The 201,885-nt window shown below is 36.9% G+C and carries 201 protein-coding genes, 2 tRNA genes, 2 pseudogenes and 2 CRISPR repeat arrays; of the genes and pseudogenes, 67 read left to right on the top strand and 138 right to left on the bottom strand.

Annotated features, from left to right (window positions below):
* The coding region (gene flhB, locus A3854_RS06045) for a flagellar biosynthesis protein FlhB (protein ID WP_084041742.1) at nucleotides 1–818 on the top strand (818 nt) is incomplete at its 5' end.
* Between the two features lie 51 nt (nucleotides 819–869).
* On the opposite strand, the gene A3854_RS06040 is transcribed toward flhB, so the two are convergent.
* On the bottom strand, nucleotides 870–2,537 hold the full coding sequence (locus tag A3854_RS06040) for an anaerobic C4-dicarboxylate transporter (protein ID WP_084041733.1): 1,668 nt from the start codon (nucleotides 2,535–2,537) through the stop codon (nucleotides 870–872).
* Between the two features lie 605 nt (nucleotides 2,538–3,142).
* Here A3854_RS06040 and A3854_RS06035 point away from each other — a divergent pair.
* The 6 genes from A3854_RS06035 (at nucleotide 3,143) to A3854_RS06010 (ending at nucleotide 7,265) form a co-directional block, all read left to right on the top strand.
* The gene (locus A3854_RS06035; RefSeq protein WP_084041732.1) at nucleotides 3,143–3,472 is read left to right on the top strand and encodes a type II toxin-antitoxin system RelE/ParE family toxin; all 330 of its coding nucleotides are present in this window, start codon (nucleotides 3,143–3,145) and stop codon (nucleotides 3,470–3,472) included.
* Nucleotides 3,469–3,753 carry a helix-turn-helix domain-containing protein gene (locus A3854_RS06030; protein WP_084041731.1) on the top strand — a complete coding sequence of 95 codons (285 nt, stop codon included), beginning with the start codon at nucleotides 3,469–3,471 and terminating at the stop codon, nucleotides 3,751–3,753. Before A3854_RS06035 ends, A3854_RS06030 begins: the two co-directional genes overlap by 4 nt.
* Nucleotides 3,754–4,089: 336 nt before the next feature.
* Nucleotides 4,090–4,464 (top strand): CRISPR-associated protein Csx20, encoded by a 375-nt coding sequence (csx20, locus tag A3854_RS06025; protein ID WP_084041730.1) that lies wholly within the window; start codon nucleotides 4,090–4,092, stop codon nucleotides 4,462–4,464.
* 92 nt (nucleotides 4,465–4,556) lie between these two features.
* Nucleotides 4,557–5,876: a TM1812 family CRISPR-associated protein gene (locus A3854_RS06020; protein WP_084041729.1), complete on the top strand. Its 1,320-nt coding sequence runs from the start codon at nucleotides 4,557–4,559 to the stop codon at nucleotides 5,874–5,876.
* Between the two features lie 75 nt (nucleotides 5,877–5,951).
* Complete coding sequence (locus A3854_RS06015) at nucleotides 5,952–6,572, top strand: DUF4433 domain-containing protein (RefSeq protein WP_180378656.1); 621 nt, start codon at nucleotides 5,952–5,954, stop codon at nucleotides 6,570–6,572.
* A gap of 9 nt (nucleotides 6,573–6,581) precedes the next feature.
* Nucleotides 6,582–7,265, top strand: a complete 684-nt coding sequence (locus A3854_RS06010; protein WP_084041727.1) for a macro domain-containing protein — start codon at nucleotides 6,582–6,584, stop codon at nucleotides 7,263–7,265.
* On the opposite strand, the gene A3854_RS06005 is transcribed toward A3854_RS06010, so the two are convergent.
* Entirely contained in the window at nucleotides 7,266–8,225 is a 960-nt protein-coding gene (locus A3854_RS06005; RefSeq protein ID WP_084041726.1) for a helix-turn-helix transcriptional regulator, read from the bottom strand.
* A gap of 112 nt (nucleotides 8,226–8,337) precedes the next feature.
* Between A3854_RS06005 and A3854_RS09600 the strand changes: the two genes are divergently transcribed.
* Nucleotides 8,338–8,499, top strand: coding sequence for a hypothetical protein (locus tag A3854_RS09600; RefSeq protein ID WP_180378655.1), 162 nt, complete (start codon nucleotides 8,338–8,340; stop codon nucleotides 8,497–8,499).
* A gap of 244 nt (nucleotides 8,500–8,743) precedes the next feature.
* Nucleotides 8,744–9,541: direct repeats of the CRISPR family, unit length 37 nt; unit sequence GTTTCAATCCCCTTAGTCAGGTCAAATTTGTTTAAAT.
* Between the two features lie 445 nt (nucleotides 9,542–9,986).
* Here A3854_RS09600 and cas2 read toward each other — a convergent pair.
* Nucleotides 9,987–10,262: a CRISPR-associated endonuclease Cas2 gene (gene cas2 / locus A3854_RS06000; protein ID WP_084041725.1), complete on the bottom strand. Its 276-nt coding sequence runs from the start codon at nucleotides 10,260–10,262 to the stop codon at nucleotides 9,987–9,989.
* Nucleotides 10,262–11,215, bottom strand: coding sequence for a CRISPR-associated endonuclease Cas1 (cas1, locus tag A3854_RS05995; protein WP_257639880.1), 954 nt, complete (start codon nucleotides 11,213–11,215; stop codon nucleotides 10,262–10,264). Before cas1 ends, cas2 begins: the two co-directional genes overlap by 1 nt.
* Before the next feature lie 320 nt (nucleotides 11,216–11,535).
* A CRISPR array of direct repeats spans nucleotides 11,536–11,948; the repeat unit is 38 nt; unit sequence GTTTCAATCCCCTTGATCGGGTCAAATTTGTTTAAATA.
* Between the two features lie 278 nt (nucleotides 11,949–12,226).
* Between cas1 and A3854_RS05990 the strand changes: the two genes are divergently transcribed.
* The 15 genes from A3854_RS05990 to A3854_RS09590 all read left to right on the top strand — a co-directional run bounded on the left by A3854_RS05990 (nucleotide 12,227) and on the right by A3854_RS09590 (nucleotide 22,950).
* A complete protein-coding gene (locus A3854_RS05990; protein WP_141081836.1) occupies nucleotides 12,227–12,436 on the top strand; it encodes a hypothetical protein in 210 nt (69 codons plus the stop codon).
* The gene (gene cas6, locus A3854_RS05985) at nucleotides 12,417–13,253 is read left to right on the top strand and encodes a CRISPR system precrRNA processing endoribonuclease RAMP protein Cas6 (RefSeq protein WP_084041722.1); all 837 of its coding nucleotides are present in this window, start codon (nucleotides 12,417–12,419) and stop codon (nucleotides 13,251–13,253) included. The genes A3854_RS05990 and cas6 overlap by 20 nt, the downstream gene beginning before the upstream one ends.
* The gene (cas10, locus tag A3854_RS05980) at nucleotides 13,240–14,757 is read left to right on the top strand and encodes a type III-A CRISPR-associated protein Cas10/Csm1 (protein WP_084041721.1); all 1,518 of its coding nucleotides are present in this window, start codon (nucleotides 13,240–13,242) and stop codon (nucleotides 14,755–14,757) included. The genes cas6 and cas10 overlap by 14 nt, the downstream gene beginning before the upstream one ends.
* On the top strand, nucleotides 14,754–15,161 hold the full coding sequence (gene csm2, locus A3854_RS05975; RefSeq protein ID WP_084041720.1) for a type III-A CRISPR-associated protein Csm2: 408 nt from the start codon (nucleotides 14,754–14,756) through the stop codon (nucleotides 15,159–15,161). The genes cas10 and csm2 overlap by 4 nt, the downstream gene beginning before the upstream one ends.
* Nucleotides 15,162–15,170: 9 nt before the next feature.
* Nucleotides 15,171–15,809: a type III-A CRISPR-associated RAMP protein Csm3 gene (csm3, locus tag A3854_RS05970; RefSeq protein ID WP_084041719.1), complete on the top strand. Its 639-nt coding sequence runs from the start codon at nucleotides 15,171–15,173 to the stop codon at nucleotides 15,807–15,809.
* On the top strand, nucleotides 15,809–16,693 hold the full coding sequence (gene csm4, locus A3854_RS05965; RefSeq protein ID WP_084041718.1) for a type III-A CRISPR-associated RAMP protein Csm4: 885 nt from the start codon (nucleotides 15,809–15,811) through the stop codon (nucleotides 16,691–16,693). Before csm3 ends, csm4 begins: the two co-directional genes overlap by 1 nt.
* Entirely contained in the window at nucleotides 16,686–17,726 is a 1,041-nt protein-coding gene (locus tag A3854_RS05960; RefSeq protein ID WP_084041717.1) for an RAMP superfamily CRISPR-associated protein, read from the top strand. The genes csm4 and A3854_RS05960 overlap by 8 nt, the downstream gene beginning before the upstream one ends.
* Before the next feature lie 96 nt (nucleotides 17,727–17,822).
* A complete protein-coding gene (locus tag A3854_RS05955) occupies nucleotides 17,823–19,037 on the top strand; it encodes an ATP-binding protein (protein ID WP_084041716.1) in 1,215 nt (404 codons plus the stop codon).
* A 3-nt stretch (nucleotides 19,038–19,040) separates the two neighbouring features.
* Nucleotides 19,041–19,856, top strand: coding sequence for a hypothetical protein (locus A3854_RS05950; RefSeq protein WP_084041715.1), 816 nt, complete (start codon nucleotides 19,041–19,043; stop codon nucleotides 19,854–19,856).
* An 11-nt stretch (nucleotides 19,857–19,867) separates the two neighbouring features.
* Complete coding sequence (locus A3854_RS05945) at nucleotides 19,868–20,182, top strand: hypothetical protein (RefSeq protein ID WP_084041714.1); 315 nt, start codon at nucleotides 19,868–19,870, stop codon at nucleotides 20,180–20,182.
* A complete protein-coding gene (locus A3854_RS05940) occupies nucleotides 20,172–20,909 on the top strand; it encodes a hypothetical protein (RefSeq protein ID WP_084041713.1) in 738 nt (245 codons plus the stop codon). The genes A3854_RS05945 and A3854_RS05940 overlap by 11 nt, the downstream gene beginning before the upstream one ends.
* A 95-nt stretch (nucleotides 20,910–21,004) precedes the next feature.
* Nucleotides 21,005–21,202 carry a helix-turn-helix domain-containing protein gene (locus A3854_RS05935; RefSeq protein ID WP_084041712.1) on the top strand — a complete coding sequence of 66 codons (198 nt, stop codon included), beginning with the start codon at nucleotides 21,005–21,007 and terminating at the stop codon, nucleotides 21,200–21,202.
* 4 nt (nucleotides 21,203–21,206) lie between these two features.
* Nucleotides 21,207–21,515, top strand: coding sequence for a plasmid mobilization protein (locus A3854_RS10025; RefSeq protein ID WP_180378654.1), 309 nt, complete (start codon nucleotides 21,207–21,209; stop codon nucleotides 21,513–21,515).
* A 250-nt stretch (nucleotides 21,516–21,765) separates the two neighbouring features.
* Nucleotides 21,766–22,575, top strand: a complete 810-nt coding sequence (locus tag A3854_RS05925) for a relaxase/mobilization nuclease domain-containing protein (RefSeq protein WP_084041711.1) — start codon at nucleotides 21,766–21,768, stop codon at nucleotides 22,573–22,575.
* 120 nt (nucleotides 22,576–22,695) lie between these two features.
* A complete protein-coding gene (locus tag A3854_RS09590; RefSeq protein WP_180378653.1) occupies nucleotides 22,696–22,950 on the top strand; it encodes a hypothetical protein in 255 nt (84 codons plus the stop codon).
* A gap of 540 nt (nucleotides 22,951–23,490) precedes the next feature.
* Here A3854_RS09590 and A3854_RS05915 read toward each other — a convergent pair.
* The 6 genes from A3854_RS05915 to A3854_RS05890 all read right to left on the bottom strand — a co-directional run bounded on the left by A3854_RS05915 (nucleotide 23,491) and on the right by A3854_RS05890 (nucleotide 27,405).
* Nucleotides 23,491–23,566 (bottom strand) — tRNA-Phe (locus tag A3854_RS05915).
* 167 nt (nucleotides 23,567–23,733) lie between these two features.
* A complete protein-coding gene (locus A3854_RS05910; protein WP_084041709.1) occupies nucleotides 23,734–24,510 on the bottom strand; it encodes an energy transducer TonB in 777 nt (258 codons plus the stop codon).
* Nucleotides 24,485–24,868 (bottom strand): TonB system transport protein ExbD, encoded by a 384-nt coding sequence (exbD, locus tag A3854_RS05905; RefSeq protein WP_072593836.1) that lies wholly within the window; start codon nucleotides 24,866–24,868, stop codon nucleotides 24,485–24,487. Before exbD ends, A3854_RS05910 begins: the two co-directional genes overlap by 26 nt.
* A complete protein-coding gene (gene exbB, locus A3854_RS05900; RefSeq protein ID WP_084041708.1) occupies nucleotides 24,855–25,283 on the bottom strand; it encodes a TonB-system energizer ExbB in 429 nt (142 codons plus the stop codon). The genes exbD and exbB overlap by 14 nt, the downstream gene beginning before the upstream one ends.
* A gap of 137 nt (nucleotides 25,284–25,420) precedes the next feature.
* Entirely contained in the window at nucleotides 25,421–26,365 is a 945-nt protein-coding gene (gene waaF / locus A3854_RS05895) for a lipopolysaccharide heptosyltransferase II (protein ID WP_084041707.1), read from the bottom strand.
* Entirely contained in the window at nucleotides 26,362–27,405 is a 1,044-nt protein-coding gene (locus tag A3854_RS05890; RefSeq protein ID WP_084041706.1) for a glycosyltransferase family 4 protein, read from the bottom strand. The genes waaF and A3854_RS05890 overlap by 4 nt, the downstream gene beginning before the upstream one ends.
* Before the next feature lie 119 nt (nucleotides 27,406–27,524).
* Here A3854_RS05890 and polA point away from each other — a divergent pair, with 119 nt between their 5' ends.
* The gene (gene polA, locus A3854_RS05885; protein WP_084041705.1) at nucleotides 27,525–30,161 is read left to right on the top strand and encodes a DNA polymerase I; all 2,637 of its coding nucleotides are present in this window, start codon (nucleotides 27,525–27,527) and stop codon (nucleotides 30,159–30,161) included.
* A gap of 75 nt (nucleotides 30,162–30,236) precedes the next feature.
* On the opposite strand, the gene A3854_RS05880 is transcribed toward polA, so the two are convergent.
* The 14 genes from A3854_RS05880 to ileS all read right to left on the bottom strand — a co-directional run bounded on the left by A3854_RS05880 (nucleotide 30,237) and on the right by ileS (nucleotide 46,533).
* Entirely contained in the window at nucleotides 30,237–30,635 is a 399-nt protein-coding gene (locus A3854_RS05880; RefSeq protein ID WP_084041704.1) for a ribosomal maturation YjgA family protein, read from the bottom strand.
* A gap of 379 nt (nucleotides 30,636–31,014) precedes the next feature.
* Complete coding sequence (dapE, locus tag A3854_RS05875; RefSeq protein ID WP_084041703.1) at nucleotides 31,015–32,103, bottom strand: succinyl-diaminopimelate desuccinylase; 1,089 nt, start codon at nucleotides 32,101–32,103, stop codon at nucleotides 31,015–31,017.
* Between the two features lie 8 nt (nucleotides 32,104–32,111).
* Nucleotides 32,112–34,025, bottom strand: a complete 1,914-nt coding sequence (locus A3854_RS05870; RefSeq protein WP_084041702.1) for an EAL domain-containing protein — start codon at nucleotides 34,023–34,025, stop codon at nucleotides 32,112–32,114.
* 75 nt (nucleotides 34,026–34,100) lie between these two features.
* On the bottom strand, nucleotides 34,101–36,305 hold the full coding sequence (locus A3854_RS05865; RefSeq protein WP_084041701.1) for an endonuclease MutS2: 2,205 nt from the start codon (nucleotides 36,303–36,305) through the stop codon (nucleotides 34,101–34,103).
* On the bottom strand, nucleotides 36,302–36,646 hold the full coding sequence (locus A3854_RS05860; protein ID WP_084041700.1) for a hypothetical protein: 345 nt from the start codon (nucleotides 36,644–36,646) through the stop codon (nucleotides 36,302–36,304). Before A3854_RS05860 ends, A3854_RS05865 begins: the two co-directional genes overlap by 4 nt.
* The gene (locus A3854_RS05855; protein WP_004317683.1) at nucleotides 36,640–36,957 is read right to left on the bottom strand and encodes a hypothetical protein; all 318 of its coding nucleotides are present in this window, start codon (nucleotides 36,955–36,957) and stop codon (nucleotides 36,640–36,642) included. Before A3854_RS05855 ends, A3854_RS05860 begins: the two co-directional genes overlap by 7 nt.
* On the bottom strand, nucleotides 36,957–38,264 hold the full coding sequence (murC, locus tag A3854_RS05850; RefSeq protein ID WP_084041740.1) for a UDP-N-acetylmuramate--L-alanine ligase: 1,308 nt from the start codon (nucleotides 38,262–38,264) through the stop codon (nucleotides 36,957–36,959). The genes A3854_RS05855 and murC overlap by 1 nt, the downstream gene beginning before the upstream one ends.
* A gap of 85 nt (nucleotides 38,265–38,349) precedes the next feature.
* On the bottom strand, nucleotides 38,350–38,703 hold the full coding sequence (locus A3854_RS05845; RefSeq protein ID WP_084041699.1) for an MmcQ/YjbR family DNA-binding protein: 354 nt from the start codon (nucleotides 38,701–38,703) through the stop codon (nucleotides 38,350–38,352).
* Nucleotides 38,704–38,777: 74 nt separating this feature from the next.
* Complete coding sequence (locus A3854_RS05840; protein ID WP_084041739.1) at nucleotides 38,778–39,572, bottom strand: carbon-nitrogen hydrolase family protein; 795 nt, start codon at nucleotides 39,570–39,572, stop codon at nucleotides 38,778–38,780.
* Nucleotides 39,565–39,756 (bottom strand): exodeoxyribonuclease VII small subunit, encoded by a 192-nt coding sequence (gene xseB, locus A3854_RS05835; protein ID WP_004317712.1) that lies wholly within the window; start codon nucleotides 39,754–39,756, stop codon nucleotides 39,565–39,567. Before xseB ends, A3854_RS05840 begins: the two co-directional genes overlap by 8 nt.
* A gap of 3 nt (nucleotides 39,757–39,759) precedes the next feature.
* On the bottom strand, nucleotides 39,760–40,866 hold the full coding sequence (gene metX / locus A3854_RS05830) for a homoserine O-acetyltransferase MetX (protein ID WP_084041698.1): 1,107 nt from the start codon (nucleotides 40,864–40,866) through the stop codon (nucleotides 39,760–39,762).
* Complete coding sequence (gene guaB / locus A3854_RS05825) at nucleotides 40,866–42,314, bottom strand: IMP dehydrogenase (RefSeq protein ID WP_021091009.1); 1,449 nt, start codon at nucleotides 42,312–42,314, stop codon at nucleotides 40,866–40,868. The genes metX and guaB overlap by 1 nt, the downstream gene beginning before the upstream one ends.
* A 4-nt stretch (nucleotides 42,315–42,318) precedes the next feature.
* Nucleotides 42,319–43,677: an Asp-tRNA(Asn)/Glu-tRNA(Gln) amidotransferase subunit GatA gene (gene gatA / locus A3854_RS05820; RefSeq protein WP_084041697.1), complete on the bottom strand. Its 1,359-nt coding sequence runs from the start codon at nucleotides 43,675–43,677 to the stop codon at nucleotides 42,319–42,321.
* 99 nt (nucleotides 43,678–43,776) lie between these two features.
* Nucleotides 43,777–46,533, bottom strand: coding sequence for an isoleucine--tRNA ligase (gene ileS, locus A3854_RS05815; RefSeq protein ID WP_084041696.1), 2,757 nt, complete (start codon nucleotides 46,531–46,533; stop codon nucleotides 43,777–43,779).
* A gap of 95 nt (nucleotides 46,534–46,628) precedes the next feature.
* Between ileS and A3854_RS05810 the strand changes: the two genes are divergently transcribed.
* Nucleotides 46,629–47,726: a CinA family protein gene (locus A3854_RS05810; protein WP_084041695.1), complete on the top strand. Its 1,098-nt coding sequence runs from the start codon at nucleotides 46,629–46,631 to the stop codon at nucleotides 47,724–47,726.
* A 122-nt stretch (nucleotides 47,727–47,848) separates the two neighbouring features.
* Entirely contained in the window at nucleotides 47,849–49,099 is a 1,251-nt protein-coding gene (locus tag A3854_RS05805) for a pectate lyase family protein (protein ID WP_084041694.1), read from the top strand.
* Nucleotides 49,100–49,144: 45 nt separating this feature from the next.
* On the opposite strand, the gene A3854_RS05800 is transcribed toward A3854_RS05805, so the two are convergent.
* The 16 genes from A3854_RS05800 to A3854_RS05725 all read right to left on the bottom strand — a co-directional run bounded on the left by A3854_RS05800 (nucleotide 49,145) and on the right by A3854_RS05725 (nucleotide 64,928).
* Entirely contained in the window at nucleotides 49,145–49,699 is a 555-nt protein-coding gene (locus A3854_RS05800) for a hypothetical protein (protein ID WP_180378652.1), read from the bottom strand.
* A 32-nt stretch (nucleotides 49,700–49,731) separates the two neighbouring features.
* On the bottom strand, nucleotides 49,732–49,995 hold the full coding sequence (locus A3854_RS05795) for a hypothetical protein (protein ID WP_084041693.1): 264 nt from the start codon (nucleotides 49,993–49,995) through the stop codon (nucleotides 49,732–49,734).
* Complete coding sequence (locus A3854_RS05790; RefSeq protein WP_084041692.1) at nucleotides 49,976–50,656, bottom strand: ABC transporter substrate-binding protein; 681 nt, start codon at nucleotides 50,654–50,656, stop codon at nucleotides 49,976–49,978. Before A3854_RS05790 ends, A3854_RS05795 begins: the two co-directional genes overlap by 20 nt.
* 66 nt (nucleotides 50,657–50,722) lie before the next feature.
* Nucleotides 50,723–51,577 carry a TPM domain-containing protein gene (locus tag A3854_RS05785; RefSeq protein WP_180378651.1) on the bottom strand — a complete coding sequence of 285 codons (855 nt, stop codon included), beginning with the start codon at nucleotides 51,575–51,577 and terminating at the stop codon, nucleotides 50,723–50,725.
* Nucleotides 51,577–52,170, bottom strand: coding sequence for a LemA family protein (locus tag A3854_RS05780; RefSeq protein ID WP_084041690.1), 594 nt, complete (start codon nucleotides 52,168–52,170; stop codon nucleotides 51,577–51,579). The genes A3854_RS05785 and A3854_RS05780 overlap by 1 nt, the downstream gene beginning before the upstream one ends.
* A 100-nt stretch (nucleotides 52,171–52,270) precedes the next feature.
* Entirely contained in the window at nucleotides 52,271–57,298 is a 5,028-nt protein-coding gene (locus A3854_RS05775) for a retention module-containing protein (RefSeq protein WP_084041689.1), read from the bottom strand.
* A 490-nt stretch (nucleotides 57,299–57,788) separates the two neighbouring features.
* A tRNA-Ser gene (locus A3854_RS05770) sits at nucleotides 57,789–57,879 on the bottom strand.
* Between the two features lie 107 nt (nucleotides 57,880–57,986).
* Complete coding sequence (locus A3854_RS05765) at nucleotides 57,987–58,166, bottom strand: Pathogenicity locus (protein WP_257639237.1); 180 nt, start codon at nucleotides 58,164–58,166, stop codon at nucleotides 57,987–57,989.
* 149 nt (nucleotides 58,167–58,315) lie between these two features.
* On the bottom strand, nucleotides 58,316–58,996 hold the full coding sequence (gene pyrF, locus A3854_RS05760; RefSeq protein WP_084041688.1) for an orotidine-5'-phosphate decarboxylase: 681 nt from the start codon (nucleotides 58,994–58,996) through the stop codon (nucleotides 58,316–58,318).
* Nucleotides 58,993–59,388 carry a transcription antitermination factor NusB gene (gene nusB / locus A3854_RS05755; protein WP_021090843.1) on the bottom strand — a complete coding sequence of 132 codons (396 nt, stop codon included), beginning with the start codon at nucleotides 59,386–59,388 and terminating at the stop codon, nucleotides 58,993–58,995. Before nusB ends, pyrF begins: the two co-directional genes overlap by 4 nt.
* A 1-nt stretch (nucleotide 59,389) precedes the next feature.
* Nucleotides 59,390–59,860: a 6,7-dimethyl-8-ribityllumazine synthase gene (gene ribH, locus A3854_RS05750; protein WP_084041687.1), complete on the bottom strand. Its 471-nt coding sequence runs from the start codon at nucleotides 59,858–59,860 to the stop codon at nucleotides 59,390–59,392.
* Nucleotides 59,861–59,913: 53 nt separating this feature from the next.
* The gene (locus A3854_RS05745; protein WP_084041686.1) at nucleotides 59,914–62,346 is read right to left on the bottom strand and encodes a TonB-dependent hemoglobin/transferrin/lactoferrin family receptor; all 2,433 of its coding nucleotides are present in this window, start codon (nucleotides 62,344–62,346) and stop codon (nucleotides 59,914–59,916) included.
* Between the two features lie 236 nt (nucleotides 62,347–62,582).
* A complete protein-coding gene (locus tag A3854_RS05740; protein ID WP_374057403.1) occupies nucleotides 62,583–62,798 on the bottom strand; it encodes an SMR family transporter in 216 nt (71 codons plus the stop codon).
* A gap of 103 nt (nucleotides 62,799–62,901) precedes the next feature.
* Complete coding sequence (locus tag A3854_RS05735; protein ID WP_084041738.1) at nucleotides 62,902–63,231, bottom strand: DMT family transporter; 330 nt, start codon at nucleotides 63,229–63,231, stop codon at nucleotides 62,902–62,904.
* Nucleotides 63,221–64,027 (bottom strand): 3-deoxy-8-phosphooctulonate synthase, encoded by an 807-nt coding sequence (kdsA, locus tag A3854_RS05730; protein ID WP_084041685.1) that lies wholly within the window; start codon nucleotides 64,025–64,027, stop codon nucleotides 63,221–63,223. Before kdsA ends, A3854_RS05735 begins: the two co-directional genes overlap by 11 nt.
* Nucleotides 64,028–64,037: 10 nt before the next feature.
* Entirely contained in the window at nucleotides 64,038–64,928 is an 891-nt protein-coding gene (locus A3854_RS05725) for a DMT family transporter (RefSeq protein ID WP_072593874.1), read from the bottom strand.
* Nucleotides 64,929–65,080: 152 nt separating this feature from the next.
* Between A3854_RS05725 and der the strand changes: the two genes are divergently transcribed.
* The 6 genes from der (at nucleotide 65,081) to A3854_RS05695 (ending at nucleotide 72,523) form a co-directional block, all read left to right on the top strand.
* Complete coding sequence (gene der, locus A3854_RS05720) at nucleotides 65,081–66,469, top strand: ribosome biogenesis GTPase Der (RefSeq protein WP_084041684.1); 1,389 nt, start codon at nucleotides 65,081–65,083, stop codon at nucleotides 66,467–66,469.
* Nucleotides 66,450–66,971, top strand: a complete 522-nt coding sequence (locus A3854_RS05715) for a shikimate kinase (protein ID WP_054196151.1) — start codon at nucleotides 66,450–66,452, stop codon at nucleotides 66,969–66,971. Before der ends, A3854_RS05715 begins: the two co-directional genes overlap by 20 nt.
* 512 nt (nucleotides 66,972–67,483) lie before the next feature.
* The gene (trpS, locus tag A3854_RS05710; protein ID WP_084041683.1) at nucleotides 67,484–68,446 is read left to right on the top strand and encodes a tryptophan--tRNA ligase; all 963 of its coding nucleotides are present in this window, start codon (nucleotides 67,484–67,486) and stop codon (nucleotides 68,444–68,446) included.
* A gap of 13 nt (nucleotides 68,447–68,459) precedes the next feature.
* A complete protein-coding gene (locus tag A3854_RS05705; RefSeq protein WP_021090475.1) occupies nucleotides 68,460–68,900 on the top strand; it encodes a hypothetical protein in 441 nt (146 codons plus the stop codon).
* Nucleotides 68,901–68,909: 9 nt separating this feature from the next.
* Nucleotides 68,910–70,154 (top strand): serine--tRNA ligase, encoded by a 1,245-nt coding sequence (serS, locus tag A3854_RS05700; RefSeq protein WP_084041682.1) that lies wholly within the window; start codon nucleotides 68,910–68,912, stop codon nucleotides 70,152–70,154.
* Nucleotides 70,154–72,523 carry a tetratricopeptide repeat protein gene (locus tag A3854_RS05695; protein ID WP_084041681.1) on the top strand — a complete coding sequence of 790 codons (2,370 nt, stop codon included), beginning with the start codon at nucleotides 70,154–70,156 and terminating at the stop codon, nucleotides 72,521–72,523. Before serS ends, A3854_RS05695 begins: the two co-directional genes overlap by 1 nt.
* A gap of 44 nt (nucleotides 72,524–72,567) precedes the next feature.
* Here A3854_RS05695 and A3854_RS05690 read toward each other — a convergent pair whose 3' ends face one another.
* The 16 genes and pseudogenes from A3854_RS05690 to selA form a co-directional block, all read right to left on the bottom strand.
* The gene (locus A3854_RS05690) at nucleotides 72,568–73,815 is read right to left on the bottom strand and encodes a DUF2920 family protein (protein WP_084041680.1); all 1,248 of its coding nucleotides are present in this window, start codon (nucleotides 73,813–73,815) and stop codon (nucleotides 72,568–72,570) included.
* Nucleotides 73,816–73,844: 29 nt separating this feature from the next.
* Nucleotides 73,845–74,423, bottom strand: a complete 579-nt coding sequence (locus tag A3854_RS05685) for a hypothetical protein (protein WP_084041679.1) — start codon at nucleotides 74,421–74,423, stop codon at nucleotides 73,845–73,847.
* Nucleotides 74,424–74,431: 8 nt separating this feature from the next.
* On the bottom strand, nucleotides 74,432–74,926 hold the full coding sequence (locus A3854_RS05680) for a TlpA family protein disulfide reductase (RefSeq protein ID WP_084041678.1): 495 nt from the start codon (nucleotides 74,924–74,926) through the stop codon (nucleotides 74,432–74,434).
* The gene (locus A3854_RS05675; protein ID WP_054196145.1) at nucleotides 74,916–75,605 is read right to left on the bottom strand and encodes an ABC transporter ATP-binding protein; all 690 of its coding nucleotides are present in this window, start codon (nucleotides 75,603–75,605) and stop codon (nucleotides 74,916–74,918) included. Before A3854_RS05675 ends, A3854_RS05680 begins: the two co-directional genes overlap by 11 nt.
* A 1-nt stretch (nucleotide 75,606) precedes the next feature.
* Nucleotides 75,607–76,749 (bottom strand): ABC transporter permease, encoded by a 1,143-nt coding sequence (locus A3854_RS05670; protein WP_084041677.1) that lies wholly within the window; start codon nucleotides 76,747–76,749, stop codon nucleotides 75,607–75,609.
* Nucleotides 76,736–78,028, bottom strand: coding sequence for an ABC transporter permease (locus tag A3854_RS05665; RefSeq protein ID WP_084041676.1), 1,293 nt, complete (start codon nucleotides 78,026–78,028; stop codon nucleotides 76,736–76,738). The genes A3854_RS05670 and A3854_RS05665 overlap by 14 nt, the downstream gene beginning before the upstream one ends.
* The gene (locus A3854_RS05660; RefSeq protein WP_084041675.1) at nucleotides 78,025–79,404 is read right to left on the bottom strand and encodes a Fe-S-containing protein; all 1,380 of its coding nucleotides are present in this window, start codon (nucleotides 79,402–79,404) and stop codon (nucleotides 78,025–78,027) included. The genes A3854_RS05665 and A3854_RS05660 overlap by 4 nt, the downstream gene beginning before the upstream one ends.
* A gap of 49 nt (nucleotides 79,405–79,453) precedes the next feature.
* A complete protein-coding gene (locus A3854_RS05655) occupies nucleotides 79,454–79,975 on the bottom strand; it encodes an iron transporter (protein WP_084041674.1) in 522 nt (173 codons plus the stop codon).
* 20 nt (nucleotides 79,976–79,995) lie between these two features.
* A complete protein-coding gene (locus A3854_RS05650) occupies nucleotides 79,996–81,936 on the bottom strand; it encodes an FTR1 family iron permease (protein ID WP_084041673.1) in 1,941 nt (646 codons plus the stop codon).
* 259 nt (nucleotides 81,937–82,195) lie between these two features.
* Nucleotides 82,196–82,756 carry a formate dehydrogenase FDH3 subunit beta gene (fdh3B, locus tag A3854_RS05645; protein ID WP_021090689.1) on the bottom strand — a complete coding sequence of 187 codons (561 nt, stop codon included), beginning with the start codon at nucleotides 82,754–82,756 and terminating at the stop codon, nucleotides 82,196–82,198.
* Nucleotides 82,757–82,767: 11 nt separating this feature from the next.
* The gene (locus A3854_RS05640) at nucleotides 82,768–85,422 is read right to left on the bottom strand and encodes a formate dehydrogenase subunit alpha (RefSeq protein ID WP_374057404.1); all 2,655 of its coding nucleotides are present in this window, start codon (nucleotides 85,420–85,422) and stop codon (nucleotides 82,768–82,770) included.
* A 60-nt stretch (nucleotides 85,423–85,482) separates the two neighbouring features.
* Nucleotides 85,483–85,677 (bottom strand): annotated as a pseudogene (locus A3854_RS10020) (hypothetical protein); the annotation flags it as partial.
* A 77-nt stretch (nucleotides 85,678–85,754) separates the two neighbouring features.
* Entirely contained in the window at nucleotides 85,755–85,961 is a 207-nt protein-coding gene (locus A3854_RS05630) for a twin-arginine translocation signal domain-containing protein (RefSeq protein WP_009294906.1), read from the bottom strand.
* 302 nt (nucleotides 85,962–86,263) lie between these two features.
* Entirely contained in the window at nucleotides 86,264–87,004 is a 741-nt protein-coding gene (locus A3854_RS05625) for a thioredoxin domain-containing protein (RefSeq protein ID WP_021090833.1), read from the bottom strand.
* A 53-nt stretch (nucleotides 87,005–87,057) separates the two neighbouring features.
* Entirely contained in the window at nucleotides 87,058–88,878 is a 1,821-nt protein-coding gene (gene selB / locus A3854_RS05620; RefSeq protein WP_084041671.1) for a selenocysteine-specific translation elongation factor, read from the bottom strand.
* On the bottom strand, nucleotides 88,875–90,200 hold the full coding sequence (gene selA / locus A3854_RS05615) for an L-seryl-tRNA(Sec) selenium transferase (protein WP_084041670.1): 1,326 nt from the start codon (nucleotides 90,198–90,200) through the stop codon (nucleotides 88,875–88,877). Before selA ends, selB begins: the two co-directional genes overlap by 4 nt.
* Nucleotides 90,201–90,354: 154 nt before the next feature.
* On the opposite strand from selA, the gene A3854_RS05610 reads away from it, so the two are divergent.
* The 3 genes from A3854_RS05610 (at nucleotide 90,355) to A3854_RS05600 (ending at nucleotide 93,293) form a co-directional block, all read left to right on the top strand.
* Nucleotides 90,355–92,028, top strand: a complete 1,674-nt coding sequence (locus A3854_RS05610; RefSeq protein WP_084041669.1) for a 4Fe-4S dicluster domain-containing protein — start codon at nucleotides 90,355–90,357, stop codon at nucleotides 92,026–92,028.
* Entirely contained in the window at nucleotides 92,021–92,734 is a 714-nt protein-coding gene (locus A3854_RS05605; RefSeq protein WP_084041668.1) for a TorD/DmsD family molecular chaperone, read from the top strand. Before A3854_RS05610 ends, A3854_RS05605 begins: the two co-directional genes overlap by 8 nt.
* A gap of 91 nt (nucleotides 92,735–92,825) precedes the next feature.
* Nucleotides 92,826–93,293: a DUF6803 family protein gene (locus tag A3854_RS05600; RefSeq protein ID WP_307781510.1), complete on the top strand. Its 468-nt coding sequence runs from the start codon at nucleotides 92,826–92,828 to the stop codon at nucleotides 93,291–93,293.
* 2 nt (nucleotides 93,294–93,295) lie between these two features.
* On the opposite strand, the gene A3854_RS05595 is transcribed toward A3854_RS05600, so the two are convergent.
* The 6 genes and pseudogenes from A3854_RS05595 to gltX form a co-directional block, all read right to left on the bottom strand.
* Nucleotides 93,296–93,976, bottom strand: a complete 681-nt coding sequence (locus A3854_RS05595; RefSeq protein WP_084041667.1) for an MqnA/MqnD/SBP family protein — start codon at nucleotides 93,974–93,976, stop codon at nucleotides 93,296–93,298.
* Nucleotides 93,973–94,245: a barstar family protein gene (locus tag A3854_RS05590; protein WP_084041666.1), complete on the bottom strand. Its 273-nt coding sequence runs from the start codon at nucleotides 94,243–94,245 to the stop codon at nucleotides 93,973–93,975. Before A3854_RS05590 ends, A3854_RS05595 begins: the two co-directional genes overlap by 4 nt.
* Nucleotides 94,242–94,748: a ribonuclease domain-containing protein gene (locus A3854_RS05585; protein ID WP_084041665.1), complete on the bottom strand. Its 507-nt coding sequence runs from the start codon at nucleotides 94,746–94,748 to the stop codon at nucleotides 94,242–94,244. Before A3854_RS05585 ends, A3854_RS05590 begins: the two co-directional genes overlap by 4 nt.
* A 9-nt stretch (nucleotides 94,749–94,757) precedes the next feature.
* Nucleotides 94,758–95,384 carry a uracil phosphoribosyltransferase gene (gene upp, locus A3854_RS05580; protein ID WP_004317747.1) on the bottom strand — a complete coding sequence of 209 codons (627 nt, stop codon included), beginning with the start codon at nucleotides 95,382–95,384 and terminating at the stop codon, nucleotides 94,758–94,760.
* Between the two features lie 84 nt (nucleotides 95,385–95,468).
* Nucleotides 95,469–96,426: pseudogene (locus A3854_RS05575) on the bottom strand (hypothetical protein).
* Nucleotides 96,423–97,802 carry a glutamate--tRNA ligase gene (gene gltX, locus A3854_RS05570; RefSeq protein WP_084041737.1) on the bottom strand — a complete coding sequence of 460 codons (1,380 nt, stop codon included), beginning with the start codon at nucleotides 97,800–97,802 and terminating at the stop codon, nucleotides 96,423–96,425. The pseudogene A3854_RS05575 and the gene gltX overlap by 4 nt, the downstream one beginning before the upstream one ends.
* Nucleotides 97,803–97,872: 70 nt before the next feature.
* On the opposite strand from gltX, the gene A3854_RS05565 reads away from it, so the two are divergent.
* Nucleotides 97,873–98,703 carry a peptidylprolyl isomerase gene (locus A3854_RS05565; RefSeq protein ID WP_084041664.1) on the top strand — a complete coding sequence of 277 codons (831 nt, stop codon included), beginning with the start codon at nucleotides 97,873–97,875 and terminating at the stop codon, nucleotides 98,701–98,703.
* A gap of 92 nt (nucleotides 98,704–98,795) precedes the next feature.
* On the opposite strand, the gene A3854_RS05560 is transcribed toward A3854_RS05565, so the two are convergent.
* From A3854_RS05560 to yedE, 3 genes are all read right to left on the bottom strand, one after another.
* The gene (locus A3854_RS05560) at nucleotides 98,796–100,280 is read right to left on the bottom strand and encodes a TonB-dependent receptor (RefSeq protein ID WP_219336934.1); all 1,485 of its coding nucleotides are present in this window, start codon (nucleotides 100,278–100,280) and stop codon (nucleotides 98,796–98,798) included.
* 20 nt (nucleotides 100,281–100,300) lie between these two features.
* Entirely contained in the window at nucleotides 100,301–100,891 is a 591-nt protein-coding gene (locus A3854_RS09690; RefSeq protein ID WP_219336933.1) for a TonB-dependent receptor plug domain-containing protein, read from the bottom strand.
* A 288-nt stretch (nucleotides 100,892–101,179) separates the two neighbouring features.
* Nucleotides 101,180–102,238, bottom strand: a complete 1,059-nt coding sequence (yedE, locus tag A3854_RS05555; protein WP_084041663.1) for a YedE family putative selenium transporter — start codon at nucleotides 102,236–102,238, stop codon at nucleotides 101,180–101,182.
* Between the two features lie 134 nt (nucleotides 102,239–102,372).
* Between yedE and A3854_RS05550 the strand changes: the two genes are divergently transcribed.
* Genes A3854_RS05550 through A3854_RS09930 form a run of 3 tightly spaced genes read left to right on the top strand, consistent with a single transcriptional unit; the run spans nucleotide 102,373 to nucleotide 104,592 of the window.
* On the top strand, nucleotides 102,373–103,572 hold the full coding sequence (locus A3854_RS05550; RefSeq protein WP_084041662.1) for a molybdopterin molybdotransferase MoeA: 1,200 nt from the start codon (nucleotides 102,373–102,375) through the stop codon (nucleotides 103,570–103,572).
* A gap of 17 nt (nucleotides 103,573–103,589) precedes the next feature.
* The gene (locus A3854_RS05545; RefSeq protein ID WP_307781509.1) at nucleotides 103,590–104,399 is read left to right on the top strand and encodes a TerC family protein; all 810 of its coding nucleotides are present in this window, start codon (nucleotides 103,590–103,592) and stop codon (nucleotides 104,397–104,399) included.
* Nucleotides 104,353–104,592 (top strand): hypothetical protein, encoded by a 240-nt coding sequence (locus A3854_RS09930; RefSeq protein WP_307781508.1) that lies wholly within the window; start codon nucleotides 104,353–104,355, stop codon nucleotides 104,590–104,592. The genes A3854_RS05545 and A3854_RS09930 overlap by 47 nt, the downstream gene beginning before the upstream one ends.
* A 120-nt stretch (nucleotides 104,593–104,712) precedes the next feature.
* Here the strand turns inward: A3854_RS09930 and A3854_RS05540 are convergent, their stop codons facing one another.
* From A3854_RS05540 to A3854_RS05500, 9 genes are all read right to left on the bottom strand, one after another.
* A complete protein-coding gene (locus A3854_RS05540; RefSeq protein ID WP_084041661.1) occupies nucleotides 104,713–105,276 on the bottom strand; it encodes a MotE family protein in 564 nt (187 codons plus the stop codon).
* Nucleotides 105,276–105,698, bottom strand: a complete 423-nt coding sequence (locus A3854_RS05535; protein ID WP_084041660.1) for a flagellar export protein FliJ — start codon at nucleotides 105,696–105,698, stop codon at nucleotides 105,276–105,278. Before A3854_RS05535 ends, A3854_RS05540 begins: the two co-directional genes overlap by 1 nt.
* Nucleotides 105,695–106,945, bottom strand: coding sequence for an adenylosuccinate synthase (locus A3854_RS05530; RefSeq protein WP_084041659.1), 1,251 nt, complete (start codon nucleotides 106,943–106,945; stop codon nucleotides 105,695–105,697). The genes A3854_RS05535 and A3854_RS05530 overlap by 4 nt, the downstream gene beginning before the upstream one ends.
* 2 nt (nucleotides 106,946–106,947) lie before the next feature.
* A complete protein-coding gene (locus A3854_RS05525) occupies nucleotides 106,948–107,814 on the bottom strand; it encodes an ATP phosphoribosyltransferase regulatory subunit (protein WP_084041658.1) in 867 nt (288 codons plus the stop codon).
* A complete protein-coding gene (locus A3854_RS05520; protein ID WP_084041657.1) occupies nucleotides 107,814–111,905 on the bottom strand; it encodes a diguanylate cyclase domain-containing protein in 4,092 nt (1,363 codons plus the stop codon). Before A3854_RS05520 ends, A3854_RS05525 begins: the two co-directional genes overlap by 1 nt.
* Nucleotides 111,906–112,051: 146 nt before the next feature.
* Nucleotides 112,052–112,681 carry an NAD(P)H-dependent oxidoreductase gene (locus A3854_RS05515; protein ID WP_084041656.1) on the bottom strand — a complete coding sequence of 210 codons (630 nt, stop codon included), beginning with the start codon at nucleotides 112,679–112,681 and terminating at the stop codon, nucleotides 112,052–112,054.
* Between the two features lie 92 nt (nucleotides 112,682–112,773).
* On the bottom strand, nucleotides 112,774–113,796 hold the full coding sequence (selD, locus tag A3854_RS05510) for a selenide, water dikinase SelD (RefSeq protein WP_374057402.1): 1,023 nt from the start codon (nucleotides 113,794–113,796) through the stop codon (nucleotides 112,774–112,776).
* Nucleotides 113,793–114,392 (bottom strand): sulfurtransferase-like selenium metabolism protein YedF, encoded by a 600-nt coding sequence (gene yedF, locus A3854_RS05505; protein WP_084041655.1) that lies wholly within the window; start codon nucleotides 114,390–114,392, stop codon nucleotides 113,793–113,795. The genes selD and yedF overlap by 4 nt, the downstream gene beginning before the upstream one ends.
* Nucleotides 114,393–114,542: 150 nt before the next feature.
* On the bottom strand, nucleotides 114,543–115,490 hold the full coding sequence (locus tag A3854_RS05500; protein WP_084041654.1) for a formate dehydrogenase subunit gamma: 948 nt from the start codon (nucleotides 115,488–115,490) through the stop codon (nucleotides 114,543–114,545).
* Nucleotides 115,491–116,022: 532 nt separating this feature from the next.
* On the opposite strand from A3854_RS05500, the gene A3854_RS09815 reads away from it, so the two are divergent.
* Nucleotides 116,023–116,196, top strand: coding sequence for a hypothetical protein (locus tag A3854_RS09815; protein WP_257639876.1), 174 nt, complete (start codon nucleotides 116,023–116,025; stop codon nucleotides 116,194–116,196).
* Nucleotides 116,197–116,253: 57 nt separating this feature from the next.
* Here A3854_RS09815 and nspC read toward each other — a convergent pair whose 3' ends face one another.
* On the bottom strand, nucleotides 116,254–117,393 hold the full coding sequence (gene nspC, locus A3854_RS05490; protein ID WP_084041653.1) for a carboxynorspermidine decarboxylase: 1,140 nt from the start codon (nucleotides 117,391–117,393) through the stop codon (nucleotides 116,254–116,256).
* 83 nt (nucleotides 117,394–117,476) lie between these two features.
* Here nspC and A3854_RS05485 point away from each other — a divergent pair, with 83 nt between their 5' ends.
* The 10 genes from A3854_RS05485 (at nucleotide 117,477) to A3854_RS05435 (ending at nucleotide 126,916) form a co-directional block, all read left to right on the top strand.
* Complete coding sequence (locus A3854_RS05485) at nucleotides 117,477–117,698, top strand: MoaD/ThiS family protein (protein WP_084041652.1); 222 nt, start codon at nucleotides 117,477–117,479, stop codon at nucleotides 117,696–117,698.
* Nucleotide 117,699: 1 nt separating this feature from the next.
* Complete coding sequence (locus tag A3854_RS05480; protein WP_084041651.1) at nucleotides 117,700–118,134, top strand: molybdopterin synthase catalytic subunit; 435 nt, start codon at nucleotides 117,700–117,702, stop codon at nucleotides 118,132–118,134.
* A gap of 11 nt (nucleotides 118,135–118,145) precedes the next feature.
* Complete coding sequence (locus A3854_RS05475; protein WP_084041650.1) at nucleotides 118,146–118,607, top strand: molybdate transport repressor; 462 nt, start codon at nucleotides 118,146–118,148, stop codon at nucleotides 118,605–118,607.
* A gap of 242 nt (nucleotides 118,608–118,849) precedes the next feature.
* Nucleotides 118,850–120,697 (top strand): TonB-dependent receptor domain-containing protein, encoded by a 1,848-nt coding sequence (locus tag A3854_RS05470; RefSeq protein ID WP_084041649.1) that lies wholly within the window; start codon nucleotides 118,850–118,852, stop codon nucleotides 120,695–120,697.
* Nucleotides 120,698–120,708: 11 nt separating this feature from the next.
* The gene (locus A3854_RS05465) at nucleotides 120,709–121,674 is read left to right on the top strand and encodes an ABC transporter substrate-binding protein (protein WP_084041648.1); all 966 of its coding nucleotides are present in this window, start codon (nucleotides 120,709–120,711) and stop codon (nucleotides 121,672–121,674) included.
* On the top strand, nucleotides 121,671–122,468 hold the full coding sequence (locus A3854_RS05460) for an ABC transporter permease (RefSeq protein ID WP_054196111.1): 798 nt from the start codon (nucleotides 121,671–121,673) through the stop codon (nucleotides 122,466–122,468). The genes A3854_RS05465 and A3854_RS05460 overlap by 4 nt, the downstream gene beginning before the upstream one ends.
* Nucleotides 122,468–123,157 (top strand): ABC transporter ATP-binding protein, encoded by a 690-nt coding sequence (locus A3854_RS05455; RefSeq protein ID WP_084041647.1) that lies wholly within the window; start codon nucleotides 122,468–122,470, stop codon nucleotides 123,155–123,157. The genes A3854_RS05460 and A3854_RS05455 overlap by 1 nt, the downstream gene beginning before the upstream one ends.
* The gene (locus A3854_RS05450) at nucleotides 123,150–124,256 is read left to right on the top strand and encodes an NnrS family protein (protein ID WP_084041735.1); all 1,107 of its coding nucleotides are present in this window, start codon (nucleotides 123,150–123,152) and stop codon (nucleotides 124,254–124,256) included. Before A3854_RS05455 ends, A3854_RS05450 begins: the two co-directional genes overlap by 8 nt.
* A gap of 111 nt (nucleotides 124,257–124,367) precedes the next feature.
* Nucleotides 124,368–124,913 (top strand): hypothetical protein, encoded by a 546-nt coding sequence (locus tag A3854_RS05445; RefSeq protein ID WP_084041646.1) that lies wholly within the window; start codon nucleotides 124,368–124,370, stop codon nucleotides 124,911–124,913.
* A 335-nt stretch (nucleotides 124,914–125,248) separates the two neighbouring features.
* Nucleotides 125,249–126,916 carry a P-loop NTPase fold protein gene (locus A3854_RS05435; protein ID WP_084041645.1) on the top strand — a complete coding sequence of 556 codons (1,668 nt, stop codon included), beginning with the start codon at nucleotides 125,249–125,251 and terminating at the stop codon, nucleotides 126,914–126,916.
* 1 nt (nucleotide 126,917) lies between these two features.
* Here the strand turns inward: A3854_RS05435 and A3854_RS05430 are convergent, their stop codons facing one another.
* Nucleotides 126,918–128,129, bottom strand: a complete 1,212-nt coding sequence (locus tag A3854_RS05430; protein ID WP_084041644.1) for a saccharopine dehydrogenase family protein — start codon at nucleotides 128,127–128,129, stop codon at nucleotides 126,918–126,920.
* A 444-nt stretch (nucleotides 128,130–128,573) separates the two neighbouring features.
* Here A3854_RS05430 and A3854_RS09685 point away from each other — a divergent pair, with 444 nt between their 5' ends.
* The 3 genes from A3854_RS09685 to A3854_RS05420 all read left to right on the top strand — a co-directional run bounded on the left by A3854_RS09685 (nucleotide 128,574) and on the right by A3854_RS05420 (nucleotide 130,015).
* Nucleotides 128,574–128,777, top strand: coding sequence for a hypothetical protein (locus A3854_RS09685; protein WP_219336932.1), 204 nt, complete (start codon nucleotides 128,574–128,576; stop codon nucleotides 128,775–128,777).
* 5 nt (nucleotides 128,778–128,782) lie between these two features.
* Nucleotides 128,783–129,229 carry a hypothetical protein gene (locus A3854_RS05425; protein ID WP_219336931.1) on the top strand — a complete coding sequence of 149 codons (447 nt, stop codon included), beginning with the start codon at nucleotides 128,783–128,785 and terminating at the stop codon, nucleotides 129,227–129,229.
* 63 nt (nucleotides 129,230–129,292) lie between these two features.
* Nucleotides 129,293–130,015, top strand: a complete 723-nt coding sequence (locus A3854_RS05420) for a tetratricopeptide repeat protein (RefSeq protein ID WP_084041643.1) — start codon at nucleotides 129,293–129,295, stop codon at nucleotides 130,013–130,015.
* Nucleotides 130,016–130,129: 114 nt separating this feature from the next.
* Here the strand turns inward: A3854_RS05420 and A3854_RS05415 are convergent, their stop codons facing one another.
* The 3 genes from A3854_RS05415 to A3854_RS05405 form a co-directional block, all read right to left on the bottom strand.
* The gene (locus tag A3854_RS05415; RefSeq protein ID WP_084041642.1) at nucleotides 130,130–130,597 is read right to left on the bottom strand and encodes a HEPN domain-containing protein; all 468 of its coding nucleotides are present in this window, start codon (nucleotides 130,595–130,597) and stop codon (nucleotides 130,130–130,132) included.
* On the bottom strand, nucleotides 130,587–131,666 hold the full coding sequence (locus tag A3854_RS05410; protein WP_084041641.1) for a GmrSD restriction endonuclease domain-containing protein: 1,080 nt from the start codon (nucleotides 131,664–131,666) through the stop codon (nucleotides 130,587–130,589). Before A3854_RS05410 ends, A3854_RS05415 begins: the two co-directional genes overlap by 11 nt.
* Before the next feature lie 106 nt (nucleotides 131,667–131,772).
* Complete coding sequence (locus tag A3854_RS05405; protein WP_084041640.1) at nucleotides 131,773–132,444, bottom strand: non-canonical purine NTP pyrophosphatase; 672 nt, start codon at nucleotides 132,442–132,444, stop codon at nucleotides 131,773–131,775.
* Nucleotides 132,445–132,557: 113 nt separating this feature from the next.
* On the opposite strand from A3854_RS05405, the gene A3854_RS05400 reads away from it, so the two are divergent.
* Both A3854_RS05400 and A3854_RS05395 read left to right on the top strand, forming a co-directional pair.
* Complete coding sequence (locus tag A3854_RS05400) at nucleotides 132,558–133,859, top strand: MFS transporter (RefSeq protein WP_084041639.1); 1,302 nt, start codon at nucleotides 132,558–132,560, stop codon at nucleotides 133,857–133,859.
* Nucleotides 133,856–134,992, top strand: coding sequence for an NAD(P)/FAD-dependent oxidoreductase (locus tag A3854_RS05395; RefSeq protein WP_084041638.1), 1,137 nt, complete (start codon nucleotides 133,856–133,858; stop codon nucleotides 134,990–134,992). Before A3854_RS05400 ends, A3854_RS05395 begins: the two co-directional genes overlap by 4 nt.
* A 247-nt stretch (nucleotides 134,993–135,239) precedes the next feature.
* Here A3854_RS05395 and A3854_RS05390 read toward each other — a convergent pair whose 3' ends face one another.
* From A3854_RS05390 to A3854_RS05365, 6 genes are all read right to left on the bottom strand, one after another.
* Nucleotides 135,240–135,878 (bottom strand): HAD family hydrolase, encoded by a 639-nt coding sequence (locus A3854_RS05390; protein WP_084041637.1) that lies wholly within the window; start codon nucleotides 135,876–135,878, stop codon nucleotides 135,240–135,242.
* A gap of 75 nt (nucleotides 135,879–135,953) precedes the next feature.
* Nucleotides 135,954–136,970, bottom strand: coding sequence for an OmpA family protein (locus A3854_RS05385; RefSeq protein WP_084041636.1), 1,017 nt, complete (start codon nucleotides 136,968–136,970; stop codon nucleotides 135,954–135,956).
* Between the two features lie 153 nt (nucleotides 136,971–137,123).
* Entirely contained in the window at nucleotides 137,124–137,513 is a 390-nt protein-coding gene (gene rpsI / locus A3854_RS05380) for a 30S ribosomal protein S9 (protein ID WP_021084780.1), read from the bottom strand.
* A 2-nt stretch (nucleotides 137,514–137,515) separates the two neighbouring features.
* The gene (rplM, locus tag A3854_RS05375) at nucleotides 137,516–137,944 is read right to left on the bottom strand and encodes a 50S ribosomal protein L13 (RefSeq protein ID WP_002939292.1); all 429 of its coding nucleotides are present in this window, start codon (nucleotides 137,942–137,944) and stop codon (nucleotides 137,516–137,518) included.
* Between the two features lie 80 nt (nucleotides 137,945–138,024).
* On the bottom strand, nucleotides 138,025–140,844 hold the full coding sequence (locus A3854_RS05370) for a RecB-like helicase (protein ID WP_084041635.1): 2,820 nt from the start codon (nucleotides 140,842–140,844) through the stop codon (nucleotides 138,025–138,027).
* Entirely contained in the window at nucleotides 140,841–143,186 is a 2,346-nt protein-coding gene (locus A3854_RS05365; protein ID WP_084041634.1) for a PD-(D/E)XK nuclease family protein, read from the bottom strand. The genes A3854_RS05370 and A3854_RS05365 overlap by 4 nt, the downstream gene beginning before the upstream one ends.
* A gap of 151 nt (nucleotides 143,187–143,337) precedes the next feature.
* Here A3854_RS05365 and A3854_RS05360 point away from each other — a divergent pair, with 151 nt between their 5' ends.
* Nucleotides 143,338–143,925, top strand: coding sequence for a flavin reductase (locus A3854_RS05360; protein ID WP_084041633.1), 588 nt, complete (start codon nucleotides 143,338–143,340; stop codon nucleotides 143,923–143,925).
* A 112-nt stretch (nucleotides 143,926–144,037) separates the two neighbouring features.
* On the opposite strand, the gene A3854_RS05355 is transcribed toward A3854_RS05360, so the two are convergent.
* The 24 genes from A3854_RS05355 to A3854_RS05240 form a co-directional block, all read right to left on the bottom strand.
* A complete protein-coding gene (locus A3854_RS05355) occupies nucleotides 144,038–144,508 on the bottom strand; it encodes a FixH family protein (protein WP_084041632.1) in 471 nt (156 codons plus the stop codon).
* Nucleotides 144,501–145,070, bottom strand: coding sequence for a hypothetical protein (locus A3854_RS05350; protein WP_084041631.1), 570 nt, complete (start codon nucleotides 145,068–145,070; stop codon nucleotides 144,501–144,503). Before A3854_RS05350 ends, A3854_RS05355 begins: the two co-directional genes overlap by 8 nt.
* A gap of 106 nt (nucleotides 145,071–145,176) precedes the next feature.
* Entirely contained in the window at nucleotides 145,177–145,389 is a 213-nt protein-coding gene (locus tag A3854_RS05345; protein WP_021090794.1) for a DUF4006 family protein, read from the bottom strand.
* A complete protein-coding gene (locus tag A3854_RS05340) occupies nucleotides 145,389–146,252 on the bottom strand; it encodes a cbb3-type cytochrome c oxidase N-terminal domain-containing protein (RefSeq protein ID WP_084041630.1) in 864 nt (287 codons plus the stop codon). Before A3854_RS05340 ends, A3854_RS05345 begins: the two co-directional genes overlap by 1 nt.
* Nucleotides 146,240–146,449, bottom strand: coding sequence for a cytochrome c oxidase, cbb3-type, CcoQ subunit (locus A3854_RS05335; protein WP_021090915.1), 210 nt, complete (start codon nucleotides 146,447–146,449; stop codon nucleotides 146,240–146,242). Before A3854_RS05335 ends, A3854_RS05340 begins: the two co-directional genes overlap by 13 nt.
* Nucleotides 146,450–146,458: 9 nt before the next feature.
* The gene (ccoO, locus tag A3854_RS05330; RefSeq protein ID WP_084041629.1) at nucleotides 146,459–147,124 is read right to left on the bottom strand and encodes a cytochrome-c oxidase, cbb3-type subunit II; all 666 of its coding nucleotides are present in this window, start codon (nucleotides 147,122–147,124) and stop codon (nucleotides 146,459–146,461) included.
* Nucleotides 147,124–148,611, bottom strand: coding sequence for a cytochrome-c oxidase, cbb3-type subunit I (gene ccoN / locus A3854_RS05325; RefSeq protein ID WP_084041628.1), 1,488 nt, complete (start codon nucleotides 148,609–148,611; stop codon nucleotides 147,124–147,126). Before ccoN ends, ccoO begins: the two co-directional genes overlap by 1 nt.
* A 92-nt stretch (nucleotides 148,612–148,703) precedes the next feature.
* On the bottom strand, nucleotides 148,704–149,387 hold the full coding sequence (locus tag A3854_RS05320; protein ID WP_084041627.1) for a response regulator transcription factor: 684 nt from the start codon (nucleotides 149,385–149,387) through the stop codon (nucleotides 148,704–148,706).
* 81 nt (nucleotides 149,388–149,468) lie between these two features.
* Nucleotides 149,469–150,134: a sulfite exporter TauE/SafE family protein gene (locus A3854_RS05315; protein ID WP_257639875.1), complete on the bottom strand. Its 666-nt coding sequence runs from the start codon at nucleotides 150,132–150,134 to the stop codon at nucleotides 149,469–149,471.
* Between the two features lies 1 nt (nucleotide 150,135).
* On the bottom strand, nucleotides 150,136–151,254 hold the full coding sequence (gene carA, locus A3854_RS05310; RefSeq protein WP_084041626.1) for a glutamine-hydrolyzing carbamoyl-phosphate synthase small subunit: 1,119 nt from the start codon (nucleotides 151,252–151,254) through the stop codon (nucleotides 150,136–150,138).
* A complete protein-coding gene (locus A3854_RS05305; protein WP_021091020.1) occupies nucleotides 151,254–151,805 on the bottom strand; it encodes a DUF507 family protein in 552 nt (183 codons plus the stop codon). The genes carA and A3854_RS05305 overlap by 1 nt, the downstream gene beginning before the upstream one ends.
* A 49-nt stretch (nucleotides 151,806–151,854) precedes the next feature.
* A complete protein-coding gene (locus tag A3854_RS05300; RefSeq protein WP_084041625.1) occupies nucleotides 151,855–152,295 on the bottom strand; it encodes an isoleucyl-tRNA synthetase in 441 nt (146 codons plus the stop codon).
* Between the two features lie 164 nt (nucleotides 152,296–152,459).
* On the bottom strand, nucleotides 152,460–155,720 hold the full coding sequence (gene carB / locus A3854_RS05295; RefSeq protein WP_084041624.1) for a carbamoyl-phosphate synthase large subunit: 3,261 nt from the start codon (nucleotides 155,718–155,720) through the stop codon (nucleotides 152,460–152,462).
* On the bottom strand, nucleotides 155,720–156,475 hold the full coding sequence (mreC, locus tag A3854_RS05290; RefSeq protein ID WP_084041623.1) for a rod shape-determining protein MreC: 756 nt from the start codon (nucleotides 156,473–156,475) through the stop codon (nucleotides 155,720–155,722). The genes carB and mreC overlap by 1 nt, the downstream gene beginning before the upstream one ends.
* Nucleotides 156,465–157,502, bottom strand: a complete 1,038-nt coding sequence (locus tag A3854_RS05285) for a rod shape-determining protein (RefSeq protein WP_021090637.1) — start codon at nucleotides 157,500–157,502, stop codon at nucleotides 156,465–156,467. The genes mreC and A3854_RS05285 overlap by 11 nt, the downstream gene beginning before the upstream one ends.
* A gap of 9 nt (nucleotides 157,503–157,511) precedes the next feature.
* The gene (gene clpX / locus A3854_RS05280) at nucleotides 157,512–158,744 is read right to left on the bottom strand and encodes an ATP-dependent Clp protease ATP-binding subunit ClpX (RefSeq protein ID WP_021090629.1); all 1,233 of its coding nucleotides are present in this window, start codon (nucleotides 158,742–158,744) and stop codon (nucleotides 157,512–157,514) included.
* A complete protein-coding gene (gene lpxA / locus A3854_RS05275; RefSeq protein WP_084041622.1) occupies nucleotides 158,744–159,532 on the bottom strand; it encodes an acyl-ACP--UDP-N-acetylglucosamine O-acyltransferase in 789 nt (262 codons plus the stop codon). Before lpxA ends, clpX begins: the two co-directional genes overlap by 1 nt.
* 24 nt (nucleotides 159,533–159,556) lie before the next feature.
* Nucleotides 159,557–160,003, bottom strand: coding sequence for a 3-hydroxyacyl-ACP dehydratase FabZ (gene fabZ, locus A3854_RS05270; protein ID WP_004317884.1), 447 nt, complete (start codon nucleotides 160,001–160,003; stop codon nucleotides 159,557–159,559).
* A 150-nt stretch (nucleotides 160,004–160,153) separates the two neighbouring features.
* A complete protein-coding gene (locus A3854_RS05265) occupies nucleotides 160,154–161,227 on the bottom strand; it encodes an epoxyqueuosine reductase QueH (protein WP_084041621.1) in 1,074 nt (357 codons plus the stop codon).
* Nucleotides 161,228–161,253: 26 nt separating this feature from the next.
* Entirely contained in the window at nucleotides 161,254–162,003 is a 750-nt protein-coding gene (locus tag A3854_RS05260) for an ATP-binding cassette domain-containing protein (RefSeq protein ID WP_084041620.1), read from the bottom strand.
* A complete protein-coding gene (locus A3854_RS05255) occupies nucleotides 162,000–162,680 on the bottom strand; it encodes an ATP-binding cassette domain-containing protein (RefSeq protein ID WP_084041619.1) in 681 nt (226 codons plus the stop codon). The genes A3854_RS05260 and A3854_RS05255 overlap by 4 nt, the downstream gene beginning before the upstream one ends.
* Nucleotides 162,677–163,477 (bottom strand): ABC transporter permease, encoded by an 801-nt coding sequence (locus tag A3854_RS05250; protein WP_084041618.1) that lies wholly within the window; start codon nucleotides 163,475–163,477, stop codon nucleotides 162,677–162,679. The genes A3854_RS05255 and A3854_RS05250 overlap by 4 nt, the downstream gene beginning before the upstream one ends.
* A complete protein-coding gene (locus tag A3854_RS05245) occupies nucleotides 163,474–164,412 on the bottom strand; it encodes an ABC transporter permease (RefSeq protein ID WP_084041617.1) in 939 nt (312 codons plus the stop codon). Before A3854_RS05245 ends, A3854_RS05250 begins: the two co-directional genes overlap by 4 nt.
* A 12-nt stretch (nucleotides 164,413–164,424) precedes the next feature.
* The gene (locus tag A3854_RS05240) at nucleotides 164,425–165,957 is read right to left on the bottom strand and encodes an ABC transporter substrate-binding protein (RefSeq protein WP_084041616.1); all 1,533 of its coding nucleotides are present in this window, start codon (nucleotides 165,955–165,957) and stop codon (nucleotides 164,425–164,427) included.
* A 172-nt stretch (nucleotides 165,958–166,129) separates the two neighbouring features.
* Here A3854_RS05240 and A3854_RS05235 point away from each other — a divergent pair, with 172 nt between their 5' ends.
* Nucleotides 166,130–169,438: a DUF748 domain-containing protein gene (locus A3854_RS05235; protein ID WP_084041615.1), complete on the top strand. Its 3,309-nt coding sequence runs from the start codon at nucleotides 166,130–166,132 to the stop codon at nucleotides 169,436–169,438.
* Here A3854_RS05235 and A3854_RS05230 read toward each other — a convergent pair.
* Nucleotides 169,435–169,839: a hypothetical protein gene (locus A3854_RS05230; RefSeq protein ID WP_084041614.1), complete on the bottom strand. Its 405-nt coding sequence runs from the start codon at nucleotides 169,837–169,839 to the stop codon at nucleotides 169,435–169,437. The genes A3854_RS05235 and A3854_RS05230 overlap by 4 nt on opposite strands.
* A 116-nt stretch (nucleotides 169,840–169,955) precedes the next feature.
* On the opposite strand from A3854_RS05230, the gene A3854_RS05225 reads away from it, so the two are divergent.
* From A3854_RS05225 to A3854_RS05190, 8 genes are all read left to right on the top strand, one after another.
* A complete protein-coding gene (locus A3854_RS05225; RefSeq protein WP_084041613.1) occupies nucleotides 169,956–170,159 on the top strand; it encodes a tautomerase family protein in 204 nt (67 codons plus the stop codon).
* Entirely contained in the window at nucleotides 170,156–170,653 is a 498-nt protein-coding gene (bcp, locus tag A3854_RS05220; RefSeq protein WP_084041612.1) for a thioredoxin-dependent thiol peroxidase, read from the top strand. The genes A3854_RS05225 and bcp overlap by 4 nt, the downstream gene beginning before the upstream one ends.
* A gap of 9 nt (nucleotides 170,654–170,662) precedes the next feature.
* Nucleotides 170,663–171,304 (top strand): thiol:disulfide interchange protein DsbA/DsbL, encoded by a 642-nt coding sequence (locus A3854_RS05215; RefSeq protein WP_084041611.1) that lies wholly within the window; start codon nucleotides 170,663–170,665, stop codon nucleotides 171,302–171,304.
* Nucleotides 171,305–171,408: 104 nt separating this feature from the next.
* Nucleotides 171,409–172,323 (top strand): branched-chain amino acid transaminase, encoded by a 915-nt coding sequence (locus A3854_RS05210; RefSeq protein WP_021090882.1) that lies wholly within the window; start codon nucleotides 171,409–171,411, stop codon nucleotides 172,321–172,323.
* 17 nt (nucleotides 172,324–172,340) lie between these two features.
* A complete protein-coding gene (locus tag A3854_RS05205; RefSeq protein WP_084041610.1) occupies nucleotides 172,341–173,459 on the top strand; it encodes a prohibitin family protein in 1,119 nt (372 codons plus the stop codon).
* Between the two features lie 2 nt (nucleotides 173,460–173,461).
* Entirely contained in the window at nucleotides 173,462–174,196 is a 735-nt protein-coding gene (gene hisIE / locus A3854_RS05200; protein WP_084041609.1) for a bifunctional phosphoribosyl-AMP cyclohydrolase/phosphoribosyl-ATP diphosphatase HisIE, read from the top strand.
* A complete protein-coding gene (locus tag A3854_RS05195) occupies nucleotides 174,186–174,716 on the top strand; it encodes a DUF2393 family protein (protein ID WP_084041608.1) in 531 nt (176 codons plus the stop codon). The genes hisIE and A3854_RS05195 overlap by 11 nt, the downstream gene beginning before the upstream one ends.
* Nucleotides 174,716–175,267 (top strand): DUF2393 family protein, encoded by a 552-nt coding sequence (locus A3854_RS05190; RefSeq protein ID WP_021090969.1) that lies wholly within the window; start codon nucleotides 174,716–174,718, stop codon nucleotides 175,265–175,267. Before A3854_RS05195 ends, A3854_RS05190 begins: the two co-directional genes overlap by 1 nt.
* Nucleotides 175,268–175,387: 120 nt before the next feature.
* Here A3854_RS05190 and A3854_RS05185 read toward each other — a convergent pair whose 3' ends face one another.
* The 24 genes from A3854_RS05185 to mqnP form a co-directional block, all read right to left on the bottom strand.
* On the bottom strand, nucleotides 175,388–176,050 hold the full coding sequence (locus tag A3854_RS05185; RefSeq protein WP_084041607.1) for a hypothetical protein: 663 nt from the start codon (nucleotides 176,048–176,050) through the stop codon (nucleotides 175,388–175,390).
* Entirely contained in the window at nucleotides 176,047–177,384 is a 1,338-nt protein-coding gene (gene purF / locus A3854_RS05180; protein ID WP_084041606.1) for an amidophosphoribosyltransferase, read from the bottom strand. The genes A3854_RS05185 and purF overlap by 4 nt, the downstream gene beginning before the upstream one ends.
* A 107-nt stretch (nucleotides 177,385–177,491) precedes the next feature.
* Entirely contained in the window at nucleotides 177,492–177,710 is a 219-nt protein-coding gene (locus A3854_RS05175; protein ID WP_084041605.1) for a hypothetical protein, read from the bottom strand.
* The gene (gene dapB, locus A3854_RS05170) at nucleotides 177,703–178,473 is read right to left on the bottom strand and encodes a 4-hydroxy-tetrahydrodipicolinate reductase (protein WP_084041604.1); all 771 of its coding nucleotides are present in this window, start codon (nucleotides 178,471–178,473) and stop codon (nucleotides 177,703–177,705) included. Before dapB ends, A3854_RS05175 begins: the two co-directional genes overlap by 8 nt.
* Nucleotides 178,474–178,619: 146 nt before the next feature.
* On the bottom strand, nucleotides 178,620–179,558 hold the full coding sequence (locus tag A3854_RS05165; protein WP_084041603.1) for an NAD(P)/FAD-dependent oxidoreductase: 939 nt from the start codon (nucleotides 179,556–179,558) through the stop codon (nucleotides 178,620–178,622).
* A 9-nt stretch (nucleotides 179,559–179,567) separates the two neighbouring features.
* On the bottom strand, nucleotides 179,568–180,014 hold the full coding sequence (locus A3854_RS05160; protein ID WP_084041602.1) for a hypothetical protein: 447 nt from the start codon (nucleotides 180,012–180,014) through the stop codon (nucleotides 179,568–179,570).
* Nucleotides 180,014–180,328, bottom strand: coding sequence for a thioredoxin (trxA, locus tag A3854_RS05155; protein ID WP_012001054.1), 315 nt, complete (start codon nucleotides 180,326–180,328; stop codon nucleotides 180,014–180,016). The genes A3854_RS05160 and trxA overlap by 1 nt, the downstream gene beginning before the upstream one ends.
* A gap of 72 nt (nucleotides 180,329–180,400) precedes the next feature.
* A complete protein-coding gene (locus tag A3854_RS05150; RefSeq protein ID WP_084041601.1) occupies nucleotides 180,401–180,742 on the bottom strand; it encodes a YraN family protein in 342 nt (113 codons plus the stop codon).
* A 1-nt stretch (nucleotide 180,743) separates the two neighbouring features.
* Entirely contained in the window at nucleotides 180,744–182,006 is a 1,263-nt protein-coding gene (locus A3854_RS05145) for a homoserine dehydrogenase (RefSeq protein WP_084041600.1), read from the bottom strand.
* Complete coding sequence (locus A3854_RS05140) at nucleotides 182,003–183,211, bottom strand: LL-diaminopimelate aminotransferase (RefSeq protein ID WP_084041599.1); 1,209 nt, start codon at nucleotides 183,209–183,211, stop codon at nucleotides 182,003–182,005. The genes A3854_RS05145 and A3854_RS05140 overlap by 4 nt, the downstream gene beginning before the upstream one ends.
* A 9-nt stretch (nucleotides 183,212–183,220) precedes the next feature.
* Complete coding sequence (locus A3854_RS05135) at nucleotides 183,221–184,003, bottom strand: hypothetical protein (RefSeq protein WP_084041598.1); 783 nt, start codon at nucleotides 184,001–184,003, stop codon at nucleotides 183,221–183,223.
* Nucleotides 183,997–184,938: a phosphatidylglycerophosphate synthase gene (locus A3854_RS05130; protein WP_084041597.1), complete on the bottom strand. Its 942-nt coding sequence runs from the start codon at nucleotides 184,936–184,938 to the stop codon at nucleotides 183,997–183,999. The genes A3854_RS05135 and A3854_RS05130 overlap by 7 nt, the downstream gene beginning before the upstream one ends.
* Entirely contained in the window at nucleotides 184,931–185,611 is a 681-nt protein-coding gene (gene rlmB, locus A3854_RS05125; protein ID WP_054196059.1) for a 23S rRNA (guanosine(2251)-2'-O)-methyltransferase RlmB, read from the bottom strand. Before rlmB ends, A3854_RS05130 begins: the two co-directional genes overlap by 8 nt.
* Nucleotides 185,612–185,722: 111 nt before the next feature.
* Nucleotides 185,723–186,538, bottom strand: coding sequence for a 16S rRNA (cytidine(1402)-2'-O)-methyltransferase (gene rsmI / locus A3854_RS05120; protein ID WP_084041596.1), 816 nt, complete (start codon nucleotides 186,536–186,538; stop codon nucleotides 185,723–185,725).
* Nucleotides 186,539–186,541: 3 nt separating this feature from the next.
* Nucleotides 186,542–186,742 carry a 50S ribosomal protein L31 gene (gene rpmE, locus A3854_RS05115; protein ID WP_002942443.1) on the bottom strand — a complete coding sequence of 67 codons (201 nt, stop codon included), beginning with the start codon at nucleotides 186,740–186,742 and terminating at the stop codon, nucleotides 186,542–186,544.
* An 83-nt stretch (nucleotides 186,743–186,825) separates the two neighbouring features.
* Nucleotides 186,826–187,482 (bottom strand): 16S rRNA (uracil(1498)-N(3))-methyltransferase, encoded by a 657-nt coding sequence (locus A3854_RS05110; RefSeq protein WP_084041595.1) that lies wholly within the window; start codon nucleotides 187,480–187,482, stop codon nucleotides 186,826–186,828.
* Nucleotides 187,483–187,884 (bottom strand): hypothetical protein, encoded by a 402-nt coding sequence (locus A3854_RS05105; RefSeq protein ID WP_084041594.1) that lies wholly within the window; start codon nucleotides 187,882–187,884, stop codon nucleotides 187,483–187,485. It lies immediately after the preceding gene.
* Nucleotides 187,881–188,084, bottom strand: coding sequence for a hypothetical protein (locus A3854_RS05100; RefSeq protein WP_084041593.1), 204 nt, complete (start codon nucleotides 188,082–188,084; stop codon nucleotides 187,881–187,883). Before A3854_RS05100 ends, A3854_RS05105 begins: the two co-directional genes overlap by 4 nt.
* Entirely contained in the window at nucleotides 188,084–188,665 is a 582-nt protein-coding gene (locus A3854_RS05095) for a 6-pyruvoyl trahydropterin synthase family protein (RefSeq protein WP_084041592.1), read from the bottom strand. The genes A3854_RS05100 and A3854_RS05095 overlap by 1 nt, the downstream gene beginning before the upstream one ends.
* A complete protein-coding gene (locus A3854_RS05090; protein WP_084041591.1) occupies nucleotides 188,665–189,420 on the bottom strand; it encodes a 7-carboxy-7-deazaguanine synthase QueE in 756 nt (251 codons plus the stop codon). The genes A3854_RS05095 and A3854_RS05090 overlap by 1 nt, the downstream gene beginning before the upstream one ends.
* Nucleotides 189,420–190,388 carry a GTP 3',8-cyclase MoaA gene (moaA, locus tag A3854_RS05085; protein WP_084041590.1) on the bottom strand — a complete coding sequence of 323 codons (969 nt, stop codon included), beginning with the start codon at nucleotides 190,386–190,388 and terminating at the stop codon, nucleotides 189,420–189,422. Before moaA ends, A3854_RS05090 begins: the two co-directional genes overlap by 1 nt.
* A gap of 137 nt (nucleotides 190,389–190,525) precedes the next feature.
* On the bottom strand, nucleotides 190,526–191,032 hold the full coding sequence (locus tag A3854_RS05080) for a DUF6115 domain-containing protein (protein ID WP_084041589.1): 507 nt from the start codon (nucleotides 191,030–191,032) through the stop codon (nucleotides 190,526–190,528).
* Between the two features lie 10 nt (nucleotides 191,033–191,042).
* Nucleotides 191,043–191,564 (bottom strand): hypothetical protein, encoded by a 522-nt coding sequence (locus tag A3854_RS05075; RefSeq protein ID WP_084041588.1) that lies wholly within the window; start codon nucleotides 191,562–191,564, stop codon nucleotides 191,043–191,045.
* Nucleotides 191,561–192,421, bottom strand: coding sequence for a menaquinone biosynthesis prenyltransferase MqnP (gene mqnP, locus A3854_RS05070; protein ID WP_084041587.1), 861 nt, complete (start codon nucleotides 192,419–192,421; stop codon nucleotides 191,561–191,563). The genes A3854_RS05075 and mqnP overlap by 4 nt, the downstream gene beginning before the upstream one ends.
* Before the next feature lie 105 nt (nucleotides 192,422–192,526).
* Here mqnP and A3854_RS05065 point away from each other — a divergent pair, with 105 nt between their 5' ends.
* On the top strand, nucleotides 192,527–193,741 hold the full coding sequence (locus A3854_RS05065; RefSeq protein ID WP_084041586.1) for an FAD-dependent oxidoreductase: 1,215 nt from the start codon (nucleotides 192,527–192,529) through the stop codon (nucleotides 193,739–193,741).
* 2 nt (nucleotides 193,742–193,743) lie between these two features.
* Nucleotides 193,744–194,619, top strand: a complete 876-nt coding sequence (miaA, locus tag A3854_RS05060) for a tRNA (adenosine(37)-N6)-dimethylallyltransferase MiaA (protein ID WP_084041585.1) — start codon at nucleotides 193,744–193,746, stop codon at nucleotides 194,617–194,619.
* Between the two features lie 30 nt (nucleotides 194,620–194,649).
* On the opposite strand, the gene A3854_RS05055 is transcribed toward miaA, so the two are convergent.
* The 4 genes from A3854_RS05055 to A3854_RS09585 form a co-directional block, all read right to left on the bottom strand.
* Nucleotides 194,650–195,642, bottom strand: a complete 993-nt coding sequence (locus A3854_RS05055; RefSeq protein ID WP_021090546.1) for an iron-sulfur cluster assembly scaffold protein — start codon at nucleotides 195,640–195,642, stop codon at nucleotides 194,650–194,652.
* Nucleotides 195,643–195,660: 18 nt separating this feature from the next.
* Nucleotides 195,661–196,851: a NifS family cysteine desulfurase gene (locus tag A3854_RS05050; RefSeq protein WP_084041584.1), complete on the bottom strand. Its 1,191-nt coding sequence runs from the start codon at nucleotides 196,849–196,851 to the stop codon at nucleotides 195,661–195,663.
* Nucleotides 196,852–197,266: 415 nt separating this feature from the next.
* A complete protein-coding gene (locus A3854_RS05045; protein WP_084041583.1) occupies nucleotides 197,267–198,625 on the bottom strand; it encodes a thioredoxin reductase in 1,359 nt (452 codons plus the stop codon).
* Nucleotides 198,626–198,628: 3 nt separating this feature from the next.
* Nucleotides 198,629–201,885: hypothetical protein (locus tag A3854_RS09585; RefSeq protein WP_084041582.1), on the bottom strand; the 3,257-nt coding region annotated here is incomplete at its 5' end.

Genomic DNA, 201,885 nt, shown 5'->3' with positions numbered 1-201,885 from the left:
GGTCGCTTCTTATGATACTTCCGGTTTGTATCTGTGTGGCGATTGCTGGTGTCATCGCAAATGTAATGCAGTTTGGATTTATCTTTACCACAAAGCCTATAATGCCAAATTTTGGCAAGATAAATCCACTAAAGGGACTAAAAAATTTATTCTCGATGAAAAAAGTGATAGATAGCATTAAAATCGTGCTAAAAGTTAGCATCGTCTTTGGAGTTGGATTTTATTTTTTCTTGCAGTTTATAAAGGAGCTACCACACACTCTCTTTTTTTCTATGTTTGATCAGCTTGCTTGGCTAAAAGAAAAGCTCATCATTCTTGTTAGTGTCATGCTTTTTATACTTTTCGTGATCGGACTTATCGACCTTCTTATCGTGCGTTTTCAATATTTTAAAGACCTTCGTATGAGCAAGCAAGAGATAAAAGATGAGTATAAGCAAATGGAAGGAGATCCTCAGGTAAAAGGCAGAATTCGTCAAGCGCAAATGCGTGCAGCCAAGCGTCGAATGATGCAAAATATCCCACAAGCTGACGTAGTCATCACAAACCCTACTCACTACGCCGTGGCGATAAGATATGATAAAAGTCGCGACGAGGCGCCGATAATACTTGCCAAAGGTGTTGATTTTTTAGCACTGCAAATCAAAAAAATAGCCGTTGAAAATGGTGTGCAAATTTATGAAAACCCACCACTTGCAAGAGAGCTTTATAAAATTTGTGAAGTCGATGATACGATACCAGCACATCTTTTTAGGGCCGTGGCCGAAGTGCTAAGCTTCGTTTATATGAGCAATAAACAAAAATTTAAAGATAAGCTTTGATAAATTCTACTCTTGCCACTAGAAATTACTAGCAGCAAGAGAATTTATCTATTATAGATATCCAAAAGCAGTTGCAAAAATATAGCCAAATATACAAGAGGATATAACACCAATAAGACCCGGAATGATAAAGCTGTGATTGATAACAAATTTACCAATATGTGTCGTACCACTTCTATCAAACTGAATAGCTGCAAGGTCGCTTGGATATGTTGGCAGGATGTAGTATCCGTAGCAAGCTGGCGCAAAGGCTAGAATGATAGCAGGATTAACATCGATATTTAAAGCTAGTGGCACAAATGCAACCAAGGCCGCAGCTTGAGAATTTACAAATTTTGAGATAATCAAAAGCATAACCGCATAAGTCCAAGGGTGCTCTTTTACGATGCTTCCTAGTGCCTCTTTCATCATCGGAGTGTGTACTGCAAACATAGTCTCAGCCATCCAAGAGATACCAAAAACTGCAACAAGAGCGATCATACCTGATCTAAATATCTCGTTTTTACCGATCTTGCTAGCATCTGTTGGTGTAAAGATTAAAATGATAGCACCAGTTAAAAGCATGAAAATTTGGATAACATGAACCATGCTTAAGCTCTTTGAAGATGCTTGTTTGTTGCTTATATTGATGTAAGCACCTTGAAATTCTTCTTTTGCACCTTTTTCATTTATATATGTTACTGCGCCATCAGCCGTGCGGGTAAGAGTTTGATTTGCATCTTTGCCGATGATTTTGACTGATTGAGCTTTTTGATTAGCATTTAGCTTATCGTTTGCTACTTTTAGCTCAGCCGCCTCTGTTTGGATGCTAGCGTCTTTTATTTTTAAGGTTTTTAAGACTTTTTGCTCAGTTGGTAGGTTGGCTATTACTTGAACGACTGTTGCATCTTTGTAAGTAGTCCAGCTTGGACGAATATCTTTAAAATATCCAAGAAGCGCAACTACAAGAATAGAGCCTAAAAATATCCACATCGCAGCCCACTGATAGCCAGGAAGCTTTTTGCCTAAAAGTGTCGCACTATCGCCATAAACATATTTTTTAAACTCAGGATCTTGAAGCTTTGCTTGAAAGACTTCGTCTTTATCAAGATCTTTACCTCTAAACCAGCTAAAAATTCCTACCGCTAAAACGCCACAAAATGTTGATGGAATCGTAATCTTTAAAAGATCTAAATATCCATCAAAGCCAGCTAAGTGAGTTTTAGCATTAATAAGAAAGCTTGTAAGAGTTACAACAGCAACTGAAACTGGACTTGCGATGATGCCCATTTGTGAGGCTATCGAGCTTGCTGCCATTGGTCGCTCTGGGCGGATACCATTTTTGATAGCAATATCATAAACGATAGGAAGCACGGTATAAACAACGTGTCCAGTACCGCATAAAATAGTAAGCGTACATGTTACAAAAGGAGCCAAGATACTTACATATTTTGGATTTTTTCTAAGTATAGTTTCTGCTATTTGAAGCATAACATCAAGACCACCACTAGCTTGAAGCGTAGCACTTGCCACAACAACAGCAAGGATAGTTAGCATAACATCAATAGCTGGCTTACCAGGCTCGATGTTAAATCCAAAAACAAGAACTATAAGACCGATACCACCTAGCATACCAAGTGCGATACCGCCTTTTTTAGCTCCGTAGAACAAACAGATAAGGACGATGAGAAGCTGGATAGCAAACTGCATGCCTTCACTTAAATTCATGAGAAAATCCATGAAACCTCCTAAGTTAATATAAATTTAATCAAGATTATATCTCTTATGGATTTAGATTAAACTTATATTTTAAGGATGATTTGATACAAATATAATTTTTTGATTAAGAAGGCTTATTTAGGATAAATTTTTATAAGATTGTCTCTTACAATTTTTTATTTGATCTTGAAATTTTTATTTGTCTTAGAATATATAAAAAGAAAATAGTATTGTTATATTTTAAATTTATTAATAATAAAAATTTATTTAAATTTTATAAATAACCTAGAAGCCTTGTAAATACGAAATTTAATAGAACTAAGAGAAAAAGGATTGATGTTTAAAGAAAGGTAATGGTGGTTAGAGGCAGAATCGAACTACCTAGTATTTCTTAAGAATTATTTTGATGTATAAATCCCTAAAATACGATATTCTAAATTTTATGTGGTTTTATTAAAATTGCTAGAAATGTCTAAATAGATGGCACCCAGTATGGTACCCATTTTGAGCACTAGAGATTTGATAAAATTACCCTTGTAAAAATTTTAAATACATAATAAAGAACAATGACTTTAAAAGGTTATCATATTTGACAATAAGTTATCAAAAATGATAATATAGCCGACATGAAAGAGCAATTATGGAAAATCACGTTTTATGATAAGAGCGTTGAAGACGAGACACTATCTTTGCCAGATACTATTTTGGCTAATTTACTTAGAGTACTTGAAATGGCAAAAGAGGTTGGACCAAATCTGGGCAGACCACATAGTGCTCCTCTTGGAAATGGGCTATTTGAGTTTAGGGCAAAAGGCAAAGAAGGTATTGCAAGAAGTGTATTTGTAAATGTTATAAATAAAGAAATAGTGATTTTGCATACGCTCATTAAAAAATCAGACACCATTCCTAAAAAAGATATGAAGATCATTATGCAAAGAGCAAAGGAGATAAAATGAGACCAACATTTGAGGATTTTAAAGAAAAAGCTCTAAAAAGAAGTGAGGTAAAAAAAGAATATGATAGGCTAGAGATTGAGTTTGAGTTAAAACTAAAGCTTATAAAGATAAGAAAAGCTGCAAATCTAACTCAAGAGGAGATGGCTAGTAGGATGAATACTAGTAAAAGCAACATCTCAAGATTAGAGAGCCTAAACTCTAAAATTTCACCAACAATCTCTACTTTAAATGCTTATGCAAATGCTGCGGGATATAGGCTGGATGTGAATTTTGTACAATAGTCTTGGAACGATTTGCATTATATAAACCTGCTATGTTAGTCTTTTAATACCCTTTGTGTGTTTTTACTTTCTTGTGTAGATCTTTTTAGATCTCACGACTCTTACATGCAAGCTAATACTTCCTTTGATAGACTCCACTATAACCATATCTCTTGCTTTTGTTTTCATTTTTATCCTTTATTTTATTGAAATACAACAATTATAAGGCGCAAAATCTACAGCATATGTCACAAAAATTCAAAACTAGGCAATTTTTCTATTTTGCTTCTTTTTTGTCATATTGTGTCCAACCTATCAGATACCATCCCATCTTGTTTTATTTAAAAAAGGGTAATAATGAAAAAAATGTTTGTTCTAATAAACCATGATTTAACACAAGAGCAAAAAGATCAAGCTTTAAAATCGTTTAATATCGACTATATAATAAATATCACCGATAATACGTGGTCAAATATCGACCCAGCAGATGAAAATATATTATATGCTTTAAACGAATATAAAAAGGAGTTGATGCTTGAAGCTGAAGCTGGTGATATTTTGCTAGTACAGGGTGACTTTGGCGCTACTTACAACATGATAAATTTTGCTAAAAATATAGGTATAAAAACTATCTACGCTACTACTAAACGTATCGTTCAAGAGCTTACCATAGATGGTAAATTGGTAACCAGGCGAGAATTTAAGCATGAAAAATTTAGGGAGTATTTATAAAACCTACTTTTTTATTAAGTAAAACACAAGTTGCAAAACGAGATAATCTCCTACACTTCAAAAATATAAGCTGTTAAATTCAAAGGAAGCAAATGCCGCTAACTATAGTTAAAAAAGCAAATCCACCCCAGAGTGAAGAGATTAATAAAAAAACAGCCGTCATCACCATCCTTGGTATACAAGGTCAAAAAGACAACATTAAAACCAAAGGCTGTGCTAAGTACTATTTTGCTGGCGAGGGTCCTGATAACTCGCAAGAATTTTTTAACACCTTGCCTCTTCTAGCAGATAAATTCGGCGCTGAAAATATAGTGTCTATATATACGGCAGAAGCTAGGGAGTTTAACGAAGCGGTAATAGCGCACTATGTAAATTTAAAGATAAATTTTAACGATAGCTACAAGATCACAGATGAGAAAAATTTTGAAGCTATATTTGAGATATTTGAAAGAGCTGTAGACGATCTAGTTAAAAGTGGTGTTGGCAAGATCGTCTTTGACGTGACGCATGGCTTTAGGCATCTACCTTTACTAGCACTAGTTGACCTACTTATACAAAATTTCTCAAACGTCTCTCAAATAGATCAAATTTTATTTGCAAAGGAAATAGAAAAATCCAAGCTATACGAGATAATAGATCTAAGACAATACCTAGATATCGCCAACATCGCCTTTGTGATCGCAGCTTTTTCTCAAAACTATACCTTGGCTCAACACATAAGGGCAAAAAGATTTGAGTCACTAGCAAATGCTTTAAATGATTTTTCAAATAATATACTAAGCCTAAATATTGCAAAGCTAAAAAGCTCGCATAACGAGTTGATCAAAGAGCTTGATAAGATAGATGATATCGCACTAATATCAAGAGCCAAGGATCTAAAAGATAGACTAAATAAAATATGTGACTGGAGTGACAGCGCATATGTCTTTAGGTATAAATTAGCCAAAGATATGTTTAAAAAAGGCTATTTGCTGCAGTCGTTGGTGCTATTGTTTGAAAGTGTAAATAGCTATATAGTTGGAGTTTTTGAAAGAAATATCCCTATCATTTTTAAGAAAATTTTAGATGAATGCTCTACTATGGGCGTTAGAAAAAATTATCTGATAAGCAATTTTTTTATTCAGTCGTTAAAAACTAGAGATTATGAGACTGATGATGACTTTGTCGGCAGGACTATGAAAAATTTAAAGTATCTTGAACTCTCAAAAGAAGATATAAAAGAAATTAGACGGATTATAAATACAAAATTTGGCTCTAGTAATGAACTGGCAAAATATCACAAGCAGTTAGATGACCTACGTAATGACTTCGCACATGGTAATATCAGTGAAGAGGAATTTAGCCATATCAAACAAGAGATAAAAAAGCTATTTGACAAATATCAAGACTTTATAAAAATACAAGATAGTTAGCTATTTAATATTTTTTATAGACACTATATGTCTATAATGCCTCTTATAATCTCCGAAAAAATAACGGAGGTTATAATGAGCAACCAAGCTTTCTTAGATGGCATGAGCGAAATTTTTCATATGACAGACTCTAGCAACTTGAAAAATATTTTATTACATGGCTTACAAAATCACTACAACACCTACAGGCAAGTAGATATTAGCAACCAAGAGGTTAATGCAAGACGCGAAAAGGTTGAGCACATGTATGGACATAAAATTCACGACTATGTCCCATTTTATTTTAATCCTCGCAATGCCATGCTTTATAAAAATAGAAACAATGCTCGCGTTATCATTTTAGGATTTGACGTTAGGGTTATCAAAGATCACCAAAATAGCTTTTTGGTATCAAATCGTAATGCGTCTGCAGATGAAGCTCAATTTAGTAAATATTTGCCAGACTTACAAGATCCAAATTTTATAGATTTTGACGATGTCTTTTCTTTAAGATGGTGCAACAATGGCATTGTAAACAATGATATCAAGCAAAAAATGATGGCAGAAATTTTGATCAACGATGTAGTTTATAGCCGCTACATACGCTCTATATATGTTAAAGATCAAGTTGGTAAAAAAACTATCAAAGAGCAGCTAGCTGGCGATCTTAAAATGTATAATATCAACGTCGTAGTTGATCCGGCTAAATTTTTCTAGGGATAAAAAATGGTAACTCTAAAACATGGAAATATATTTAACACCAAAGCAGGCACTATCGTAAATACCATTAACTGCGTAGGCGTTATGGGTGCTGGTATAGCCTATGAGTTTAGGCTGCGCTATCCTGAAATGTTCTTGCGATATGTCGAGCTTTGCGGTGAAGGCAACCCAAATAAAATAGAGATAGGAAAACTATGGCTATATAAAGCAAACGATGGACGACAAGTGCTAAATTTCCCTACCAAAAAGCACTGGAAAGATCCATCTAAAATGAGCTACATAAAAGCTGGTCTTGAAAAATTTACAAATACCTATGCTAGCAAAAAGATCGAGCACGTCGCATTTCCGCTTCTGGGCGTAGCAAATGGAGGCCTTGATAAAGACGAAGTTATAAATTTGATGATGGAATTTCTCGAGCCTTTAAATATAGAGTGCGAAATTTGGGAATTTGACAAGAAAGCAAGTGATGATTTATACGATGACTTTGTTCTAAATTTTGATATCAACGAGCTAAAAAGGCAAACCAAAGCCTTAGGCGTAAAAAATATAAGATTTCAAGCCATTAAAGATGCCATAGATAGTGGGCTATATCACTCGCTAAGCTCTTTGCTAAAAGCTCCGGGCATAGGCGACAAGTCGCTTGAAGCATGTTTTAGACTAGTTAAAAGCATGCCTCAAGGATTATTTTAGCTAGAGTAGATTTTTACCTTCTTCTATCTTTTTTATGATCTTTTGTTTTAGCTCCATTGGGGCTAAAATTTTGACGTATCCCAAAAATTCCATGATAAAAAACTCTATCTCCTTAAGATCCGTAAAATGATAGCTAACTACGATCGCCCCGTCTGGCCTTCGCTCTATTATCTTTTGTGAGCGAAAAAAGTTTTTTCTCTCAAACAAAAAGGCTTTTTTAGGACTGATCTCGAGCTGCACTTCTATGAGCGAGCTTCTCCACTCATGAGAAAAGACCGCAAATGGCGTCTGGATATTTTTTATAAAATCATCGATGTTGTAGTCGTGATTAAACGTTTCGCCTTTAATAACCTCTAAATTTACTATCCCAGCTATCCTAAAAAGTGAAAAATCATACTCGTTGTTGCTATTTGCCAGATATAAATTTTCGTTGATTAGCAAAATTTTATATGGCTTTACCTCTTTAAATTTTTTACTATCAGACCTATTTGTCGGGGTATACTCGATCGCGAGCTTTTTTCTATAGCGTATCGCATCTTCTAGTGTTTTTACGACGCTTTTGTCTAGTTCCGTCTCGATCGGGCTTGTGACAAAGTCATAAACGCCCAATGATTCATTTATAGTTTGAGATATAGCCGTTTTATTGCTGGTTTCGTTAAATTTTTGAGAGTTTTTGGCAAGCATCGTGTAGATTATCTTTAAGACATTTCTCTTTCTCTCATCAAGTAGATCATCAAGTAAATTTGTATTGATCGCTTGATAGCAGCCAGACTCTATGCGCTTTATCTCTATCTCACCAAAAACACTTTTTATCGCATCAAAGTCTCGTCTTATGGTTTTGTAGTTTAGTCTTGGCGTTTCGTCTTTTTCATTTACCCATAGCTCGTCTTGCGCGGTGTCGATTATCTCGCCGCGGTTTAGCTTTTTAAGTAGCCATAGTATCCTGGTTTGGGCGTCCATTACTTTATCCTTTATATTCTCTAAAGTTTTTTATGAATTATACACAATATGTCCATACGCTCTTTTATAATTCTCTCAACAAAACAAAATAATTCAATACAAAGGGGTTAAAATGGCAAAATGCTATTCACGTTCTTACTCAAAGTCTTCTTCATCATCAAGCAGATCTTACTCATCTGCTCGTGCTCATCAAAAAGTGGGTCAAAGCTTTGGTGGCTATACCAAAGTCCAAACCACTAAGGGCACATTTCGCATGAAGCTAACCTCTAAATAGTTGGCCCATGCAGCCATGAAGCAAAATTCATGGCTCATTTGAAGTATCTTTTATTTATCTACGCAAATCGCAAAAAACCTATCATTCCACATCTTCTTATCTAAATTTACCGAACAAACGCATATAAGCACTACTCATCTTTTATAAGTAACAACATAAAGCGCCTACGCTTTACCATTTTTATTAGTCCCCTTGGTCGGGTCAAATTTGTAAATGAGCTAGTAGAGCGTGGCTACTTGATCGAGTTTCAATCCCCTTGATCGGGTCAAATTTGTTTAAATCATTGCAGACAGAAATGTAACTAATCAAAGCGATGCTGGTTTCAATCCCCTTAATCGGGTCAAATTTGTTTAAATAAAGCAGAGGACACAGCGGTTACTGAAAAAGCAGTAAGCGATTTGTTTCAATCCCCTTGATCGGGTCAAATTTGTTTAAATAGATGATGAAATGATAGCTAAAAAGTCATATTGTCGTGTAGCGTTTCAATCCCCTTGATCGGGTCAAATTTGTTTAAATAGCGAAATGATAGCAAAGAAAAGCTATTGTCGCGTCGCGTTTCAATCCCCTAGAGCGGGTCAAATTTGTTTAAATGAGAATTGCAGACAAAGAAAATCAGACGATAAAGAATAGTTTCAATCCCCTTGATCGGGTCAAATTTGTTTAAATACCTTTTCTATAACATAGTCTCAAAGGGAGACAAACAAGTGTTTCAATCCCCTTAGTCAGGTCAAATTTGTTTAAATAGTGGCGTAGAACACATCTACGTCAAGATCCCTAGTGGGTGTTTCAATCCCCTTAGTCAGGTCAAATTTGTTTAAATTCTAGCTAGAGTAGAAGCTGAGAGATTAGCTTCTTCGTTTCAATCCCCTTAGTCAGGTCAAATTTGTTTAAATGCTATATCAAAATCCCTGCTACCTTAACAGGGGTAGATAGTTTCAATCCCCTTAGTCAGGTCAAATTTGTTTAAATAATGATAGAGTTGTGTGATGTCTTGGAGGTAGAAGTGTTTCAATCCCCTTAGTCAGGTCAAATTTGTTTAAATAGCCTAAAAGACTACTTTTGCAAAGAAAAAATTAGCAAAATTATTTAAGAAACCGGCTTTAAAGATACCTAAAATTCGCGAAAAGCTCAAAAAAGTTCGCAAATGTATGGGTATTTAAAAATACTAACTCCATAAAATTAACAATGATAAGTGAAAGAACCCCTAAATTTAGGCATTTGTCATCTTAAAAAAGTTCGCAAATCTCTTTTAAAAATTTCAAATTTTATAGGTTTGCGAACTTTAAGCGGTATATAAGTTTCGCAAGGTCCTAAAATAGGCTATCCTAAACTTAAGCATAACTAAAAGTTCGCAAATATATGAGAGATATTTTGACAAAAACTAGATTTGCGAACCTATTTCGCGAGATTTTAGCCAAAAGGGGTCAAATTTCAGCTAAAAAAGTTCGCAAATCAAAAATCCAATAGAAATTTAAGAACTACATAAGCTAAACAAAGAGCTCTTGCATCTCAAAGATACCTTTTTTATCGCATAGCTCAAAGCTTTTTCCCACGCAGTTTTCGCATAGTCTGTAAAATCTCAAACTATCTGTTTTGACGTTTAGCAAAGCTTTGGCGGACTTTATCAGTTTTTTGAGCTTGGTTTCATTTAGCTCGCACTCAAAGACGCTAAAATTTACACGATACCCGATGCCTTCAAGGATGTCTGAGAGCTTTTTGCGATTTTTATCGTTTTGTATGTCGTAGGCTATTACAAATTTCATTAGAATTTTCCTACAAAAGGTCTATAGCTTTTGCTCTCGCCGTTTATGAAGCGAGCTAGGTCGTAGCACTCTTGCATGATTATGTTTTCGCATTTGCATGACTCCTTTTTCCACATAGTGTAGCTGCCGAGTTTTTCTTTCATGTTTTGGGCTATTAGCTTTTTAGAAGCGTCGGTGAGAAGTCCTTCTTTGTTTAGCGAGATAGGCTCATCTTTGTTTAGCATCGAGACTATGACTCTATCTACCATAAATGTCCTAAACTGCTCTATCATGTCAAAGACTAAGGTTGGCTTCGTGTTATCAAGCGCATGTAAAAATGAGATATGTAGGCTAAGGCCTGCTAGATATAGGCACTCTTGAACCTTGGAGTAGAGTATGGCGTAGGCGTAGTTTAGCGATGAATTTACGATGTCTTTGGCGCCAAATGTTATGCGTTTTTCAAATTCTACTGGCAATATGCTCTTTATGCCGTCCCAGTAAATAGCAGCAGCCGAGCCCTCAAAGCCCATAAGTTCGTTTGTGTTTTTGGCGTATTTTAGCTTTCTTGCTAGGATGTTTTCTAGTTTTAGGATATTTGGAGTTAGAAATTTATGGTATTTGTTTAGGTATTTTAGATAGTTGGTTTGGTTTCTTATCTTTGCTTCGACAAAAGAGACGGCGAGATATAGCTGGGCTGGTGTGTTTAGGAGCATGGCTTGTTTGTGTGCTGTCTGCGTAGAGGTACTATTGTAAGCTAGCAAGGTAGCGTATGGGACGTAGTGCTTGTCTATGAAGTCGATGTGAATCTTTTCTCTTGCGCAGCGCCAGATCACCGCAGAGGATAGCGAGATATACTCGCTATCAACGATGATGCGAGAAATTTTAGAGATGGGAAATTCTTTGTAAATTTTGCCGTATTGCTTTATAGTAAATTTGTTTTTACTAAGGCCTAGAAAGACGCCTAGTTGATTGATATGGAGTGTTGAGTCGGAGGCGATCTTGGTGGCGTAGAAATTTCTTTTTTGGTTTATCTTGCAGGGCTCGTTTTCATAGCTTTTATTTATCTACGCAAATCACAAAAACCTATCATTATTGCAGTCCTTCATAAGCCTAAGCCAATCTATTCTTATCTAAATTTATCCAATAAACGCATATAAGCACCACTCATTTATTTTTACAAATAACAATATAAGCCACTACCTACACTTTACCAAATTTCATTAGTCCCCTTGATCAGGTCAAAATTGTTTAAATTGGTTATCTCAAATGGTAAGTCTAAGGGTTATAGTAAAATGTTTTAATCCCCTAGATCGGGTCAAATTTGTTTAAATATCATATGAGGATTTTGCTCACGTCATAGAGCTAGTGTTTCAATCCCCTTGATCGGGTCAAATTTGTTTAAATAAAGCTCAACAAAAAGCCAATGGTACTTATTTCATAAAGTTTCAATCCCCTTGATCGGGTCAAATTTGTTTAAATATAAACCTATCTACATCAGTGAGGTATGCAATGATAGATGTTTCAATCCCCTTGATCGGGTCAAATTTGTTTAAATATATTTGCCCGCCGCTGAGATGGTGATTAGCAATGGCAAATCGTTTCAATCCCCTTGTTCGGGTCAAATTTGTTTAAATTATGCAGACATAGAAGTTTTGACTAACTACGAAAAGTTTCAATCCCCTTGGTCGGGTCAAATTTGTTTAAATAATACTTGCAACCGAAACAAAAGCAGGTATTACAAAGTTTCAATCCCCTTGATCGGGTCAAATTTAACAATGATAAGTAAAAGAACCTATTTTAAATAGCTTTAAAATCACGAATTTTTGAAATTTTAGCCAAAAAGATGGAAATTTAAGCTAAAAACCAAGAGCGATAAAGGTGCGCAAAATATACAAAAATAATAATTTTTAAACAAAAATTTAAAAATCATAAACATTTGCCTTTAAATCATATATAATAAGACAATTTTAAAATCGAGCGTTGAAGTGAATAACGAAACTAATATGATTTTGACCTTTTCTCGCTATATAGGGGCGATAAGAGATAGTCTTGGCGTGCTGATAAAACTACCAGTTCTTAATAAATTTATACCCAAACTTAAAATAAATAGAAAAAATGCTCTAAAAAAGAGCATGGTGGGCGTGGTTTTAGACTATGTGAAGATAAGGAGTTTAGATGAGGTATGCCGAGCTTAGAGTGAAATTTGAGCCGTCACAAAAGCCGCCATTTTTTATCGGCTCACAGGTGCGAGGAGCCTTTGGATATGCGCTAAAAAGCGTAAGCTGTATAAATCACGCCCATAAGTGCGACGAATGCTTTGCAAATGAGAGCTGTTTATACTACGACTTTTATGAAAAGAAAAATAGCTACCATAGATATAGGCTGGACTTTGAGCTAGGGGCTAAAGAGTATGACTTTGGCATAGTTTTGCTAGAAAGTGCGTGTGAAAAACTACCATATATCGCCTCTGCGGCATATATGATGCTAAAGAGATATGGCCTTGGCAAAGATAGGATTAGTTACGAGAAATTTGATATGTTTGTAAACGGCGAGGCGTGCTTGGCGGAGGATAAAATAAGTCTACCTAAAGAGTACGTGAGAGAATTTAGCTTTGATGGTGATGGGGGTGATGTCAGGGTCAAATTTATAACTCCACTTAGGATAAAAAAAGATAATGTTTTTTTAAAAAATGACAATATAAGTCTAAGAGATTTACTAAACTCCATCTATCAAAGGCGCCTAAGTATCTTTGGACAAGCTCACGAGGCGCTAGCGTGCGAGATAAAAGGCGAGATAACTAAAAAAGACCTAAAATACGTGGAGCTAACTAGGCGTAGCAATAGACAAAACATTACTATGAATTTTGGCGGCCTGGTGGGGTCTTTGGAGATGAGGGGCGTTAGCAAAGAGTGTATGGAGCTGCTAAAGCTAGGTGAGATAATAGGCGTAGGCAAGCAGACTGTTTTTGGACTAGGGAAAATAGAAACGGAGGATATGAATGAGCAAATTTAGCAGTTATTTTAGTGATGAGTTTGTCTCTTTGGAGCAAGGATCTAAGAGCATAGATGAGATATTGCAGGATAGGATGTTTTTAATAGGTGGAGACTTTTACGGGATACAAAAATTTATATTTGACAACCTAGGCTCAAAAAACGCGGCTAAAGTACTAAGGGCAAAGTCTGCATTCTGTGAGCTTTTTATGATGGTCTTGGCTAAATTTGTCTGCCAAAAACTGGGCATAGATGAAAAATGTATCTTATCGTGTACGGCCGGTAAATTTGAGATACTATCGCCTAAATTTGACGAAGCTGCTTTTAAAGAGATAAAAGGCGTTATAAACGCTTATTTTATAAAAAATTTCTTTGGCGTTAGCGGTGTTAGCCTATCTTGCGTGGAGTGCAAAAGGGCTGACTTTACGGAGCCTAAGCGATATAAAGAGCTAAGGGATAAGATCAGCAAGGCTGTGGAGCTAGAGAAATTTAAAAAACTAAATTTAAAAGAGCAAGACCCGGTGCTTTCATACGATAAGGGCATAACAAATCAAACTCTTTGTAGGATCTGCAATATAAGAAAGATAGCTCACGACAAAGATAAATGCGAAATTTGTGCCGCCTTTGTACGTCTTGGCGAAAAGCTAGCTGGCGATAGCAAGAAGATAAATAGCAAAGATATAGGCATAGACTTTATGGACGTGGATCTTGAGATAAGCGAAAATATAAGATCATACGTTGCTAAAAGTGCGGGCAGCATAGTGGACTTTGAAGATCTGGCTAAAAAATCCCGCGGAGATAATGCGATCGCCGTTATAAAAGCTGACGTGGATAATATGGGAAATTTCATAAAACATAGCGACGTTACGCAAAACTTTGCAAATTTTGACACATTTTCAAAGGGAATAAATAACTTTTTCTCTTTATATGTGCCAAGAAAGATGAAAGAGAAATTTGAAAATAGTTATACGGTCTTTGCAGGCGGAGATGATCTGCTGATAGTTGGTAGCTATGATCAGATGATAGAGCTTGCCATTTTTGTAAGGCAAGAGTTTATGAAATTTATAAAAACAAAGGATCTAAGCATCTCTTTTGGCATCGTTTTAGCAAAACCGTCCACGCCTATAAGCTTTCTAGCACAAACTAGCGAAAAGTGGCTGGAGAGCTCAAAAGAGATAAGTGGAAAAGATGCGATTAGTATCTTTGGAGAGACTGCTAAGTGGGATAGCTATTTGAGCATCAGAAGTAAAATTTTAAGTGAATTTGAAAAATTTAATATAGACAATACGGCGTTTTTGTATAGGTTGCTCGAGCTTTGCGAGATGAGCAAAAAGGTATGCGAAGACGTAAAAAATACGATGTGGAAATCAAAGCTAAGCTATAGCTTTACTAGAAATATGCAAGGCAAACAGGGGGGCGGCGAGATGAACGAGCTGCTTCTTATGCTAAATAATGCGATAGAAAACAATCCAAAGGAGAGCAAAATGGCTATTTGTGAATACATATATAAAAGGAGAGAACGATGAATGGATACAATAGAAATGGCGGCGGTAACTATAATACCGGCAATAAACCGCAAGCAAACTCTTTGCCACCAATAGTTTTAGACTACAAAAAAGATCCAAATTTGTTTGATACAACGGCAAAAACAGTTGCTGAGAAAATATCAGGAACAAAAGCTACGCAGATGAGAGCATTTTATGACTATGTCATAGAACTAGAACAAAAATCAAACACCGAAGACTTTGGCGAAGTTTTGCCTTTTGTAAAGATGCTAAATTCAAAAGCGGCTTACTCTAAGTCAAGAAAATGCTCAAGCGATGAATTTGTCGAGATGATAAACAAATGCGTGTCTCAGGTAAAAACAAAAGATGATTTAAGGGTATTTAAACTCTTTTTTGAGGCCGTTATAGGCTTTGCTAAAAAATAAGGAGAAAGTATGAAAATTTTAACTTTAAAGGGACAAATAGAGCTTTTAAGCGGACTTCATATAGGTGGTGGCGATGATACTATGAAGATAGGCGGCATAGACTCGCAGGTAATAAAAGATATAAATACAAATAAACCTTACATCCCTGGAAGCTCGCTAAAAGGTAAAATGAGAAGCTTACTTGAGTGGAATAATAGGCTGGTTGGATATAGCGAAGGAGAGGTTTTTAACTCTAAAATTTTAGAAAAAGTACCAGAGCCAGATAAAAAAGCGGCGCAAAATTTACTAAAAATTTTTGGCGATAAAGAGAATAAATTTGGTATTACTAGAATAAGCGTTGGGGATTGTTTATTGTCTAAAGAGAGCGAAGGGCTAAAACTAAGCGAAGCAAAATATGAAAACGTGATCAACAGAGAAAGCGGAACCGCCGAACATCCTCGCCAGATCGAGCGCGTGCCGGCTGGAGTGAAATTTGACCTTGTTATTAGGCTAAAAGTTTTTGATGAAAAAGAGCCTTATAACGACAATGAAAATGAACTAAAAGAGATGGTTGAGAGCGGACTTAAGCTAATAGAAAACGACTATCTAGGCGGTAGCGGCTCAAGAGGTTACGGAAGGGTTGAATTTACAAATTTAAGGTGGGAATAATGACGCTTTATAAAACTACCATAACGCCCAAGTCAAATTTTACAACACCACTAAAGGGTGATACTTTGTTTGGGCAAATTTGTTGGGCGATCAGATACGCACTTGGAGAAGATAGGTTAAATGAGCTACTAGGCGACTACGACAAAAAGCCGTTTTTGATAGTCTCTGATGGTTTTGCTAGTGGATATTTGCCAAAGCCTAGCATGCCAAGTCACCTTTTGGGCGAAAATTTGGAGCTAAAAAAAGAAAATAGAAAGAAAATTTGGCTTAGCATGGAGGATCTGCAAAGCGGAAATTTCAAAAACGCTAAGACAAGTGGTGAGATCGGCTATGAGCTAACAAAGAATGCAACGATCAAAAACTCCATAAACTACCATACGTTTACGACTGATGAGAGCGGTAAATTTGCGCCTTATGCTTTAGTGGAGATGAAATTTAGCAGACAAGATATCTACTTTTTGCTAGATGATAAATTTAAACTTGATGAGCTAGAAAAAGCGCTTGAGGTTGTGTCTAAAAGCGGCTACGGCAAGAGAGCTAGCATAGGAAAAGGAGCGTTTGAGTATGGCGCGTTTGAAAAAGTAGCTATCAAAAAAAGCTCAAATGCCTTTATGACGCTTAGCCCTACTGTGATAGATGATGAAAATTTAAAAGAGTTTTTCTATGAGCCATTTACTAGGTTTGGCAAACATGGCGGAGGGCTTGCAAACACGAATCCTTTTAAAAGTCCTATTATAATGGCTGATAGCAGTAGCGTGGTAGTATATGATGAAATTTGCGAGAAAGAATATCTAGGAAAAGCTATAAGAGGACACTCCGCAAATGCGAACACGGTACACCAAGGATATAGCATACTAATAGCTACGGAGATAAAAAATGCGTAATGAAACTAAAACCTACAAAATAAAACTAACGCCCATAAGCCCGATACATATAGGTACTGGAGAGGCTTACGAGCCGATGAACTATGTCATAGACAAAGGCGCCGACGATAAATACTATATGTATGTTTTTGATGAATTTGAATTTGTTAAAGGGCTTGATGATAAGTCTAAAGAAGAATTTAATAAAATATCCTCAGATGCTACGGATGTGGGCATACTTAAGTTGCAAAAATTTATAAAAGAGAAGAGTTCTCTGGCCAAAAAAATCTCTTACTACAAAGTACAGGCGCTAAAAAATATCACAGAAGACTATAACGAAAAAATAGGAAAAGTTGTTCAAAGAGAGGGTGGTGGTAAAAAAGTCATAAACCAACTGGTTATTGAAAAGACACTTATCTCTCCAAATTTAAAAAAAGCCATTATTCCTGGAAGCTCTTTAAAGGGTGCAATAGCGACAGCCTTTGGCGAAATGCTCTTTAAAAAGAGTAGAAGCTATGATACAAAAGAGCATTTTAGTGATTTTTTAGTATCTGATAGCGAAGTGGTAGAGTCGCATACTTTTGCTTCAGTTGCTATAAATATAAAAAGAAACAGAGAGCCAAGAGGACAAAATGGTAGTCAAGGCATACCAGTAAGATACGAGGTGATAAACTCAAAAAGCGAATTTAAAACAACGTTTACGATAAAAAACAATAAATTTGGCATTGACGAGCTAATAAAAGCCTGCAACTCTCACTATATGCCGATATTTGCCTCTCAGTTTAGCTATGAAACGGACGAATTTACACGCGAAGGACTATCTGATAAATTTATTGAGAAATACGAGCATTTAAAACTTACGGATAATCAATTTTTATTGAGAGTTGGAAAGCATAGTGGCGCAAGAGCCGTTACGGTAGATGGCGCGAGAAAGATAAAAATAATGAAGGGTAAAGGGCAAAAACCATCTTTTGGAGATGAGGAAACCACTATATGGCTTATAAATAAACAGCCGTTTGGATGGCTACTTTGCGAAATTTTAGAAGAGGATTGATCTTTTTTAAACAATGTGACGAACTTAACCAAACCATCCTTGTAAATTTATATATATTATAGTATCATACTCCTAAATATTTAAGGATAAAATACTATGTATATCAAACGAGCCATAAGCGACGAAATAAAAGAGTATATGAAAAGCTTTCCAGTGCTTTTGATAAGCGGGGCTAGACAAGTCGGTAAATCAACACTTGCCTTAAATTTAGAGATACCAAACTACATAACGCTTGACGACATAAACATATATGAATCCGCAAGAAACGATCCCAAAGGCTTTATAGAACACTGCAATAAGCCTATAATAATAGATGAGATACAAAGAGTACCGATACTACTTGTTGCCATTAAGGAATTTGTAGATAAAAACAGAACGAACAGTCAGTTTATATTAACCGGCTCTGCAAATTTAAAAGGTTTTAAAGATATTTCAGACTCGCTTGCTGGCAGGATAGGTATAGTAGAGCTATATCCACTTTCTCAAAAAGAGCTAAGTCATAGCGATGAAAATTTGATAGATATTTTAAGTGGCGATATAAGCCATCTTTCGCTAAAGAAGTATGATAATGAGGGCTTATCTGAAAAGATTATAAATGGTGGTTATCCGGAGATCACAAAGATAACCTCTGAAAAATCAAAATATCTCTGGTTTAGCTCATACATAAGAACATATATAGAATCAGATGCCAAAGAGATAGGCAACATCAGAAATATGGATAAATTTATCACTATGTACCGCCTATGTATGCTAAGAAGTGGCAACATCTTTAACAAAAATGAGCTATGCCTAGAGTCTGGGCTTGATAATAAGACCTTTGATAGCTATTTTAGCGTGCTTGAACATACCTATCAGATCCAAAAGCTCCAGCCATATTTTAATAACGCTCTAAAAAGACTTATAAAAAGTCCTAAAATTTTTGCTACTGACACAGGAGTGCTAGCGCATCTACTGCAAATTTCTTCAGCGCAAGAGCTTGCAAATTCCTCATACAAAGGCGCAATATATGAAACATTTGTATTTGATGAACTACTAAAGGCAAATACAAGTAGCAAAAAAAGAGCAAATATATACTACTACAGAACGAGCGATCAAAAAGAGATAGACTTTATCCTTGAGATATCAGGTAAGCTCATAGCCGTAGAGGTCAAATCCTCAAAAACTATTAGCAAAGATGACTTTAAGCACATCTACCACTTACAAGAGAATTTGCAAAGTAAATTTGATAAGGGCATAGTCTTTTACGCCGGAGATACGGCTGTAAAACTAGATGATGATATGTTTGCATTACCGTTTGGTTTTATGGGGTGAGAGATGGCTATAGTAAAGAGTGATTATAAAAAAGTAGATACTGGGCTTTTTATCAACAAACTAAAGCCAAATGTCTTTTTATTAAGAAAAGTTATAGAAAGCAAGTATTTTACAAAAGTGCTTACGCTAGATACTCGTAGCGGATGGGGCAAGAGAGAATACAAAAATGAAGCCAAAAAAGAGCTTGTAAAGTGGTTAGATGGCGTAAGTAAGCAGTTAAAGGGGCTGAAATTTAAAGATACTACCAAGGTTAATGATTTGTTTGAGCTGTGGAAAGGCGAAAAAGATATCAACAAAAAGTCTGTCGCTAGCGACATCGCTTTTTATGAGAAATATTTGCAAGACAGTATCGGCAAAGAGATCGTAGTAGACGTCATAGCTGCCCAAATAGACAATGTTATCCATAATCTAATGCACGATGGAAAATTTAATAAAACAATGGGAAAAGTGCATGTATTGTCAAAGCGTACGGCATATGATAATACAAGACGAATTTTAGGCGAGATGTTTGACATAGCGCTTCGCAATCAGCTAATAGTGGTAAATCCTTGCGCTCTGCTAACTAAAATATCTAAAACGACTAGAAAAACGATAGTAAAAGATGCAATCGGTAAATTTTATAAGTTAAAAACGGCTATCTTGGAGCTTTATAAAGATGATCCGTTTTGGAGAGGATTTTTCTTGTTTTGTTTGTATGGTAGACGAAAAGGAGAAGTTGTTGGCTTAAAATGGGAAAATGTTGATCTGGAAAACAACGTATATTATCTAATAGATACAAAAACAGAAACGACTATAAAAAGCCGCTTCCTTTGCTCGTAAAAGAAGCCATAATGCAAATACCGGCCGATAGATGCGGCTTGGTATTTGCAAGCCCAAAAACTGGCGAGTCTATTAAAAATACGGATAGACAAAAGATGAAACTCGATAAATTCGTTGGTTTTGATGATTTTAAACTGCATGGTACTAGGCATATAAGCGGTTCGGCACTTGAAGAGCTTGGCGCAAATAGTGATATTATTAAAGATCATTTAACTCACAAAAGAGATGGTGTTACATATAAAAATTACGTAACTTACGATACTTATATAAATAGCTACAAGGCACTTGAGCTACTAGAAAGTATAAAGGAAGATTATGAATTTTGATAATGTTATAAATTTTACTTATGATCCTCAGAATGCTTTTTCGCAGTTAACATCAAACTTAATACTACATATATGCGAATTTTTTATTAACGAAAAATTTTTTATAAGTGCTTTTTATGTATATGGAGTTATTAACAATGCACAACTTCAAATAATGGATATTTTTAAAAATTTTATAGTCGTAGAAAAAGTTGATAAAGACAAATTAGACGACCTTGGTTCAGCACAGTTTGTATACTTTGAAGAGGATGATTCTTACTGCACTATCGATCCTCGCCAAACGGTAGAAAACATGGAAAAAGTTAAGGGTATGTTTGGTGGAGACATTGAAATATTGAAATTATCCCCATATCTTACAAATCAAGATATTTTTATTAGAGAATTGGCATGGCACACGTTTTTGTATATAGTAACAAAGCTTAACAGTATCCTATATTCCAAGAATCAACATTTTAAAGATTTCTTTGATGCAATTGAGACACTGAGGAAACAAAATTTTCCATTTGGCAATCATGATGAAAAATACCAAGATTGCTTTTCTAAAAATTATGAGAAATATATAACAATTATAAACGGAATACTTAAGAAAATATCAGAATTTAGAAATTTAAAAATATCTCAAGAAATTAAACGAAATACATATATAGTAGCTTTAAATAATGCAATAGATTACATTTTTGAGGAAAATAACTTAGAGTTTGAGAAAAATATTTTAATCAAAGTCTGATAAAAGCGCAAAAATTTGAAAAAATTTAGCCATTCTTTGTGCTTTTAAATTTTTGATTTTTACTATGATGTCCGAAAAGATAACAAGGATATCATATGAATAATCCTATAAAACAAAATCGTTGGCTAACGCCGAAGGATGTTGTGCAAGAGTATGGAATAAGCATAAATACTCAAGCAAAATATCGCATGAGAGGCTTAATACCGTTTTCTAAAATAAATAAGATCATAAGATACGATAGAACCAAGCTAGATGAATGGTTTGAGTACCACGCTATTGAGGTAAAGAGATAGTGTTATGATACAACCAAACCATACCTGTAAGATATCAGTATGTTTCAGTGAAGATCAAAAGAACAATATTGAATTAAATGCTGCAATGGCCGGCATTACTGTCTCTAGCTATATAAGAAATGCCGTATCTAGTTCTAAGCCACCCATTCATAAATTTGATAGAGCTATGATGGTAAAAATATCAAAGATAGGCAACAATTTAAATCAGATTGCAAGGTATGTTAATTTAAACAAAAGCATAGATCAAATTGTCTTAAAACACGTAATATCTATTGATAATGACCTGGATGTATTGTTAAGCAAGACTAAGTAGCATGCTTATTAAGTTTTTTTAAAACCAATAGCAGTGGTGGTGAATCAGGCATAGACTATCTACTAAACAGTAGAGTTGCCAATAAAACAGCCTATGTCATAAAAGGAAATGAGCATGTTACTAGACAGATTATAAATAATATTGAGAATAGACAAAAAACTTGTATTGGATGTTTGTCGTTTGAAGAAGACAATATTGATCAAAATGTAAAAAAGAGTTAATACGCGAATTTGAAAGAATACTGTTTGGTATGTACAGAGAAAGATTCAACGTTCTTTGGGTTGAGCATATAGACAAAGGAAGGCTGGAACTAAATTTTGTTATTCCAAAAATAGACTTAAAAAGTGGTCTAGCATTTAATCCGTATTATCATAAAGCAGATATGCCATTAATAGATAGTTGGCAAAACTATACAAATTTAAGATATAACTTCTCAGACCCAAAAGACCCAGCTAAGAGCCATATACTTCAAGGCCAAAGAAAAGAGCTTAGCCTAATCAAAGATTATATTGAGCTTGAAAGAATATTAATAGATAAGTTCATAAATCAAGAATTTACTTGCAGGAGCGACATATTAAAAGCATTTAACGACAGCAATATAGAAATAACTAGGGTTGGAGGAGACTATGTTAGTGTAAAGCTTCCAAATTCAAAGAAGGCAAGAAGATTTAAAGGAGATATGTTTAATGAAAAATTTACAAGCATTGAGGCAATGGAGCAACTCAGAAGTAAAGCAGATGCAAGAGCAGCAGAATTTAAAGATACAAGAGATTTATCAAGAAATGAAAATGATGCAAGAGTCGTATCAAAGCGAGAAAAAGAGTTTGATAGACTCAAAGCAGCTTGTATTAAACAAGTTCAAAAAAGAGATCGATGGCTTAAAAGTCAAGCTGAAAGAGAACCTAAACAAAACAAAGGCTTTCAAGATCATATCATTGATACTATTGGTGATAATAATAGTTATAACAACATGGTTGATAAAAACAAAAATAGAGATATCGTCTTTAGAAAAAGAGAACAAAGGGATGAATCGTTATATAGAAAAATATATAAATGGTGACAACTAAAAAATAAAATCACAATTTTTGATAAAAGGATAGATAATGACGCTATTAGAGCAAACATTATTAATAGAGTTAGAAGAAAAAGAGAGACAAGAGAGCGAGAAAATGGAACTTTTATGTCAATTATTGCAGGTGTGCAACACATTATCAAACAAGTTGAATCCATTATCTCAGGAATTAAAAACATTCGAATACGAGTTGCAGGACTTAGGAGCCTCTATGCAAAAACAGAGCGAGGCATTGATGAAATTGTCACAAGACGCCGAAATATCATAAATCAATATAATCAAAAATCTCAGCCACAATATAAAATATTACAAAAGACAGAAAGTAAATTTCCTCAAAAAACTGCTGAAATTGATTTCCTATAATGGTCTTGTATTTTATTTGCAAGACCATTTTTACACACAAATAACCATACAATTAATATTATTTTAGGATCCAATCTTTACAATTCGTTAGTGTCTTATTCAAGCAGTATTAAATTTTTTTATAAAATAATAAAAAATAATATTTTTACGTTATAATTTTAAAATGACCAAAAGGGGTCTTAGGGGTTACCCCTAACGAGGTTTTTGTCTGCATGTCAGACAAAAAGTATCCTCGCCCATGCAAAAAAGTTTTTATTGTTTTACTGTATTCTCTATGCATTAAAATAAAAAGTTAGGGCCTGTGTAATAATTTGGCATTTGCCATAACTAGACTAGAAAAACATTGTTGAAAATGTTAAGCTTTTTGAAATGTTTGATTTTTACAAAAAATATTTTTACAATTTTTATTTTTATCTTCTATTTCGCCGTGTATTAGTTTTTCTTTTTAGTAGAAAATGGACTAATAAATGGCACCCAAGATGGCACCTGTCCAAACCTTAAAGCTTTGAAATATCAATAAAATAGGGATTAGTAAAGAAATGGTGGTTAGAGGCAGAATCGAACTGCCGACACGCAGATTTTCAGTCTGCTGCTCTACCGACTGAGCTATCCAACCACCCGTTAAAGAAAGTCAGATTATACATGTTTAATATTTAAAGCAAGTTTAAAATACACACTTTTTTAAATAAAATAAGTTATGTTTTTCTATTTTGACTTGAAATATAAAAGAAATTCTACAAAACAGATAATAAATTACGAGCTTAAATAAGCTTGTAATTTATTTTAGTGTATTTGAAATAAAATAGGAAGGCGCAGATAACAATCTCGCTTAGGCTTTGGAAACTCAGAACTTGCTCTTTGAATGTTTTCTAAAGCACCATTATCAAGCGACTCAAAACCAGAGCTTTTGCTAACTTTAAGTTCATCTATGCTGCCGTCTTGCTTGAGTAAAAACCTAACTTCTACAATGCCTTGATGTTTCATACGTTTAGCATTATTTGGGTAACTTTTATGCCTCTTAACTGCGATTATAACCTTCGTAAAATCTTCATCGCCTTGCGAATTTGATAAATTTAGCTCAGGTGTTACATTTTGAACTGGAGCTGCAGCGATAGACTTGTTATTGGCTGGTAAATTTGTATTTACACTAGCTGGCGGTACAATAGGCTGCACTGGCTGAGCAATTACCGGTTCAGGCTTGGGCTCTATTTTTTTCTCTTTTTTAGGCTCTACCTTTTTTATTTCACGCTTTGGTTTCTCCACCTTTTTAGGTTCAGGTTTTGGTTCCGGCTTTGGCTCAGGTTTTGGTGGCTCTGGTGGTGGCGGTGGAGCTGGTGGAGTTGGCTCTGGTATAAGCATTTGCTCCGCTATTTGAGGTGCTGAGACTTGTGGCACTGGAGTAAATGAATTAAGAGCTATTTTTATCGGTTTTTGCTCACCTATTTTTATCTCATCAAAATTATGTGAAAGCAAAAAATATACTGCTGCTCCATGCACTACAAGCGAAACAGCTAAGCCGCTGTAATTTGAAATTTTATTCAGAGATTGTTTGGATTGCAAAATTTTCGTGGCCCTTCTCTTTTAATATATCAATTACTTTGACAAAGCTATCAAATTTCGAATTTTTATCGCTTTTTAGTTCGATCAATGTCTTTATATCAACCGCATTTAGCTTATCTTTGAGTTCGTTCTCAGAAATTTCTACATCATCTATAAAAAATTTATTATCCTTATCAATTACTACGCTTACCTTTTTATCGTCCTCTTTGCTTTGCTCGGCACTGTTTGCGCTTGGAAGATCAATAGCTATCTTACCTTGAGCAATAAAAGTCGAGATGCTAAGCACGATAGCAAGCAAAACAAGCATAATATCAATAAATGGGACAATATTTAACCCATCTTTTTTATTTAGACGCATTTTCAGCCTTGTATCTATTTAGCATTACATCTACTTTTCTAACAAAACCATTGTAAATCATCAAAGTTGGTATCGCCACAAGTAGTCCAAAAGCAGTTGCTTTTAGCGCAAGAGAGAGGCCGACCATTATGCTTTTAGTATCGATTCCGCCTGCCATACCCATATCATAAAATGTGATCATAATTCCAGCAACTGTACCAAGAAGTCCTATATATGGTGCATTTGAGTAGATAATGTAAAGTGTGGTTAAATTTTTGGTTAGTGCCTCTTCAAGCGCTTCGATACTTTTGTAGCCTTTTATATCAACGCGCGAATAAAAAATGATACGCTCAATCGTATACCAAAGTACAAAAAAACTCATAATGCCTAAAATCGCAATAATTACATGATCAATGTGATGTTTAATTAGCTCCATAATACCTTCTTAGTAAAAATTTTTGCGTGATTATAGCTATATTGATAACCAATGTCAAATATTTGGTAAAAATGTAATCAAATAAAAACTAAAATTTTTTTAATTATGTATGTATATATTTAATTATATTTAGAATTTCAAAAATTTAATTTTTTTCTTAATAGCTTTATTTCAGCAATAACCATTTTTGGCGTAAGCTCCTTCATACAGGCATGTGTCTTTATAGGACATACTCGCTTCATGCATGGCATACAATCTAAATTTAAATGCACTATCTTTGCACTCTCATCTTGCCATGGGCTAGTCTCTTTAAATTTAGTCGGTCCAAAAAGAGCCACAAGCGGCACTTTATAAGCAGCTGCGATATGCATAGGACCACTATCGTTTGTCAAAAAGATGCCATTTTTTATAGAACCTATGACCTCGCAAAGCTCTTTTATGCTCGTTTTTCCAGCCAAATTTTCACATTTCATACCATTTTGCAAGAGTATTTGCTCGATTTCATTGCAGATCTCAAGCTCAGCTTTTGAGCCAGTGATCTTTACATCAAATTCATTTTTAAAGCGCAGTGCAACCTCTGCAAAATAGTGCGGATACCACCTTTTGGCACTTCCGTAGCTAGCACCTGGATTTAGCACTAGGAGCTTTTGTTTGCTTTTTTTAGCTTCATAGTAAATCTTTAGTTCGTTTGAAATTTCTTTTAAATTTAGGCTTTGCTTTATAAAATTTAGATATTTCTGTACCTGATGCAAGCTCTCGCTACTCTTTTTAAAGCAAAATTTTTGTGTTGCTTTTAGAAAAAATAGCAAAAATTTACTAGCAAATGAGCTTCTAAAACTAATAGCGATATCAAATTTTCCAAGCTTTCTAGCCGTTTTTATAAGACTTAAATATCTTGAATTTTGTTTTTTACTATCGTCAATGACTACTTTTTCGCACTTTGGATGTGATTTATAAAGCTCACAGGCCACGTAAGAGCCAAAAAATACAATATTTTTAGCATTTTTACTTAAATTTTCTATCGCTGCGCTCGCCATCACAGCATCTCCAAGCCAAGTTGGAAGCTCTATAAAAACTCTCACTTTTGCTCCAAATTTAGCACTTCGTTTATGATTTCAAGAGTTTTGCTTGCATTTTCTTCTATACTAAATTTTTGCGAAAGTAAAAATGACTTCTCTTGCAGCTCTCTCATCATGTCATTATCATTAAGCACCTGCTCCACTAGCTCCAGTATACTTTCATCATTTGGTTCACGCATGATAAAACGATTTTCTAAAATTTCAGCTGCCCCATTTTGAGCCGTTGTAAAGACAATATTTTTAAAGCTAAGCGCCTCTAAAACGACATTTGAAAATGGCTCATAGTGTGTTGGAAATATAAAAATATCGCTTGCTTCATAAAATTTTGCAGTCATTTTTTGCTCACCTGTAAAAAATGCCTTTATCTTTAGCTTTTTCGCTAGCTTCTTATAAGAATTTAAATTTTTATCTTTGCCTACTATTAGCGCATTTACTGGCGTTTTTAGCTTTGATAAAAGAAGCAAAAAGTCCTTTGCTCCTTTTCTTTTAAAGCCATTTCCTACAAAAAGCACAATTGGTAAATTGTAATCGAGTCCAAATTCTTCGCATACGCTAAGTTTTGCTTCTCCTTTTTCTACCTTTTGTGGCAAGTTTATACCGTTGTAAATGGTAACGATTTTTGACTCATCGATACCGTAAGCTGAAATAATTTGCTCTTTTATGTAGTTTGAATTTGCGATTATCTTTTTAGAATTTTTAAAGCAACGTTTTTCTAGATATGGATAGACAAAATTTAGAGGATTAACCCACCAAAATGGCTTTGTGGCACGATAAATTTTATGCACGCCATCCCCTGCTCTATAAATATCTGCGCAGCTCACTCGCTCCAAGCTAAAATATATCTCATCACTTTGTTTTTGGCGTTTTACTTGTGCGTTAAATCTCAAAGCCTTTTTCCATGACGAGATCCTAGCCTCTCCTAGATATGAGCGTATAGATGTGTCTATACCTACGTCTTTTAGGGCTTTAGTAAGCCTTCTTAAATAGCGTTCGGCACCACCGACTGCATTTGGATTGATACGTAAAAAAACTATTTTTTTCATGACCTCAAAGCTTTTTGTTTTTGTGATTTTTTATTTGTAATGTCCGCCATAATATCAAAAATTTTTATAAATCAGCCTATTTTTTGCCTAAATTTCATAAAATTACACAAAGGATAAAAATGAAAACACTTACGATTATTGACACTTTTGGTTTCTTTTTTAGGCTCTACTACGCCATGAGTGGACTTAAAAACCGCGAGGGTAAGCCAAGCGGTATGATTAGTGGCTTTGCAAATTTTATAGCAAGCCTCAAGGATGAATACCAAAGCGACTATCTCATCTTCGCTCTTGATAGCAAAGGCAAGACCTTACGCCACGAAATTTTAGGTGATTACAAAGCCAATAGAAACGAGCCGCCGGCTCAGCTGAAAGAACAGCTTCCAGTTTGCATAGATATGATAGAAAAAATGGGACTTTACAGCCTTAGCCGCGAGGGCTACGAGGCCGATGACATCATCGCAAGCGCGGTTAAATTTTGCAAGGATAAAGATATATTTGTGCGAATAGTCACCCACGATAAAGACCTTTACCAGCTCATAGAGGACGGCAAAGTGAGCATCTACAGCCCACAAAGCAAGATTGATCATGATAGCGCAAGCTGCTTTGAAAAGTATGGCGTCTATCCAGCTCAGGTAAGGGACTTTCTAGCGATCGCAGGCGATAGCTCAGATAACATCCCAGGTGTAAAAGGCATCGGCGCAGTGGGAGCTAAGAAGCTTTTGGCTGAGTACGGGAGCTTAGAGGGAATTTATGAAAATTTAGCCCTTCTTAGAAACGAGCGCACTAAAAATATGCTTGCCGCTGCAAAAGACGAAGCATTTTTGAGCAAAAAGCTAGCCACTCTATTTGATGACGCAGTTAGTTCATTTGATCTTGAGCACTCTAAATTTCCAGAGCAAAATCCCCTGATAAACATCTCAGAAATTTTAAAAGAGTACGATCTAAATAGGCTTCTTAAGAGCTTGCAAAAAGAAGAAAATGCTGAATTTAAGCTTGGCTTTAGAGCAAATTTACTCCTTGATGAGGCTAGCATTGAAAAGCTCTTATCAGACGTCACGCCAGAGACCATCGTCGCCTTTGACACCGAGACCACGGGCGTTGATAGCAAGAGCGCAAAGATCGTTGGTTTTAGCTTTTGCTTTAACGACGAGGATGCCTACTACGTGCCAGTAGCTCACAACTACCTAGGCGCGCCAAAGCAAATAGACCTAAATTTTGCCACTTGGGCGGTAGGGCAAATTTATAAAGGCTGCGTGATCGGACAAAATTTAAAATATGACTTTGAGATCGTGAAAAACAACCTTGGGCTCAACCCACCAGCAAATTTTAAAGACACGATGATACTTGCGTGGCTTAGCGATCCAAACTCAAGTGTCGGCATGGATGCGCTGGCAAAAAGGCTTTATGACTACGACACGATCAAATTTGAAGATGTGGTCAAAAAGGGGCAGACTTTTGGCGATGTGCCGCTAGAAAATGCCGCTAAATACGCGAGTGAGGATGCTTGGATAACGCTTAAATTTTATAAAACTTTTCAAAACAAGCTTGATAAAAATTTACTAGTCCTTGCCGATAAGCACGAGTTTCCTTTTATCCTCACGCTCTTTGATATGGAGCAAAACGGCATCAAGATCAATGAAGCCAAAATGCAAAAGCTCATCCTTGAAAACGACACCAAACTAAAGGCGCTAACAAGTGAAATTTACGAGCTAAGCGGCGAAAATTTCAACATAAACTCAGTAAAACAGCTTGGCGTCATACTTTTTGAGCATCTAAAACTCCCAACTAAGAAAAAGACAAAAACAGGATACAGCACCGATGAAAGCGTGCTAGCTGAGCTTACGGACGCTCATCCAGTGATTGAGAAAATTTTAGCCTATAGGGAGCTATATAAACTACAAAGCACCTACTGCGAGCCACTTTTAGCGCTTGCGAAAAAGGATGAGGGCTCACGAATTTACACGAGCTTTTTGCAAACTGGCACGAGCACTGGCAGGCTATCAAGTAAAAATCCAAATTTGCAAAATATCCCAGCTCGTGGCAGCCTCGCAAAGGATGTTAGAGAGTGTTTTGAAGCACGCGATGGGTATAGTTTTGTGGGGCTTGACTACAGCCAGATCGAGCTTAGACTACTAGCTCACTTTAGCCGTGATCCTGCGCTTCTTGAGGCGTTTAAAAATGACGAGGATATCCACGCAAGGACGGCTATTAGTATATTTGGCAGTAGTGATGGGCAAAATAGAGCTGTGGCGAAGAGCATAAATTTTGGCCTCATTTACGGCATGGGCTCAAGCAAGCTGGCAAATCAAGTAAATATCACAAGAGCCGAGGCAAAAGAGTATATAGAGCGCTATTTTAAGGCATTTGCGACGATCAAAGACTTTTTAGAGAGCATAAAAATTTCAGCTAAAAATGATGGCTTTGTGCAGACACTACTTGGCAGAAGGCGTTATTTTGACTTTAAAAGTGCTACGCCTATGCAAATAGCTATGTTTGAGCGCGAGGCGGTAAATACGGTCTTTCAAGGCTCTGCGGCAGACCTTGTCAAGATGGCTATGGTAAAAGTTAGAGCAAATTTAGATGAAAACGCGAGAATGTTACTTCAGATCCACGATGAGCTGATCTTTGAAGTAAAAGACGAATTTGCACAGGAATTTGGCAAGGCGACGCAAAAGACGATGGAGGAAATTTACACGTTAAATGTACCACTTAAAACATCGTTAAATATCGCTAAAAACTGGGGCGAACTAAAATAAACTGATAAATTTTGCTGGAGCTTTTAAGATGATTAACTCCTGCTTTATACTTAAAAACAAAGTTGTAGTTTATCACTATATCTTTGGACTTTTATACTTTTGCAGAAAGCAAATGACATCAATCAAATAAGCCAGCAAACAGCCCAACGCGTAACATACGATGTCGCTAACGTCAAATGTTCCGCCAAAGACTATGCGTATTATTAAATTATGAATATCTAAAATTTCAAGCACTTTTAAGTATTGTAAAATTTCTATAAATAGCGAGAAAATAAATATTTCAAATGCTAAAATTTTTGGTGTAGTTTTAAACACAGCTCGTCCAAATGCGTAAAGCATCACCGTAACTAGCACATCACCCAAATAATGGCGCACGAAGCCACCTTTGACAAAAACTGCGATAAAAATTTCGATTGCCAAAATCACGACTGCTACGGCTAAAAAGAATAATCTAGCTCGCAAGCTATGTCTCATTTTCTCGTATTGAAAAGATTTGTATATTTTTCGTTTTACTTGCATTTTTTACTTATTTGAAATTTTACTTTTTTTATAAATTAGAAATGATATCCATACCATCTTTAAAGCTAGGATTGTGCTGGATATATTTTTCGCCTACAAACATATTTATAACTTTTATCTTGTACTCGTTAAAAAGGGCATTCCATTAGGTTTTACTTAAAATTGCCAAAACCCAGCTATTTCATAAATTGTAACAGATAATAGCAATATTGCCAAATAAAGAAAATTTCTTAATCTTAAAATTCTTTGACAAAAATATCAATCAAAATAGCTTTTGAAAGTATTTTTTAGACAATTAATAAATTTTTGGTTTAAAAATAATGAAATTTATGGATTAAAATTTTTCTATCAAATCTTTAAAAATTTCATAAAGTTTATTTACTTCACGGACGCTAACTCGCTCGTTTTTGGCATGTATGCGGTCGTTTATGACACCAAATTCTATCGCATCTACACCAAATTCAGCAAAGTGCCTTGCATCACTCGTACCGCCCTTTGTATTTAGAACCGGTGTAATACCGGTAATTTTTGCGACAGAGGCCATTAAATTTTTTACGATTTTGCTATCTTTGTTTGTTAAAAATCTCTTTGAGCTTTGCTTTATACTAAGCTCAAAATCAAGCCCTTTTAAAACCTCTCTAAGATAGCTCTCGACGTCATTTACGTCAGTTAAATTTGAGTTTCTCACATTAAACATTATGCTAAGCTCACTTGGCGTGACGTTGCAAACTTGCATGCCACCTCTAATATCAGTTATCACAATCTTGCTTGGACTAAAAAACTCGCTCCCAGCGTCCATATCGTGATTTGCAATCTTGCTTAAAAGTGGAGCTATCAAATTTACCGGATTTACACACTTTTCAGGATATGCCACGTGCCCTTGAACGCCCTTTATCATGATCTTGCCATTTATCGAGCCGCGCCTGCCAACTTTTATGCTATCACCAAATTCTTTATCACAAGTTGGCTCAGCCACTACGCAAAATTTTGGCAAATCATTTATTTCGCGTAAATATTCAAGTGCCAAAGGTGTGCCATATGTGCCATCACCCTCTTCGTCGCTTGTTAAGATGAGGCTTAGCTTGCCATCAAATTTCGCATCTTTAGCAGCGCAAACAAAAGCAGCCACGCCACTTTTCATATCCTGTGCGCCTCTTGCGTAGATGTAGCCATCTTTTTCTAGTGGAGTAAATGGCTCACTATCCCAGCCCTCACCTGGAGGCACGACATCAACGTGTCCAGCAAAAGCTAGATGCTCGCCATCACCATAAATTTTAGAGAGTATGAGATTTTTGGTGCCGTTTTTTTCTATAAATTTTGCCTCAAAATCAGGCAAAAATCTAGCGATAAATTCTAAGCTTCCAGCATTATTAGGTGTGATAGAGCGAAAGCTTAAAAGCTCTTTTAAAAAGCTAATTACCACTAAGTACCTTATGAGCCAGCACGCTCTGGTGCACCAAAATAAAAGCCCTGGAACTCATCTACGCCGATCTCTTTACAGATTTCAAATATCTCTTTTGAATGCACATATTCAGCAATAGTTTTTATACCAAGGTCTTTTGCAAATGCCACGATCGCACTTGCGATGGAGTGTGAATCTTTATTTATGTCTATATCTTTTATAATAGAGCCATCGATCTTCACGTAGTCAGGCTTGATCTTTATAATGTAAGAAAAATTTGAATATCCTGAGCCAAAATCATCAATAGCGATCTTTGCGCCCATACTTTTTACACGCTCGATAAAATTTGAAACTCTCTCTAAATTTTTAAGCTCTTCATCTTCAACGATCTCAAATACTACTCTACCAGCAACATTATGCTTGTTTAATAAATTTAAAACAAGTGAGCTAACATCACCATCGATCATATCTCTACTGCTTAAATTTATAGAAAGTACTAAATTCTTATCCTCTACAAGTTGTTTAAAACACTTTACAATGAGTTGTTTCTCAAGATCAGCATAACGCTTAATACGCTTTGAGATATCCAAAAAGACATTTGGTGATATAACATCGCCTCTATCTAAAAGTCTTATCAAGCATTCGTATTTTACAGGTACCTTTTGGTCATTAACTATCGGCTGAAAATAAGGAACAATATTGTTATTTATAGTGGCGTATTGTATCAGTTTAGAGCGTTCTATTTGAGTTGCGTATTCCTCTTTTTGATTTAGCCCTTTGAAATAACAAACATAGTCTTTATCTTGCTCTTTTGCTGTTTTTAACGCTATTGTTGCTTTTCTTAGTGTTTGGTCACTATCAAGAGCAAAGCCTATTGTACTATGTATCTCGATACCTTCTATCTCTCTACCATCTTCATCGACTATACTTAGCATACGGCCTTTAAAAATTTCTATCAAATCTTCAACCATATCTTCATATCTATCGATAAAGCTATCGCTATCTTCTACCAGAGCAAACCTATCTGCTTCTATACAGTAAGCCTTCATATTCTCATCTTTGGCAAATTCACTGATCAAATCAGCCATCTTTACCAAAATCTGATCACATGCAAATTTACCGTAAAAGTCATTCATCTTGCCAAAATCGTCAATATCTATAAGCACTACTTTAGGATTTTCATAGCTATTAATATCACGCACCAATGCTGTTTTATTTAAAAGTCCAGTCATTGGATCGATATAAAGCTTTTCTCCAAGCTCTTCTATCTGTTTTTTAGTATCTGTTTTTAATGCGTTATAGTTATTTTTTTCTTTTATGTATTTGACCGCATACCATATACAAGTAGACAAAGCAACTATTGCGCCAATGAGGCTTAAGATGAATGTTAAAGCCATATTGTTTAAAAGCCACTCAAAAAAGTACTCATCATGCGTGCCAGTAATACGTTGATCGACCTTTCCTTTAAAGCCTAATATATACTCTCCAACTGGCACAAACATACAAACTTGAGCGGCATTTTCTGGCAAAATTTTTGCCCAAAAATAATCTTTTTGGAAATTATGAGCAAAGATATTTCCACAGCTTTTGTCATTAAACTCTTGATTTATTATTCTTTTATCTGAAGATGCTACGACCTTGTATCCATTTTTATTATCATCCTTTAATAAAAGAACATCACCCATAGCGCTATCGTTAATGTAAGATTGGAAATTTGCGACATCATATTTGCTGACATTTTTGAAATAATCAACATATTGATATGTCAAATAATCAACTTTCTTTCGAAGATTAAAGCCATTTTCAGCAGAAGCATTATTAAATTTAAAATAAAAAACTGCCAGGTTTTCGACTAAAAAAATACTTCCCAAAATAAACACTAAACCTATAATCGTTTTAGTGATGTTTAGATTTTTACCCGTTTGCTCGTCCTTGTTACTCAAAAGTTACTTCCCTTATTTTGTGTACTTGCCCTGATTATATCAACCTTAAAATAAATTTTAACTTTTAGGAAGAAGTTAAAGCCTGACTATTTTAGCTCCATATCCACCTTGATTTGCCGGTGCGTCAAAAAATTCTTTCACGCTTGGATGCTCTTTTAAGAAATTTTTGACAGCAAAGGCGAGCTTGCCAGTGCCAATGCCGTGAAATACGCTAACCTCATCAAACCCCATAACAAGACTATCTGAGATAAATTTATCAAGCTTAGCTATCGCCTCGTCAGCTCTCATGCCGTGCAGATCAAGCGAGAGCGAGGCCGTTTTTGGCTTATCTACGCTTAAACTTACTCCACCTTTTTTAGGCAAGACCACTTCGTTGCCATTTTTTCTTAAAAGCTCGAGTGGCACGCGTAAATTTATACCATTTGACTCGATCATCGCATCGTTTTTAGAGATACTTAAAACCGTACCTTTGATATTTTCATACTTCACTCTATCGCCTACTTTTAGGCTCTCTCGCTCAGTTTTTTTAGGCTTAACGATGGCGGCTTTTTTCTCATTTGCCACGTTTAGCGCCCTTTGCTTATCTTTTATATCCTTGAAATTTATAACAGCTTTTGCCGCATTTATCGCTTCATAATACTCTTTTTCGAGGCGAGAAATAGTCGCATTTAGCTTGATCTCATTTTTCTCTTTTAGCTCTTTTTGCTCCTCAAGCAAGCGCTCCAGCCGCTCTTCTTTTGCCGTGACCTCTTTTATCCCCTCATCAAGCTTGGTTTGTAAATTTAGCGTCTTTGTGATGATCTCGTTTAAATTCTCTTTATCTTCGCCATAAATTTTCTTTGCCTGCGCCACTAAATTTTGAGATATGCCGTATCTTGCCGCCGTTTCAAAGGCATAAGACTTGCCGATCGTGCCCTTTAAAAACTCAAATTTAGGCCTTTGAGCCGCTTCGTCGTAAAGTGCCGCCACTAGCTCAACCTCTGGATTTTTAGCTAATAGCATCGCAAGGCGCTTGTGGTGGGTCGTGATGATCATTTTGATATCTTGAGTGATGAGGCGCTCTATCATGACGCCATACAAGCTCGCAGCCTCCTCAAAGTCGGTGCCAAGCTCGATCTCGTCGATGCCGATGATGATTGACTTTTTAGTAAAAAGCTTTGCAAAATGCACCATCCTGCCAGCAAAGGTCGAGATGTCGTTTTTCACGCTTTGCGGATCTTCGATGATCGCGTCAAATTCTTTAAAAGAGCCGATGCTTGAGCGGTTTGCGTCGATACGCATAGGCAGCAGATACTTTGCAAGCAGCGTGGCTGAAATTATTGATTTTAAAAGCATCGACTTACCGCCAGCATTTACGCCGGTTATTAAAAGCACTTTTTTACTAAAATCCACGCTCACGCTCTTTGGATTTTTAAGCGCTGGGTGGGCAAATTTCTCAAGCTTGATAACGTGCGAGCTATTTGGCAAAACAAACTCATAGTCACGCGATCTAGCCAAATTTACACGAGCTTGATACGCGTCAAACTGATCAAAAGCGTTATTTATAAATTTCAAAAAGAGCAGGCTTTTGCTCATCTGCAGGCTAAATTTCTTGCAGTGCTCAAAAATGATCTCCTCTTTTTTATCAAGTAGCTCGCTTTGCTCCTTTTTTAGGCGCTCGGTGCTTGCAGGTGCGACGTAGAAGTAGCCGCCTGAGCTTCTAGCGATCACGGTGCCTTTTAGGGCGTGATTAAAGCCACCACGCACCAAAAGTACCTCTTGTGCGTTGATGTAGTGCGTCTGGGTATCTACAAGATAGGGCGTGATATGCTTTGAGTAGATGAGCTTTTTAAGCTCAGCGTCGATCTGGCGCTTTTTCTCGCTAAACGCATGCTTTATCGCAGCAAATCTCTCATCTACGCTGTCGCTAAACTCGCCGTTTTCATCAAAGCTGTTTGCCATCTTGCTCATCGCTTCAGGGATTTCAACCTTTGCGATCCACTCGCCAAGCCTACCTTCAAATTTTTGCTTTTTTAGATATGAAAAATACTTAATGATCTTTGCAAACTCGTAAATTTCGCTGATGTGAAGCACTGCTTGCTTGCTAAGTCTCATAAGCGCGTCATCAAGCTCTTTTATCTCATCAGGCGCCTTAAAATCATACTTTGAAAGCTCGCTAATGTTTTCAAAGTGGATTTTGCTGTCGCCTTGTAAAAATAGCGGTTTTTGCCTTGCTAAAAAGGAGTTAAATTTATCAAGATACTCGCCAAGATCTAGCTTTAAAAATATCTCTTCAGTCATTGCTCACAACTTTTTATAGGCACGATAACGCCTGAGAGATCGCTAAATTCTCTTTTAGCTAAAAATGACGCCGTGCCAAATTCGTAGTTAAATTTCTCAGCACTCACGTTGTATTCGCCACATTTTAGTGTTTTGCCCTGTTTAAAATCGCTAACTAGCTTTGAGATGGCGTCCTCATTTCTTGATAAATTTTGCTCGTAAAAATAGACACAAACAAGGATCGCTACAAGCACTGCGCTAACAAGCGCTTTAACGCCTTTGCTGATCTTTTCATCTTTTATCGCCCAGATCGCTCCAAAAAGCAGCATCACGCCAGCGATTATTATCAAATTTCTTACCATTTCACGCCTTTATACTTTGCGATGAGCTCTTTGTAAAGCTCGGCATGAGGCTTTATCTTTTCTAAAATTTCAGCCCTCACTTCGCTGATATCTTGCTTTTCAACCAGCAAGCAAACGGCTAGATATGGGGCATTTGGCAACATATCTTTTATCTGGGCGCTACTTAGCTTTTGAGACCTTGCAAGCGCGATCAAGATATCTTTTTTACCTAAATTTATAAGGCTTGAAATTTCATCCTCGCTTAGCTCTTTTTCTTTTATCTCTTTTAAAATTTCATTTTCATCTTGGGGCTTGAAAGTGCTTAGATCCATTAATATCCGCCTCTTAGCTGCACGCTGATATCGCCCGCTCCAAAGCCAACTACGATGCCGTCACTTAGGCGGTTTTTCACGCCAAATTCATCTGTAAATTCTATCCCCTCTTCAACCCTCTCGACCTTATCGGTAAAGATCGGGTTATACTCGCTAAATTCGCTCTTCATATCAACTTCGATCGGATTTTCTCCGGCTGCATAAACTGGCAAGATGACAAGCTCATCAACGCCTTTAAAGCACTCTTTAAAGCCAGGTAAATTTGTGCTAAGTCTTGTGTAGCGGTGTGGCTGAAATATCGCTGTGACGCTGTTTATGCCTAAAATTTTGGCGTATTCAAAGACTGATTTTAACGTCGCTTTTATCTCGGTTGGATGGTGCGCGTAGTCGTCGATTAGAACGAAATTTTTGTTTGCGCTAAGGATATCAAAACGCTTTTTTATGCCTTTAAAATTTAGTAAATTTTCTCTGATATCTTTAAGCGGCGTCTCGTGCATCGCAGCTAAAATTGCCAAAGATGCGTCTATGGCGATGTGCTCGCCCATGCCAAAGGCTTCAAATTTGCCTAAATTTTTAAGATTAAAGCTAGTGTATGGCTGATAGTCTCTTACAACCATCGTAAGCTCAGTGATATCACTGCTTGGGTAAAGCCTGATCGCGTCAAGCTTAAGCGTGCTTAAAAACTCGTCCTCAGCGTTTATCACTCTAACCTTTGCGCGCTCCAAAAAGCCCTTGTAGGCTGCGTAAAATTTAGCTAGATCGTAGTCGTAATGCTCCATGTGCTCTGGCTCTGCATTTGTGACGATGGCTAGATATGGATTTGAGTTTAGAAAGCTTGAATCGCTCTCATCAGCCTCAAATACAACGTTATCGCTTTTAGCGTAGCGCATATTTGAGCCAAACTGCTTTGAGATGGCACCGATGATGACTGAGCCTTCTATTAGGCTTGCTAGCATCGCTGAAGTCGTGCTTTTGCCGTGCGCGCCAGCAACTGCAAAAACGCACTTATCTTCAAGCACATAAGGTAAAATTTCTTTTCTTGAAAAGCACTTTATGCCCTTTCGTCTGGCCTCCACTAGCTCGATGTTATCCTCTTTTATCGCAGCTGAATAGACCACAAAGTCTTGGTCTTTTATCGCCTCTTTGCAGTGCGGCGTGATGACCTCGATACCTTCATCTTTTAGCTCTAGCGTCGTTTTGCTCTCTTTGATGTCGCTGCCGCTTATCTTGTGGCCTTTTTCGTGTAAAAATCTAGCGATGGCTGAGATGCCGATGCCGCCGATGCCGATGAAATGGACTTTTTTGATCTCGTTGTTCAACTCTTGCAAATTTTATCCTTAAGTTTTTCGTGATTTTAACAAAAACTACTAAATTTAAGGCTGAAAATGGCTTTTATTTGCTTAAGCTAAAGCTTTCATCTATCAGATCAAAAACGGTTTTTTGTGAGATTTTGGAGTTTAAATTTACACTTATCCAGTGCTTTTTATTCATATGATATGCCTTAAAAATTTGCATCTCATCAACTAGCACCATGGCTAGATCAGGGCTACATTTTAGATTTAAAACTTCTATCATCTCGTCACTTTCAAGCCCAAGCTTGCTTGCACTTATCTCCATAAGCAGTGCAAACCACTTCTTGTTTTTCTCGTGACAAAAGACTTTAATTTTTGGATACTTTGGAAAAATTTGCTCACCAAAAACGTCAAATTTCTCTTTTATATATCCCTCAACGTCACTTCGTTTCAAATTTCACTCCAAAATTCCTTTAAAGAGCGCTCACTCTTGCTAAGCTCGCTTTCCCATCCAGTTACGGCCTTATTTTATCTTTTAAATTTAGCCTCTATCTGCATAAAGCCCCAGGTGCTTCTAGCCTCGCTAAGCTCCTTTTTGCTAAGCTCATCTATCATCATCTCTTCGTTCTTGCCGAGTCTATTTTTAACTTCACCAAACGGATTAATAAGCATCGAATCGCCGTAAAAGCTCCACTGAGCATCGTCACTTTTATGACTTCCTACGCGGTTTACGCGGAGTACGTAGACGTTGTTTGTAAAGGCTCTAACCTTTAAAAGCTCCTCCCAGCGCGCCTGAGAAAAAAATGTACAAGCCGTTGGCACGAGCACGATATCGACCTTTTTGGCGCTCATATAGGCCCAGCACACATCAAAGTGCGCCTCATAGCCAAACATGACGCCAACTTTAAATTTATCGTAGGTAAAAATAGGCAAATTTAGCTCATCGCTTGTGTTATTAAAGAATTTCGCCTCATTCCAGTGAGCGTAAGGCATGAGAATTTGCTGATCATATAGCTTGACTTGTGTTGGGGTAAATTTGGCTAGACTTTTAAAAATTTCCTTGCCTTTTAGATTTACAATGGGTGCAACAATATTTAGATCATACTTTTTTGCCATTGCAAAAAGAGCCTCTTTCTTGCGCTCGCTCTGCTCTTTTATAAGGCTTTTTGGCATGCTAATGAGCTCTTTAAAGAAGCTATTTAGCACATATTCACCAAGCACAACAAGTCTCGCATTTTTGTCCGCACAAATTTTTAGATAATAATCAAGCCTCGCCTCACTTAAAGGCTGCGTTGGTAGCTGAAGAGCACAAATTCTACTCATCATCCACCTGCTTTATGCTAAGTTTTGCGTTTTCTAAAATTTCTCTTGCCTCGTTTAGTAGCTTTTTGCCTTGTTCGTGCAGCTTTATGCTATTTTCTAAGCTCACATCATCTTTGTTTAGATCGTTTAAAATTTTATCTGCTAGGGCTAATTTTTCTTCAAAGCTTTGCTCTTTTTGCTCCATTTTCTATCCTTTTAATATATTTTTTATATATCCATCAAATTTTTCTATCTCGACCAAAAAGGCGTCGTGGCCGTAGTTGCTATCTATCTCTACGAAATTTGTATTCTCTCCTCGCCCCATCTCACAAAGTGTGTCATAAATTTCTCTCATACAGCTTGGCGGAAAGAGTAGATCGCCCTTAAATGCAACTAGATGCAAATTTGCTTTTATCGGCACAAGGGCGTCTTTTAAGTTGTCATAGTGTCTTGTGCAGTCAAAGATATTCATCATCTTTACGATGTATAGATAGCTTAGTGGATCAAACCTCTTTGGGAAGTTGTAACCGTTGTACTCCATGTAGCGATCCACCTGAAAGCGCCCAGAAAGCTCATAAAGGCCGTCTGTTTCGACGTAGTTGCGTCCAAATTTCTCATCCATGCTATCAGGGCTTAAGAAGCTGATATGCCCTGCCATCCTGCCATAAGCCATACCCTTTAGCCCATTTTTTCTTATAAATTCCAAGTCGTATTCGCCATTTTTGAAATTTTCATCGTTTAAAATGGCTTCAATGGCTATTTTGTTAAAAGCTATCGCCCATGGCTTGGTCTGATAGGTGCTTGCAAGCATTATGATATCTTGGGCAAATTCTGGAAACTCGATAGCGTAGCAAAGTGCCTGCATACCGCCGAGACTGCCACCTATCACGGCTCTTGCCCTTGTTATGCCAAGCTCGCCAAATAGCCTCATTTGCGCCTTTACAACGTCGCTTATGGCAAGTACTGGGAAATTTAGCCTATACTCTTTGCCACTACTTCTATCTACACTTAGCGGCGAGGTCGAGCCAAAGCACGAGCCTAGGATATTTACGCAAATAACGTAAAATTTATCGGTATCGACCGCCTTTTTGCTGCCTATTAGTCCGTCCCACCAGCCAGCTTTCTCATCGCCTGCGTAGGTGCCAGCAGCGTGGTGTGAGCCAGTTAGGGCGTGACAGATCACGATAACGTTGCTTTTATCAGCATTTAGCGTGCCGTAAGTCTCATAAATAAGCTTGAAATTTGATAGCATACGGCCACTCTCAAGATAGAGTGGCTCGTTAAATTTAATGGTTCTGGTTTGAAGATTTAACACTAATTAACTTTGTAGTTTGGTGCCTCATGAGTGATAACTACGTCGTGGACGTGGCTCTCTTTAAGTCCTGCGCTTGTTATCTCGACAAATTCAGCTCTTTCTTGAAGAGTTGGGATGTCTTTTGCGCCAACATAGCCCATAGCACTTCTTAGGCCCCCTATTAGCTGATGGATCACATCTTTTATGCTTCCAGCAAATGGCACACGACCCTCGATACCTTCAGGTACAAGCTTGTCTTGAGCGGTACCCTCTTGGAAGTAGCGGTCAGAGCTGCCCTTTGTCATAGCGCCAATTGAGCCCATACCGCGATATACTTTATACTGGCGACCTTGGAATGTTATAAGCTCGCCTGGGCTCTCCTCGCAACCTGCAAGTAAGCTACCTGCCATAACGCAAGCTGCACCTGCTGCAAGGGCTTTTGCTACGTCACCTGAGTATTTTAGTCCGCCGTCAGCGATAACTGGGATGCCATATTTTGCTGCTTCGCTTGCGCAGTCGTCAATCGCTGAAATTTGAGGCACGCCAACGCCAGCAACGATCCTTGTAGTACAAATAGAACCTGGTCCGATACCAACTTTTATGCCGTCAGCTCCTGCTTCTGCTAGGTCTTTTACGGCTGCTGGATTTGCGATATTGCCAGCTACGACATCGACATTAAAATTTGCTTTTACCTCTTTTAAAGTATCGATGATGCCCTTTGAGTGGCCGTGAGCTGAGTCGATGACGATGACGTCTACACCAGCATCAACTAGCGCTTTAGCACGGTCAAGCTGACCCACGCCGATAGCCGCTGCTACGCGAAGTCTGCCGTAGCTATCTTTGTTTGCGTTTGGATACTCTTTGCGTTTTTTTAGATCTTTTATAGTGATAAGGCCGTCAAGCTTGCCGTCTTTATCGACGATAGGCAGCTTTTCAACTCTATTTTGAGAGAAAATTTTCTCCGCATCATCAAGCGTGCAGCCCTTTGGCGCAGTGATAAGCGGTGCTTTTGTCATGCGGTCTTTTACCAAAGTGCTCATATTTGTCTCAAATCTCAAATCGCGGTTTGTTAAAATTCCTATTAGCTTGCGGTCCTTGTCGATGACTGGAACGCCTGAAATATGAAGATCTGACATAAGGCTTAGAGCTTCAGCCACGGTTGCTTCTGGATTTATAAAGATAGGATCGATGATGACGCCACTTTCGCTTTTTTTGACGCGTTTGACCTCTTTTGCTTGGCTTTCGATGTCCATATTTTTATGTATTACGCCGATACCGCCGAGCCTTGCCATCATGATAGCGGTTCTATGCTCAGTCACCGTATCCATCGCAGCAGAGACGATCGGGATATTTAGTGTGACATTTTTGCTGATCCTGGTTTTCACGTCAACTTGCTTTGGCAAAATTTCAGAGTATTGCGGCACAAGAAGCACATCCTCAAATGTTAAAGCTCTCTTTACTATCTTCATATTTTTATCCTTTTATTAAATTTTCTAAGCTCTTGGCACCATTTATCAAGGTCTGTTCGTCCCACGCTTTTGCGATGAGCTGGGCGCTCACATTTAAATTTTGATCATCTTTGCCAACTGGCACAGAGATAGCTGGTAGGCCTGCTAAATTTACGCTGATCGTGTAGATGTCGCTTAGATAGGCTTGAAGCGGATCGCTGTGTGCTCCAAATTTATAAGCTGTGCTTGGAGCAACTGGCATGAAGATAAGATCATTTTCTTCTAAAATTCTCTCGTATTGAGCTTTTATATGTGCTCTTGCCTTTTGCGCTTTGATGTAGTAAGCATCGTAGTATCCGCTACTTAGCACAAATGTACCAAGCAAAATTCTTCTTTTTACCTCTTCGCCAAAGCCTTCAGAACGCGAATTTACATATAGCTCTTTTAAATTTCTAGCATCTGCGCGTCTACCGTATCTTACGCCATCGTAGCGGCTTAAATTTGCGCTTGCCTCTGCGGTTGCTATGATGTAGTAGGTAGCAACGTCATATTTTGAGTCTTCAAAATTTGTGTAAGTTACGCTGTGTCCGTGTGATTTTAGCTTCTCGATCGCTAAATTTAAAGCGACTTTTGTCTGCTCGCTTGCGTTTTCGACGTAGTTTTTGATGACGCAAATTTTTAGTTTTTTGTTGCCATCTATCTTGTCGCTAACGCTAATAAATGGCACATCAGCACTTGTACTATCTCTTTCGTCATGCCCAGCGATCACGTCATATAAAATGGCTGCGTCTTCTACGTTTTGAGTGATCGGCCCTATCTGATCAAGGCTGCTTGAGTAGGCACCAAGGCCATATCTGCTCACTCTGCCATAAGTTGGCTTAAGTCCCACACATCCACAAAATGCTGCTGGCTGGCGGATCGAGCCACCAGTGTCACTACCAAGTGCTGCGACTGCAAGACCAGCTGCAACTGCTGCTGCTGAGCCACCGCTACTGCCGCCTGGGACGTGAGCATGATTTAGTGGATTTAATGTTTTGCCGTAAAATGAGCTCTCAGTCGTACTTCCCATAGCAAACTCATCCATATTTGTACGGCCAAATGGAGCTAAATTTTTGCTAAGTAGCTTTTCAATGACAGTTGCGTTATATGGCGCTACATAGCCTTGCAAAATTTTAGAAGCACACGTGATGTTCCAGTCTTTTACTTGAATGTTGTCTTTTATGGCGATCGGCACACCCTCGCCTAGTTTTGCGATCTCTAAATTTACTAGCTGCTCGACATAAGCGCCAAGCTCTTTTTCTTTTATGATCTTTGCCTCAAGTTCAGCTCGTAAATTTTTTATCTCTTCAGCTGAAAATTTTAAAGCTTCTTTCAAAGTTACCACTATTTTTATCCTTTAAATTTATTAACCAAAAATATGCCAAACAAGCTAACAACGACCACCACAGCGATCGTTATTACTATGATACTTACGCTTACTGGCTCACTTAGCACTTATGACCTCTTCGCATCTTGGGCATAGCGCATCTTCTTTGCTAGCATTAAATTTCCAGCATCTTGGGCATTTGTGAAGGTTGCTTGCTATAATCTTAAATTTATCACCCTCAAGCTCAAACTCGGCTAGTGACTCGCTATCATCATAAGCTCTAACCGAGCTTACCATGTAAAGATCGGCCACTTCGCGCTCGTCGTAGCTTGTGATGTTGTGGTTTGTGGTCTCTAGACTTAGCTCTAGGGTTGATTTTATCTTTTTGTCCTTCTTAAGAACGTCCACGATCTCGTTAAATTTCTCCCTACTGGCAAAAAGTAGCTCATCTTCAAAGCTAAGGTCGAATTTGATTGGCTCATAGACTAGATCAAACGCGTCTTTTGCCTCGCCCTTGATGATCTTTGGAGCGTAGTCCATCACTTCATCAACAGTGTAAGTAAGCGTTGGAGCGATGAGTGGCAAAAGTGCCTTTGTGATGATCGCCATTGCGCTTTGAGCTGATCTTCTTCTTGGAGCGTCCTTTGCGTCGCAGTAGAGCCTATCTTTACAAACGTCAAGATATACGCCGCTAAGATCGGCTGATAGGAAATTCAAAAGAATGTTAAAGCCCTTTGAAAAGTCATAGTTTCTAAAGCAAGCGCTCGCCTCGTCAAAGACCTTTTTAGCACGAGCTAAGATCCATTTATCAAGGATGTTAAACTCTGTATTTAGGCTCTCAAGGTCATTTACGTTTGCTAGTAAAAAGCGGATAGTGTTGCGGATTTTGCGGTATTGCTCGCTGATTTGTTTTAATATATCTTCGCTTATTTTTAGGTCGCTTGAGTAATCACTCATGCCAACCCAAAGGCGTAAAATTTCCACGCCGTGAGTCTTAGCCACGTCTTGTGGAGCGATGACGTTGCCCTTGCTCTTGCTCATCTTCTCGCCCTTAGCATCGACTGTAAAGCCGTGAGTTAGGATGCTCTCGTAAGGTGCGTGAGAATTTATAGCTGTGCTTACTAAAAGTGAGCTTTGAAACCAGCCGCGGTGCTGGTCTGAGCCCTCTAGATACATGCTTGCAGTGTATTTGCCAGCGTCGTAGTTGTCGCTTTGCAAGACCGCATGCCATGTCGAGCCGCTATCAAACCAAACATCAAGGATGTCCATCACTTTTTCTAAATTTTCAGCCTTGTACTTTGAGCCCTTTGGTAAAAGCTCGTCTATGCTTAACGCCCACCACGCATCAGCACCTTTTTCTTTAAAGATAGCCACGATGTGGTCTAAAATTTCACTATCAAATATAACTTCTTTTGTCGCTTTATCTCTGAAAAATGCGATCGGCACGCCCCAGTCACGCTGACGAGAGATGCACCAGTCCGGGCGATTTTCTATCATTGAGCCTATTCTTTTTATGCCAACACTTGGATAAAATTTAACCTTTTCAAGTTCGCTAAGTGCTGTTTGTCTAAGCGTTTTGCTACCAAGTTTAGCCTCATCCATAGCTATAAACCACTGCTTTGTAGCTCTATAAATAACAGGCTTGTGCGTTCTCCAACAAAATGGATAAGAGTGCCTAAATTTAGAGACGCTAAGCAAGCTTTTGCCAAGTAGCTCTAAAATTTTCTCATTTGCTTTAAAGATGTGCATACCGACAAACTCATCTACCACGTCGCTTCTAAATAGTCCGTGATGTTTTATGCTCTCATCGTAGCAGCCACCATCATCAACTGGCATCAAAATTTCGCTAAAACCATATTTTAAACATACGTAGTAGTCGTCTTCGCCGTGACCTGGAGCTGTATGAACAAGTCCAGTACCACCATCCATCATGACGTGATCGCCTAGTAAAAATCGCGACTTTCTGCCATTTAATGGATTTATCGCGTGAGTATTTTCAAGTAGGCTTGATTTAAACTCTTTTTTGATCTCGCCCTTGCTTAGGCCACTTTGCACAACGCTTTCAAGTAGTGGCTTTGCAAAGATCAAATTTTCAGCCGTTAGCACGTAAATTTCATCTGGTTTTAGACTTATGGCTTGATTTGCTGGGAGTGTCCAAGGCGTGGTCGTCCAGATGACAGCGCTTGCCTCTTTTACGCCAAGCTTTTCTAGCGCGTCGCTGTCAAGCTCAAATGCTACGTAAATAGAGTAGTCCTCTTTCTCCTCGTACTCGACCTCAGCCTCAGCTAGCGCCGATCTAGCCGCCCAGCTCCAATAAACCGGCTTGCTTCTTTCTATCAAAAGGCCTTTTTTAGCGATCTCGCAAAGCGCTTTGTAGATGTCAGCCTCAAACTCAAATTTCATCGTCATGTATGGATTTTCAAAGTCGCCGATGATACCAAGGCTTTTAAATTCATTTCGCTGAATGTCTATAAATTCTCTCGCGTGCTGTCTGCAAAGCTCTCTGATCTCGACCTTGCTAAGCTCTTTTTTCTTATCGCCAAGCTTTACTTCGACTTGCTGCTCGATAGGTAAGCCGTGGCAGTCCCAGCCTGGCACGTAGCGGACGTTTTCGCCGCAAAAATAGTGCGTTTTTGTGATGATATCTTTTAAAATTTTATTTAACGCGTGACCGATGTGTAGGTGGCCGTTTGCATACGGAGGGCCGTCGTGGATGTTGAAGTTTTTAACCGCATTTTGGCGGTTTTTCTTCATTTTTTCATAAACCTTGCGCTCTTCGTACCATGATTTTAGTCTTTGCGGTTCATTTTGTGGGAGATTTCCGCGCATCGGGAAATTTGTCTCTGGGAGTAAAAGTGTCTCTTTGTAGTCCATTTTTTACCTTGATTTTAAAATTTGCTAATTTTACACCTGTGCTGGTTAAATCACACTGAAAAATAGTATAATGAGGCAAAAAAAGGAGCTTAAAAATGAGACAAAGTATCTTGATAATAGGCGAAGATCTTGAGATAAATAGAGAATTTCTAAACTACATTTTTCAAAGCTACGAGGATCATTTTGGCGAGCTTGGAGTGGTCAGTTTTGCTCCAAAAAATAGCAAAGAGCTACCTTTTATCATCGAAAATTTATCAAAAAATTACGACTTTGTAAGCATTTTTGGCTCGGATGAAAATTTTGCCATCGCTGCAAAGATAGTAGCGACGCTAACTGGGGGCTCGCTCGAGCTAAAAGATAGCACGACGCTCGCGCTTAAAGATAGCTTAGACTACTCTAAAAATAGCTTTTTAGCCAGCCTAAATAACGCCCAGATAAATCTCATAAAAGCCAACCCAAATGAAGAGCTGGGCGAGTTTTTAGTCGAATATGAGCCTGATTTTAGCTACTTTCATCTAATGGACATCGACGCTGATAGTGCGAGGATCCTTATGCTGCCACTTGCTAAAACTTACGAGGTTGATATCACTCTTGCGCAGATCCTGCCAAATTTGATACTAGTAAGGGCAAAAAGCAATAAATTTGGCCAGATCGAGAGCTTTTTGCAAGGGGTAAAAACGCTATTTTCGCAAAAATTTATCCCACAAAAAGATATGATCGAATTTATAGCAAAGAAGCTCATGCAAAAGGGACTTAAAATTTCATTTGCTGAGTCTTGCACGGCTGGGCTTGCGGCGGCTAAATTTGCAAGATATGGCGGCATCTCGGCTAGCTTTGATGGCTCATTGGTGACTTATGCAAACCACATAAAACACGAGTGGCTAGGCGTTGAGGATGAGATTTTAGATACTTACGGAGCCGTGAGCGAGCCTTGCGTAAAAGCGATGATAAAAGGTACGCTAAGCACGACAAATGCGGACTTCGCGCTTGCTATTAGCGGTATAGCAGGACCAGGTGGTGGCACAGCTAGCAAGCCAGTTGGCACGGTATATGTCGCAGCTGGCGATAGAAACGGCAACATCGAGGTTGAGAGGCTACTTTTAAAAGGGGAGCGCAACTACGTTAGAGAGCAAAGCGTGCTAAGTGCCTATCTATGCCTACTTCGTCTAAAAAGCGAGATATTTTTCGCGTAAAATTTCGCTTTTACTAAAAATTTATAAAAGTCTTACGCTAAATTTAATGAGCCAAAATAAAATTCGGCAGCGATTTTCTAGCAGAAGATCAAAAATAAAAAGCCAAATTTGGGAGGCTAAAGATGTTTAAAAAGATATTGTTTCTCGCCGTTGGTGCATTATTTGCATTTGGTGCTGAGACACAAGCGGGCGAGATAAAAGCAAGCGACTTGCCCTTTGGCTACGCTAGCATTGATGCAGAGCAAAATTTTGGCGGATACGTCGGCAAAGAGAGTAAAGAAGTCGTCGTAAAAGACAGACAAGAGCTCGTAAAATACGCTCAAGTGGGTGGTTACGTCATCTATGTGGATGGGCTCATAGACCTTAGCGAAGGCAAGATCCCACAAAATGGCAATAGCGATGGGCTGGATAAATTTATAAGCGAGATTAGCGGTAGCGAGTTTAGCTCTTATGCCAAATTTATGCAGGCTTACGGCGCTTCGTGCCATGCAAATTTAGATGGTTCGCAAGATCCAAAGTTAGCAGCGCTTCGCAAAAATTTAGCCAACGAGTACAAAAAGCTCATCGTAGTGCCGGTAGCTAGCAACACCACGATAATCGGCCTAGGCGAAAACTCAGGCATAAAAGGCGGCTCGCTTTTGTTAAAAAATGTCCAAAATATCGCGATCCGCAATATGAAGATCGAAGATGCTTTTGATCCATTTCCAGATATACAAAAAAATGACGGCTTTAATGCGCAATATGACGGCGTCAGCATAGAGTCAAGCAAAAACATCTGGGTAGATCACTGCCATTTTAAGGACACGGTCGAGCTTGGTCATGTCCATTTAGCAGGCGGAGAGCTTACCAAATGGCAGACTTACGACGGACTATGCGACATCAAGGGAGACAGTGCGGCTATCACGATCTCGCATAACATCTTTGAAAACCACGACAAAACGATGCTAATAGGCTCAAGAGACTCAGATGGCAGTAGCGAAACAAGGACGATAACGGTCGCTCATAACATTTTTGACAACTGCGCGCAACGCCTACCTATGGCACGCAATGCAAAGGTGCACGTCTATAACAACTTTTATGACTCAAAAGATGGCTTCTATGACCAAAAATACGCCATTGGCGTGCGCTTTGGCTCGCTAATATACGCTCAAAACAACTACTTTACAAATGGCGTCAAGATAAGCTACAAATGTAACAAAGGCGCCATTTTTGAAAGCGGCAACATAGACCTTTCTAAAAAGGGCAGCGTTTGCGAAAAGCTAACCAAGCCGCCATTTGAGCCTCCATATAAATTTGAGCTCCTCAAAGCCTCAAATGTCCAAAACGAGGTAAATCAAAACGCAGGCACAGGCAAACTAGCCGTCATAAAATAATATCACCAAAGCCCCGAGCAAGCCACTTGGGGCATAAAAATAAAACTAAATTTTTATATTTTTACAAGATAAAACGCTAGCACATAGCCCATATATCAGTACGCAAAGGCTAACACTTAGTCCAAATACGCTAAGAGCCGCGGTCTGGCTAAAAGAGAGGGTAAAAAAGGAGATAAAGCTTGTGATAAATGCACAAAATATCCCATAAATTCGCTCTTTCTCGCTAAGACTATCATTTAGCGCAAATATCATGTAGTCAATCCCCACAGCGCTTGCAAGTGTGAGTCCAAAGACACCAAAAATGCTTAAATTTATGCCAAAAATAGCAAAGATAAAGAGCGTAAGAAGCACGCCAAAGATGATGATGCCCATCACAAGTGCCGAGATAAGCGCACTAAAATAAAACCATAGCAGTAAAAACGCGATCACAAGCGCTGCTATTTTTAGCTTTAAGGCAAGCTCTTTTGCCTGAGTTAGGCTTTCATTTAGCGAATCAGCAAAATTTAGGCTAAAAGCGTTGTGGCGCTTCAGCACCTCATCACTTTGAGCCCCTTTTACAAAGCCACTCACGTAAGATACACTCGTATTTTCATCAAGCATAAATTTCTTAAAATCCTTCATTGATTTTAGAGCTAAAATTTCTTTTTTAAATCTTTGACTCCGATCTTTTCTTTTGAAATGGCTAAAACTGCGATATTTTCTTTATGAGAAAGACAGATTTTACCTCGCATCTTTGCTTTAAATTTTAAGTAGCGAGATATTTTAAATGAGTTTTGTTTTATTAAATTTGGGTATTTTTTTACTCTTCTGCGATCTTTTTTATCTAGCATTTTTGGGCTAAATTTCTCACCGCAAAAGCTGATAAGAAGATGAATCTCACCCCTTTTTATAGGCATTTAATCTCTTTTTATAATTTTCATCATACTCTAAGGCTTTTTCAAACTCAGCAGTAAATGCTCTAAGACAATCATTTTTTTGCTGGTTTTCATCGCCAAATGATCTAATACGTGGTGTAAAAGTAATCTTATCTTTTCTAAAATCAGCCTCTTTTAGATCAAAGTTTAAATTGCTCATTTTGCTATTTAAGATATGCAAGGCACATTTTCTTGGCCCAAAGATAAAATTTTGCCCGTTTAAGGGCTTTAGGCTTCTTACTAAAACGCCACCATAAAGAGATAGCTCGCTTTTAAAAGATATGTCAAAGCCAAAGTTGTGAAAGTAAATTTCCCCTGCCTCACACTGCCTTTTATAGGTATTTGCATCAAAACAAGTATAAATTTCAAGCTCGCTAAATTTATACTCTTTGCCAGAAACAATCAAAACTTTACTTTGCATAAGCTCGCATAAAAAGCTCTGAAATTTATCGTCAAAAAACTCTTTAAAACCAGTAGTACCAACTATCTCTTGCTTTATATTTTTATCTAGAATTTTAAAGTTATTTTGTTTAAGTAGGCCAAATTTTTCTTTATCAAAATGACTTTGCTCTAAAAATTTACTAAGCACAGCCACTAGATCAAATTTAGCAAAATGGCTTTTAAGCAACTCACCAGCTAGCATCTTTGCTCCTAAGTTTTTATATATTTTAAAGGATTTGAGCTTTACAAGCTAATCTTTGATGAAATTTTACCAACTGCCACTTGCTCCACCTCCGCCAAAACCGCCTCCGCCGCCACTAAAGCCACCACCTCTTGAACTACTTGAATGGCCGCTGCCACTGCTATTTGAGTCTGATCTATCGCGCCTAAAGTTACTGTGTGTATTTTTGCTTTGAGTATTTTTTTTAAAGGCATTTTTTAAAATAATAAAAAATATTACAAACACAATGGCAAAGACAATGAAGTAATTTTGTACGCCAAAAAATTGCTCAAATACCGTAGATGCAAGCCCTGCAAAACACGCACTAAAGCCAATTCGCATAAAAAATTTACCTAAAAAGCCAGAGATAAAACACGAGATCATGCCAGCAAAAAAGGCAACTATTCCAAACGGTATCTCTTCATCATCACTCACACTTTCAAATTCTTCGCCACTAGCCACTTTTATGATAGCTTTTGTGCCCTCTATGACGCCACCGCCCATATCGCCTTGCTTAAATTTAGGCACTATCACATCATTTATGATCTGGCTTGATATAGCGTCAGTTAGCACACCTTCTAGTCCATAGCCAACTTCTATACGTATTTTTCTCTCGTTTGGAGCAATTATTAAAAGCACTCCATTGCTGCTTTGTTTTTGTCCCAGCTTGTAGCCTCTAGCTACCCCAAGAGAGATATCTTCTATGCTTTTATTTTCTAGTGATTTAAGCGTCACGATAGCAATTTGTGTCGTACTATTTTGCTCGTAATTTTGCACCAAGCCCAAAAGCTCATCCTTCTCATTTTTAGAGAAAATTTGAGCCTCGTCATTTATCTGCTCGTTAAAATTTATGGCAAAACAAAAGCAAAATGCAAAAAATAAAAGAGCAAAAATTTTCTTCATCATTTCTCAAATGAAACTTTTGGGTTTATCTTCTCTTCGTTGCTTATTTCAAGATTTTGTTTTGGCTTTAGTTCAGGATAAAAAGTACTTGCTATAAATTTATTTGGAAAGCTTCTAAGGGCTACGTTATACTCTTTTACAGCTTCGATATAATCATGCATTGCTACACTTATGCGGTTTTGCGTACCTTCAAGCTGGCTCTGAAGAGATAAGAAATTTTGATTTGCTTTTAGCTCTGGGTAGTTCTCACTAACTGCCATAAGCCTGCCAAGCGCCAAGCCAAATGAGCTTTGTGCTGTCATAAATTCTTTCATCTTAGCTTCATCGCTAAGACCACTTGCATCAACGCTTACTTGCATGCTCTTGCTTCTAGCATTTGCCACATCTTCAAAAATTTTTTGCTCATGAGCTGCGTAGCCTTTTACAGTTTCAACCAAATTTGGTACAAGCTCGGCTCTTCTTTTATATTGATTTAACACCTGCGACCACTTTGCATTTACATTTTCATCAAGTGCAACAAATGAATTTATATACTTAAAAGCACCAAAAGCAAGTGCAGCAATAACTATAATAACGGCTATTAAATTTTTCATATTTTCTCCTTTAAGGAGCAAATATTAGTAAAACAAGACTTAAAAAATAATGTGAGTTTGAGTTTGAAATGAGTGCGAATTTACGCACTCATTTTGGGGATTAAAGATCGGTATGGATTTTGTCGTCTATTTGGATATGGATAGTTTTTCCATTTATTTGATCTATGCTTGTGTAGCCTTTAAATCCAGCAGTATCATATGTATGATCTGCTGTCCATTTATGAACTAGATCAACTTTTGTGATTTTATTGCCATTAGCATCAACATCACCACCTTTTATCTTAAGTACCGTGTCAGGATTATCAGTGATATCAAGGATATTTTGTGCATTAAATTTGATCTCTGTCTTTCCTTTAAGCTCAAGATTTTCAAAGCTTTCCACTTTTGAATCAAGATTAGTAATACCTCTAAGATCAACTATTTGCTTATCAAACACCAAAGTATCATGACCTTCGCCACCTTTCATATCTTTACTTGCATCAAATTTAACCGTATAGTTTTCAATGCCTATATGAAGTGGTTTATAAGGCTCGTAAGACTTAGACACTAAACCATCCGAATCCGAGGTCTTAAGAGTAGCTTTGACTTCCAAATCATAAGCTGATCTAGCATTAATATCTAATGATTGCTCGAATACACCTTTTGTTATATCTTCAGCCGATAAAGTATGTGTTGCAGTCTTGGTTAGTGCATGGTGGTTGTCTGGATCAGTGTATTTAAACTCTACCGTATCTCCATTTCTAGCATCTTCATTAAGATAAACTTTAACCGTAGTAGATCTCTCGCCACTTTCTGAGGTTTTTATATCTTTATTAAACATGATGCCTCTTATAGCATCGATTTCAGCATGTGCCGTATCGCTTACTGTTTTGCTCTCACCAAATGTGTCAGTTAGAGTAACTTCAGCTTTTGTTTCTTTATCAACTGCGATAGTAGCATTGAGATCAAGTGGCTTATCTCTATCAAGCGTTTGTTGAGAATTATCATCTAAATTTTTAAGTGTAATTTTTCCATTTACATCTTTTCCCATAACTTCATAATGTTTAGTTAAGATAGATCCATTAGGATTTGTTATCTTAACATCTATCTTATCGCCTGCTATAACGCTTCCTGGGATAGAAACATGAACCTTTGAAATTTTACTACCTGACTCATCTCTTGAGATAATGCCATTATCATTTTTATCAGCAACTATGCTTACACTTAATCCCGCTTCACTTAAAGGTGCAAGTTTAGCTTTTGCTTCGCTGCTAGTTGTAGTCTCAGCACCATTTGTTATAGTAGCTACTGCACTAGTTTCACGACCTGGAAGCATAGCAACGCCAGGAATTTTTATAGTATTGTTTGCTAACTGTGTAGTAACATGAGTAGTATCATCTGTAAGTGAAATTTTACCATTGGCAGTTTTTGAAACTGTGTAATTTATTGTCCTATCAGCCGTAGTACCATCGGCTTTAGGCTCTTTTATAGTTACTGCTATCTTATCACCATTTGTGACATTATGCGGCACCTGAACGCTTATAATTGTCTTTTTTATATCATTGTCCAAAATAGCTTCATCTCTGTCTATTACATTGTCTCTACTTGCATTATCTTCAACAAATTCAATCTTTAAATTTTTAGTATCTACTGACTCCAATGTAGCTTTAGCTGTCTTTGTTACTCCATTTATAGTAGCTTCAACCACTGCTGGATGATCTTTATCTATATGAACATTAGAAATTTTTAGTTTATTTCCTGGCTCAAGTGCAACAATGCTGCCACCCGCATCTTTTATAGTAACGTTTGTACCATCATTTGAAGCAACGGTATAAGTTTTCTCTGCCCCACCATTTACCTTAACTTTTATAGTATCGCCACTATTTACAGTGGTTGGGATTTGAAGTATTGCCGAAGTGGTATTTAAATTTCCATCCTTCATGGCTTCATCTCTACTTAGAACTCCGTTTCTATCTTTATCCTCATCAATAAATAGCCTAAAGCCTGTTCCAGAACCGCTACCTTGAGCATCAAGCGTAATATCGCTATTTGTCTCAACCTTATCAGCACCAGTATTATCAGTAACCTTGGCATTAATGATAGTCTTATGATCTTCTGTTAAGCCAAGTGTATATTTGACCACCTTATTGCCATCAGCATCATCGGTAATATCAAGCTCTTCACTGCCATTTTTGGCTATCAATTTGCCGTTATTATCTTTTACTATCTCGTATGTCTTAGTTGTTTTATTGTTTGGTGTATCTTCGTTGTGTGACTCTACTATTAATTTATCACCTAAAACAAAATTTGAAGGAAGCTTGATAGTTGCTATAGTAGTCGCTCCAGTTGCCTCTGTGCTGCCCAAAATACCATCATTATTGGTATCTTTTTCAAAAGTTATCTCCATGTCTTCATGAAGCTTTTCAAGAGTATTATGATTTTGAGCTTCGGCTTTCTTGCCGCCACTTGCATCGGTGGTCTCAGTAGTTACATTGATGGTCTTGCCAGCAATGATCTCTACGCCAGGAATTTCTATCTCATTTTTATCACTTGCAGTTATAGAAGTATGAGTAGAAGTATCTTCTAGCATGATTTTACCGCTTGGGTCTCTACCTGTAACCTTATAAGTTTTAGGTGAAGTGCCATTATCTATTTTTACAGTTACCACATCACCAGCTATAACGTTATTTGGCACTTTTACTACTACTGTCGTTTTATGTAGGTCACCATCCGCGTCCTTGCTCTCTGCTCTCGTTAAAGATACGTTACGGTCAGCATCCTCTTTGAAATATACTGCCATATCGTTTATATTTGAGATAGTAACCGTGCTTGTATCTTCTGCATGTTGAATACCATCTTTATCTTTTATCTCAGCTGTTACTTTAGTTTCTAGACCAGTTGCTGTTTTAATGCCAGAAATTTTAAAGCTTCTACCATCTATTTCTGTATCTATTTTATTGCCATTGCTATCTTTTACAAAGAACTTACCATTATTATCTTTTCCAATAGTATATTTTATTTCTCTAGCAGTAGCTTCATTTGGCTCTTTTATAGTTACAGTTAGTTTATCTCCACTTACTGCATTTTTAGGAAGCTTGATGGTAACTGTTGTGCTATCAAGATCACCATCACTCATAGCTTGCTCTCTGCTCATACTCCTAGTGCCATTAGCCTCTCCAAAGATAACTTCAGGTTTTTTTACATATTCTAAACTGGCCGATACTTCTGACTCATTTATAGATGTATGTCTATTTGGATTTAAATTTGTAACTTTGGCCTTAATAGTCGTATCTTCTCCATGCTTTAGCTGTATACCAGAAACATTGATGATATATTGATTATCACCTGCTTTTATAGGTGTTAAAACATTAGAAGTTCCGTTTTCTGTTACACTAGTCACAGCACCTTTACTATCCATATGTATAGTAAATTCTCTTGTATAAGTTTTAGATGGATTATTTACAGGATCATCAGGATCAGGTCCAGTAATAGTTAGTGTAAGCTTATCACCATTATCAATTTTATTTGGCAGAGTAATCCTTGCTGTGGTTTTATTTACTTCATTGTCATCAGTACTTTCTTGTCTTGAAATTTCATGAAGAGTCTTTTCTTCTGGTAATGTCATTTCTAAATTTCTACCAATAGGCATTACACTATCTTGATCTGACTCTTCACTTTTTCGAACATTGTTTTTATCTACCACATGAACACTAGCTGATGTTCTTACATCTGGAAATATCGGAAGAGATGTATTTACTTTTTGATTATCAATCATCTCTTGTGTAAGAGAAATTTCTTTTGTTGTATCTTGCTTAGTTAGTGGATCGGTATAAGTTATAACTATCTTATCGCCAATAACTACATCTTTTGGTAGAGTTATTTCTACTGTCGTACTTCTAAAGTCGTTATCTTGCTTATTTTCATTATCATATAGATAGATATTATCATCTGTATCTTCAGTAAATTTCAAAGTCGGTTTTACATCAAGAGTAGTAGAGTCACTTGCAGTTGCACTTCTCATCGTGTTTGTGCTATCTGCTACGTAAGCCTCTACTTTTGAAGGCTTACCGTGCTCAACTGGCATATTATCTATCTTATATCCATTATCTATTATGTTTTGATCAATAGATACATTTCTATCCTCGGTTGTGCCATCAGGCTTTGTCAAAGTCACGTGAAGCACATCTCCAACAATCACATCTTTTACAGTTATAAGTACTGGAGTTTCATTTAATTTGCCATCTTTAGCATTTTCAGTATATGTTAATAGATTATTATCAGGGCTGTTATCTTCTGTAAATTTAACTTCTGGAGCACTAAAGCCACTTGAAGTTACGCTATCTTCACTTCTACCACTAACATTTCCTTGAAAATTTGTAATAGTTGCATCAACTTTTGAAATTTTACCAGTCTGTATTGGTGCATCAAACTGATAACCATTGCTTATGATAGTTGGAGTGATAGGAATTGTTTTATTTTCAGTATTACCATCTGGCTTAGTTATAGTGATATTTAGTATATCTCCAGCCCTTACTGTGCCATCATTTGGAATTGTAATAAGAACTTTTGATGTATTTAAATTTGTATCGCGTGCATGCTCAACCCTACTTAAAGTACCATCGTTATTAAGATCGCTTATAAAAGTTACAAGAGGATTGCTTGGGATTATAGTATCATCTCCACCATTGTATCCGCTTATTGGGCTATCGTATGATGCAAAAGCTCTGTTTGTATCACTTAAATTTCTATATGTTGCATTAATGTTTGAGTAGTGACCACCCTCAGCAAATTTAGCGTCACTTAGGCTAACGCCATCTCCACCAGCAGCAGCAGTATTTCCACCAGCTGCGGTCTCTTCAAGTTTTGTTAAATCTCCACCATTTAAAATAGCATTTTGCAAATCACTAATATCTGCCAAGCCTTCCGCACCTATAGTACTTTGATTTAAAGCAAGTGTGTCATTGCCTACAATCGTAATCTCTTTTCCATTATTTGAAACAATTGTTATTTTATCAGCTGCATCGCTTGTCTTGATGCTCTCTCCCATATAAAGGATGTCACCTACTTTTAGATCTCTCTCATTTCCGTTTTGATCGATAGCAACTGCCTTGCCACTAATAAATTTTACTACTCCAGCTTCTTTAGCCAAGATTACTCCTTATTATTATTTTTTGTATTATTTAAATTTTTACGTGATTATATACTATCTTTATAAGATATAACTTTATATGAGAAATTTTATCTTTTAAGAAAAAAATATATTAATTAAATATATAAATTCCAAATGTCAATAGTTTGTAAAAAGCGAATTCTGAGCTTTTATCAAAAAATAGCTTTTTGATTATCAATATAATTAATTAAGCAAAATATAATATTTTTTATAATAAAAACTTAATTTAAGATATTTTTAATTAGTTTGAAACAACAATATAACCAAAAAAATCATATTTTTTAAAAAATGTGTGATCACTATAAAATTTTTACTTATAAATTTCACAAAAAATAATCAGTCTAAAATCTACAAACTTATAGTTAAGTTTTTACTAGGTAAGCAATTTTCTAACGCGGAAAATTTTATATAAAGATGTTCAAAAAATAATGTTAAACAATAATAAAATTGTATGATTATCTATAAGCAGTGGCGGACAGAGAGGGATTTGAACCCTCGAGCCCCGATTAAGAGCTGCACCCTTAGCAGGGGTGTGGTTTCAGCCACTCACCCATCTGTCCATAAAAAAGAAATCGCATTATAATTGAAGGCCGCTGATATCTTGCTTAAATTTACATTTCACAATTGCAGACCTCAGATAGAAAATCTAAAACAAAAATTTATAAATTTAGTCCTTCAAAAGCCACCATTTTAGCTTGGCTTTGTCTGGGTGCGGCGTATTGGCGTAGTAGCAAATCATACGATAAAACATATAAAAACGCCTATCGCTACCGCGACCAAACGCCTTTGTGCACTCGAACATCTTGCTATGATCCGCGCCATTTAGTAAAGCGATATCCTTAACCAAGTGCTAGTAGATACGCTTTAGCCGCTCAGCCAACAAGAGGATTTTCTTAAAATCACTCAAATTTAGTTCCTCACTTCGCTTTGATATCATCTTCACGCAACATTTTGTAAAAAAGCTTAGTTAAAAACCACTTCACACAAGTTCAAATATTAAATTTGCTCCAAAATTCGTTCACAAATTTCTCTTGGATTTACATTCTCATAAATCGGCCTACCAACAACGATAAAATCACTACCCTCTTGCTTTGCACTCACTAAGTTTGCTACTCTTTTTTGATCTCCAGCACTCTCTCCAAAAGGCCTAACACCAGGGCAAAGTGTGATAAATTTATCATTTGTTACATCTTTGATGAGCTTACTTTCAAAAACGGAACAGACCATTCCATCAAGCCCTGCTTCAAAACTCATCTGGCTAAATTTTCTAACAGCTCTTGCAATCGTATCGTTATAAATAGCGTCAAATTCGCTCTCACTAAAGCTAGTAAGTGCCGATACTGCGAGCACCAAAGGACGGCTTCCAAGACCAGCTAGCCTATCCATAACTGTCTTCATCGCGCGTTCACCAGCGCTAGCATGCACATTTATCATATCTACGCCGATTTTTGAGACGACTTCAGCCGCATCTGCCATCGTATTTGGGATATCATAGAGCTTTAGATCGAGGAAAATTTTAAAATTTCCAAGTCCTTTTAGCTCTTCTATAAATTTTGCCCCATCCCTAAGATAGCTTCTAAGCCCCACTTTTAGCCAAAGATCAAGCCCTTTTAGCTCGCTAGCAAGGGCTAAATTCTCTTCACGACTAGCCATATCAAGCGCAACACAGAGCCTCACAGATCGCCCTTTAGCTTATCAAGTACACCGTTTATAAATTTTGGTGCCTGATCACTTCCAAGCTCTTTCGCAAGCTCGATCGCTTCGTTTATGATAACAGCCTTATCAGTTTGGCTAAATTTCATCTCATAGAGCCCAAGTCTAAGGATGGCTAGTTCAGTTGCACCAACCTTACTAAAATCGCCGTCTTTTAGATATGGCTTTAAAATTTCATCTAGTTTTTCTTTATTTGCGAGCACCTCTTTAAAAGTCTGCTGCGCCTCACTTTTTCGCTCGTTTCTTATCTTTTTCTCTTCCAGAAATTCCTCTTCAAATGCAGCAGTTACCGGATTTATCTCATTTGAGTATAGCAGCGAAACGACGGCCTGCCTAACCTGATGACGAGTCGCCATTTTACGCCTCCAAATTTTTATATAAGCTTAGCATCTCGATCACGCCCGTCATCGCTTCAAAGCCCTTGTTTCCGGCCTTTGAGCCAGCTCGCTCGATGGCTTGTTCGATGTTATCTACCGTTAGCACGCCAAATGTCACCGGTTTGCCGTATTTTAGCGTGACATTTGCGATGCCCTTGGTAGTCTCGGCGCTAACATAGTCAAAGTGAGGCGTAGAGCCGCGGATCACCGCTCCCACGCAGCAAACGGCGTCAAATTTACCGCTGGCTAGCGCCTTTTCTAGCACCATCGGTATCTCAAACGCACCCGGCACCAAAATGAGGCTCAAATTCGCCTCGTCGCCGCCGTGACGCAAAAACGCGTCCCTCGCGCCCTCGACCAGCCTATCGGTGATGATGTGGTTAAACCTCGCGCCCACTATAGCGACCTTCTCGCCGCCTTTTAGAGCCAAATTTCCTTCGATTATTTTCATTAATTTCTCCTTAGATTTTTGCCTAGTTTATCAAAATCTTATTTAAACTAAAGCTAATATCTAATCTCAAAAGAAACGCTAAAATTTCTACCAGGAGCAGTATATCGCTCAAGTCCGGTACCATCAAATTTAACATAGCTTTGGTTACCGTTATATCTAAGCTGTCTTAAATTTTCCCAAGTAGAATACTCTTTGTTAAAAATATTAAACACGCCTGCATTGATGCTGAAATTTTTACTGATCTTATAACCCATAGTTAAGTCAAAGACAAAATAGCTTTTGCTTAGGAATTTATGTGCTTCTGACTGAGTTATACCAGTCACTTTGCCTGTATCTCTATCGACGATTATCTGAGAAAAATTTGGTGGTATTTTTGAAACCGCATCTTTTGCTTTTTTAGCTGCTACAAATTTGCTAGTTAATAAAAGATCAAATTTATTATCACTATACCCAAGCCCAGCCACTGCAGTAAACGGCTGAATAGCCATAAGTGAAGTCCCATCATTTTTTTTGCCACGTGCATAGGTCGCTTTTAAGCTTGCATATAAATTTTCACTTAAATTTAGTGCATTCCCATTTACACGTGAATTTAGCTCCAAGCCTTTGACGGTAGCTCTACCAACATTTACATGTTTAAAATCGAGACTTTTTTTACTGTATTTTTTTACAAGCTCCCATGTATCAAAATCAAGTTCTTCTATCTCATCAATACCAACATCATAATCAGTATCAATAAAATCTCTATATTTAGAATAAAAAGCACTAAGAGCAAGCGCATAACTCTGACCTGATGACAATAAACTTACTTCATGATTAAAGGCTTTTTCTGGTTTTAGCTCCAAATTTCTAACATATCTTGTACTGTCCCTAGGTGTATCAAAATACATCTCCTCCACTCTTGGTGCACGAAAACCGGTACTAAACGCATAGTTAACACTCACATTGTTATTTATATCATATTGGGCTCCTGCATTGTAAGTAATAGCTTTAAATTTGCTATTTTTAAGATATGGCGTAGCCACCATTTTATATCCTGTACCAGAGGCAATATTTGCTTGCTCTGGTTTATATACATATCTATCAAGCCTAACTCCATAATTTAGACTTAAGGCCTCATTTAAGCTCATATCGTCACCTAGAAAAGCATATTCAAGAGTGCTTTTTACTGGCTGAGCAAAGGTTACATCCGTTGCCTTAACCGGCTTAAAAGGATTTGCTGGATCTACGATAAAACCACTACCGCTCCATTTTGTATTAAAACTTTGTCTAAGTTGTAAATTTTTATTTTTAAAGGTAGAGATATGCCTACCAAGACCAAAACTCAAGATGTGAGAAATTTTACCTGCATTAATGTCACCACTCATGCCGCTTATATCGAACTGTTTTTTATCTTGAAAAAATTCATAGCTATCTTTTTGATCAAAACTTGAGTTGTATTGCATGTCGTTTGGATAGTTTGCATGATATCTTGTGAAATTTGACCTCTGCTGCACTCTTTGCCTATAAAAGCTTACCTTTAAATTACTTAGTAAAGCATCATGGTCTGGTACAAACTCATAGTAAATTCCATATCTTTTGTAAGGGATGCTATCTCTTGTCTGCTTTCTATTAAGTGTTGCGGTACTATTACTCTTCTCTTCTGTAAAATAGTTTTGCCTAAAGTCTTCATATGATGTATTTAAAAAATGCGAGTCAACCCTATAGCCAAATTTCATCAAATTTGAGTGTGTGCGAAATCTCACGTCATCAGGCAAAATTCTACCAAAAGAGCAAAGTTCTGGGTATTTATCTGCCAAATACGAATCCTCCATACTAGTCCCCATTCCACAAAATGGCACATCGTCCAACTTACCGCTGTAAAAATTTTTTGTCTGTTTGCCACGCTTGTACGTGTGCTGAAACAGTGTTTCGATCCCGCCTGCTTTTACGCCTGCACCTGCAACTTGCCTAAATTCACTATTTTTTGATGCATATGCGCTTTTGCTATAAAAACCAACATTTTGCCCATCCCTTACAAAGTCATCAATATTTTTTGTTTGCATACTAACGCTACCACCGATTGCGCCACTACCTTTGTTTAATGAATTTGCACCTTTTACAAATTCTACACTGCTTATATTTTCAAGCTCGGTGCTATTTCGGTTTCCATTTAAAATCCCTAAAATATTATAAGAGCGGGGCATAAAACTCTCAACGGCTTCCATTCCGTCTATTTTTAAAGAAACCCTATCACTATCTACACCTCGTATAGCATATCCATTATTACCACTTCTACCACCTTCTGTAACAGTTACGCCAGTTTCGTTTCGCACAAGATCTCGCTCAGAGAAAATTTGACCCTTTTTTAACTCGCTTTTACTAAGCTCTGTTTTTTTCGATGATATACCAGCCGCACTTACAACAACACCTTCTAGTAGCAGATCTTGCGATGCAAAGACTAAGCTGGATGCCATACTAGATACAAATAAAATTCTATAAATTCTCATAAAATCTCCTTGAATTTAAAACTAGTTTGAAAGTGTATTGCTATTTGTATAAATTTATTTTGAATTTAAAAATCAATATTTTGTAAAAAATAATATTTAATATAAAAACTTCTTAAAATTAGTTTTGATATTATTTTTTAGAATATATTAAGTAAATGAATTTTTAAGTTATGTATTTTAAAACCTATTCTTATCTTATCAAATTAACTTCATGTTCATGCTTCTAAATTTAGCACTTAAATGATCTTTAACATCACCACGCTAATGATGACGAACGATAAAAAGAGGGCTTTTTCTAAATTTACCTTTTCGTTGTTAAATACCACGCCAACCAGCACCGCCCCAACAGCTCCCATGCCCGTCCAAATCGCGTACGCCACCGACATCGCCATCGCCTGCATCGCGTAGCTCAAAAGCCAGAGCGAAAGGGCGAAATTCGCGGTTAAAATCAAAAAATTCGCCGCTTTTTCACGCCGACGCTTTTTTGAAATTTGGTTAGAAAAAGTACGCCCGAGACCTCGCAGCACCCGGCCGCCAAAAGAGCTAAAACGTGCGTCAAGATTTTAGCCTCTTTAGCCCCAGTACGCCCACGATCAGCGTCGCTATGAAAAATAGCCGCAAGGGATCTGGCGCCTGGCCGCTTGAGCCGTATTCGCTAACGCTTTCGGCAACCACGATAAAAAACGCTCCAAGTCCCACAAATACGGTATACGCGACGCTAACGGGGATATATTTTAAAGCCTTTATAAACGATACGAAGCTAACGCAGACCAACGCGGCAGTAAGCGCGAATCCTACGGCGTTTTGGGCGTGTTTTAGCCCGTACGTCCAGCCGCACTCGGCGACCGCGCCGCCTAGCACCCATAAAAAGCCCTTAGTTTGCATAGCCAAGAGCCTGCTTTATCTTAAAAATTTGAGCGATATTTGCGTCTAGCTCGTCCAAATTTAACATATTCGGTCCGTCGCAAAGCGCCTCGCAAGGATTTACGTGCGTCTCGTAGAAAAATCCGTCCACGCCAGCAGCAGCAGCCGCTCGCGCTAGATACGGCACGAATCTCGCGTCACCGCCGCTTTTCTCACCCAAAGCCGACGGCATCTGCACGCTATGCGTCGCGTCGAAAATCACCGGCGCAAATTCGCGCATCAGCACCAAATTTCTCATATCTACGACTAAATTTCCGTAGCCAAAGGTGCTGCCTCGCTCCGTTAGCCACACGCCGTTTTGTTTAGCGACCTCGTATCCTTCGCCCTTTACGCCGCGCGTTTCTAGCACTTTTTTCACCGAATGCTTCATCGCAGACGCCGCCAAAAACTGCCCTTTTTTGATATTTACCACGGCTTTTGTCTTTGCAGCAGCCACTAGCAGATCGGTCTGGCGGCACAAAAACGCAGGGATTTGCAGCACGTCGGCCACTTCGCCTACGGGTGCGGCCTGATAACTCTCGTGGATATCGGTTAAAATTTTAAAACCGAATTCCTTTTTGACCTTGGCTAAAATTTCGCAACCCTTCTCCAGCCCGGGCCCGCGAAATGAGCTTATGCTTGTGCGATTTGCCTTATCAAAGCTTGATTTGAAATAAAAATCTATCCGCTTATCTTCGTTAAATTTAACTAGCCTTTTTGCCACGTCGAAAACGAGCTGCTCGCTTTCTATGACGCAAGGTCCCGCTATTAGTATCATTTTTTCTCCTTTATTTTTCTTTCACAACTAAAATTCCACTCACTATTACTAGCAAGATTCCTAAAAGTGCCGTTTGATTTGGTAATACATCACCCATAAAATAGCCAATTATAAGCGTAAAAATAACGTCTGCGTAGCTAACCGCGGCGATCACTCCAGCCTTTTTACCAACTGCAAACGCCTTTGTCATGTAGGATTGAAAAAAATATCCGCTAAGCCCCATTAGCAAGATAAAAACAACGTTATACCAGCTTGGCATGCTAAATTTTGAAAACAAAAAATCAAGTGGCTCGTAGGTGAAAAATTCTGCCAAACCCATGCAAATAAGTGGCAAAAACGAGCCCCAAAGCATAAAACTTAGTACGATAACATTCGTGCCGTAACTCTTGTTTAGCTCCTTTACACTCGTATATGCGATCGCTGCACCAAGGCCACTCCAAACGCCGATAATATCAGTCTTGCTTATGCCTAAATTTGGCTGGATAACAAGCAAAATTCCCCCAAATCCCAAAAATACAGCAAACCAGCCAAGTGAGCTTAGACGCTCTTTGAAAATAAAGGCTGCGAGGATGGCTGTAAAGATTGGATTTGTCTTTTGAAATGTAAAAGCTGTGGCCAAATTTACATGAGCGACATTATAAAAAAAGGCAAAAAGTGCGACCGTACCCACAAAACCGCGAAACATCAGTAAAAAAAAGTGTCCACCAGCTTGCTTAAATGGAAATCTATAAATGGCATAAATAACGATAAAAAGGCCTATTAAATTTCTAAAAAATACAACTTCGATAGATGGCATATCTTTGCTAAGATACTTTGCAAATGCGCCAGTAACGGCAAACATAAAGCAAGCAAAAAGCATATAAAAAATACCAAGATGCGAAATATAAAACCTTTTTAACATCACAAGACCTTTAAATTTAAAGTAGCCATTTTAATGAAAAGTGGCTTAAATTTTGGTTGATTTTTTCTTTTATTTTGGCGCTTTTAAGCAAATTTTTATACTTTATATAAGTCAAAAATTTGTATAATCAGCCATCACGAAAAGGACAAAATTTGCAAAAAGTAATATTAGTAGGCAAGCCAAATGTCGGCAAAAGCTCACTTTTTAACCGCTTAGCTGGTCGTCGTATCGCCATAACAAGCGATGTTAGCGGAACGACAAGAGATACGAACAAAGCTAAGATCGAGGTTGAGGGCAAAGAGTGCATTTTAATCGACAGTGGCGGTCTTGATGATAGTAGCGAGCTTTTTAAAAATGTAAAAGCAAAGACCTTGGCAGAGGCTAGAAATTCAGACGTCATCTTATACATGGTCGATGGCAAAATGATGCCAGATGACGAGGATAGAACCATTTTTTACGAGCTTAGTAAGCTAAATTTACCAATCGCACTAGTCATTAATAAAATAGACAGCAAAAAAGATGAGCAAAGAGAGTGGGAATTTGTAAGCTTTGGTGCGAAAAATGCCTTTGGAATTTCAGTAAGCCACAACACAGGCATAGATGAGCTTAGTATGTGGCTAGCAAAGCACATAGAGGACAAAGTGCAGATAAAGGCCGATACAAGCGAAGATTTTGATGATTTTTTAGAAAACTATAATGACGAGGGCGAGCTAAGCAACGAGATAGACTATGAAAGCAAAAACATCAGAGTTGGTATCATAGGCCGTGTAAATGTCGGCAAAAGCTCGCTTTTAAACGCTCTTGTAAAAGAGAGTCGTGCCGTTGTTAGCGACGTGGCAGGCACTACGATCGACCCAGTTAATGAAATTTATGAGCATGATGGCAGAGTTTTTGAGTTTGTCGATACTGCTGGTATTAGAAAGCGTGGCAAGATCGAGGGCATCGAGAGATACGCACTAAATAGGACTGAGAAAATTTTAGAAGAGACGGACGTAGCGCTACTAGTGCTTGATAGCTCTGAGCTATTAACTGAGCTTGATGAGCGTATCGCTGGCATCGCCTCGAAATTTGAGCTTGGCGTCATCATCGTGCTAAACAAATGGGATAAAAGTAGTGAAGAATTTGACGAGCTTTGCAAAGAGATAAAGGATAGATTTAAATTTCTAGCATACGCGCCGATCATCAGTGTTTCGGCACTTGGTGGCAAAAGAGTGCATAAAATTTACCCGCTCATAGTTGAAATTTACAAAAACTACACACAAAAAATCCAAACTTCAAAACTAAATGAAGTGATCGGCGAAGCGATCAAAGCGCACCCACTGCCACGAGATAAAGGCAGAGTTGTGAAAATTTACTACGCAGTGCAGTTTAAGACTGCACCTATCATGATAGCGCTCATAATGAACCGCCCAAAATGCCTACACTTTAGCTACAAACGATATTTAACAAATAAGCTTAGAGAGAGTTTTAATATAACTGGCGTACCTATCGTGCTAATCCCTAAAAAACGTGGAGAGAGCGATGAAAACAAAGAACAATAATATCGTTTTGATAGGATTTATGGGCGTTGGCAAAGGCACGACCGCAAGGGCGCTTAGCAAGGCTTTAAAGACCATGAACCTTGACTGCGACGACTTACTGGAGAGCTCACAAAATATGAAGATAAAAGCTATCTTTGAAGAGTACGGAGAGGAGCATTTTAGGCAGCTTGAAAAGGATCTGGCTAAATTTCTAGCAACAAATGTCAAAAATGCAATCATCTCAACTGGCGGAGGCTTTGCGAAGGTTAAAAATTTAAAGAAAATTGGCACCGTGATCTATCTAAAAGCTAGTTTTGATGCGATCATGCAAAGACTAAAAAATAGTAAAAATAGCGAGAAAAAACTCGCCAAACGTCCGCTTTTAAGTGATCTAAAAAGAGCTGAGGCGTTACATCTGGAGCGAGAGGAGCTTTATGAGAAAAAGGCTGATTACATCGTCGAAGTCGAGGGTAAAACTCCAAAGCAAATCGTAAAAGAGATAAGGATGCTTTTAAAAATTTAGTTGTAAAGTAGTGTGATTGCTGCTTGCAACGATAAATTTTTAAGATCAGGCTAGATGGCTATCTGGCGTGGTGTTGAAATTTTGAGTCTTTGAGCTAAATTTAACGTTTTGTAGTTAGAAATTTTGGCGAAGTATCGTAAGATAATTTTTTGCTTCACTTTGTTCGCAACGCTAAAGCGACGAGAGTTGTGTGATAAAAATTTTAAGATTAAGCTGGACTAAAAAGTCTAACGTGATGTTAAAATTTAAACGTTTTGGCAAGGCGAAATTTTGTTTTTAAGCCAAGGCTAGACGCATAATCTGCTAGTTAAATTTTAAGATTAGATTAGATACTAAAACTCTAATGTAACGTTAAAATTTAAAAAGTATTTTTAGCGAAGTATCGTGAGATGATTTTGATAGTTGTGTAGAAATTTTAAGCCGAGGCTAGACACATAGTCTGCCGAAAGCTTAAAATTTCAAATCTCTATCAAAAGCGCTCACGAGAAAAAGCCAAAATTTGAAAGGATAAGATGAGAGTATTAACCGGCCTCCAACCCTCCGGCAAACTACACCTTGGCAACTATTTTGCCTCGATAAAACAGATGGTTGATATGCAAGAGCAAAATGAGATGTTTATGTTTATAGCAAACTACCATGCGATGACAAGCCTTAGCGAGGCCAAAGCCCTAAAACAAAACACTTTTGAGGCTGCGTGTGCGTTTTTGGCACTTGGGATCGACCCAAATAAAAGCATATTTTGGGTGCAAAGTGACGTTAAAGACGTTCTTGAGCTTTACTGGGTGCTAAGCCAGCACACGCCTATGGGCCTACTTGAGCGCGCGCATAGTTACAAAGATAAAGTCGCAAAAGGCCTTAGCTCGCATCATGGCCTATTTAGCTATCCGGTTTTGATGGCAGCTGACATTTTGCTTTATAATGCACAGGTCGTGCCTGTAGGCAAGGATCAGATCCAGCACGTAGAAATCGCTCGTGATATCGCGATAAAATTTAACAACGAGCATGGAGAAATTTTTACATTGCCTGAGGCAAAGATCGATGAAAATGTAGCCACTGTGCCTGGCACAAACGGCGAAAAGATGAGCAAAAGCTATGGCAATACAATCGACATCTTTGCCGATGCTAAAACGCTTAAAAAGCAAATTTCTAGCATCGTGACAGACGGCACACCGCTTGAAGAGCCAAAACAGTGGCAAAACTGCAACGTCTATAATATCGCCAAACTTTTCTTAGACGAGAGTGGACAAAAAGAGCTTCAAGCTAGATACGAGCGTGGTGGCGAGGGTCATGGGCACTTTAAAGCTTATCTAAATGAGCTTATTTGGGACTATTTTAAAGATGCGAGAGAGAAATTTGAGCATTATCAAAATAATCCTGACGAAGTGTCTGGAATTTTAGAAATAGGAGCCAAAAAGGCAAGTAATGTTGCTCAAACAACGATAAAAAAAGTTCGTGAAGCAGTCGGAATTTATTAATAAAGGAAAAAATATGCAAAATTTATATCCATACGCACAGATAGTTCATCTTTTCTGTGCAATCATCTTTGTTGGTTACCTCTTTTTTGATGTAATCATTTTTAAGGCAGCTTGTAAAAAAATGCCACCTGAGCTTGCTCAAAAGGCAAAACAAGCTATCGGTTCAGTTGCTATTAAGATAATGCCACTTTGTATCTTGCTTTTGGTATTAACTGGAGGCATGATGATGAGTAACTGGGTCGGATCAAAGGCTGGTGGCTACTTTGAGACAAATTTACAAATCATTTTTATGATCAAATTTTTCTTAGCGATGCTAATCGTAGCTGCGGTTATAACAAATTTGAGTTGCAAATTTATATTTAAACGCCCTAGCCCACTTGGCAACATCCATCCATTTGCGCTAACAGCAGCAGTTTTTATCGTACTTTTTGCAAAAGTTATGTTTATGGTTTAAGGATATAGGATGATAAATTTAAAACTACTCGAGACAAATTACGATGAATTTGTAAAAAAACTTGAGGGCAAAAATGTAAAAGCTGGGCTACTTGACGAGCTTTTACAAACTTTTAACGAGCTAAAACAAAAGCGCAAAGTACTTGAAAATTTTCAAGCGATCCAAAACGCAAAGAGCAAAGAGCTTGGCATAAAGGCAAGAGCTGGCGAAGACGTAAGTGAGCTTAAAAATGAGCTAAATTTAAATAAAGCTGCGCTTGCTGATGCTGATGAGATCGTTAAACAATATGAAGAAAAGCTTGAGCAAATTTCATTTAACGTGCCAAATATCACCGACGATGACGTGCCATTTGGTAAGGACGAGGACGATAATGTCTGTATAAAAACGGTGCTTGAGCCAACTAAATTTAGCTTTACACCAAAAGAACACTGGGAGTTAGGCGAGAGCCTTGGCTGGCTTGACTTTGAAAGGGGCGCAAAGCTCTCAGGATCTCGCTTTACCGTACTTCGTGGTATGGGAGCAAGGCTTAGTAGAGCGCTTGTTAATTACATGATCGACTTTAACAGCGCGCGTGGCTTCGAGCTTGTAAATGTCCCTTATCTAGTAAGCTCAAACACGCTTTTTGGTACTGGTCAGCTGCCTAAATTTGAAGAGGACCTTTACAAAGTGTGTGACGAGGACCTCTATCTCATCCCAACCAGCGAAGTGCCTGTGACAAATTTATACAATGACACGATCATTGAATCTGAGCAGTTACCTATAAAGATGACTTGCTACTCAGCATGCTTCCGCCAAGAGGCAGGCTCAGCAGGACGTGACACTAGAGGCATGATCCGCCAGCACCAGTTTGAAAAGGTCGAGCTTGTAAGCATCACAAAACCTGATCAAAGCGAGGGCGTGCTTGCTGAGATGATATCTTGTGCTAGCGACTTGCTAACTAGCCTTGGTTTGCCTCACCGCCACATGCTTCTTTGCAGCGGCGATCTAGGCTTTAGCGCGGCAAAGACGATAGACCTTGAGGTTTGGTTGCCTGGTCAAGGTAAATATAGAGAAATTAGCTCTATATCTAACACTCGTGATTTTCAAGCAAGGCGTGCAAAAATTCGCTTTAAAGATGGTAAGAAAAATATGCTTGTAAATACGCTAAATGGCTCAAGTCTAGCTGTGGGTAGGACTCTTATTGCTATCATGGAAAACTACCAAAAAGCAGATGGCACTATCGAAATTCCAGAAGTTCTTAAAAGGTATATGTAGTGGCTGAAGAAGAGGTTGTAGTTTTAAAACCACCTGGCGAGCAAGCAGAGCAAGCGCCTGAAGAGGCAAAAGCCGAAGCACCTGAAGAGATCGTCTCGCTTGAGAGTATCGCAAGTGAAGGCGTGTTACAAGATGAGAGCATCCCAGAGCCAATCCCTGTAAAAAAGAGCAATAAAAAGCTCTTTATAATAGCAGGCGTGGCCGTTCTAGTGCTTATCATCTTGATAGTGGTTTTGCTAGTTATCTTTCTAAAGAAAGACAAAAAAGAGAACATAGATACTGCAAGTATCGTAAAAAATATAGAAAACAACTACCAAACGCAAAATTTTGGCGCTTCAAAGATCGATGAAATGATAAATAAAGCCAATCAGCTTTATGAGCGTGGCAATAAATTTGAAGCTCTAAAAATTTATGAAAATATAGCTGTTTATAACCAGTCTCTCTCAAACTACAACCTCGGTGTTTCGCAGATGAAACAAGAAAGATGTGATGAGGCGATCGTATCTTTTAATAAAGCTATAACTGATAGAGAAAACACGGCGGTTAGTGCGATAAACGCTGCCGTTTGCTCACTCGAGCTAAATAACACCAAAAATTTTAACTACTATATAGGACTTGCTGACTCATTTTTGCAGTATGAAAACAACTCGCCACTTTATAGCTATTACTACGCGCTTATAAACTACTATAAAGGCAACTATTACGAGGCGCTTCAAGCACTTTCTCATCCAAATACTGCAGATTATAAAAACGAATATGCATATTTAAGTGCAAAAATTTTATCACTTCTTGGAGATGATGAGAGAGCAATAGCCAAACTCGAGAGCCAAAAGGCATTTAAGGCCGACTTCACGCTAGCGCAGCTCTACGCAAGACTTGGCAAATACGACAAGGCAAGGGATTATCTAACAAAAGCTTCTAAAAACACGCCAAATATCGATCTTATCAAGATGACTGAGGCGCTAATTGATCTAAAAACTGCTGATTACGGCGACGCGGCTGCATTTATCAAAGATGTTTACGACTACAATGCTTCTTTGCCAAGCAAAATTTACAAGATAAAAACGATACTAAAGCCTGATCTTTTTGATGTCAGCCTAGCTCAGGCACACTTTAGTGACGATATGTTTTTTGATAGAACAAGGCGCTATGAGACCCTTTTTTACTTCGCACCTTACAAGGTCTTTGATGCAAAACAGAGTATCGAGCAGATAAGAAAAGGTGGCGTTAGTGTCTTTTTAGACGACACTTCAGCAGCAAATGACTATCTTAGCCAAAGTGCAGCTGCTTCAAAAGTAAATGCAAAACTTAGCGAAGCTATTGCAAAAGCACTAAGCTACCGCTTAAAAGAAGCAAATAAAGAGTTTGAAGAGCTAGCCAGCACTTATCCAAATCACTCTATCTTGCAATACAATCTCGCCTTAAGTTACGCTCAGCTTGGAAATTTTAGCCTTGCAGCAAAGCACTTCATAGCAAGCTATCATCAAGATGTAAATAACCATCTTGCAGGTATTTTTGGGGCGATTTGTCTAGATATAAATAGAAATTTAAACCCAAAACTCATTGAAGAGATCGGCGAAAATTTAGAAAATGATAAGAGTTTAAAGCCTGTAAATTTATATGCCTCGCTTCTAAGCCTGGTTAACGGAAACCAAAGTGCGATGATAAGATGGCTTGAAGAGCCAAAAGAGCAGACAATGCTAAATTTAGCCTTTGATATCATCATCGCTAAAATTTCAAACAATGATGAGCTAATGGTAAAAAAAGCTGATGAGCTACTAAAAATTTTGCCAAATGATATTATTGCAAATATCTTAAATTTCATCTCGAAAAACAAAGAGCAAAATGTCAAAGAGTATGCAAAAGCGATACAAATTCACTTTAATGGCAAGCAGCTTGATTCAAACGCTTTCTATCACGGTGCTGATATCATCAAAAAGCAATACATCAAGCTACTTCAAATTTCAGGCTTACTTACAAGAGAGCGTGATAAGTTAAGAGCTGAGCTAAAAAATGCTCCAAAGAATATAAATTTAATCCAAACTCTAGCCTATGTCGATATCTTTACAAACGATTTTGAGGAGAGTTATAAACTTTATAATCAGGCAATCGATGAGTTTAAAGTAAATGACGCTAGCACATTATTTTTAGCATCTGTGGCAGCAACAGGAGCTGGAAAAGTATCAAACGCGATCGCACTTTTAGAGCTAACAAAACTAAATGATGCTAGTGCTATCGAAAATAGAATAGCTCTTGGCCTAATGTATCAGCAAATAGACAATATAAAAGCAGCTCTTATACAATACAGCAAAATAGGAAATGTTGAGTATGAAAGCGAATTTTATGACTTTGAGATAGATAATGACTGATAAAAACTAGGTCTTTATGCACCTAGTTTTAACTATTTTAAATACTAAGCAATATCTGAAATTTCAAGATTTATTTGATCTAAGACTTCACTAAATTTATAGATCGTATCGCCGCATTTATACTCAATACTCTTGCTGCTCTTCTTGTTTTTTTGAGATAAAATTTTCTCCATCATACTGGGAAGCTCTTTTTGTAAAAGTAGTTTATAAGACATCCCCATTCCATGCGTTAGAGACTTTATAAATTTGCCATCAACCTCACTCTCATCTTTTATCATATGTAGTGTTGCGTTAAATTTAAGCTTCTTAAGAGCCTCGTAAAGCTCGATTTTATCCTTTGCTGGGGCTATTTCTTTATCGAAAATACAGTGATAGCTCACGTAAATTGGCTTTTTATAGCTGCTTTGAACATTTAAATGATCTAAATTTAGGATATTTCTTATCTCTTCTCTTGCGTCAATAAAATAGTATGGTGATTTTTCATTAAGTGTCCAGTGGGTCTTATCAAAAAAATAAATATATAAATTTTGATACAAAGTGTCAGTGCCAAAACAAAAATAGTTAGTAAAATCAATCTCTTTACCAAAACCAATAAGCCGCCATAAAAATATAGCGTAAGAGCTATTATCTATCACCCCATCAACTAGCCATGGAGCGATCTTAGCACACATATGTGCCAGATATCCACCATGTGAGCTGCCTATCATTATCACTGGCAGATGTTCAAATTTGGCATTATTTATATATTTTTTTGCGTAAAGTACAGCATTTAGCACATCCATTGCTTGCATAACGCCAAAATTTTGATATTCATTTTTTGTTGGCACCATCGTAATGCTAGCATTTAGTCTAAAATCAGCCGGCAAAATACCTCTCTCTTTTCGAATAGTAATCTCTTTGCTAAGAAATTTAAGTAGCAAATCAACCTTCTCGTGGCAGTCGATACTTTTTAGATCAATTGGTAAATTTATACCTATGCTTGATAGTTCTCTTGTTAAGATTTTGCGATCTATATCATCAAGTCCAAATTTCGCTCCAAGCTGTGGGCGATTGCCTATGCAGTGATAATCCACACTAATACATGCAACATCATAAGTCTCTGCCATAGTCCGAATAAGATTAGCTCTATATCCAAGGTCAGAGTCTTCTCCAAGCCCAGGGATAATCACCAAAAGAGCTTTTGCATCCTTGACATCGTCATAACAGGAATAAAAGGAGAGAGGAAAGCTTCTTTTTATACCAAGTTCAATATCATCACAAGATGAAATTTCATAGCTTCCATCAACTAGCATTTAAATCCTTTTAAATTTACTAATTTCTCCTATTTTTGCGAGACGTTATAAAAAAAGCTAACGATCTGTTTTGCTAGGCGTTCTTTAAAAAACGGCCAAATGTAGCTTGGCGAATAGACATTACCAGCTTGCATAAGCGAGATATTTGTCGCCTTTTCGCCACCATTTTTTGGACGCACTAGTACGCTTACTTGCATGTGATAAGTATAGCTATTCGTATTAAAGTCATCATCATCGTAATAGCCAAATGGGAAAAACATCGAGTAGCCAAAGCCAAAGCTTGGTCTGCCAAAGCCATATCCCATGCCCATCGAAAATCTAGGATCTCTTTTGATTATCCTGGAAAAGCTTTGCACATCGCCAAGGATGATGAAGTCGGCGTTTTTGATATTTGGCTCGTTTCTAAAGCCAGCCTTTGCAAACTCGCTTAAAATTTCAGCATTTACATCTTGTCCAGTCGCACTATTTTTAAAATTTACATAAACGCTTTTATTTGCTTCATTAAGCGTAAAAAATATAGGCTCGCTCGTTTTGACCGAGATATTTGGAGTACTACTAGCACATCCAACAAAAAATACCGCTAAGACAAATAAAAAGAAATTTTTCATATTCACTCCTACAAGAGCGATCTTATAGCACTTTCAAGTACACTTTTTGGTGTAAGACCGATAAATTTTGATCGCATCTTACCATCTTTATCAAAAAAATAGATAACTGGCACGCCCATGACGCCACCAACTGCCTTACTAAAGTAATCAACTGAAACCTTATCGCTCGTAGTTTTGAATGTAATGTTGTGCTCTTTTAAAAGCTCAATATCTTTATCAAAACCCTTACTAGGCCCTAAAATTCCAATGAATTGAACATCTTTACCATACTCTTTTTCAAGCGTATTTAGATCAGGTATTGCGGCCTTGCACACTCCACAGTCAGTGCCAAAGAAAAATAGCATATATGGCTTATCGTCTATCTTTAGGCGCTTTTCTGTTGGGAAAAATTGCGTATCAATGCCGCTTGAGTCATTTAGAGTGATGTGATGCTTCTCATACTGCTTGACGCAGCCCATAACTAGGGCTGAGACTAGACATAAAAATAAAATTTTATATCTCATTTGGCACCTTTGGGTTTTCAATAGTTCGAATTTTCTCTAATTTGCCATGTCTTAGATAGACGATCTTATCACCATACTCGCCAAGATCAGGGTTGTGAGTTACTAGAAGTATCGTCTTGCCATCTTTTCTTAGCTTGCAAAATAGATCAAGTATAACTCTTTCATTTGCTTCATCAAGGTTACCAGTTGGCTCATCTGCTATCAAAATTTCAGGATCGTTTATGAGCGAGCGTGCGATACAAAGGCGTTGTTGCTCACCACCACTTAGCTGACTTGGTCTGTGTGTTAGTCTGTGAGAAAGACCAACTGCCTCAAGCGCCTTTTTAGCATCCTCTTCATCAACTGAGCTGTGATAGTACTGAGCGATCATCACATTTTCAAGTGCGCTAAGATATGGCACTAAGTGAAACTGCTGAAAAATAAGACCGATCTTTTCACGTCTAAATTTAAGTGTATCATCAGCATTTAGATTGCTCGCATCATCCCCACCGAGCATATAAGTACCACTGCTTGGAGTATCCATTAGTGAAAGGATATTTACAAGCGTACTCTTACCGCTACCACTTGGTCCCATGACGCTGACCCACTCACCTTTTTTAACCTCAAAATTTATATCATCAAGTGCTTTAACATCGCCAAAAATTTTACAAATATTTTTTAATTCTAGTGCATTTTGCATATCATTCTCCTCTTAATGTATCTGCCATTTTATTATTAAGTGCCCGTTTGATCGGATAAAATGCTGCGATCGCTGCAAATAAAAGCGAAATTATCACAGCTACTGGGATGCTTAAAATTCTAAAATCAATACTAGAATCAAATATCGCATAACCTAAAATTTGAGCTAGTAAATATCCTAAAAATGCACCAACTAATGCTGAGATGAGCGCTGTCACAAATGTCTCAAAGCCAAATAGCTTTAATACATCTTTTTTGCTTGCACCTATGGCTCTTAGAAGTGCGATCTCCTTTGAGCGAGAGAGCAAGATAGCACTAAGCGTTGTGTTTACGCACATTGAAGTAATGAGCAAAATAACAAGGCTAACAAGTGCCATTAATAGCTTGATCTTTTCCAAGATATAGCCCTCAGACTTTGAAACCTTTGCCACTGGTTTTGCAGCTATTTCATCATTGCTTATAGTCTTTGCAAGCGATGTTATCTCGTCAAAGTTACCAAGCACAACAGCTTCAGCATAGTTTATTTTGCCAGCTTTATTTGAAATTTTTTGAGCCAAAGATAGTGATGTGATCAAAAGTGCGTCCTCTTTGTCGCCGCTTGCCACTACACCTTTTATCTTTACATTTATACTCTCATTTGAGCCAATGGCGCGAATTTCTATGTCATCGCCTGCTTTAAAGCCAGCCTGACGAGCTAGATCGACGCCTATTAGCACGTTTTTATCGTCAAAATCGACATTTATCATCGTTCCATCTCTAACATCTAAAAATGGTTTAACTTTTTTTAGATTGCTAAATTTTGTTCCCATGACGATAGCGTTTGTTGGACCGATATTTGCCTGAGCAAAGAGATAGCCGCTCTCACCAAGAAGCTTGTCTTTTGGCACTTTAGCGATCATCTCATTGTAAGTTTTTTCACCCATATCATCGCTTGTAGCCATATCTTTTGGAGCAAAGATCATATTTGCACCATAAGTTTTTAGCTCGCGTGAGACCTTAGAGTCTATGTCAAGATAGACATTAACAAAAGCCGCACACACGCATGCTCCAAGCAAGATAGAGATCACGATGACCATTACTCTTGATGAGCCATTTTTTAAACTTTTATAAATTGTATTGTAAAAGAATTTGCTATTTGCGGTCATATAGCACCTCCGCAGGTAGTAAATTTATGACGTTTCTCATTGGCATTAGCGAGCCAACGACTGAGATAAGCAAGGCAAATGCCACGCTTATAGGTAGCACGATCCAAGCTATGCCTATGCCATGAGAGAATATGATGTAAGACATCACGTAGCTTAGCGCATATCCTAAAAATGCTCCTGTGATGCCAGCAAAAAAGGCAACCACAAGGCTTTCGCTAGCAAAAAGGGCGTAAATTTCAAAGTTGCTAGCACCTATAGCTTTTAAAAGGCCGATCTCTTTCTTACGGCGGTAAATTTCACTTGTCATTAGTGACGTTATACCAATAGCTGAAACCACAAGAGCGATGATGCTAACGATACCCATTAGGCTTTGGATTTTCTTTACGATATTACTCTCTGCATCGCTTACTTGAAGGCTTGCCTTTGCGCTAACGTTTGGTAAATTTTCTTCTATCTGAAATGCGATTGATCCTGCATAGGCTGAGCAGTACCATTTATCGTACTCTGCGCTATCAAGATTGTCTAAATTTCTTCTTGCTTTTAGCGATAGGTCATTTTCTGGGATCGTCATGGCTGAGACCTCAGCTTTTGTGTATGAGCCAGCGTGTCCAGAGAGATCTCCAGCAAGCTTTAGCGAGCCAACTAGCTTATGCGTCTCATCACTAGCTCCTTTTAAAATTCCAACTATTTTAACCTCTCTTACGCCATTTTTGCCCACAAGGCTAAGCTTGTCGCCAACCTTTAAATTTTTAGCCCTAGAAAGTTCTTCGCCAACTAAAATTTCATCCATACTTTCATCTTTTGGCCAAGCGCCCTCAACGCCCCAAAAACCATACAAGCTCTTAACGCCTGTGCTAAATTCTGGTTCATCTTTTAGACCGATATTTTTATCAAAATAGGTTCCTTCAAAGGCAAATTCAATTCCTTTTTCATCTTTAACTTTTGTTTCTAAAAACGGCGCAAAAGCAACGATATTATTTCTCCAAAAGATCTCTTTTATCTTATAGATATCAGCCTCTGGGAGTAAATTTTGTGATTTTAGTGGGGTGAAATTTTTACCCTCTATCTCGATGCTTAGGCTCTCACCGCGTGGCAAAACGACGATATTTGAGCCATATCCTCTAAGCTCGGTTGCTACTTGATCGCCGATTTTTAGCGTAATGTTTAGCATGCAAGCTATCAAAAGAGCAGCTAGCAAGATAGTGATAAAGGCCATCGTCTTTTGCACCTTTGAGCCCGTGATCGAGCTTTTTATCATTCTTAGTTGCATATTTTTCATTTTAACGTTCCATTTGTTTCTACATATTTTTCTGGATTTGCTTCAAATTTCGCCTGAGTTTCGTTATTTTCAAAGAAATATGTGCGTCCATAGTATAAATATGATCTTGACTCAAGGTTGCTCACCTTTTTGCGGCTAACTGGGTCAAGCACCATTTTTTCGACAACCTTACTAAAGAAATTTGCTCCATCTGTAATAGTTTTATAGTCGACTATGATATTTTTGCCATCGAAGATAAATGGCATTGGTATCGGATTGCAACCGCCCTCTTTGCCAACTGATGGCAAGAAAATTCTAACATTACAAGAGATACAAATAAGATCATTTCCTCTCTTTATATAACCCATATCGCCGCAAATCATACATGAGTCAAAGACGATAACAGGCGATACACGGTCGCTAAAGCGGTTTAACAAGAAAAATCTTATCTGCTTGCCCTCATCTGTAATGTAGGCAAATCTGTGAAGTTCATTATCTTTTAGCATATCAACATCAAATATAAATTTATCTCCCACTGGCTCAACTAGCACTGGCTCTGAAATTTCAGGTGGACGAGATGCGTAAAGATCATAATAGAGCGAAAATCCAAGTGCTATCAAAATACTACAAAATGCAAATTTTGCATTATCAGAAATATTTTCTCTAATGGCTTTTGTAAAGCGGTATTTGATAGAACCAAATTTATTTTTATCAATACTTTTTGGCATAAAGAAAAGTACAGTGATGCATAAAAGTAAGATCACAAAGATATAAAAATAAGTACCAAATTCTGATACGTAAATACCTTTTGCACTGATAGATAGAATTTGAGAGTTTAACTCACTGCTTATTTTTAAAGCCCCAGCACGCAAAAGCTCAAGTGCTGTCTGAGAGCTCCTATCGATTAGCAAGAAAACTAAAGTGATAAGGGCTAAAATTTTAGCTATTAATGGAGAAATGCTAGATTTTAAATTCGAAATAAAAAAGAATAAAAATACGAGCAAAATCATTGCAAATATCATTAGAAAGAAGCTAATGACCGAAAGCGTATCTAGTAGCTCACCACCAAATAGTGGAAATAACACACTGCTTGAACTATAGCCAAAGCCAAAGCCGATGCCTAAAACAAAAAACGTTACAATTTTTGCTATCTTAAGCTCAAGAAATATCCATAAAATGCTAATTAGTAGAAAAACTAGCGTCACTGAATCGATGAAAATTTTAAACTGATCATCTATAAGTGCGTGACGAACGACTTTAAAAATAAATACGCCAGCTACGACTCCAAGAAGTGACGGTAAAAAGAGTGTTTTTAAACTTTTATCCTTGTTATTTAAGGCAGCAAAAAGCGTAAATCCAAGGAGGGCTAAAAAGACCTGATAGAAATAAATTGACATAACTAAACCCTATGAGAATTTTTAAAAGGGGCGAGAACGCCCCTGGTGATTATTTAACAGGACCGCCTGTCCATTGAAATTTATAAGTTGTTGTGAAAGGCTCAAACCATTTACCAACACCGCTCTCTTTGTCAGCGTGACGACCAAAACCTTGTTTTTCTGGATTATCAATGTGGAATTTAAGCTCATAGTTGCCTACGCCTGTATCCATTTTTACGTTAGCACCGTAGTGTGGGCCATCGCTTGCAACCATTGGCATAAAGGTACCTTTTTTAACTTTGCCGTTATCAAGGTTTTTTAGCTCGTAGTTAATCTTTAGGTATGGGATCCACTCACCTTCGCCAAAGCCGTTTTTATTACCAGCAATAGCGTGTATGTCAGCTTCTAGGTGAAAATCAGCTAGGCTTGGAGCTAGGTCAATACCCTTTGGTTCCATGTCGATTGGTTGCAAATAAACTGCAGCTATCTCCATACCATTAGCCTCTACAGGCTCACCGATTGGGTGCTCACCAGCAAGTGCAAAACCAGCTGCTAGGCTAAGTGCTAGAGCTGAACTAAGAATTTTATTCATATTCTCTCCTTTAAATAAGATTAATTTTTATTTTGTTTTGATTTCATAATAACGATGCCAATAACTAGGGCAAGCACCATAATGATTTGAGGCACTAAGCTCTCATAATATGGCTGAAGTCCTAGCCAGTCCCTCATCCAGTCAGGGAAGCTAAGTCCATTTATGATAGTTGGGATGAAAATTTTACCCTCAACTAGCTCGCCGACACCCTTACCAACAAAGACGATCGACATATAAAAGATGATCGCTGACGTAAATATAAAAAATGGTTTAATAGGAATTTTAACAGCAAAAATTTTAAATAAGAAATAGACTATTAAAAGAACGACAAGTCCTATCACAAAGCCAGCTGCTATCATTGAGTAACCAGCTGAATCTTTAGCTCCAAAAATAAGTGCCTGATAAAATAGTACAGTTTCAGCACCCTCTCTAAATACTGCTAAAAATACAGTCCACCAAAGCGTTGTAGTTGAGCCACTTGAGATAGAGTCAGAGACGTGTGATTTGATGTAGTCATTCCATTTTTTAGCACCAGCATTTGAAAGAAGCCAGAAACCAACATAAAATAGAAGTCCCACTGCAACAAGCATCGTGATGCCTTCCATAAGCTCTCTTTTTTGACCTGCTGCCTCGCCAAAAATGACATTCATTAGCCACGCCATGACAAAGCTTAAGATAACAGCCACGCCAACTGAGCTATAAACAACTTTACCCATCGCTTTAGCATTACCAGTTTTTACAAGATATGCAACAACAGCAGCAACAATGATAAGTGCTTCAAAGCCTTCTCTTAAAATAATAGTCAAAGCCCAAACGAATAAAGACCAAGGTGAGCTTGAGCTGCTAGTTTTCTCAAGTGCAGTTGCAAGCTGAGATGACATTTTGCTTGCACTTTCTTGAAGAGTTTTTTCATCTGCGCCTGACTTCATAAGGGCTACGAGGTTACCAAATGTAGCTTCAATAGCTGTTTTTAAATTTACATCTATTGCACCTACTTTATTCTCCATACCGCTACCTTCAAACTCATCAAAGTAGATGTCTTGGATATCGCCCATGGCTTTTTTTACATCACCATTTTTATAAAGTGTGATAGCAGCTTGAATTTTGTCGTTTATGTTTTGAACGACTTTGGTATAATCTACACCACTATCTTCTTCAGAAGCTGCTTCTACATCGCTCATATCAACTTTTGCAAGTTTTGCAGTATCAGCTGGTAGTTTTGAGATTGCCTCATATGCTAGCTTTTTGATCTCATCTAGCTTAGTTTTAAAATCATCTTTGCTTATACCATTTGTGATACCGCTGATCGCTTCGCCCATCTTTCTTTGGATATCAGCATCTATGCTTTTACCATTTTCTATATGCTGGCGAATAGCGATTTCAAGTTGAGTATTTCTGTAGTCTGTAAATTTAGCATCTTGGATAGCACTTTTAGCATCATCTTGTTTATCGCTCTCATAGCTTGCTATTGCTTTATCTATATCAGCTGATAAATTTGTAAATGCCACCTTCCACTCAGGGATAAATTTAGAAGTATCATAATCAGTTGTAGCAGCTTGAGCTGGGCTGTCTGAATACTCACCAACTAGTCTATGTCCTTTTAAGATAACTGGTAGAACTTCAGCGATCTCGCTATTTATCTGATCTATTCTTTTTTGCACATCATCTGGCGCTTCGCCTGCTTTTATCGCCTTTCTGATCTCGCCAAACTGCTTCTCCATTGAGTAAGCTTTTTTCTGACCTAAATTTATTCTGATGCCAGCTTCGACATCTTCAAATAAGCCAAAATAAGCATTTTGAGTATCACTGACCGCTTGTTCAACATTGCCCGCTCTATACTCTGTTATTACTTTTTGTAGCGACTCTTTTATCTGAGCTGCGACCTGCTCGTAATCCTCATTTTTTGCTATAAGCCAAATAGGCAACAACATAATTAGCATAAATTTTAAGAATTTATTCATTAAATAAACCACCTGTGAGATTTTTTTGAAGCGAATATTACCAAGGTTTTACTTTGATTAAAATAAAAACGATTATCATAAAATAGAGCAAATTGAGATAATAAAGAGAAATTTGTCTTCAAATAGCCAATTTTAAATAGTTTTAGAAATTTTCTAATGTAAATTTAAAATTTATCTTTTGAATAAAAAATAGTAGCTTTATAAAAATGAAAAGGTTTTAAGTTTAAAATTTAAAGGAGAGCAAATACTCTCCTTCTTGTTAGGCATTTAGCCCAGTGTTTCTTAGCATAACGCGTTTGCGATATACGTTTGATACTTCAGCCGCATCTCCAACTAAAAGTGCATTTGTAGCACAAACAGCCGCACACATAGGCACTTTTCCTTCGGCCATTCTATTTTGACCGTAAAGCTCTCTCTCCTCGTGTGAGTTTGTTGGCTCTGGACCGCCTGCACACATTGTACATTTATCCATAACGCCCTTTACACCAAATGCTCCATCTTTAGGGAACTGTGGTGCACCAAACGGACAAGCATATAAGCAGTAACCACAGCCTATGCATATATTTTTATCATGAAGCACGATGCCATCAGCTCTAATGTAGAAACAATCGACCGGGCAAACTTGCTCGCAAGGTGCATCAGTACAGTGTTGGCATGCAATAGTAGTTGAAACCTCTTTACCTTCAATGCCATCGTGAAGCGTAATGACCTTTCTTCTATAAATTCCTACTGGAAGTTCATGAGCAGAAGAGCAAGCAACTTGGCAACCATAACAACTAATACATCTATCAGTATCTACGAAAAATTTCATTCTTGCCATTTTATTCCTCCTTACTCTTTACCCATGGCGTCTCTCTCGCCATATTCATGGAAAAACGATGTTTTAAATGTATTTTCCTCAGCTTTTTCTATACGGCAAAGACCTGCGTTAAACTCTGAAATTTGAGTAACTGGGTCAAATCCGTAGTTAGTAACTGTATTAAAGCTCTCGCCGATAACATAAGGCTTAGTACCCTCTGGATAGCGAGCTGAAAGATCAACACCTTGCATAATACCAGCGAAGTTGTATGGCATACAAATTCTATCTGGAGTTACCATCTGGCTATGATAACATCTTACTTTGATCTTTGTGCCTTGTGGGCTGTGAATCCACATCATATCGCGGTCTTTTATGCCGTATTTTAAAGCTAGCTCTGGATTAACATTAGCAAACATCTCTGGCGTAATAGCTGATAGATATTTACTAGTTCTTTCTATCATTCCCGCACCACTTAAGTTTACGACGCGTTGCGTGCTAAACACAATTGGAAATTCTTTTGACCAATCTTTTGCTTGTTGCTCTGACTTAAACTTAGTAGAAACACGGAAATTTCTAGCTTGATCATCAAATGTCGGATACTTTTGAACAAGATCCCAGCGTGGTGAGTGAATAGGCTCTCTATGTTTTGGAATAGGATCGAGGAATTCCCAAACGATAGCTCTTGCCCTTGCATTACCATAAGGCACAACACCTTTTTCACGGCATTTTTCAAAGATAATACCACTATAATCCATGCTCCAGCTTGGTCCCATCTTAGCTTTCTCTTCTTCAGTTAGAGTTATACCTAAGACTTTTTCTATATTCTCTTTTGTGATTTGTGGATAGCCACCTTTTATAGCTGAGCCAACAAGCGTTGTCTCTTCGCTAGCTAGCTGACTAACGCCATTATGCTCTAGACCAAAGCGATTTCTAAAGCCTGAACCACCTTCAACATAAGGCTTGCTCATATCATATAGTATTGGTGTTCCAGGGTGTTTTTCATCCCATGCTGGCCATGGTTTACCGTAGTACTCACCTTTAACTTCACCGCCAATACCTATTAGCGTATCTGGATCAAATTTATCCCAGTTTGCTTGATGGCGTCTAAACATCTCAGCTGTTCTACCACCATAACCTATAGAATTTCCAATTCTTGCTATCTCATTTGTCGCATCATCAGGCCATACAAAATCATCTTTTACTTGTTTTATTTCACGATCTACGATACCCATTTTCATGCCTCTTACGTATTCATCGTAAAAGCCAAATTTCTTAGCAAACAAGAACATGACTTCATGATCGCCCTTACTCTCATAAAGTGGATCAACAACTTTTGTTCTCCATTGACCTGAGCGGTTTGTTGCACTTAAGTGACCTTCATTTTCGAATGCAGTTGCTACTGGCAAGATATAAACGCCATCTTTTCTGTCTGAAAGGATAGAAATTTCATTTACAAATGGCTCTGCTACAACGATCATATCTAGTTTTGAAGCTGCTTCTTGGATTTTAGCCAAGTGCGCCATAGATGTCAGACCAGTTCCTTGAACCCAAAGAACTCTTAATGCACCACTACTAAATGTATTCTCCTCTTTCAAGACGCCTTGCCACCATTTTGAAAGTGACCAGCCTTTTTCGTTTCTCCAGTTTCTATCTTCTGGATGTTTAGGATCGTGGTAATAATACTCTTCAAAGACTGTGTTTTTAACAGGAGTACCGCCTTGTTTTGGCTCTTTTGTTGAGACTGCAAAGCGTTTAATAAATTCGTCATAATCAACGCCCCAGCCTTTGCAGTAATATTTCCATGCTGCATCAGTTAAGCCATAATACATTGGCAAGCTATCTGAAAGGTTACACATATCAGTTGAGCCTTGAACATTGTCGTGACCACGAATGATATTACAGCCGCCGCCTGCTTTACCCATATTTCCTAGAATTAGTTGAAGGATAGGTAAAATTCTTGTATTTGATGTACCAACTGAGTGTTGAGTGATGCCAAGTGCCCAAACAACAGTACCTGGTTTTGTATGAGCTAGGATATCTGCGGCTTTTAGTAGCTTATCAACTGGTACTCCAGTAACATCAGACGTAACCTCTGGTGTCCAGTGCTCAGCCTCTTTTCTTATCTCATCAATACCGTAAGTTCTATTTTCTATAAATTCTTTATCTTCCCAGCCATTTTTAAGAATGATGTGGATAAGACCATAAACAAGTGCGATATCAGTTCCTGATCTTTGTCTCAAATAAAGATCAGCATGTGCAGCCGTCTTTGTAAAATTTGGATCAGCTACAATTACTTTTGCATTGTTTCTATCTTTTGCTTGTAAAGTGTGCTTCATGCCACCAACTGGGTTTGCCACAGCTGGGTTTGCTCCAATGATAAATATACATTTTGAGTTCGCAGCCATATCTCCAAAGTGGTTTGTCATCGCGCCATAACCCCAAGTATTCGCCACACCGGCGACTGTTGCGCTATGTCAAATTCTTGCTACGTGATCGTTACTGTTTGTACCCCAAAATGCACAAAATTTTCTAAAGTAATATGCTTGCTCGTTGTTAAATTTCGCAGATCCTAAGAAAACAACACTATCAGGGCCGTCTTCTTTGCGGATCTGAAGCATCTTATCGCCGATCTCGTTTACAGCTTGGTCCCATGAAATTCTTTGCCATTTACCATCAACTTTTTTCATAGGATATTTGATACGTTGTTTGCTGTGTGTAAGGTCGATCTGATCGATACCTTTTGAGCAGTGTGAGCCCTGAGATATCGGATGATGCATCGCCATATCTTGACGAACCCAAACACCATCTTTTACCTCAGCCTCGATACCACAGCCTGCTGAGCAAATAGAACAAATCGTTCTAACCTTTTTTGAGCCAGGGAAAGGATTTTTTATCTCCTCATCACTTGCTTTTCTTATCGTTTCATTTTCTCCAAAAGCCATTGTGCTTCCAGCACCAAGTGCGGCTAGCTTTAAAAATGAACGTCTTCCTATACGTGCATCACTCATGGTTTTCTCCCTTAGTAAGCGATTTTATAGTAGGTTTCCCAGTTCTTGCTTTTTTTATAAAGCACCTCTTTTTTGTTTGACTTGCCAACGACGACACCATTGTCATCAGGAGCTAAGTCGTCACTAGTCACTTTTGCTACGGCTGAGACTGCTAGTACACCGCCGGCAGCACCGACTTTTAGAGATTTTTTTAGAAAATCTCTTCTTGATCCTTGCATTTTTTCTCCTTAGCTCTCAAACTTAAAAATTTGAGAATTTGGTTTGATTGGTCTTCACAATTTGCAACTTTAGAAATTCTAAAATATTGCAAGGCCTATTTCAGGGCTTTTTATAGCCTAGATTTAAACTCTGCAAATTTAGCATAATTGCAAGATAATCAAAGTAAATATAAAGCTTTAATTAAATATGTTAAGTTATTGTTAAAAATATAAGAAAATATATTTAATATTTTAACTTTTATGAATTTTGAGAGAAAGGCTAATTTAAAGTATAAATTCTAGGGAGAGCTCCCTAGAAAAGATTATTTTAAATCACTTTTATTTATTATAAATGGAACTGATCTAACTCCAGCTGAGAAATATTTTTTACGTAAAGTATCGATCTTGTCACTCTCTTCTTTGCTAACATTTTTTTCATCCACGTTATAATCTTCAGAGAAATACTTTCTTAAAATTTTAACCTTATCGCTATCACTTTTTGCATTTTTTATATCTTTATAGATCAAAGCACTTTTTTGCAAAGATGATAGTTCATGCACTGGAGTTAGGATGATTTCAACGTTATTGTCTTTTAATGTCGTTTCGATCTTTGCTAGCTCGGCTCTACAATATGGGCATTCAGGATCTGAAAACATAATAAGAGTTGGCTTTTTGCTATCATTGCCAAGAGTTACAACATTTGCCTTGTCTTCATTTTTATAAATTTTAGCTAGTGATTTTACTAAATCAAGTGCTGCTTTTTCTGCGATTACCTTTTTTTCTTCAGCCAAATAAGACTTTTGCTCCTTTAAATTTACAACATCAGGAAACATAAGATCGCCCTTAACAAAAGTCACATCTTCTTGAGACATATCTCCTTTGCTAAATTTTAAGCTTACTTTTTCTATATCATCTAAAATTTTAGTGCGTTCTACGACTTTTACATTAACACCATCGATATTTTGATTTTTAAAAACTTCTGAGTAAAAATCTTCTATTTGCTTATCGCTTGCTGCCATTAGGCTAGTTGCCGCTAATATTGAGGCCAAAACCACTTTTTTCATTTTTTTCCTTTTTAAAAATTTGGCGGATTATATTTGCTTTTTGTAAATGAATACTAACCACGAAAGACTCTATCATTTCCTTGCTTCATTATGTCACTCTCAAGATCAAGTTGCTCAAGATAAGCGATTACATATTTTCTACTTAAATTTAGTGCATCCTTGGCGTTTGTGACATTTACAAAGCCTTGATTTTTGATGATCTCTCTTAGCTTATCAAGTGCCATTTTTAGCGAATTTCTGGTGATGAAAAGGTTATGCTCCAGCCTTACAACTCTGCCCATTGCAGTTAGTTTTTTAAGGGCATTATCACCACTTAGCCTATCTATTTCCAGCTCATCATATATATTATAAGGCGCCGTTGGAGCTAGCTTTCCACTTTCTAAAATTTCATAAATTTTATCTTCAAGCCTTACTTTTAGTTTGCTTATATCAACGCCTTTTTTTGTATAGACGCCATCATTTTTAGAGATTAAGTTTATACTTTCAAGCTCATCAAGTGCTTTTTGAGCTAAATTTTGACTAGCCCAAGCAAGCTTTAGGCTTATACTTTGAGCTGAGAAAACGGCAAATTCATTTTTTTCTATCATAAATTTAACCACAGATTTTATCCGCTCAACCGCGCTTAGATCGTAGATATTTAAAGCCTTTTCATCGACAAAGACGTTTGAGACTTTTTTAGCCACATTTACAGCCTCTTCGTGACTTAGTCCAAACCTTTGATAAGAAGAGATTATGCCAAAGCCATTTTTGTGGGCTTCTTTAAGTATAGAAAATGCTCCAATGAAATCATGCTTTAAAAGTGCAGCCAAAAAGAGAATTTTGCCAGCTTTTTTTAGTGGCTCAAGCACAGGATTTAGCACTCTGCCACCGCCTATCACGCGTGCATCTGAGATAAGCACAAATGCCTCGTCAAATTTCAAAAACATATCGCTTTGAAATTTAAAAGTAACAAAGTAGCTATCATCTTTTTGGCTAAGGATTAGCACCTTTGCAGGCACATTTTTAGCTCCTACGCAAAAGGTTACGCTTTGCGAGTGAATGAGATTTTTAGCAGTTACGACCGCATCAGCTTCTCTAAATCCCCTAAAATAGCCTTTTTTACTAAGTAGTTGTCCTTTTTTTAGCTCATTAAGCTCAATTCCTGTCAAATTTAGCGCCACGCGGCTGCTAACTCCTGCGCTATCTACGAATTTATCGTGGCTTTGCACGCTTCTTACTAGCACCTCTTTACCAGCATCGTAGTTAAAAAGCTTCTCGTTTTTACTAACACTTCCCTCTATAACGGTGCCAGTTACAACATTTCCAATACCTTTTAGGCTAAAAACCCTATCGATGTAGTATCTAAAAACGCCCTCTTCATCGCGCTTTTTAGCTCTTAGCGTAAAGAGGTAGTTTCTAAGCTCGTCGATACTTGCCTTATCCTTTATACTAACGGCAAAAATTTCTAAAATTTGCAGGTTTTTAAATTTAGAAATTTCATCTTTTATCTCTTTTCTTCTTAAATTTATAGTCGCTTCATCTACGAGGTCACACTTAGTAAGTGCCACGATCAAAGACTTCACACCAAGGAGATTTAAAATTTCAAGGTGCTCCAAGCTTTGAGGCATAAGGCCGTCATTTGCCGCCACCACAAATAAACACGCGTCAAAGCCATACGCGCCACTTATCATCGTTTTTATGAGATTTTCATGTCCTGGCACATCGATAAAGGCGATATTTTCATCATTTTTACTTAAATTTGAAAAGCTTAGATCTATCGTTATGCCACGCTTTTTCTCCTCTTCAAGATTGTCCCCCTCAAAGCCGTTTAGCTCCTTTATAAGCGCGGTTTTTCCGTGGTCAATATGCCCTGCTGTTCCTATTATTAAACTCATTTTTCTTCCGTTTCATTTATTATTTTTATTAGTTCATTTACATCGTCATCTAAAAGCGTTCTTAAATCAAGTAAAAATTTATCATTTTCTATGCGGCCAATCACCTTTTTTTGCCTAAATTTTTGCTCATTTAAAACCGCATCTCCGCTAACTGCCAAAGCTATACTTGGAATTTTTTTATTTGGCATCGCACCGCCTCCTACAAAGGTTTGTGTGTGCACTATCTCAAGCGGAGTTTTTAAATTTTTATTTATAAAATTTGCTAAGTTTTCAAGCTCTTTTACGCTTTTGTGAAGTAGTTTTTGTGTTGTGATTAGCTCAAATTCTTTATTTAAATAAGCTTTCATGCTCTCAGCCAAAAGCGAGATGATCACTTTATCGACTCGAAGCATTCTTAAAAGCTGATTTTTTCTAAGTTTTGCGATGAGCTCTTTTTTGCCGACAATTATGCCACACTGCACCGCGCCAAGCAGCTTATCGCCACTAAAACTAACTAGCGAAACATCTTTTAAATTTTTTAGATCTGGCTCATTTTTGTCTAAGTTGAAGGGCAAATTTCCGTAAAATCCACTGCCAAGATCAAAATAATCTATCAAATTTTGCTCACATGCCAATTTACTTAGTTCATTTGCTGTAACCTCTTCGCTAAAGCCCACGATGTCGAAATTTGAGCGATGAACCTTTACAAGCATCGCTGTTTCGCCACTTATCGCTTCTTCGTAGTCTTTTAGCCTAGTCTTATTTGTCGTGCCAACCTCTTTCAAAAAGCAGCCCGCATTTGCCATCACCTCAGGTACTCTAAAACTACCGCCGATCTCGACTAGTTCGCCTCTGCTAACGACGACTTCCTTACCCTTTGCAAAGGTATTTAGCACTAAAAATACTGCACTTGCGTTATTATTTACGACGATAGCATCCTCAAAACCAAATGCTCTTGCAATCATCTCACCGATATAGTCATATCTGTTGCCGCGATTGCCTGTTTTTAGGTTGTATTCAAGGTTTGAATACCCTGTGATAACAGGCGTCGCTCGGCTTAAAATTTCTTTATCGATAACGCTTCTAGCGAGGTTTGTATGAATGGTTACACCGGTTAAATTTAGCACTCTTTGAAGGCTTGATTCATTAAATTTATGATATTCGTTTAGGATTAAATCTATTATTTCTTGCAACGAGAAATTTGCATTTTCATTTAAAATTTTAGCTCTAATTTCATTTAAAATTTGCCTTGCAAGCAATGTGACTAAATTTATATCAAATCCTGAAAATGCTTCGTTTTTTATGATCTTATCAACTTGTGGGATATCTCTTAAATCGCTCAATTCGTGCTCCTAGTAAGTTAGTTTTACCAAGCCGTGATTTTAACATAAAAAATATTATAAATTAAACCTTAGAGCAAAAAGGAACATATAAAATTCAGAGTCCATTAATCCCATTAATATTAAAATAAGCCTGTTTTTGATAATAGGAGAAATTATGAAAGAATTTGGCTTTTATAACGATTTTGACGATACTTTAATGCTAAATGAACAGATAGAAATAAATAATGAAAAGGAAGAATATTTAGTTTCTAACTCACCAAAGCTTAAAGCAAACATTACCGCACCTGAGATAAATTTTTATCTAAAAAATACAACCGCAAGCGTCTTAGAAAAAGCTAAAAATACACTTTTACTTTATGAAGCAAGAGCAACTGCATTTGACATGGCAAAGGATGTTGATTACGAAAAAGAAGTCGGCAAAAATGTCGTAATAGTAAGCAACTCAGGCCGTGAGGAACTAGCAAATTTATTAAAAGAAAATGGCTATAAAGTCATTGAATTAACGCATTTTGAAGTGAAATTTATTTATGGCGCAGCTGGCGAACTTAGTGTTTTGATACTTAGAGCAAATGACGAATTTGAGGTCGATTGTGACTTTTTCTTGGTTGAAAACGCAAGGGATTATATGCTAAAGCAAAGCGGCTGTTACGAAATAGCTGGGCTAAAAGACGAAGCTGTACTTAAAATTTTAAATGAAAAAACTCCAAAATTTAAGTACAAAAGTCTAACTCAATATGACTCTTCGATCTGTCAATATCACGAACGACGAAATGAAATTTGTGTACGCTGTGTCGATGTTTGTCCAACTGTGGCCATTTTAAAAGAAGACGAGACAAAGCATCTTGTTTTCTCACAAATTGATTGTGTAAATTGTGGTAACTGCATTAGCGTCTGCCCTAGCGGATCTCTTGACTCTACACTTATGCCACAAAACTCATTTGCTACTATTGCCAAACTTTACAAAGGTAAAATTCCACTAATAATCTCTAATGAAACAAATTTAGATGAGCTAAATATAAGCCTACCTGAAAATGTCTTACCTTTTTTCATATCAGCACCACATATGTTAAATCAAGCTCATCTCCTTACATTGCTTCAAGAAAGTGGTGCGAGTGTAATTTTATTTAGCAAAACTCTTGGCAAAGGCGAAAAAGACGCCATTAGCATCTTAAATCAAATTTATGAGCTTAAATTTAAAGAGACGGCGATCTATCACGCTAAAGATAAAAATGAGCTTGAAGATGCGCTCAAAAAGGTAAAATTTATAGCTGACTCACAACACACGATAAACGAATATGCCTTGCCAAAAAGAGAAATTTTTGCAAAAAGACTCGAGTTTTTAGTAGGTAGCGAAGATCTTGGCGTGGTAAAAAGCGGCGAGATGATAAGATACGGTGATGTCAAGATAAATACTGATAGCTGTACACTTTGTCTAAGTTGCGTTGGCGCTTGTAACGTAAGTGCGCTAGTGGCTGATAAAAAGACAAATTCGATTTTATTTAATCCAAGCGTCTGTACGGCTTGCGGATACTGCGAACTAAGCTGTGCTGAAAAAGATACCATAAGCCTTGAAGTTGGAAAAATTTCTCTTAAGCCTGAGTTTTTTACCTATAACGAGCTAGCACGAGATGAGCTTTTTGCCTGTGTTGAGTGCGGAAAAGAGTTTGCAACTAAAAAAGCAGTCGAAAAGATCGCAACTATAATGCAACCAAGATTTGGCAACGATAGGGTCAAGATAAAAGCGCTTTACTGCTGTGCTGACTGTAAGGCCAAACTAATGGTTCAAGCCCAAATAAACGCGATGAAAGAGGATTTATTAAATGGATAAAAACATTATAAAAGCAAGATCATATTTTTACGAATTTCTAGCATATCCTATGTTTTTTTACACAAATGATGAGAAATTTTCAAGGTGGAAAGAGCAGTTAAGATACTTAAGCGCAAATCCTTTAAGCGAGGATAGTGATGCTGCATTTAAAAATTTAGATAAATTTAGCTTTGAAGAATTTTCAAAAGAACAAAATGACGTTCTTTTTGGCTTTACAAATATCCCCTTAAGCGCTTCATTTTATGAAGAGGGCAGAGATAACGGAGCAGCTAGGCTTAGGGTTATTGAATGTTTAAAACTAAGCCCATATAGACGTGATAGCGAGCTTTGTAAAGACAGCGAGGACTACGTTGGATTTATATTTTTAGCAATGGCTACATTTTTAAAAGATGAGTTTGATGATGCAAAAAATATTAGCAATAAGCTATTTTCTGAAACTTTAAATTTATTTGTAGATGAGTTTTCTCAGCTACTTTCAGCTCACAAAGAGGCAAATTTCTTTCGCTCGTATGCGATCATCTTAAAAGACTTCATCGAGCTTGAAAGAGCGGTCTTAAACGTAGAAGCACCAGCTAAACCAAAAGGCGATAGTGTCGCTATGGCAACTCTTAAAAAAGAGCCATTTCAAAGCAAGATGCCAACAATCAAAACCAAACTTCACTGGGAAGAATTTTCTCCAGTCATCTCACACGAGTTTAAAGACTAGCTTAAATTTACTCTTAGCCTGGCTAGGAGTAAATTTATATCTTCTTAAATTTTGCAGCTATGTTTGGCATTTTTAACTATTCTGGCTATCAATATGTAAATTTGTTGGCATAGCGCTTGGGGTCTATTTTACAGCTCTTGTGATCTACTTTATAGCAAAAATTTATCCAACTATAAAATGGCGCGGATATGCTGATGTCATCGCTATCTACTCATATCTCATCGGCGTCATCTCACTTCTTGGCATCGCCCTTTTAGAGCTAAATTTGATCTATAAAAGCGCAAGCGAAAAGGCAAAACTAAAGCTTCACTTTTGCCTGCTCATCTTCTTCTTGATCGTAGGACACGTCGCTATGATATTTGGCATGGTTGATCCTACCATAACTGGCTACAAGGCTGAAAACGGCGCGATGGATATGCAGATAAATATGCCAATGAACATGCCAGCAGATATGCCGATGCATGATCACCACAAGATGATGATGCAAAATATGAGTTCATCTAATATGCATATACACACTAAATTTCATAGCTTCTTGGAAGTTGCTAAGCAGCTTTAGATTTAATTCTTTTTTGCTGCTTTTAATAGCCTATTTTCTTTAAAAAATTTTCGGAGTGATTTTTGCTCTTTTGGACCTATTTTGTAGCTTATAAATTTAAGATACCACTTGATATCTTGCTCGCTTATGGCGCGGCTTTTAGCGTACTGGGCTAAGATATAGTTTGGGATCTTTACATTTTTTTGCAAAAATTTTGCGACCAGTTTTTTGTAGAACGAGCCGTTTTTTACGTAAGAAAATCTACCAAAAACGAATGGCAAATTTGTCTTTTCGTGCCAAATTTTACCAAGGTCATAAAAGCACTCTTTGCCCTCGCTTAAGTATGCCTTTAGCGCCCTGTCGCCTATGATCACCTCGCCTTTTAGATGAAGTATCTTTGCAAGGGCGTTTGAGCTAGCTGAGGCTGGGTCAAATTTCATATCTGAGTTTTTGCGAACAAGCACGCTTTTGACATCTTTTTTGGCGACTATTCCAAATTTTAGCTTCTTTAAATTTGCCTTTTTACTAGCTATGCTTGAGATCACCGCAGCGTCGATCTTTCTGGCGTTTAGGGCCCTGTTTAGCTTACTTGGCACGCCTTTTTTAAACTCTATTGCCTTTTTTACCTGAGTTTTGAGTGGAGCTGCCTTTAAAAATACGTGAAATGGGAGTAAATTTAAATAATCAATCTTTCCAAATATCATTTTTCATCTTTTACAAGCTCAAATTTAACCATCTCGTTTTCGTTGCAAACGTCGCGAAATAGCTGGATTAAGCTCTCTTTTGCACTATCATCCAAAAATTTTTCATTTTTTAGCTTTATAAGCGTTGGCTCATTTATCTCGCAAAGGCAGTCAAAGAGCGCGTCTAAATTTTTGCCGTAGTACTCTGGCAGGTCAAATTTCTTAGCAAAATACTCATGCATCTTCTCTTTTTTGAGCATCTTTTTGGCATCTAAGATCACGCTTTTCATTGCATCCTCTTCTCATAAAGCAGGTAAAAATGCTCGTAGTGATCGGGCGTGTAGTAGATAAGCCCGTCGTTTGAGTATAAAATTCTCTCAGCGCCGCGCCTGCCACCATTGTAATTTACATCGCACTCAAACCACTTTCTGCCATTAGCCTCAGGCAGCCTCTTTTCTCTGTTTGAAAATCTATCCCCACCGATACTTTTGCCGCCGCTTATCTGCCATAAATTTCCGCTTTTTGTATCCCAGCCAAGATCAAGTGCCTCTTTTTTAGTTATGAAATTCTTTGGTAGCTTGTTAAATTTATAGATATAAAGAGCAACCTCATCTTTTGAAGTGTATGAACCGTTTTCTGTAAGGCTCTGGCTTTTTTGCCCCTCTTTGTTTAGCTGCTCAAGCAAAATTTGAGCATTTTTATTTGCCTCACTACCATTATTTGAAAAGAAAAAAGTGCCAACAATAATAGCAATGAAAAAGGCGACTAAGGCTGGCAAAAGTCTTTTGTTCAAATTTTACCCTTAAAGCGTGTTAAAAACTCTATCGCCAGCGTCACCAAGACCTGGAACGATGTAGTTTTTCTCGTTTAGTTTCTCATCGATCGATGCCGTATAGACCTCGACGTCTGGGTAAATTTCACTAAATCTCTTTAGCCCCTCAGGAGCAGCGATGATAGAGATAAATTTGATCTCCTTAACGCCCTTTTCACGCAAAAATTTGACTGCATCTATCGCCGTGCCGCCAGTCGCAAACATAGGATCGATGATGATCGCCATGCGCTCTTTTGCGTCTTTTGGAAGCTTTGCGTAGAAGAACTCAGCTTGTGCTGTCTCTTCGTTTCGCTGAAAGCCCAAAAAGCCCACACTCGCATCTGGAATGATGGTAAAAACGCTATCAAGCATACCAAGCGCAGCCCTTAAAATAGGGCATATCATCACCTTTGTAGTAAGCCTTTTTGCGTCTGCCACCGCAACTGGTGTTTGGACTTTGACATCTTTTACCTTTAAATTTCTAGTCGCCTCAAAGATCATAAGATAACTGATCTCATCAACTAGCATACGAAACTGAAAAGGTTGGGTGTTTTTATCACGTAGAATGGTTAATTTATGCTCGATCAATGGGTGCGAGATGAGCTTCACGTTTTGCATTTTTTATCCTTAAATTTACTGTTTTTAGAAGGTTTATCTTTACAAAATGCCAAAAAGAGTTTAGCCCAAAATTTGGGCTAAATTTTAAAATCCTTTTGCAAGTTTGGCTCTATAAGCCTCAACATCAAAATCTTTTACTCTCGCTACGCCATCTTCAACCGCAGCTTTTGCAACTGCTGGAGCGACCGCTGTTAGCACGCGTTTGTCAAATGGTTTTGGGATGATATACTCTTTGCCAAATTTTAGCTCGCTAACGCCACTTGCTTTTAAAACTTCAGCTGGTACTGGCTCTTTTGCAAGCTGCGCAAGCGCTCTAGCTGCAGCCATTTTCATATTTTCAGTGATCTTTTTAGCTCTAACGTCAAGCGCACCTCTAAAGATAAATGGGGCCTTTACTATCTATCATCACGATGTGTTTTGCGCCAAGCGCTTTATACATCTTCGCGCATGCAATGCCAGCCGCACCTGCGCCGCTAACCACGATTTTTATCTTAGATATATCTTTGCCAGAAATTTCCATCGCATTTATCATGCCAGCACTTGTTATCATCGCTGTGCCGTGCTGATCGTCATGCATAACTGGGATATCGACTGCTTCTTGAAGCTTTCTCTCGATCTCAAAGCACTTTGGAGCACGGATATCTTCTAAATTTATACCGCCAAATGTCGGAGCAAGAGCCTTGCAAATCTCAACGATCTTATCTGGATCATGCTCGTCTAGCTCGATGTCAAAGGCATCAACGTTTGCAAATTTTTTAAATAAAACTGACTTTCCTTCCATAACTGGCTTACCAGCGATAGCGCCTATGTCGCCAAGGCCAAGAACAGCTGTGCCATCGGTGATGACGGCTACTAGATTTGCTTTATTTGTATATTTATAAGCTAGCTCATTATCAGCTTCTATCTCTTTGCAAGGCTCTGCAACACCTGGTGTATAGGCCATTGAAAGGTCTCTTGACGTCTCGCAAGGCGTCTTTACCTTTATCTCGATCTTGCCGCCTATGTGGTAGTTTAGTGCTTCTTCTTTAGTTACATGTGTCATTTTTCTTCCTTTAATAAATTTTGTATTCTATTTTTCGTCTCGCTACTGCCCACTACTTCAAGCACTTCAAAGATGCTTGGGCTCACGCTTGAGCCAGTTAGCGCTATTCTTAGAGCCTGAGCTAGGTCTTTTAGTTTTAAGCCATTTTGCTCTAAAAATTTATTAGTTAGCTCCTCATAGCCCTTCGCGTCAAGGTCGCGGTCTAAAATTTGAGCAAATTTAGCCAAAATTTCTTTACTATTTTCATTTATAAATTTAGCCCATGCTTTCTCATCGTAGCTTTTTGGAGCGTTGATGATCGCATTTGCGCTATTTGCCATTTCGATTAATGTCTTTGATCTCTCACGGAGCGAATTTAGCAGTAGCTCGCCCTTTACCAAAGCCTTAAAATCAACGCCAAACTCAAGCATATCGTGCGCTAGCCTCTCGTAAGGCAGGGTCTTAATGTAGTGAGAATTTAGCCAGTCAAGCTTTTGAGCATTATAAGTGCTTGAGCTTTTGTTGATGTCGTTTGGATTAAAGTATTTAAGCATATCCTCAATAGTAAAAATCTCATCATCGCCGTGGCTCCAGCCAAGACGAACGAGAAAATTTAAGAGCGCTTCAGGCAGGTAGCCCATCTTTTTATACTCCATAACGTCAGTTGCACCGTGCCTTTTGCTAAGCTTTTTGCCATCCTCTCCGTTTATCATCGCTACATGATAAAATTTTGGTACCTTAAAGCCAAGCGCCTCGTAAAGAACGATCTGTTTTGGGGTATTTGAGAGGTGATCGTCGCCGCGGATGACGTCTGTTACACCCATTAGTGCATCATCTATTACAACTGTGAAGTTATAAGTTGGTGTGCCGTCGCTTCTTGCGATGATAAAGTCATCTAAGATATCTTCAACCTTAAATTTAACCTCGCCCTTTATGCCATCATGTATAACGATCTCGCCGCTAAGTGGGGCTTTGATACGGATGACTGGCTCGATGCCAGCTGGAGGCGTGCCATTAAAATCTCTATATCTATTATCATATTTTGGACGCTCTTTTCTTGCCTCTTGGCTAGCTCTAAGCTCTTCAAGCTCGTCCTTGCTCATGTAGCATTTATATGCCTTGCCTTCTTCAAGTAGTTTTTTAACATACTCTTTGTAAAGATCAAATCTCTTTGATTGATATGTCACTTCGCCGTCGTGATCTAGCTTGCACCAAGCAAACGCTTCTTTTATGGCTTGCGTGGCCTCTTCTGAGTTTCGTTTTAAATCAGTATCTTCGATGCGAAGTAAAAATTTTCCATTATTAGCTCTTGCGTATAAATAATTATAAAGGGCTGTCCTAAGTCCGCCTATATGTAGATATCCAGTAGGCGACGGAGCAAATCTAGTAACTATCATTTTGTGCCTTATTTTTATGTTATAATTGCCCAAAATTATATTTACTAAATACTTAAATAAAGGTTTTATTATGAAAAAATTGCTCTTTTTGGCTGCTGGCATACTAAGTGCTTTAAATTTATATTCGGCTCAGATGATAAACGGTATCGCAGCTATTGTAGAGAACGAACCAATCACGCTTTATGAAGTTTATAGCTTGAAAGAGCAGCTAAGAGCTAGCGAACAAGATGCCTTAAATTTACTCATAAGAGATAGACTCGAAGATGCTCAGATAAAAAATTTAAACATTAGCGTAACACCATTTGAGCTAAACGATAGAATCGAATCAATCGCAAAGCAAAATGGCATGACAAATTCGCAGTTTAGAAGCTCTATCCAAGCTCAAGGCATGGACTTTTTGGAGTTTAAAAACAACATAGAAAAAAAGATGCTTCAAGAAAAGCTTTATAAAAGCATCTTGGCTGAAGCTGGCAAAAATGTAAATGAGCAAAAAGCAAAGATGTATTTTGACGCTAATCCTGATAAATTTAAGGTCTTTAGCACTGCTAAAGTAGTCCTTTATAGGGCAAAAAATCCTGAAGAACTAGAAGCTCAAAAAACAAGTCCATCACTACTTAATAGTGTGCAAACACAAGAGCTTAGCCTAGACTATCAGAGCATAGATCCAAGACTAGCTGCCATCATAGCTGGTACAAATAATGGAGAATTTACCCAAATACTACAAGGCGCTGATAGTTTTGATATGTTTTATGTAAAGGAAAAAATAGGCTCATACACTCCAAGCTTTGCAGACGTTAAGGATAATGTTATAAACGAGCTTTATCAAGGTGAGCAAGAAAAACTTATGGCTGATTATTTTGACAAACTCCGCGCAAAAGCAAAGATTCAAATTTTAAGATAACTTCAAATTTAGCCATCTTTGGTGGCTAAATTTCTCCAAATTTCACATGACAAAAGATTACACCGCCAAATAGAAGGCGGTGTAAATTTTAGTTAAAAAGTGTAGTGCATATTTAGCATAAACGATCTCTCGTCGCCCGGTCTTGAATCAGAACGCCAGTATTTTTTATTTAAGATATTATTTATCGCTAATGTTATTTGAGCGTGTTCGTTAAAGTTATATCCAGCACTTGCATCAAATCTAGCAAAACCAGGAAGATGTTCATCTATGACTCTACCATTACTTGTGCGGTAGCTATATCGCTTAGAGTATCCTGTTACGCCACTTTCAACATACCATTTATCGTTTTTAGCATATCTTAAAAAAACATTGCCCTGCCAGTTGGTTGTATTATTTAGACTAAGTCTTTCGTTTAATGGATTTGATTTGTCACTTGCAATAATGGCTCTCATATATCCAAGAGAGCTTCTTAGATATAAATTTTCATAAATTTTACCCAAGATATTTAGCTCTATACCACGACTTCGCTCTTTACCACGTTGCGCCCAAGTATATGGATCATTTATAGGATCTGGTCTATATCTTATATTGTTATGCTCGATCTGAAATATCGCTAAGTTTGAGCTAAATCTATTATCAGCCCATGTGCTTTTTAAGCCAATTTCGTATTGCTCGTTATTTTGTGGTTTTAGATCAAGCATCGTTGTATCGCCTATACTTATGCCTATATTTCCACGACCACCATATGGAGCAAAACTCTTTGAGTATGAAGTATACGCGGTATGCTCTGGTAAAAAATCCCATAGCAAGCCAACTCTTGGGCTAAAAGAGTGCCCTTTGTAGCTATTTGTCATATCTGCAATATTTCTTGTTTTAAACTTATAAAAGTCAAACCTACCGCCAAGAAGTAGCCTATATTTGTCATCTAGGCTTATTAGATCCTCGAGAAACACTCCATTGTTTATAGCTTTATGCTTATTATCAGTATTAAGTGGTATATAGCCCACACTACCCCAACTTGATCTTGATGCATATGGATTTATAGTTACATTTTTTGCACTATCAAACCAAAGTCTTGGATGGCGAGTTTCTACGCTGTTGTCATATCCAAAAGTAAGATTATGCTTAAATCTTGTAAATTCAAGCTCCTTTGTAAGTGTTATAGCATTTGAGAGTGTGTCATTATCAGTTTGTTGTTTAGCATAGTTTTGTTTTAGTCTATTTCCAGGCATGATAGTGCCACTAAAATAATGGTCAAAATTTTGACTAGCTTTTCTATAACCAAAAACCCATTTTAAATTCATATCCTTCACCAACTCTGCATTTAGCTCGGTACGGAAGAAATGAAGCTTATCTTCAACAAAGTCTCCATCATGAGAAAATCCCTTTGTATAGTCGATACCAAGCTTGTCATAGACACTTTTTGTTGGCATTCTATCAGGTACACGCCAAGCATTATCATATGTGTATTGCGCCTCAAAGCTTACCGTTCCGCCATCATTTGTCACGATAATGCTTGGACTTACCATAAAATTTTTATATTTTACGCCCTCTCTCCATGATTTTCCACGCTCCATATCAGTCGTTAGCCTTGCAGCTAGTCGATATTTACTACGTGATTTATATCGATACCACCACCATATCTACTCCAGCTGCCAACTCTTCCTGAGAGTTTATAAACAGGCATAAAATTTGCCTTCTTACTAACTAGATTTACAACCGCACCGCCATCGCTTCTTCCATATAAGATCGAAGCTGGTCCTTTTAAAATTTCAACCCTCTCAACATTTGCTGTACTGCGTCTTATCTGACCAGAGTCTCTAACACCATCTCTATATATATCGCCACCATCAACACTAAAGCCTCTTATCTTGATGCTCTCGCCTCTCATATCATAGCCTGCATCAATACCAGCATTTCCTTCTAGGATACTTGAAAGATCGTTTGTGCCGTAGTTTCTATTCTTTTGTATATCTATATTTTCGATAGTTTGTGGCGTCTCTTTATTGCTGAGCCCATTTCTATTGATATCCGCACTATCATACGCGATATAACCTTTTAGGGTATTTTGCTCCGAGATACCTTCCACCTCGATAGTTGGTAAAACAACTGAATAATCACTGTTATTTGTATCTAAAGCCCACAGTGAGCTAAAGATCAGTGATGAAGCAAGTATGCTAAATTTCATAGAATTCCTTTAGATAAAATTAAAATCGATATTCTATATCAAAATAGCTTAAAATATTTACTTTATATTGATGTTTATTAATTTTTGCCAATCCATTGTTAAAATTTTAGTTCGATTTGAAATTATCATTTGCCATCTTAAAAAATGCATTACTATTGCCACTAAAAAATTTTAGATTAAGGCTAGTATTTTAATGATCACACACCCACGTGAGCTTTTTGGACTTTTTGATGAGGTGAGGGATATAAAAAGTGAGTAAATTTGACTGCAAAGGCAGCCAAATTTATATTATGCTTTTTTAGTAAAAACTCCAACATAAATAGCATAGATAAAGCCGATCGCTACGGCATATGGAGCATAAGGAGTAATGCCAGCTGGTGAGCTTGCAAGTATGAAGTTATGACTTATCGCAGCACCTGCACCCATGCCTAAAACAAATACAGCCGAGCTTAAATTTCCAGCTCCCATTTGCACCAAATGTTTGCCTGGGCAGCCATAACTTAGACTAAAGCAAAGACCAGCGAGCGTCATACTAAGGAAATTCCAAAGAATGTCATTGTGAGCGATAGGCTGACCTTCAAAGCCAAATTTGTATTGATTTAGCACTAAATTTGTAATGCTAGCAAAAACAACAACCGATACGATGCCGTAAAACATCGAAAAATCACGCTCGAAAACTTTACTGATCGCACCAACCGAACAAAATTTGCTTCTTTGCATAAAAATGCCAATAATAATGGCGCAAATAAGCGAGATAAAGATATTTGCATGCTGTGAGCCTGGACCTTTTTCTGAGCTAAATAATGCACCATTATCGCCAAGCTTTAAACCAAAAACAAGGGCTGCTAAAAGTAAAACAGCAATAATTAATGGTAAAAAGGCAACTGGTTTTGTAGTGGCATCATTTTCAGGTATGACGTAACCATTTTTCTTGAAAAATCGTCCGATAAAAACGCCGGCGAATAGACCGACAAAACCAGCAATAGCTGTCATATCTCCGCCACCAAGGCGCAAAAACGCTCTCCATGGACAACCCAAAAAAATAAGGCAACCAATCATAGCAAACACACCTAGAAAAAATCTAGAAAATGCCGCACTGCCGGATACTGGAGTGAAATTTCTACTCCAAAGCATACTTGCTAAAAAGCCTCCGATGATAAGTCCTAAAATTTCAGGCCTTAGATACTGTACCACTTTGGCTTGATGAAAGCCAAAAGCACCTACGCTATCTCTTAAAAAGCAAGCTGCGCAAACGCCCATATTTGCTGGATTGCCAAAATAAACAAGCACTGGGCCAAGAATGCCTAAGCTTGCACCTGCGATGATGTAAAGCACTGTTTTATTCATGAATATTCCTGTGTATAGGGTAAAATCAAACTGATTTCTTAAACGACATTTTAATAATCATTAAATAAAACAAAGATTAATTTTTTAAGAGCGAAATGGATAGAATATGCAAAAATTTCATAAAAAGGATAAAAATGAAAGATTTTATGAGTTACGCAGATAGCCTAAAAATTCTAAAAGATACAATCAATGCGTGGGAAAAGGTCGAAAAAGTAGCCATCACGGACGCGCTTGATAGAAATATCGCCTACGACGTGATAGCCGCTGAAAATTACCCAGCAAAGCCAGTTTCAGCGATGGATGGATACGCTTTTGCCTTTAAAGATGGTCTAAGCGAGCTTGAGCTCATCACAGACCTGCCCGCTGGAAGCGACAAAGGACTAGTCATAGAGGGTAGCAAATGTGTAAAAACTTTCACTGGCTCACTAATGAGTGAAGGCACTGATACTCTTGTACCGGTAGAAAATGTCGAGGTTAGTGGCTCAAAAATAATCATCAAAAAGAGCGTACCAAAGGGTTTTGCCGTGCGCGAAGTAGGAGAAAGCTACAAAAAAGGTGAAATTTTGATCAAAAAAGGCACACGTCTAACCTACGCTGAGATAGCACTTCTTGCTGAGCTTGGTGTCTTTCACGTAAGCGTTTTCATACGCCCAAGAGTTGCGATACTAGCGACTGGCAGCGAGATAAAAGACCTTGGCGAGCCATTAGAAAATCCAGCACAAATTCACAGCTCAAATCACGTAGGCATCGCTATGCAGATACGCAAAATGGGTGCGGAGCCGATCCTTTGCGAGATCGTAAGAGATAAGGCTGAGCTTGTCGAAAAAGCGATCATAAACGCACTAAAATCAGCTGATATATTAGTGACGACTGGTGGCATAAGTATGGGGGATTATGACTTTGTAAAAGGCGCTTTAAATGAAAATTTTAGCCTTATCATCGAAGGTGCTGCCATAAAACCAGGCCGTCACATCAGAGTGGCAAAATCAGGCGATAAATATATCTTTGCACTGCCAGGATTTCCGTACTCGGCAATGGTTATGTGTGTGCTTTACGTAAGAGTCCTAATAAATGCGTGGTTTGGTCAAGAAGAGCCAAAGATCACGGCGATAATGGACGAAGACTATAAAAAGCGTTCGCCATTTTTAGAATTTACGGCTGTAAATTTAGAAAATCGTGAAGGAAAAAATTTTGTAAATCTAAATGGCAAAAAGCTTGGCAGTTCAGCGATCGTAAATAATTTAACAAACAAAGCTGCACTTTTAATGATCCCAATGGATAAAGAAATTCTTAAAAAAGGCGAGATAGTAGAAGTCTTGATGATGCCTTGCTAAAATTTTAAGGATAAAAGTTGAACGCATTAGAAATTCAAACAATTATAGTTTTTATTATAATGGCATCACTTGCCTTTGGAATAGATCTTTTTGCTCATAAACATGATGAGAAAATTTTACTAAAACAAGCTGGTATTTGGTCTATCTTTTGGATAGGAGTTTCGGTGCTTTTTGGTATATATTTATATTTTGAGCGAGGCAGTGAAATAGCAAGTCTTTATTTTGCAGGATATGCACTAGAAAAGTCGCTCTCAGTAGATAATCTTTTTGTGATGATGGCGATTTTTTCATGGTTTAAGATACCTGAAATTTATCGCCACAGAGTGCTTTATTTTGGTGTTATAGGAGCTATGATATTTAGGCTCATCTTTGTAGCCGTAGGTACAATGCTTTTTGCCATCTCGCCTTGGACGGAGCTAATATTTGCAGCAATAGTCGCATATAGTGCTGTAATGATGATAAAAAAAGATAAGTGCGATGAGGATATAAAAGATTATTCAAACCATATAGCCTATAGGGCAGTTTATCGCTTCTTTCCGGTTTTACCGCAGCTTTTTGGACATAGTTTTTTTGTTAAATTTAGCGAAATTTCTAAGCAAATTTCAGATAGTCAAAAAACTACTCTTAACGATCAAATTTTAAGGCTAAAAGCCACTTGGATAGCAACACCGTTATTCTTGTGCCTTTGCGTGATTGAGCTAAGCGATGTGATATTTGCTTTTGATAGCGTTCCAGCTGTCATTGCTGTGAGCAAAGATCCTGTGATTGTTTATTCAGGCAATGATATTTGCGATACTTGGGCTAAGAACGCTTTATTTTGTGCTTGAAGCACTCAAAAATTTTTTAAAGTATTTAGAAATTTCTGTGATCATGCTTTTATTTTTTATCGCAGCAAAGCTAGCTTTAAATGCAACTGCTCATATCTTTCATCATGGTTTTGAAATTTCTGCACAAATTAGCCTTTTTATCATTCTAGCCATTCTTGGAGTTGGGGTCGTAGCAAGTTTGGTTAAAAAATAGCTACCACAAAAGTATACAAGCTAAAGTTAGGCGAGCTTAAAATTAAAAATTTATAAGCATAGAGCTTTATATTTTGGTGTCTAAATTTTTTAAAATTTTGCTTGTTTGTGCAAAAATTTATTACTGAATATTTATGCTACCAGCTGGAGTTGGCATATCGCCTTTTTCATCAGCAAATGGTGGCCCTTTTTGAAGCAAAGTGGTGATCTCGGATGCTACTTTTGGATCCATTTTTGCCATTATAGTTGATATCTTTTTGGCATCAAGAGCATAAAGTATGGTGGCTGCGTTTGATCTAGGCATTTTAGAGAGCACCTCGGCCGCCGCGCCATCTTTCATCTTAGAATACGACTCATTGACTTTATCACTAGTCATTGTGCGAAGTTCTTTTAAAATTTTCTCATTTTTAGCGACCACTTCATCGATCTCTTTGCGTTTTTGCTCGATCACTTTCATTGTCGCATTTAGATCAGCTTCTTTTTTGGCAAGCTTTTTATTATTTTCTTCATAGGCTGCTGCTGAGCTTGCGCGAAATACCTCTAAAGCTTGGCGCTGTTCATCTATAATTTCAAGTTCCTTTGAAATTTCTTCTTTTCTGGCTTCAAAAATTTGCGTACAGTCAACTGGTACTTCAAAACAAAATGCAAAATTTAAAATAATGAAGAATAATAAAACCGCTCTCATTACAACTCACTCTTAGTTGTAAATTTTATCACCGCAAACTCATCAAGCGCAAGCGCTTCGGCTTTTTGTATGCGTTTTATCTCTTTTTTAAACTCTTCTTTTTCTAGATATTTCATCTTTTCGTACTCTAAATTTGCATTTTTATATTTATGTTCGTAATGCGAAACCTCTTTTTTAGCTATTTCAAGGCTCTCTTTGCAGGCATTTAACTCTTGCCTTGCTATCTTTATAAACTCTAAATTTTCCTTTAACTCGCCTATATTGCCACTTTTTGGCAAGCAAAATTCCTCAAGCCTTGCTCTTAAATGCACTAAATTTTCTTCAAAATTTCTTACATTAAGCCTGGCAACGGCAAGCTTTGCCTCTACCTTATCCATCTCTTGTTTTTTTACACGGACGATAGAGGTAAATTTGCTTTTCATCTAATGATCGTATCGCTCCTTTCAGGGCTTGTTGAGATGTAGCCGATCTTTACGCCAGTTAGCTCTTCTATTCGCTCGATATAAGCTCTTGCATTTGCTGGCAGATCTTCATATTTGCTTATGCCTTTTACGCTATCCCAGCCTGCAAGTTCTTCATAGATAGGAGTTGCATTTTCAAGATCTGTCGGCATATAATCGATAGTTTCGCCATTATATTGATAAGCTTTGCAAATTTTTACCACTTCAAATCCATCAAGTACATCAAGTTTCATGAGCGCATAAGTATCGACACCATCAAGCCTTGAAGCATATTTTACACTCACAGCATCAAACCAGCCACAACGTCTGCGGCGGCCTGTTGTTGTGCCAAATTCCTTGCCGATATCGCACATCTTATCGCCACTCGTGCCTTTATCTTCTGTTGGGAAAGGGCCAAAGCCAACACGAGTCGTATAGGCCTTTATGACGCCTATTACTTCACCGATTTCTTTTGGATTTAGTCCAAGCCCTGTACAAGCACCTGCGCTTATAGTATTTGAGCTAGTGACATAAGGGTATGTACCATGATCGATATCTAGGAGCGTGCCCTGAGCGCCTTCAAGTAATACCTTTTTATTTTCATCAAGTGCCTTCCACACTAGGTTTGTAGTATTTGCGATAAATGGAGCTAAAACCTCTTTATATCTTTTTAGCTCTTCAAGCAATTCATTCTCATTGGGAATTTTTACACCAAGTGCGTCAAATACGCATTTGTTTGTCTCAAAATCATGCATCAAAGCATCGCACAAACGTTCTGGCTCAAGTAGTTCGCCTACTCTGTGACCGCTTCTACTTATTTTATCAGCATAAGTTGGTCCAATACCTTTGCCAGTCGTACCGATAGCTTTTTCGCCTTTTAGTCTCTCTTTTGCTTGATCGATTTGGCTATGATAGCTTAGATTTAAATGTGCTTTATCGCTAATATAAAGCCTTCCCTCTAAATTTTCAAACTGAGCCATTTCAGTGATTAACACTTCTGGGCAAACAACAACGCCATTGCCAATGATGTTTATGATATTTTTATGCAAAATTCCACTTGGAACAAGATGCAAAGCATATCTAACGCCATCAACCCAGATCGTATGGCCGGCATTATGGCCGCCTTGTGAGCGACAGATCATGTCATAGTTTAGTCCTAGCATATCAACTATCTTGCCTTTGCCCTCATCACCCCATTGAACTCCAACTACTAAATCAGCCTTTCTCATTCTTACTTCCTTAAATTAATTTTTTCTTCTATCAATGCATCTGTATAAACAGCAAAACCACTATTTATTTTTCCGTCTATTTCGTAGCTTCCGCCACTTGCTATTATGCTGTTATTTCTTAAAAATCTAAAAAATAAACTATCGTAATATCTCATTTTCGAGTAATATAGCGGAACTATTCTTAAATTTTTATATTCTAAAGCACTGGCTAAATTTCTCAAATTTTCAAGCGGTTCTTTTAGTTTGCTTGGAGAAATTTTAATCACCTCATCCAGCTCATCAACTGACTTTAAAAGAGCAAGAGCACTTAGCCATGGAACATTTTGAGATAAAATTTTCTCCATTTGCCCATTTTCAAAAATTTCAATAGGCACACTTAAAATTTCACAAATCACTCTTGGAATTTGTATATTGCTCACTTGCAAAAATGTATCCATTTTTAGCTCATTAAGAAGCTTTGCTACGATATTTATGCTTTTTAAAACATCATTTTCACCGATTAGTTCGGCTCCGATTTGGTAAATTTCTTGACTTGGATAGCGAAAGACTGGCTGGATATAAAACCATCTTTTTGATTCGTTTGCCTTTAGCCTTCTAAGCACGATCCTTACAGTATCTACCGTGCTATCAGCTCTTAGACTTATTTCGTGATTTAGGCTATCGCTAAAACGCAAAAGATTTGTCGCATCTACACTTAAATGCTGGTGATATGAGAAAAATGGCGTTACGATCTCGCTAAAGCCTTCATTTTCTAAAATTTCACTAGCTTTTTGCTCGATCTGCCTCTTTAGCTTTGCGCTATTGGCAAAGTATAGTTTGCTTCCATTTGGGATTTCATGCTCATAAACATTTAAAGCATTTTCATTCATTATTTATTCGCTCCACTCAAATTTAGATCATTATCGCATAACAAAATTGCCTCATTAGCTAAATTTATTACGTTCTCTTTGTCTATTTTTACAAGGATCGTATCTAAAATTTCAGCTAATTTTTCATTTATTATTCTGATATCATCTACTTGATTTGCTATTTCGATTTTTAATTTTTCGCTTACTTTTTCATCGCATTTAAGCAAATTTATCAAACGAATCATAAGCTCTTTTGCACCTACTATTTTGCAAAGCATATTGTAGTTCTCATCATCTTGAAAATTTCTTACATTTAGCGGAGATGATAGAGCAAATTTAAATTTAAGCACATCATCCAGGCTAAGCTCTGGCGCAAAAAGCCGTCCTTGAAATCTACTAAAGCCAAATCCAACAAAAATTTCAAGCATGCTTTTATCTTCTAAATTTTTTATCATGACATCAAAATCAAATGTATCTGATACATACTTTATCATGCGTATGGTCTTTAGCGCTTCTACTGAATCAAAAATCTGTTTGCAAAATCTTTTATCTATGTTAAATCTATTTGTTTTTAACATGCCTAAAGCTTCTACCGAGCCTGAATAAGACGCAAAATCATCGAGCGAAAAGCTAACGCCTAGCTCCTTATAAGCATCGATATATCTAACAACATCATCTAAATTTACGCCACTTGCGGAGTCAACAATGTCTATGATTAGACCATTGGCGTCTAGCTGCTCATCTTCTAAAAGCTTTTTAAATTTCTCAAAAAACTCAGAAGTCATTAGCTTTTTAATGCATAAATTTACTCTAACTTTTGCATTTATTCCCTCTTTTAGCCACACAGCCCTAGCTTTTAAAGCATCTTTTAGTGTAAATAATGCGATAGCAACAACTGCTTTTGAGCCTTTTGCAAGTGGCAAGAAGTCTGATGGCCTTAATATCTTATCACCATTTTTCCATCTAATAAATGCCTCAAAGCTACTAACTTCCCCACTTTTTATATCAATCTCAGGCTGATAAAGCAAGAACATCTCGCCAGCATCGATAGCTTCAATGATCTTTGAGTCATCTCTATATTCATTTTTAAAGTACGTATCTTTTTTCGAATTAAATACATAATATTTATTTTTTCCATTAAGCTTTGCTTGATACATAGCCCAATCAGCTCTTTCAATTAGATCATCAACACTAAGTGCATCGCTACTTAAGCTAATGCCAATACTTACGCTAAGTTTTTTCTCATCATCAATAGAAATTTTACTCTGACCCACTCTTAAGATGTTTTCAGCAGTTTCGTAAATTTCTCCCAAATTTTCATAAGGCATAGCGCCTATAAACTCGTCTCCGCCTATTCTTGCAAATATTCCTTGTTTTGGGAAAATTTCATCTATTTTTTTTGAAATTTCTATTAGGATTTTATCGCCTACTTGATGTCCATATCCGTCATTTATCGATTTAAAGTTATCAAAATCAACATAAAATGCTGCTATTTTTAAGCTTTTTTTCGCTTGTTTTAGCAGATTTTCTAGCTTATTAAAAAGTAAAAATCTATTTGGTAGTCCAGTCAGCGTATCGTGATACGCGATAAATTCGAGATACTCTTTATTGTAGCAGTCATCATTTGCACTTGAAGCTAACAAAATATATCCCTCTTGATCGCCAAACGCGTTTAAAAGCTTACTTATACTTATGACTTCGAGTCTATTTTTGCTTCGAACATCATGAATAAGACCTTGCCAAAAGCCAGTTATTTTAAGTGAATTTAAAATTTCATCTTTAATATCTTTTAGTCCGTTTTTAAAATTTATTATATCTTTTGAGTAAATTTTCTCTATAAAATTTTTATCTCTAGAAATGTTAAGCGTATCGAAAAAAGCGTCATTAGCATCTATGATCCTAAACTCATCATCAAGCATAATAATTTGCTCTTTTGCGTATGAGAAAATTTTTGCTAAAAGGTCTTGATAAGAAAAAAAGTTATTTTGCACACTAAGATCTTGCATTGTGCCTTTTATGACGCTTGCTTCACCATCATAAAAAGCTATTGCTTTTGCTCTAATCCTTACATAAATAATCTCTTTATCAGCCCTATAAAAACGCACTTCGCCATCATATACTTCACCTTTTTTTATAAGGTCAAAAAAGTCCTTAAAGCTTACAAATTCATCTACAAATATAGTTTTTGCACGTTCAAAATTTATACTCATATCTCCATTTAATGCATATCCGAGCGACTTGGCGATAGCATTTGGGATATAAAGGGTGTCGCTTTTTTTATCCCACGAAAAAACAAGTGCTTGGCTTGCCCAAAGTATGCTTTGAAAATATTTTAATTCAGCATCATATTTTTCTTGCAACTTTGCTATATCACTTAAGTCATTAAAAAAGTAGATGATTTTTTGCTCTTTGTCAGCACCATTATCTATAAATTTTACTTTTATTTTAAATGGCGTTTTGTTGTTTTCATTTGTTTGCATATTGGCTACGAGATTTATCTCGCTATTTTTGCTACCTTTTTCAAAGAATTTTTTAGATTCATTAGAAACATTTACAGCAAACTCATCTAAACTTTCAGGACTTATTAGATCTTTTAAATTTATAAGCTTCTTATCTTGTGGGACTTTAAAGACACTATCGATATTTTGCGTACTTCTTACGATAGAAAATGGATCGCTGCTTAAAGCTTCTGCTATTACATTTGGCGATAAAAACGAATAATCATTTATTGCTTCGTTATCCTTTTTCGTAAATTTTCCATCGTCAAGCTCGTGTATAAGCATAAAATTTAGCCTAGAATCCCTTAGTTCAATCTGCGACTCTTGTAAAAATCCCTCTTTAGTGCCGCCATCTTTTGTTTTTAGCTTGATTTTAAAACTCATATCGCTATTTTGAGCATCTTGTTTCATTTGCATAAACAATACAAAATCGTCATCTATTAAATCATTTAAATTTAGCTCTATAATCTCATCTTTTGTGTAGCCAACAGAAGATAAAAATGCATTACTAGCATCAATAATATCGCCAGTATAAGCATCATAAACTACTATTTTCAAAAAGCTCTGCTCAAAAATATAGCCAAATCTACTTTTGTATTCTTCTAGCCCATCAGTTGCTTTTTTGGCTTCTATCTTTAGCTTGTTTATTCCATTTTTTATATCTTCAAATTCTGTTACATTAAGGCTTCGTTTTATCTCGTATTCATCACCATCTAAAGTATCTCTTACCTCTTTTAAAGCTGGCATTATTCTATTTTTTACAAATTTTACATCTCTAACCCATAAAAATATGGAAGATATAAAACAAAAGATCGATAGCCAAAATAACACAAACTGCATAAAGATATGAAAATGTTTCGTTGAAGCGGTAATAACAAAAATTTTATACTCTGGCATATAGCTTATGAGATAAAAGCCCATATGGCTTAAAGAAAATATTATTTTATCCTCTTTAAACTCATCGCCAAGACTCACATAAGGCAAAAACATCGATTCATCAAATTTTTTATAAAACTCATCTCTTGATAAATTTCCATATTTATCTACCAGATAAGCATAAGTTTTACTTTTATCATCGTAATCTACATTAGTGTAGTTTTGCAAAAATTTTATATCAATTTGAACTAAAATGCTGCCTCCATTTTTTAGTCCATAAGATGCATAAATATCTCTAAAACGATTGTTTTTATAAACTCGATCTGATACTGTAAATTTCCCGGCATATGTCTCATTTAAACTAAGCTGAGATAGATCCTTTTCGGCTATGTCATCAGCACCTAAAAATCTCTTTGAATAGATTAAATTTCTATTTTTATCAAAAACGTAAAAAGCTATATAAAGATCGTTTTTTGTTGAATTTTTATCAAATAGTATATCACTAAGACCTGCTTCAACCATTTTTGACTTTAAAAATAGATCGTTTTTTATTATAAAAAAGCTATTTGAGATTGATGATTTTATATTTGAATTTGTTGAGCTAAGATCATATTTTATATCGTTCGTGCCGGCACAAACTACAAATAATGCTAAAAATATAAATGAGAGTAGAAGTAAAATAGCCTTTATATAAAACATTTTTACTATTTGAAGGCTGGTTTTTTGTTTCTCAAGCACGATAGACACCTCATTAGTTTAGGTTTTGGCTCTGATTTTATCCCATTTTTACTTGATTTGGGTTTATAAAGGCAAGTATTTATTTAGAATTTATTGATTTATTTAAAATTGAGCCAAAAATTTATTTAAAATTTGGCTCAAATATCTTAATAGATCCAAGTAACGATATCAGAAATTTCTCTGCGAAGTTTTTTTGGTTGTGGATTTAGGCGGTAGCCAAATGGCACCATGATGGCCAATCTTTGAAAGCTCTCATCAAGCCCCAAAAGTTCATTTAAAGCGTGTCTGTCAAAGCCTTCTATCGGGCAACTATCAATGCCCAAACTCGCAGCTGCATTCATCATATTTGTGGCGATTATCATGCATTGCTCATGTGACCACTGAAATGTTAGCTCATCATCGTTTTTAAAATTTGCTAGCAAAAAGTCATGGTAAAATTTTTGCCTTGCAGCAATGGCTTCAGGATCTTTATTGGTATTTCTAGCGATCATTTTATTAACGTATGCGCTTCCAAATTTTACCTCTTTGATCTTAGCTAAAACGACAACTAAATGCGAGCAAGATGTGATTTGTGCTTGATTCCATGAAAGAGCTTTTATTTTTTCTCTAAGCTCTTTATTTTGAACGACTAAGATATCCCACTGCTCAAGGCCAGTTGAGCTAGGGCTTAATCTACCAGCTTCTAGTATAAAATCAAACTCTCCAGCACTGATTTTTTTGCTTTTGTCAAAAACCTTGCAAGCATGACGAAATTTTAAAATTTCAAGATAATTCATCATCTCTCCTTTGTAGTTTTTGAAATTATAGAATGGTTAAGTAAATTAAAAGATTTCACTAACGCAATGGATAGCATGCTATTTTTAAAAATTTATCTTAAAAATATACCAAACTCGCTCTTTGACACCGCGGAGCCAACAATAGCTGAACTTTCATAGCCTACTTCTTTTAAGCGTTTTACTGCAAGCATCGCGTCCTTTTCACCAACTGCGAGCAAAAGCCCACCTGAAGTTTGTGCGTCAAATAGCAAAATATCAGCTTCTTTGTCTACAAAATGCTTTGCAAATTCGCGGTTTTTATAGCTTCCCTCTGGAATTATGCCCATATCTGCAAATTCCTTTGCACTTGCAATGATTGGCACGTTTTTTTCATAAATTTCAAAACTGATCTTTTCATTTAGCATTTCGCTTAAATGTCCCAAAAAGCCAAATCCAGTCACATCAGTAGCGCCGTAGACTTTGATGTCATCAAGTGCCTTTAATGCATAAAAATTTAGCTGTGCCATGATAGTTGCAGCCTCTTTTATCTGCTCCATGCTTAATAAATCAGCCTTTATTGCTGTGCTTAAAATGCCGCTTCCAAGGGGCTTTGTAAGTATCAAAACATTGCCATTTATGGCAGTATTATTTGCCCAAAATTTATCAGGATGAACCCTTCCAGTGACGCTAAGCCCATAATACATCTGCTGTGTCTCGATCGTATGCCCGCCAACAATAATGCCACCACACTCTTTTACTTTATCGGCTCCGCCTTGCAAAATTTCACCTAAAATTTCAGGTGCCAAGTTGCAGCTATCAAAACCCACGATATTTAGAGCATTTATCACCTCGCCACCCATTGCAAAGACGTCGCTTAGGCTATTTGCGGCAGCGATTTGTCCGTAGATAAATGGATCGTTTACCACAGGCGTTATAAAATCAAGCGTTTGAACAAGTGCAAGATCACTTGAAATTTTAAAGACACTCGCATCCTCGTTAGAATTGGTGCTTGAGAGCAGATTTGGATGAGATAAATTTAAACTACTAATCGTTTTGTTTAGACCCGACGGGTCAAGCTTAGCAGCTCAACCAGCGGCTCTAACGAACTGCGTAAGCTTTTTGTCGTGGTAGATCATAATTTGATTTGCTCGTGAGTTGAGAGTATGTCGATGATCTCATAAGCATTTGAAATTTCGCCAATCGCAAGATCGCTTACTAGCTTATAAGCCTCCAAGCAGCTTCCGCAGCTTAAAATTTTAACACCAGCAGCTTCAAGATCTTTAAGCGGCTTAAAGCTTGGGTGTGAGCGGTTTGTAGTCATCTTTACAGCGTTATTTACGCAGATTATTATCTTTGGTTTTTTCTCAACTTGAAGAAATGCTCCTAAGAATTTTGATAGTAAATTTATTCCTACTTCGCCACTTCCCGCGCGCTCTTCATTCAGATAGAGTACTTTATTATTTTTTGGTGTTATGTCGCAGACAAACTCATCAAAATTTGTAAGCTCAAGCGCATTTTTGCCTTTTGTAGCTAAAATTTTAGTTTCGTTGCCATTGCTTTCGAGGCTAAAGTTTATATTTTGATTTTTTAAAAATCTTGAAATATTTTCTTTTGGGGCTAGTGCATTTACCAAAATTTCTAAGCTTTCGCCTTCACTTAAACTATCAAGTGCGTTTTTAGTCATGATGACTGGTTTTGGGCACTCTAAATTTCTACAATCAATTGTTGTCATGATTTTTCCTTTTACAATTAGTATTTCAAACCTTGAAACTAGTTTGGATTATAGCCAAAAAAATATTAATTATTTTAAAAATTTTAATGTATAAATTTGAGATAAAAGAGAGCTTTGACCTTGCTACTAGCAAGGTCAAAGTGAAATTAATTATTTTAAATTTGTATAAGACTTTTCATAATCAGATACTGGAATTTTATTCTCTCTAACGAGCTCTTGGTACCAGTAGTGATGAAGAACATAAACTTCTTCTTCCTCTTTATATCCAGTAATCATTGACCAAATAGCACCATGAATAGCAATAGCTGCCATATAAATATGAACTAAGAAAAATACTGCACATGCGATGCCAAGACAATTATGGATAATTACGCTGTATCTTAAAAGATCAATTTGTGTAAGACCAAACCAAGAAGCAACCGCTGGCTCTTTGAAGTCCGTAAAATACATAATCGCACCAGTAATTATCATAACGATACCACCAGGGATAGCGATCCAGTACCATGCTTTTTGACCAGCATTAAATTTACCAGCTGGAACAGGTCTCTTTTTCTTTGATAAATAGCCACCAACTATCATCATCCATCTTACATCATAAATTGCCGGAAGCATTCTCTTTGTCCAGGTAAATAACATAGGAAGCACAGAAACAGCAAATATCACAGTTGCTGTATCGTGCAAGTATCTACAGAAACGCACAAATGTTCCACCGCCAAGCTCTGCACCCCACATAATGATGATACCAGTTGGCACTAAAATGATCCATGAGATCGCTGCCAAACCATGAGCTATACGTATGATCAATGAAAAAGCAAATACCTTTTTACCATCATGACTAAAATGTTTTGGTCCAATGATTAAAAAGTGTAATGCAAATGCTCCAATAACAGCCAAAATGATAGAAAGTGCTGCTATTGCGAAGTAATCATTACCTTGGATAAAAGTAAATATCGGTCCCAAACCTTGTTCGTATGGCTTGATATTTTCTATCCTTTCAGCCGCCCAAATGGCACTATTATATTGATTGACGCCAGTTGGTCCTTGAGTTGCCATTGCTGTTACAAATAATGTAAAAAGCAGAGTAAGAATTCTCGTCATTGTAGTCCTTTATGAGTTTGAGCTTAAACAATTTAAGTATTGGTTAAATACGTTAAATCGCATAGCTACGCTATTTTGGTCGATATTATATCAGAGCTAATCACAAGCAAACCTTAGCAAAAAAGATTACTAAAAAATTTATAAAAAATATTTAAGCTTTATTAATTTTTATAAGAATATTAAATCTAAATTCATCCTATTTTATAGTTAAAAATTATTTCAGATTTTGCTTTTAAAATTTAAACGAGAACACCAAAGATTTTTAAAATTTCTATCCAAAAAGCAGAGAAATAAACCTCTTTTATCTTTTTAATGATTATGAGGCGCTTGATCTAATGGCAACGAGTTTATATCGTATCTTAAAAAGTATATTCTGGCTTCAAATTTTTGCCTTAGTCTCTACACTGGCTCAGCCTTGCTAGCTCGCACTGGAGTGCTTGACGGCTTAAAGGCTACCTCAAATAAAAGATCACTTGGGTCGATGAAAGGATAAGGCGAGGCGGTAAAATGGCAAGAGCGCGCCAGATGGGTGATGGCAGGTAAATTTTACACAGCTTTAGGCGTGGCTGCTGGCATGGATATGGCGCTTGGTTTTATTAGCGATCATTTTGGCAAGGAGCTAGCCCAAAAGATCGCAAACGAGACTGAATACAACTGGCAAAAAAGCTCAAAGATAGACAAATTTGCCAAAAATTATGGATACTAATCCGTGTAGAAAAATTCTCAGTATTTAGCAGCCAAAAGTTAGCCAAAATACTAATGATTAGTTTCTGCGCCTATACTCTTCGTATCCAAATTCACGGATCATCTTAATCTCGCCATTTTCTTTTAAAAGCACCAAATCAGGCAGTTTTATGCCGTTAAATGTCGTGTTTTTCACGATCGTGTAATGGATTTGATCTTCAAAGATGACGCGGTCACCGATTTTTAGCTCACTATCAAATTTATACTCCGCATCGCCCGCTTCAAGTCCTACTATATCACCTGCTAGGCAGGTATTGCCGCCAAATCTATAAGTAAATTTGCCATTTTTACTCTCGCCTCTAACAGCTGGGCGGTAAGGCATGAGCACGGTATCTGGCATGTGCGCCTCGGCCGAGGTGTCAAGGATGGCAATATCTTTCTCGTTATACACGATGTCAAGCACGCTGCTTATCAAAAAGCCAGTCTGCCAGCCCACAGCCTCACCAGGCTCCAGATAGACCTCTACGCCGTACTTCTCACGAAAGCGCCTAACTATCTTTATAAGTAGCTCCACATCGTAATCAGCCCTCGTGATGTGATGTCCTCCGCCCATGTTTATCCATTTCATCTTTGGGATAAACTCGCCAAATTTCTCCTCAAATGCCTCTAGCACAGTCTGCAAGCTACTCGCACTCTCCTCGCAAAGCGCGTGAAAATGAAGCCCACTAATACCATCAAGAAGCTCAGGTTTAAAATTTGCTCTCGTGATGCCAAGTCTACTAAATTTACCGCATGGGTTGTAGCTATCAGTCGGTGCTAGCGAGACCTCTGGATTTACGCGCAGGCCGCAGATGATGCCATTTTGCAGGGCAATGCCTTTAAATTTTTGCCACTGAGCAAAAGAGTTAAATGTGATATGCTTTGAAATTTTTAAAATTTCATCAAAATCCTCGTCCTTAAAGGCTGGACTATAAGTATGAATCTCGCCTTTTACGTATTCGTTTGCAAATTTTGCCTCATGAAGCCCACTGCAAGTCGCACCGTCAAGATAAGAGCCAACCATATCCATCACTCCGCTAAACGCAAAGCCTTTAAGAGCTACTAAAATTTTAGCCCCACTTTGCTCTTTTACATACTTTAAAAGCTCTAAATTTTTACGTACTTTTGCCTCTTCACAAACGTAGGCTGGGGTTTTTATGCTCTTTAAAATTTCGTTCATTTTTACTCGCTTTTTAAATTTTTAAATAAGTATATCTAAATTTATTTTTAAGTAAAATCAGCAAAAATCTCAAAGGATAAAACGTGATAGAGATCGAATTTCTTGGGCCTATCGGGCTTGAAAATATAAAAGTAGAAGCAAAAAATTTAGGCGAAGTAAAAGCGGCTTTAAGCAAGAAAGAAGAGCTTAAAAAATGGCTAAATATCTGTGCGGTTGCCGTAAATGACGAGATCGTAAGCGATATAAATTTTGCTCTTAAATCAGGCGATAAAATTTCTATTTTGCCACCAGTTTGTGGGGGCTAAGATGCAAATTTATAATGGAAGTTTGGATGTTCAAAGCATCACAAACGAGTGGTATGAACGCTTTAAGGATAAAAACTGCGGTGCGCTCATCACTTTTGTTGGAATCGTAAGAGAAGAAGGCGGTATTTCGGCGCTTAGCTTTGATATCTATGAGCCAATACTTAAAAAATGGCTAGATGCTTGGCAGGAGCGAGCCAAAAAAGAAAATGCCTACGTACTCTTTGCTCACTCAAAAGGCGATGTGGCAGTGCATACGAGCTCATATGTAGCAGGCATTGTGAGCCCTCAAAGAAAAGTTGCTTTAAGGCTTATAAACGAATTTGTCGAGGACTTTAAGGCCAATGCACCGATCTGGAAATATGACGTAATAAATGGCGAGAGAATTTATGCGAAAGAGCGCAGCCAAGCGATAAATGGTGCTGGAATTTTAGCTTAAAAGGAAAAGTGATGATAACAAAAGAGAGTAAAAAAGATGTTTTTTGGGCGCTTGCATTTGGGCTTGGACTTTTTATATTTAGCATCATTGGCTACTTTTATCTAGCTCTTGGCACGCCGTCTCTTTTTGGTGTCATCATTGGCGCTCTCTCAGTGTTCTTTTGTGTTAGAAAAATTTTACAGAATAACTTTTTACGTATTGAAGATGATGGATTTATCATCACTAAAGGCTCAAAAAGCATTAAATTTTACTTTAAGGACATCGACAAAATCGCCATTAAAAGCTTTGGCGATAAGAAAAAAGTTGAAACTTTGAGTGTAAAATTTAAGAAAAACCGTCTTGATAGAGATGCTTGCTTTGGGTTAGTGCAACCACTAGGTGATGATTTGATCATCATTTTTGATAAATATGAACTCTCAAAATTTACCATTTCAAAAGAGCTAAGAGATAGGCTTAATAATTTTAGAGCATAATTAAATCAACCTATGATCTAAAAATTTTTATATAACAATTATCAAAATTTTATACATTTTTCACATTAAATTTACTCCGTTTAGCTACTCTTACAAAAATAAAATTAAGCATTTTATCTACACTAAGTTCGTAAATGTGGATTAGAAATTTAAAAGATGACTTACATCAACTTTTATAAAGGGTTTTGCTACTACAATTCTGATAAAAGAAATCATAATTATATCTTTAAAAAGGAGTTTACATGAGGCCCATTTTAAGCCTAGCAGTTCTTTCATCACTGCTTCTAGCAAATGAAGCAAATTTAGACGTTATAAAGCCTATTAGAGAATTTGTACCGCCACCAGTCATCACGCCAAACGTTGCACAAAGTGCCTTTGTAGAAAATCAGTTTGACCGCACTCAAAGAAGCGAATATCCATTTGTTACAAATTTGCTTGATAACTCAGCTGATATGTTTCATATTTCGGCTGGAATGTATGGCAAAAGTTTTTACAATTCATCGCTTTTTAAATATCGTGGTGCAAATTTTTATACCATTTTAAATGCAAATTTCACCAAAGCAAATAATTATAAAGATGGCAGTGGCAAAAGATGGGACTATGGCTACAACAGACAAGGCCAAAGCGCTATCTTAGGTTTTGTGCCAAATGAGCTTAGCGAGCTTAGGCTTACGTTTTTAAGGGATAATATCGATAAAGACAAGCAGCCAGAGCACGAGATGGACGCTTTTAAAACGACAAGAAAAGTTGGCAAGCTAAATATTAGATTAGGCGAAGAAGATCTTTCAAATACGCTAAATTTTGAATTTGTCCTAAAAAAAGTTGAGCGAAAAGCTGATAATTTTCATCTAAGAGATGCCAATCAAAATGTAAAAGTGGATTTAAAGAGAAATATATTTGAGACAAATCTAAAATATGACGCTGACTTTGCAAGCTTTCACAATCAAATAGGCGCTGGCTTTGAAAAAGATAAACATGACGGCAAAAGATACATGAAGCAAGGCAACAACTGGGTCTTTAACGGATACAGATTTGCTGATGTTAGAAATGATAAATTTATGCTTTTTGACACACTTGCTTATAAATTTAATGAAGCTAACGAGGCCTCGCTAGCTCTAAAATACGAAGAGCAAAGAAGCAAGCTTAATGGGCTTGATACTAAATATTTTGCACCAAATCCAATTAGCACCACTCGCGGACTACTTCGTCAAATTTATGGTGAGGACGTAAGCGATAAGATCAAAAAAGACGCTTTTAGTGCAAGCCTAAAATATAAATTTACACCAAACGATAAGGATAGCTACTTTGCAAAGCTTGAGAGCTTATCTCGCTTGCCAAGTAATATGGAGCGTTTTAACGCACTTTATGGTCCAGACGATAAAGGCTGGATAGCAAATCCGAATTTAGAGCCAGAAAGACACAATAGAGCGGTTCTTGGCTTTAAATTTGGTAGCGAGTTTTATAAAGAATACCTAAACTCGCTTCAAAACAAAGATGCTTTTAGCTTTGGAGGACATTTCATCGCTGATAGCGTTAAAAATTTGATTATTTTTGATAGACGCCACTCAAAAGCTGCGATGCAACTAAATAAAAATGCCGTCATCTCAAGAAACGTTGATGCAACGCTTTATAGTGTAAATTTCAATACAGAATATAGCTTTGCAAGGCACTTTGGCTTAAAAAGCTCACTTTACTACAACTACGGACAAAACAAAACCGATGGCAGGCCGCTTTATCAAATAAGGCCTTTTGAGGCAAATTTTGCATTTGACTACAAAGACTATGCAAGCTTTGGCAGCTATAATCTTGGCACTGCGCTAAGGCTAGTTTCAAAGCAAACTAGAGGCGATTTTAGCAAGCAAAATGGCCTAGGTATCGATAAAAAAGAGGCCGCAAAAGGATTTGGCTTGCTCGATCTTTATGGCGGCGTAGAGTTTAAAAATAAAGTTGGCATAAGATTTGGCGTAGCAAATTTATTTGACAAAGATTATGCAGAATTTATCAGCGGCGATCACGTGGCAGCACTTGATCCGGTAGTCGTTCATGCCCCTGGCAGGACATTTTTCATTAGCTTTCACAGCAGTTTTTAAAGGAGAAAAAGATGTTAGATAGAAGAAAATTTTTAGGACTTAGCACAGCTTTAGGCGTTAGCGCATTTGCACCAAATTTATTTGCAAAAGAGAGCTTTACTATGTGGGGCGCGCCGGCGATTCCAAGCGTTATCATAGCAGTTGCTGCATTGCAAGGCGAGTTAAATAAAACTTATGATGTAAGCCTAAATATCTGGAAAACACCAGATCAACTTCGTGCAGGCGTAGCTAGTGGAGATATCAAAGTCACGATGTCGCCATCAAATGTCGCAGCAAATTTAAGAAATCAAGGGCTTGATTTTGCGATGTTAAATTTACTGACACTTGGCGTTATGAACGCTATGGTTAAGGATGAAAAGATCAAAAATTTAGAAGATTTTGTAGGCAAAAAGCTTATCATGCCATTTCGAGGCGATATGCCTGATCTTGTCCTAAGGGCACTTTGCAAGAAGCGAGGCATAGACGTTAGCAAAATAGACATCACCTATACAGCAACGCCGCCTGAAGCTCTGCTTTTATTTTTACAAAAAGATTTTGACATTTTAATAGTCCCACAACCTCTTGGCGAAGCGACTATTTTGCGCGGTAAAAAAGCAGGCGTTAGCGTGCATTACTCAGTTGATTTTCCAAAAATTTGGGGTGAGAGCTTTGGTACAAAACCGATAATCCCAATGGCTGGCATTATCGTAGAAAGAGGCTTTTACGAGAAAAACTTAAATCTATTTGATATGCTTCATAGCGATCTTAAAAATGCACTTTCATGGATACTTGAGAACAAACAAAGTGCAGCAAAGATTGGCTCGAGCTACTTGCCAGCTCCAGAAGTAGCGCTTGCAAATGCTTTTGATAAGGCAAATCTAACAGTAACAAAAGCAAATGAACTGCAAAATGAGATCATGGCGTTTTTTGAAGAAATTTATCAGTTTAATCCAAAATTTCTAGGCGGCAAGATGCCAGATAAAGGTCTATTTTTATGATACTAATTGATGGTATCAAAAAAGATCGCTCAAGCTTTTTAAAAATAATTGACTATTTTTGGGGCGGATTTAGCGGATTTGCCGTAGTTTTTTTGATCTTAGCTATTTGGCAAGTGGGAAGCGAGTTTAGCTCCCCACTCCTACTTCCGCCACCAAAAGATGTATTTTTAAAAGCCTGTGAAATTTTAAAAGATTATAAAAACAGCGAGATAAATATAACGCTTTGCAGATCACTGATCGGAGTTTGCTCGGCAACATTTTTTGGTATATTTTTAGGGCTAATAGCAGGTAGCTTTAAAAGTTTTGCAGCCTTTTTAAAGCCTGTTATCACCTTGCTTTTGTCAATGCCACCGATTATTTGGATAGTGCTTGCTATTTTTTGGTTTGGATTTGGAAATTTTAGCACCGTTTTTACTATCTTTATAACCGTTTTACCACTTACTTTTGCAAGCTCAGCAGTTGCTATGAGTAGCGTAGATGAGGAGCTAAAAGAGATGTTTGACGCTTATAATCTAGGAATTTTAAAAAAGATAAGACACCTTTATATCCCGCATCTTACAAGCTACATAATAAGCTCTATTAGCGTAGCTGTCGCAATGGGTGTAAAGATAGTCATAATGGCTGAGCTACTAGGTGCAAATAACGGCATGGGAGCAAAGATAGCAAATGCAAGGGCAATGCTTGAAACAACCGAGGTAATGGCGTATGTTCTTTTAAGCATCACTCTTATCATGCTTTTTGAATACCTTATCATCGAGCCACTAAAAATAGCTTTGATGCCTTGGAGAAGATGATGCTTGAGCTTAAAAATGTAGAGTATGAAATTTTAAGAGATAAGGTCGTAAGGAATTTTAGCCTAAATGTAAAAAGTGGAGAGGTAGTGACGCTTTTTGGGCCATCAGGATGTGGCAAGACGACGATACTTCGGCTTATTAGCGGACTAAATGAGCCTAGAAAAGGAAAAATTTTTAATAACTTTAAAAAGACTACATACTTTTTTCAAGAAAATCGCCTGCTAACATGGAAAAATGCTCTTGAAAATGTGCTTTTAGTTATGGATAAACCAGACATTAACGCTGTTTTAGAGCTTTTTAAAAAGGTTGGGTTAAGCCAAAAGGACACTTTAAAATACCCAAATGAGCTAAGTGGCGGTATGAGGCAAAGAGTCGCTTTTGTAAGAGCAGTCGTGACAAAGCCTAATCTACTTTTGATGGATGAGCCTTTTTCTGGGCTTGATTATGATATGAAAGAAATTTTGATCGATATCATTAGCCAAAGAGTAAGCGAAGGTATGAGCGTAGTTCTCGTCACGCACGATAGAATGGAGGCTGTAAAGATGTCAAATAGAATTTATTTCCTATCAAGTAAAGGTGCAGTCATACAAAGAGAACTTGAAATAGACAAAGATTTCAAAGAGCGTGATTTTACGTTTATTAGCAAGATGATAGATGAAAATTTCAAAGGGCAAGTTTATTATGATTAATAACTTTTTTACTCATCCTATGAGAATATTTTTCTTAATGAGTGCCGCCTGTGCGGTGCTTGGTGCTAGTGTGTTTTTTACTCCAACTGATTTTGTGAGTTTGCATAAATTTATATTTTTGCAACTTTTTTTAGCGCTTGCTTATGCTGGATTTTTGCTAACTGGATTAACTGATTGGACAAATTTTCAAGCATCTTTAAAAATACACGCCTATATATTGTTTTCACTCTTTTTTACAAGCTTTATCTTGGCACTTTTTAGCCTATTTTTAGCACACTGCTTTATCGCTCTTTTTTGGCTTTACTTGGTTTTGCTTTGTGTTTATATGATCTGGCGAGATAAAAATGATGATCAATTTGGCGTACTTGGCTTTTTATTTGGCATTTTAAGCTTTGAAATTTATTATCTAATAAGTGGCAATGAAAAATTTCTAAATTTACAAGTTTTTATCCACGTGATCGCTATCTTACTCATCTCCTACCGCGTTAGTGTCGTACTTGGAAAAGAAGCGTTAAAAAGAGAAGAAGGCATGGATGAAGCTATTTTTGTGCCAAATTTTATCTATAAAAATATCGCTATCTGCTGCGTTTGTGCTTTTTTGCTTTTAAATATATTTTTTGAGGAAAGCATGGGTGTCTATTATGCCGCGATAGCTTGCGGAAGTGTGGTACTTGCAAAGCTTAAAGAGTGGCACTATAAAGAGCTTTTTAGGCATAGTTTTGTACTTTTATACTATTTTATGCAACTATTTTTAGCAGTTGGATTTTTAGGTATCGGCTTTAGCGGCATTTTTGGGCTCCATCTTGAAACAAATTTTATGCATCTAATAGCGATAAATGCGGTAATTTTTAGCGTGATGCTTATATTTAATGTCGCAGGACTTCGTCACAGCGGGCAAGAGCTTGAGTTTTTACGCCTTAGTAAAATTGCTTTTATTTTAGTTCTTTTAGCTGGCGTTAGTAGAGGAATTTTAGCTTATTTTTGGAGTGGCTTTTATATTCATTTACCAGCAACACTCATAGCAATCGCTTTTGTTTTTTGGCTCATAAATTTTTATGCAATCTTTAGGGATAACGATTTTAGCGATGATCCAGAGTAAGAAGCTATTAAAAATTTATTCATTAATTAAAAAGGGATTTTAAGTCTTTTTTGAAGTAAGTGGGTATATAATTTGCGATATTTATTATCAATATTATAAAAAGGATTCTTTATGAACAAACTTACTTCTGTTGCTTTAGCAGCTTCATTTTTTGCAGTTTCAGCTCTTGCATTTAGCGTAGAAGGTGAACCAAAGGTAACATTTACTGGTTACAAGCTAGCAAATAAAACAGCCGTACCAGGTACTTTTAAAACGATAAATTTTAAAAGTCAAGAAAATGCAAATTTTGCTGATTTTTTAAAGAGCTTTGAATTTAAGCTTGAGCCAAAAGATATCGACACAAAGCTGCCTGACCGCGATAAAAGGATTGGCATTATTTTCGATGGCAAGGCAGTAGATGGCAAGATCGTAGCAGTAAATGGCGATGATAAAGCCGGAGAAATGGATGTTGAGCTTGGCATAAATGGCAATTCAAAAATTTTTAAAACAAAATATGAAGTGCAAAATGGCAAGCTAATGGCAAAATTTTCGGTCGATCTTGTAAATGATTTGAAGCTAAATGAGAGCTTTGATAAATTTGCCGCTGCCGCCAAACCATTTCACGGTGGAAAGAGCTATCCAGATGTAGATGTTGGCTTTGAAGCGGTGATAAAATAACTTTCAATTTCGGCGCCAGTAAGTTAGCTTGCGCCGAAGTTACCTCTTTATCCTAGTTTCTTATTCTGTGATACCGAAAAATCGAAGATGACGGATTTTTCATACAAAAGGGCGGCAAGAATACGAAATTTTATTTTAAATATATAGACGAGGCATCCCCGAGATAGACGCCAAACGCAGAATTAGTGTTTTTAATATAAAATTTAAAAAAGGTGGGCTAGCATATGGCCTCATACAGCCTAGCGGCGATGATAACGCCGTGATATACGACAAATACGAACTCTCAAAGCACGAGGTTTTTAAAATTTTAAAGCAGAAATTTGAGGCAATTAACAATGCAAAAAAATGAAATAGATAAAATAAAAGAAAAACTCATTCAGATTTTTAAAGACGAAAGTGCTGTTTGCACTACGATAAATGGTAAATGGGGCGTTGGGAAAACTTACTTTTGGCATAAATTTGTAGAAGACAATTCAAAAGAGTTAAATAAAAGTTTCGTATATATTTCTTTATTTGGCAAGGATAGTGTTAATCAGATAGTAAAGGAGATTATATTTCAAGCTTATAGGGCAAGTAAGGTTATATCTGAAGTTTCAGAGAAAGCTAAATATTTAAAATTTGATAAAATTTTAGATTCGGTTGTGCCTACGCTCGGCTCAGCAATTATCGGGTGTATATCGTTTTTTGAAAAGAAAGATTTCGAAAATATCATAATTTGTTTTGATGATTTTGAAAGATTATCAAATAAATTAAGCATAAAAGATGTATTTGGATTAATATCAGAATTAAAAGAACAGAAAAACTGTCATATAGTTATGATTTTTAATGCTGATGAGATTAAATTTGATGGTGAGACTAAAAAATATAAAGATAAAATTATAGATTATGAATTTGAATATAGTCCGAGCGTAGAGGATACTTACAAAATAGTAAAAGATAGGCTAAAGTGTTTCAAAGAATATCCTCTTGAGTATTTTAAAGATAAAAATATAAATAACATTAGAGTTATGAGGCGAGTAGTAGATGCGTTAAATGACTTTGTGTTTTTAGAAAAGGAGCTGGATGGCTTTAAAATTACGATGGAAATTTTAGCTAAACATATTATAGAAATCGCGACTATCAACTCGTTGTTTGCGAGGATAGATTTTGGCGAGCTGATAGAATATTATTTGGATAAAAATAGAAATAAACAAGAAAATGAAATACTTAAAGAAGCAACGCAGTATATTGCTTGTAGTATATTTGAGTATGGATATATAAGAGATGATATTACTAAGTGTATAACAAAATCTATAATTGACGAAGATAGAATTATGTATATTGTGAAATTTATGAAATTAAAAGAGGATACATTTAGGGAGTTGTCTAACTATAACTCTATTTTACGTTGCGATTTTTCGGCGAACGACGAAATAATTTGTGATAAGATAAAAGAAATTTTCGAGACTAACATAGATATGATTAATGCTTGTGGGGTGCAGAATTTTATTTATTATATTAATTTAATCAAAGAATTTAATCCTAAAAAAGAAAAAATATATCATACATTTGCAGTAAGTAAGTTGAAGGAGTTTTTAAATGCCGAATACATAGATTTAAATTCTGATGAAATGGATGATATCTTCAATTTTGATGATAATTTAAAAATGTCTTACAGGGAAATTTTAAAGCAAAATGAGAAATCAAAAACCAGTACCAAAGAGGCTATTTTGGATATTTTAATAAAAAAAGAAAATTTAAATGATTTTAAGTTAATTGAAAAAATAGATGATGAAGTACTAAAAAGTTATATATTAACCGATATAAAATTTTGTCTAGGCGTAGTGAGGTTTCTGGATAGTCAATTTTCAAAAAGTAGTAATTTAAAGAATTTGATAGATAAATTTATAGGAATTTTTGAAAATATAAACAATGAAAAAAAAGATCTAAAATCAGAGAAAATTTTAAAAATATTGAAAAAATTTCATAGCCCTATAATAAATTTAGAGGCAAAAAGCCTCTAAATCAGACTTCATACCTCTCGCCGGGTTTCATTTCTATCATCTCCCACGGCAAGCCCTGCCTGTTTAGCTCGTCCATGAAAGGCTTGGCGTCGAAATTTTCCATATTAAAGACGCCTTTGCCGCTCCAGATACCTTTTGCGACCATCATCGAGCCGATCATCGCAGGCACGCCTGTGGTGTAGCTCACGGCCTGCGCGCCCGTTTCGGCGTAGCAAGCCTCGTGGTCGCAGACATTGTAGATGTAGACTTGGCGCTCTTTGCCGTCTTTTAAGCCGCGTATTACGCAGCCGATGTTGGTTTTACCCTTAGTGCGAGGGCCTAGCGACGCAGGATCAGGTAGCAAGGTTTTTAGAAACTGTATCGGTACGATTTTCGCGCCGTTATGTTCTACCTCGTCGATGCGAAGCATGCCGACGTTTTCTAGGCATTTCATATGAGTTAGGTAGCTTTGTCCAAAGGTCATAAAAAAGCGGATTCGCTTTAGTCCTTTGATGTTTTTTACTAAGCTTTCAAGCTCCTCGTGGTAGAGCAAGTAGCTATCTTTGATGCCGACTTTTGGGTAGTCCCATTTGAACATTATCTGCATCGGCTCGGTTTCTTTCCACTCGCCGCGCTCCCAGTAGCGACCTTTTGCGCTCACTTCACGTAAATTTATCTCTGGGTTGAAATTTGTCGCAAACGGATAGCCGTGATCGCCTGCGTTGCAGTCTAGGATGTCGATTTCATGGATCTCGTCAAAGAGATTTTGCTGCGCGTATGCGCAAAATACATTGGTCACGCCCGGATCAAAGCCGCTTCCCAGCAGCGCCATCGTGTTTGCGGCTTTAAACTCGCCGTCCTTCGCCCACTGCAGCTTGTATTCAAATTTGGCGGTGTCGGGGTGCTCGTAGTTTGCGGTGTCGATGTATGGGATGCCGGCGCGAGAGCACGCGTCCATCAGCGTTAGGTCTTGATACGGCAGCGCCACATTTAAAAGCAAATCGGCGCCCGTTTTTTTGATGAGCGCGACTACGGCGTCGGTATCGTCCGCGTCGATCTGGGCGGTGTCAATTTGCACGCCTAGGCGGTCTTTGATAAACTTAGCGATCGCGTCGCACTTGCTTTTCGTGCGGCTAGCAAGGGTGATCTTGTTAAAAACGTCCGCGTTCATCGCGCATTTTACGGTCGCGACTTGGCTCACGCCGCCCGCGCCTATGATTAAGATATTTGACATTTGGGCTCCTTTAAATTTTAATGATTTTAGCAAATTTAAGATGAATTTTAAGAGACGGGGTGCTATTAATTATAAAGTTGGCTATGGCCAGCACAAAGTCTAACAAGAAAGACAAAAAGCAGATAGCACTAACACAGATAAGTAGCATATCGATTGCCGGCGGCAGAAAATTAAATTTACCTCCTGACAACGCACGATGAATTTTCTCTCAAATTCTATTTTTTAGTTTGAGATAGGTTGTATAAGAAATAAGCTTAAATTTTTTAGGTTTAATTTTTTACTAAAATTTGAGTGCCTAAATTTATTCTAAAGCATACAACGATCATTATCAAGTTAGCTGTTTTAGGTATAATCAACATATTTAAATCTAGAAAAATATCGCAACCGATTTAAAAAAACTTGGATGAATTAGCGCCTGGCAAGAGGACACAAAAAGAGATACCGATGATTAAAAATGGCAAGCAAAGACCGAATAAAAAAGAGGTAGAAGCATTAACTCTTTTTTATAATAGATTCTATTTTTTATATGATGAAATTTCTAATGAAAATTTTAAAACTCAAGAGCCATGCTTTAGATTTTATAGACTCAGAGAAGCATTTTCGGTATTTAAAGAGATTTCTAATTATGAACCAATTAAAGATATTTAAAGTGGATGAAAAAAGGAGGACGACCTTTTTTTGAAGGATTGATTGCCGATGATCTATTTAGTTTTATTAGAAACCTCTTATTGCACTTTCCTATTTTTGACACATGGGATGAAGTATATATAAATAAAAGTCTTGCCACTTGGGATAAGGCTGGGCAAATAAATAAATTTCTCATCAAGGCAAAAGAATATAAAATTGATGATAAATCAGAGGTCAAATATAGAATATGGGAAGTAAAAAAGAAAAAAATGACTTATTTTTCTGTTAAATTTCCCAGTGAATACAATGAAATAACAAATATTTATCTGAAAGATATAATTACAGAAGAGATGGGTATGAAATTTTGCATGGCGCTAATGAGGCAGATAATTGATACTCAAATCGAAAATCCAGAAGAAGACATAAAAATAATGTCACAAGTTTATTTGCCAAGAAATAATAATGATTTATGAGGCAATACTGAACAAAATTTGCTTTTAATCGCTACAATAGCGCGAAATTTTAAAGGTAAAAACATGAAGAAAATTTTGCCATTTTTAGCGCCTATTTGCCTCTTTGCAAGTAGCTGTGACGAGCTAATACAAGAGAGTGTGAGGGAGTTTTATAAAAGCGATAGAAATTTGGAGAGAACCATAAATTTAGCCGAGCAAGCGACTGATGTCTGCTTAAAAGAGGGCAACACCGAGCAGGCGATCACTTCGCTCATAAATAGCGCTAGCATTTGCATGGTAAATAAAGAGCCACAAAAGGCGTTAGAGCTCTCACAAAGAGCCCTAGAGCTTGCGGCAAACGTTAGCGACAAGCTGCTACTAGCTCGCTCTTATCATAGCCTAGGTGCGGCACAAAAGGCGCTAGGCAGATACGACGAAGCGCTTGCTAATTTTCAAGAAGCTCTAAAAATTTATGACGATGCGCCAGATGCTCCAGTGCACGACGAGTTAGTCTGCATAAAAGGCATCGCTAGTGCCTACTACCTAAAAAACGACTTTGATAAAGCCTATGAAAATCATCTTTTAGCGCTAAATTTACTTGATATCACGCCAAAGTTAAGTGGCAACGAGCTTGTGCGATCAGAGCTGTTAATAGAGCTTGCTAACGACCTAGCAAAGCTTAATCAAAAGGACGAAGCTGCCCAAAACTACAAAAAAGTGCTTGAAATTTTAAATGGAAAAGAGCAAAATCCACGTGCAAAGAAGCTTTTAAGGCGAGCCAATAATGGACTAAAGGAACTTAATTAGGGCTCTATCGTTAGCGTACCCTCTTTTATAGAGCTTGCTAGCATCTCGGCAAACTCTAAGCATCTTTATATCTGCTTTACAAAATGTAAGCTCTAAAGTATATTGAATCTATTTTTAAATTTTATCAAAAAGCTCTTGCTTGACTTTGTCCAACATTTTCTTTACATTATCAAAATGCTTTAGATAGTTTTCTTTTGAAACATCAATATCTTTACAGTGAGCTATTTTGTTTCTTGCTATTATAATGCTGCCTAATGCACTAGATTGATCTTGAGTAATTTGCTGTCCCCAGCTACTATCAAATTTATTTAAAAAATTTTTTAACTTATCTGGATTTAAATTTTGACTATCAGGCAAACTCTCAAGTATAAAATTTTTAAATTCTTTTGGTATTTTTTTTTCTTTCAGACAATCTTCAACTATATTTTTAATATTTTTCTCAACATATCCAGCCATTAATAAAATTAAGTGCTTTGTTAGATGATCTATAATATCTGTATCTATATCATCTTTTAAAAGTAGATCTATTTGATTGCTTAAACCATTAATAGTTTTATTAAATTTGTCAAAACTACTGCACATTTCTTAAAAATTCTATTGATTTTTCTATTCTATCTTTAACACTTTTAACATTATGTGTTGTGCCAGTCTTTATAGCTTCTTTATACATCGAGTCTTGCATTAATTGGTTGATTTTTTCTTTTATTTGATTGACTGATTTATTTTGTAAAAAATCATAATTTTTATAAATTCCAACCCATAAAGAATCCAAGATAGCAATACTTAATTGATCATTTCTTCTAAAATATTCATCAGAATTTATCTTATTTAAAAATTCTACCATGTTCAAAAAGTCATCAACGCCTTTTTTTACATTATCCTCATCTAAATCTTTATTTTTAAACATAAAATCATTTAAAAACTGTTTCATATTTCCAGTATATTCATCGAATGATAATGCCAATAGTCTTAAAATTATTTCTTCATCTTTCTTTCTTGTATTATCAATTGAAATAAATTTTTTAACCACATCTCGATTGGCAAGCCTTGTTATTTCCTGTCTTAATACACCATCCGAAACACAATTTCTAACCTCTTGTGGGCTTAATTTTACACCACCCGTATTAAGTCTTTCAAAAATTGCGTAAATAGCATGATAATTTTTGTCCTCCGGATTATCTGCTTTAATAATAGTAGCATGTATTATTGATGTAGCTATTTTGTCCTTTTCATTTTCTCTAAGATTTTCATACTTTTTTCCATTAAAATCTTGATTAATACCATCTAATCTAAAATCACGATTATCAAATGAATTTCTAAAATATCTAGATATAGATTCTATTCGTTGATAACCATCTATTATGAGCAACTTCTCATCTTTATCTTTATAAAGAAAAATACCAGGAACAGGTAGTCCCAACAATAATGATTCTATAAATTTAGAGGCTTGTTTCTTTTTCCAAACATAATTTCTTTGAAAGCTAGGCAAATATACTTTCCCCCTATCGTATCTATTTATAAGACCATCTACTGGAAAATCAATCCCATAACTTGTTAGGTTATAAGACACTTCGTACGATCCATATTCAGAATCTTGCTCATCATTAAATTCTGCTATTCTTAATTCTTCTTTATCTTCAACCACATTCATTTTGTATCTCCATTTTTTTTATTTATATCACTCTATCCAAAAGCAATTTACAATAAACTAAAAAGTATACAACTTAATTTTAAAATACCAACATTTTATAAATTAATTATATAAAATTTAAACATAAACCTTGATCTATTTTATAATGCATTTTTAGACTCTTTAGTACAAAATTTACAAGTTCCAGGCCTTTTGAGCGGTGAGAAATTTTAAGCTTTGTCTCATTATCTAGCTCGCCAAGCGTCTTTGTAAAGCCATCTGGGATAAAGAGTGCATCGTAGCCAAAGCAGTTTGTGCCGCGCTCCTCGTCTATCGCCTCACCATACATAAAGCCATGCGTCGTGTAGTCGCCAAATTTTGAGCTAATAGCGATACAGGCGGTGTAGTGAGCTGGTGAGCTCTTTAAATTTAGCGCCTTTAACTTGCTAATTAGCTTTGCTCTATTGTTTGCGTCATTTGCGTTTTTGCCGCGCACTTTGCCATTTTCATCAAGATCAAAATAACGCGCTGAGTAGATCCCTGGCTCGCCACCAAGTGCATCTACGCTAATGCCACTATCATCGCTAAGAGCGATAAATTCGCCCTCAAGCCCTTGCTCTTTAAGCTTTGCAAAAACAGCTTTTGACTTTATGAGTGCATTTTGCTGAAAAGTGCTGCCATCTTCAACAATCTCAAATGGCTTTACAATCTCGCTTAAGGCGTAAATTTCATAGCCTTTTAAATACTCTTTTATCTCTTTTACTTTGTCTAAATTTGATGTCGCAAGCACGATCTTCATTGCAAGAGCTCCTTGATTTTTGGGCGTATTTTACAAAAAAGTAGATTAAAATTTTAAATTTAAATTAGCGTTAAAATGATAAACTTAGTCCTTTTAAAAATAAGGAAAATTTTATGTTAAAAAGCGTTTTACCACTATCTTTTATCATAGCAAGCAGATTTTTAGGTCTTTTTATAGTTTTGCCAGTGCTTAGCCTTTATGCCTTAAATTTACGCGGAGCAAACGAGTTTTTAGTAGGGCTAATAGTAGGCGTCTATGCGATCTCACAGATGATATTTCAAGTGCCTTTTGGAGCGCTCTCGGATAGGATAGGACGCAAAAAAACATTAACGATCGGACTTTTGGTTTTTATCATCGGCTCAATAATTTGTGCACTTACAAGCGATATTTTTACCATGCTATTTGGTAGATTTTTACAAGGCGTAGGTGCTATCGGAGCAGTTGCAACTGCGATGATAAGTGACTATATAACAGAAGAAAAACGCTCAAAAGCCATGGCGATAATGGGCGCTTTTATAGGGCTTAGTTTCACGCTTTCTATGGTACTTGGGCCACTTCTTGCCAAAGACTACGGACTTTCAAGTCTCTTTTATCTAAGTGCCGCTCTTAGCCTACTTTGCATTGTACTTCTTTACACCGTTGTGCCAAAAGAGATAAAAGTGAGCTCTAAAAGTGAAAAAGTACCATTTGGTAAGCTGTTTTTACAAAAAGACTACATGATCATAAATTTCACCTCTTTTATGCAAAAGATGCTAGCAAGCATCGCATTTTTGGTGATCCCTATTGTTTTAGTAAAAGAGTATGGTTACGAAAGTAGCGAGCTTTACAAGATCTATTCGCTTGGCGCCGTGCTTGGCTTTTTGGCTATGGGGTTAGCTGGCGCCCTTGGCGATGGCAAGGGACTTAGCAAGGTCATCTTGATAGCTGGTACGCTACTTTTTGCCCTAACCTACACTATTTTTGCCATTAGTTTTACGCTTTTTATCTTCGTTTTGGGAGTTGCTATATTTTTCATAGGATTTAACCTTCACGAGCCCATAATGCAATCAACCGCAACAAAATTTGTAAAATCCTCTCAAAAAGGCTCAGCCCTTGGTGTATTTAATTCATTTGGTTATCTAGGAAGCTTTATTGGAGGTGCGTTTGGTGGATATATCTTGCACGCCTTTGGCTTTAAAGCACTAGCCATCATCTGCGTGGCGCTTTGCGTGATATGGCTTATTTTACTCTTTAGCCTAAGCGATCCAAGAATTTTTAAAAATATCTATCTAAGCCCTGAAGTAAGCTTAAATTTAGAGTTACTAAATAGCCAAAAAGGCGTGGTGGATTATTACAAAAACGAGAAAAATCAAGTGATAAAATTTGACTCTCGCCTAACAAGCGAGGCGGCTTTAAAAGAGAGCTTGAAGTTTTGATCTACGACGTCATCATCATTGGCGCCGGTGCTAGCGGGCTATTTTTAGGAGCAAATTTAAAGGGTAAAAAGGTCGCTATTTTAGAGAAAAATAACAGCGCTGGCAAAAAGATCCTAGCAAGCGGTGGAGGCAGATGCAACATCACAAACCGCTTCATAAGCGCTAAAAACTATCTTGGCGAGCAAAAATTTATAGAGCAAATTTTAAAAGTACTGACTCCAGATCAAGTTTTAAAATTTTTTAGTGAGCTTAAATTTAGTGAGCAAAAGCAAAATCAATTTTTCTGCGATAGCGGCGCAAAGAGCGTCTTGAGCGTACTTTTAAAAAGGCAAAATACAGAAATTTTTTACAATAAAGAGGTTCTTGGCGCTAAAAAAGTAGATGAAATTTTTGAAATTTCAACCAAAAGTGAAAAATTTAGAGCCAAAAATTTAGTCATCGCAAGTGGCGGACTAAGCTATAAAGCCCTTGGCGCAAGTGACATTGGCTATAAAATAGCAAATGATTTTGGCATTGAAACATCAACTCTTTCGCCTGCACTTGTTGGATTTAGCGTACAAAAAGATGAGTTTTGGTTTAAAGAACTTAGTGGCGTTAGCCTAAAGGCAGAAGTAAAGATAAATAGTAAAAATGAGAGCTATAAATTTAGTGGGGACTTACTTTTTACACATAGGGGCATAAGCGGACCAGCGATACTAAATGCCTCGCTATTTTGGCAAAAGGGCCGAATTTGCATAAATTTTTTACCCAAATTTAGTGAGAAAAATTTAATAGATGGCAAAAAACAGCTTAGCTCGGTTTTGCCCTTGCCAAAGAGATTTGTACTAGAATTTTTAAAAAATTTTGGCTTAAAAGACAGAGCTTTTTATGAATTCAATGACAATGAGAGACAAATCATAAAAAGACTTTTTGCTTATGAATTTGCCCCAGCCGGGACATTTGGCTTTGAAAGAGCAGAAGTTACAAAAGGCGGCATAAAGAGTGAATTTTTAGATGAAAATTTACAAGCTTCTAACGTTAAGGGGCTTTATTTTGTTGGTGAAGTCTTGGACATCACTGGCATGCTTGGCGGATATAACTTACATTTTGCATTTGCAAGCGCTCTAAAGGTGGCTAGGGTCTTAAATCTATGATCTCCTAGAAGTTAGCTAACTTTTAGACAAATTTTCATATTTTAAATAGAATAGATTTAATATGAAAGTAGGCTTTTAAGAAAATCAATTTAAGTAATTTAGATGTTAAAAATTCATAATAAATACTTTAAAAAGATTTTATGCCAAACAAAAGTAACGAATTTTTGGAATAAATTTTATAGCCAAGCAAGCTAAACATTAGGTTAAATTTACTTTAAAGTATAAGTAGCTCGGGAATATTAGATTATCAAACTTCTTTTATAAAGCTAACGGCTTCAAATGGGTTTGAGAAAATATGTTTACTAAATTTCTCCAAATCACTCTTTTGACCATATCCACAAGTTAGACCCACGCCTGTAACAAAGGCAACTTGTGCAGCCATTAGATCCATAATGGTGTCACCTACCATAAATGCATTATTTTTATCTTTATTAAGTCTAGTTAAAGCCAAATTTATTGGCTCTGGATTTGGTTTTGGATTAACAACATCATCTCTTCCAATAACAGTTTTTATATATTTCATAACCCCTAAATGCTCAAGCAAGATAATAGAAAATTTTGAAGTTTTCGTAGTAACTATACCCACATCAGCAAAGCTACTTGCCTCCTTCAATGCTTCATTTGCATAATCTAAAAGTACCGTCTCATCAAGATAAATTTTTTCGTAGCAAGCTTTATACTCTTTTATATAGCTATCAATTAAATTTTTGCTTGCACCAAGTCTTTCAAACATTATTTCAAGCGGATGACCAACCAAAGACTTTAATACATTATGGTCTGGCTCTTTTTTGCCATGAGATAAAAAAGCTCTATCAAATCCTTTTAAAATAGCAGAAGTTGAGTCAATAAGTGTACCGTCTAAATCAAAAAGTATGGTTTTTTTCATCATTTTCTCCGTAGAAATAAAAAAGGGCCTAGCCGAAGCTAAGCCCCTAAAAGAAGTAACCTTAAACAATTAAGATTATTTATTGAAAGTAGCTTCAACGCGTCTATTTTGCGCGCGGCCTTCTTTAGTTTTGTTTGTAGCAATTGGTTTAAGCTCACCGTAGCCAACTGTTGAAATTTTATCCTCGCTTACACCATAGCCAGCAAGAACATCAGCTACTGCTTTTGCTCTTTTTTCAGATAGTTTTTGGTTATAAGCTTCTGCGCCTACGCTATCAGTGTGACCAGCAAGTACAACTTTATAATCTGGGTGTTCGCCCATAAAGTCAGCTACTTTTTTGATCTCAGCTGCATATTTTGGTCCAACTTTGTAGCTATCAAATGCAAAGTTAACATCTAGATCTCTAAGAACGATAACTTTCTCGCATCCTCTTTCATCAACAACTACGCCAGCTGGAGTGTTAGGGCATTGATCTATATCATTTGGCACGCCATCATTATCATCATCAAGAACTGGAGTTGCTGCTGGAGTTGCTGCTGCAACTGGAGCTGCTGCCACAACTGGAGCTGCTTTTGAGTCAAGACCGATACCAAAGCCTAGTGAATAGAATAGGTTATGATCAGCATGTTCAAATTTGATAGCGTCTCTTGCTTCTGCTTTAAGAGCAAATCTATCAGTTACTTGATATCTTAAGCCAAAACCATATTGGCCAAAACCGCCATCTTCATTTTTAACAAAAATAGCTGGAACATCTTCATATCCAGCGCCAACTAAGCCATATAGACTAACTGGGCCAAAATCAACTATATCTTTTACAAGATTTGCATGATATCTAAGAACTCTTCCTTCTCTTGTTAAGCTACCTGTTTTTTCTTTTGCTTTTTGAGTGTAATCAACACCAAGCTCTACTTGATCAAAGAAAAAATCTTCAAGATTTCTAGCAGCTCTAACACCAACGAAGTTGTGGTCTTTTACACGTAAATTTCCCTCTGGGTGAACGCCACCAATAGTTGGGGTAACTTCATAATTGTATGCTGCGTTAGACGCAAAAACCGCTGTTGCGGCAACCATAGCTAAAGCAATCTTTTTCATATTTAGAATTCCTTTCTTAGGATTTATTTTAAAGTGGTTACATTTTAACTGAATAAAATTTAACCGACTCTAAATCATAATTTAATTAATAATGTAAATTTTAAATTTACACAACTTAAATTTTGCAAATGCAAAAGCACTTGCAAAAATTCATTAACGTTTAGAGAATTGTGGGCTTCTTCTAGCCTTTCTTCTACCAAATTTCTTACGTTCAACAACACGAGAATCTCTAGTTAGCAAGCCTTTTGGTTTAAGCGCTGCTCTAAAATCAGCATCCATGTCAGCTAAAGCACGTGAAATGCCGTGTCTTAAAGCCTCAGCTTGTGCTGAATAACCACCACCTAAGGTTGTAGCTACTACATCTATTAAACTCTCTTGTTTAGTAACTAGAAGTGGCTGAATTACTTTAAGCTTTATAGCTTCATGTCCACCAAGCCAAGTATTAAGATCCATACCATTTACTACGATTTTACCGCTTCCAGCTTTTATCCAAACCTTTGCTACGGCAGTTTTTCTTTTACCAGTTGCATAAACTTTTGCCATAATTATTTTCCTTCTTTTTTAGCTATTTGTGCCGTATGAGGATGCTCACTGCCAGCATAAACTTTTAGTTTTTTTATCATCTCTCTTCCAAGTTTAGTTTTTGGAAGCATTCCACGAACAGCTAATTTAAATAGTTTTTCTGGCTTATTTGCTATCAAATCGCCAAATTTTTCACTCTTTACGCTACCAAAATATCCTGAGTGTCTGTGATAAAGTTTATCTTCAGCTTTGTTATTACCAGTAAATTCTACTTTTGAAGCATTTATGATGATAACATAGTCGCCACAATCTACGTTTGGCGTGAAGCATGGTTTGTTTTTGCCACGAAGTATAGTTGCTACCTCAGTTAGCAATCTACCAAAACGTTTACCAGCTGCATCAACAACGATCCAGTCTCGTTTAACTTCGTTTGGCTTTGTTATTTTTGTCATTTTCTTACCTTTGCCAAGTTAATTTTTGAGTTGTGATTGTATTTAAACAATGCTTTTATAAAGCTTAAATTAAGTAGCATTTAAACTTCAATATATGAAATTTTTCCATTAAGAGCGTAGAAGATGACGGCGATTATACTATGCTTTGGATAAAATTTACTTAATGCCTCTTTGTATTCTCCAACTTGTTTTTTATTTTCCTCAATATTTTTATCTGTTGTTTTATAGTCTATCACACAAATTTCGCTCTCTCCGATACAAAATAAGTCCATCTGTTTTAGTTCATTTTTTACTTTAAATGGTTGCTCTTTGTAAATTTCTTTATCTTTTATACACTTTAGAAATTTTGGCTCATTTATTAGCATTTTTGCCCGTTTAAAGGCATCTTCAAGTCTATCAGGTGAGAGAAATTTATAAAATTTATTTAGCATTAAACTCTTAGCTTTTAAAAGCGAATTTTCATCAAATTTCTCACTCATCTCAAGCAAATAGTGAAACGCTAAGCCAAAATAGATTGCCTCTAAATTTTTACCGCTCGTTTTTTGCTCTCTTGCCTCTACATCTTGCCTTTCTATCTTTAAAATTTCAGGCATTTTTTCATCTTTTGTAGCCTCTTTTTGCTCACTCTTGCTAGGTAAAATTTTACCAAAGCTAAACTCTTTTAGATCAAGATAGTCGTTTACTTCGCTTTTATCGCTTCTAGTATAAAAAGAAAAAAAGCTAGGGCTATTTCCACTTGGAGCGGCTTGTTTAATGATAATAAGCGACTTTGTAGCTCTAGTGAAAGCGACGTAAATTTTATTGATATTTTCTTGCTTCTCAAGCTCTCTCATTTGCTCTAACACACCAGCATACTCATGGTCAAAATTTTCTCTACCTAAAATTTTACTTTTTACTATCCACTCGCCTTTTTCGCTATATTCTGTTATAAAGTTTGAGTCATCGCCCCTACCCTTGCTCATCATATCACAAACTATCACGTGAGCAAACTCGAGTCCTTTTGATTTATGAACGGTCATTATCTTTACGCCGCCAGCATTTTTAGGGCTGATTTTAGAGCTAAAATTTTCAAGGTTAAAGATAAAATCGCTTAAATTTTTATAGCCACTACTTAGCTCAAAAAGCCTTAATATATCAACATCAGCCATATTTATATATAAATTTTTAGCTAGATAAAATAGGCTTTTTATCGCACTATCTTCGGCTTTTATTTTTAGCCTTTTAGGATTTGTATTTACGAGTGCTTTTACATTTTTTTCATAAATTTCTTCACCAAAAAGACAAAATTTCGCATACTCAATGATCGCTGCAACAAACGGTGTTCGCTTTAGCTCCAAGGTGCCTTCATTTACGCTTTTTATCTCCTCACTGCTAAGTACCTCTGAGATAAGACTGATGTCACTATTTTTCCAGCAAAGCACAGTTATATCACTTACATTTACGCCAGCAGCGATCAGCTCTTTTACTTGTGAAACTGCTGCACCCGCGATATCTTCAACGCTTAGCACACACAAGTAGCCGTAGTCATCTTCCTCGGCTTCAAAATAAGGACACTCGCCACTTACTTTGTAGCTTAACTCCTTATCTTTTTTAGCTGGTTTTTGCGGCTCAAAGCTAAGCCCATACCTATGATAAATTTCTTCAAAAATAGCGTTATTAAATTTCACTAAAGCCTTTAAGCTGCGATAGTTACTTGGTAAATTTTCTATATCTATCTGACTAAAATCACCTCCAAGCTTATCAAAAAGCTCCTTTTTACCGCCTCTAAATTTATAGATGCTCTGCTTCGTATCTCCAACGTAAAAGAAGCTTCCAAGCCCGTTTTGTCCGTATCCTGAAACGATTTCAGTGATAAGCGGCAAGATGATCTCATATTGGATCACATTTGTATCTTGAAACTCATCTATCAAAAGGTGATTTATACGGCCATCAAGCCTAAAGTAAAGCACATCTTTATCAAAATTTTCAACCAAAAGCTTAAAGACCAGCTTATTTATATCAGCAAAGCTTAAAGCATTTATCTCTTTGTTTAACTCTAAATTTGAATGTTTATAAACATTTAAGAGCTTGCTAAAACCGCTAAGTCTGTATCTTTCAACCTCCAAAATATACTCTTTTGCCGCCTCTTTTAGCTCGTTAAAGAGCCTATCAAGCTCACTTGTATAAATTTTACTAAAAGTGCGGTAATCTAGGCTCTCTCTTTCAAAGACCTTATTTTTAAAAAGCTCAAATAAATTTTGCTCACTAAATGTCTTTTTGGCCGTATCGCTAGCACCATTTTGCAAGGCTATATGTTCATTTATCTCCTTTTGCGCTGCTCTTACCTTGCTATCATCTGGATAGCTTGCACCACTATCTTTTAGCTCACCGCCAAAGCTCTCATAAAATTTAGCCAAAGTCTGTGAAAAGCTCGCCTCTTTTTGACTTGAGATTATCATCATGAGTGCAAGCTCGCTAAGAAGCTTTTGATCTTTGCTTACCTCTTTTACAAATTTTTTCCATGCCAGATCTTGCAGGCTATCTTGCACGCTGTAATCAGGACTAAGCCCTAAATTTTGACTAAATTTCTTTAGGATTCCAGAGAAAAATGCATCAAATGTATAAATTTTTAGCTCACTTTGCAAAAATCTATCAAGCTTCTCATCGCGTCTTTTTACGACCTCATCTTGGCTCAAACTAAGCTCTTTGCAAAGCTTATCAAGCTCATCTTTTTTGTTTTGCAAGTCTAAAAAGGTTGTGATTATGCGCTCTTTCATCTCATTGGCCGCTTTTTTGGTGAAGGTTAGAGCGATGATCTCGTTTATATTTTCGCCTCTAAGCACCAAAGCGATATAACGAACGCTTAAAGCGAATGTTTTCCCGCTTCCAGCACTTGCTTTTAGGGCTAAAAAATCTTTCATAACTCTCTCCTACAAAGTATGGCATACTCGCAAAATTTACAAGCTCCGCTTTTTCTTTCAAAATTTATCTTAGTGTTATTTATGCTCTTTAGATTTTCTATCTCAGCCTTTAGATCATCCACGCTTTTTTTTGAGCTGATAAGCACAGGTTCATTCTTTAGGGCAAAATAAGCACTTTTTACCTCGCTACCATAAAGTGCTTCATAAAATGCAAGCTGAAGCGAGTTCGCATTTGCCTCACCAGTTTTATAATCAAGTATAAAAGGCTCACCATTAGGGCTAGCATCGATCCTATCGATAATGCCTTTTATCTTTACATCACAAAAATCAATCTCTATATCTTTTTCACAATCAAGCACTCTAAAGCCAGCACTTAAACGTTCATTTTCAAACTCTGCGTATTCTTTAAATTTCTGCGACCAAATCTCAAACTCAAGCGAAGAAAAATCTTGCTTTGCAAGTATTTCTTTAAAAATAGCCAAATCAAATATATTTTTTTGTCTATAAAAATCACTTGTATAGTATTCATAAAGCGCCTTATGCACGCTATTTCCTTGCTTAGATCCTGGCTCAGTTGCTATGGCTTTTGCTCCTTTTATACCAGCTATCTTTGCGTAATAATACTTTCTTGGGCAAGTTAGAAATAAATTTAGTGTCGAAAATGATAGTGGTTTAGTGAAAAAATCATGCTCCAAAATGATCTCGTCATCGCTTAAATTTAGGCTTGTACTTCCTTTTAAAAATAATTTTAAATACGCCTCATCACTAAATTTCTCATCTTTTATTGTTTTGAAATTTTTTAAAAATCTTGAAGGAATACTCTCTTCGTTTAAAACACAGCTTATGGCGACCTTTTTGGCATTGTTTATAAGGCTTTCGTAGTAAAATCTCTGCAAATTTTCACGCTCAAGGTAGCTTATAAGCCCTGCCTTTTGCCTCACTTTTGAGTTTAAAAACATCTCATTTGTGCTTCTTGCTGGGATGAAGTTATCATTAAAATCAACTATGATCACGCCATCAAATTTCATTCCACGGCTCTCTAGCATGCCCATGACACTAATCTTTCCACCGCCCACATCATCGATGCTAAGGCGCGAGATATTTAGCAAGAAAATTTCACTTAACTGCTTTAAGCTAAAGTCAAAATACCTGCATAAATTTTCAATCCTAAAAAGCTCAAGCGCGAGCTTTTCTTCACATCTTGGCTCATTTTCAAGCGTTAAAAGCTCATCTATTAGCCCTTTAAATTTAGCAAAGTCGCAAAGATCAAAGTAGCTTGATTTAAATTTATTAAAAAGCTCTTCGCTTATGCCAAGCGTGCTCAAGATAAAGCCAAGCTCCTCGTAGCTCTCACACTTGCCTTGATCAAAAACCGATCTTACCTCTTCATTGATCGCTCTTGTGATGTAAAAAAGTACCTCATAAAATTTTGTATTTTTAAAGCTCTCGCCCATAGCGTAGTTAAAAATTTTATCTCTATCATGAAGCCTTAAAATTTCACTAAAACTCTCATCTGGCAATATAACAGCGATGTTTTCAGGCTTTATTCCATCACGCACAAACTCGCTCGCCTTTGCCATAGCGTAGGCACATTGCAGACTTCTAGTGGCAAATCGCTTTTCTAAGACTGGCTCAAATTTTTTGATATTTTCTAAGCAAATTAGCTCATTTGTCTTTAAATTTAGCTCATATTTTTTGTAATTTTCAATCTCGCCAATAGCTGAAATTTGCCTTATTTTATTGATTAGCTTTGTGTTGAAAACACTGGTTTGAAAGATAATTTTTAGCGCAGTTAGCTTTGAGATTTTCTCTAAAATTTCCCACTCAAACTCGCTTAAAATTCCATCTATGTGCAGTGAAATTTCACTAAAGCTTTTTATGTAAGCTTCATTTATGTTATAAATTTTTGGCAAGGTTATATCATCGTAGAGATTTTCTTGACCAAGCAAGCTCTCATACTCTTTTAAAACTGTTTCAAGTATGTTTAAATGCTCCTCAAAATTAGCGTAAATATCGTTAAATTTGATCTCAGCGATACTCTTTTTACTAATAGCTAGCTCTTTAAAAAATGAAAAAAGATAGTCATTATTTTTCAAAAATTCAAAAAACTCAGTTGGAATTTTAAGAACAGAGTTTGCCTTTTTGACGCTAGCACAGGCTCTATTCATAAGCACTAAAGCATAGGTGCTATCAATCTCAAACCTACCATCTACATAAACTACCTTTTTATAAAACTCAGCAATACTTAGGCTTTTTGGGATTAGTTCATCATTAAAACTTGCATTAAATTCACGAATCTTACGCGAGTTCGTAAATACAAAAAGTTGGTTTAGGTTATGCATTTTTCTCTCTTAAATTTTTAAGCAATGATAGCTAATTGCTTATAAAAGAGCGCTTTTTACGCTTAGGTAAAGCTTTAAATTTTTATCTAAATACATTAAAATTTTAAGCCTTAAAGAGCCAAAAGCTACAATCACAAAAAAAGGAGCAAAAATGCATAAAGAGTTAAACAGACAAGGTTTTTACTACGGCTTTCCGGTTTTGCTAGCCACCACAAAAGATAAAAATGCAAACGATGATATCACGGTACTTTCATCTTCTTGGACGTTAGGAAATACAGTGGTGCTTGGCATAGGCATTGAAAATCAAGGCTTTAAAAATATCAAAAATGGTTCAGATATCACGCTAAATTTATGTGATGAGGGTCTGTTAGAAGCTGTGCAAAAAATGGAAAAACTAACTGGTGATAGTGACGTGCCAGAAGAAAAAAAGAATCTTGGCTACACCTACGAGCACGACAAATTTAAGGTAGCAAATCTCAGCAAAGAGCCTGGCATAAATGCAAAAACCGTTAGGATAAAAGAGTGTAAGATACAGATAGAAACGGTTGTAGAAAAGATAGAGTTAAAAGAGTGGTTTAGCATCGTTACTTGTAAGATTACAGGCATTTTTGTAGATGAAAATTTACTAAAAGATGAAAAGATAGATACGCAAAAATGGCATCCACTAATCTATAAATTTAAAGAATATGTCGGCACTTGCGAGCGTTTGGCATTAAATTTTGGATTTAAAGAGATTTGATTTATAGTTTTATTTGATAAAAACTTAGTATTTTGGTTTTAAATTTAGCCAAAAAGATTAGTTTATTAAAGCTTTGAAATCTTTCCCAGATACCAAAGCTACGATTTTAAGATCATTTTGTGACATTAAGGTCAAATTTATAATACCTTGTATCATTAGTGTCACTTAGCCTTAAAAGTAGCTGCCATCTACCTTCTTTTAGACTTGTTTCTTCGCTTACTAGATCATTTTCTTGCCATGAAGCTCTTAAAATTTTATTTTCTTTATTTGTCTGTGGGCGGGTAAGTAAAATTTCATATTTTAAAGCTGAAATTTCTCCTTTTTTAGGAGTTAGATGAAATTTAAACTTAGCATTTAGGGTATTAAAATTTGGCTTAAATTTTAGATCAAATTTCTCATCAAAGCGTTTTTCACTCTCTTTGATAAAGGTTATGTTTTCATCGACATTTTGGTAGCTTTGCATATAGGAGCTATCCATCTCGACTGGATGTTTCATTGCTATAATGATCGTTACTGCGCAAGCGATAATGATAGCAATGAAGCTAAGCACGATAGCATAAGGCCAAAAGGTTTTTTTATCCATTTTTTACCTTTTTATAAAAGATAACAATTATAAAAAATGCAACCAATCCATAGATGAAAAATCTTAAAAAATTTAACGTAGTTTTATTTGAATTTCCAACACTACTTTCAAGCTGAAAATTTAAGTTAGATGCGATTTGCTCGGCAATATCAGCGTAGCCATTTAATATAGCAGCATTATAGACATCTTTGCCATTTTTAGAAACTAAAATAGGAATTATCGTTCCTGACTCTGGATTTACACTTAAAATTTGTTCTTTATTAAAAAGTTTTGAGGTATTAGCATCGGCAAAAATTTCTACTTTCTTTTTATCCTTTATAAGCAGTAAAAAGGCATAAGGCAAGCTAAGGTTTTGCTCTTTAAAAAGAGCTTCTAGCTCACCATCTTTATATACGCCAACTACTAAATTTATACCGCTTTTTGCATAAAGCTCACTGCCGATCTCATTTAGCTTTACACTTACTTTTTGGCTTAAAATTTCATCATTATTTATCACAAAATTTGTTCCCAAAGCCAAACTTTGTGAGAGCAAAAATATAAAAATGAGTATAAATTTTCTCACACCTAGCCTACAAAAAGGTGGTTTGATGTAAGCACTGACCACGCACAAATAGCTCCTGCAACAACTATTAGCAAGATTATGGCTTTTTCTATTATGCCTAGCATCACTACTCCTTTATAATGACATGTTTAGCGTTGTCAACGCTCTTCATCTCAATGCTACTTGCATCTTTTAATGAGTAAGGCTTGGTTGCTACATCTTTTTGCAAGCCAATACCAATATAAGTAAGTACGCCAAGGATAGATAGCAAAAGCAAAACCGCCACCAAATAACCGCTAATGCCATTTAAAGCAAAGATATTTCTATTTTTATTTTCCATTATTCGCCCTTTGATAGCGATATGACATATTCGCCAACTGCTTTTTGTTGTATCTCGTTTAATCTGCCATCATTAAATTTAGGCATAACACCGATGTTGCCGTTTTTACCACGATTTAGTACATCTACGATGAACTCGTTTGAACCATATTTACTAAGATCAGCCGACATGCCATCCATGCCTTTGCCATCATCTCCGTGACAAGCTGCACAAGCTGCGTAAAGCTCTTTTCCCATAGCTATTAAATTTTCATTTTTTGTACTTTTTATAGCACTTATCTCTTTAGCTACGTAAGCTGCGATAGCCTTTGCTCCATCAGCATCAGCTAGTCCTGCTGGCATCTCACCCATAGGATAATCAAGCCCTTTTGAACCATTTAGTATCGTATCAACTATTCCTTGTTCGCTACCCCAAATTTGTAAATTTGCAGCTTTGCCACCAATGCCATCGCCTGTGATGCCATGACATGCTGAGCATTGCACCAAAAATACGCTCTCTCCCATAGCATGAAGCGTTTCTTTGCTTGGGTTTGCATACTCTTTTTCAAATTTAGCGTTTGCCTCTTTTACCTCTTTATTATATTCACCGATTTGTGAGTAAGAATTTAGTGGATAACCAAGTAAATAATACCAAATCGCCCAAACAAGCGTTAGTAAAAAAACTACTGCCCAACCAAATGGAACTGGATTTTTATACTCGCCTATCCCATCCCAGTTGTGCTCGCTAAGCTCTACGCTTTCATCCTTTTTAACTTTCATTTGACCAACATACTTGCCAGCTACAACGACAGTTAGTACGATTATTAAAATAGCGCCTATTAGCGCAAGTAAATTTATATTATCTTCTAAATTTAGCCATTGCATACGCTCTCCTTTGTAGCCTTTTGCTCTAAAATTTTACTACCGATCTCATCATCTAGGGCTAATCTCGAATATTTCTCATAATTTCTTCTACCTTGCTTTTCACTTTTGTAAAGATGAAAAAAATAAGCGTACAAAGTGATAGCTAAGAATGCTGTCAAAATAAAATAGCCATAAGCTTGAAGTTCTCTAATGTCCATTATTAACTCCTATTTTAGGCTATTTAGATAGGCAATAAGTGCCACGATCTGGCGAATTTCACCCTTTGCAAAGGCACTTTTTACTTGCTCATCTTTCATACTTTCAACGATACTTGCAGCCTGCTCTTTCACGTTAGCATTTGCTTGCTCAAAAGTGCCAAGAGCTGGCATATCTTTCTCATCATAAGGCGTGTTAAAGACCTTTTTAACAGTTAGCGCTTCAGCGTAAGCAGTCTCTATATCAGCATTTTTCTTAAATAAAAATGGATATGCTGGCATGATCGAGCCTGGCACAACTGAGGCTGGGTTTAACATATGATTTTCATGCCAATCTGTCGTTCTATAATTACCCACACGCATAAGATCTGGGCCCGTTCTTTTTGAACCCCAAAGATGAGGACGATCATAAGCAAATTCGCCACTTAGCGAGTACATGCCGTATCTATCAGTCTCTGCTTTAAACGGACGTATCATCTGTGAGTGGCAGGTGTTGCAACCATTTTGTATATATATATTTTTTCCAGCAAGCTCTAAAACCGTATAAGGTTTTGTACCCTCAAGTGGTCTAGCTCTATTTGCAAAGTCAGGTAAAATTTCTACCACACCAGCGTAAGCTATGACAATAAAGACGCAAACTGCAAAAAAGAATGGATTTTTTTCTAACCAAGCAAACATCACATCACCTCCGCATTGGCTTTAGCACTGCCCATAGGCGTTGCACTTTTTGGCTCTGCCAAAATAGCTTTAGCAGAAGTTGATTTATAAATATTGTAAGCAAACATCAAAAAGCCAATCAAATACAAAAGCCCACCAATAGCTCTAATATAATAATAAGGTATAAGCACTACAACAGTATCAATAAATGAGTAGAGTAAATTTCCATAACTATCAGTCGCTCTCCACATCATACCTTGCGTAATACCAGCAATCCACATAGAAGCAAAGTATAAAACGATACCTGTTGTTTGTATCCAAAATTGAGCTTCCATTAAGGATTTTGAATAAATTTCACGCTTAAAGACACGTGGCGTCATATGATAAAGTGCTGCCATAGTCATAAAACCAACCCAGCCAAGTGCGCCATCATGTACGTGTCCTGGCACCCAGTCAGTATAGTGAGCTAGTGCATTTACAGATTTGATAGCTAAGATAGGGCCTTCAAGAGTTGAAAACATATAAAAAGTTGAAGCTAGAATCATAAATTTAATAAGCGGGCTCTCGCGAAGTTGTGTCCATTCGCCTTTCATTGTAAGAAGCATATTAATAGCTGAACCCCAAGAAGGTAAAATCAAAACAATAGAAAAAACCGAACCCATAGTCTGCATCCAATCAGGCACAGCAGTATATATTAGGTGGTGACCGCCAGCCCAAAGATAGATAAACATAAGGCCCCAGAATGAAAATAACGAAAGCTTATAAGAAAATATTGGCTGTCCGCTCTCTTTTGGTAAGAAATAATAAATTTGGGCAATGATCGCTACTGTAAATACAAATGCAACTGCGTTGTGACCGTACCACCACTGAACCAAAGCATCATTAGAGCCAGCATACATCGAAACTGAGTGTAGCCATGAGCCATATCCACTAACTAGTCTTGTTGGAATTTCCATGTTATTAAATAGATAAAGCATAGCAACGCCAAGAAATGTAGCAATGTAATACCAAACTGAGATATAAAGTGTTTTCTCACGGCGTATACCAATAAGTCCAAATATACTTACGCCCCAAAGCACCCAGACTACTACTACTGCGATATCTAGTGGCCACTCAAGCTCGGCATACTCCTTAGATGTACTCTCGCCCATAAAAAGTGTCACAACAGCTAGAATCATAACAAGTATATAAAGCCAAAAATGAAGCTTACCAATGAACATCAAAAACGGAGATTCACTCATTGATACTTTTAGGACACGCTGTCCTATGTAATACCAAGTGGCAAATATACCAGAGAGCATAAAACCAAAAATGATACCGTTAGTATGAAGAGGACGTAATCTACCAAACGCCGAATACTCACCAGCTATATAGTTTAGATCAGGACAGGCAAGCTGAAAAGCTACCAAAACACCAATAGCCATACCAACAATACCAAAAAATATCGTGGAGAACATAAAGAGTTTTGCCACACTATAATCATAATGTAGCAACTGGGATGGTCGCATAAATTTTCCTCCTAGTTAAATTTATATTAATTTTCGGTTATTTTAGAGTAGAAAAACTATAAAAAGACTTAATTAATATAAATTATCTTTTACTAAGAGAGTCTTCTATCTATTTTGTAACCAAGTCCAGGAACATTTTTTATAAAATTACTACCGACTTTATCCCTGACACGTTTAACAAAGGTCCTAATAGCAGCCTCTGTCACGCTCTCGCCAACCCAAACAACATTTTTTATTTCATCGTGAAGCACAAGCGTACCAAGTCTTTTTATGAGTAAAGATATAAATGCAAGCTCTTTTTTTGTAAGAGAAATTTCAACACCATCTCTGATAAGCACACGTTTTATTTTATTAAAACTATATCCATTTGTAACCTGAATAATATTTGCTGTTTCTATCTTATTTTTAGCAACATTTTCTAAAGTAACCAAAAAATCATCAAGATCAATCGGTTTTAAAACATATTTATCAATACCGACATCTATCGCTTTTAGAAGTGTTTCTTTTTCACTATTTGTGCTAAAAACTATAATAGGTGTATCTTTTGAAATTTCTTTAATGCATTTAGCCATATCAAGGCCATTCATTATAGGCATAAAAACATCTGTTATAACCATATTTGGATTATATTTTTTAAATTTCTTAAGTCCTTCATCGCCATTTTGAGCAGTGATAACTTTTTCGAATTTATCTCGCATAACTTCTTGTACTATTTTTTTACCATCTCCCTCATTCTCAACGATAAGAACAGTTAGATTATTAAGAATCTTGCTCATTTATTCTTCCTTTTTGGTTATATTTATCAAACTTCATAAATTTTGACTCAATTAACAATTATCTCTCTTACTTTAACTATCTTAGGCATTTGCTCTATATCCTAAAAATGATAAATAAATTCCATTTATTATCATTATGCTAGCCGAAATCTTAAACATTATGTCTTTAAATTTTTCATTTAAAATTCCAAATACAAAGCTAGCTAAAAGCATGGCTGGCAATGTACAAAGACCAAATACAAGCATTATAAAAGCCGAATCAATAAAATTTGCACTTAAAATCCCAAGTGCCAAAAAATAATAAACCACGCCACAAGGCAAAAAGCCATTTAAAAAACCAAGTAATAAAAAATTTGTTAAATTTTTCTTTTGAATCCTCGTTTTTGCAATTCTTACTACAAAATTAAGCGCCTTTTGATTCTCTACAAATTTTAAAAGCTCACCCCTAAAAAGTAAGGCAATACCGATAAACGCGATCACTAAGCCAACTATAAAAAATATAAGACCTCTTGCTTGCAAGCCAAAGCTAATGGCCGCTCCAAAGGCACCAAACAAAGCTCCTAAAACTACATAAGCAAAAATTCTAGCTAGACTATAAAGTGTGCTTAGCATTAAAATTTCTCTCTTGCTTTTGCCTTTAAAAAATAGAGTCTGTAAGCTTAAAAATCCACTACACATACCTACACAATGACTAAAGCTACTTAAAAATGCAACTGAGATAATCATGTAAAGGTTTATGTTTTGCATCTTATAAAATTTCTAAAAACTGCTTAAATATATATTTACTCTCGCTTGGACCGCCACTTGCTTCTGGGTGGTGCTGGACCGAAAAGATCGGATAGTCTTTGTATCTCACGCCTTCGATTGTGTTGTCAAATAAATTTCTATGAGTCACAACAGCTACTTCTGCGATACTCTCAGGTACGTTGTAGTTATGATTTTGTGTTGTTATCTCGATCGCTTTTGTCTCTAAATTTAGCACTGGGTGATTTGCTCCGTGCTGACCAAATTTAAGCTTATATGTCTCGTATCCAAAGGCGTTTGAGAGTAATTGATGTCCAAGGCAAATGCCAAATATAGGTATCCTAGCCTCAATCATCTTTTTGATCTCACCTATTTCGGCCTTTAAATTTTTTGGCTCACCAGGACCATTTGATAAAAATACCCCATTTATCTCACCATTTTTAAATTTTTCTATTAAAATTTCAGCCTTAGTATCGTGTGGTACAACGATGACTTCAAGACCAGTTTCACATAGCTCGTTTAAGATATTTCTCTTTACACCAAAGTCAAAAACAGCTATCTTTTTACCGATACTTTTTAACGGCTTATATGACTTTAAATTTCTGTCCCATGCGCCTTTTTTGTGCTCATATTCATCCATCGCACTAACTGTTTTTACGTAGTTTATATTTTCTATACGCCCGCTACTTTCAAGCCTGCGTTTTAGCTCATCTTTATCACTTATCTGCGTTGAGATATAAGCCATCAAGGCACCTTCATCGCGTAGCATCTTTGTGAGGTATCTAGTATCAACGTCATAAACGCCAAATTTACCTTGCTCTTCGAAAAATTTTCCCAAAGATTTTTGTGAGCGGTAGTTTGACGGAGTCTCGTTGTAGCTTCTCATTATAACGCCACTTGCATGAATTCTAAGACTCTCCATATCGTCTTCGTTTATACCTACTATACCTATCTCTGGCATCGTAAAGACGATAAACTGACCAGCATAGCTTGGATCGCTCATGATCTCTTCGTAGCCAGTCATCGAGGTATTAAAAACAAGCTCACCTGCACACTCGCCGTGAGCACCAAAAGCTTTTGCTTCTAAAAAAACACCATTTTCAATATAGATGTAAGCTTTCATTAAAGCATACCTCTTTTTTTAAGCTCATCTTGATACAAACGCTCAAAGACAAGATCATATTCATCAGTTCCTGGGATTAGCTTATGTTTATAATTTTGTATCATTTCATAGACATCATCTTCTATCTTCTCATAGCTTTTTAAGTACTCGTCTATTGAGTTATAAATCACATTTTTTACACGATTTTCAGATACATTATAATCAACAAGACCGCTCTTCCAAATAGTTTCAAGCACTTTGTGAGCGATATTACTAAATCTATCTTCGTGGGTTAAGATTACATCAAATTCACCTGCGAGCTTCTTTTTAACGAGCCAAAACATATTTTTGCGGTCAATTTGCATAGTTTGCATCTCGTCTTCATTTTTCTCCAAAAGCTCATTTACTCGCTCATCTAAAGCTCTTTCTTTTTGAATATCGACTGTTAAAATTTCGCTTGTTTTTGATACGATTGGCTCAATGCCTTTATTTAGTCTTACGAAACCACAATTTAGAAGATCTATTGCTATTTTATGTGAAATATACGGAACGTGTGGGAGTTTTAAACGCATTTTAAACCTTTAAATTTTTATGCCATTTTAACTAAATAAAGGTAAAACTTTACTTTGAAATTTTAACGACTTTATTATTATCGCTTCTTAAAAAATAAATTTCTCTTCGTCCATCATAAAGTATCTTTCCATTAATCTTTTGCTCATTTTCTAAATTTGATGAGATATCTAAAGATAGCGATTTGCTCATAAAATAATTCTCTCCTAAGGTGCGTCCAAAGTCAGGATACCAACTAAAAGCACAAACTATCAGCAAAACTAAATAAAAGGCTCTAAAAATTTTTCTAAATGGCGCGTAAAAAAAGCAATACCCAAATATAAAAAATACAGGCAAAAGCCATAAGAAAGGCACGTTATCAACAAAAACAACATTAAAATACTCGCTTATGCCATAGTAAGAAAAGTAGTTGTTGTAAATTCCAACAAATAACGTAAAAATAGGAGCAAGGACGAATATAATACCCGTAAAAAAAGCATTTAGAATTTTCATAATCTCTCCTTTTGAGTGAGATTATATTAAACATAAGCTTTAATATTACTAGATTGATGAAAGCTAGACTAAAATTCAAAGCAAAATGCTATATATGGACATCTATTACTTCTAATAATACTTTAAAAAACAGCTTAGCTATAAGCTAAACTGCCTTAAATTTATTACTTTTTAGATAGATACTCCTGCAAGCTTTTTACCTCAAGTGCTTTGCCGGTTTGTACCGAGCTTAGCGACTTAGCAGCAGCGAGTGCTGCACGGATCGTTGTAAAGTAAGGAATTTTAAATCTAAGCACATTTTGGCGGATCTTTTTGCCATCATCCACGCTTGATTTTGTATCGCTTGTGTTGATGACAAGTGCGATATCGCCGTTTTTTAGCCTATCTTCGACGTTTGGTCTGCCCTCGCTTATCTTATAGACAAACTCAGCCTCAACGCCAGCTTCGCTTAAAATTTTATGCGTACCACCAGTTGCGATGATGCTAAAGCCAAGCGCTATTAGCTCTTTTGCAAGGTCTGGTGCGTAAGATTTATCAGCGTCAGCTAGCGTTAAAAAGACCCTACCTTTGCTTGGCAAAGTATTGCTAGCAGCGATCTGGCTCTTTGCAAACGAGCTTGCAAAATCGTGGCTTATGCCCATGACCTCGCCCGTACTCTTCATCTCAGGACCAAGGATGAGATCGGCGCCACTTAGCTTGTTAAATGGTAATACACACTCTTTTACACAAATATGCGAGCTAACGCGAGGTTTTAAGATGTCGCCGTCCTCATAAACAACTCTATAATCATCATAAAATTTAAGCGCCTCACGTAAATTTCCCTGCCACATAACTCTTGTAGCTACCTTTGCCATAGGCACGCCAGTAGCTTTGCTCACAAATGGCACGGTTCTGCTTGCGCGAGGATTTACCTCAATCATATAAAGCTCGTTTTCATAGATAGCAAACTGGATATTCATAAGGCCGACAACGCCTAAATTTAGCGCGATATCTCTAGTTTGCTTCTCCACTTTTTTTATCATCTCATCACTTAAGCTCATCGGTGGCAATATGCAAGCCGAGTCGCCAGAGTGAATTCCAGCCTCCTCGATGTGCTCCATTATCGCGCCGATATAGACCTCTTTGCCGTCACATATCGCATCTACATCAAGCTCTTTTGCATCTTGTAAAAATTTATCAAGTAGCACTGGCGAGTGGTTGCTAACTTTGACCGCTTCAATCATATACTCTTTTAGCTCGCTCTCGTTATGCACCCTTCTCATTGCTCTGCCGCCAAGGACGTAGCTTGGACGAACTAGCACTGGATAGCCAATAGTCGCGGCCTTTTGCAAGGCTTCCTCCAGGCTAGTAGCGGTGTCGTTTTTAGGCTGAAGGACACCTATTTTATTTATAAATTCGCTAAATTTCTTTCTATCCTCTGCCACGTCGATCACTCTTGCGGTTGTTCCGATGATCTTAGCGCCGATCACGCTTAGGCGTTTTGCAAATTTAAGCGGAGTTTGGCCGCCAAAATGTACGATCACACCGTCTGGCTTTTCACGCTCGATGACTGCTCTAACATGCTCAAAATCAATCGGCTCAAAGTACAAAATATCGCTCGTGTCGTAGTCGGTTGAGACGGTTTCTGGATTGCAGTTGTACATTATCGTTTTTATGCCAAGGTCTCTTAGGGCGTAGCTTGCATGCACGCAGCAGTAGTCAAACTCTATACCCTGACCGATCCTGTTTGGACCGCCACCTATTATCATCACCTTTTTAGCGTCTTTTACTAGCTCTTTTTTAGGAAATTTAGTGATATTTGTGGTTGAGTAAAGATATGGCGTTAGTGCCTTAAACTCGCCCGCACAAGTATCAACCTCGTTATATTCAAGCTCGATACCAAGCTTTTGTCTAGCAAAATAGATATCATTTTGGCTAAGTTCAAGATCGTCTTTTTCATTTATAAGCACGGCTATCATCTTGTCTGAAAAACCCATGCTTTTGGCCTCTCGAAGTAGCTCTTCGTTGTTTAAGATATCCATGTCGATCTTATCTTCAAATTTAACTATCTCATAAATTTGCTCTAAAAACCAAGGATCGATCTTACTAAACTCATGCACCTCAGCCACGCTAAATCCATCTCTAAAGGCTTGTGCTAGATATAAAATTCTTCTCTCATTTGCATTTCTGATGCCATAAACCAAGGCATTTTTCTCTAGGCTAAGGCTGTTAAATCCGCAAAGATCGCGCTCTAGACTGCAAAGCGCCTTTTGGATGCTCTCTTTAAATGTCCTACCAATCGCCATGACCTCGCCAACTGACTTCATCGCGGTGCCTAAATACGGGTTTGATCCTGGAAATTTCTCAAATGTAAAGCGAGGAATTTTTGTCACAATGTAGTCGATCACCGGCTCAAAGCTAGCAGGCGTGCCAGTTATGTCGTTTTTGATCTCATCTAGGCTAAAACCAACTGCGAGCAGTGTCGCGACCTTTGCGATCGGATAGCCAGTAGCCTTACTTGCTAGCGCTGAGCTTCGGCTAACGCGTGGATTCATCTCGATAACGATCATGCGGCCCGTTTTTGGATCTATGGCAAACTGCACATTGCTGCCACCAGTATCAACGCCAATCTCGCGAAGTATGGCAAAGCTAGCGTCACGCATAGCCTGATACTCTTTATCTGTGAGTGTTAGTGCTGGTGCAACCGTGATGCTATCGCCTGTATGCACGCCCATTGGATCAAAATTTTCGATCGAGCAGACGATAATGCAGTTGTCATTTCTATCTCTGATGACCTCCATCTCATACTCTTTCCAGCCAAGCAAGCTCTCTTCTATCAAAATTTCATGTATCGGGCTTGCGTCAAGGCCGGTGTTGGCTAACTCTTTAAACTCATCCATATTATAAGCCACGCCACTTCCTGCGCCACCAAGCGTGTAGCTAGCTCTTATGATGAGCGGAAAGCCTATCTCATTTGCCGCATTTAGCGCGTCATCCATGTTATAAGCATATCTACTCTCAGGCAGATCCATGCCGATCTTTTGCATGGTCGCTTTAAAAATTTGTCTATCTTCACCCTTTTTTATCGCTTCTGGGTTTGCACCAAGAAATTTCACATCCTTTAAAAGACCGCTCTCAAAGACCTCCATAGCGGCATTTAGCGCTACTTGTCCGCCCATCGTTGGCAAGATGGCATCAATATTTTCTTTTTCGATGATCTTTAAAATGCTATCTTTTGTGATCGGCTCTATATACGTTGCATCAGCGAAATTTGGGTCAGTCATGATGGTGGCTGGGTTTGAGTTGATAAGCACTACGCGGTATCCAAGCTCTTTTAGCGTCTTGGCTGCTTGCGTGCCTGAGTAGTCAAATTCGCAGGCTTGACCGATGACGATAGGGCCTGAGCCGATTAGCAAAATGGTATTTATATCTGTTCTTTTTGGCATCATTTTTCCTTTGTTACAACGTATAGGTAGTTTGGTATGTTTAGCTTCGCATAGGGCTCAACTATCACGCTTTGATAGGAGCTCTCTTTTAAAATTTTACTCACGCGCCCTACTGGCACCCCACTAAAAAATATCCCGTCAAGCCCGCTTGTAAAGACCTCGTCACCCTCTTTTGGGCTGAGCCATTGTGGGATAAATTTCACCATTATTTGGCCTTGATTTCCATGCACGATGCCTGGAATTTTGTCATTTCCTATATAAACTGCAAATATACTTTTTGGGTCATTTTGCAAGTAAGCTAGTGGCTTGCCATCTTTTGCGATGACGATGCCAGCGCTATTTCCTTGATAGATAAGCCCGTAAATTTTATTTGGATCGTATCCTTCAAACTCGCTTATCCAAATTTTATTATAATCCCCGATATGAACGTAGCTAAGCCCTTTTACTAGCTTCACGGCTGGGGCGTAGGCAGTCGAGTTTTTATCTTTTAAAATTTGATTTAGCTCGTTTGCAAAAGTAGAAAGAAGTGTGGCTGAGCGCTCTAGCTCTTCATTTTGCGCTCTTAGTTTTTCTATCTCGCTAGCCTGCCTAAAATATTCGTTTATATAGTCTTTCACACTTTTAGCAAAATTGTCGTATGAATTTGTAGCATAGTTACTAAACCCAATAGAAAGATTACTTAAAATTTCTCCCTTGAAAACTGAGGCCATAGCAAGCAATGCTATAAAAACAAAAAGAACAATCTTACTCTTCATTTGTCAGCTGTTGTAAAAGCCCAATCTCTTCAAGTGCCTTGCCCGTTCCTCTAGCAACCGCAAGGAGTGGCTCATCTGCTACAAAAACTGGAAGTTTAACGATATCAGATAAAAATTTATCAAGTCCTCTAATAAGCGCTCCGCCGCCAGTTAGTACGATACCAGTCTCCACGATATCGCCAGCAAGATCAGGTGGCATCATCTCAAGCACAGTTTTAAGCGCATCTGCGATCTCTTTTAGTGGTTCTCTCATCGCCTCTCTTACATCTTCGCTTGTTAGCTCGACTCTACTCAAAAGACCACTTACCTGGTCGCGACCTTTTACTACTACGCTTAACTCTTTTTCAAGCTGTACAGCAGAACCTACGGCGATCTTTATCTCCTCGCCAGTTCGCTCGCCTATTAGTAGGTTATATTTCTCTTTTATGTAATTAACAATACTAATATCGATCTTATCGCCAGCTGTGCGGATTGATTTTGAAATAACTAGACCACCAAGCGAGACAACGCCTATCTCAGTCGTACCGCCACCGATATCAACTACTAGGTTACCTTGTGGCTCACGAACTGGTAAATTTGCGCCAATCGCTGCTGCCATAGGCTCTTCGATCAAAAATACTTCTCTTGCTCCAGCACTTAAAGCACTTTCTCTAACAGCTTTTCTTTCGACCTGAGTAAGTCCATAAGGAACTGAGATGATGATCCTTGGGCGTAAAAAGCTTTTTCTTTTGTGAGTCTTTTCTATAAAATAGCGTATCATACGCTCAGTCATATCAAAATCCGCAATAACGCCATCTCTCATCGGTCTTATCGCCTCAATATCGCCTGGAGTTTTTCCTACCATCTCTTTTGCAGCATGTCCGACCGCTAAAATTTTTTGTTTGCCATATTTTTCACGCCTTACTGCAACAACAGAAGGTTCATTTATTATTATGCCTTTATCTTTTACCAAAACAAGTGTATTTGCCGTACCGAGATCTATACCCATATCACTTGAGAAAAAACCTATAACCTGATCTAAAAACATCTATTTCCTTTACGCTATTTTCTTATCGTGCTTTATTAAAATTGGCTTTGCCTTATCTTTTACAGTCTCTTTTGAGATAACAATATCATATTCTTTTAGCTCTGGCAACTCATACATTATGTCTGTCATAAGCTCTTCCATTATACTTCTAAGCCCCCTGGCTCCAGTCTTTCTCTCGATAGCTAGACTTGCTATCTCTTCAAGTGCTTCATCATCAAATTTAAGTGTAGCACCGTCAATCGCACAAAGCTTTTGGTATTGTTTTAATATCGCATTTTTTGGCTCGGTTAAAATTTTAACCATATCTTCTTTTGTTATCTCATTTAAAGTAGCCACCACGTGAAGTCTGCCAATGAGCTCTGGAATGAGGCCATATCTTACAAGATCGTCTGGCTCAAGTAGGCTTAGTAAATTTTCTTTTTCGTTTTTGCCACGTTTTTCTTGATTAAATCCAAGTACGTTTTTACCAACTCTTCTCTCGATAATATCAAGAAGTCCGTCAAATGCACCGCCACAAACAAATAAAATATTTGTCGTATCTATCTGGATGAAGTCTTGGTTTGGATGCTTTCTGCCACCTTTTGGTGGGATGTTCACGACGCTTCCTTCGATGATCTTTAAAAGCGCTTGCTGTACGCCTTCGCCTGAAACGTCTCTTGTGATGCTTCTATTTTCACTCATTCTAGCGATCTTATCGATCTCATCTACAAAGACAATGCCCTGCTCCGCCTTTTTAACATCGCCATTTGCAGCTTGCAAGAGCCTTGTTAGGATATTTTCAACATCCTCACCGACATATCCAGCCTCAGTTAGGCTTGTGGCGTCACAAATTGCGATAGGCACATCAAGAAATCTCGCTAAAGTCTGAGCCATCAACGTCTTTCCGCTTCCAGTTGGGCCAACAAGTAAGATGTTTGATTTTGAAATTTCAGTATCGTCTTTAATGTCGCTTTGTTTAAAAATTCTCTTATAGTGGTTATATACGCCGACACTAAAGACCTTTTTAGCCCTGTCTTGACCGATCACATAGTTATCAAGTACCGCTTTTAGCTCCTTTGGTGTGAGCTTTTGATACTCTATCGTTTCGTCATTTTTACTCTCTTCTACGCTAGTATCTCCATGTATCATATCGTATGCGGCTGCTATACAATACTCACATATATAGGCATTTCCTTCGATATCAGCGAGTAATCTTCTCTCAGCAGACTCTGCCTCTCCACAAAAATTACACTTTCTAGCCATTAATCTCTTCCTTTTGCAAGCGGAATTCCTCTTGTCGTTTCTAATATAAATTTACACATTTTTTTAACATTTTCATCGCTGGTTTTTGCGATCAGCTCGTTTGCTTGATCTTTTAGGCTAATGCCTTGATTAAACAAAAATTTATAAGCGCGAACTAGCTCCTCAACTTGCTCTTTATCAAATCTACGCCTAATGCCAACCAAATTTAAGCTTCTTATATAAGCTCTGTTGCCCTCAGCTAGGCAAAATGGCACTACATCTTGGCTTAGCGCACTAGCCCCTGCGATCATGCAGCTCTCACCCACTCTAACAAACTGATGAATTGGCGTAAGACCGCCCACAACAGCATAGTCGCCAAGCTCAACGTGACCTGCCAGGGTTGCGTTATTTGCCAAAATGACGTTGCTGCCTATTATGCAGTCATGCGCGATGTGAGAATATGCCATGATAAAGGCATTATCACCGATCCTTGTTATACCATCGCCCTTGTGCGTGCCTGAGTTTATCGTGCAAAACTCACGTATAGTTGCGTGTTCTCCGATGATGACGCCAGTATCGATCTCATCTTTATAGCTGATATCTTGCGGGATATCGCCCACGATCGCATAGCTAAATACACGAGAGTTATCGCCGATTTTAGTCTTGCCAAGCACCCTTGCGCCTTGCTTTATCGTGACGTTATTGCCAAGGACCGCATCTTTACTTACAAATGCGTAAGCCTCGATATTTGCGTCATCTCCAATGATCGCTCCATCTTCTATAACTGCTGTTTGGTGGATATTTTTCATTGTCTCTCTTTTTTAAGCAAAAGCCTATTTATCGACTATCATCGCTTTTAGTTCAGCCTCGGCGCATAGCACATCATCGACGTATGCTTTGCCCTCAAGCACCCAGATATTGCCTTTATGTTTTAATACATTTAATCTATACTCTAGCCTATCTCCAGGACGGACTGGATGGCGAAATTTCGCTCCATCAATGCTCATAAAATAGACCACTTTATTTTCGATGCCAGCTTGATGTTCGTCGCTCATACTCTTAAACGCTAGCACGCCACCAGCTTGCGCCATGCCTTCAATGATCATCACGCCAGGATAGATCGGGTGGCCTGGGAAGTGCCCCTGAAATATCGGCTCGCCAATGGTTACATTTTTATAAGCGACGATGTTTTTTGCAGGCTCTAGCTCGACAACTCTATCTATAAGTAAAAATGGGAATCTATGTGGGAGAATTTTTTGAATTTCTACGACGTCTATCACGTTTTAGCCTTAGTAATGTAAATTTGTGGCGATTGTAACAAATTTATACTAAGAAAAAAATTATTAGCCTCTTTTAAAAATCTCTAAATTTCGCCTTATGTGGCAAAAATTTAATTCACTGCTTTAAGATAAATTTTATAAACTTACCTTTTAGTCTAAAACCAAAATTTCTTCGCTATCGTTGTAAAAAACAGCCTTTGCGTAAATTTCGTAGCTACCTTTTTTGACCTCGTCTAAGATGATGATAGGATTTTGTGAAAACTCCCCACTTATATCACGGCGAAATTTTAGCTCATCATCAAGCTCAAGCGGCCTTTTGCAAAGCTCATCAATGCTTTTAAATTTGCTGTTTGTAAATTTATTAAATCGACTTAATCTCATAAAAACCACGCCCTCTTTTAGCTCATCGTCCATTTCGCAGGAATTTTCTACATTTAGCTTCAAATTTTCTCTTTTAAAGCCAGAGTAGAGCACAAAGTAGCTTGGTATCACAGCGTTTTGAAATTTCACACTAGCACGTAAAAGCCTGTAGTTTAAAAATCGCCTTCTAAAAAGGTGAAATTTCTCACCTCTCGCCTCGCACTCACGCACCTTTTTATAAAGCTCAAGTCTAGCCTCAATGCTGTTATAAAGTGCCCTTGCGTGTAGCTCGCTCATTAGCTCACTTTGGGGCAAATTTTGCGAGTCGCGCTGCTTTTTTAGCGCAAAGACGCAGCCGCAATAATTTTGGTGATAGAGTTTGTCTTTTTTAGCGAGGATAAACTGCTCGCTCGTGCCGCCATTTTTTCTATAATCAACCGCAACGGCTTCTAAATTTGAGCCAGCCACCGCCTCATCAAGCGCCTTTTTGAGCTGAGAAAAGTCCTTTTTTGGGCTCATCAAAAGCGTTGTCGTGATCTTACTAAGTCCTAGCTCAAGCGCTTTTTTAGCTGAGTCTTTCATACGAAAATCAAAGCAGTATTCGCACCTTTTGCCCTTTTCTGGCTCATCTTCAAGCCCCTTTGTGCCACCAAGCCAAGCTTCGTAGTCATACTCGCCACATATTAGCTTGATGCCTAGCTTCTCGCAGCTTCGCTTCACGTCCTCAAAACGCAGCAAAAACTCACTATACGGATGTATGTTTGGATCATAAAAATAGCCTACTATTCGCTCATTTGGATGATCTTTTCGTAGGCGCTGTAAAAAGTAGTGGCTATCGACAGAGCAGCAGATATGAACTAGCAAATTTGACCTTTTTTGCTTGCATTATATCAAAGTTTATCATCATAAAATTTAGCTGCGTCAAGGTATTTTTTAAGGACATTTTGGCTTGCAAGATCATCAAATTTACCCCACGCCATTTGCTTGCCAGATTCGATGATTAGCACCTTTTGTGCTATCTTCATCGCACTTAAAATATCGTGCGTGATAAAGATAATGCTAATCTTTTCATCTAAGCTTAAAAGCAAATTTATGATCTTTTGCTTCGTCTCGTTGTCGAGTCCGCTTGTTATCTCGTCGCAGATTAGGATTTTTGGTTTTGAAAGAAGCGCTAGCAGTATCCCGACCCTTGTCGCCTCGCCGCCACTTAGCTGAGATGGATATTTTTCTAAAATTTCATCTTTTAAATTTAAATTCGCTAAAAGCTCTTTGAGCTCATTTTCACTAAAGCTAAGCTTAAGATATGACCTCACATGAGCGATGGCGGTTTTTACTTTTAGTGCTGGATTTAGGGCTTGTTTTTGGTTTTGCAAGATATATCTGATATCTTTTTTGAGCTCATTTTTGTCCGTGATCTCTTCATTATTTATATAAATTTTGCCCCCACTTTTTGGCTCGCTAAATGATATGAGCTTTGCAAGCGTGCTTTTGCCACTGCCACTTTGACCCAAAATGGCTAAATTTTCGCCATCATCAAGCTCGTAATTTATCCCCTCTAAAAGGTGCAAAACTTCAGCTCTAGCGTTAAAATGCTCCTTAAAACTTAAACTTTTTGATACATTTTCAAGCCTGATTTTCACGCATTTTCCTTTAAATTTAGCCGCCCATCTCTCATCTGCCAAATTTCATCACTAAGATAGCTTGTCAGCGCCTCATCGTGCGAGATAAAAATGACGCTCATCTTGCCCTTTAAACTTTCTAAGATGCCCGCCACGTGGCTACCACTAATGCTATCAAGCCCGCTTGTTATCTCGTCGCAGATCAAAATTTTTGGTTTTAGGCAAAGTGCCAGAGCTATCTGCACGCGGCTCGCCTCACCGCCACTTAGCTCGTATGAGTATTTGTGCCAGATGAGATTTGCATTACCCAGCCCAAACTCCCTAAAATAAGCAAATGCAAGCTCTTTATTTGTTTTATTATCGCCGCCAAGATATGCGTTAAAGTGATCGCCCACGTTTAAGAGCGGATGAAGGCTGGCAACGGAGTTTTGAAAGATGAGCGCAGCGACCTTTTTTCGGTGCTCTTTTAGCTCATTTTGGCTAAGTTTTAAGATATCTTTTTTATAAATGCTAAATTTATCCGCTCTCACTCTAAATTTATCATCAAAAAGCCTTATTAAGCTCTTTGCAAAGAGCGATTTGCCACTGCCACTTGCACCCGTGATACCTATAAATTTACCCTCGCTCATGTCAAAATCAAGCTCTCTCAAAAGCTTCTTATCCTTATAAGAAACGTTTAAATTTTTAATCTCTATCATATTTTTATATTGCCATTTTTTGAATTTGACGTGATGATCGAGGTTGCAAGGATGAGCAAAAAGAGCGTCACGCCAGGGAAAAGCACCATCCACCAAGAGCCCAGAAAAAGCGCCTCTTTGCTCTCATTTAGCATGATGCCAAGGCTTATTTTATTTGCGTCACTACCAACGCCAAAAAAGCCAAGTGTGGCCTCCATGACGACTGCGTTTATCGCGTTTATGCCAAAGATGCTAATTATTAAATGCTTTAAATTTGGCAAAATTTCAAAGCAGATAAGACTAAATTTACTAGCTCCATTTATCACGGCTTGCTCGGCGTAGTCGCACTTTTTACTAAGCCTTAAATTTTGCATAAAGACTTTTGCGCCTTGCATAAAGGAGCAAATGGCGATGATAAAAGAGGTTATTAGCAGATCTCCGCTACTAAATGAGCTAAAAAGCATGATAAAAACGATGTTTGGGATACTTAAAAAGGCATCAAGCCCCTTATCAAAAAGGCTCTCGCAAACTCTACTCTTGCTCGTGCCAAAATATGCGTAGATGAGCGAGAAAAGCGTCGTTAAAAAGCCAGCTAAAAGCAAGATAAGAAGCGAGTTTTTAAGCGCGTAGGCTACTCTTATGAGATTGTCTCTACCAAGGATATCAGTGCCAAAGATGTGTTCGCTACTTGGGGCTAAATTTACCGCCATAAAGTCAGTGAAATTTGGCTCAAATTTAGAAAAAAATGGCGTCACAAAGGCAAATGCAACAAGCAACAAAAAGACAAAACAGGCTAAGAAAAATATGACTTTTCTCATAAATTTCTCTTATCTGCCAAGATGGCAAAAATTTTAGCCAGTAAATTTGCAAAAACGACAAAAACAGCCGTTAGCAAAATGGTCGCAAGTGCGACTGGATAGTCTTTAGCGATGACCGCATCAAGGCTAAGCTTGCCTATACCTGGAAATGAAAAAATGCTCTCAATGACGTATGAGCCGGCAAAAACGCCAGCCACAAGTGTAGCAAAATAATAGACTATATCGGTGCTTGCGTGCTTTATGGCAAAGAGATAAATTTTGCCGCGCCCCAAACCTCTAGCGTGAGCCGTCTGGATAAAGTCAGCGTTTAGGCTTTGATTTAGCGTGTCTCTTACAAATTTCACGTTTGCGCCAAGGTGTGGCAAGATGATAGCAAGCGTTGGCAAGATGATAAATTTAGCTCCCACCCCGCTAGATCCTAGCTCGTTTGCGCCAGAGCTTGGCAGCACGTTTAGATAGACGCTAAAGATAGCTATTAGCACGAGTGCTACGTAAAAATGCGGCAGTGAAGCTAGCAAAAAGGAGCTAAAATTTATAAAGATGTCGGCAAATTTATTCTTATAAATGGCGCTTAAAAGCCCCAAAAAAAATGATAAAAAAACTATCAAAAAAAACGAAGCAAAAAATAAGATAAGCGAGTTTAAAAGTCTCTCTTTAATAAGCAAAAAAACGCTTGCCCCGCTTACAAAGCTAGTGCCAAAGTCCCCCGTGACAAAGTGAGCTAGCCACCTAAAATACTGCACAAAAAAGCCATCTTTTAGCCCCAAATTTTCTAAAATTTGCTCTTTTATAGCCACGCTCACCGCCTCACTTCGCAAAAACATCGCATCAGTGACATTGCCTGGCAAAAAATATATGAGCAAAAATAGAAAAAATGAGATAAAAAACAGCAACTCAAGGCTTGAGATCGCTGTTTTTAAAATGGCTCTAAACAAAGCTTTTATCCACTATTTTACTTGCCACTCTCTTACATTCCATAAAAATCCAGCCCCATGGTGGCCTAAAATTTGCGTCTTTATGCCTGAAATTTTGTTGTTAAAAACGAGCGGATAGTCAAGATAGGCTATGAAAATGTAAGGTGGATTTTCATGAAGCGTTTTTAGAAATTCTTTGTAGTATTTCTTTCTAAGCTCCACGTCCTTTGTATATCTTGCGTTTTTTAGGGCGAGATCAACGTTTGCATCTTTGTAGTGGTTAAAATTCCAGCCATTTTCATTTATGCTCACATCGGCAAATCCGCCAAAGATCCTGTATGTGTGAAAATCTGGATCAAATGGGCTTCCCCAGCCAATAATAAAGCTATCAACCTCGCTTATGCTAAAGGCTGTTCTTGGCTTTGCGTAGGCTTTGGCTCTCACGCCAAATTTATTTAGCTCGCTGCTTAAAATTTTGGCTAGATTGACCCTTAAAATGTCGTTATTAAAGGCGTAGATATCGAAGCCAAGCTCTTTGCCGTCTTTTTCAAAAAAGCCAGCCTTGTTTTTCTTAAAGCCGCTATTTTCAAGTAGCCCCTTAGCCTTTCGCGGATCGTAGCTAAATTTAAACTCCTCATCATTCGCAAAGCTTTTTTCTATAGGATTGTTCGCCACACTTGCATATCTGTGAAATAAATTTTTAACTATCTCATCTTTGTTTACCGCGTAGTTTAGGGCTATCCTTACATTTTTATCTTGAAAAAGAGGATCATTAAAGTTAAACATCAAAGCTCTATAGTCTGCACTTTTAAATTTAAGCAGGCTTAATTTTTTATCATCTTTTATGAAATTTACGCCGGTTGGAGAGATGAGCGCGACATCGATCTCACCACTTTTTAGCCCAACGAGCCTTAAATTTTCATCGCCAACTATCTTTAAAAATAGCCTTTTTATCTTTGGCTCACCTTTATAGAATTTATCATTTGCCACAAACTCCAAACTCTCATCTTTTTTCCATTTTACAAGCTTGTATGCGCCAGTGCCGATAGGTGCGTCATTAAATTTATCAGTCGCGATATCTTTGCCTTTTAAAATGTGCTCAGGCAAAACGCCAAAGCTAAGTGCATCAAGAAACGGTGGAAAAGGCTCTTTTAGCGTGATCTTTACTTTATAATCGCCTAAAATTTCAACGCTTTTTACCACCTCGTAGTTTGAGATAGCAGGCGCATTTAGCTTTTTATCTTGAGCCGCTTCAATGGTAAATTTCACATCTTTTGAGCTAAATTTTACCCCGTCATGCCAAAAGGCATCATCTCTTAGCTCAAAAACATACTCCAAGCCATCGTCGCTCACCTGCCAAGACTTCGCAAGCTCTGGCACAACGTTGCTATTTTCATCGTGGTTCGTAAGCCCCGAAAAAACGAGTGAAAGCGTAGGATCGTGATCCTCGTCATAGAGTGGATTTATACGAGGTGTTTGCTCCTCGATAGCGACTACAATGGCATTTTCATTTGCATAAGAAAGAGCACCGAACAACAAAAAAAAGACAAGCAAAATTTTCTTCATCACAATCCCCTTTGTTTAAAAATATTTCTGCATAGTAATACGAATCTTATAAAAGTGTTATTAAGCTAAATGTAAATTTATAGTATAGAAGTTTTAAATTTCTAACTATCTTTTAACCTTTTTTAAAGTAAAATCTCTCCCTATTTTAGATAATAACAAGGCAAATTTTATAATGAACAAAAATAAAAAAACAGCACTTATTTCAGCCATCTGCATAGTTTCACTTTTGCTTATTTACACGCTTCTTGGCTTTTTTGGTCTGCCTTATGCCATCAAAAATATCGCTCCAAAATATCTAAAAGACTACAACGCAACGCTTTTTGTGGAAAGTGCTAAATTTAATCCTTTTACCTTTGAGCTAAATGCTACAAATGCTGAACTAAACACTACTTCGCCACTTTTTAGCACAAAGCAAATCGATGTCAAGCTAAAGCCATTTTCTATCTTTAAAAAATTAGTTGAAGTTGATATTTTTAGGCTTCAAGAGCCAAATGTCAAAATTTTACGAGACAAAAATTCACAATTTAACTTTAGTAATTTTATAAGCGATGATAACGCAACCACCGAAGACAACAGCACTAGCTCTATAAATTTTGCCCTAAATAACGCAAAAATCATCAAAGGCTCATTTTCATATAGCGATCAAAATTTAACAAAGCCATTTAACGTAAATTTTGATGATATAAACTACGAGCTAAGCTCGCTAAATACGAAGAAAAATAGCGCAGGCAGCCATATTTTTGACTCAAACTCGACTCTAGCTCACAAAATCGATCTAAATGGCGATATTAAACTAAATCCACTAAGGATAGAGGGCAACGTCAGCATAAAGGATTTTAGTATCGATCCAGTCGCGATTAGCTTTATCGATAACGACACACTAAATCTTAAAAATGCGATCATAAATTTAGGAATAAATTACGCTTTAATTGCCGATGAAAACGCTACAAATATAAATTTAAAGGATAGCTTTTTAAATGTAAAATCGCTAAACATAGATGAGGGCAAAAACGAACTAAGCCTTGGTGAGCTAGAGCTTCCAAAATTTGATCTATCAAGTAAGATAGCAGACAAGATAGATGCTAAATTAGAGTTAAATGTCATAAATTTAAGCGATGTATCATTTAAAAATGCAATAACAGCAAGCTTAAAATCACTAAATTTAAACGATATTTCGCTTTTAGCAAATTTAAATGAAAAAAGTGAGCTAAATGCAACAGCTACGCTAAATAGCATAAATGCAAACGCCCTAAAAATAGACGAAACCAGTAAAAATTTAGTAAATCTAAAAGATATAAATGCCTCAAATTTAAATGCAAATTTAGCAAATAACAAAACCAATCTAGAGCTTGAAAAAATAGCGTTTGAAGGTATCAATGCCCCACTTAGTAAAAATGCGAATGCAAATGTGGCAGGGACTAAAATCTCAAATATTAGCTTCACTCAAGATACTAATAAAAGCCTTGCAACTCTTGATGGGCTTAGTATAAATGGCATAAATTTAAAGGCAAAAAATAAAGAAATTTTAGATATCGCTGATGTGCTTACAAAAACGATCAAATTTGATATTTTAAATATGGCTTTGAGCGCTGAGAATATCGATGTAAATAGACCAAAATTTAACTCGGAGTTAAATGACAGTGGCTTAAGTGCGATAAACCAGCTTGGACTTGGTGAGAAAGAGCCGGCAAAAACAGCCAATCATCACACTAAAACCAAAAAAGAGAATACATCAGCTTCAAAAAGCAAAGAGAGTGAGTTTAAATTTGACATAAAAAATATCAATGTAAATGACGCCGATATCGCTTTGACGCACTTTTTTGAGGGCGAGAAGATCGCTCATAAATTTGATAATTTGTTTGTAAAAATAGCAAATTTAAGTAGCGATTTTGGTAAGCCATTTGATGTAAAAGTGGATATGAAAAGCTCACAAAAGCTAAATTTAGACCTAACCTCAAAGATCAAACTTGAACCAATTAATATAACTGCTAAAATCAAACTTGAAGATAAAAATTTGCCAAAATATTTTGCCTACGCAAAGCCATTTTTAGAGGCAGATCTTTCAAGTGGAGAGATGAGTGCAAACGCCGAGCTTCACTATGCAAAAGATATAAAAGCAGATGCAAAGCTTAGCGTAAAAGATATTAGATTAGATGATAAAAATAAAGAAAAACTAATCGCATTTAAAAGTTTAGGTGTAGATAAAATTTCACTTTTTAAAGATAATCTTGAAATTACTGGAGTTGCTTTAAATTCACCATTTATCAAGGCTCATCTAAGCAAAGAGCGCGAATTTAATCTAAGCAAAATCGTAAAAGAAGATAAAAGCAAAGCCCAAAGTGAGCAAAAAACTGAGAGTAAAAAGGTGGCTAGTAAAAAAGACGACGAGCTAAATTTTAGTATCAAAAATTTCTCACTTAACAACGGTGAGGTTGATTTTTCAGATGCGTCACTATTTATGCCATTTGCTACAAAAATTTCAAATCTAAACGGCAAGCTAACTGACATCGATAAAAAACGTCCAAGTTCGGGTGAGTTTAAAGGCACAGTTGGCAAAAATGGCTTTTCTCAGATTACAGCAAAATTATTTCCTTTTGAGCTAAAGCAAAATACCGACATTAAGCTTGATTTTAAAGATATCGATCTAATCGACATAACGCCATATAGCGGGCAATTTTTGGGCTATAAAATAAAAAAAGGTAAGTTAAATTTAAGTCTAAATTATAGCGTTGTTGATTCAAAACTAAATGGCTCAAATCTTATAAATTTTGACACACTCACACTTGGAGAAAAGGTTGATTCAAAAGATGCTGTAAATTTACCACTTTCGCTTGCTATATCGATATTAAGCGATCAAAACAATCAAATAAATATCGATCTGCCAGTTGAGGGAAATTTAGACGATCCTGACTTTAAATATGGCGGTGTCATTTGGGCTGCTGTTAAAAAACTCTTTGCAGACATTACGTTAGCTCCTTTTAGATTTTTAGGTAACGCCCTAGGACTTGGCAGCAAAGATCTTAGCTCTATTGATTTTCTTGCGGGTAGTAGCGAGCTTATAAGCTCAGAAGCGCCTAAGATAGCTGATTTCATAAAGCTAACTAGCTCAAAACCTAAGATGAAGCTTAGCATAACGCCAACATACTCAACACTCGATGAGAGCTTTTATAAGAATAAAAAACTAGATCAAAAGATCAATCAAATCATCGCTTCAAGCGGCAAAGACTACATCGCAGTTTTAAATGAACTTGTGCCAAATTTAAAAGATAGAAGCGAAAAAGCCTTAAGAGAAGAGGCGCTAAAGGGCATCGAGGTCGATAAAGCAAAACTAGTAGAGCTTGCAAATGAGCGTGCAAATGCGGTAAAAGAGGCGCTTATAAAAGCTGGGCTTGAGGCTAGCCGCATAAATATAAACGATGCAACAAGCTCAGAGCCTAAGCAAAACACCTACACAAGCGTGCTAATGGGAGTGGCGAACTAAATTTCGTTTATTTCGCTGCTTCTTGCATTATAGACAAACCAGCTAAGAAGCATAAGCATCATAAATGCCCCAAAAATAAGGCTTGCGTAAAAATATAAGCTAAAGCCTTCGCCTAGTAAATTTGCATTGTGAAGAGCGATCATAACGCCAGCAAGCGAAATTAAATAGCCAATTAGCTTGATGATAAAAATTTTAGGATTTACAAGGATCAGCAAAAGGCTGCAAAGTATGATGCCAAGGGCTATTTGTAAATTTAAAATGTCAGCTTGAGCACTTGAGCCAAATGTCAAAAAACCAAGCAAAAATATGACTAAAAACATCAAAACAGCATAAACTGCCCTGCTTCGTCCAAAGCTATACATAAAGCAAACAAAGCCTTTGTTATGTTTGTTGTAGTCCATTTTTCGCTCCTATGTAACAAGTTTTTGTATTTTAATGCCAAATTCTTAAATAAAGGCTTTAATCTGAAATTTCACTCATTTTGGCTAATATTTTACATCTTAAAAAGGAGCAAAAAATGCCTTATGTTAATATCAAAATAGCAGGCCCAGAGCCGACAAAAGAGCAAAAAGATCAAGTCTTTAAAGAGGTGACTGAGACGCTTGTAAAAGTACTTGGCAAGAAAAAAGAGGCGGTGATGATTTTCATAGAAACTCACGATGCTAGCAACATCGGCGTAGGTGGCGAAAGCGTAGAAGATAAGAGAAAGGTGATAAAATGAGCGAATTTAGCAAAACAGACTTAGAAAGAAAGATAACGCTTGAGGTTGGCGATAAAGCGCCAGAGTTTGAAGCACTAAATCAAGATGGCGTAAAGGTCGCACTAAAGGACTTTATAGGCAAAAATGTAGTGCTTTACTTCTATCCAAAAGATAACACTCCAGGCTGCACAACTGAGGCTTGCGAATTTAGCGCAAACTACGATCAGTTTATCAAAAACGATACAGTTATAATCGGCGTTAGCCCAGATAGTGTGAAGTCTCACGTTGGCTTTATAGCAAAGCAAAATTTAAAGCACATTCTATTAAGTGATGAGGATAAAGAAATTTCAAAGCTTTATGGCGTTTGGCAAGTTAAGAAAAACTATGGCAAAGAGTATCTTGGTATCGCAAGAAGTACATTTGTGATCGACAAAGACGGCAAGATAGTTAAAATTTATAAAAGCGTAAAAGCCAAAGACCACGCCGCAAAAGTGCTAGCTGATCTTGTAAAATAAGGAGCAAAGATGAAGCTTATAAAAATGCTAATTTTAAGTGCGTTTTTTGCGCTAAATTTATCAGCACTAACTGAAGGTGTGGAGTATCAAACTCTAGCAAAACCGCTTAACGTACCTAAAAACTCGGTCGTTAAGGTCTTTAGCTACGACTGCCCACACTGCTATAAATTTGACCGAACGATTACAAAAAAGCTGATGTCAAAGCTTGAAGATGTGAAATTTATCCCATATCATCTAAGCACAAAAGGCAAGCTTGGCGAGACTGCAAGTAAAATTTTTGCCGCTCTTATATCGATAGATGAGGCAAATGGCACTGATCTACTAAGCGATGAGTCAAAATTTAAGCAAGCAAAATTTGTGATCTATAAAGCAAGACATGATGAGAAAGATGATTTTAATGATGGCAAAGATAAAGAAAAATTTATGAATTTAGCCCTTAAAGCAGCTCACGTGAGCAAGAACGACTACGAAAAAGCACTAAATAGCGAAAGAGTAAAAGAGCTTTTAGACGCATGGTTCGCCTCTTATGATGTTGCTAGCATTAGCGGCGTGCCAGCTTTTGTAGTAAGTGGCAAATACTTAATAAACTTAAGCGCAGCTTCATCAATCGATGAGATGGCAAAGATCATACAAGAGCTTTTAGATAAGTAGTTTTAGCGGGTAATATCTGCAAATTTTGGTCTTAGAAATGTAAATTTAAAGCAATTTTAGATAAACTCAGACCAAAATTTCTAAGAAAAAAGAAAGGTTTAACAATGAATGCTTCAGAATTTATCTGGATGGATGGAAAATTAGTTAAATGGGACGATGCAAAAGTACACGTTCTAACTCACTCTTTGCACTACGCTAATGCCGTATTTGAGGGTACAAGAGCTTATAAAACAAAAAAAGGTCTAGCTATTTTTAGACTTCAAGATCATACAAAAAGGCTTTTAAGATCAGCAAAAATGACCGTTTTAAATGTACCTTACACTGAGGAAGAGCTTGAAAAAGCGCAAATAGAGCTTCTTCGCGCAAACAAATATGACGGCAATGTTTATATCCGCCCACTTATATTTTTAGGATACGGCGTAATGGGTGTAGCTCACACAAAAGCGCCAGTGCAAACTGCTATCGCCTCATGGGAATGGGGTGCATATCTTGGCGATGAAGGCCTAGAAAAAGGCATCAGAGTTAAAATTTCAAGCTTTGCCAAACTTGCACCTGCTGCTCAAATGAACAGAGCAAAAGCTAGCTCAAACTACCTAAGCTCACAAATGGCAAACTACGAGGCAAAAGAGGCTGGATACGACGAGGCACTACTTCTTGATAGCGAGGGCTTTGTGGCTGAAGGTCCAGGCGAGTGCTTCTTTATCGTTGAAAACGGCGTTTTAATCACTCCACCAAACGACAACAGCCTACTTAGCATCACTCAAGATACAGTCATAAGACTAGCTCACGATCTTGACATCGAAGTAAGAAGAGAGCGCATCACAAGAGATCAGGCCTACACTGCTGATGAGGCATTTTTTACTGGCACTGCAGCTGAAGTAACACCAATAAATAGCATAGATAACCGCATTATCGGCAACGGAGCTAGAGGCGAAGTGACAAAGAGACTACAAAAAGCTTATTTTGACGTAGTTTATGGACTAAATAAAAAATATGAATCATTTTTAACATATATTTAAAAATTTAAAGGAACGAAATGCCCGCTGATTTAAACGATTATTTCAATAAAAAAAAGCCAGGTAATGACAACAGAGGCCCAGGTCAAAATAGCGACAAAGAGCCGCCCTTCAAAAAGGACTTTAAAATGCCAAATTTACCAAGTGGCTTTGGTAAATTTGGAGCACTTGCCTACATTGTAATTGCAATTATTGCTATTTTTGCTATCACTCAGCCATTTAAAGTGATTCACTCAGGCGAAGTTGGCATCAAGTCTACAGCAGGTAAATATGAGCCAAATCCTTTACAACCAGGCTTTCACTTCTTTTTACCTTTTATCCAAGACATCATCATCGTGGACACCAGAGTTAGGATCATAAACTACACTTCTGGCGAGGATATGGGTGAATCAATGCAAAAATCATATCAAGGCGTTGGCGCTGGAATTTTACGTAAAAATTCTATTTCAGTGCTTGATGCTAGAAATTTGCCAGTTAGCATTGATATTACTGTGCAATACCGTTTAAATCCGGAAAATGCCCCTCAAACTATTGCCTCTTGGGGTCTTAGCTGGGAGAGCAAGATAGTTGACCCTGTCGTTCGTGACGTAGTTCGCAGTATTGCTGGTAAATATACAGCAGAAGAGCTTCCAACAAAGAGAAACGATCTAGCAAGACAAATCGATGATGGCATAAGAAAAGACATCGACTCTCAGCCAAATAAGCCAGTTGAGCTTTTAACAGTGCAGCTTCGTGAGATCATCTTGCCTTCAAAGGTAAAAGAGCAGATCGAGCGCGTCCAAATCGCTAAACAAGAGGCCGAGAGAACAAAATACGAAGTAGAAAGAGCAAATCAAGAAGCCTTAAAACAAGCTGCACTTGCAGAAGGTACCGCTAAAGCTGCGATTATTGAAGCAAAAGGTAAAGCTGATGCCATTAAAATCGAGGCTGACGCAACTGCGTATGCAAACAAAGAGGTTGCAAAAAGTGTCGATCAAAATCTACTAAATTTAAAGCAGATCGAGACGCAAAACAAATTTAACGAGGCTCTAAAAGAAAACAAAGATGCTAAAATTTTCTTAACACCTGGTGGGGCTGTGCCAAACATCTGGCTAGATGCAAAAGATAAAGCAAGAGCTAGCTCAGTAAGCGAGAGATAAAAATGAATAGCGTAACAAAAAGTATAGACTGGCAAAAGGTTGGTGGATTGCTTCCAGTAGTGGTTTGCGATCATACCACAAACGAAGTTTTAATGCTTGCTTACATGAACGAAGAAGCATTAAATTTAAGTCTATCTAGCCGTTACGCTCACTACTTTTCACGCACTAAAAATAGAATTTGGAAAAAAGGCGAAGAAAGTGGCAACACTCAGGAGATAAAGGCTGCTTTTTTAGACTGCGATAACGATACTTTACTTTTAAAAGTGATTCAAAACGGCGGCATAGCTTGTCACACTGGAGCAAGGTCGTGCTTTTTTAATGAGATAAATTTGCATGACGGCAAAATTTTAGATACAAAAGTTGAAGTCAAAAAACCAAATTATGGTCTGCTTGATGAGCTTTACCATGTGATAGAAGATAGAAAGCTAAATGCTAACCCTGAAACTTCATATGTGGCAAGTCTTTTTAAAAAAGGCGAAAATCAAATTTTAAAGAAAGTTAGCGAAGAGGCTGGCGAATTTATAATGGCCGCAAAGGATCTTAGTTTCGCAGAAAACTCAAAGCAAAATGAGCAAAAAGCAAAAGATGATCTGATCTATGAAGCAGCTGACCTTTGCTTTCATGCACTTGTAGCACTTTCAGCCCATAATATCCATCCAGATGCTGTAAAAAACGAACTTGCAAGGCGTTTTGGTATGAGCGGCATTGAAGAGAAAAGATCGCGAGATGTTAAATAGCATTAAGCACAACTTGCTTTTTGTATTGCAAAATGCAAAGCTCATTGATTTTCTAACCTATGGCTGGATATTTTTAGCATTTATACTAATTGTGCTTTTAGGGATTTTTATCGCGATAAAGTCGTGGTGGCAGATAGGATTTTTATTTATTCTAGCTGGTTTTTTCGGACTTTTTGTAGGTAATTACTACGCGAACAAATATATAAATGAAAATTTAAGGCCAGTTAGCATAAGCAAAATAACCACCAAGCAGCTTCAATATGTTGATGCGTTAATGGTTGATTTTAATATTACAAATAATTCAAATAATGCACTTAGTATCTGTAAAATCGAGCTTGACTTCTATCTAAGCTCAAGGCAAAATACGAAAGATTTTTTTAACTCGCTTAATCCATTTGCTAGAAAAAGAATCATCTTAAACGAAGAATTTTTACCAAAGCAAAGTATTGAGGTTAAAGAATTTGTCAATGATTTCGCATTTATAGACTACAATATCTCTAAGAAAGTGGAGTGTTTTTGATGAGCTCAGCATATTTTACGATCGTTCATATTATCGTTCTTTTTGCGATTGCTCTGCTTTCCATTTTATTTCTTGTTCTCTCACTTAGAGCTGAGCGAAAGTTATTTTTATCACTATTTTTTACAAACATTCTAGTCTCAACCACACTTGCTGTTTTTTTAATGCTAGTGCTTGATAAATATACAAAAAAAGGTATGCTCGAAAATGTAAAAAGTGAGCGAATTTTGCGAAATGAAAGTATTGTTTTTAAGGGACAAGTGAGAAATATTGGTAAATTTACAATTAGCAACTGCACGCTGACAGTCAAACTAATCAACCAACCGCTAAATAAAAATGACCTTGGCGGTGAAGCATTTTTTAAGCCGAGTGGGCTTTCATTTTTCTCATGGGTTCTTGGCACAGATAAGGACGAGAGGCCAAATACAGTTGAATATAAATTTGATGTAGCCAAAAATTTACCAAAGCAAAAAAGCACACCATTTACCGTATATATGCCATATCCGCCTTACTTTAAAAATGGCATGAATATCACAAAACTAAATTGCTACTAATCAAATTTAAAGCAAATTTTTACAAATTTCATAGGATAAAACGTTAAGTCTTAGTTTGATTTTAGAGTAAATTTTATCTTTTTAGCATCTGCAATAAACACGATTTTTTAAGTTAAAGTTTTAAAAAGTACAAAGTATGTCAAGTAGCCTACCCAATTTTTGTAGGTCATTTAAGAAAAGTTGTTTTGTCTTTTGCGTAAATTCTTTTGCTTCTTCTAGGATTTTGGCCTCAGCTATATTGTAAGCAAACTCTTTTTTTAGGATCTTTGCACCTTTTTTATAAAAGAAATTTGCTTCTATAATGCTTGCAAAAAAGCTATCATCTCTTAAATAGTAGTTTGTTGCTACATTTACATACACTGGTTTTTGCATCAAAAAATCACCGCAAACACTATTTTGTGAGCTAAATTTAACACTCTCAAGCACATCAGGTCTTATCTCATAAAATTTTATATCATTAGCTTTTTTTAAAGCTAATATATCACTTGATTTATTTAAATTTATAGAGCTATTATTTATCTCAAGTACGTTTATAGTGCCCTTTGCAAGCGAATAAGCATTTAAAATCTTATCTTCTGCTAAAAAATTGACTACACCAAAAAATGGCACACTAGCATTTTGTTCTGCGAAATTTTGAATGGTTTTTATTTGCAGCCGCTGTTTTGTACCATTTATCTCGTAGTAGCTTACGTAAATAGAAATTTCATCTTTTTTACTTGGATTCTTTTGTGAGCAACCGCTAAAAAATAGTGCAACAAGTAAAAAAATGGCTAAATTTTTCACTTTATGAAATAGTCACCATCAAAGCTTACAAGCGAATATCTTCGCTCATTGCCGATACTTTCTTTAAGTTCATCTATACTTAAAAATTCTAAGCTATCTGCACCGATATATTCTCTTACTTCCTCTGCGTTTTTTTTAGAGCTTATTAACTCTTCAAAGCTTGGCGTATCGATACCGTATCGCTCAGGGTATTTAAGCTCAGGGCATGCGACTCTAAAATGAATCTCTTTAGCGCCAGCATGTCTTAAAAGATCAACCACCTTTTTTGAAGTAGTACCGCGAACGATACTATCGTCGATAACAACGATACTTTTACCCTTTAGAACCGATGACATCGGGTTAAGTTTTAGCTTAACTTTTAAATTTCTCATCTCTTGGCTTGGCTCGATGAAGGTTCTACCCACATAGTGGTTTCTAGTGATAGCTAGCTCAAAAGGGATCTTGCTCTCATTTGCATACCCAAGTGCTGCTGGTACTCCGCTATCTGGTACAGGTACGACGAAATCTGCTTTAATTTTGCTCTTCTTAGCTAGTACTTCACCCATTTTTTTTCTAACTTCATAGACACTTTTACCTTCTATTACGCTATCTGGACGTGCAAAATAGATATATTCAAATGCACATATTCTAGGATCTGGCTCATAAATTTGAATGCTTTGAAACTCACTTTTTCCATGTTCAAAGACTATCATCTCACCAGGTCTAATATCTCTTATAAAGCTAGCCCCCACAAGATCAAAAGCGCAAGTCTCGCTAGCTACGATATATCCACCATCTTTTAGCTTACCAAGACTTAGTGGCCTAACACCCCAGCGATCTCTTATGGCAAAGGTTTTATGACGTGACTGGATAAGCAGACAATAAGCGCCTTTTATCTTATCAAGTGCCGCGATAATACGGTCCTGCAAGTGTTTGCTATGGTTTCTTGCGATTAGATGGATGATATTTTCAGTATCCATATTTGTCTGAAATATCGCGCCATCTTTAATAAGCTCATCTCTAACCTCATCTTTATTTACCAAATTTCCATTATGGACGATTGAAATTTGTCCCAAAGAGTAATTAGCGGCTATTGGCTGGGCATCACGACCCGAGTTTTTACCAGCAGTTGCATATCGGTTGTGACCAATAGCCATATCGCCTTTTAGTGATCTTAAAATTTCTTCATTAAAGACCTCTGTAACCAGACCATTACCCTTGTGAGTAGAAATTTCTCCGTCATCACAAACACTAATACCGCTAGCCTCTTGACCGCGATGCTGCATAGAAAATAACGCATAATAGGCAGTCTTTGCTGCATCTTTAGAATTTATAATACCAACTATTGCACACATTTTTTTCCTTTAGTTTTCATCATCTTTGTAAATTTCAAGAACATTTTTATAGTTAAACTTGATCTCATCGCCAGCATTTAAATAGCCTTTTATAAATGGTTCATTGTCTAAAATACCGGTATACCGGTAAATTCGCCGTTATTTGTTTCGCTAACGACCACCCACATGCGCTCAACCTGAGCAATTTCATCATCTTCAAATCCAAATATAAGCTTTACTATATCGCCGGTTCTTAAATTTTGACGCTTTTCACGCTCTGGCAAGTAGAATTTATCACCAAATTCTAGCTTATAGCTTTCTATATCATCAAGCTCAAATTTAATCATCAAGCCCTAAACTATCGTCTATCGAGTAAAGGCCACTATTTTGATCTTTTAGCCAAATGGCAGCCCTGATCGCACCTTTTGAAAAGGTTGCCCTACTCGTTGCGGTGTGATTTAGCTCAATAAACTCGCCGTCATTATAAAAGCCAACCGTATGGCGACCGACTACATCGCCACCACGAAGCGCCACGACTGCGATCTCGTCCTTGCTTCTTTCGCCCACCATGCCAGCTCTACCAGTGACTAAAACATCTTTTAAATTTAGATCCCTAGCCTCAGCCACGCAACCAGCTAAGGTCATTGCTGTGCCGCTTGGAGCGTCCTTTTTGTGCCTATGGTGTTGCTCTACTATCTCTATGTCAAATTCTCTTAATGTTTTTGAAGCGATCCTTGCAAGGCGGTTTAGTACAGCTACGCCCAAACTCATATTTGTTGCGTAAAGAATAGGCATAGCTCCAGATGCTAAATGGAGTAAGTTTTTATCTTCGTCATTTAACCCGGTCGTACCGATAACTAGTGGTTTTGGATTAGTTCTAGCGTAGTTTAGCAGTGCTACTGTAGCCTCTTTTTGGCTAAAGTCGATTATCACATCGCATGCTTCAAAAAATTTAGCAAAGTCATTTGTCAAAAGTTCGTTACTTAAATTTTCAACCTGATTTTTTTGGCTAAAAGCGATGCTTAGAGTGGCATCTTTTTCATCTTTTAAACAAGAAATGGTACTTTGAGCCATCTTTCCACTAGCACCATAAAGGCCTATTCTTACCAAAATTTATCCTTTGATTTTTAGGTGAAATTTAACATAAAATTTATTATAGATAGATTACAAATAGGCTTTAAAAATGCGTATAAAATCAAAATTTTAATAGAAAAAAAGAAGAAAAATTTAGCCAAAAATTTGGCTAAATTCAAGTATTAATGCAAGCTTTCTATGTAGCTCATAGCACTAAGTGCAGCCACTGCGCCATCACCTGCAGCTACGATGACCTGCTTTGGAGCGTCCTCTCTAATGTCACCCGCTACAAAGAGTCCATTTAGGCTAGTTTGCATCTTAAGATTTGTCTTAACCTGTCCGCCATCAGCCATTTCGCAGATAAATTTGCCGTTTTCATCTTTTAAAATTTCGTTATTTACATTTAGTCCTACGAAGGTGAAAATTCCTGGCACATCAAGCACGCGCTCACCATTTTTAGTATCAAGTACGATCTTTGTTAAACCCATTTTATCGCCAAGCGCCTCTTTTATCGTCGCACTTGTTATAAACTCGATCTTCTCATTTTTTCTAGCTTTTTCAACGGTCGTAGGTGCTGCTCTAAACTCGTCACGTCTATGGATAAGATAGACTTTTGAGCAGATATTCGCTAGATAAAGTGCCTCTTCAACGGCTGTGTCGCCACCGCCAAGAACAGCTACCTCTTTATTTTTGTAAAAAAATCCATCGCACGTCGCGCATGTGCTAACACCTTTGCCAAAGAACTCATCCTCGCCCTTAAAGCCAGCACGTCTTGGAGTTGAGCCAGTTGCTACGATGACAGCCTTTGCCTGCTCGCTCTTGCCGCCCTCAAGTAAAATTTCAAAGCTACCGTCGCTGTTTTTTCTAACACCAACGACGTTTGCCCACTTATGAACTAGTCCAAATGCACTACACTGCTTCCACCAAGTGCTCATAAAGTCAAAACCGCTCTCGCCAGGGGCTTTTTGGCCTGGGTAGTTTTCTATCTCTGAGCTAGAGGTGATCTGACCGCCAGGCTCGCCTTTTTCAAACATTACAACATTTTTTAGTCCGCCTCTAGTGGCGTAAAGTCCGGCGCTTAGTCCTGCTGGACCGCCTCCGATGATCGCTAAATCAAGCATAAATTTCCTTTATTCTAAAACATTTATGGGCGAATTTTGTTTATAAATTTCGTCCCTTTGATGAACTATCTCAACACTACTTGGAAGCTTTGTGATGCTTAAATTTCGCATTAGCTCCAAGACCGTATTTATATCTGAGCTTATATATTTTAGTGTTGAGTTTGACTCATATCTTTTTTGAAAGATATCGATTGCCACAACTGTTTCATTTTTGATTGGTAAAATTTCGTCTAATTTTGATTGATTTGAGCTGAAGATTAAAAGCGTGTATTTTGGCTCTTTTGGAGTGAAAATTTCGCTTTTTTCGTAAAAAACTAGCTTCGCAAAATCAACAAATTTATATTGTGAAAAACGATAGTTGCTATACGCAAATGCAGCTGCTATCATAGCTGCACCAAAAAATGAACCAAATATATATGTAAGAGGAAGTAGGCTTCCTCTTCTTTTTTCGCTCATTAAAGAAGCGAATTTAGTTTGTCAGTTAAGGCTTGTTTTGACTGCGCACCGACCATTTGCTCAACTAGCTCGCCATTTTTGAAAAATAGCAATGTTGGGATCGATCTGATACCAAACTCAACTGCAAGATCTTGCACTTCGTCAGTATTTACCTTGCAAATTTTTGCTTTGCCGTCAAAATCTTCAGCAAGCTCTTCGATCACTGGAGCTAGCATACGGCAAGGTCCGCACCATGGAGCCCAAAAGTCTACTAAAGCAACGCCTTCTTTTGTAACATCAAAATTTTCTTTTGTAAGTTCGATGTATTTTCCCATTTTTTCTCCTTATTTTTAAAATGTGGCAATTATACAAATTAAATTTAAATTTTATCTAAATAATAAATTTTATTATAAACTAATATTTTCTATTAGTTCTAAATTTTCATTTTTTATAACAACTAAATCGACTTGAAAATCTCTATTTGGCTCATTTTTCATCATATAAAAATTTATAGTTTTTAAAATTTTTATATATTTTGTCTTATTTAGTCGGTATTCTACTTCATATCCTCCGCTAGTTGCTTTTACCTCTATAAAGTGTAAAATTTTATCACTGCTTAGTGCGATAATGTCAATCTCGCCAAATTTAGAGTGAAAATTTCTCTCTAAAATGACAAAACCAAGCTTTTGTAAAAATTCGCACGCCCTATCTTCTGAGCTTTTGCCAAAGAGATACTCTTTTAACCCCAAGCTACTCCTCGATCCTCATCATAAATGGCTCTTCTTTTATATACTCTTGCTCTTTTAAAATTTCAATTGTCCTTCTTACATCAGCCTCAAGACTCGTATGTGTCGTAAAAAACAATACCGCAAATTCGCTCTCATCTTTTGGTTTTTGAAGTATGCTATCAATCGACAAGTTGTTTTCGCTCATCAAATTTGTAATCTTTGCTAGCACACCCATTTTATCTTCGACTTTTAACCTAAAGTAGTACTTCGTCTTTATCCTATCGCGGTCAAGTAGCTCAAGCGTATTTAATTCAAACGGCGCTTTATATCCAAGCATCGGCGATTTGCTATCTCTTGCAATGTCGATAAGGTCGCTGATCACCGCGCTTGCCGTTGCGTCGCCGCCAGCTCCAGGTCCATAGTACATCGTCTCGCCAACGACCTCGCCAACGACACTGATCGCATTTGTTACGCCACTTGCCTTTGCTATCATTTTATTTTGCGGCACAAGTGCTGGATGTACGCGTAGCTCGATTTTACCCTCACTTTTTTTGGCAATGGCCAGAAGTTTTATTGAGTATTCAAAATCTTTTGCAAAAAATATATCTTCAGGTGTAATATTTTGAATACCTTCTATCAAGATATCCTCTGGATCGCCATGTACACCGTATGCGATGCTTGCCAGTATAAGAAGCTTATGAGCCGTATCAAAGCCACCCACATCAAATGTTGGATCAGCCTCGGCATACCCAAGCTCTTGCGCCTTTTTAAGTGCGTCTTTAAAATTTGAACCCTCATCCATCATCGAGGTTAGGATAAAGTTACTAGTTCCGTTAAGTATGCCATTTATACTAACGATATGGTTTGCGCTTAAGCCCTCCCTTAAGGCTCTAATGATCGGTACGCCACCAGCCACACTAGCTTCAAAACCAAATGGTATATTTTTAGCTAAATTTTGTAGGGCGTATCTATGATAGGCCAGAAGTGCTTTGTTTGCGGTCACAACTGCTTTTTTTCGCTTTAAAATTTCACTCACAACTCTAAAAGGCTCTTTCACACCACCCATAAGTTCGACAAAAACGTCGATATCATCGCGATTTATAACGCTATTTATATCGTCAGTCAAAGGGATGCCAGCATCTCTTTTTTTATTTAAATTTCTGACCACTCCGATGACTGGCACTATCTCCTCGCCACTTCTTGCTGCGATTAGCTTTTTGTTTTTTAGTAAAATTTTAACAACTGACTCGCCAACCGTTCCAACGCCCAATATCGCTACATTCATTCAAATTCTTTCAAATATTTTTTTATATTTCTTGCTGCTTGTCTTATTCTATTTTCGTTTTCGATAAGAGCTAGACGCACATAGTCATTTCCGCCCTCGCCAAAACCAATACCTGGACTAACAGCAACTGAGGCTTTTGTAAGAAGCTGCTTTGAAAACTCAAGGCTGCCCAGATGACTAACTTTTGGTGGTAGTTTCGCCCAGATAAACATACTAGAACTTGGCTTTTTAAGCTCCCAGCCAGCCTGAGCAAAGGCCTCTATCATCACATCTCTTCTTTTTTCATAAATTTGGCGTATCTCTTCAACACAGCTTTGATCGCCGTCAAGTGCGACTGTGGCAGCCACCTGTATCGGCGTAAACATGCCGTAATCAACCCATGATTTTATCTTTTTAAGTGCGGCGCAAAGTCTTTTATTTCCGCACATAAAGCCAACTCTCCAGCCAGCCATATTGTAGCTTTTTGAAAGTGTGTAGCACTCGACTGCAACGTCTTTTGCACCATCAACCTCAAAGATACTTGGCGTTTTGTAGCCATCAAATGTAAGATCCGCGTAGGCGATGTCAGATATGACGTAAAATCTCTCTTGCTTTGCAATGCTTACAAGGCGCTCGTAAAAGCTCTTTTGCACTGTCACGGTCGTTGGATTGTGAGGGAAATTTACGACTACATATTTTGGCTTTGGTGAGCTTGCATGTATAGTTTGGATCAAATTTTCAAAAAATTTATTCTCATCTAGCTCAAATTTATCATTGTAGTGAAGTGGCATCTTTGCGACACTTCCGCCAGCAAATAAAAACGCTTGCGTGTGTATCGGATAAGCAGGGTCAGGCACGATAGCCACATCGCCTGGGTTTATCACGGCTTGAGCTAAGTGAACAAAGCCCTCTTTGCTACCCATCGTGGCGACTGCTTCGGTATCTGGGTCTAAATTTACGTCGTATTTTCTTTTGTACCAGTTGCAAATGGCAAGGCGAAGCTTATAAATTCCAGCACTGGCTGAATAGCCGTGGGTCTTATCTTTTTGCGCGCTTTCGCATAGTTTATCGACGATGTGTTGTGGTGTTCTGCCCTCTGGGTTGCCCATAGAAAAGTCGATGATGTCCTCGCCAGCTCTGCGCGCTGCCATTTTTATAGCATTTACTTCGGCAAAAACGTAGTTTGGCAAACGCTCAATCGTATTAAATCTTATCTCATCAAACACTGCTTGCTCCTATTTTATAAGCTTGATAATTATCTCATTTTTTATATTATTTATATCAACATTGTCGCTAATTAATGCGTATTTTGCGCCTATTGCTAAATTTATAGAAATGGCGGTTTTTGCTTGCTCTTCTTTTATAGAGTCGATCTGATTTAAATTTTTATCATAAATCCTAACAAGTGGCATCCATCTATTTGACTCTTTTGATGCGATATCCAGACTACTTGCACCCTCAACATCAACAAAATAAGTACCACCGCTTTTTAAAAGTGGCGTCTCTTCGTCAAAATTTACCTTTGCAGCCTTAAGGATCATATTCTGAGCATCTAAAAATATCTCTAAATTCCCATCAACTCTATCAAATCCTAAAATTTTAAAACCGCTTTGACTAAGTGCTAAGCTTAATAAGCTTGGATCTATTCCACCATTTTTTATGGCCGAAATTCCATAAGAAATTTGATCTCCATTTTTTAGAGAATTTATTCTTGAGATACTTATGTTGGCATCATCCAGAGTTGAATTTATTGATTTTACAAATAATGTAGAAGGAGCCTTTTGCTCACTTATAAATTTTAAATTCAAACTATTTGAACCAAATGAAATGCTATCGTAACTCGAGTTTTGTTTTAATCTTGATACTAGCTCATTGACATTGAGTGAGCCATTTTGGTCTAAATTTTCTAAAGAAATTTGCACATTTTCAACATTGCTTAAAGCACTTGCACTAGTTTGTAAGCTAAAAGCATAGGCAAATACACTAAAAGCGGTGAAAATCGCTATTTTTCTTACCAAGATTTGCCCTTGTTGAGTTCTACAAACTCATCATAGCTCACAAATTTCATCTCTCCATTTTCTACTAAAAATCTAGCTGGACGGCTTGGATTATATTTTGTCACCTTATCGCCGATCTTTAGCTCAATGTTGCCATTTCCACAAACTACGAGCTGTCTTTGGTCCAAATTTATATTTATGCTTTTACTTGTGTCGTTTGATACTTTTTGACCATTTTCAAGGTTAATGATGCCTATCCAGACACGTTGTTTTGGTGTAATGACCGCCTCATTTAGTGGCTTTGTAATGTTTTGCTCTATCTTAGGAGCTGGCTGAGCCGCCATGCTTGGCTTCACAGCATTTTGCTCCATGTTTGCAGGACTTGTTGTCACATTTTGCTCAACTGGAGCTGAAATTTTTACACTTGATACGTTTGCTTCTATTTTAGGGCTATTTTGAGAGATGGTGATATTTGTATCGATGATATTTTTCTTCACCTCATTTACTATGCTTGACTGCGAATAGCTCACGCTTTTATTCTCATCATTTAAAAACGATAAAAAATTCTCGATATATTTGTAAGCATCAAAATGATATGCCCCACCAGCGATAATAGCTAAAATGATGAGCCAAAATAAAAATCCAGCACCGCCACTACCGCTTTGTTTTTGTATGGTAATATCTTTTGGAGTGTAAGAAGAAATTTTTGGAGTAACTTTAGTTTTGTGGCTCTCATCAGGAGTGTTTTCTTGCATAAAGGCATCGTATTCAGCGAGCAACTCGCTCAAATCAACATTATATTCACGTTGTAAAATTTTGGCATAGCCTCTAATATTTAAACGTGATAATTTTTCAAAATTTTTATCAAAAATATATTGTAAAAATGTAGGCTCAATATGCGTTTTACGTGAAATTTCCTTTATACCTATCTCTTTTAAATTCTCTAATTCATTCATCTATCATCCTGTCACAAATTATTGCAAAAGCTGCACTTACATTTAAGGAGTCCCAGCCCTCTTTTAACTTTATACCAATACACTCATCACACTTTGCTAGAGCTTTTTGCGGTATGCCTTCACCCTCTGAGCCCATCACCAAAGCTCTTTTACCGGCAAACTTCATCTCTTTTACGTTTTTGCCATTACTTGCAGTTGCATAAATTTTAAAACCAAATTGCTTTAGTTCATTTAGCAAACTAAGTCCGTCTTCAAAAATCGCTATTGGTATCTCATAGGCAGCGCCGCTACTTGATCTTAAAACGCCTTGCATATTTATACTTTTTGCCACTATCACAAGACCTTCGCAGCCTAGAGCATAAGCACTTCTAGCGATAGCACCGATATTGCCAACATCGCTTATGCCATAAAGAATAGCGATAAAATTTAGCTTTTTAAGCTCGGCAATGTCTGAAAATTCAAACTCACTAACATTTGCTAAAAAACCTTGATGGTTTCCGCCGCGAGCTAAAGACTGCGCTTTTTGATTATCCACGCGAATGATCTTTTTGCCTGTGCCACAAATTTTAGAGAAGAGTTTTTTGTCACACTCCTTTGAGAGATATATCTCTTCTAGTATCTGTGGTCGCTTGTTCAAAATATGTAAAAATAGTTGTTTTCCGTATATTATCATGGTAACTTATGGTAGCTAAAGTCAATTAAAATTTAACTTATTTTTGTATGTAACTAGAGTAAATTTTACACTTTCGTTTTAGTATCACTTAGTAGTTTTATAGCCTATAATTTAAGCTTTTATAAGCTCATCATATATCTTTTTTACATCTTCTCCGGTTATTTTGTTAAGCAATTTTGCTTTTACTTTTGGGGCAAGATCAAGCGAAAGTATCTCATCTTTTGTAATATTTTGAGTGGCTGTTTTGTCACTTTTTGAGATGACAACCGCCCACTCGCCGTTTAAATTTGCTTTTTCTAAAATTTGGACTAAATTTTTAGCACTATCTTTAAACTTACTCTCAAATTTTTTAGTGGCCTCTTTTATGGCAAAAATTTCTCTCTCAGGTTCTAGATTTGCGATGCTTTGTACTAAGCCTAGTATGCGTTTTGGGCTTTCGTAAATAACGGCTGGATAAGCTAAATTTAGAGCATTTTGGATAGCTAAAGACCTATCTCTGCCAGTATTTGGCAAAAATCCTAAAAATACAAATTCCTTATCACAAAGTCCGCTTGCAACCACACTCAAAAGTGCCGCATTTGCTCCACTTAAAATTTCATACTCGATGTTATTTTTTTGAGCATATCTTACTAGGCTAACGCCTGGATCGCTGATGCCTGGCATGCCAGCATCGCTCATGTAGGCTACATTTTTACTAAAAAAATCATCACTTAAATTTGTGAAAAAGTCATCTTCGTTATGGGTGTGAAGTGGAATAAATTTTGATATATTTATACTTGCGTCAAAGCGTTCATTTAGCAGATTTACAAGACTTTTGCAAACTCTTGTATCTTCGCAAATAGCTATCTCGCATTCACGCAAAATTCTAATTGCACGAAGCGAGATATCTTCTAAATTTCCTATTGGAGTAGGAATAAAGTAGAGCAAGGCTTATTTTTGAGCGTATTTTTTCTTAAATTTCTCAACACGGCCAGCACTATCAACTATCTTTTCGCTGCCTGTAAAAAATGGGTGGCACTTGTCGCAAATGTCAATTCTAATCTCACTTTTGTTTGACTTTGTTTTAAAAGTGTTTCCGCAAGCACAAGTTACAGTGCAATCTACGTATTCTGGATGGATATCTTTTTTCATCATTTTTCCTTTATTATTTTTGGGCTAATTATCTACATTAAAAGTTGCTGATTATATAAAAAGAAATCTAAAAATCAAATAAATTAAGCCAGGAATTTTGCAGCCACTGAGATAACCGCAGTCTGTGATTTTAAAATGTTTTTAGTATTTAGGCAGTAGCTATTTTTAAATTTAGCCGTCTCATCCTCACTAAATCCACCCTCTGGACCAATTATTAAAAGCTCATCATCTTTTTTTTCATTTAAGCTTTTACCGCCAAAATTTATAGCTGATACATTTTTATAAAAGCTCATTAGTTCGTCTAAATTTTTATAAATTTCAAACTCCATTAGTGAAGTTCGTCCACACTGCTCGCAAGAGAGAGCATTTATGTAGTTTAGCCTTTCAATATCTATCTTAAAATTTGCTTGAGAAAATTTAGTATAGACAAAAGCTATTTTACCAACGCCAAGTTCATTTAAAAATGGCAATGTCTTTTCTATCGTCTTTGGATCGACGATAGCCCAAGCGATCGTAAAGTCGAATTTTTGCTCGCCATTTGAGCTGGCAAAGACAAGACTTAAGCTCGCACTTCGCCTATCAATCTCATTAATTTCATAAATATACTCTTTAAAATCTCGTAAATTTCTAACACTTATTCGCTCACCAGCTTGCATTCTTCTAGCTTTTAGGTGCAAAAAAGCTTCATTTACTATCTTTAAGCTTTCATTACCTGCATTTTTATCATATAAAAATTTCATCTAAATCCCTGCAACTACAACTAAAACAAGATCACAAAATCCCTTAATAAGGGCGAATTTTTTAAATTTTTCTAAGTCACCATTAACTGCATAAATTTTTAGCCTTTTAAAACCTATGGCACTAAGTGCGATTAAAATTATTAAGATAATTAACATTTTTATGGCATTAAATTTAAGCTCATATCCATAATACGCCCATAAAATAAGTCCAGTTAGCACAAGAAAACTAAGTAACATATGATAAATCGGTAAAAAATATCTTATACGAAGCACATAGTTTTTACTATTGCTGCCAAACTGAGTAAGTATTAAATAGAGTATATTACAGGCAACTAGTGCATAAAAAAATATCACATGAAAAGGCAAAGTGTATGCAAAAAGCGAGGAGAGATGTTCGTTCATTTCTTCTCTTTAGAAGGCTCGTTCTCTTCCACAACTGGCTCAGGTGGGAGTTGTTCATCGATTGTGACATTTGCGTCTGGTTGGGCTATGGTAACGTCACTAGGCACTGGCTCGCTAATATCATTTTTAGCCTCATCTTTATCTCCACAACCCACAAATAGACCAGCTATAAATAAAAAAGAAGTTATAATTTTTTTCATCAAACGTCCTTTGGAATTTCTATTTTTAACCTATTTTTCATCTTCTCGAATAAATTTTTATCTTCCCACTCTTCTATGATAGCGTCTGAAAATTTGATCTCATCTAGCTTTATCTCGCCCATTTGCGCATTTACGGCGTCCTCTTTAAAGCACTGCGCATAGCCTGTATCAGTCTCATGCACGATAATGCTATGAAGCTTCACTTCACGCTCACCGTTATTCATCACGCTAAGCTCAAGCAGCCGCTCTATCATAACAAAAAATATACGACAAAACTGCTCTGCACTTGGATTTAGCGGGATCTCGATCCATCTTGCCGAGTGCTTTTTTAGATCATTTTTATACTCATCATTATCGCCTGAAAATATTGTTGTAGCGTGATCAAAACTATCAATAATCGTTTTTATATTTTGCTTCATTAAACCAAAATCATAGACCATGCCGGCGTTATCAAGAGAATTTGAGCTAAGTAAAATTTCAGCCACATAGCTGTGCCCGTGGATACTAGTCCTACAACGCTTTGAGCTGCAAAATCTCACAATATGTGCATTTTCAAATCTAAAAAGCTTTCTAATAATCATCAAACACCTTCTTTATCGCTCCAAAGCCTGATGTGGATACGCTCTGAGTAGTTAAATCCATACTTTATGGCAAATTCTACCGCTTTTAAAGCATTTTCGTTTAGCTCAGCTTTATTCGCCCCTATTGCCATACACCAAACCGGCAAATCAACTTGGTTTTTTATATTTATAATCTCGTCCAACTCGCTTTTATCAAAGTGCGAGAGGACAAATTTTAAAAAGCTACTTCTTGCATTATTTTTAATAGCCAAAATAGCGTCTAAATTTATGCGTTTTTGTTCATTAACTCCGCTATTTGCTAGCTTTACTCCAAGTGCAAAATGGCATTTTTTATAAATTTCATATTTAGCAAAATTAATTAAGATAGTGCCGTTCGTCTCAAAATGCACTTCATAATCTTCAAGCAATTCTTTTACCAAATTTATAAAATTTTCATTTTCATGCCAGATGAGCGGCTCGCCACCGGTTAAAACAATGATCGGTTTTTGTATTAAGCCTTTACATAGGTTATCAACTATGTCTAAAATTTCATCTACACTATAAATTTTATAGTTAAAATGCCCTTTAAAAACAGCCCTTATGCTATCACATCCTAGTAAGCTTTCGCCAGTTTTTAAAGATTTTGTTTGCACGCCAAAGCCAGAGCAGTTTAAGTTGCAGCCTAAAAAGCGTAAAAATATGGCGAGTCTGCCTTGGTAAGCCCCCTCGCCTTGGATACTTAAAAACGCCTCAACTAGCTCTAGCTCTTTGCTCATCAACCACCAGTTTGATAAAAGGCACGCGAAGAGGTTTCATTGCTAGCGCCTATCGCCCATTTGTTCTCTTTTGGTTTATTTGCTAGCACTTGCCTTAAAATTTCACTTGCAGCTACGATATCACCCTTTTCAACTGCTTTTTTGATACTAAGAGCTTCTTCAAAGTAAAGGCAAGGTATCAAAAGTCCCTCGGCACTTAGCCTGATACGGTTGCAACTCTCGCAGAAGTCGTGCTTATGCGGATCTATGATGCCAAATTTATAACCATCATCAAGTCTATAAATAGACGCAGGCGCATTTGGTAGTTTTCCATCTTTTGTAACATTATATTTTTGTGAGATATTTTTTAAAATTTCATCGCTACTTAACCCTTTTAGATCATCTTTTGCGTGTGAATTTTCCATATACTCAATAAATCTGATCTGAGAATCTCTAAATTTAGCAAACTCAAGCAAATTTATAAGCTCATCATCATTTACACCTTTTAGTGCGACAGTGTTGATTTTTACTTTTAATCCAGCATCATGAGCTGCTTCAAAGCCAGCTAAAACTTCGTGCAAGACACTTTTTTGTGCGATAAATTTAGCCTTTTGCTCATTTAGCGTATCAAGCGACATATTTATGCGCTTTAGCCCAGCGTCTTTTAGCCTTTTGGCAAAGTGTGAAAGCATATAACCATTTGTAGTAAGCGCTAAATCGATATCTGGATTATAATCACTTATCATCTTTATAAAAACGTCTAAATCCTTACGTACAAGCGGTTCGCCACCAGTGATTCTTATCTTTTTTATACCTTCATCGATAGCCACTTTTACAAATAAAAATAGCTCCTCAAAGGTTAATAAATTCTCTCTTGGCGTCCAGCTAAATGGCGTTGTAGGCATACAATACCTACACCTAAAGTTGCAACGCTGAGTTACAGAAATCCTTAAATAATCAACAACCCGACCATATTTATCGATTAGCATAAAGCACCTTCTTAAGCTTGGTTAGAGCTTTTTATAATTTTTTCAATTATATGTTAAAAGATTTAAATCAAAATAAAAATTTAAAGCAATTTTTGTAGTTTAAGAGTGGATTAGTCTTTTTAAATCAAATGGCGATTTTAAGCTAATTTATGAAATCTGAGCACAAACTCAACTCGCCCCATGCCTACATGAAGATCCTTCGCGATCATAGCTGCACTCTTTCCATCTTTAAACATTTTTAAAATTTGCTCTTCTTCATTGATGACGCTTGGTGCGATTTTATTAATATCTCTTGTTCGCTCTTCAAGACTGACGATTCTATCTTTTTGTTCTGTTGCAAAATCATCAATTACTCGCTCAATGCTCTTAATCGCACGAATTATTGGCACAATCTTTTCATTTATTTGTAAATCAATATTTTCTTTTATCTTTTTTTTTAGTGGCTCATATTGTTCGCTATTTTTAAACGCCTCGCCCTCAAGCATTGAAATTTGCTTTTTGAGGTTAAAATTTTCTTGCATAACACTTTCTATCGCTCGTTCAAATCTCATAAATTTCTTGTTTGTCTCATTATCTTTTATAAAAAACAAAGCAACTATTATCGCTAAAACGATTCCAAAGCCTAAAAAGATATAAATTTCCATATTTTTCCTTCTACGAGTTCGCTCTCATTTCTCTTATCATTACACGTTCCCTAGCCGTCACATAAGCATTCCAGTCGGCTTCGTCTTCTTCGTGCATGTTTTCTATCTTTGCAAGCCTTTCATCAATAGCCTTTAGATAAAGGCTCAAATTTCTCTTTGGAAAGATAGGCATGGCAATCCTTGCGTAGTAAATTTCATCTTTTTGAAATTTATCTTCACTTATTTTTATATGCGCAAAGCCGATTTCATCGATACTTGCACTCTCATTTAGTGGCAAATACTGCTTATGTTCGTTTTTAATGTAATCACTTAGCGCATCTACTTTTCTGTGAAGTTCTATCAAAAGAGTCAGTAAAACTTGATCGCTCTCTTTAGTCTCGCCGCGTGATTTTGCTCGCTTTAGCCACGCTCCAAGCGCATCTTCGTCACCTGGCAAGATAGAGTTAAATTCTCTTAAAAACTTCTCATCTCCACTTTTGTCGCACTCATAAACCATGCTAAGAGGCGCCTTAAAAAGCCTTACTTCGCTCATAATACACTTATCCAAACAAAGATGAAAAATAAAATTCCTAAGTAGCCATTTAGTGTGAAAAATGCCCGATCTATCTTGCTAAAGTCGCGCCTTACGATCCTATGCTCGAAAAATAATATCACGCCACTTACCACAATGCCAAAAAACGCCATCGCTCCAAGCCCAGCCGCCCAAGCAAAAAGTAGCCAGAGTATAAAAGCTAAGGCGTGAAAAATAGCTGATAAAAACAGTGTCGCCTTGTCGCCATAAATGGCTGGTATGCTAAAGAGCTTGTTTTCTTGGTCAAATTTCATATCTTGAAGCGAGTAAAGCAGGTCAAATCCAGCCACCCAAAATGTCACACCAAGGCAAAGTAGCACGCTCCAAAGCGGTATGGCAGCGCTCACTGCAACCACGCCAGCGATAGGAGCAAGTCCAAGACTAAGGCCTAGCACCAAGTGCGCTAGCTCGCTAAAGCGCTTAAACAGCGAATATCCGCTAAGAATAGCTAAAATAGGAAAACTTAGCCAAAATGCGAGCGAATTTATAAAATAAGCGCATGCGATAAAAATAAACGCATTTGCCACTATAAAAAGCTGCATATTGCTCCTACCGATACGACCATCAACGCTTGGACGGCTTGCAGTTCGCGGATTTAGCTTATCGATATCTTCATCTTTGTATCTATTAAAAGCCATAGCAAAATTTCTAGCACTAACAGCGCAAAAAGTACCTAAAATAAGTAGTTTAAAGCCAAACCAAGCTGAGCCACTTTCTATCTTGCTAGCAACTATCATCGCAACAAAAATAAAAGGCAAAGCAAAAACAGAATGCTTAAAAACGATAAGTTCAGCGATAATTTTTAATTTTTCTATCATTTGATAAATTTCCATTTTCTTTAAAAATGGTTGATTTTACACCATTTTGCTTTAAATTTGAATTTATATTATCATTACAAGATTAATTTAAAACAAAGGGTTATTATGGGCAAAGTAGCGATTATTGGAGATAGTTTTAGTGCGTTATTTACGGCTTACGAATTAGCTAAAAAGGGTGAAGAAATTTTAATTATTAGCAACCAAAAAGATGATTTTACAAATGGAATTTTAACGCCTTTTGGCACACACGCTCTTGCAAAAGATGGAGCGATATCTAGCTCATTTATGGGGCTAGTTAGCAAAAAAAGCGAGCTTGATATAAGTATTTGCTTAAATGAAAATTTTAGAGCTTGGATGACAAATTTTACACTTAAATCAACCAAAGCTCACGACAAAAAGATGCAAATTTTGTTTTCAAAATTTGGTAAGAAAAACTTTGAAATTTTAAGAGATTTAAACAACAAATATCCGCAGATAAATTTCGATGAGAGCGGTGTTTATCTACTTTTTAGCGATGATGAAAGCTTTAAAAAAAGGCTTGATGAGATAAAGGTTGCCCATAGCGAGCAAGAAATTTTAAGCGTAGATAAAGAGCTTGCAAATTTTGGGCTAATAAATAAAAACATAAAAGGCGCTATAAATTTAGCCAACAACGCAAGCATTGATACAAATGAGCTCAAAAAAGCTTTGATAAACGAGCTAAATTCTCTTGGGGTAAAATTTATAAATGATGAAATTTATGAGCTAAAAACGCAAGGACAAATAGTGCAAAAAGCTACCGGCAATAACGGCGAATATGAGGCCGATAACTTTGTGATCGCTTCAAAAAATTTAGAGCTTTCAAATAAGCTAGGCACGAGCTTAAATGCGATTTTGGCTAAATTTTACACCATTGATCTTAGCCTAAACGAAGGGCAAATCCCTAAAAAACCAATCATTTTAAATGATCTATTTGCCAAAATTTATCCAACTAAAAATGGCGTTATGATTATTACAAATTTACAAGTCGGTGCTATCGATACGCTTGTTAAAACTGAAAAGATTAATGCATTTTTAAATGAACTAAAGATACATCTTGGTATAAGCGAGCTAAAAGAGCCTAGCTTTAGGGCAAACTACGTACTTCTTAGCTCAAACGATAAGCCGGCTCTTGGACGCGATAGCGTATATAGCAACTTGGTCTATAACCAAGCTTATGGACTAAATGAGCTTAGCTTTGCTCCGTATTTTGCTGGTGTTTTGGCTAGTCTTATAAAAGATGGCAAAAATAACAATGAAAATGATGAAATTTTACTCTTTAGCTCGTTTTATGAGGGCTAGACTTGTTTAAAGAATTTGCAATAATTGGCACCACAGCAAGCGGTAAAAGCGATCTTGCATTTGAGCTTGCAAAGAAGCTTAACGGCGTCATCTTAAGCCTTGATTCGCTTGCACTTTATAAAGAGATAGATATCGCCAGCGCAAAGCCAAATAAAGAGCAGCTTGAAGCCATAAAGCACTTTGGTGTAAATGAAATTTATCCTGATGAAGAATTTAGTGTTGGGGCATTTTTTGAAATTTATAAAAATGCAAAGAATTTTGCGCGCTCACAAGACTGCCCACTCATCATTACAGGAGGCAGCGGCTTTTATCTAAAATCAATGCTTAGCGGACTTGCACCAGATGTGCCAAAATGTGAGCTAAATTTAAGCAATGAAGAAATTTACGAGTTAGCTGCAAAAATCGATCCTGAGTTTGCAAGCAAATTTAGCCAAAAAGACTCTTATCGCCTCGAAAAATGGTATCAAATTTATAAATTTAGTAGCCAAATTCCAAGCATTTGGCTAAGAGAAAATACTAAAGAGAGCATCATAAAAGAGCTAGCGATATTTGAAATTTTATGGGATAAAGATGAGCTTAGAGAACGTATCAAAAAGAGAACAAAAGGTATGCTTGAAGCCGGGCTCATAGATGAGGCAAAATTTTTATTTGATAAATACAAAAGTGAGCCAAAACCCCTAAAATCAATAGGTTTAAAAGAGTGCAAGCAATTTTTAGATAAAGAAATTTCTAAAAACGAGCTTGAAGAGCTCATAGCTACGCATACGGCTCAGTTAGCAAAACGTCAGCGAACCTTTAATCGCTCTCAGTTTGAAAAAAAATTTGTGGGTGATTTGAATCAAATTAGAAGTGAAATTTTAAAATTCTTAAGAGAATAAAAACTAGCCCACAAGGGCTAGTCAATAAAATCAAATAGGCATTACCCTAATTTTTGGGCTTAAGCTCTCTTGCAAGACATTTTCAATCGCGTAAAGAGTACCAGTTGAGCCACTTGCACAGCCTGAGCAAGCACCAAGATAGCGGATATAAATATCAGTATTTTCTCCGTTATCATTTCTGATATCTAAAATTTCTAAATTTCCACCATCCATCTCAAGCATTGGGCGAATTTCTTTATCTATGACAGACTCTACTGCTTTTAACTGCCCTACCATCGTCATATTTTCAAAGCTAATGTCACCTAAAGTGTGATTTGCTTGGGCATTTGCCTGAGCTTCGATCTTCTCACGCTCCATCTCAGCCCTAGTATCACGCAAAATATCCACCAAATAATATTCTCTTTTTTCATGGCCACCAGGCTTTACACAAGACTTGCAAAATGCACCAGCTTTGGTGTATTGCGTGATCTCCTCTACTGTGTGAAGGTCATTTAGTCTTATCACTTCTTTAATCGTACCAAGGCTTACCCTAGCGCACTCGCAAACGATGATCTCATCTTCAAAATGCTCTGGATCTATGCCTTTATAGCTTGCAGCTGCTGCTTTTATAACGTCATACGCCATAACTGAGCAGTGCATCTTTTGAGGTGGAACTGCTGGCGTATCTGGATTGTCGCGCATAGCCTTTTCGACATCAAGATTTGTGATCTTGACTGCTTCATCGACCGTTTTACCGATGCAAAGCTCAGCCATCGTATCAGAGCTAGCTATCGCTGTGCCACAGCCAAAGCTTTTAAATTTAGCATCTATTATTTTGTCTGTCTTTTCATCAACAAGCCAGTATAGCCTAACCGCATCACCGCAGCTTTCTGCACCAAAGTCAGCCACGATAAGCTTTGCGTTTGCCTTTTTAGCATCTTCTTCGGTTATCTCTCCCATAAATTTAGGATTATTCATCCTATCTTGCACTACCTTAGAATACTCATCCCAGATAGAGCCTCCGATCAAATTATTCTTTGCCATGTTATTTTCCTTTAAATTTTATAATCCGCTCTTATGCCATTCTGGGGCGTAGGCAAATGTACTAGAGATACCTCTTAGTCTATTTACTGCTTTTGTTATATGCTCGATCGCATAATCAATCTCTTCTTCTGTATTAAATCTAGAAAGAGATAGTCTAAGTGCGGTGTGAGCCAGCTCTTTATCTGCCCCTATGGCCTCCATTATTGGGTTACTCTCTAATGTTTCACTTGCACATGCTGAGCCAGTAGATGCTGCTATGCCAGCTTTGTTTAGATCCCAAAGCATCGCTTCGCCTTCAACGCCTTTTATAGAAGCCAAAATGGTATTTGGCACACGTTGCTCTTTTTTACCAACGACGCTAACGTCAGGAATTTTTAAAATTGCATCTTCAAGTTTATCACGCAAACGGCGAACATGAGAGTGCTCATAATCCATAAATTTATTTGCCAGTTCAAGTGCTTTACCCATGCCGATGATGCCAGGAACATCGAGCGTGCCACTTCTGCGTCCACCCATGTGCTCGCCGCCGTGAAGCAAGCTACTTAGTGGCATACTATTTTTTATAAATAGTGCTCCAACACCCTTTGGTCCGTGAAATTTATGCGCAGAAAAGCTTAAAAAATCAACGTCAAGATCTTGAACATTTATCTTTATTTTACCGACTGCTTGAACGGCATCCGTGTGAAATAAAGCTCCATATTCATGAGCGATACTGGCAAGCTCTTTTACAGGAAAGATCATGCCAGTTTCGTTATTCGCGCTCATTATAGAAACAAGCGCTACATTCTCATCCATTACAGCTCTTAGTTGTTCTGGCGTGACTATGCCATCGTTATTTACATCTAAAACAGTAAGCTCTACTCCATATTTTTCTAAAAATTTACAAGTCGCCAAAATAGCTGGATGTTCAACTGCGGTTGTTACGATACGCTTTTTCTCGCCAGTTGCTATTTTGTCAAAGTAGATGCCTTTTACTACCCAGTTGTTGCTCTCAGTTGCACATGAGGTAACGACGATGTCATCGCTATCTTTTGCATTTAATCCAGTATAGAGCTGATCTAGTGCTGTTCTTAAAGCTGGATGTGTTTCAGAGCCAAATTTATGAAGTGAGTTTGGATTGCCGTATTTTTCACAAAAATATGGCTTCATAAGCTCAAAAGCTTCAGGATCAACCATTGTTGTAGCGTTATTGTCTAAATATACTCTCAAATTTAAAACCTTAATTAGGATAAAAAATATCCTTTTTATTTTTGTTGGGATATTATAACAAAAAAGTTAAAAGCAAGTTTAAAAATATGCTTTAATTTTTTCAAAATTCAGCTCATTTTGATATTAAAATATATTGAAATTCTTTATCAAAATTTGTATAGATCGCTATTTGCGATTTTTCTTATAAAAAAAGTCTAATTATCTCCTAAAATTAATTTATTTTTTTAAGTTAATAGTGCGACAAACATATTACTTGCGTGCATTATCTCTTTATAGTTTTCTTCTAGTTTTTCATATGAGGTTTTATAAGGTTCTATTAAGCCGGTTATCATAGAGATGATTATGTCTTTGATTGTAGTGGCTTAATATATTTATGTTTGGCTCCGTTTGGAGCCATAGATATTAAATTTATTATCTAATCCTTTATATTATGCTCTTTTGCATAGCTTAATATCTTTTGCCTAAGATCTTCAGGAAAACTTTCTCTATACATCACTGGTGTTAGAGGATTTAGCTTTTTGTCTAATTTACCTGCTTCATATAGTCTTGTTAGCTCTTCAGGTGTGTTATAGTATGGTGCATTAGGATAGCCCTCTGGTGGGGTTAAAGACATTATTTTGGATTCTAGGATGGTGGAGTCAATGTAAAGGTCTATGTCTCTATCTTCATAATTAGCAGGATAGCCTTTTTCAGAAAAAATTTCTGCATATTCTGGCAGTTCTTTTTTAACATAAGAGACAAATTTTTCTCTTGTAGTCTCATTGGCATCAAAGTCTCTAGGGTCTAGTAGCTCGTCCTTGTCTTCTACAAGTTCTCTTAAAACTCTATGCATTGATCCTGTAGGATTAATCACTATTCCGCCCCTATTAAAATCCATCACAAAGTAATTACCTACTATCTCATCAAGGTAAGGCATCATGCCATATTCATCTAGTGGAGGATTTTTAGCTAGTTTTCTAAATTCTTCAGCCATTTGTAAATTTTTGTTTAGACCTATATCATAAGTAGTGTATTCAAATAGATCACCTAAGAATTCTAAAGCTTTTACTATCCCTAATTGAGCTGCTAAGAAAATTCTTTGATAATCTCTTGCTTTAAAGCCTGCTTCATTTCCATGTGAAAATCCCATAGGATTTCCAAGTATGCCAGCACATATTCCCCACTCTGCAGAAAAGAGCATTGATTTTAATGTACCTTTATTAGCATTTACTTCATCATAAATTTCAGCATATTCTGGTTTAGTTAGTTTGCCTTTGCTATCTACTCTAGCTATTGCATCTTCAGGAATATCTATCATAGTACATTTTAGATTACTTCTTTTTACTAGATAGATATATCTATCTCTTTTATCTTTTAAGCTTTCATAGTAAGCTTTTTCTGATTTAGTCCAAGGAGATAGTTTAGTTGAGCTTGGTTTATAGCTAATATCTAGCCATGGCTTAAATGATAGATAGTCTGTTTGACCTAAAGAATTTGGTTTAGGGTTATAGTATAGTGGTTTATAGTTTTTATATGGAGATGAGTCTAGGATGGAGCGGGCCTCAAGGAGCATTTGGGATTTTTCTTTAAAATACTTTGTTGTATTGTCATCTTTTGTTTTAGAAACGATCAAATTTGTCTCTTTATCAAATAACACCTCTTCCCCATTCGGAGCTATTACCATATATGTATTATTGTTATCCATTAAATTTCCTTTATTCATTCTTTTATTTATTGCTATTAGTGATATGGCTATTACTAAGATAGCTAAAGCTGTAAATATAATCTTTTTCATCTTTTATCCTATGTAAAGACCATCTTCCATTACTATTGTAGTGGCTAGACGACCTACTAGGCGAGGAGGAATATTCTCTTTTGTTCTTTTTCCGTGCTCTATTTTACACCCCACATACACACCTTTAATGTTATTGTTGCCTATGGTATCTAATGCTTTTATTAGATCTCTTGAGAGATTAGAGTGGTTGTTTTCATCGCTGGTGTTAAAGATTCCTTTTTTAAATTTGTTTATTATCTCAACAGCCTTTTGGTAGTCTTTTATAGCATAAGAGAAGCTCATTCTATCTTGACCATTACCTTTATTGTATATATCATAAATTTCTTTCTCCTCTTTCACATCCAAATTTAACTCCCTTATATCTACATCTGAGTTTGTATATCTGCTTCTTGCATAATTAAAGTAGTTTGCATCTACTTCATTGCCAGCTCCTCTTAGTTCATCTAAACATAGATAAGCACTAAGGTTATTTAGTGCTAGCTTTGAAGCAAGGTTATGTGAGAGTTTGCTTTGTTTATTGTTTATATCATAGTAGATAAATGAGTTATAGTCTAATCCTCCACTATTTATATTAGCTCCTAGAAATAGTCTATTTAAATTTAGACTTATATAGTTTTGATAGATCATCACTGGATAGTAGCAATAGCTATTTGTACTATTTTTATCATAAGCTTCTTTTATAGATATAGGTTTATATGAGATATTATTTAGTGCGTAAGCTTCATTAAATTTATATGTGTATCTTGTATGCATTATCTCTTTATAGTTCTCTTCTAGTTTTTCATACGAGGTTTTATAAAGTTCTATTAGACCTGTTATCATAGAGATGCCTATGTCCTTACCAAGAGTTTTAGTATAGTCTTTGATTTCTTTTTTCATAAGCTCTACATCTCTTATATTAAAGCTATACGTGTATCTCATAAATGTATATGTCGTTATCTCGCTATAAGATATATTTAGTTTAAAATGTTCTATTGTTCTATAAAGTATATAGGTATTTTGAGCTTGCAAAATTAAATTTAGCTTTGATCTTTGAAGTACTATATTTGTAGTTTTTAATCTTGTGATATACAAGAAATATTCATCTATTTGTTTAGTCTTTTTTGCACTAAATAGTTTTTTTATTAAATTTAATACTCCAAGCTCGTCTAAAAAGGCGTCTTTTAATTTCTTTGCATCCCTTTCAAATATAAAAGAGCTAAGCATCTCATAAATTTTAGATATGCCATCTTCACTTGCAAAGCCTGCTATTGGGAATAATCCTTCAATGGCTGTTTTTACAAGTAAAGAGCTTACCTCTTTATCCATATCTCTATCATTATGATAAGCCTTATATTCTAAGTCTATGGCTTTTTTTAAGACGTCTTTATCCTTAGAAGCTATCACTTCTTTTATCAAAGTTTTATCTTTCTTGCAGCTTTCATCTATATCATTGGCTTGCTCTATTAGAAGCTTCATTAGATCACTTTGTAAAGGATCTTTTATATTTGTATTTACGCTACTATCATTTTCTTCTAAAAGTTCTTTTATGCTATATACATTCTTAGTATTTCCTGCACCATCCATATAATCACTAATCTCTTCTATACATAGGTACTCATTTTTGCTTAATCCACTACTTTTAGCACTTTCTTTGTAAAAGAATAATCTTATATCACTATCACCTAACTTTACAAAAGAATTTACATTTATAGTACTTATCTCTTCATCACCTACTTTTATATATTCACGGGAGTTTTTTATAGATTTGTTTAACAACTCTCCTGAATAGCTTTTGGTCATTATAAAGTAAGCCACGCCAAGGCAAAGTACTTCTAAAAGAGAGTAGTATGGAGTTGGCTGATCATCTAGTATCTCTTTTACGGCACTTTTTACAGAGTCTATATCTCCTAATATCTCATATTCTTTTATCGCTTCTATCTTATCGTAGCATTCATCTTCGAAATTCATTCTATCACTAACATTTTTATTAACTCTGTCAAAGACTGCTTTAAATGCTAGAGTTGATTTTTCCATATACTCTTTTTCACTCTCTTTTATCTTCTCCATATCATTTGGTTGCTTTGCATAAGCATTTATATGAGAGACATTTATATCAAAAAGCTCATCGTACTTTAATTTGCTTAATTGAAAATCATAAGCATCGCTACTATTTTCTTCTGTATAGCTTTCACTATATTTTTCTTTATTCTCTTCTATATTATCTATATAGCTTTTTTCTATCCTTGCAAATGGAGATAAATTTAGTAAAAGAGTTGATTTATCATTGTTTTGATCTATATCTATACTATATTTGCTATAGTCTTTTACTGGATTTAGAGTCTTTATGTCACTAAATTTTTGTTTTACCAGGTTGCTACTTTTTGATCTATTTATATCATCTTTTATAGTTTGATCAAGACTTTTACTAATAACTTCCTCTCTTAATCCTGCACTTGATCTAAAAGGAGAGTTTGAAAGAATAATGTAGTTTTTATTTAAATTTGAGAAGTCTTTACTATTCATCTCATCATTTACTGAGGTATTATTTTTATCGGATTTATCTGCTATTAGATTAGCTAACTTTATAGAGTTAAAATTTGAAGCACAGATAAAATTTAAATTTGCATTTGTACTTTTTATCTCATCTTTTAATCTACTAAATAAAGTATCATCACTCGAGCCAAAGCCTAAATTTTTATTTACCACGTCATAAGAGCAAATCTCTTTGGAGTAATCAAATACAGATACATCATCTAAATATCCATATACACTATATCCTTCATCTGTATTATAATTAGTCTCTTTTTCGTTAATGCTATATTTAAAAGGGCGGTAGTCTAAATTTAAGTGAGTAAAGTCTAAGAAAAAACCAGATCTAGAATTTTTATCACTTTTAAACACCAAGACATTGCAGTTTGAACTTATATTTAAAGTATTTACGACAGAAGCAAACCTAGATGTAAAAAAACTTAGTATTGGTAAGGATACACCGTAAAATGCCCTATTGCTATCATATTCATGAATTGCATACGCCATCTTTCCAAGCTCATAAGCCACAAAACCAAGATTTGATTTTTTTATTATGGCCTTTGGATCGGTTATATCGACTAGACTTAATATAAAAAGAGCTATTTGTTTTATTATAAATTCTCCATTTTCCGAGCTTAGCTCTTTTAAATTTTTATCTAGCTCATCAAAACACTCCTTTATGCTTCTTTCAAATTTGCCCTCATCTAATCCTTCGCTAGCTATCAATGATTTAGCGTCATTTAGTAGAT

It is taken from the genome of Campylobacter concisus (assembly GCF_002092845.1).
GTDB classification, from domain to species: Bacteria; Campylobacterota; Campylobacteria; order Campylobacterales; family Campylobacteraceae; genus Campylobacter_A; species Campylobacter_A concisus_AQ.
The sequence above is the reverse complement of the archived record's forward strand: the minus strand, read 5'-3'. Positions and strand labels throughout refer to the sequence as shown.

What these genes read in the sequence shown, in the direction of transcription:
- guaB (WP_021091009.1), bottom strand. Translation starts at nt 42,314, where the DNA reads ATGAAGATAGTAAAGAGAGCTTTAACATTTGAGGATGTGCTTCTTGTG.
- A3854_RS05450 (WP_084041735.1), top strand. Translation starts at nt 123,150, where the DNA reads ATGATTAATAACTTTTTTACTCATCCTATGAGAATATTTTTCTTAATG.
- A3854_RS05445 (WP_084041646.1), top strand. Translation starts at nt 124,368, where the DNA reads ATGAACAAACTTACTTCTGTTGCTTTAGCAGCTTCATTTTTTGCAGTT.
- A3854_RS05175 (WP_084041605.1), bottom strand. Translation starts at nt 177,710, where the DNA reads ATGATTAAATTTGAGCTTGATGATATAGAAAGCTATAAGCTAGAATTT.
- A3854_RS05415 (WP_084041642.1), bottom strand. Translation starts at nt 130,597, where the DNA reads ATGTGCAGTAGTTTTGACAAATTTAATAAAACTATTAATGGTTTAAGC.
- A3854_RS06010 (WP_084041727.1), top strand. Translation starts at nt 6,582, where the DNA reads ATGGTAACTCTAAAACATGGAAATATATTTAACACCAAAGCAGGCACT.
- upp (WP_004317747.1), bottom strand. Translation starts at nt 95,384, where the DNA reads ATGCAAAACGTGAAGCTCATCTCGCACCCATTGATCGAGCATAAATTA.
- A3854_RS05725 (WP_072593874.1), bottom strand. Translation starts at nt 64,928, where the DNA reads ATGTTAAAAAGGTTTTATATTTCGCATCTTGGTATTTTTTATATGCTT.
- A3854_RS05785 (WP_180378651.1), bottom strand. Translation starts at nt 51,577, where the DNA reads ATGAAGAAAATTTTTGCTCTTTTATTTTTTGCATTTTGCTTTTGTTTT.
- A3854_RS05405 (WP_084041640.1), bottom strand. Translation starts at nt 132,444, where the DNA reads ATGAAGATCGTGCTTGCGACATCAAATTTAGACAAAGTAAAAGAGATA.
- A3854_RS05665 (WP_084041676.1), bottom strand. Translation starts at nt 78,028, where the DNA reads ATGAAAAATATGCAACTAAGAATGATAAAAAGCTCGATCACGGGCTCA.
- A3854_RS05190 (WP_021090969.1), top strand. Translation starts at nt 174,716, where the DNA reads ATGAGCTCAGCATATTTTACGATCGTTCATATTATCGTTCTTTTTGCG.
- A3854_RS05530 (WP_084041659.1), bottom strand. Translation starts at nt 106,945, where the DNA reads ATGAGAAAGGCTGATTTAGTAGTTGGAGTTCAATGGGGTGATGAGGGC.
- A3854_RS05560 (WP_219336934.1), bottom strand. Translation starts at nt 100,280, where the DNA reads ATGGAGCGTGGAAAATCATGGAGAGAGGGCGTAAAATATAAAAATTTT.
- A3854_RS05095 (WP_084041592.1), bottom strand. Translation starts at nt 188,665, where the DNA reads ATGATTATTAGAAAGCTTTTTAGATTTGAAAATGCACATATTGTGAGA.
- A3854_RS05685 (WP_084041679.1), bottom strand. Translation starts at nt 74,423, where the DNA reads ATGAAAAATTTCTTTTTATTTGTCTTAGCGGTATTTTTTGTTGGATGT.
- clpX (WP_021090629.1), bottom strand. Translation starts at nt 158,744, where the DNA reads ATGGCTAGAAAGTGTAATTTTTGTGGAGAGGCAGAGTCTGCTGAGAGA.
- A3854_RS05360 (WP_084041633.1), top strand. Translation starts at nt 143,338, where the DNA reads ATGCATAAAGAGTTAAACAGACAAGGTTTTTACTACGGCTTTCCGGTT.
- A3854_RS05890 (WP_084041706.1), bottom strand. Translation starts at nt 27,405, where the DNA reads ATGAAAAAAATAGTTTTTTTACGTATCAATCCAAATGCAGTCGGTGGT.
- A3854_RS05475 (WP_084041650.1), top strand. Translation starts at nt 118,146, where the DNA reads ATGATAACAAAAGAGAGTAAAAAAGATGTTTTTTGGGCGCTTGCATTT.
- A3854_RS05225 (WP_084041613.1), top strand. Translation starts at nt 169,956, where the DNA reads ATGCCTTATGTTAATATCAAAATAGCAGGCCCAGAGCCGACAAAAGAG.
- A3854_RS05365 (WP_084041634.1), bottom strand. Translation starts at nt 143,186, where the DNA reads ATGCATAACCTAAACCAACTTTTTGTATTTACGAACTCGCGTAAGATT.
- mreC (WP_084041623.1), bottom strand. Translation starts at nt 156,475, where the DNA reads ATGAAGAGTAAGATTGTTCTTTTTGTTTTTATAGCATTGCTTGCTATG.
- A3854_RS09930 (WP_307781508.1), top strand. Translation starts at nt 104,353, where the DNA reads ATGATATTTGCGATACTTGGGCTAAGAACGCTTTATTTTGTGCTTGAA.
- trpS (WP_084041683.1), top strand. Translation starts at nt 67,484, where the DNA reads ATGAGAGTATTAACCGGCCTCCAACCCTCCGGCAAACTACACCTTGGC.
- A3854_RS05460 (WP_054196111.1), top strand. Translation starts at nt 121,671, where the DNA reads ATGATACTAATTGATGGTATCAAAAAAGATCGCTCAAGCTTTTTAAAA.
- A3854_RS05425 (WP_219336931.1), top strand. Translation starts at nt 128,783, where the DNA reads ATGAAAAAAGGAGGACGACCTTTTTTTGAAGGATTGATTGCCGATGAT.
- A3854_RS05925 (WP_084041711.1), top strand. Translation starts at nt 21,766, where the DNA reads ATGTACAGAGAAAGATTCAACGTTCTTTGGGTTGAGCATATAGACAAA.
- kdsA (WP_084041685.1), bottom strand. Translation starts at nt 64,027, where the DNA reads ATGATACTAATAGCGGGACCTTGCGTCATAGAAAGCGAGCAGCTCGTT.
- A3854_RS05715 (WP_054196151.1), top strand. Translation starts at nt 66,450, where the DNA reads ATGAAAACAAAGAACAATAATATCGTTTTGATAGGATTTATGGGCGTT.
- A3854_RS05705 (WP_021090475.1), top strand. Translation starts at nt 68,460, where the DNA reads ATGCAAAATTTATATCCATACGCACAGATAGTTCATCTTTTCTGTGCA.
- purF (WP_084041606.1), bottom strand. Translation starts at nt 177,384, where the DNA reads ATGTGTGCAATAGTTGGTATTATAAATTCTAAAGATGCAGCAAAGACT.
- A3854_RS05320 (WP_084041627.1), bottom strand. Translation starts at nt 149,387, where the DNA reads ATGAGCAAGATTCTTAATAATCTAACTGTTCTTATCGTTGAGAATGAG.
- A3854_RS05680 (WP_084041678.1), bottom strand. Translation starts at nt 74,926, where the DNA reads ATGAGATATAAAATTTTATTTTTATGTCTAGTCTCAGCCCTAGTTATG.
- A3854_RS10025 (WP_180378654.1), top strand. Translation starts at nt 21,207, where the DNA reads ATGATACAACCAAACCATACCTGTAAGATATCAGTATGTTTCAGTGAA.
- A3854_RS05410 (WP_084041641.1), bottom strand. Translation starts at nt 131,666, where the DNA reads ATGAATGTGGTTGAAGATAAAGAAGAATTAAGAATAGCAGAATTTAAT.
- yedE (WP_084041663.1), bottom strand. Translation starts at nt 102,238, where the DNA reads ATGAATAAAACAGTGCTTTACATCATCGCAGGTGCAAGCTTAGGCATT.
- A3854_RS05535 (WP_084041660.1), bottom strand. Translation starts at nt 105,698, where the DNA reads ATGAAAAGCAAATTTACCTCTATCGTCCGTGTAAAAAAACAAGAGATG.
- A3854_RS05075 (WP_084041588.1), bottom strand. Translation starts at nt 191,564, where the DNA reads ATGAGCGAAGTAAGGCTTTTTAAGGCGCCTCTTAGCATGGTTTATGAG.
- A3854_RS06035 (WP_084041732.1), top strand. Translation starts at nt 3,143, where the DNA reads ATGAAAGAGCAATTATGGAAAATCACGTTTTATGATAAGAGCGTTGAA.
- fdh3B (WP_021090689.1), bottom strand. Translation starts at nt 82,756, where the DNA reads ATGGCAAGAATGAAATTTTTCGTAGATACTGATAGATGTATTAGTTGT.
- A3854_RS05935 (WP_084041712.1), top strand. Translation starts at nt 21,005, where the DNA reads ATGAATAATCCTATAAAACAAAATCGTTGGCTAACGCCGAAGGATGTT.
- A3854_RS05110 (WP_084041595.1), bottom strand. Translation starts at nt 187,482, where the DNA reads ATGAAATTTTTATATGATAAAAATGCAGGTAATGAAAGCTTAAAGATA.
- rplM (WP_002939292.1), bottom strand. Translation starts at nt 137,944, where the DNA reads ATGACAAAAATAACAAAGCCAAACGAAGTTAAACGAGACTGGATCGTT.
- A3854_RS05250 (WP_084041618.1), bottom strand. Translation starts at nt 163,477, where the DNA reads ATGAGAAAAGTCATATTTTTCTTAGCCTGTTTTGTCTTTTTGTTGCTT.
- A3854_RS05430 (WP_084041644.1), bottom strand. Translation starts at nt 128,129, where the DNA reads ATGTCAAATATCTTAATCATAGGCGCGGGCGGCGTGAGCCAAGTCGCG.
- A3854_RS05315 (WP_257639875.1), bottom strand. Translation starts at nt 150,134, where the DNA reads ATGCAAAACATAAACCTTTACATGATTATCTCAGTTGCATTTTTAAGT.
- nspC (WP_084041653.1), bottom strand. Translation starts at nt 117,393, where the DNA reads ATGAACGAAATTTTAAAGAGCATAAAAACCCCAGCCTACGTTTGTGAA.
- A3854_RS05080 (WP_084041589.1), bottom strand. Translation starts at nt 191,032, where the DNA reads ATGGAAATTTATATCTTTTTAGGCTTTGGAATCGTTTTAGCGATAATA.
- ileS (WP_084041696.1), bottom strand. Translation starts at nt 46,533, where the DNA reads ATGGACTACAAAGAGACACTTTTACTCCCAGAGACAAATTTCCCGATG.
- A3854_RS05340 (WP_084041630.1), bottom strand. Translation starts at nt 146,252, where the DNA reads ATGCAATGGCTAAATTTAGAAGATAATATAAATTTACTTGCGCTAATA.
- A3854_RS05515 (WP_084041656.1), bottom strand. Translation starts at nt 112,681, where the DNA reads ATGAATTATCTTGAAATTTTAAAATTTCGTCATGCTTGCAAGGTTTTT.
- A3854_RS06015 (WP_180378656.1), top strand. Translation starts at nt 5,952, where the DNA reads ATGAGCAACCAAGCTTTCTTAGATGGCATGAGCGAAATTTTTCATATG.
- A3854_RS05390 (WP_084041637.1), bottom strand. Translation starts at nt 135,878, where the DNA reads ATGAAAAAAACCATACTTTTTGATTTAGACGGTACACTTATTGACTCA.
- ribH (WP_084041687.1), bottom strand. Translation starts at nt 59,860, where the DNA reads ATGAAAATAATCGAAGGAAATTTGGCTCTAAAAGGCGGCGAGAAGGTC.
- A3854_RS05745 (WP_084041686.1), bottom strand. Translation starts at nt 62,346, where the DNA reads ATGAGAATTTATAGAATTTTATTTGTATCTAGTATGGCATCCAGCTTA.
- A3854_RS06040 (WP_084041733.1), bottom strand. Translation starts at nt 2,537, where the DNA reads ATGGATTTTCTCATGAATTTAAGTGAAGGCATGCAGTTTGCTATCCAG.
- A3854_RS05565 (WP_084041664.1), top strand. Translation starts at nt 97,873, where the DNA reads ATGAAAAAATTGCTCTTTTTGGCTGCTGGCATACTAAGTGCTTTAAAT.
- A3854_RS05300 (WP_084041625.1), bottom strand. Translation starts at nt 152,295, where the DNA reads ATGAAAATTCTAAATGCTTTTTTTACGGGTATTATATTCGTCCTTGCT.
- carA (WP_084041626.1), bottom strand. Translation starts at nt 151,254, where the DNA reads ATGAAAGCTTACATCTATATTGAAAATGGTGTTTTTTTAGAAGCAAAA.
- A3854_RS05435 (WP_084041645.1), top strand. Translation starts at nt 125,249, where the DNA reads ATGCAAAAAAATGAAATAGATAAAATAAAAGAAAAACTCATTCAGATT.
- A3854_RS05045 (WP_084041583.1), bottom strand. Translation starts at nt 198,625, where the DNA reads ATGAAAAAGATTATATTTACAGCTTTAGCTATCTTAGTAATAGCCATA.
- A3854_RS06005 (WP_084041726.1), bottom strand. Translation starts at nt 8,225, where the DNA reads ATGGACGCCCAAACCAGGATACTATGGCTACTTAAAAAGCTAAACCGC.
- A3854_RS05595 (WP_084041667.1), bottom strand. Translation starts at nt 93,976, where the DNA reads ATGATATTTGGAAAGATTGATTATTTAAATTTACTCCCATTTCACGTA.
- rpsI (WP_021084780.1), bottom strand. Translation starts at nt 137,513, where the DNA reads ATGGCAAAAGTTTATGCAACTGGTAAAAGAAAAACTGCCGTAGCAAAG.
- A3854_RS05795 (WP_084041693.1), bottom strand. Translation starts at nt 49,995, where the DNA reads ATGCCTATAAAAAGGGGTGAGATTCATCTTCTTATCAGCTTTTGCGGT.
- trxA (WP_012001054.1), bottom strand. Translation starts at nt 180,328, where the DNA reads ATGGGAAAATACATCGAACTTACAAAAGAAAATTTTGATGTTACAAAA.
- A3854_RS05285 (WP_021090637.1), bottom strand. Translation starts at nt 157,502, where the DNA reads ATGTTTTTAGATCAGGTTATAGGTTTTTTCTCAAGTGATATGGGTATA.
- A3854_RS09815 (WP_257639876.1), top strand. Translation starts at nt 116,023, where the DNA reads ATGGCAGGTAAATTTTACACAGCTTTAGGCGTGGCTGCTGGCATGGAT.
- nusB (WP_021090843.1), bottom strand. Translation starts at nt 59,388, where the DNA reads ATGGCGACTCGTCATCAGGTTAGGCAGGCCGTCGTTTCGCTGCTATAC.
- bcp (WP_084041612.1), top strand. Translation starts at nt 170,156, where the DNA reads ATGAGCGAATTTAGCAAAACAGACTTAGAAAGAAAGATAACGCTTGAG.
- A3854_RS05370 (WP_084041635.1), bottom strand. Translation starts at nt 140,844, where the DNA reads ATGAAAGATTTTTTAGCCCTAAAAGCAAGTGCTGGAAGCGGGAAAACA.
- A3854_RS05455 (WP_084041647.1), top strand. Translation starts at nt 122,468, where the DNA reads ATGCTTGAGCTTAAAAATGTAGAGTATGAAATTTTAAGAGATAAGGTC.
- A3854_RS05855 (WP_004317683.1), bottom strand. Translation starts at nt 36,957, where the DNA reads ATGGATCTAAGCACTTTCAAGCCCCAAGATGAAAATGAAATTTTAAAA.
- ccoO (WP_084041629.1), bottom strand. Translation starts at nt 147,124, where the DNA reads ATGTTTGCTTGGTTAGAAAAAAATCCATTCTTTTTTGCAGTTTGCGTC.
- A3854_RS05880 (WP_084041704.1), bottom strand. Translation starts at nt 30,635, where the DNA reads ATGAGACATAGCTTGCGAGCTAGATTATTCTTTTTAGCCGTAGCAGTC.
- csx20 (WP_084041730.1), top strand. Translation starts at nt 4,090, where the DNA reads ATGAAAAAAATGTTTGTTCTAATAAACCATGATTTAACACAAGAGCAA.
- A3854_RS09685 (WP_219336932.1), top strand. Translation starts at nt 128,574, where the DNA reads ATGATTAAAAATGGCAAGCAAAGACCGAATAAAAAAGAGGTAGAAGCA.
- A3854_RS05660 (WP_084041675.1), bottom strand. Translation starts at nt 79,404, where the DNA reads ATGTCAATTTATTTCTATCAGGTCTTTTTAGCCCTCCTTGGATTTACG.
- A3854_RS06030 (WP_084041731.1), top strand. Translation starts at nt 3,469, where the DNA reads ATGAGACCAACATTTGAGGATTTTAAAGAAAAAGCTCTAAAAAGAAGT.
- cas6 (WP_084041722.1), top strand. Translation starts at nt 12,417, where the DNA reads ATGAGGTATGCCGAGCTTAGAGTGAAATTTGAGCCGTCACAAAAGCCG.
- A3854_RS05670 (WP_084041677.1), bottom strand. Translation starts at nt 76,749, where the DNA reads ATGACCGCAAATAGCAAATTCTTTTACAATACAATTTATAAAAGTTTA.
- exbD (WP_072593836.1), bottom strand. Translation starts at nt 24,868, where the DNA reads ATGCGTCTAAATAAAAAAGATGGGTTAAATATTGTCCCATTTATTGAT.
- xseB (WP_004317712.1), bottom strand. Translation starts at nt 39,756, where the DNA reads ATGGAGCAAAAAGAGCAAAGCTTTGAAGAAAAATTAGCCCTAGCAGAT.
- A3854_RS05240 (WP_084041616.1), bottom strand. Translation starts at nt 165,957, where the DNA reads ATGAAGAAAATTTTGCTTGTCTTTTTTTTGTTGTTCGGTGCTCTTTCT.
- cas2 (WP_084041725.1), bottom strand. Translation starts at nt 10,262, where the DNA reads ATGAAATTTGTAATAGCCTACGACATACAAAACGATAAAAATCGCAAA.
- A3854_RS05790 (WP_084041692.1), bottom strand. Translation starts at nt 50,656, where the DNA reads ATGCTAGCTGGTGAGTTGCTTAAAAGCCATTTTGCTAAATTTGATCTA.
- gltX (WP_084041737.1), bottom strand. Translation starts at nt 97,802, where the DNA reads ATGATAGTTACTAGATTTGCTCCGTCGCCTACTGGATATCTACATATA.
- A3854_RS05465 (WP_084041648.1), top strand. Translation starts at nt 120,709, where the DNA reads ATGTTAGATAGAAGAAAATTTTTAGGACTTAGCACAGCTTTAGGCGTT.
- csm4 (WP_084041718.1), top strand. Translation starts at nt 15,809, where the DNA reads ATGACGCTTTATAAAACTACCATAACGCCCAAGTCAAATTTTACAACA.
- carB (WP_084041624.1), bottom strand. Translation starts at nt 155,720, where the DNA reads ATGCCAAAAAGAACAGATATAAATACCATTTTGCTAATCGGCTCAGGC.
- A3854_RS05840 (WP_084041739.1), bottom strand. Translation starts at nt 39,572, where the DNA reads ATGAGTAGAATTTGTGCTCTTCAGCTACCAACGCAGCCTTTAAGTGAG.
- A3854_RS05525 (WP_084041658.1), bottom strand. Translation starts at nt 107,814, where the DNA reads ATGAATGAAAATGCTTTAAATGTTTATGAGCATGAAATCCCAAATGGA.
- A3854_RS05345 (WP_021090794.1), bottom strand. Translation starts at nt 145,389, where the DNA reads ATGGAAAATAAAAATAGAAATATCTTTGCTTTAAATGGCATTAGCGGT.
- A3854_RS05540 (WP_084041661.1), bottom strand. Translation starts at nt 105,276, where the DNA reads ATGAGAGCGGTTTTATTATTCTTCATTATTTTAAATTTTGCATTTTGT.
- A3854_RS05055 (WP_021090546.1), bottom strand. Translation starts at nt 195,642, where the DNA reads ATGGCAAAGAATAATTTGATCGGAGGCTCTATCTGGGATGAGTATTCT.
- exbB (WP_084041708.1), bottom strand. Translation starts at nt 25,283, where the DNA reads ATGGAGCTAATTAAACATCACATTGATCATGTAATTATTGCGATTTTA.
- A3854_RS05605 (WP_084041668.1), top strand. Translation starts at nt 92,021, where the DNA reads ATGGATAAAAACATTATAAAAGCAAGATCATATTTTTACGAATTTCTA.
- A3854_RS05655 (WP_084041674.1), bottom strand. Translation starts at nt 79,975, where the DNA reads ATGAATAAAATTCTTAGTTCAGCTCTAGCACTTAGCCTAGCAGCTGGT.
- A3854_RS05160 (WP_084041602.1), bottom strand. Translation starts at nt 180,014, where the DNA reads ATGAGCGAAAAAAGAAGAGGAAGCCTACTTCCTCTTACATATATATTT.
- yedF (WP_084041655.1), bottom strand. Translation starts at nt 114,392, where the DNA reads ATGACAACAATTGATTGTAGAAATTTAGAGTGCCCAAAACCAGTCATC.
- cas10 (WP_084041721.1), top strand. Translation starts at nt 13,240, where the DNA reads ATGAGCAAATTTAGCAGTTATTTTAGTGATGAGTTTGTCTCTTTGGAG.
- lpxA (WP_084041622.1), bottom strand. Translation starts at nt 159,532, where the DNA reads ATGAAAAATATCCACCAAACAGCAGTTATAGAAGATGGAGCGATCATT.
- A3854_RS09690 (WP_219336933.1), bottom strand. Translation starts at nt 100,891, where the DNA reads ATGAAATTTAGCATACTTGCTTCATCACTGATCTTTAGCTCACTGTGG.
- A3854_RS05385 (WP_084041636.1), bottom strand. Translation starts at nt 136,970, where the DNA reads ATGAAAAAGATTGCTTTAGCTATGGTTGCCGCAACAGCGGTTTTTGCG.
- A3854_RS05100 (WP_084041593.1), bottom strand. Translation starts at nt 188,084, where the DNA reads ATGAAAAAAATTATAACTTCTTTTTTATTTATAGCTGGTCTATTTGTG.
- A3854_RS05625 (WP_021090833.1), bottom strand. Translation starts at nt 87,004, where the DNA reads ATGAAAAAAGTGGTTTTGGCCTCAATATTAGCGGCAACTAGCCTAATG.
- A3854_RS05230 (WP_084041614.1), bottom strand. Translation starts at nt 169,839, where the DNA reads ATGGACTACAACAAACATAACAAAGGCTTTGTTTGCTTTATGTATAGC.
- A3854_RS05355 (WP_084041632.1), bottom strand. Translation starts at nt 144,508, where the DNA reads ATGGATAAAAAAACCTTTTGGCCTTATGCTATCGTGCTTAGCTTCATT.
- A3854_RS05550 (WP_084041662.1), top strand. Translation starts at nt 102,373, where the DNA reads ATGAAAGATTTTATGAGTTACGCAGATAGCCTAAAAATTCTAAAAGAT.
- A3854_RS05335 (WP_021090915.1), bottom strand. Translation starts at nt 146,449, where the DNA reads ATGGACATTAGAGAACTTCAAGCTTATGGCTATTTTATTTTGACAGCA.
- csm2 (WP_084041720.1), top strand. Translation starts at nt 14,754, where the DNA reads ATGAATGGATACAATAGAAATGGCGGCGGTAACTATAATACCGGCAAT.
- A3854_RS05940 (WP_084041713.1), top strand. Translation starts at nt 20,172, where the DNA reads ATGAATTTTGATAATGTTATAAATTTTACTTATGATCCTCAGAATGCT.
- A3854_RS05305 (WP_021091020.1), bottom strand. Translation starts at nt 151,805, where the DNA reads ATGCGTTTAAAACTCCCACACGTTCCGTATATTTCACATAAAATAGCA.
- A3854_RS05235 (WP_084041615.1), top strand. Translation starts at nt 166,130, where the DNA reads ATGAACAAAAATAAAAAAACAGCACTTATTTCAGCCATCTGCATAGTT.
- polA (WP_084041705.1), top strand. Translation starts at nt 27,525, where the DNA reads ATGAAAACACTTACGATTATTGACACTTTTGGTTTCTTTTTTAGGCTC.
- A3854_RS05800 (WP_180378652.1), bottom strand. Translation starts at nt 49,699, where the DNA reads ATGCTTGATGAAAATACGAGTGTATCTTACGTGAGTGGCTTTGTAAAA.
- A3854_RS05955 (WP_084041716.1), top strand. Translation starts at nt 17,823, where the DNA reads ATGTATATCAAACGAGCCATAAGCGACGAAATAAAAGAGTATATGAAA.
- ccoN (WP_084041628.1), bottom strand. Translation starts at nt 148,611, where the DNA reads ATGCGACCATCCCAGTTGCTACATTATGATTATAGTGTGGCAAAACTC.
- A3854_RS05145 (WP_084041600.1), bottom strand. Translation starts at nt 182,006, where the DNA reads ATGAATGTAGCGATATTGGGCGTTGGAACGGTTGGCGAGTCAGTTGTT.
- A3854_RS05130 (WP_084041597.1), bottom strand. Translation starts at nt 184,938, where the DNA reads ATGAATGAATTAGAGAATTTAAAAGAGATAGGTATAAAGGAAATTTCA.
- A3854_RS05165 (WP_084041603.1), bottom strand. Translation starts at nt 179,558, where the DNA reads ATGCTTGATTTAGCGATCATCGGAGGCGGTCCAGCAGGACTAAGCGCC.
- A3854_RS05065 (WP_084041586.1), top strand. Translation starts at nt 192,527, where the DNA reads ATGGGCAAAGTAGCGATTATTGGAGATAGTTTTAGTGCGTTATTTACG.
- A3854_RS05950 (WP_084041715.1), top strand. Translation starts at nt 19,041, where the DNA reads ATGGCTATAGTAAAGAGTGATTATAAAAAAGTAGATACTGGGCTTTTT.
- A3854_RS05105 (WP_084041594.1), bottom strand. Translation starts at nt 187,884, where the DNA reads ATGAACGAACATCTCTCCTCGCTTTTTGCATACACTTTGCCTTTTCAT.
- A3854_RS05470 (WP_084041649.1), top strand. Translation starts at nt 118,850, where the DNA reads ATGAGGCCCATTTTAAGCCTAGCAGTTCTTTCATCACTGCTTCTAGCA.
- A3854_RS05805 (WP_084041694.1), top strand. Translation starts at nt 47,849, where the DNA reads ATGTTTAAAAAGATATTGTTTCTCGCCGTTGGTGCATTATTTGCATTT.
- selB (WP_084041671.1), bottom strand. Translation starts at nt 88,878, where the DNA reads ATGAGTTTAATAATAGGAACAGCAGGGCATATTGACCACGGAAAAACC.
- A3854_RS05780 (WP_084041690.1), bottom strand. Translation starts at nt 52,170, where the DNA reads ATGAAAAATTTAATAGCCGTTATTATAGTTATTGCTGCACTTGCTTTT.
- A3854_RS05860 (WP_084041700.1), bottom strand. Translation starts at nt 36,646, where the DNA reads ATGGTAAGAAATTTGATAATAATCGCTGGCGTGATGCTGCTTTTTGGA.
- A3854_RS05810 (WP_084041695.1), top strand. Translation starts at nt 46,629, where the DNA reads ATGAGACAAAGTATCTTGATAATAGGCGAAGATCTTGAGATAAATAGA.
- A3854_RS05945 (WP_084041714.1), top strand. Translation starts at nt 19,868, where the DNA reads ATGCAAATACCGGCCGATAGATGCGGCTTGGTATTTGCAAGCCCAAAA.
- A3854_RS05610 (WP_084041669.1), top strand. Translation starts at nt 90,355, where the DNA reads ATGAAAGAATTTGGCTTTTATAACGATTTTGACGATACTTTAATGCTA.
- A3854_RS05630 (WP_009294906.1), bottom strand. Translation starts at nt 85,961, where the DNA reads ATGCAAGGATCAAGAAGAGATTTTCTAAAAAAATCTCTAAAAGTCGGT.
- A3854_RS05735 (WP_084041738.1), bottom strand. Translation starts at nt 63,231, where the DNA reads ATGCAAACTAAGGGCTTTTTATGGGTGCTAGGCGGCGCGGTCGCCGAG.
- A3854_RS06020 (WP_084041729.1), top strand. Translation starts at nt 4,557, where the DNA reads ATGCCGCTAACTATAGTTAAAAAAGCAAATCCACCCCAGAGTGAAGAG.
- A3854_RS05690 (WP_084041680.1), bottom strand. Translation starts at nt 73,815, where the DNA reads ATGCTAGTTGATGGAAGCTATGAAATTTCATCTTGTGATGATATTGAA.
- csm3 (WP_084041719.1), top strand. Translation starts at nt 15,171, where the DNA reads ATGAAAATTTTAACTTTAAAGGGACAAATAGAGCTTTTAAGCGGACTT.
- A3854_RS05590 (WP_084041666.1), bottom strand. Translation starts at nt 94,245, where the DNA reads ATGAAAAGCGTGATCTTAGATGCCAAAAAGATGCTCAAAAAAGAGAAG.
- A3854_RS05255 (WP_084041619.1), bottom strand. Translation starts at nt 162,680, where the DNA reads ATGATAGAGATTAAAAATTTAAACGTTTCTTATAAGGATAAGAAGCTT.
- moaA (WP_084041590.1), bottom strand. Translation starts at nt 190,388, where the DNA reads ATGCTAATCGATAAATATGGTCGGGTTGTTGATTATTTAAGGATTTCT.
- A3854_RS05960 (WP_084041717.1), top strand. Translation starts at nt 16,686, where the DNA reads ATGCGTAATGAAACTAAAACCTACAAAATAAAACTAACGCCCATAAGC.
- A3854_RS05205 (WP_084041610.1), top strand. Translation starts at nt 172,341, where the DNA reads ATGCCCGCTGATTTAAACGATTATTTCAATAAAAAAAAGCCAGGTAAT.
- A3854_RS05865 (WP_084041701.1), bottom strand. Translation starts at nt 36,305, where the DNA reads ATGACTGAAGAGATATTTTTAAAGCTAGATCTTGGCGAGTATCTTGAT.
- mqnP (WP_084041587.1), bottom strand. Translation starts at nt 192,421, where the DNA reads ATGATAGAAAAATTAAAAATTATCGCTGAACTTATCGTTTTTAAGCAT.
- A3854_RS09600 (WP_180378655.1), top strand. Translation starts at nt 8,338, where the DNA reads ATGGCAAAATGCTATTCACGTTCTTACTCAAAGTCTTCTTCATCATCA.
- A3854_RS05090 (WP_084041591.1), bottom strand. Translation starts at nt 189,420, where the DNA reads ATGAGCAAAGAGCTAGAGCTAGTTGAGGCGTTTTTAAGTATCCAAGGC.
- A3854_RS09590 (WP_180378653.1), top strand. Translation starts at nt 22,696, where the DNA reads ATGTCAATTATTGCAGGTGTGCAACACATTATCAAACAAGTTGAATCC.
- A3854_RS05215 (WP_084041611.1), top strand. Translation starts at nt 170,663, where the DNA reads ATGAAGCTTATAAAAATGCTAATTTTAAGTGCGTTTTTTGCGCTAAAT.
- rpmE (WP_002942443.1), bottom strand. Translation starts at nt 186,742, where the DNA reads ATGAAAAAAGATATCCATCCAGAATACGTAGATTGCACTGTAACTTGT.
- A3854_RS05500 (WP_084041654.1), bottom strand. Translation starts at nt 115,490, where the DNA reads ATGACGAGAATTCTTACTCTGCTTTTTACATTATTTGTAACAGCAATG.
- serS (WP_084041682.1), top strand. Translation starts at nt 68,910, where the DNA reads ATGATAAATTTAAAACTACTCGAGACAAATTACGATGAATTTGTAAAA.
- rlmB (WP_054196059.1), bottom strand. Translation starts at nt 185,611, where the DNA reads ATGATAATATACGGAAAACAACTATTTTTACATATTTTGAACAAGCGA.
- A3854_RS05195 (WP_084041608.1), top strand. Translation starts at nt 174,186, where the DNA reads ATGTTAAATAGCATTAAGCACAACTTGCTTTTTGTATTGCAAAATGCA.
- A3854_RS05210 (WP_021090882.1), top strand. Translation starts at nt 171,409, where the DNA reads ATGAATGCTTCAGAATTTATCTGGATGGATGGAAAATTAGTTAAATGG.
- A3854_RS05400 (WP_084041639.1), top strand. Translation starts at nt 132,558, where the DNA reads ATGTTAAAAAGCGTTTTACCACTATCTTTTATCATAGCAAGCAGATTT.
- hisIE (WP_084041609.1), top strand. Translation starts at nt 173,462, where the DNA reads ATGAATAGCGTAACAAAAAGTATAGACTGGCAAAAGGTTGGTGGATTG.
- A3854_RS05480 (WP_084041651.1), top strand. Translation starts at nt 117,700, where the DNA reads ATGCAAATTTATAATGGAAGTTTGGATGTTCAAAGCATCACAAACGAG.
- A3854_RS05420 (WP_084041643.1), top strand. Translation starts at nt 129,293, where the DNA reads ATGAAGAAAATTTTGCCATTTTTAGCGCCTATTTGCCTCTTTGCAAGT.
- A3854_RS05650 (WP_084041673.1), bottom strand. Translation starts at nt 81,936, where the DNA reads ATGAATAAATTCTTAAAATTTATGCTAATTATGTTGTTGCCTATTTGG.
- A3854_RS05675 (WP_054196145.1), bottom strand. Translation starts at nt 75,605, where the DNA reads ATGCAAAATGCACTAGAATTAAAAAATATTTGTAAAATTTTTGGCGAT.